Source organism: Streptomyces sp. NPDC093225 (assembly GCF_044753805.1).
Taxonomy (GTDB): domain Bacteria; phylum Actinomycetota; class Actinomycetes; order Streptomycetales; family Streptomycetaceae; genus Streptomyces.
Map to the genome: position 1 here is coordinate 56082 of NZ_JBIVNX010000007.1, position 165943 is coordinate 222024.

General features: G+C 74.1%; 112 protein-coding genes, 1 tRNA gene, 7 pseudogenes and 1 riboswitch (1 of these 121 running past the window's edge). Of the genes and pseudogenes, 56 read left to right on the plus strand and 64 right to left on the minus strand.

The annotated features are described in order from the left end of the window. Nucleotides 1-1224 carry the 3' portion of a lipase maturation factor family protein gene (locus ACIQCH_RS09295; protein WP_402579634.1) on the plus strand. 282 nt of this gene lie to the left of the window's left edge, so 1224 of the gene's 1506 nt are visible here — the last part of the coding sequence; its start codon lies beyond the left edge, outside the window; the stop codon is at nucleotides 1222-1224. A 44-nt stretch (nucleotides 1225-1268) separates the two neighbouring features. Here ACIQCH_RS09295 and ACIQCH_RS09300 read toward each other — a convergent pair whose 3' ends face one another. From ACIQCH_RS09300 to ACIQCH_RS09320, 5 genes are all read right to left on the minus strand, one after another. Further along, nucleotides 1269-1901: a hypothetical protein gene (locus ACIQCH_RS09300; protein WP_402579636.1), complete on the minus strand. Its 633-nt coding sequence runs from the start codon at nucleotides 1899-1901 to the stop codon at nucleotides 1269-1271. A gap of 381 nt (nucleotides 1902-2282) precedes the next feature. Beyond that, the gene (locus ACIQCH_RS09305; RefSeq protein ID WP_402579638.1) at nucleotides 2283-2870 is read right to left on the minus strand and encodes a TetR/AcrR family transcriptional regulator C-terminal ligand-binding domain-containing protein; all 588 of its coding nucleotides are present in this window, start codon (nucleotides 2868-2870) and stop codon (nucleotides 2283-2285) included. A 98-nt stretch (nucleotides 2871-2968) separates the two neighbouring features. Then, nucleotides 2969-3592 carry a GNAT family N-acetyltransferase gene (locus tag ACIQCH_RS09310; RefSeq protein ID WP_402579640.1) on the minus strand — a complete coding sequence of 208 codons (624 nt, stop codon included), beginning with the start codon at nucleotides 3590-3592 and terminating at the stop codon, nucleotides 2969-2971. 83 nt (nucleotides 3593-3675) lie between these two features. Next, nucleotides 3676-4671 carry an NAD-dependent epimerase/dehydratase family protein gene (locus ACIQCH_RS09315; protein ID WP_402579642.1) on the minus strand — a complete coding sequence of 332 codons (996 nt, stop codon included), beginning with the start codon at nucleotides 4669-4671 and terminating at the stop codon, nucleotides 3676-3678. 48 nt (nucleotides 4672-4719) lie between these two features. Continuing rightward, nucleotides 4720-5397 (minus strand): hypothetical protein, encoded by a 678-nt coding sequence (locus ACIQCH_RS09320; RefSeq protein ID WP_402579643.1) that lies wholly within the window; start codon nucleotides 5395-5397, stop codon nucleotides 4720-4722. Between the two features lie 164 nt (nucleotides 5398-5561). On the opposite strand from ACIQCH_RS09320, the gene ACIQCH_RS09325 reads away from it, so the two are divergent. Further along, nucleotides 5562-10415, plus strand: a complete 4854-nt coding sequence (locus tag ACIQCH_RS09325; protein WP_402579645.1) for a hypothetical protein — start codon at nucleotides 5562-5564, stop codon at nucleotides 10413-10415. A 66-nt stretch (nucleotides 10416-10481) separates the two neighbouring features. On the opposite strand, the gene ACIQCH_RS09330 is transcribed toward ACIQCH_RS09325, so the two are convergent. Further along, a complete protein-coding gene (locus tag ACIQCH_RS09330; RefSeq protein WP_234331949.1) occupies nucleotides 10482-10655 on the minus strand; it encodes a hypothetical protein in 174 nt (57 codons plus the stop codon). 325 nt (nucleotides 10656-10980) lie between these two features. Here ACIQCH_RS09330 and ACIQCH_RS09335 point away from each other — a divergent pair, with 325 nt between their 5' ends. Next, nucleotides 10981-11541: an inositol oxygenase family protein gene (locus ACIQCH_RS09335; protein WP_402579844.1), complete on the plus strand. Its 561-nt coding sequence runs from the start codon at nucleotides 10981-10983 to the stop codon at nucleotides 11539-11541. A 156-nt stretch (nucleotides 11542-11697) separates the two neighbouring features. Here ACIQCH_RS09335 and ACIQCH_RS09340 read toward each other — a convergent pair whose 3' ends face one another. Then, the gene (locus ACIQCH_RS09340) at nucleotides 11698-13173 is read right to left on the minus strand and encodes an SDR family NAD(P)-dependent oxidoreductase (protein ID WP_402579647.1); all 1476 of its coding nucleotides are present in this window, start codon (nucleotides 13171-13173) and stop codon (nucleotides 11698-11700) included. A 274-nt stretch (nucleotides 13174-13447) separates the two neighbouring features. Between ACIQCH_RS09340 and ACIQCH_RS09345 the strand changes: the two are divergent. After that, nucleotides 13448-14209 (plus strand): annotated as a pseudogene (locus tag ACIQCH_RS09345) (DMT family transporter); the annotation flags it as partial. A gap of 213 nt (nucleotides 14210-14422) precedes the next feature. Here the strand turns inward: ACIQCH_RS09345 and ACIQCH_RS09350 are convergent. The 4 genes from ACIQCH_RS09350 to panD all read right to left on the minus strand — a co-directional run bounded on the left by ACIQCH_RS09350 (nucleotide 14423) and on the right by panD (nucleotide 18424). Beyond that, entirely contained in the window at nucleotides 14423-15634 is a 1212-nt protein-coding gene (locus ACIQCH_RS09350) for a transglycosylase family protein (RefSeq protein WP_402579649.1), read from the minus strand. Nucleotides 15635-16827: 1193 nt separating this feature from the next. Further along, nucleotides 16828-17568 carry an arylsulfatase gene (locus tag ACIQCH_RS09355; protein WP_402579651.1) on the minus strand — a complete coding sequence of 247 codons (741 nt, stop codon included), beginning with the start codon at nucleotides 17566-17568 and terminating at the stop codon, nucleotides 16828-16830. Continuing rightward, a complete protein-coding gene (locus tag ACIQCH_RS09360) occupies nucleotides 17565-17906 on the minus strand; it encodes a GNAT family N-acetyltransferase (RefSeq protein ID WP_402579653.1) in 342 nt (113 codons plus the stop codon). Before ACIQCH_RS09360 ends, ACIQCH_RS09355 begins: the two co-directional genes overlap by 4 nt. A 92-nt stretch (nucleotides 17907-17998) precedes the next feature. Next, nucleotides 17999-18424 carry an aspartate 1-decarboxylase gene (panD, locus tag ACIQCH_RS09365; protein ID WP_402579655.1) on the minus strand — a complete coding sequence of 142 codons (426 nt, stop codon included), beginning with the start codon at nucleotides 18422-18424 and terminating at the stop codon, nucleotides 17999-18001. A gap of 599 nt (nucleotides 18425-19023) precedes the next feature. Here panD and ACIQCH_RS09370 point away from each other — a divergent pair. Both ACIQCH_RS09370 and ACIQCH_RS09375 read left to right on the plus strand, forming a co-directional pair. Next, entirely contained in the window at nucleotides 19024-20199 is a 1176-nt protein-coding gene (locus ACIQCH_RS09370; RefSeq protein ID WP_402579657.1) for a molybdopterin-dependent oxidoreductase, read from the plus strand. Then, the gene (locus ACIQCH_RS09375) at nucleotides 20196-20693 is read left to right on the plus strand and encodes a hypothetical protein (RefSeq protein WP_402579659.1); all 498 of its coding nucleotides are present in this window, start codon (nucleotides 20196-20198) and stop codon (nucleotides 20691-20693) included. Before ACIQCH_RS09370 ends, ACIQCH_RS09375 begins: the two co-directional genes overlap by 4 nt. Before the next feature lie 195 nt (nucleotides 20694-20888). On the opposite strand, the gene ACIQCH_RS09380 is transcribed toward ACIQCH_RS09375, so the two are convergent. Together ACIQCH_RS09380 and ACIQCH_RS09385 are read right to left on the minus strand one after the other, a co-directional pair. After that, nucleotides 20889-21332, minus strand: coding sequence for an SRPBCC family protein (locus ACIQCH_RS09380; protein WP_402579661.1), 444 nt, complete (start codon nucleotides 21330-21332; stop codon nucleotides 20889-20891). A gap of 14 nt (nucleotides 21333-21346) precedes the next feature. Further along, complete coding sequence (locus tag ACIQCH_RS09385) at nucleotides 21347-21580, minus strand: CGNR zinc finger domain-containing protein (protein ID WP_402579663.1); 234 nt, start codon at nucleotides 21578-21580, stop codon at nucleotides 21347-21349. Nucleotides 21581-21700: 120 nt separating this feature from the next. Here ACIQCH_RS09385 and ACIQCH_RS09390 point away from each other — a divergent pair, with 120 nt between their 5' ends. The 3 genes from ACIQCH_RS09390 to ACIQCH_RS09400 all read left to right on the plus strand — a co-directional run bounded on the left by ACIQCH_RS09390 (nucleotide 21701) and on the right by ACIQCH_RS09400 (nucleotide 24183). After that, entirely contained in the window at nucleotides 21701-22111 is a 411-nt protein-coding gene (locus tag ACIQCH_RS09390) for a nuclear transport factor 2 family protein (RefSeq protein WP_402579665.1), read from the plus strand. A gap of 128 nt (nucleotides 22112-22239) precedes the next feature. Continuing rightward, nucleotides 22240-23304 (plus strand): NAD-dependent epimerase/dehydratase family protein, encoded by a 1065-nt coding sequence (locus ACIQCH_RS09395; protein ID WP_402579667.1) that lies wholly within the window; start codon nucleotides 22240-22242, stop codon nucleotides 23302-23304. A 162-nt stretch (nucleotides 23305-23466) separates the two neighbouring features. After that, nucleotides 23467-24183 carry a glycosyltransferase family 2 protein gene (locus ACIQCH_RS09400; RefSeq protein ID WP_402579669.1) on the plus strand — a complete coding sequence of 239 codons (717 nt, stop codon included), beginning with the start codon at nucleotides 23467-23469 and terminating at the stop codon, nucleotides 24181-24183. Nucleotides 24184-24306: 123 nt separating this feature from the next. Here ACIQCH_RS09400 and ACIQCH_RS09405 read toward each other — a convergent pair whose 3' ends face one another. The 4 genes from ACIQCH_RS09405 to ACIQCH_RS09420 all read right to left on the minus strand — a co-directional run bounded on the left by ACIQCH_RS09405 (nucleotide 24307) and on the right by ACIQCH_RS09420 (nucleotide 27584). Further along, nucleotides 24307-25287 carry a zinc-binding dehydrogenase gene (locus ACIQCH_RS09405; RefSeq protein WP_402579671.1) on the minus strand — a complete coding sequence of 327 codons (981 nt, stop codon included), beginning with the start codon at nucleotides 25285-25287 and terminating at the stop codon, nucleotides 24307-24309. Between the two features lie 83 nt (nucleotides 25288-25370). Continuing rightward, a complete protein-coding gene (locus ACIQCH_RS09410; RefSeq protein WP_402579673.1) occupies nucleotides 25371-25955 on the minus strand; it encodes a TetR/AcrR family transcriptional regulator in 585 nt (194 codons plus the stop codon). A 73-nt stretch (nucleotides 25956-26028) separates the two neighbouring features. Continuing rightward, a complete protein-coding gene (locus ACIQCH_RS09415) occupies nucleotides 26029-26442 on the minus strand; it encodes a hypothetical protein (protein WP_402579675.1) in 414 nt (137 codons plus the stop codon). Next, the gene (locus tag ACIQCH_RS09420) at nucleotides 26442-27584 is read right to left on the minus strand and encodes a molybdopterin-dependent oxidoreductase (RefSeq protein WP_402579677.1); all 1143 of its coding nucleotides are present in this window, start codon (nucleotides 27582-27584) and stop codon (nucleotides 26442-26444) included. The genes ACIQCH_RS09415 and ACIQCH_RS09420 overlap by 1 nt, the downstream gene beginning before the upstream one ends. Nucleotides 27585-27698: 114 nt before the next feature. Here ACIQCH_RS09420 and ACIQCH_RS09425 point away from each other — a divergent pair, with 114 nt between their 5' ends. Continuing rightward, nucleotides 27699-29132 carry a glycosyltransferase 87 family protein gene (locus tag ACIQCH_RS09425; RefSeq protein WP_402579679.1) on the plus strand — a complete coding sequence of 478 codons (1434 nt, stop codon included), beginning with the start codon at nucleotides 27699-27701 and terminating at the stop codon, nucleotides 29130-29132. A 198-nt stretch (nucleotides 29133-29330) separates the two neighbouring features. Here ACIQCH_RS09425 and ACIQCH_RS09430 read toward each other — a convergent pair whose 3' ends face one another. Continuing rightward, the gene (locus tag ACIQCH_RS09430) at nucleotides 29331-30740 is read right to left on the minus strand and encodes a DUF2252 domain-containing protein (RefSeq protein WP_402579681.1); all 1410 of its coding nucleotides are present in this window, start codon (nucleotides 30738-30740) and stop codon (nucleotides 29331-29333) included. Between the two features lie 124 nt (nucleotides 30741-30864). Then, the gene (locus ACIQCH_RS09435) at nucleotides 30865-33201 is read right to left on the minus strand and encodes an MMPL family transporter (protein WP_402579683.1); all 2337 of its coding nucleotides are present in this window, start codon (nucleotides 33199-33201) and stop codon (nucleotides 30865-30867) included. A gap of 301 nt (nucleotides 33202-33502) precedes the next feature. Here ACIQCH_RS09435 and ACIQCH_RS09440 point away from each other — a divergent pair, with 301 nt between their 5' ends. Next, complete coding sequence (locus tag ACIQCH_RS09440) at nucleotides 33503-35332, plus strand: glycoside hydrolase family 15 protein (protein ID WP_402579685.1); 1830 nt, start codon at nucleotides 33503-33505, stop codon at nucleotides 35330-35332. Between the two features lie 101 nt (nucleotides 35333-35433). On the opposite strand, the gene metE is transcribed toward ACIQCH_RS09440, so the two are convergent. From metE to ACIQCH_RS09455, 3 genes are all read right to left on the minus strand, one after another. Next, nucleotides 35434-37719, minus strand: coding sequence for a 5-methyltetrahydropteroyltriglutamate--homocysteine S-methyltransferase (gene metE / locus ACIQCH_RS09445; RefSeq protein WP_402579687.1), 2286 nt, complete (start codon nucleotides 37717-37719; stop codon nucleotides 35434-35436). Between the two features lie 186 nt (nucleotides 37720-37905). Then, a riboswitch (cobalamin riboswitch) is annotated at nucleotides 37906-38101 on the minus strand. Between the two features lie 476 nt (nucleotides 38102-38577). Further along, nucleotides 38578-38991 (minus strand): PaaI family thioesterase, encoded by a 414-nt coding sequence (locus ACIQCH_RS09450; protein WP_402579689.1) that lies wholly within the window; start codon nucleotides 38989-38991, stop codon nucleotides 38578-38580. A 54-nt stretch (nucleotides 38992-39045) separates the two neighbouring features. Beyond that, on the minus strand, nucleotides 39046-41067 hold the full coding sequence (locus ACIQCH_RS09455) for an FAD-dependent oxidoreductase (RefSeq protein WP_402579691.1): 2022 nt from the start codon (nucleotides 41065-41067) through the stop codon (nucleotides 39046-39048). 247 nt (nucleotides 41068-41314) lie between these two features. Between ACIQCH_RS09455 and ACIQCH_RS09460 the strand changes: the two genes are divergently transcribed. Beyond that, a complete protein-coding gene (locus ACIQCH_RS09460) occupies nucleotides 41315-43537 on the plus strand; it encodes an FG-GAP repeat domain-containing protein (protein WP_402579693.1) in 2223 nt (740 codons plus the stop codon). A gap of 145 nt (nucleotides 43538-43682) precedes the next feature. Beyond that, entirely contained in the window at nucleotides 43683-44927 is a 1245-nt protein-coding gene (locus tag ACIQCH_RS09465) for a hypothetical protein (RefSeq protein WP_402579695.1), read from the plus strand. A gap of 81 nt (nucleotides 44928-45008) precedes the next feature. Here the strand turns inward: ACIQCH_RS09465 and ACIQCH_RS09470 are convergent, their stop codons facing one another. The 5 genes from ACIQCH_RS09470 to ACIQCH_RS09490 all read right to left on the minus strand — a co-directional run bounded on the left by ACIQCH_RS09470 (nucleotide 45009) and on the right by ACIQCH_RS09490 (nucleotide 51650). Next, on the minus strand, nucleotides 45009-48041 hold the full coding sequence (locus tag ACIQCH_RS09470) for an alpha-mannosidase (RefSeq protein ID WP_402579697.1): 3033 nt from the start codon (nucleotides 48039-48041) through the stop codon (nucleotides 45009-45011). A gap of 70 nt (nucleotides 48042-48111) precedes the next feature. Continuing rightward, the gene (locus tag ACIQCH_RS09475) at nucleotides 48112-48942 is read right to left on the minus strand and encodes a carbohydrate ABC transporter permease (RefSeq protein ID WP_402579699.1); all 831 of its coding nucleotides are present in this window, start codon (nucleotides 48940-48942) and stop codon (nucleotides 48112-48114) included. Then, on the minus strand, nucleotides 48939-49835 hold the full coding sequence (locus ACIQCH_RS09480) for a carbohydrate ABC transporter permease (protein ID WP_402579700.1): 897 nt from the start codon (nucleotides 49833-49835) through the stop codon (nucleotides 48939-48941). The genes ACIQCH_RS09475 and ACIQCH_RS09480 overlap by 4 nt, the downstream gene beginning before the upstream one ends. Next, a complete protein-coding gene (locus ACIQCH_RS09485) occupies nucleotides 49832-51175 on the minus strand; it encodes an ABC transporter substrate-binding protein (RefSeq protein WP_402579702.1) in 1344 nt (447 codons plus the stop codon). The genes ACIQCH_RS09480 and ACIQCH_RS09485 overlap by 4 nt, the downstream gene beginning before the upstream one ends. Nucleotides 51176-51293: 118 nt before the next feature. Beyond that, entirely contained in the window at nucleotides 51294-51650 is a 357-nt protein-coding gene (locus ACIQCH_RS09490) for a hypothetical protein (protein WP_402579704.1), read from the minus strand. 417 nt (nucleotides 51651-52067) lie between these two features. On the opposite strand from ACIQCH_RS09490, the gene ACIQCH_RS09495 reads away from it, so the two are divergent. From ACIQCH_RS09495 to ACIQCH_RS09515, 5 genes and pseudogenes are all read left to right on the plus strand, one after another. Next, on the plus strand, nucleotides 52068-52685 hold the full coding sequence (locus ACIQCH_RS09495) for a hypothetical protein (RefSeq protein WP_402579706.1): 618 nt from the start codon (nucleotides 52068-52070) through the stop codon (nucleotides 52683-52685). After that, entirely contained in the window at nucleotides 52685-55021 is a 2337-nt protein-coding gene (locus ACIQCH_RS09500) for a bifunctional serine/threonine-protein kinase/ABC transporter substrate-binding protein (RefSeq protein WP_402579708.1), read from the plus strand. The genes ACIQCH_RS09495 and ACIQCH_RS09500 overlap by 1 nt, the downstream gene beginning before the upstream one ends. 3 nt (nucleotides 55022-55024) lie before the next feature. Then, a pseudogene (locus tag ACIQCH_RS09505) lies at nucleotides 55025-55799 on the plus strand (serine/threonine-protein kinase); the annotation flags it as partial. Nucleotides 55800-56470: 671 nt separating this feature from the next. Continuing rightward, nucleotides 56471-59578 (plus strand): ABC transporter substrate-binding protein, encoded by a 3108-nt coding sequence (locus ACIQCH_RS09510; RefSeq protein ID WP_402579845.1) that lies wholly within the window; start codon nucleotides 56471-56473, stop codon nucleotides 59576-59578. 72 nt (nucleotides 59579-59650) lie between these two features. Continuing rightward, nucleotides 59651-60112 carry a universal stress protein gene (locus ACIQCH_RS09515; protein ID WP_402579710.1) on the plus strand — a complete coding sequence of 154 codons (462 nt, stop codon included), beginning with the start codon at nucleotides 59651-59653 and terminating at the stop codon, nucleotides 60110-60112. A gap of 95 nt (nucleotides 60113-60207) precedes the next feature. Here ACIQCH_RS09515 and ACIQCH_RS09520 read toward each other — a convergent pair whose 3' ends face one another. After that, the gene (locus tag ACIQCH_RS09520) at nucleotides 60208-61155 is read right to left on the minus strand and encodes a serine/threonine dehydratase (protein WP_402579712.1); all 948 of its coding nucleotides are present in this window, start codon (nucleotides 61153-61155) and stop codon (nucleotides 60208-60210) included. Nucleotides 61156-61303: 148 nt separating this feature from the next. On the opposite strand from ACIQCH_RS09520, the pseudogene ACIQCH_RS09525 reads away from it, so the two are divergent. From ACIQCH_RS09525 to ACIQCH_RS09550, 6 genes and pseudogenes are all read left to right on the plus strand, one after another. Next, a pseudogene (locus ACIQCH_RS09525) lies at nucleotides 61304-62287 on the plus strand (sigma-70 family RNA polymerase sigma factor); the annotation flags it as partial. An 82-nt stretch (nucleotides 62288-62369) separates the two neighbouring features. After that, complete coding sequence (gene cpt, locus ACIQCH_RS09530) at nucleotides 62370-62903, plus strand: chloramphenicol phosphotransferase CPT (RefSeq protein ID WP_402579847.1); 534 nt, start codon at nucleotides 62370-62372, stop codon at nucleotides 62901-62903. A gap of 186 nt (nucleotides 62904-63089) precedes the next feature. Next, nucleotides 63090-64781: a ricin-type beta-trefoil lectin domain protein gene (locus ACIQCH_RS09535; protein ID WP_402579714.1), complete on the plus strand. Its 1692-nt coding sequence runs from the start codon at nucleotides 63090-63092 to the stop codon at nucleotides 64779-64781. 16 nt (nucleotides 64782-64797) lie between these two features. Then, nucleotides 64798-67062, plus strand: a complete 2265-nt coding sequence (locus tag ACIQCH_RS09540) for an alpha-N-acetylglucosaminidase TIM-barrel domain-containing protein (RefSeq protein WP_402579716.1) — start codon at nucleotides 64798-64800, stop codon at nucleotides 67060-67062. Nucleotides 67063-67067: 5 nt separating this feature from the next. Next, nucleotides 67068-68714, plus strand: a complete 1647-nt coding sequence (locus ACIQCH_RS09545) for a molybdopterin-dependent oxidoreductase (RefSeq protein ID WP_402579718.1) — start codon at nucleotides 67068-67070, stop codon at nucleotides 68712-68714. A gap of 177 nt (nucleotides 68715-68891) precedes the next feature. Then, nucleotides 68892-69896 (plus strand): SigB/SigF/SigG family RNA polymerase sigma factor, encoded by a 1005-nt coding sequence (locus ACIQCH_RS09550; RefSeq protein ID WP_402579720.1) that lies wholly within the window; start codon nucleotides 68892-68894, stop codon nucleotides 69894-69896. Between the two features lie 15 nt (nucleotides 69897-69911). Here ACIQCH_RS09550 and ACIQCH_RS09555 read toward each other — a convergent pair whose 3' ends face one another. Further along, the gene (locus ACIQCH_RS09555) at nucleotides 69912-71690 is read right to left on the minus strand and encodes a glycoside hydrolase family 15 protein (RefSeq protein WP_402579722.1); all 1779 of its coding nucleotides are present in this window, start codon (nucleotides 71688-71690) and stop codon (nucleotides 69912-69914) included. 196 nt (nucleotides 71691-71886) lie between these two features. Between ACIQCH_RS09555 and ACIQCH_RS09560 the strand changes: the two genes are divergently transcribed. The 9 genes from ACIQCH_RS09560 to ACIQCH_RS09600 all read left to right on the plus strand — a co-directional run bounded on the left by ACIQCH_RS09560 (nucleotide 71887) and on the right by ACIQCH_RS09600 (nucleotide 80162). After that, nucleotides 71887-72381, plus strand: coding sequence for a DUF6328 family protein (locus ACIQCH_RS09560; protein WP_402579724.1), 495 nt, complete (start codon nucleotides 71887-71889; stop codon nucleotides 72379-72381). 83 nt (nucleotides 72382-72464) lie between these two features. Further along, nucleotides 72465-72917: a hypothetical protein gene (locus ACIQCH_RS09565; protein ID WP_402579726.1), complete on the plus strand. Its 453-nt coding sequence runs from the start codon at nucleotides 72465-72467 to the stop codon at nucleotides 72915-72917. Next, entirely contained in the window at nucleotides 72914-73378 is a 465-nt protein-coding gene (locus ACIQCH_RS09570) for a monovalent cation/H+ antiporter complex subunit F (RefSeq protein ID WP_402579728.1), read from the plus strand. Before ACIQCH_RS09565 ends, ACIQCH_RS09570 begins: the two co-directional genes overlap by 4 nt. Beyond that, complete coding sequence (locus ACIQCH_RS09575; RefSeq protein ID WP_402579730.1) at nucleotides 73375-73683, plus strand: monovalent cation/H(+) antiporter subunit G; 309 nt, start codon at nucleotides 73375-73377, stop codon at nucleotides 73681-73683. The genes ACIQCH_RS09570 and ACIQCH_RS09575 overlap by 4 nt, the downstream gene beginning before the upstream one ends. Further along, nucleotides 73680-73973, plus strand: coding sequence for a hydrogenase subunit MbhD domain-containing protein (locus ACIQCH_RS09580; protein WP_402579732.1), 294 nt, complete (start codon nucleotides 73680-73682; stop codon nucleotides 73971-73973). Before ACIQCH_RS09575 ends, ACIQCH_RS09580 begins: the two co-directional genes overlap by 4 nt. Further along, nucleotides 73970-74698, plus strand: coding sequence for an MnhB domain-containing protein (locus ACIQCH_RS09585; protein ID WP_402579734.1), 729 nt, complete (start codon nucleotides 73970-73972; stop codon nucleotides 74696-74698). Before ACIQCH_RS09580 ends, ACIQCH_RS09585 begins: the two co-directional genes overlap by 4 nt. Further along, complete coding sequence (locus ACIQCH_RS09590; RefSeq protein ID WP_402579736.1) at nucleotides 74695-75039, plus strand: sodium:proton antiporter; 345 nt, start codon at nucleotides 74695-74697, stop codon at nucleotides 75037-75039. The genes ACIQCH_RS09585 and ACIQCH_RS09590 overlap by 4 nt, the downstream gene beginning before the upstream one ends. Before the next feature lie 44 nt (nucleotides 75040-75083). Then, nucleotides 75084-77039, plus strand: a complete 1956-nt coding sequence (locus ACIQCH_RS09595; RefSeq protein WP_402579849.1) for a complex I subunit 5 family protein — start codon at nucleotides 75084-75086, stop codon at nucleotides 77037-77039. A 708-nt stretch (nucleotides 77040-77747) separates the two neighbouring features. Then, the gene (locus ACIQCH_RS09600; RefSeq protein WP_402579738.1) at nucleotides 77748-80162 is read left to right on the plus strand and encodes an immune inhibitor A domain-containing protein; all 2415 of its coding nucleotides are present in this window, start codon (nucleotides 77748-77750) and stop codon (nucleotides 80160-80162) included. A gap of 145 nt (nucleotides 80163-80307) precedes the next feature. Here the strand turns inward: ACIQCH_RS09600 and ACIQCH_RS09605 are convergent, their stop codons facing one another. Then, nucleotides 80308-80958: a hypothetical protein gene (locus ACIQCH_RS09605; protein ID WP_402579740.1), complete on the minus strand. Its 651-nt coding sequence runs from the start codon at nucleotides 80956-80958 to the stop codon at nucleotides 80308-80310. Nucleotides 80959-80971: 13 nt separating this feature from the next. Further along, nucleotides 80972-81538 (minus strand): hypothetical protein, encoded by a 567-nt coding sequence (locus ACIQCH_RS09610; RefSeq protein ID WP_402579742.1) that lies wholly within the window; start codon nucleotides 81536-81538, stop codon nucleotides 80972-80974. Between the two features lie 152 nt (nucleotides 81539-81690). Between ACIQCH_RS09610 and ACIQCH_RS09615 the strand changes: the two genes are divergently transcribed. Continuing rightward, a complete protein-coding gene (locus ACIQCH_RS09615; protein WP_402579744.1) occupies nucleotides 81691-82512 on the plus strand; it encodes a helix-turn-helix domain-containing protein in 822 nt (273 codons plus the stop codon). A 33-nt stretch (nucleotides 82513-82545) separates the two neighbouring features. Here the strand turns inward: ACIQCH_RS09615 and ACIQCH_RS09620 are convergent, their stop codons facing one another. Next, entirely contained in the window at nucleotides 82546-86142 is a 3597-nt protein-coding gene (locus ACIQCH_RS09620) for a hypothetical protein (protein WP_402579746.1), read from the minus strand. A 270-nt stretch (nucleotides 86143-86412) separates the two neighbouring features. On the opposite strand from ACIQCH_RS09620, the gene ACIQCH_RS09625 reads away from it, so the two are divergent. After that, nucleotides 86413-87489 carry a hypothetical protein gene (locus ACIQCH_RS09625; protein ID WP_402579748.1) on the plus strand — a complete coding sequence of 359 codons (1077 nt, stop codon included), beginning with the start codon at nucleotides 86413-86415 and terminating at the stop codon, nucleotides 87487-87489. On the opposite strand, the gene ACIQCH_RS09630 is transcribed toward ACIQCH_RS09625, so the two are convergent. From ACIQCH_RS09630 to ACIQCH_RS09640, 3 genes are all read right to left on the minus strand, one after another. Beyond that, nucleotides 87467-90904, minus strand: coding sequence for an endo-alpha-N-acetylgalactosaminidase family protein (locus ACIQCH_RS09630; RefSeq protein WP_402579750.1), 3438 nt, complete (start codon nucleotides 90902-90904; stop codon nucleotides 87467-87469). The genes ACIQCH_RS09625 and ACIQCH_RS09630 overlap by 23 nt on opposite strands. 101 nt (nucleotides 90905-91005) lie before the next feature. Then, nucleotides 91006-92328 (minus strand): CapA family protein, encoded by a 1323-nt coding sequence (locus ACIQCH_RS09635; protein WP_402579752.1) that lies wholly within the window; start codon nucleotides 92326-92328, stop codon nucleotides 91006-91008. Between the two features lie 97 nt (nucleotides 92329-92425). Next, the gene (locus ACIQCH_RS09640; protein WP_402579754.1) at nucleotides 92426-92860 is read right to left on the minus strand and encodes an ester cyclase; all 435 of its coding nucleotides are present in this window, start codon (nucleotides 92858-92860) and stop codon (nucleotides 92426-92428) included. Nucleotides 92861-92984: 124 nt separating this feature from the next. Between ACIQCH_RS09640 and ACIQCH_RS09645 the strand changes: the two genes are divergently transcribed. Continuing rightward, nucleotides 92985-94076 carry a PHP domain-containing protein gene (locus ACIQCH_RS09645; RefSeq protein ID WP_402579756.1) on the plus strand — a complete coding sequence of 364 codons (1092 nt, stop codon included), beginning with the start codon at nucleotides 92985-92987 and terminating at the stop codon, nucleotides 94074-94076. Nucleotides 94077-94179: 103 nt separating this feature from the next. On the opposite strand, the gene ACIQCH_RS09650 is transcribed toward ACIQCH_RS09645, so the two are convergent. After that, complete coding sequence (locus ACIQCH_RS09650; RefSeq protein ID WP_402579758.1) at nucleotides 94180-94593, minus strand: rodlin; 414 nt, start codon at nucleotides 94591-94593, stop codon at nucleotides 94180-94182. Between the two features lie 217 nt (nucleotides 94594-94810). Between ACIQCH_RS09650 and ACIQCH_RS09655 the strand changes: the two genes are divergently transcribed. Then, nucleotides 94811-96028, plus strand: a complete 1218-nt coding sequence (locus ACIQCH_RS09655; protein ID WP_402579760.1) for an RNA ligase — start codon at nucleotides 94811-94813, stop codon at nucleotides 96026-96028. A gap of 5 nt (nucleotides 96029-96033) precedes the next feature. Further along, nucleotides 96034-96951, plus strand: a complete 918-nt coding sequence (locus tag ACIQCH_RS09660) for an AAA family ATPase (protein WP_402579762.1) — start codon at nucleotides 96034-96036, stop codon at nucleotides 96949-96951. Nucleotides 96952-97085: 134 nt separating this feature from the next. On the opposite strand, the gene ACIQCH_RS09665 is transcribed toward ACIQCH_RS09660, so the two are convergent. After that, nucleotides 97086-97550 (minus strand): hypothetical protein, encoded by a 465-nt coding sequence (locus ACIQCH_RS09665; protein ID WP_402579764.1) that lies wholly within the window; start codon nucleotides 97548-97550, stop codon nucleotides 97086-97088. 241 nt (nucleotides 97551-97791) lie between these two features. Between ACIQCH_RS09665 and ACIQCH_RS09670 the strand changes: the two genes are divergently transcribed. The 8 genes and pseudogenes from ACIQCH_RS09670 to cas2e all read left to right on the plus strand — a co-directional run bounded on the left by ACIQCH_RS09670 (nucleotide 97792) and on the right by cas2e (nucleotide 110572). Further along, nucleotides 97792-99858 (plus strand): phosphocholine-specific phospholipase C, encoded by a 2067-nt coding sequence (locus ACIQCH_RS09670; protein ID WP_402579766.1) that lies wholly within the window; start codon nucleotides 97792-97794, stop codon nucleotides 99856-99858. 1485 nt (nucleotides 99859-101343) lie between these two features. Then, the gene (gene casA, locus ACIQCH_RS09675) at nucleotides 101344-105870 is read left to right on the plus strand and encodes a type I-E CRISPR-associated protein Cse1/CasA (protein ID WP_402579768.1); all 4527 of its coding nucleotides are present in this window, start codon (nucleotides 101344-101346) and stop codon (nucleotides 105868-105870) included. After that, nucleotides 105867-106589 (plus strand): type I-E CRISPR-associated protein Cse2/CasB, encoded by a 723-nt coding sequence (gene casB, locus ACIQCH_RS09680; RefSeq protein ID WP_402579770.1) that lies wholly within the window; start codon nucleotides 105867-105869, stop codon nucleotides 106587-106589. The genes casA and casB overlap by 4 nt, the downstream gene beginning before the upstream one ends. Beyond that, complete coding sequence (gene cas7e / locus ACIQCH_RS09685; protein WP_402579772.1) at nucleotides 106586-107797, plus strand: type I-E CRISPR-associated protein Cas7/Cse4/CasC; 1212 nt, start codon at nucleotides 106586-106588, stop codon at nucleotides 107795-107797. The genes casB and cas7e overlap by 4 nt, the downstream gene beginning before the upstream one ends. Further along, nucleotides 107794-108543: a type I-E CRISPR-associated protein Cas5/CasD gene (cas5e, locus tag ACIQCH_RS09690; RefSeq protein WP_402579774.1), complete on the plus strand. Its 750-nt coding sequence runs from the start codon at nucleotides 107794-107796 to the stop codon at nucleotides 108541-108543. The genes cas7e and cas5e overlap by 4 nt, the downstream gene beginning before the upstream one ends. Continuing rightward, nucleotides 108543-109247, plus strand: a complete 705-nt coding sequence (cas6e, locus tag ACIQCH_RS09695; RefSeq protein ID WP_402579776.1) for a type I-E CRISPR-associated protein Cas6/Cse3/CasE — start codon at nucleotides 108543-108545, stop codon at nucleotides 109245-109247. Before cas5e ends, cas6e begins: the two co-directional genes overlap by 1 nt. Before the next feature lie 35 nt (nucleotides 109248-109282). After that, the gene (gene cas1e, locus ACIQCH_RS09700) at nucleotides 109283-110224 is read left to right on the plus strand and encodes a type I-E CRISPR-associated endonuclease Cas1e (protein ID WP_402579778.1); all 942 of its coding nucleotides are present in this window, start codon (nucleotides 109283-109285) and stop codon (nucleotides 110222-110224) included. Beyond that, nucleotides 110221-110572 (plus strand): annotated as a pseudogene (gene cas2e, locus ACIQCH_RS09705) (type I-E CRISPR-associated endoribonuclease Cas2e). The gene cas1e and the pseudogene cas2e overlap by 4 nt, the downstream one beginning before the upstream one ends. A 361-nt stretch (nucleotides 110573-110933) precedes the next feature. On the opposite strand, the gene ACIQCH_RS09710 reads toward cas2e, so the two are convergent. Next, nucleotides 110934-112787 carry an ABC transporter ATP-binding protein gene (locus tag ACIQCH_RS09710; RefSeq protein WP_402579780.1) on the minus strand — a complete coding sequence of 618 codons (1854 nt, stop codon included), beginning with the start codon at nucleotides 112785-112787 and terminating at the stop codon, nucleotides 110934-110936. A gap of 108 nt (nucleotides 112788-112895) precedes the next feature. Continuing rightward, a complete protein-coding gene (locus ACIQCH_RS09715; RefSeq protein WP_402579782.1) occupies nucleotides 112896-115793 on the minus strand; it encodes an AAA family ATPase in 2898 nt (965 codons plus the stop codon). A 444-nt stretch (nucleotides 115794-116237) separates the two neighbouring features. Between ACIQCH_RS09715 and ACIQCH_RS09720 the strand changes: the two genes are divergently transcribed. Then, nucleotides 116238-117077: a hypothetical protein gene (locus ACIQCH_RS09720; protein WP_402579784.1), complete on the plus strand. Its 840-nt coding sequence runs from the start codon at nucleotides 116238-116240 to the stop codon at nucleotides 117075-117077. A gap of 105 nt (nucleotides 117078-117182) precedes the next feature. Here ACIQCH_RS09720 and ACIQCH_RS09725 read toward each other — a convergent pair whose 3' ends face one another. The 11 genes and pseudogenes from ACIQCH_RS09725 to ACIQCH_RS09775 all read right to left on the minus strand — a co-directional run. Next, nucleotides 117183-118514, minus strand: a complete 1332-nt coding sequence (locus tag ACIQCH_RS09725; protein WP_402579786.1) for a PLP-dependent aminotransferase family protein — start codon at nucleotides 118512-118514, stop codon at nucleotides 117183-117185. Nucleotides 118515-118553: 39 nt separating this feature from the next. Further along, entirely contained in the window at nucleotides 118554-119912 is a 1359-nt protein-coding gene (gene dpgC / locus ACIQCH_RS09730; RefSeq protein ID WP_402579788.1) for a (3,5-dihydroxyphenyl)acetyl-CoA 1,2-dioxygenase DpgC, read from the minus strand. Nucleotides 119913-119990: 78 nt separating this feature from the next. Further along, nucleotides 119991-120668: an enoyl-CoA-hydratase DpgB gene (gene dpgB / locus ACIQCH_RS09735; protein WP_402579790.1), complete on the minus strand. Its 678-nt coding sequence runs from the start codon at nucleotides 120666-120668 to the stop codon at nucleotides 119991-119993. A gap of 38 nt (nucleotides 120669-120706) precedes the next feature. Next, nucleotides 120707-121771: a 3,5-dihydroxyphenylacetyl-CoA synthase DpgA gene (dpgA, locus tag ACIQCH_RS09740; RefSeq protein WP_402579792.1), complete on the minus strand. Its 1065-nt coding sequence runs from the start codon at nucleotides 121769-121771 to the stop codon at nucleotides 120707-120709. 54 nt (nucleotides 121772-121825) lie between these two features. Then, entirely contained in the window at nucleotides 121826-122032 is a 207-nt protein-coding gene (locus tag ACIQCH_RS09745; protein WP_030194176.1) for an MbtH family protein, read from the minus strand. Nucleotides 122033-122200: 168 nt separating this feature from the next. Continuing rightward, nucleotides 122201-123433 (minus strand): helix-turn-helix domain-containing protein, encoded by a 1233-nt coding sequence (locus ACIQCH_RS09750; protein ID WP_402579795.1) that lies wholly within the window; start codon nucleotides 123431-123433, stop codon nucleotides 122201-122203. Between the two features lie 45 nt (nucleotides 123434-123478). Next, a complete protein-coding gene (vioD, locus tag ACIQCH_RS09755; RefSeq protein WP_402579797.1) occupies nucleotides 123479-124723 on the minus strand; it encodes a capreomycidine synthase in 1245 nt (414 codons plus the stop codon). Nucleotides 124724-124728: 5 nt separating this feature from the next. Then, nucleotides 124729-125829, minus strand: coding sequence for a guanitoxin biosynthesis L-enduracididine beta-hydroxylase GntD (gntD, locus tag ACIQCH_RS09760; RefSeq protein WP_402579799.1), 1101 nt, complete (start codon nucleotides 125827-125829; stop codon nucleotides 124729-124731). Between the two features lie 100 nt (nucleotides 125830-125929). After that, complete coding sequence (locus ACIQCH_RS09765; protein ID WP_402579851.1) at nucleotides 125930-131881, minus strand: amino acid adenylation domain-containing protein; 5952 nt, start codon at nucleotides 131879-131881, stop codon at nucleotides 125930-125932. Next, a pseudogene (locus ACIQCH_RS09770) lies at nucleotides 131855-135181 on the minus strand (amino acid adenylation domain-containing protein); the annotation flags it as partial. The pseudogene ACIQCH_RS09770 and the gene ACIQCH_RS09765, both read right to left, overlap by 27 nt. Nucleotides 135182-135207: 26 nt before the next feature. Next, nucleotides 135208-144849, minus strand: a pseudogene (locus ACIQCH_RS09775) (amino acid adenylation domain-containing protein); the annotation flags it as partial. 387 nt (nucleotides 144850-145236) lie between these two features. Between ACIQCH_RS09775 and ACIQCH_RS09780 the strand changes: the two are divergent. Together ACIQCH_RS09780 and ACIQCH_RS09785 are read left to right on the plus strand one after the other, a co-directional pair. Further along, nucleotides 145237-146046: a hypothetical protein gene (locus ACIQCH_RS09780; RefSeq protein WP_402579801.1), complete on the plus strand. Its 810-nt coding sequence runs from the start codon at nucleotides 145237-145239 to the stop codon at nucleotides 146044-146046. 172 nt (nucleotides 146047-146218) lie between these two features. Next, nucleotides 146219-147592, plus strand: coding sequence for an MFS transporter (locus tag ACIQCH_RS09785; protein ID WP_402579803.1), 1374 nt, complete (start codon nucleotides 146219-146221; stop codon nucleotides 147590-147592). A 363-nt stretch (nucleotides 147593-147955) separates the two neighbouring features. Here ACIQCH_RS09785 and ACIQCH_RS09790 read toward each other — a convergent pair whose 3' ends face one another. The 7 genes from ACIQCH_RS09790 to ACIQCH_RS09820 form a co-directional block, all read right to left on the minus strand. Beyond that, entirely contained in the window at nucleotides 147956-148981 is a 1026-nt protein-coding gene (locus tag ACIQCH_RS09790) for a methyltransferase (RefSeq protein ID WP_402579805.1), read from the minus strand. Nucleotides 148982-149220: 239 nt separating this feature from the next. Next, a complete protein-coding gene (locus tag ACIQCH_RS09795) occupies nucleotides 149221-150297 on the minus strand; it encodes a hypothetical protein (protein ID WP_402579807.1) in 1077 nt (358 codons plus the stop codon). A gap of 263 nt (nucleotides 150298-150560) precedes the next feature. After that, entirely contained in the window at nucleotides 150561-151223 is a 663-nt protein-coding gene (locus tag ACIQCH_RS09800; protein ID WP_402579809.1) for a deoxynucleoside kinase, read from the minus strand. Between the two features lie 507 nt (nucleotides 151224-151730). Then, a complete protein-coding gene (locus tag ACIQCH_RS09805) occupies nucleotides 151731-153281 on the minus strand; it encodes a M12 family metallo-peptidase (RefSeq protein ID WP_402579811.1) in 1551 nt (516 codons plus the stop codon). A 100-nt stretch (nucleotides 153282-153381) separates the two neighbouring features. Next, on the minus strand, nucleotides 153382-154614 hold the full coding sequence (locus tag ACIQCH_RS09810) for a D-alanyl-D-alanine carboxypeptidase family protein (protein WP_402579813.1): 1233 nt from the start codon (nucleotides 154612-154614) through the stop codon (nucleotides 153382-153384). Nucleotides 154615-154766: 152 nt separating this feature from the next. Then, nucleotides 154767-155324 carry a DM13 domain-containing protein gene (locus tag ACIQCH_RS09815; RefSeq protein ID WP_402579815.1) on the minus strand — a complete coding sequence of 186 codons (558 nt, stop codon included), beginning with the start codon at nucleotides 155322-155324 and terminating at the stop codon, nucleotides 154767-154769. A 229-nt stretch (nucleotides 155325-155553) separates the two neighbouring features. Beyond that, nucleotides 155554-155883 (minus strand): TfoX/Sxy family protein, encoded by a 330-nt coding sequence (locus ACIQCH_RS09820; protein WP_402579817.1) that lies wholly within the window; start codon nucleotides 155881-155883, stop codon nucleotides 155554-155556. Nucleotides 155884-156118: 235 nt separating this feature from the next. Between ACIQCH_RS09820 and ACIQCH_RS09825 the strand changes: the two genes are divergently transcribed. Together ACIQCH_RS09825 and ACIQCH_RS09830 are read left to right on the plus strand one after the other, a co-directional pair. After that, on the plus strand, nucleotides 156119-156928 hold the full coding sequence (locus tag ACIQCH_RS09825) for a TIGR02452 family protein (RefSeq protein ID WP_402579818.1): 810 nt from the start codon (nucleotides 156119-156121) through the stop codon (nucleotides 156926-156928). A 276-nt stretch (nucleotides 156929-157204) separates the two neighbouring features. Next, complete coding sequence (locus ACIQCH_RS09830; RefSeq protein WP_402579820.1) at nucleotides 157205-157420, plus strand: DUF6243 family protein; 216 nt, start codon at nucleotides 157205-157207, stop codon at nucleotides 157418-157420. Nucleotides 157421-157633: 213 nt separating this feature from the next. On the opposite strand, the gene ACIQCH_RS09835 is transcribed toward ACIQCH_RS09830, so the two are convergent. From ACIQCH_RS09835 to ACIQCH_RS09845, 3 genes are read right to left on the minus strand one after another with little or no spacing between them, the layout of a single operon-like run. Continuing rightward, nucleotides 157634-158827 (minus strand): MFS transporter, encoded by a 1194-nt coding sequence (locus ACIQCH_RS09835; protein WP_402579822.1) that lies wholly within the window; start codon nucleotides 158825-158827, stop codon nucleotides 157634-157636. Between the two features lie 22 nt (nucleotides 158828-158849). Next, nucleotides 158850-160214, minus strand: coding sequence for an NAD(P)-binding domain-containing protein (locus ACIQCH_RS09840; protein WP_402579824.1), 1365 nt, complete (start codon nucleotides 160212-160214; stop codon nucleotides 158850-158852). Nucleotides 160215-160265: 51 nt separating this feature from the next. Further along, entirely contained in the window at nucleotides 160266-160472 is a 207-nt protein-coding gene (locus ACIQCH_RS09845; RefSeq protein WP_402579826.1) for a hypothetical protein, read from the minus strand. A gap of 396 nt (nucleotides 160473-160868) precedes the next feature. Between ACIQCH_RS09845 and ACIQCH_RS09850 the strand changes: the two genes are divergently transcribed. From ACIQCH_RS09850 to ACIQCH_RS09860, 3 genes are all read left to right on the plus strand, one after another. Continuing rightward, nucleotides 160869-161237 (plus strand): ArsR/SmtB family transcription factor, encoded by a 369-nt coding sequence (locus ACIQCH_RS09850; RefSeq protein ID WP_402579828.1) that lies wholly within the window; start codon nucleotides 160869-160871, stop codon nucleotides 161235-161237. Then, entirely contained in the window at nucleotides 161234-161734 is a 501-nt protein-coding gene (locus tag ACIQCH_RS09855) for a GNAT family N-acetyltransferase (RefSeq protein WP_402579830.1), read from the plus strand. The genes ACIQCH_RS09850 and ACIQCH_RS09855 overlap by 4 nt, the downstream gene beginning before the upstream one ends. A 166-nt stretch (nucleotides 161735-161900) precedes the next feature. Then, nucleotides 161901-162716, plus strand: coding sequence for a sulfite exporter TauE/SafE family protein (locus ACIQCH_RS09860; RefSeq protein WP_402579832.1), 816 nt, complete (start codon nucleotides 161901-161903; stop codon nucleotides 162714-162716). Nucleotides 162717-162761: 45 nt separating this feature from the next. Here the strand turns inward: ACIQCH_RS09860 and ACIQCH_RS09865 are convergent. From ACIQCH_RS09865 to ACIQCH_RS09875, 3 genes and pseudogenes are all read right to left on the minus strand, one after another. Beyond that, a pseudogene (locus ACIQCH_RS09865) lies at nucleotides 162762-162917 on the minus strand (pyridine nucleotide-disulfide oxidoreductase); the annotation flags it as partial. A 24-nt stretch (nucleotides 162918-162941) separates the two neighbouring features. Then, nucleotides 162942-163724 carry an aquaporin gene (locus tag ACIQCH_RS09870; protein ID WP_402579834.1) on the minus strand — a complete coding sequence of 261 codons (783 nt, stop codon included), beginning with the start codon at nucleotides 163722-163724 and terminating at the stop codon, nucleotides 162942-162944. Between the two features lie 39 nt (nucleotides 163725-163763). Further along, nucleotides 163764-164078, minus strand: coding sequence for an ArsR/SmtB family transcription factor (locus ACIQCH_RS09875; protein WP_402579836.1), 315 nt, complete (start codon nucleotides 164076-164078; stop codon nucleotides 163764-163766). 106 nt (nucleotides 164079-164184) lie between these two features. On the opposite strand from ACIQCH_RS09875, the gene ACIQCH_RS09880 reads away from it, so the two are divergent. Next, complete coding sequence (locus ACIQCH_RS09880) at nucleotides 164185-164607, plus strand: arsenate reductase ArsC (protein ID WP_402579838.1); 423 nt, start codon at nucleotides 164185-164187, stop codon at nucleotides 164605-164607. A 511-nt stretch (nucleotides 164608-165118) separates the two neighbouring features. Here the strand turns inward: ACIQCH_RS09880 and ACIQCH_RS09885 are convergent. Further along, nucleotides 165119-165195, minus strand: a tRNA-Pro gene (locus ACIQCH_RS09885). Nucleotides 165196-165300: 105 nt separating this feature from the next. On the opposite strand from ACIQCH_RS09885, the gene ACIQCH_RS09890 reads away from it, so the two are divergent. After that, the gene (locus ACIQCH_RS09890; protein ID WP_402579840.1) at nucleotides 165301-165834 is read left to right on the plus strand and encodes a DUF309 domain-containing protein; all 534 of its coding nucleotides are present in this window, start codon (nucleotides 165301-165303) and stop codon (nucleotides 165832-165834) included. Nucleotides 165835-165943 lie beyond the last annotated feature (109 nt).

The window sequence follows — 165943 nt, forward strand, 5'->3', positions numbered from 1 at the left end:
CCGCTGGGTGCGGCGATGGCCCTCTGGCTGGTGTTGTGGGCGCTGTACCTGTCGATCGTCAACGTCGGCCAGACCTGGTACTCCTTCGGCTGGGAGTCGCTGCTCCTGGAGGCCGGGTTCCTGGCCGTCTTCCTGGGGAACGCCGATGTCGCGCCGCCGGTGCTGGTGCTGTGGCTGCTGCGCTGGGTGGTCTTCCGCGTGGAGTTCGGCGCGGGGCTCATCAAGATGCGCGGGGACCCCTGCTGGCGCCGGCTGACCTGCCTGTACTACCACCACGAGACGCAACCCATGCCCGGCCCGCTCAGCTGGTACTTCCACCATCTGCCCAAGCCGTTGCACCGGGTGGAGTGCGCCGCCAACCACGTCGTGCAACTGCTGGTGCCGGTGCTGCTCCTCACCCCGCAGCCGGTGGCCACGGTCGCGGCGCTGACCATCATCGGCACGCAGCTGTGGCTGGTAGTCTCCGGGAACTTCGCCTGGCTGAACTGGATCACGATCACGCTCGCCGTCTCGGCCGTGGACTTCACGTGGCTGGGCGCGCCGGCCAGGACGGGTGCCGACTTCGGCGGGACGCCGGTCTGGTACGTGGTGCTGGTCTGCGCGCTGACCGCGCTGGTCCTCGTCCTGAGCTACCACCCGGCGCGCAACCTGCTCTCCCGGCGCCAGGTGATGAACCGCTCCTTCGACCCGCTGCACCTGGTCAACACGTACGGGGCCTTCGGCACGGTCGGCCGGATCCGCGACGAGGTGGTGGTCGAGGGGACGTCCGACCCGCTGCCGCGGCGGGACAGCCACTGGCAGGCGTACGAGTTCAGGGGCAAACCGGGTGACGTGACGCGGATGCCGCGCCAGTTCGCCCCGTACCACCTGCGGCTGGACTGGCTGATGTGGTTCGCCGCCCTGTCCCCCGGCTACGCGCGGGACTGGTTCGGTCCGTTCGTGACCCGGCTGCTGGTGAACGACCGGGACACGCTGCGGCTGCTGCGGCACAACCCGTTCCCGGACGCGCCGCCGCTGTACGTGCGGGCGCGGCTGTACCGGTACCGGTTCACGACCTGGCAGGAGCGGCGCGAGACCGGGGCCTGGTGGGACCGCCGGCTGCTGCGGGACTTCCTGCCGCCGACCCGGCTCGCCGCGGAGCGCGAGCCGGGTGGCACGGACGAGCCGACGCCGGAGGAACTCGCCGCGGTCGAGGCCGAGTTCGGCGACGAGGACGTGTACTGACGGTGTCCGCGTGGCCGGGCGCGGGCGTCCGGGCGTCCGACGGCTCAGGCGTTGCGGATGAGGGCGACGAGGTCCTTGCGGCCCGAGGCGGCGATGAGCGCGGTGTCGTCGGCGGAGGCCGCGGCGATGCTGACGCGGGCCGCCTGCACGGCCGCGACCACCGGGTTGCCCTGGCCGCCGGGCTCGCCCCGCTTCTCGTTGAGCTTCTTGGGGTTCAGGTAGTCGTACGTGTCGCCCCGGCCCCGGCGCGCGTCGATCGCCTCCTCGACGCGGCGGACGTCGCGGGCCGCGACGTAGTCGGCCTGGGAGACCTTCGCCCAGACGCCGTCGCCACCGGTGACGAAGAAGTGGTTGGGCGAGCCGTTGGGGTTCAGGGCGCTGTTGTCGACGAGGTAGGTGCGGCCCGAGCCGACCGTCAGGGTCTTGCCGAACAGCGCCTTCCAGCTGCCGTCGGCCTTCGCGAGCAGCTTCTCGACCTGGACGCCGACCTCGACGGCCTCGGCGATGACGGTGGCGTCGTCGATGCCGGCGTGCAGCAGGCTGTTGACCTCTGCGGCGACCGTGGCCGTGGCGCAGTGGCGGTAGGAGTGGCGCTGCAGGGACATGCCCAGCGTGAGCGGGGTGGCGCCCTGGGCGTTCAGGGTGACGACGTTTCCGGTGATCGATGCGGTGGCCATGGCGGATGCTCCCTCGCGGGTCGGTGCCGGCCCCCCTGATGGTCCCGGCGACGTCGGCTTCACAGCACGTTCACTTTGTCGAGGTCCGATGGACGTTTCATAAATGTCGTATGGACGGGCCGTTCACCGCCGGGGCTCCGCGGGCCGGCGGGTCGCGGCACGTCGCGGCCACCGGACCCCACCCCCGTGAGGGTCCGGCGGCACACGGTGCGGCCCGCGGCGGCCGGTGCGGCGGTCGGCGGCCCGGCGCGCGGACGCAGGACGCCCGGGGTCGGACGTCCTGGGCAGCTGCGGTTCCCGACTGACGAAACGCTTCGTTTCGTGTCGTTACGCTGCGACTATGCAGGGAGGCGCAACGCGATGTCAATCTCGGCCGAGCGCTCAGGCGCGGTCGGCGGCGGGCACCAGCGCGGGCTCGAGGGCGGCCAGCACGGTGCGCATGAAGTCCGGCGGTACGGGCCGGGTCCGCAGGAGCCACGTGTGGTAGACCGGGCCGTAGACGAGCTCGACGACCAGCTCGAGGTCCAGGTCCCGGCGGATCTGGCCGGCGTCGCGGGCCGCGGCGAGGCGGGCGACGCACTCGTCGATGGACCCGCGCAGGATGCGGCGCACGCCCTCCGCGGCCACCTCCTCCGACTGCGCGGCGGCGATCAGCCCCCGCCAGACGGCGCCGAAGTCGCTCTCGAAGAGCCCCATGACGTTGGCCGTCTGGGTGGCCAGGTCGGCCATGATGTCGCCGGTGTCCGGGAACCGGGCGGAGGCGTCCCGGTGGATCTCGACGCCTTCGAGGAGGATCGCGGCCTTCGAGGGCCACCAGCGGTAGATGGTGGTCTTCCCGACGCCGGCCTTGGCGGCGATGGCCTCGATGGTGGTGGCGGCGAATCCGCGCTCGACGCAGATGTCGAACGCCGCCGCGACGATGGCCCGGCGGGCCTGCTCACTGCGGCGGGAGGGATCCGGAGGTGCCATGACCGGATCCTATCCAACGCCCCGTCACTCTCCGCGTTCCGTCGCCGCCGCGCACGCGGACGGGGCCCGGCGTCGGACCGGGCCCCCGCACGACGTGCTCATGCGTCGGCGTCGACACCGGCCCGGCGGCCGCCGGGCGCGCGCCGCATCGACCACAGGGCCGGGCCGCCGCCCGGCAGCCGGAACTCGGCGCGCACCGCGAAGCCGAAGTGTGCGTAGAACGGCAGGTTCTCGGGCTTCGAGGACTCCAGGCAGACGGGCAGGCCCGCCGCGTCGGCCCGGGCGAGTCCCGAGCGCAGCAGGGCCGCGCCCTGCCCCCGGCCCTGGGCGGCCGGGTCGGCGCCGATGACGGCGAGGTACCAGTGCGGCTCCCGGGAGGCGTGGTCGGCGGCCGCCTCGACGGCGTCCCTGAACTGCGGGGCCCGGTCCCCGAGGATGTCCATGAGTTCCGCGATGGTGTCCCCGTCGGGCACCGCCTTGGCCTGTGCTTCCGGGGCCACCCAGAACGCTGCCGCCGACCCGGTCCGCTCGCACACGCCGTGCCGGACGTACTGCCGGGTGAACAGGGTCGTGAAGTAGCGGGTCAGCGACGCCGCGCGCGAGGCGTCGTCGGGGAAGAACCAGCGCATCATCGGGTCGTCCTCGAAGGCCCGGGCCAGGGTGCGGGCGACCAGGGGCGCGTCGTCGACGGTGACCGTCTTGGGTGCTTCTGCTCTGGGCATAGGGGTCATTCTGCCTGTACGTGATCTTGATCGGCCGGCCGGGGTGCCGGCGCCTCGGCCGGCGGCGGGTCCCGGCCCGGGCCTCAGCGCCCCCAGGCCGCCAGCAGCTCCGCCTCCCGCTGTGGATCGAGCCCGACCGGCGGGCGGTCGGGCCGGTGCGGCGCGGTGCCGCCGACGGAGCGCAGCCAGGCCCAGGTGTCGTCGACCGTCTCGGCCACCGGCCGGCAGCGCAGCCCGGCGGCCAGCGCCCGGCTGACGTCGGCGCCGTGCACGGCGTCGTGGTCGGCCCCTTCGGGCACCCAGACCGGCAGGTCCGTCCACGGCTCGACGCCCGCGGCCAGGACCGTCTCCGGGTCGGTCCAGCACAGTTCGGCGCGGTCACCGGTGGTGCGGACGCATGCGTCGAGCAACGCGCCCATGGTGGCGTGGCCCGGCGGGGAGACCAGGTCGTACGGGCCGCTCAGCCGGGCCGCGAGGGCGTCCGCGGTCCACCGCGCGAGGTCGCGGACGTCGACGTACTGGATCGGCAGCCCGTGCGGGCCGGGGGCGAGGACCGGGCCGCCGCGCGCGGTGCGGGCCAGCCACCAGGGCAGCCGGCCGATGTTCTCGTACGGCCCGAGGATCAGCCCGGCGCGCACCAGCAGGGTGCGGTCCGGTCCGAACGCCGCCCCGGCCGCGAGTTCACCGCCGCGCTTGGCCTCGGCGTACGGGGCCTCGGCGAGGTCCGGGGCGGAGTCGACGACCGGGGCGTCCTCGGCCGCGCCCGCGGGGGTCGGGTACCGGTAGACGGAACGGCTGGAGACGTACGTCCAGTGGGCCGCGCGCGCGGCGAGCAGCCGGGCCGCGTCCCGGACCGCGACCGGCGCGCCGGACCAGGTGTCGACGACGGCGTCCCACTCCCCCTCGGCCAGGGCCGCGAGCCCGCCGGGAGCGGTGCGGTCCCCGTGCAGCGAACGGACCCCCGCGGGCGGGGCGTGGCGGCCGCGGTGGAACACCGTGACGTCCCAACCGCGCCCGAGGGCCTCCTCGGTGAGGGCGCGGCCGACGAACTCGGTCCCACCCAGTATCAGCAGCTTCATGGGGCCACACTGCCCCGGGGACCGGGCCGGCGGAACCCGCGATCGCGCTCAGCGAAGATCGCCCTCGGCGGAACGGTCCGTCCCCCGCACCGCGTCGGGCGGCCGTCGCGGGGACGTGAACCCGGCGACCCCGAGGTCGGAGCGCATCTCCCGGCGCAGCTCGTGCAGACCGTCACGGGCCGCGTCCAGGTGGGCGCGGATCCGCTGCGGACCGTCGGCCTCCCGCCGGGCGCGGTTCTGCAGGCGCTTGACGATCCCGTACGCCTGGTTGAGTTCGCGGTTGACCGCCGACGCCACCGCCAGCACGGGGTCCGGCACCACCATCTGCGCCTGCGCGTAGCAGGCGCGGTACTCGGCCCGCACCTCGTCCAGCTCGGTGGCCCGCCCGTCCAGCTCGGTGGCCCGCCCGTCCGGCTCCGGGCCGTCCGGCTCCGGCCCGTCCGGCGCGGGCGCGCTCCCGTCCGGCGCGCCCCGGTCCGGCGGCAGCGCGTGCAGTGCGTCGTTGAGGACACCGAAGTAGCGGCGCGCGGCCTGGTTGAGGGCGATGTAGCTCGCCCGGCGCAGGTCCGACATCCGTTCCGCGGCCCGAGCGCTCTCGTCGAGCCGGCGCAGCCGCTCCGCGGTGCTCCGCTCCGCCGCCATCGCGCGTTCCGCGCTGCGCTGGCCGATCCACGTCGCGCACAGCGTCCCGCACACGCCGATGACGGCGACGACCAGTGCCTCCACGGGTGACTCCCCCCTGCCGCGGCCGACCCGCCGACGGGCCCCGCCCGGCTCGACGTTCGGGCTGCCGCGCTGCGCCGATGACAGGGTGCCGCGCGCCCGCGGCCATCGCAACGGATCCCGTCGCGACCGGTGAGTTGCGGGGGCCGCGTCGGTAGCCTTCCCGTATGGAGAACTACTCGGCGGAGAGCGACAAGGGCTCCGGCCAGGACCTGCTGGAGTCGGGTCTGGCACTGCTGCGCAACCACTTACCGGGTCATGCTTCGGTCGAGATCGTGAAGGCACTCGCGGGCGGCTACACCGATGCCCGGGTGATGCTCTGCGACATCGGCAACAAACCGGGCCGGACCGGCGATCCGGTCCTGAACGGTCAGTACATCCTCAAGGCGGGCTTCTCCACCGGGCGTTCCCAGGCCGCGGCCCACCACGCCTTCGCCGCCGGGCTGGGCGAGTTCGGCCGCACGCGGCTCCCGCAGCTGGTCCGCTCGCTCCAGGTCGCGGGCGCGAGCGTCGACGTGTACGACATCGCGGGATTCAGCCTCGACCGGCTGCGCTCGGCCGACCACGTCGACGCGGAGGACCGCGAGGAGTCCTGCGGACGGGCCGCCCGCGAACTGCTCGGCGCACAACTGGACGCGGCGGGAGCGCCCGACTACCAGGGCACGGTCGGGACCGTGCTGCGCGAGTGGCTCGGCCAGGACTTCCCGGAGGACCGGCGCGGCGCCCGCGTGCGCGAGGTCCTCGGCCGGCTCCAGCGCACCGGCCACGTCTTCCGCCACGAGGGCGAGCTCCTGCCGGACCCGCTGGTCATGCTCCACCCCACCCTCGGCGTCGCCGACGGGAACATGCCCTGCTTCCGGGGGCCGGCCCACGGCGACCTGCACCTGCGCAACGTGCTCGTACGCGGCTCCCGACTGACGAAGGACCTCGCGTACTGGCTGATCGACGTCAACTGGGACGTGCCCACGCCCCTCCTGTACGACCACGCCTACCTGGAGCTGTCCGCCCTGCTGTTCGGACTGGGCGGCTCCACCAGCGGCCGGGTGCTCCCGCTGCTCGCCCGGCTCGACGACGAGAAGCTCACGGTGCCCGTCGAGCTGGACTTCAACGACTCCGGGCTCGTCAGCCTCCTGCGGAGCATCCGCGGGCAGACGGACGGCGTGCTGATGTCCCGCGAGCACAAGCGCGTGGACGTGTGGCGCCGCCAGTTGCTCATGGCCCGCATCGCCGCCGGTCTCAACTGGGCCGCCAAGCCCCTGGACGACATGGCGCTGCGGCGCGCCGCGCTGGCCAGCGCCGGCTGGGCCGCGCGCCTGCTGCTGCGCGAGCACCACCAGGAGCTGTGGGTCGACATCGCGGCGGAGATCGGTACGAGCACCGCCGGGGCGGCCGCCGCCACCGGGGCGAAGCCGGTCACCGCGCAGGAGGCGCTGCGCCGCTGGAAGCCGTTCCGGCAGACGCACGGCGGGATCGACCTGTTCCTGATCGCCGACGAGGTCGCCTCCAGGCCGGAGTTGTCGGCACTGGCGCACTGCGGCTGGGCGACCGTGATCGACCTCGATCCGGACAGCGACGGCGACGGCCTGTCCAGCGTGGTCGTGCCCGAGCTCGCGGATCGCCGCCACGTCAGCGTCTTCGGCGCCAACCGGATGCCCGTACCGCCCGGCAACGCGACGAACTGGCTCATGGCCAACGGCTGGACGACCCACGACGAGCCGGCCACCGACTCGGACCGGCTGTGGCGCCGCCGCGGTCACCTCCAGCGGGTACGGCAGCTCATCGACGAGACCCACGAGGGCACCCCGCACCAGTCGGCGGCCGTCCTGGTCCTGCGCTCCGGGGCGCACGACGGGGAGATCGACTCGGTGATCGAGTACATCGACGAGCGGTACGACGGGATCACCGAGCTCCTCGAACTCGCCCAGGCCCCGGCCGTGGACGGGTTCGACATCGACGCGTTCCTCGGCGTGGTCGCCGAATCCCTGCCCCCTGAGGGGAGCGGTTCGACGCCGTCGCTGCCGGGCCTCGAAGGACGCCGCTGGGCCCTCAAATGGTCCGATCTGCACCGGTTGTCGGTCGACCTGGAGGTGCTGCACTCCGAGATCCTGTCCGGCACGGAGGGCACCCAGCAGCTCACGGACGAGTTCTGGCGCGGCCGACCGCCCACCTGGCACGAGCTCGAGATCCCCATCGACGTCCGGCGGGACGCCTATCCCGGCCTGCTCAAGGACGTGACGCAGCGCCTGAGCGACCACCAGCTCGCCACCGTCCACCTGGACCACTCCCCGGGCGCGGGCGGTACCACGCTGGCCCGCCGCGTGGCGTGGGACCTGCACCGCAGCTATCCGACCGTGCTCCTGAGGCAGTACTCGGAGACGACGGCCGACCGGATCGACGAGATCTACCAGGAGACCGGATTCCCCGCGCTCGTGATCGCGGAGTCCGCCATCCTGCCGGAGTACGACCGCGACGAGCTGGTCCACTCCCTGGCCCAGAGCAACACCCGTGCCGTGCTGCTGTGGGTCAACCGCACCAACGCCGACCGCAAGGAGACCAAGCACAAGCTGCTGGACCCGCTCCAGGGCACCGAACGCGAACGCTTCCTGCAGAAGTTCCGGGAACGCGCGGAAACGGACCGGGCGCGCCGGCTCCTGGACGGCCTCGCCACGGACGCCGGGGACGTCGTGGCCGCACCGAAGCTCTCGCCGTTCTTCTTCGGCCTGTGCGTGTACGAGGAGCAGTTCGAAGGCATCGCCTCCTACGTCCGCAACCACTTCACCGGCCTCACCCGGGAACGGAAGGAGCTGGCCCGCCACCTCGCGCTCCTCACCCGCTACGGCCAGGAGCGCGGGCTGCCGATCGTCATGGTCGACGCCTGGCTGGGGCACGACCGACCGCTCTACTCGCCGCTGACCGACGCGGAGCTCACCGAGCTCCTGGGCCCGGACCTGCGGCACCTGGTCGTCACCGAGCGCGGCGCCCTGCGCCTGCTGCACCCCCTGATCGCGGAGTCCGTCCTGAGCGGCGAGTTCGACGGCGAGCGCTACGGCCTCGGCAAGATCTCCGTGGACTTCATCCGGAAGACGACGAAGCTGCTCGGCCCCAACAACATGACGACGACGGGCCTGCTCAACGAGCTGTTCACCCGGCGCACCAGCTCGTCCGGCTACGGCCAGAAGCCCGACAACTTCTCGGAGCTCATCGAGTCCATGTCGAAGGAAGCCGGCGCCGAGGTGTTCGAGGTGCTCACCACGCAGTGCCCGGACAACGCGCACTTCTGGAACCACCGGGGCCGCTTCGCCATCTACAAGGTCAAGACCGACTTCGGCAAGGCCGAGGGATTCGTCCTCAAGGCCGTGGAGAAGTCGCACGGCCGGGACGCCACCCACTGGCACACCCTGGGCATGGTGCGGCGGTTCTGGATCGAGAACAAGCTCAACCAGATCCTGCGGGACACCACGGGAGGGCATACCCCGGAGGAGCTCCTCACGGAGGTCGAGCCGCTGTTCGACCTCGCGATGGAGGCGTTCACCGCCGCCAGCAAGTTCAAGAACACGGAATTCACGTGGTCGACCCCGATCCAGCTCATCGCCACGGTCGTGGAGCGCCTGTGGAAGACCTCGGGCGAGGAGAGCCTGGCGGACTTCATGGAGGGCGACGACAGCACGGCCGTCTGGGTCACCGAGCAGATCGGGCGCGCCGAGGAGCTCCTCGACAACCTCCGGAACCTCAACGCCGAGGGACAGTACTACCAGAAGCTCGACAACAAGCTGACGGCGCTCTACGGCGACGTCGAGCGGCTCGTGGAGCAGTGGCAGGAACTGCGCAGCCGCGGCAAGGACAACCCCGAGGTGGACGTGGCCATCGCCCGCACGCTGTACGCGAAGGGCGGCCGCGACTGGTCCCGGCTCCCGGTGGAGCAGGCCCGCACCATAGCCGAGATGACGGGCGCGTCCGTCGACAGCGGGCGGGCCACCGACGCGGACCTGCGCCTGTGGTTCCAGTCCTACCGGCGCATCCCCGAGTACTCGGAGACGCACGCGCTGGAGCGTCTCGCATGGTTCGCGTCCGAGCGCAACAGCCTCGACGCGAACTACTACCTCTACATCCTGCACTTCGTCATCTGGCACCGCGGGGACGCCCAGGACGAGGACCGCATCCGCTACTACCTCGAGGAGTGCAAGCGCCTGAGCCGGCAGCACCGCAGGCAGTGGAGCTTCGAGTGGTTCGGCAGCAGCTCGCGGCAGCACCCGCTGGTGCACTTCAGCGAGATGGGCCGGCAGCGCTACGGGCCGAGCGGGTTCTGGAGCCGTCCGCAGGAGCTCGCACGCGTGAGCGGTGTGATCGAGGAGATCAAGAGTCCCCAGTCCGGACGGCTGAGGGTGGCCCGCAGCCAGCTGCCGGCCTTCTTCACCCCCCGCAACCGGTTCCGGCAGACCCGTGACGTGAACGAGTCCGTCGAGTTCTACCTCGGATTCAGCTACGAGGGACTGCGCGCCTGGGAGCCCACCTATCCGGGAGAGACGCCGGAGGCGCTGACCAACGCGGAGCCGCTCGGCGCGCTCCCGCCCCCGGGCGCGTCGAAGCCGGCACTGCTCCTCCCCGGCGCCGGCACCGGCCTCGCCGCCGCAGCCCCCGTCGCCGGAGCGGCCCCGGTGGCCCCGGCCGCCGACCCGGGAGCCGAGTCGGCCGGGGACGTCGTCCGGGCCGCCCCGGCCCGTACCCCGGGGCCGTACCGCGTCGACCCCGCCGTGCTGCGTTCCCTGGCCTCACGGCCGCGCGGCCGCGGCGGTCCGGAGGACTTCAAGAGGGCTGTGCACGACCTGCTGCGGCGGGCCCGGAGCGAGGACCGTCCGCTGAGCTCGCTGGAGCTCGGGCAGGCACTGCAGAGCACCTTCGGCCTGGAGGCGTACGACCGGTTCCGCAAGGAGCAGGGGAAGGGCGGGTTGAAGGCCGCCGTGGAGACCCTCGGCTTCCGGGTCGTACCGACGCGGCAGGGGTTCGACGTCGAGCTGCCGTAGCCGTCGGTGCCGCGTGGCGGCGCCCCCGCGCCGGTCGGGTCGCGGGGGCGGCGTCGTTCGGGAACGTCAGTCGATGCCCGGGAGGATGTGGGGCTCGGCGAGGTCGTCCTCGTACCCGGCCAGCCGGATGGGGGCGGAGCGGGCCCACACCTCGAGGCTGCCGAGCTCGTCGGACCGGCGGACGGGCCGCTCGGTGCGTTCGGTCAGGACTTGATCATGCTTCTTCAACTCAGGTGACACCGCGCACTCCTTCATGTCGCGTGACCCGTCGGGTGCGGCCGCGGGCCGGGTGGATGGGTGATCCGGTCGCGGTGGCGCCGTTCGTGTTCGCTACGGCTGCGGCCTGGTGAAGCCGTCCGTGTGCCTCAGCGTACACATTTGAGCGTAGATCCGCTCGATCGTTGAACGGGTCTCCCTCGAGGGAGGGATGAGTTCCAGCCTGTTTTCACTTGGTCGCCGGGAGTTCAGCGTCCCGTACCTCGGAGTGTTCACCCGACCGTGATCTGCTCGCCCCGGTGGACGGACGGACGGCCTTCGGAAGGGACTCGTCGTGGCGGAGACCAGCATGCGTGAGGTGCGCGCGGTACGCAGTGTCGCGGAACTCGTGGATCTCTTGGACGCCTGCCGCGGCGCATGGGACACGCCCGACCGCAGCGGCGACCCCGTCGACCTGTACGACCACGCGCTGCAGACCGCGCACCTGCTCCGCCGCTCGCACCCGGCCGACAAGGAGCTCCAGGTGGCGGGACTCGTGCACGACCTGGGGCACTTGCTCCGTCCGGGTGATGACGCGGGCCACGCCGAGACGGGCGCGGCGGCCGTCCAGGACCTGCTCGGAGCGCGTGTCGCGCGGCTGGTGCGACTGCACGTGCCGGCGAAGCGGTACCTGGCGGCGGTCGAGCCGGGGCGGCCGCTGTCGGCGCAGAGCGCGCTGACCCTGCGGTTCCAGGGCGGGGTGATGGGGCCGGCCGAGGTGGCGGCGTTCGAGGCCGATCCGGACGCGGCGGCCGCGGTGATACTCCGGCAGGCCGACGACGCGGGGAAGGTCGTCGGCCTGGCGGCCGGCGACATGGAGGACTGGCGGCCGGTCCTGGAACTCGTCGCGGACCGGGCGTACGCGCCGTGAGGCGCCGGGGGTAGGAGCCGTGGGGCGCGGCGCCGGGCGTACGTGCCGTGGGGCGCCGGGGTCCGTGCGTGCGCGGTCGGCCGGGGCGGCCGGCCGACCGCGCACGGCGTTCGGGTTCTGGTCGGGGTTCGGCTCGGGGCTCTGGTCCGGGCCCGGTTACCAGTTGGCGGGCGCGTAGTCCTTGAGGAAGACCCCGTACAGGTCCTCGCCGGCCTCGCCGCGGACGACGGGGTCGTAGACGCGGGCCGCGCCGTCGACGAGGTCGAGGGGGGCGTGGAAGCCGGCCTCGGCCAGGCGCAGCTTGTCGTAGTGCGGACGCTCGTCGGTGATCCACCCCGTGTCGACCGAGGTCATGAGGATCTTGTCGGTCTGGAACATCTCGTGGCCGCTGGTCCGCGTCACCATGTTCATCGCGGCCTTGGCGGCGTTGGTGTTCGGGTGCCCCGCGCCCTTGTAGCCGCGGCTGAACACGCCCTCCATGGCCGAGACGTTGACGACGTACGCACGCCCGCTGGCCGCCCGCCGCGCGGCTTCGGCCATCGCCGGCCGGAGCGCGCTGATCAGGATGAACGGCGAGGTGTAGTTGCACAGCTGGGTCTCGAGCAGTTCCACCGGGGTGATCTGGTCGATGGTCTGCACCCAGGTGTTCGTCTCGACGACGTCCGGCAGCAGGCCGCCGGCGTCGATGGCGGTACCCGCGAGGTGCCGCTCGATGCTGGCGTTGCCCGCCACCAGGGCGAGGTCGGCGACCTTCTGGGCGTCCAGCCCGCTCGCGCCGAGGGGCAGCGCCGCCAGGCCGTCGACCGCGCCGGAGTTGAAGGCGCCGATGACGTGGTGGGCCGGGAGCTCACCGGCGGGCAGCGGGGCGTTCTCCCCCTCGACCAGCGCGGCGTACGCGGTGGGCAGGCGGCGCACGGTCTGCGTCGCGTTGTTGATGAGGATGTCCAGCGGACCGGCCTCGGCGACCTGGTCGGCGAGCGCGACGGCCTGCGCCGGGTCGCGGAGGTCGATGCCGACGACCTCCAGGCGGTGCATCCAGTCCGCCGAGTCCTCCATCGCCTTGAAGCGGCGGATGGCGTCCTTCGGGAAGCGGGTGGTGATCGTGGTGTGGGCGCCGTCGCGCAGCAGCCGCAGCGCGATGTACATGCCGATCTTCGCCCGGCCGCCGGTGAGCAGCGCGCGCTTGCCGGTGAGGTCGGCGCTGGCCTCGCGCTTGGCGCGGTTGTGGGCCGCGCACGGCGAGCAGAGCTGGTGGTAGAAGTAGTCGACCTCGACGTACCGCGTCTTGCAGACGTAGCAGGAGCGCGGGCGCTGGAGTATGCCGGCGATCCGGCCGGCCTCCGTGACGGAGGTCGGCAGGAGGCCCTCGGTCTCGTCGTCGATGCGCTCGGCGGAGCCGGTGGCGGTGGCCTCGGTCACGGCCTTGTCGTTCGCCGTCTTGGAGGCGCGGCGCTCCTGGCGGCGGCGCTGCTTGACCGTGCGGTAGATGCCGGCGGTGGCGCGGCGCACGGTGATCGCGTCGGGGTGGTCGACGTCGATCTCGTCGAGCTCTTCGAGCACGCTCAGGCAGACGGCCAGGCGCTCGGGATCGATGCCCGGGCCGTACACCTGGTTGTCTTCAGTCACCGTCATGGCCGCTGCCGTTCCTCTGTCGCACGTGGTCACGTCCCAAAGGGAAGACTTTACGGAGCGCCCGGCCCGCCCTCCAAACCCGCTCACCTTCCGCTACCGGGGCGGTGCGCTCCGTGTGCTCGCGGGGCGTGCGTGTGGTCCCGCCGTGCGGTGCGTGTGCTCGCTACGCCCGTACCGCGACCGGAGTACGACCGGGACCCTGCTCAGGCAGGAGGAATACTCGAGTGGGGGGCGGCATTGTGGAGAACATGGACGTCTCCCCGCGGAGCCCCCGATGAGCGCACTGGCGCTGGCGGTCCTCCTCTCCCTGGTCTCGGCCCTCGCCTACGCGAGCGGGGCGATCGTCCAGGAACGGGTCGCGGTGAGCACTCCGGACCGTACCTACGCACCCCTGCGGCACGCGGGCTGGTGGTTCGCGGTCGCACTGAACGGGCTGGGCGCGGTGCTGCACGTGGCGGCGCTGGCGTACGGGCCGCTGAGCCTGGTCCAGCCGATGGGCGCGCTCACCATCGTGTTCGCCCTGCCGCTCGCCGCCCTCTTCGTGGGCCGCCGGGCCGGCCGCACCGCCTGGCGCGGCGCGCTGCTGGCGACGGCCGGGCTCGCCGGGCTGCTGGCGCTGACGGGCGAGGCGCACTCGGAACCCCTGTCGACGGGTGAGCAGGCCGTGCTGGTGCCGGTGACGGCGGGCGCGGTGGTGCTGCTCTTCGCGCTGGCGCGGTGGGTGCACCGGCCCGTCGGGCGCAGCGTCCTGCTGGCGGCCGCCGCGGGTACCGCGTTCGGCATCGCGTCGGTGTTCACCAAGTCCGTCGCCGTGGCGTGGACGGTCGACGCGCCGCTCGCGCAGTATCCCGGCATGCTCGTCATCGGCGTGCTGGCCTGCACCGGGCTGCTGCTGTCGCAGGCCTCCTACCGCGGCGCGGGGCTGACCGCCCCGCTGGCGGCGGTCACCGTGGTGAACCCGGTGGTCGCGGCGACCGTCGGGCTCACCTTCTTCGGCGAGTCGTTCCGGCACGGGGCGGCGGGCGGCCTGGTGGCGGTGGTGTTCGGGCTGCTGACCGCGGTGGGGCTGGTGCTGTTGATGTCCGAGCGGCACGCCTCCGACGTGGCGGCGCGCTCGTCGATCTCAGAGGGCCGAGTGGTGACCGGTTCGGCGGGTCGGCCGGTGGGTGGCGTGGCAGGCGGCCGGGCGATGGCCGGCGCGGACGGCCGAGCGGGGGCCGGGGTCGCCGTGCGGGCGACCCCGGAGCCGTCAGACCGAGACGCCGTGACCGCGCAGGTACGCGAGCGGGTCGATGTCGGTGCCGTAGCCGGAGCCCGTGCGGATCTCGAAGTGCAGGTGCGGCCCGGTGCTGTTGCCAGTGGTCCCGGAGCGCCCTATCCGCTGCCCGGCGTTGACGGACTGCCCCGCCCGTACGGACAGCGCCGACAGATGCGCGTACTGCGAGTACCGGCCGTCGGCGTGGCGGATCACGATCTCGTACCCGTAGGCCCCGGCCCAGCCGGCCGAGACCACGGTGCCTGAGCCGACCGCCTTGACGGAGGTCCCGGTGGGCACGAGGAAGTCCACGCCCGTGTGGTAGCCGCTGGCCCAGTGCGATCCCGAGGTCCGGTACTGGGTGCCGATGGAGGCGCTCACGGGGAGCACGAACCCGCCGGCGTGCGTGCGGTGCGCCGGCTTCGTGGCGGCCGGCTTGGTCCCGCCGGGCCTGGCCGGGGCGGGCTTCGCGACCCGTGGGGGCTTGGCGTCCGGCCGCGGCGCCGTGTGGCGCGGCCGGTCGGTGACGCGGAGCGAGAGGCGCTGGCCGGGGTAGATCAGGTTCGGGTCGTCCCCGATCACGCGCTGGTTGGTGGCGTAGAGCGCCTGCCAGCCGCCGGCGACCCGGTGGTCCTGGGCGATCGCGGAGAGCGAGTCGCCGGGGGCGACGGTGTACGGGGAACCCGGCCCGGCCACGGCGTGTCCGGCAGCGGTCCGCTGCGCGCCGCGGTCCGGGGCGGCGGGGCGGGCCTTGGTCTCCTGTACGGGCTGGGTGCGGTGGGTCCGGGTCCGTTGACCGCCGCCCGGGTCGGTGTCGGGGGCGGGCCCGCCGCGGTGCAGTCCGGCCTCGGGGCCGCAGACGGGCCAGGCACCGGGGCCCTGGCCCTCGAGGACCTTCTCGGCGATGGCGATCTGCTGGCCCTTGGTGGCGAGGTCGGCGCGCCGGGCGTAGACGGTGCCGCCGTACTCGCGCCAGGTGCTGCTGGTGAACTGCAGGCCGCCGAAGTAGCCGTTGCCGGTGTTGACGTGCCAGTTGCCACTGGACTCGCAGGCGGCGACCTTGTTCCACGTGTCGACGGTCGCGGCGTCGGCGGCGGTTCCCGCGACGAGCGGCAGCACGATTCCGGCGCCGCCCGCCGTGACCGTCAGCGAGGCTCGGTTGATGCTGCTCGGCTGGTACCGGCGGTGCCGGCCGCGTGCGGCCATGGGTCCCCCCTTGAAGACATCAGGAGCCGCTCAACCTAACGGCGGCGGCCGGAGCGTGACAAGGGGGCTCACAGGGGCGCAAGAGCGCCTCTCCGTAAGGAAGTTGATATTCCGTCGGTTCGTGGGTGTGCGCTCGGGGATACGTGCTGGGGGCACTTGACATGGCGTCGCACGGGCGGCGCACCGAGACGCGCCGGGGTGCATGCCCAAGTAGGCTGTGTTGTACGGTAGTTGGCTTGAAAGACGTCAGACCGGAGTAGCGCCGTGGGGGCGCTCGCGGTCGTTCTGTGTGGGGGAGGCGTTGCTCCGGGAGCGCTGGAAATGGCGCGAAGACGTTGGGGGGAGGTTCGGGGCGCGGTCGCGGACGCGGACGCGGGGGTTCGGTGTGTGGGGACGCCGAGTGGGGGGCGGTGTGGGGGACGCCGACGCGGGGGCTGGTGCGTGGGCGGCCGTGGTGGGGTGGGGTGATTGGGGCGGCCTTGCGAGGGTGGCCCGGTAGTCGGGTGGGCTCGCTTCGGGGGCGGGTCCCGTGGTGTGTGGGTCCCCTCGGCGCTTGACGGGGCATGGCCTGCGGGCCCTGCGGCAGGCCCACCCCTGGGGCTTCGGGGCCTTCGGCCCTGGCCTTCGGCCACCCCAGGCCCGGGCCCGCCTCCGGACCAGCCTGCCATGCCCCGTCAAGCGCCTCCCCCACACACCACGGGACCCGCCTGGCCCTGCCAGGGATCGGCGGACCGGTCGGGGGCCTCCGGTGGGCGCCGCGACCCGCGGAGGGGGACAGTGAAGGCATGCGAGTCACTCACCGCGCACCGGCCGCCGGGGACGAGACCCGTCCCCCCGATCCCGAGCCCGCACCGGTGCCGGACCCGATGCCCACGCCGCAGCCGCCGCCGATGCCCCCACCGCCGACGCCCGGGCCGATCCCGGAACCGGACCCGATCCCGCCACCCCCGGGGCCCTCGCCGGTCCCGCAGCCCGGTCCGCTCGGCTGATCCGGTTCGCCGGCCGGCCCTGGTACGTCCTGTTACGGCCGGCTCTGGTGCGTCCTGCTACGGGTGGTTTCCCAGGTCGCCTGACCCGTCCGCCGCGGGTGGGGGCGGTTGCTGCCGTCCTCGTCGTGGGCTTGGACGGCACGGCCGCAGGGGTGGCCCGCGAGCGCGGCGGCAGGTGGCGGCCGGCCTGGACCCCGATCGGCGTCAGGCCGTACCGGTAACCGTTGCTGCCCGAGCCGCGGCGGCCAGGCCCCATACCGGGCTGGCGAGTACCGGGACGTCGGTCACGGCCACGGCGGCGGCCGGAGCCATCGAAGCCTGGGCGAGCACGATGACGTCCGCTCCGGTCCCGGCCCGGGGGCCGGTCGTGCGATCGACGCCGGTACGGTGGGCCGGGTCGGTGCCGTCCGTCCGGTCGGTAGCCGTCAGCGCCTCCACCGCGCGTGCCACCAGCGCGACGTAGCCGGCCGGGTCGCCGGCCTCGAACCGTTCCCAGGCTCCCGGCACCAGCCGGGTCTCCACGCTGAACGGCGCCTCGGCCGGGCCGGGCCGGGCGGCGGACTCCTCTTCGAGCAGGGCGGCGGTCGGGCCCAGGGTGCTCTCCAGCGCACCCAGGACCACCACGCGCCCGCCCAGGCGCGCCGCTTCCGCGGCCATGGGGCGGTCCACCCGCAGCACGGGCACGCCTGCTGCCGCCGCGTGCGACTCGGCCACGGCGCCGATGGTCGAGCAGGTGCACAGGACCGCCCGGGCGCCTCCGGCCACCGCCTCCGCCAGCAGGTGCCCGACCTGTGTGGCGACGGCCTCCGGCCCGTGTGCCCGGGCGCGGTCCAGCAGCTCCGGCGCCACCACGTGGTGCAGTTCCAGGCCCGTGTGGTCCCGGTCCCGCAGGGCGTCGAAGACCGGGACGTGCACCGGCGAGGTGTGCAGCAGGGCCAGCGTCACCACTGGGAGGGGTCCTCCGCGAGCTGCTTCTGCGCCGCGGCCACGAGCTCGGCCGGAGGTTCGGGGGCCTCGTCGGGGTGCCGGGCGGCCCACGCGGCGGCGTACGGGCACAGCGGCACCACCGGCACGCCCTCCCCCGCCGCGATCCCGTAGAACGCCCGGACCAGGTCGCCGCCGATGCCACGGCCCTCCTGGCCGGGCTCGACCACGGTGTGCACGGCGACCAGCGCCGGTACCCCGCCCGCCAGCACGAAGTAGGCGATGCGGCCCACGACCTGCCCGCCGTCCCGGGCCTCCAGCAACCCGGCGGCCCGCTCGTCCCTGATGTCGACCGTCACCGCGACGCTCTCCCTCGACCACTCGATGTCCGACGCACGGCCCCGGGCCGGCGCCCTGCGCCCACCCCTCCCGTGAGGGGGCGGCGCCGGTGTCAGCGGGCCGCGGCGACCGCGTGCGGGCCGCGCTGCTGATCCGTACCCGGAACCGGCGCGGACATGTCGGCGCCGAGTGCGACGATCCGGTTGTCCGCGTCCACGTGCACCACGCTCGGTACGAGCGCACGCGCCTCGGCGTCGTCGACCTGGGCGTAGCTGATCAGGATGACGAGGTCCCCAGGGTGCACCAGGTGTGCGGCGGCGCCGTTGATGCCGATCACGCCCGAGCCGCGCTCGCCCTCGATGACGTACGTCTCCAGGCGTGCCCCGTTGGTGACGTCGACGATGTGCACGAGCTCGCCGGGCAGCAGGTCCGCCGCCTCCATGAGCTCGGCGTCGACGGTCACGGACCCGACGTAGTGCAGATCGGCCTGCGTGACGGTAGCCCGGTGGATCTTGGACTTGAACATGGTGCGCAGCATTTCGGACTCCTACGAGACGGCTCCCTGCCTGCTTTCTGCAGGTCAAGGGCGTCCCGCACTCTACACCGGGAGGCGTATGCGAGGGGACGGATGCTGACCGGACGCCAAGACGTAGTACGACCTCACGTTCAAGATCTACGGCCACGTCATGCCGGGCTCCATCGGCAACGCCGCCAAGATCCCCGACGTGGGCCTCGGCATGGGAGAGCTCAGCAGGGATTCCCCCGCTTGGCGTGTCGCCGGAGCCGGTGCGGCACCGGTGCGGCATCTTCTTCTAGCTGGCGAAATGCGAAGAAACAGCGGGAATCGGCGGTCGATGGGGGTGCCCGATGGGCGCGAGCGGCATCGGGCAGGGCCAGCCGGACGACGTGCCACCGCCTACGGGCAAGGAGTCGGAGAAGGCCGGCGCCCCTCCTGCAGCCGGGCCTCCGCCCGGTCGGGCCGCGGGCGCCCGGAAGCCGGCCCCACCGAGGGTCCGGTCCGGCCCGCTGACGCGGCTGCGAGAGGCGGGGAGCGCGGCCCTGGGGGCGGGCCCGCCCCCAGGGCCGGCCCGTCCGGAGTTCTGGCGGAGTCCGCTGCGCGGTCCGTGGCTGACCGCGGTGTTCGGGCTGGTCCTGTTGTTCGGGATCACGGTGCTCTTCGTGACGGGTCTGCTGTCGTATGCGGCGTACAACCCTGATCTCGCGGCGGTCAACGACCAGACGCCGAACAAGGGATGGCTCGGCTTCTACCTGTTCTCGTGGCCGACGTCTCCGTACTGGCTCTACCGGCTCACCCAGGGCGTCCACGTGACGTTGGGCGTCGTCCTCGTGCCCGTCCTGCTGGCGAAGCTGTGGTCGGTCATCCCGAAGCTGTTCGAGTGGCCGCCGATCCGCTCGATCGGCCACGCTCTGGAGCGGCTGTCCCTGCTCCTGCTGGTCGGCGGCGTCGGCTTCGAGTTCGTCACCGGAATCCTCAACGTCCAGCTCCATTACATCTTCCCCGGCTCCTTCTACACCTTGCACTTCTACGGAGCCTGGGTGTTCATCGGCGCCTTCGTCGTCCACGTGACCTTTCGACTCCCCAGGGCCTTGCGGGCCGTGCGGCCACGGCTCGGGGAGCCTGCGGCGGGTACCGGGGAAGCCGTCGGGCTGGTCTCGCCGCGCCCCGCCGCGCCGACCATCTCCCGCCGGGGCGCCCTCGCCATGGTGGGACTCGGGTCGGTCACGCTGCTCGTGGTCACGGCCGGGCAGAGCATCGGCGGATGGTGGCGGAACACGGCGCTGTTGGCCCCGCACGGCCGGGACCCGGGTTCGGGCCCGAACGGGTTCCAGATCAACAAGACGGCCGCCTCGGTCGGTATCCGGCCCAGCGACGTCGGTCCCGCCTGGCGGCTGACGGTACGCGGCCCGGGGCGTCAGATCGATCTGACGTACGAGCAGCTCCTGGCCATGCCCCAGCACGAGTCGGCCCTGCCCATCGCCTGCGTGGAGGGCTGGTCGACCCCGGACCAGCGGTGGGGCGGGGTCCTGCTCACCGATCTGGCCGCACTCGTCGGGCTCGGGGTGAACACGCCCGAGGTCCTCGTCGAGTCGGTGCAGCGTGGCGGCTCGTTCAGGTCGGCCGTGCTCAGCGACCACCAGGTCCGTGACAGCCGCTCGTTGCTGGCCGTGCGCGTCAACGGGGCGACTCTCTCCGCCGACCACGGCTACCCGGCGCGGGCCATCGTCGCGGGGGCTCCGGGGGTCCACAACACCAAGTGGGTCACCCGCCTGACCTTCGGAGAGTCCGCATGAGCGCCCGGACCGCGTTCCGGCGCCGCTACGGCGCCTCCTCGCTGCACCTGCTCCTCGTGCTGGCCTCCTTCGCCCTCGCCCTCTACGCGGGTCTGCGCCTGTTCGAGGGGGACACGCTCGGAGTGGCCGTGTGGTTCGTCGGAGCGGCCCTCCTCCACGACCTGGTCCTGCTGCCCCTGTACTCGGCGACCGACCGGGCGGCGCAGGCCGTGTTCACCCGGGGACCTCGCCCCACACCGCCCGTGCCACGGGTGAGCGTGAACCACGTCCGCGTACCCGCGTTCGTCTCCGGAGTTCTGCTGCTCGTCTGGTGGCCGCTGGTCCTTCGCCGGGTCGAGCACTACACGGCCGCGACCGCCCTTCCGGCGGACGGGTTCCTCGGACGCTGGCTGCTCATCACAGCGGCGCTCTTCGCGGCATCGACGGTGGTCCTGATCGTACGGACCTGGCGCTGGAGCCGGGCTCAGCGGCAGGCGCGCAGCGCGACGAAGTGACGCCCTCGCCCGCTGGTCCACCGTTCGCTCTCGGTCCACCCGGCCGCCACGGCGTGACGACGGAGGGACGCGGCCCCGATGCGCGGCTGGGTGACGGTGAGCGGCCCGGCCCCGGCGGAGGATGCCGTGCTGGACCACTGGATCACGACGGCAGTGGCGTTCGCGGACATGCTGCCGCCCAAGTGGGATCCGTACTCACTGCTCCAGCAGCTCCTTCAGTGCAGCCAGGTCCTTGACCTGGGCCCGGCGCATGGCCGCTGCCATCACGGTGGCGCCGAGTGAGGCGAATCCGCTGGGCTCGCCGCGGTTGCGGAGGGTCATGCGGGTGCGGTCCGAGGCTTCCCCGTACGGCTCCCAGGTGTAGGTGGTCTCCATGGGGAAGGGGCCTTCGTCCGTGCGCATCACCAGTCGGCGCCCGGGCTCGTACGCGGTGACCTCGTACGTGTAGGCCAGCCGCCTGCCGAGGAAGCGGGCGACGAAGGCGACCTTGGAGCCGACCGCCGGCGGCGGCGGGGTCCGCCATTCGGCGGCAGTGATGTTCGCGTACCACTCGGGAGCGTGCGTGGGGTCTGCGGCGTAGGCGGCGACCCTGTCGCACGGGGCGGCGATCACGGCCTCGGTCAGCACGTCGACCTTCATCGGAGAGCCTCCGCTCAGGACTCGGGGTCGGTCTTGGCGACCAGGTGGCGCTGGTAGTGCCGCGCGACGCGGGCGCGGTCGCCGCGGCCGGCCGAACACCATGCGCGGCGGGGGTGCTGCTTCACGTAGGAGAACACGCAGCCCGGTGCCAGGCAGGCACGCAGCTGCGGCCGCATGTCGCCGGTGAGCAGCCTCGGCAATCCGGCCGTCGACAGTGCCGCGGCCCTGCTGTCCGCCGATTTCGCCACGGGGCACACCGTGCGCCTGTCCGGCACCGCGGTCCTGGGGTGGTCTCCTGGTGGCTCCGGCGCACCGCGACACACGCCGCATCCGGTCCGCCGCCCAGCGCACAGGGAGGACCGACGGCCATGAACGAGCCGACACCGGAATCGAACGGCCGCACCCGCCTCGCCTACGTCCTCGGAGTGCCGCTCGCCCCGGAGGTCGAGCGGCAGTGGCCCCAGATGGGCGAGGTCGTCCGCGGCAGCACGCTCATCGGTGAGGTCGAGGGGAATTTCCCGGAGCTCACGCTCGGAGTGGGACGACGGCTGCGCCTCGACGATGACGTCATCGTCGTGGAATGGACCTGCGACTACGGCGACGGCCGCCTCTACCGCAACGTCACCATCGCCGAGCTCCGCGACGGCCGGGCCGTACGGGTCACCGACTACTGGGGCGAACCCACCTCTACTCCCCCGTGGCGGCGACCGCTCACCGCCCGCCTCGACATGCCGGGCGACGGCGTCTGGAAGGACCACGACCACCTCGGTCACCACTGAAGTCCCGCGCGCGAGTCAACGGCCGTCAGCCCCGGCCGCCGCCGCTCCCAACGCTCCCGTATGACGGAAGTCTTACGTGCACGCGTGGGAGACCCTCCGCACGCTCCGCACTGCGTAGCGTCCTCGGCATGCGCGTACTCGTCACCGGAGGAGCCGGGTTCATCGGCTCCCGCATCGTCTCCGCCCTGAAGGACCGGGGACACGATCCCGTCGTCCTCGACGCCTTGCTGCCCGCCGCCCACCCCTGCACGCCGCCGCTGCCCGACGCCGAGTTCGTGCGCGCCGACGTACGCGACGCCGACGCGGTCAGAGCCGCGCTCCGCGGAATCGACGCGGTGTGCCACCAAGCGGCCATGGTCGGCCTCGGCAAGGACTTCGCCGACGCCCCGGAGTACGCAGGCTGCAACGACCTCGGAACGGCGGTGCTGCTCGCGGAGATGGCGGCCGCCGGGGTGGGGGAACTCGTGCTCGCCGGATCGATGGTGGTCTACGGCGAGGGCCGGTACACGTGCGAACGGCACGGAACGGTACGCCCCGGGCCACGCCGGACCGAGGACCTGACGGCGGGCCGGTTCGAACCCCGCTGCCCCGACTGCGGAGCCGACCTCGCGCCGGGCCTGGTCGGCGAGGACGCCCCGACCGATCCCCGGAACGTGTACGCGACGACGAAGCTGGCCCAGGAGCACCTCGCGGCGAGCTGGGCCCGCTGCGTGGAGGGTCGTGCGGTGTCGTTGCGCTACCACAACGTGTACGGGCCCGGCATGCCGCGCGACACCCCGTACGCCGGGGTGGCCTCCTTCTTCCGCTCCTCGCTCGCCCGGGGCGAGGCACCCCGGGTCTACGAGGACGGCGCGCAGCGGAGGGACTTCGTCCACGTCACGGACGTGGCCGCGGCCAATGCGGTGGCGCTGGAGGCGGTCGGTGCCCGGCGGGCGGGCGCACTCGCCGTGTACAACACGGGCAGCGGGGAGCCCCACACGGTCGGCGAGATGGCTGCCGCCCTGGCCACGGCGCACGGCGGACCCGCCCCGGTGGTGACGGGCGAGTTCCGCCTCGGCGACGTACGGCACATCACCGCCGACTCCGCCCGGCTGCGCAAGGAGCTGGGCTGGCGTCCGGCGGTCGGCTTCGCCGACGGCATGGCCGAGTTCGCACGGGCCGGCCAGCGCGAGTCGGCCGGTGTGACGGGCTGAGCCAGCCCCAGACCTCGCGCGTCTTTGCCGGATTCCACACCTCCCAGAGTGACACCGTGCGGTGCCGCGTGGACCCGGGCCTGCCGCCCTGCGACGCGGTGTCCGCGTTTCGTAAGGTCTTCGGGCGGCCTTCCTCGCCCTTCGGTTCCTACGGTGTGGAGGGTGACTCCTTCTGCTTGCCGTCCGCCCCGCGCGGACCTCGTACTCCCGTGCCTCGACGAGGCGGAAGCCCTCCCCCGGGTCCTGGCGCGGGTGCCGGCCGGGTGGCGGGCCATCGTCGTCGACAACGGCTCCACCGACGGCTCGGCCGACATCGCCCGCTCCCTCGGCGCCACCGTCGTGCACGAGACCCGGCGTGGCTTCGGCGCCGCCTGCCACGCCGGGCTGCTCGCCGCACGCGCCGAGCTGGTCTGCTTCTGCGACTGCGACGCCTCCATGGACCCCGGCCTGCTCGCCCCGATGGCCGAGCGGGTCGCGGCCGGTGAGGCGGACCTCCTGCTCGGCCGGCGCCGCCCGCAGGGCCGCGGCGCCTGGCCCGCGCACGCCCGGGCCGGGAACATCGCCCTGGCCCGCATGGTGCGCCGCCGCACCGGCCTGCGGCTCCACGACCTCGGACCGATGAGGGTCGCCCGCCGCGAGGCACTCCTTGACCTGGACCTGAGCGACCGGCGCAGCGGATACCCGCTCCAGATGGTCGTACGGGCCGCCGACGCGGGCTGGAAGGTGGCCGAGACGGACATCCCGTACCTGCCCAGATCCGGGAAGTCCAAGGTCACCGGTACCTGGCGGGGCACCTGGCACGCGGTACGGGACATGCGCAGGGTGCTCGCCGAGCCGCCGAGGGCCCGACCCGCACCGGCCGAGGGGGCCTCCGCTTGAACACCCTCCTCGTCTTCGCCGAGGCCCCTGCCACGCGGCGAACCACCGGGTGGGATCCGCAGCAGCGCGGATCCCACCCGGAGTCGCAGCCCCCGCAGGTGGGGTGACGAAAGACCTGGCGTCTCAGTCGACGGTCACAACCATCTTCCCGAGGGCTGCTCCGGCCTCCATGGCCCGGTGGGCTTCGACGATCTCGTCGAACCGGAAGACCCGGGCGGGACGCGCCCGCAGGACACCGGCCTCGACCTTGTTGTACATCTCATCCAACGGCACATCGCCGAGCGGGAACGCGGGGGTACCCAGGACGAAGGCGCTGCCGAAGAAGCTGAGCCGGACTCCGCTGGGGAGGTCGGCGATCGGGTCGAAATCGCGTACGGGCTCGAATCCGCCCAGGAAGCCGAGCTGGCAGACGCGCCCGCGCGGCCGGACCAGGGCCAGCGAGTCACGCAGGACGCTGTTGCCGACGACGTCGAACACCGCGTCGACGCCGATCTCCCGCTCCGCGACCTGTGTGGCGAGCGCGCCGTCGTCGATGAGCACATCGGAGGCCCCGAGCTCCTTCAACAAGGGCGCCCGCAGCGGGTCCCGCGTCGTGGCGAGGACGGTCGCGCCGTGGTCCACCGCCAGGTTGACGGCGGCCTGGCCGAGCGAGGAGGTCGCTCCCCTCACCAGGACGGTCTCGCCGGGCCGCAGGTCCAGATTGCCGAACAGGCCGCTCCACGCCGTCGCGTACACCTCGGGGACCGCCGCGAGATCGGCCCAGTCCAGCGGGGAGCGGACGGCCACCACGTTGGTCGCCGGTACGGTCACCAGCTCCGCGTAGCTTCCGTTGCGGGTCCGCCCCATGCCGCCGAGAATCGCCACGACCCGTGTTCCGGAGGCGAGTTGGCCGGAAGGGTCGGCCTCCACCACCCCGGCGCACTCGATCCCGGGGACGGCGGCGACCTTCCCCCAGGCACCGCCGCGCATGTACGCCTCGGCGTGGTTGAGGCCGAACGCCTTGACCCGGACCAGCACTTCGCCGTCGGCGGGCACGGGTTCCGGCAGTTCGGTGATGGTGAGCACCTCGGGTCCGCCGTAGGCGGAGATGACGATGGCCTTCATGCACTGACTCCATTCTTGAGCAGTCATTCAACTATCGGCGCGAAAGAAAGGCCACCGCGCACGGTGGCCCGTACGCCCCGCCGTCAGGCGAGAGCGCGGAAAGCGTTGTCGACGATCGCGCGCAGGAGCTCTTCACCAGGATCGGCCTTCCCGACGACCATGAGTCCCTGGCAGGCGGCGACCAGCAGTTTGGCGCTGCCGGAACAGTCCAGCGAGGCGCGCACCTGCCCCCTGCGCGCGGCGTTCTCCAGTGCATGGGTCATGCACTGCTCCAGGCGGGCCAGATGTCCGCGGACGACGGCCGCCGCCTCGTCGTCCTCGGCGGCGTTCTCGATCGCCGTGTTGACGAGCAGGCAGCCCTGCCGACCCTCGGGGCTGAGCAGATCGCGCACCAGACCGTCAAAGTAGCCGCGGATCTCAGCCAACGAGGCGGTCGGGGCCTCGAGTTCGCCAAGCTTCTGCGGGACGACCAGTCGCGAGTAGCGCTCGAGCGACTTCAGGAAGAGCGCACGCTTGCCGCCCGGGAAGGCACTGTAGAGACTGCCGGGCTTGACCCCGGTCGCCTTGACCAGGTCCTCGACGGAGACGGCCCGGTACCCGCGCTCCCAGAACCGCAGCATGGCCACGTTCAGGACGGCATCGGGCTCGAACTCTCGCGGTCTGGGCATGACAAGAACATACATGAACGACCATTCAAGAACAATGCGCGAACCTGACGGCTTCGCCGCGGCACCGCTTCGATCAGGCCCGACGGCCCTCCCGGCCCACCCGGCGCGCCACCGCACGCACACCGGCGTGAGCAAGGGTGAACAGCGCGATGGCGGCCAGGGCGAGCAGCCAGTTGCGCAGGTAGTCGAGCGGCAGCACGGTCGGGTTGGCCACGCCCCTCGGACGCAGGAGTGGGGGAAGCGCGATCGCGGTGAGGGAGCCCGCGACGATCAGGGCCGCACGCGGCACCCCGTGCAAGCGAAGGCCGGCCACCGCAACGAGGGCGGCGATCGCCATCACCACGGGCACGACGAACCCGTCGTGCGCGACGACCGCTCCCCCGAGCCAGACGGCGATCCGCCACGGCTCGGGCTGCTGGAGCAGCAGCCACCCGCCCCAGGCCGCGCACGACAGCCCGCATCCGCCCATCACGTACCGGAAGTTCATCACGCCACCTCCAGTCGGCCGACCCACTTGGTCTGCAGGACGCCGGGCCGGTTCGGGGCGATGATCCGCGCCGGGTAGCCGTGGTCCAGGGACAGCACGTCACCGTTCAGCCGGAGCGCGAGCAGCGTCAGCGGGTCCTGCGCGTACAGGCGTCCCATCTCCATCACCCGGTAGGCACCCGCCGCTTCCAGGGAGACCACCCGGGCCCGCGCACCCGGGCCGCCGCCCGCACGCTCCAGGAGGTCGCGCACCCGCACCCCGGTCCAGTGTGCGGACTTGCTCCAGCCCTCCACGCAGGCGATGGGCAGGGTGACGTCATGCTGCGGCATGGCGCGCAGCTCCTCCAGCGTGAGGGTGTACGGGCGCGGCCCGGCCACGGTCAGACGCCAGCCGGCCAAAGAGGCCCCGGAGATGTGCGCGGCGGCGGCCGTCCGGTTCACGGGGAGTCCTTGGAGCCCGTGGGCGGGACTGCGCGGGCCGAACAGTTCCAGCGGGCCGAGCGCGGTGACGGATTGTCCGACCGTGGTGAGCGTGACCGCTCCGACCGCGGCCGTGACGCCGAGGAGGAGCTGCCTGCGGTCCGGCCCGTCGGCCTCGGGCAATGCCAGGGTTCCGGGAGAACGGAGGGTGAAGTGGTCCCGGATCTTCGGCCATTGCACGGAGACGTGCAGCAGAAGCGATCCCAGCAGGAGCCAGGCGACCGCGTAGTGCACGGGAACGAAGGAGAAGGGCCAGGGGTACCACTGGAAGGTGTTCAGCAGCCCCGTGAACAGCTCGAACAGTCCGGCCGCGACCAGGACCGCCACGGAGATCCGCTCCAGGGCGTGGAGGGCCGATCGCACCGGAGGCCGAGCGAACAACCGCGGATAGACCGCCCACAGCTTCGCCAGCAGCAGCGGGATCGCGGCGATGCCGGAGGCCACGTGCAGACCCTGGGTGAGCCGATAGCCCCAGTACGGGCGGCTCGGCAGCCAATCGGCCAGCCATCCGGGCGGGTGCTGGAGGTAGTGGCTCAGCACACCGGTCGCGAAGCAGACGGCCACGGCCAGGCCGAGCCAGCGGCCGATGACGGTCGCGGTACGGGCATCGTGCAGGCGCGCCTTGAAGGTGACGGGCGGCCCGGAAGGGAGGGTGAAACGCATGCCCCCATCACACCCCCGACGAGGCCCGAGCAGGCAGCCGGAACACCTTACGAAACACGGACGTCCGAGGCGGCATGGCCCGCGGGAGAGCCGGCGCCTGGAACGATTCCGCAGGTGAAAGCCCATACCGCCCCCACCCCTCGCACCGGGCTGGCAGCCACCGCCCTCGCCCTCGCCACACTCACGACGCTCCTCGCCCACACCATCGGGTACGGGGGCTACTTCAGCGACCCGGTCGGCCTGTTCTGCCGGTACGCGGCCTGCTGGGCCCTCTTCACCGTCGCGCTGCTGGCTCTGCGCCGCGTCCCTGCTCGCAGCGTCGCGTGGCTGATCACCGCGGGGGCCGTCGCCGTCACGCTGACCGGGTTGATGGGGCCGCCGCGGACCAGCACCGACTCCTTCCGCTACGCCTGGGACGGCCGCGTCCAGTCCGCCGGCACCTCCCCGTACGACCACACCCCCCAGGACCCGGCGCTCGCCAGGCTGCGCGACCGCTGGCTGTTCCCCACCGGCGCCGCCTGCACGGGCGCCGGCCTCGCCCCGATCCCCCACACGGGCAGCACGCCCCACTGCACCCGCATCAACAGGCCCGCCGTCCACACCATCTACCCGCCCGTCGCCGAGGCGTACTTCCTGGCCGTAGACCGCCTCTCCCCCGCCGACTCCCGCCACAAGCCGCTCCAGGCCGGGGCCGCCCTGATCTCCCTCGGGGTCACCGGCACGCTCCTCCTGATCCTGCGACGGCGCGGCGACGACCTGCGCAAGGCCGCGTACTGGGCCTGGTGCCCGGCCGTCCCCGTCGAGGCCGTCAACAACGCGCACGTCGACGTCCTGGGCGTGCTCCTCGCGGTCGCCGGACTCGGCCTCGTCGCCTCCCGTGCCCTGCCCCGGCGGGCGGCGGGCGGAGTGCTGATCGGCGCGGCCATCGCCACGAAGCTGATGCCCGCCGTCATCCTCCCCGGCGCGCTGTCCGGGGTCCGCCGCTTCCGCGACGCGGCAGCGGTACTCCTACCCGCCGCTGCCTTCGCCGTACTCGCCTACCTCCCGTACGTCCTCCTCTCGCACGACTCGGTCTTCGGCTACCTCGGCGGCTACGTGCAGGAGGAGGGCTACGACGACCCCTCGACCGGATCCCGCTACTCGCTCCTTCGCCTGATCCTGCCCGACACCTGGGCCTTGCCCGTTCTGCTCGCCGTCATCGTGGTCGTGTCCCTGTACGTGATGTGGCGCGGCGACCCGCGACGCCCCTGGAGCGGCGCTCTCCTGGTCACCGGCTGGGCGTTCGTCCTCCTCACCCCCGGCTACTCCTGGTACGGGCTGCTCCTGATCGCCCTCGTGGCCCTGGACGGACGCTGGGAATGGCTCGGCATCCCCCTCGCGGGCGCCGCCGTCTACGTCCTTGCCCCGACGCTCCACTTCCAGCCGTCGCTGAGCAACATCGCGTACGGCGCAGCAGCGGCCCTCGTCCTCATGATGACCTGGGTCCGGCGGCGAGCCGGGGTGAGGGGAGCCGAGGCCCCGGCCACGGCGTCACGGCATCCGGCGTGACCCCGACCGGCCCGGGAGGCCGGTGACGTGCATGCTCACCGAGCGGACCGTCCCGGCGATCGTCGCGGACCTGGAGCAGGAGGGATACCTCACCCGGGTACGCGAAGGACGACGCACACAGGGCAGCCCCGACGCTCGACTTCTCGTATGTCCGGTCACGGGTCCGCCGGGGGCCGGGGGTGTGGGGCGGTGCCCCGGTCAGACCGTCGCGGCCTTCACCCGGCCCGTGGCGACGGCGTCGACGAGGGCCTGGTGGTCCCGCTCGTTCTGGTCGGCGTAGAGCTCGGCGAACGTCACCAGGGCCCGGTCGAAGGCGTCGCCGCTGCCCAGGTAGGAGGCGATGGCGATGCGGTCGCCCGACCGTGCGTGCGCACGGGCCAGCACGGCGCCGCACATCTCGCCGAACGCCTGGAGTCCCGTCGGCAGCATCTTCTCGGGCTCGGCGATGCCCTTCCAGTCGCGCAACTGCCTGATGTAGAAGTCCCGTCGGCGGCCGTCGATGCCGTCCACCCGCTCCCAGCCGAGGAAGGCGTCGCTGGTGGCCTGCAGCAGCCGCTGGCCCGAGACCACGCGCTCGCCCTGCTGGGCGTAGCGGCTGGCGCCGGCGAAGGGGGCCAGCACCGATTCGTCGGCCTCCTTGGCCTGCAGGAACAGCGGGTCCTCGTCGTCCCTGCCGAGCAGCAGCACGATCCAGCAGCGGGTGCCCACGCTCCCGACCCCGACCACCTTGCGGGCCATGTCGACGAGCTGGTACTGGTCCAGCAGGAACCGCCGGTCGGACTGCACCGTCTTCGCGTACCGCTTGATCAGCTTGCGGATCAAGCGTGCCAGCTCCGTCCGCTCGGTGCCCGGGAGCAGGTCCTGGAGCGGCGTGACCAGGGGTGGGTCCGGCGCGATGCGGACCTCCCCGTCCACCACCCGGGTGAGCTTGCGGTAGACCTGGAGATTGTCCCGGGTACGGGCCTTCGCCACCGCCTGCTCCCACCGGTCGCGGGCCCGGCCGCCCAGGCCCTGGACGAACCGGGACTGCACGTCGTGCTCCTCGAACTGGGCGTACCACACGGGGAGGTTGCCCAGCGTGGCGAACTGTCGCATCCACTCGCGGTAGGACCGCACCGTCGCGTTCACGATGCGGGCGCGCTCCTTCTCGCCGAAGCCGTTCGCCCGGCCCGCGATGACGAAGCTGGCGGCCAGCCTCTTGACGTCCCACTCCCACGGGCCGGGCAGCGTCTCGTCGAAGTCGTTGAGGTCGACCATCAGGCGGCGTTCGGGCGAGGCCAGCAGCCGGAAGTTCAACAGGTGTGCGTCGCCGCACAGTTGGGTGGTGATGCCGGACCGCGGGGTGCCCGCCAGGTCCCCGGCCATGATGGCCGCGGCCCCCCGGTAGAAGCGGAACGGCGACTCGGACATCCGTCCGTAGCGGATGGGCACGAGCTCGGGCACCCGCCTCGCCGACTGCGCCTCGATGACGTCCACCGGGTCCGGCCGCTTCTCCGCGGGGGCGTACTCGGCGTGGCTGGAGCGGGGTACGGAGCGTCTGGCCGCCTTGCCGAGGGCGGCCCGCTCCTGCGGCGTGCGGTGCCGGACGTCGTTCTGCGCTTCGGTCATGCCGCCACCGTCCTAGGAGTCCCCGTGCGTTCGGACCGGGAGGGCGGGCGCCCACCGGGCCGCCGTCCCGACCCCTTCCACCAACGTAGCTCCGGGTGGTGCGCCCGGCGAACGGGGCGCCGGCTCAGGGGGTCTTCGGCGGGGAGGGCGGGGTGGGGCTGGGCGTGGGGGCGGGAGCGGTGGCGAGTTCGCCCTCGCCCTCCGTGTCGATGTGGGGGAGGATGCGGTCCAGCCAGGCGGGGATCCACCAGGCGCGTTCGCCCAGGAGCGTCATGGTGGCGGGGACGAGCAGGAGGCGGGCGACCGTGGCGTCGATCAGGACGCTCACCGCCAGGCCCAGGCCCAGCATCTTGACGACGATGTTGTCGCTGACGATGAAGGCCGCGAAGACGCTGACCATGATCAGGGCCGCGCAGGTGATGACCCGGGCCGTGATCTCCAGCGCGTGCGCCACGCTCGCCTTCGCGTCTCCGGTGCGCAGCCACGCCTCGTGCACCCGGGACAGCAGGAAGATCTCGTAGTCCATGCTGAGGCCGAAGACGATGGCGAACATCATCATCGGCACGTAGCTCTCGATCGGCACCTTGCCCGACACGCCGAGCGCCGGGCCGCCCCAACCCCACTGGAAGACGGCGACCACGACACCGTAGGAGGCGCCGATCGAGAGCACGTTGAGCACGGCCGCCTTCACCGCCACCAGCAGGCCGCGGAAGACGACCAGGATGACGAGGAACGCCAGGCTGACGACCACGAGGATGATCAGGACCAGCCGGCTGGAGACGATCTCGAGGAAGTCGACCTGGGCCGCGGTCGTGCCGGTGACGTACGTCTTGGCAGCGGTGCCGGCGGCCGCCTGCGGCAGGACGTCGTGCACCAGGTGCTCGACCAGCTGGGTGGTCTTCTCGTCCTGCGGGCTGGCGACCGAGTAGGCGGTCGCCAGCAGGACGTCCCCGTCCGAGGTGGGCTTCAGCGGGGTGACGAGCGCGGCGTCGGGCACTCCCGTCAGGGCCTTGCCCGCCGCGGTGGCCAGTGCCGAGCGGTCCGCGGCCGGCACGGACGACTGGTCGATCACGAGCGTGAGCGGCCCGTTGGAGCCCGGGCCGAAGGCCTCGGACATCAGGTCGAAGGCCCGCCGGTCGGTGAACGACTCGGGGTCGGCGCCGTCGCCGATGTGCCCGAGCTGGATGGAGAACAGCGGGATCGCCAGGACGACCAGCACCGCGACGCCCGAGATCAGGAAGGTCCACGGCCTGCGCTCGACCCGCAGCGCGTACCGGTGCCAGGCGCCCGTGACCTCCTCGCCCGGCTCGGCGTCGGTCTCGGCGATGGGCTTGCGGACCGTGAAGCGGTCGATGTGGCGCCCGACCGCCCCCAGCATCGCGGGGACCAGCGTCAGGGCGCCGAGGACGGCGGTGACCACCGTGACGGCCGCGGCCAGGCCGAGCTTGCCGATGAAGCTGACCCCGGACACCCACAGACCGGACAGGGCGATGATGACGGTACAGCCGGAGACCAGCACGGCCCGGCCGCTGGTGGCCGTGGCCATGCCGCCGGCGCTCACCGGGTCCAGGCCGTTCATCAGGTTCTGGCGGTGGCGGGTGATCAGGAAGAGCGCGTAGTCGATGCCGACGCCCAGGCCGATCATCGTGGCCAGCGTGGGTGAGACCGTGGCGAAGGTGAAGGCCGCCGCCAGCAGGCTCAGCAGGGCCAGGCCGCAGATCACCGCGATCAGGGCGGACACCAGTGGCATGACGGCGGCGATGACGCTGCCGAAGCCGATCAGGAGCACCACGACGGCCACCGCGAAGCCGATGGCCTCGCTGGTGCGGTCGTCCGCCTCGGGCCGCGCCAGTTCGCCCAGCGGGCCGCCGTACTCGACGTCCACGCCGGCCGCGCGCAGCGGCTGGACCGCCGCGTCGACGCCGTCCAGGTAGCTCTCTTCGAGGGTGGAGGGCGCGACGTCGAACCGCATGGTGATGTACGCGGTCTTGCCGTCCGTGGACAGCGGGCCGACGTTCGGGGTGCCCGCCGGGGGCGGTGGCGGGGGCGGAGTGCCGGGCGGCGGCAGCGGGCTCTGGGCCGAGAGGACGTGCGGCAGCTTCCCGAGTGCCGTGACTGCGGAGCCGATCTGGTCGCCGAACTGGGTGAGCGGCTTGGCCGGGTCGTTGAGGACGACCTGCGCGCTGTAGCCGCCGGCCGCGGGCTCGTGCTCCTTGAGGACGTCGAGGCCCTGCTGCGACTGGGCGTCGGGCAGGGCGAAGTCGTCGGAGTAGTCGCCGCCGTACACGCGGCCCAGCGCCTGCAGGCCGACGAGGGCGACCAGCCAGAGGACGATGACGACCACGGCGCGCCGGGCGCACCACTCCCCGATGCGTCGCAGGAGGCCCTTCCGGGCGGACCCGGTGGTCGGGGTGCCGCCGTTCGCGGCAGGGCGGTCGGGCACGGGCGCGGACGATGCCATGCGGACTCCCCGGATGACGAGCACCGGCGCCGGACGCCCGTACGGGGCGGTCGCCGCGGCCGTGTGGCGGTGCGACGTGCACCGCCCGGGGCGGTGCACGTTCTGGACACCGCAATTGAAGTAGGGGCCGGATCCGGCGGCACGCCGCGCGGGCCGACCGGGTGACGGCCCGTGTGCGCACCCGGCAGCACCCCGCCGCCGCCCCTCCCGTACCGGGTGCCCGCCGCCCCGCGCGGCCTTAGCGTGGGGGCACCGCGCGGCCTCGGCGCGGGGAACGGGCCGACCCGGCGAAGGGACTGCCATGCGTCGATATCCGCCGATCGGGGACCACGGACTGATCGGGGACCTGCGGACGGCCGCGCTGGTCTCCTCCGACGGGGTGCTGGACTGGTTCTGCGCCCCCCGCTTCGACTCACCGAGCCTGTTCGCCGCGCTCCTCGACCACGACCGGGGCGGCCACTTCGCCATCACCGAGGACGGTCCCGGGACCACCACGCGCCAGCTCTACCTCGCGGACACCGCCGTCCTCGTCACCCGTTTCATGACCGAGGAGGGCGTCGGCGAGGTCATCGACTTCATGCCGTTGGGCGAGGCCGAGGCCCCCGCGGGCCAGAACCGGATCATCCGCATCCTGCGGGTCACCCGCGGCACGGTCCGCTTCCGGCTCGACTGCCGGCCCGCCTTCGACTACGCGCGCGGCGACCACGGCCTCACGCTGGAAGGCGACACCGCGCACTTCACGACGCCGGACCTCGCCGTGTTCCTCCAGGTCGGTGGGCCGGTCCGGCTGACCGCCGACGGGACGGGGGTGCACGGGGAGGCCCTGCTGCAGCAGGGCGAGATGGCGGCGGCCGTCCTGACGGTCTGCCACGGCCCCGCGGCGGCGACGGCCCCGGAGCCGATCACCGAGGGCCGCATGCGGCACGCCTTCCACTCCACGTACGAGTACTGGCACCGCTGGCTGCGGCGCAGCCGGTACCGCGGCCGCTGGCAGCAGATGGTGAACCGCTCGGCCATCACCCTGAAGCTCATGACGTACGCCCCCACGGGCGCCCCGGTCGCCGCCGTCACCATGGGCCTGCCCGAGCGGGTGGGCGGCGAGCGGAACTGGGACTACCGCTACACCTGGGTGCGGGACGGCTCCCTGTCGGTCAAGGCCCTCCTGGACCTGGGGTTCGAGGAGGAGGCGGACGCGTTCCGTCGTTGGCTGGGCGGACGGGTGACGGACCGCAGGACGGTGACCGGCGAACCGCTGCAGATCATGTACCGGGTCGACGGCGACCCGCACCTGGACGAAGCGGTGCTCGACCACCTGGAGGGCTACCGCGGCTCGGCACCGGTACGGCTCGGCAACGGCGCGGCCGAGCAGCTCCAGCTCGACATCTACGGCGAGGTCGTCTTCGCCCTCAGCCACGGCCGCGACGTGACCCACACGGCCGGGTACGACGGCTGGCAGAACCTCAGCGCGCTGCTCGACTGGCTGACCGCCAACTGGGACCGCCCCGACGAGGGCATCTGGGAGACCCGGGGCGGCCGCAAGGACTTCACGTACAGCCGGCTGATGTGCTGGTCGGCCTTCGACCGCGGCATCCGGATGGCCACCGAGCTGGCGCGGCCGGCCGACGTGGCGGGCTGGACCGCGACCCGGGACGCGGTGTTCCGGCAGATCATCGAGCGCGGCTACAGCCCCCGCCGGCAGGCCTTCGTCCAGGCGCTCGACGGGGACGTGCTGGACGCCGCGCTGCTGCTCCTGCCCACCGTCGGGTTCCTGTCCCCGAAGGACCGCCGCTGGCTGTCGACCCTGGACGCGATCGAGTCCGACCTGGTCTCCGACAGCCTCGTGCACCGCTACGACCCGCGCGAGTCCCCCGACGGCCTGCGCGGCGACGAGGGCACGTTCTCACTGTGCACCTTCCTCTACGTCGGCGCCCTCGCCCGGGCCGGCCGGCTGGGCATGGCCCGCTACGCGTTCGACAAGATGCTCACCTACGCCAACCACGTCGGCCTGTTCGCCGAGGAGATCGGCCCGCGGGGCGAGCAACTGGGCAACTTCCCGCAGGCGTTCACCCACCTGGCCCTCATCACCGCCGCCCAGGCCCTCGACGAGGCCCTGGACCGCGCCGAGGACTGACCCGGCCCCCTCGGCCCGGCGGGGGGCCGGTCGCGGCGCGCGCGCCGACCCCTCCGGGCGGGGCGCGTGGGGTGCGCCGCCGCCCGGAGGGGCCGGACGGGTCAGGAGAGTTCGGTGCGCAGGGTCCGGGCGGCGGTCACCAGGTGGTGGAGGGAGGCCCGGGTCTCGGGCCAGCCGCGGGTCTTGAGGCCGCAGTCCGGGTTGACCCACAGCCGGTCCGCGGGGAGGGCGGCGAGGCCGGCCCGGAGCAGGTCGGTGACCTCCGCGGCCGAGGGGACGCGCGGGGAGTGGATGTCCCAGACGCCCGGTCCGGCCTCGCGGGGGTAGCCGGCGCCGGCGAGTTCGCGGGCCACCTGCATGTGCGAGCGGGCCGCTTCGAGGCTGATCACGTCGGCGTCGAGGTCGTCGATGGCCCGCAGGACGTCGCCGAACTCCGCGTAGCACATGTGGGTGTGGATCTGGGTGTCGGGCCGGACGGCCGAAGTGGCGAGGCGGAAGGCCCCGGTGGCCCAGGCGAGGTAGTCGGCGCGGCGCTCGGCGCGCAGCGGGAGGGTCTCGCGCAGGGCGGGTTCGTCGACCTGGATGACGGAGGTGCCGGCGGCCTCCAGGTCGACGACCTCGTCGCGCAGGGCGAGGGCGACCTGCCGGGCGGTGTCGGCGAGCGGCTGGTCGTCGCGGACGAAGGACCAGGCGAGCATGGTGACGGGCCCGGTGAGCATGCCCTTGACGGGCTTGGGGGTGCGGGACCGGGCGTACGTCGTCCAGCGGACGGTCATCGGGGCCGGGCGGGAGATGTCGCCGGCCAGGATCGGCGGGCGGACGTAGCGGGTGCCGTACGACTGGACCCAGCCGTGCCGGGTGGCGAGGTAGCCGGTGAGCTGCTCGGCGAAGTACTGGACCATGTCGTTGCGTTCGGGCTCGCCGTGGACGAGGACGTCGAGTCCGGCGTCCTCCTGGAAGGCGACGACCTCGTCGATCTCGGCGGCGATGCGCTTGTCGTACTCGTCCTGGCCGATCCGGCCGGACCGCAGGTCGGCGCGGGCCGTCCGCAGGGCCGTGGTCTGCGGGAACGACCCGATGGTCGTGGTGGGCAGCGGGGGCAGGCCCAGGTGGGCGCGCTGGGCCGCGGCGCGTTCGGGGTACGGCTGGGTGCGGCGGGCGTCGGCGTCCGTGACGGCGGCGGCGCGGGCGCGCACGGCGGGGTCGCGCGTGAGCGGGGAGGTCGCGCGGGAGGCCAGGTCGGCCCGGTTGGCGGCGAGTTCGGCGGTGACGGCGGCGGTGCCGCGGGCCAGGCCGCGGGCCAGGGTGACGATCTCGCCGGTCTTCTGGCGGGCGAAGGCGAGCCAGCGGCGGATCTGCGGGTCGACGTCCCGTTCGGCGGCCGCGTCCAGCGGCACGTGGAGGAGCGAGCACGAGGCGGCGACGTCCACGCGGTCGGCGAGTCCGAGCAGGGTGCCGAGGGTGGCGAGGGACTTCTCGTGGTCGTTGATCCACACGTTGCGGCCGTCGACCACGCCGGCGACCAGGCGCTTGCCGGGCAGGCCGCCGACGGCGGCCAGATCGGCGAGGTTGGCGGCGGCCGGGCCGGTGAAGTCGAGGGCCAGGCCCTCGACGGGGGCCTTGGCCAGCACCGGGAGGGCCTCGCCGAGCCGGTCGAAGTAGGAGGCGACGAGCAGCTTCGGCCGGTCGGCGAGGGCGCCGAGCTCGCGGTAGGCGCGGGCGGCGGCGTTCAGGTCGGCGGGGGTGCGGTCCTGGACGAGGGCGGGCTCGTCGAGCTGCACCCAGGTGGCGCCGGCCGCCTTCAGGTCGGCGAGCACCTCGGCGTACACGGGCAGCAGCCGGTCGAGCAGGGTGAGGGGCTCGAAGTCGGCGGGCACCCCGGGCGCGGGCTTGGCGAGCAGCAGGTACGTGACGGGGCCGACCAGCACGGGCCGCGGGCTGTGGCCGAGGCCGAACGCCTCGGCGAACTCGGCCGTCTGCTTGGCCGAGTTCGCGGCGAACACGGTGTCCGGACCCAGTTCGGGCACCAGGTAGTGGTAGTTCGTGTCGAACCACTTCGTCATCTCGAGCGGTGCCGCGTCATCGGTGCCGCGGGCCATGGCGAAGTACCCGTCCAGCGGGTCGGCTTCGACGGCGGCGCGGTGCCGGTCGGGGATCGCGCCGACCATGACGGTGGTGTCGAGGACGTGGTCGTAGTACGAGAAGTCGCCGGTCGGCAGCTCCGCGAGGCCGGCCTCGGCGAGCTCCCGCCAGGCGGTGCGGCGCAGTTCGGCGGCGGTGGCGTGCAGGGCCGCGGCGTCGGTGCGGCCCTTCCAGTAGCCCTCGACCGCCGTCTTCAGTTCCCGGCCCCGGCCCTGGCGGGGGTATCCGTACACAGTGCTGGTCACAGCACTCTCCTTCGCGAGTGTGTCTCCTGGGTCCGGTGACGGACGGGAGCGCGAAGGGACGACGGGAGCGGGCCCCCGGCCGCGGGCGCGCAGGGGTGCGCGCGGCGGCGATCGCCCGTCTCTTGTCCTCCGACCCACCCACGAGGTCACCGGAGCGTCCGCGCGCGGCATCGGCCGGGCGCGGGCAACGGGCAGGTCTTCGGACTCGCGGGCACGCCTGCCGGTCTCCCGGCGGGCACCTACTGGCCGTCGCTTCCCGGGCCCTTGCCGGACCCAGTGCGTATGACGGCGGTCGTTCCCGCTCACCGCTGCGGGGCAGTCCCGGATTCCCACCGGGTTCCCTCTTACGACGCATCCCGTCTGGCGGACGGGGCGAACCAGCTGCTGGGGCCAGGGTATGCGGTCACGCCTCAAGGACGCCTAAAGATCAGCGAATTCGCTGCGGTGGCGGCTGCGGGTGCTTGTCGAGGGGTGGGTTGGGGGTGTGGCAGCGGGGGCGTGCCGGATGTACGCCTTGGGTTGGGGTGGGGTGTACGCCAGGTGGGTCTCGGCGCCGATCCCTGGTGTATAGGCGGCCGGTGGCGGGGTGGGGTGTGTGGCGGCCGTCCCGTGGTGTGTGGGTCCCCTCGGCGCTTGACCCGGCATGGCCTGCAGGCCCTGCGGCAGGCCCACCCCTGGGGCAAGGGGGCTGCGCCCCTGGCCTTCGGCCACCCCAGGCCCGGGCCTGCCTCCGGACCAGCCTGCCATACCGGCTCAAGCGCCTCCCCCACACACCACGGGACGGCACTCTCGCGAGGTGGGGACCGGGCCCGCGCAGCGGACCGGCCCGGCACGAGGCTGCGGACCGGCCTGGCGACCTCAGCCCAGGAGGGCGTACACCGTGGAAGCCCGAGCCGCCGGCTCCTCCTGCCCCTCGGCCGTCATGGTGATGTCGGCGAACGCCATGCGCTTGCCGAGCTTGGAGATGTCCACCCGGACCAGCAGGTCGGCGCCGACGACCGGGCGTTGGAAGGTGGTCGACTGCTGGACGGTCGTCATGGGCCCGTACCCGCCGCGGGCCGCCGAGACGGCGATGACGGTGGCGGTGTCCGCCGCGGCCATCATGGCCTGACCGGACAGGCCGCCGCCGTCCCGGGCGAGGGCGTCGGACCAGGGCAGCCGCAGGACGGCGTGCCGCTCGCCGGTCTCGGCGACGGTGAGGCCGAGGGCGAGCACCCAGGGGGCGAAGTTGTCGGTGAGGATCTTGTCGGCCTCGGCCGTGGTCAGCGTCACGGGTCGATTGTGGCGGCCCGGTGCGGGCCGCCACAACACCCGTGCCGGTGCGGGTCAGAGCCCCGCGGCCAGCTCCGTGCCCTGGCGGATGGCGCGCTTGGCGTCGAGTTCGGCGGCCACGTCGGCACCGCCGATGAGGTGCGCCCGGACGCCGGCCGCGGTGAGCTCCTCGTAGAGGTCGCGGCGCGGCTCCTGGCCGGTGCACAGGACGACGGTGTCGGCGGGCACGGTGCGGGCCTCGCCGTCGACGGTGATGTGCAGGCCCTCGTCGTCGATGCGCTCGTACGTCGCGCCGGCGACCATGGTCACGCCCCGGTGCTTGAGCTCGGTGCGGTGGATCCAGCCGGTCGTGGTGCCCAGGCCGGCGCCGACCTTGGTGGTCTTGCGCTGGAGCAGGTGCACGGTGCGCGGCGGGACGGGCCGCTCGGGCGTGCCGAGGCCGCCGCGGGCGCCGTAGGTGGTGTCGACGCCCCAGTGGCGGAAGTACACGGCCGGGTCCTGGCTGGCGCCCTCGCCGCCGTCGGTGAGGTACTCGGCCACGTCGAAGCCGATGCCGCCGGCGCCGACGACCGCGACCCGCTCGCCGACCGGGGCGCCGTCGCGCAGGACGTCGAGGTAGGTGACGACCTTGGGGTGGTCGACGCCCTCGATGTCGGGGGTGCGCGGGGTGACGCCGGTGGCGACGACCACGTCGTCGTAGCCCTCGGCGGCCAGCGCGGCGGCGTCGGCGAAGGTGTTCAGGCGGACGTCGATGCCGTGGAGTTCGAGCTGGGTGGCGAAGTACCGGACGGTCTCGTCGAACTCCTCCTTGCCGGGGATGCGGCGGGCGATGTCGAGCTGGCCGCCGATGTGGCCGGAGGCCTCGTAGAGGGTGACGGAGTGGCCGCGCTCGGCGGCGGAGACGGCGCAGGCGAGGCCGGCCGGGCCGGCGCCGACGACCGCGACGCGCTTGGCGGTGCGGGTGGGGCCGAGGACGAGCTCGGTCTCGTGGCAGGCGCGCGGGTTGACCAGGCAGGAGGTGATCTTGCCGCTGAAGGTGTGGTCGAGGCAGGCCTGGTTGCAGCCGATGCAGGTGTTGATGGTCTCGGGCCGGGCGGCCGCGGCCTTGGCGACGAAGTCGGCGTCGGCGAGGAACGGGCGGGCCAGGGAGACCAGGTCCGCACGGCCCTCGGCGAGGATCTCCTCGGCCTTCTCGGGGGTGTTGATGCGGTTGCTGGTGACCAGGGGGATGCTCACCGCGCCCATCAGCTTCTGCGTGACCCAGGTGAACGCGCCGCGCGGGACGGAGGTGGCGATGGTGGGGATGCGGGCCTCGTGCCAGCCGATGCCGGTGTTGATGATGGTGGCGCCGGCGGCCTCGATCTCCTTGGCCAGCCGCACGACCTCCTCCAGCGTGGAGCCGCCGGGGACGAGGTCGAGCATGGACAGGCGGTAGACGAGGATGAAGTCCGGGCCGACGGCCTCGCGGGTGCGGCGGACGATCTCCAGGGGGAAGCGGACCCGGTTCTCGTACGAGCCGCCCCAGCGGTCCTCGCGCTTGTTGGTGTGCTCGGCGGTGAACTCGTTGATCAGGTAGCCCTCGGAGCCCATGATCTCGACGCCGTCGTAGCCGGCGGACTTCGCCAGGCGGGCGGCGCGGACGAAGTCCTCGACCGTCTCCTCGACCTCGGCGTCGCTCAGCTCGTTCGGCACGAAGGGGCTGATGGGGGCCTGGACGGCGCTCGGGGCGACCAGGTCGGGGTGGTAGGCGTACCGGCCGAAGTGGAGGATCTGCATCGCGATCCGGCCGCCCTCGGCGTGCACGGCATCGGTGATGACCCGGTGCTCGGCGGCCTCCTCCTCGGTGGTGAGGCGCGCCCCGCCCGGGAAGGGGCGACCGCGGTCGTTGGGGGCGATGCCACCCGTGACGATGAGGCCGACGCCGCCGCGGGCGCGTTCGGCGTAGAAGGCGGCCAGCCGCTCGAAGCCGCGCTCGGTCTCCTCGAGCCCGGTGTGCATCGAGCCCATGATCACGCGGTTCGGCAGCGTGGTGAAGCCGAGGTCCAGCGGGCTCAGCAGGTGCGGGTACGGGGTCATGGGGGCGCCTCCTCGCGCGGTGTCGTACACCCCGTTGTACCGGCCGGTAACCCATTATGCAACTAGGTGCACAACCCCCTTCCAGGGCGGCGCCTCCGGCATTCGCCGAGCTCAGCGGGGCCGACGGGGCCCACGCGGACGACCGTGTGACCCCTGATACAGTCCGCAGCCGCACGCATTCGCGGGGCGGACGTGCGGCGGGGGCGCCGGGTACGTCCGGTCCCGCCCGTATCGCCCAGGGGGGCCCATGCCGCACCGCCGTACGCCCAGACGCCTGCTGGCCGTCACCGCCATGACCGCCCTCGCGGCCACCGCCGGCCCGGTCGCCCTGCCGGCGACGGCCGCTCCTGCCGGCGAGGTGGCCGGGACCCGGGCCGCCGACGCGGCGCAGGCCGCGACCGCACTGCCGCGGATCGCACCCGGTGCGCGGATCGTCAGCGCCGGCCCCGGCGGGTTCCTCACGACGGACTCCGACCACGAGAAACTGACGTGGACCCGCTATTCCGGCGGCGCCACCACGCGCATCGACACCCCGGTGGCGGGCCCGCTCCGTCACGGCGCCCTGTCCGACACCGTCGCCCTGCCGCCGTCGTCCGGCGGGTCCCTGAGGCTGCGCGACATGGACACGGGCGCCGAGACCGAGCACGACCTCACCCGCCTCCGCTACGGCTACCTCGGCACGCTCGGGACCACGATCATCGCGTACGGCTACCAGGAGGCGCGCAAGCCGCTGGTCCACCTGCTGGACGCCGCCGGCGGGACCGCGGCGGACCGCACGGTCACCGGCCTGCCCGAAGGCGCCCGCAACCTGAGCGTGGAGGCCTACGCCGACGGCGCGTTCGTCCTCCAGTACGCGACCGGCGACGAGGGGTACCCCGCACTCCACCAGGCGGTGGTCGACGTGGCCGCGGGCCGCATCACGGACACCTTCCGCGTCGGGGAGGCATGGGGCGAGGTCGCCGTTTCCGCCACCCACCTCGCGTGGACCGGCTGGGCGAAGGGCGCGCAGGGCGGCGTCCTGCGCCTCGCCGCACGCGGCTCGTCCACGGTGACGCAGCAGACCCTCGGGGGCCACGACAGCCGCGTGGTGGGACTGCTCGACGGCTGGTGGCTCTCCGGCCAGCGGACCGGCATCGACAGCGGTGACAAGTACAACGACTACGGCCTGTACGCCGCCCCGTTGGGCGGGGGACCGGCCAAGCGGCTGCTGGCCCACGCGAGTTCCGTCGTACCGGGTCCGGGCGACACCCTGCTGGCCGTGGGCGGCACGCTGACCCACGGGGAGGGCCTGTACCGGATCGCCAAGGGGTCGGACGGCACCCCGCGCGCCACCCCGGTCGCCACGTCCGACCGGCCCACCCGGCTGACGCTGCTCGACACCGACGTCCCGGCCGTCACCCGCCTCGACGGGCGGGCGTCACTGCGCATGCGGTGGCGGCTCTCGCGGTCGAACGCCTGGGTGCGGATCGAACTGCGCCACACGGCCACGGGTGAGACGTCCTACCTCGACGAAGAGGAATTCGAGCCGGACGAGAACGGCTGGGTGACCCTCGACTGGGACACGATGGTCCGCCACCGCCAGGCCCCGAACGGCGCCTACACCTGGACGCTCAGCGCCACCCCGGACAACGGCATCGGCCCGGCCCTCACGACCGGCGGCGGCTTCACCGTGCGCCGCTCCCCCGCTCCCCACGACTTCACCGACGACGGCACGCCCGACCTGTACGGCCGCACGCGCGTCGGCCAACTGATCGGGGACAACACCAGCCACCGTCACGGGGAGGTGGAACCCGCGGGAGACGAGGAGGCCTACCTCGGCGACGCCTGGCGGAAGTACACCGCCGTCGCCGTCGCCGGAAACGCCGGCGGCAGCGCGCACGCCGACCTCCTCGCCCGCGACGCGGCCGGCGTGCTGTGGCTGTACACCGGCAAGGGCGACGGCAAGGTCGCGAGCCGCAGCAGGATCGGGTCGGGCTGGAACGCGTACGACGCACTGGCCGCCGGCAGCGACCTGACCGGCGACGACCGGGCCGACCTGGTCGCCCGCGACAGGGGCGGCGTGCTCTGGCTGTACGCGGGCACCGGCTCCGCCGCGACGCCCTACAAGGCCCGCAAGCGGATCGGCGCCGACTGGGGCGGGTACAACGCGCTCACCGCCACCGGGAACATCGCCGGGGGCGCCCCGGGCGACCTGCTGGCCCGCGACAAGGCCGGTGTGCTGTGGCTCTACCGGGGTCGCGGCGACGGCACCTTCAGCGGCCGGACCCGGATCGGCGGCGGCTGGAACGCGTACACGGACCTGGTGGGCTGGGGCGACGCGGACGGGGACCGCAGGCCCGACCTGTACGCGCGCGACGCCGCGGGCCGGAGCTGGTTCTACCGCGGTACGGGCGACACGGCGGCACCGTTCGCGCCGCGGCGCGCGCTGGGGTCGTTCTTCACGGACCAGCCGTACACGCACGTCTACTGATCCGCCCGCGCGCGGCCGTGCGCCGGGCCGCGCCCGGAACCGCGCCCCTGCGGCCCGCGTGCGCCCTTGGCGGGTGACGGAGGGCGTCAATAACGTCACGGAGAGTACTCGATCGTATCCAGGCAGTCACATGCAGGGGGGATACATGAAGACGACGAAGGCTCTCCGGCGTTCATTCGCCCTCGCGGCCGCGCTGGCCGTGTTGACCGTGCTACCGCTCGGGGCGGCGACGGCCCGGGCGGGGGCGTCCGGACCGCTGTCCGCCGAGTCCGTGGCGGGGATGACCCCGCAGCGGCAGGCCGAGGTGCTGGAACCGCTGCGGGTCGCCGCCGACGCCGCGGCGCGGGCGGGGCGGGGCGCCCTGGCCGATGTCTACACGCAGGTCGAACTGGCCGCCGACTACCGCTCGGTGAACGTCTACCTCACCGATCCGGGCCGGCGGGCCGCCCTCCTCGACGCGGTCCGCCGGACCGCCCCCGGGGCGGACCCGCGCCTGCTCACCGTACGGAAGGCCGCGAAGTCGGCTGCGCGGCTGCGGCAGGAGATCGACGCGCTGCGCGCCCGGCCCGACCTGCCCTTCACGATCACGCTGGCCGCCTCCGCGGTCGACGGCAGCGCGGTCGAGCTGGCGGTGGACGACGCCCCGGCCGCACGCCGGTACTTCGCCTCACCGGCCGTCGCGCACCGGCGGGCGGCCGAGGGGGCGGCGCCGGTGCGGGTCCGGCGGGCGCCGGCGGCGGTGCCGCTGAGCCGGTGGAACGACTCCGCCCCGTTCTACGCCGGGGCCGCGCTCGGGCCCGCGTACGGCTCGTCCGCGTACTGCACCAGCGGCATCCCGGCGGTCAGCACCTGGGACGGCCGGCAGTGGCTGGTCACGGCCGGCCACTGCTACAACGCGGGCGACACGGTCGCGACGGCCGGCGGCACGTACGTCGGCCGGGTGGAGTACAAGCTGCCGGAGATCGACTCGGCGTTCATCGAGACGCCCACCTACCGACGCACGTGGGACGGCGTCGACGCCAACGGCTACACGCGCTACCTCAACGGCGTGCGCAACGTGGCGGTCGGCGACTTCACCTGCCAGCTGGGCTACAACTCCAAGGTCGTGTGCAACATCCGTACCGTGTACGCGGGAAACGCCAGCTGGAACGTCAACGGCACCACCGTGTGGGGAAGTTACGGCGTCCCCCACTCGGGCGGTGTGGTCGGGCGCGGCGGTGACAGCGGCGGCCCGGTGATCTACGTCAACGACCCGGACTCGCGGCAGCTGAACGGGATCGTGAGCGTCGGGTTCGGCTGCGACCCGAACAAGGTGTGCAGCACCGGCCTGGGCTGGGTCGACGTGGCGAACATCTTCAACCGGTTCGCCATCAAGCTCAACCCGTCCTGACACCCGTACGCCCGGCACGCCCCGGGCCCCGGACGCCGGCCCCGGCGGGAACCCCGCCGGGGCCGGCGGCGTACGAGCCCCTCAGGCCCTGCGCAGGCGCAGCGTCACGATCTGGAAGGGGCGCAGGGCCAGCCCCACCCGGCTGCCGGCGACCGAGGTGACGGCGGAACCCTCCGCCCCGGCGTCCAGGGGCCGTTCGAGGAGGTCGGTCGCGGTCGCGGCGACCAGGTCGAAGCCGGCGGTGAGGGTGGCCGTGGCACGGCCGCCGAGGCACTCGTACAGCCGGACGACCACGTCGCCGCCGCGGTCCTCGGCGAGCTTGACGGCCTCGACCACCACCGCGTCGTCGTCCACGGCCACCAGGGGTTCGACCGGGTGCGCGCCGCGGACGGTGCGCTCGGGGAGGTTGAGCCGGTGGCCGTCGCGGACCGCGTCCCCGATGCCGGCGCCCGGGGCGAGGGAGTAGCGCAGGGTGTGGGTGCCCCGGTCGGTCTCGGGGTCGGGGTAGCGCGGGGCGCGCAGCAGGGACAGTCGCACGGTGGTGGTCTGCCCGCCGTCGGGGCGGACGTCGCGGGTGACGTCGTGCCCGTACGTCGAGTCGTTGAGCACCGCGACCCCCCAGCCGGGCTCCTCGGCGTGGATCCAGCGGTGGGCGCAGATCTCGAACTTGGCGGCCTCCCAGGAGGTGTTGGTGTGGGTGGCCCGGTACACGTGCCCGAACTGCGTCTCGGCCGCGGTCCGGTCGGCCTTCACGTCCAGCGGGAAGGCGGCCTTGAGGAGCTTCTCGGTCTCCTGCCAGTCGACCTCGGTCTCGATGTCGAGGACGGCCGCCCCGGCGCGCAGCGTGAGGGTCTGCACCGCGCGGGAGGCGCCGAAGGCCCGTACCACCCGGACGGAGGCCCGCTCGGGGCCGGCCTCGACGAGCTCCAGGGACTCGGCCCGGTCGAGGTCGGTGACCGTGTGGCGGTGGAACTCCTCGATGTCCCAGGCGTCCCACATGTTGGGGAAGTCGGAGTGGATCTGGAGCAGGTTGGCCGCCGCGCCCGGGGCGACCGCCTCCCGCCCGGCCGCCAGGTCGTGGGCGGAGACGACCAGGCCGCGGGCGTCGATCTCCACGACCAAGCGGTCGTTGGCGAGCACGTGCCCGCCGCCGTGCCGCTCCTCGGCCGTCACGGGGGCGGCCGGCGGGGCGGGGACGCCGGCTCCGCCCGCGGGGACTCCGCGCCGGGCGTGCGGGGCGCAGTTGAACACGAGCTCGGTGTCCCCCGGTCCCGCGAGGGCGGTCTGGGCGGCCAGGGTGAGGGCGGCGAGTTCCTCGTGGACGGCGGCGTGGGTGGCGCGTGCCTCGCGGTGCACCCAGGCGATGGAGGAGCCGGGCAGGATGTCGTGGAACTGGTGGAGCAGCACGGTCTTCCAGATCCGCTCCAGGTCCTCGTACGGGTACGCGTACCCGGGCACCCGTACCGCGGCGGTGGCCGCCCACAGCTCGGCCTCGCGCAGCAGGGACTCGCTGCGCCGGTTGCCCTGTTTGGTCCCGGCCTGGGAGGTGTAGGTGCCGCGGTGCAGCTCCAGGTACAGCTCGCCGGCCCACACGGGGGCGTCGGGGTACTCGGCGCGGGCCTGCTCGAAGAACGCGGCCGGTCGTTCGACGGTGACGCGCGGGGAGCCCTCGAGGTCGTGCAGGCGGTGGGCCCGGGCGAGCATCTCGCGGGTGGGGCCGCCCCCGCCGTCGCCCCAGCCGAACGGCACCAGGGAGCGCGAACCGCGGCCCTTCTCGCGGTAGTTGCGGGCGGCGTGGGCGAGTTGGCTGCCGCCGAGGTCGGAGTTGTAGGTGTCGACGGGCGGGAAGTGCGTGAAGATCCGGGTGCCGTCGATGCCCTCCCACCGGAACGTGTGGTGCGGGAAGCGGTTCGTCTGGGACCAGGAGATCTTCTGGGTGAGGAACCAGTGCGCCCCGGCCAGCTTCACCAGCTGCGGCAGGGCGGCGGTGTAGCCGAAGGAGTCGGGCAGCCAGACCTCGCGGGTCTCGATGCCGAACTCGTCCAGGAAGAACCGCTTGCCGTAGAGGAACTGACGGGCCATCGCCTCGCCGCCGACCATGTTGGTGTCGGACTCCACCCACATGCCGCCGACGGGGACGAACTGGCCCTCGGAGACCTTCTTCTTGATCCGCTCGAACAGCTCGGGCCGGTGCTGCTTCATCCAGTCGAGCTGTTGCGCCTGCGACATGGCGAAGACGAACCCGGGGTGCTCGTCCATGAGTGCGAGCACGTTGGCGCAGGTTCGGGCGACCTTGCGGACGGTCTCGCGCAGCGGCCACAGCCAGGCGGAGTCGATGTGGGCGTGCCCGACCGCGCTGATCCGGTGGGCGGAGGCGTGGGCGGGCGAGGCGAGGACTCCCGCGAGCCGGGCCCGGGCGGCGGCCGCAGTGCCGGGGACGTCGCCGAGGTCGAGGGCGTCGAGGGCGTCCTCGACGGCGCGCAGGACCAGGTGGCGGCGGGCCTCGGTCTCGGAGAGTTCGGGCATCAGCTCGGACAGCACGTCGAGGTCATGGGCGAGCTCCCGGACCTCCGGCTCGACGACGACGAGGTCCGTCCGGCCCAGCCGGTAGAGCGGGCGGTCGCCGCTGGTCAGCCGGTCGCCCTCGGAGGTGGGTGCGTGGGCGGTGAGGACGGGGTTGGCGGCGGCCTCGACGTACCACTCGACCCGCTCGCCACCGCGGACGGGGTCGCCCACCGGAACCCAGTCGTTGAACGGGTTGAGGCCCTTGACCTCCCGGCCGTCGGCCGAGAGCACCAGGCCCTCGCACTGGAAGCCGGGCGTCATGCGGTCGAAGCCGAGGTCGAGCACGGCCTCCACGGTGCGGCCCGCCCAGGCCGCCGGGACCGTGCCGGTGATACGGAACCAGGTGGTGCCCCAGGCCGGTCCCCACCGGTCGCCGGGTGCCGCCGGCCGGTACGCGGCCGCCAGGCCCTCGGCCACGGGCACCGGCTCGCCGGGGGCGTCCCAGCGCTCGACCGCCAGCGGGACGGAGGCGGAGTGGACGGCGGGCCGGACGCGCTCGGTGAGGACGCGGCGGAGTCGGTGTTCGACGATGCTGCGGTCGTCGTGCATGACGGCGGCTCCCGGGAAGGGGTCGGATACGGGCGGGTGCGGGCGAGGTGCCCGGCGGGCGGGGTCGGGGTCAGGACTTGACGGCCCCCTCGGCCACGCCCCGGAAGAAGAAGCGCTGGAGGGCGAAGAACAGCAGCATCATCGGGAGCAGGGCGGTCATGGCCCCGGCCGCGATGAGCCGCTGGTCGTTGACGGTGGTGGCGCCGGCCAGGGTCTTCAGGCCGAGCTGGAGGGTGTAGTGGTCGCTGTCGGTCAGGACGATCAGGGGCCACAGGAAGTCGTCCCAGGCTCCGATGAAGCTGGTGATGCAGACCACGGCCAGCGCTCCCTTCGCGCCCGGGAGGAAGACCCGGGTGAAGCGGGTCCATTCACCGGCGCCGTCGAGCACCGCGGCCTCCTCCAGCTCGGCGGGGACGGCCAGGAAGGCCGCCCGCATGATCATGATGTTGAGTACGGAGACCGCTCCCGGCAGCCACACGCCGATGAGCGTGTCGACCAGCCCCATCCCGCGGACGGTGAGGAACATCGAGACCATCACCGACTCGAAGGGGAACATCAGGGTGGCCGTGAGGACGGTGAACACCGCCCGTCGGCCCTTCCAGCCCGGCCGGGACAGGGCGTACCCGCCCATCGCCGAGAAGACCAGGTTCGAGGTGACGGCGAGGGCGGCGACGACCAGGGTGTTGGCCACGTAACGGGGCAGCGGGAAGGACTCGGCGACCCGGACGTAGTTGTCGAGCGTGGGGTGGGCGGGCAGGACGCCCTGGTAGACGTTCTCGGCGCGCCCGCGCAGCGAGGTCAGGAACTGCCAGACGAGCGGGCCGGTCATCACCACCAGGGCCAGGCAGAGCGTCAGGTAGCGGGCGACCGGGCCGGAACGCCGTCCCCTCGCACCGCTCACTCCTCGTCCCCCTTCGACAGTCGGCGGCCCAGCAGGCTGAAGGCCAGCGTGAGCAGGAACAGCAGCAGGGAGAGGGCGGAGGCGTAGCCGGTCTCGCCCGCGAAGCCCAGGCCCACCTGCCGGATCAGGAACGGCAGGGTGCGGGCAGCACCGCCCGGGCCGCCGCTCTCCCCGCCCAGGACGTAGACCTCGGTGAACACCCGCAGGGCGGAGATCGCCGACAGGGTCCCGACCAGCAGCATCATGGGCCGCACGGAGGGGACGGTGATGCTGACGAAGCGGCGCACCGGGCCCGCGCCGTCGAGGGCGGCCGCCTCGTACAGGGAGACCGGCACGTTCCCGAGCGCGGCCAGGTAGAAGACCATGTAGTACCCCAGGCCCTTCCACACCGTGACGACCATCGCCGAGACCAGCAGCAGCGCGCCGTCCGTCAGGAACGGCACCGGCCCGGACACCAGACGCAGCTCGCGCAGGACGGTGTTGACCAGGCCGTCGCTGCGCAGCACCCACTGCCAGACCAGCCCGACGACCACGGCGGAGGCGATCACGGGCGTGTAGAAGGCGGACCGGAAGAACCCGATGCCGGGGACCTCGCGCCGCACCAGGACGGCCAGTCCCAGCGGCAGCAGGACCAGGCACGGCACCACGACCAGCAGGTAGAGGACGCTGTTGGCGGCGGCCTGCCAGAAGTCGGGGTCGTGCAGCGCCCGGGTGTAGTTGGCCAGGCCGACGAACCGGCCGCCGGCCAGGATCCGGGCGTCGGTGAGCGAGAGCACCACGGTGTTGGCGAACGGCCAGAGGCCGAAGACCACCACCGCCGCCAGGCCGGGGGCGAGGAAGAGGTACGGGGCCCACCCGCGGCGGTACGTCGGCCGGGTCCCGGCCGACGTCACCCGCGGGCCTGGTCGGCGAGGACCCGGTTCGCCGCGTCGAGGGCGCGCTTCAGGGCGGTGCGCGGCGCGGTCTCGCCCTTGATGGCCTTCTGCATCTCGCGGACCACCGCGTCGCCGACCTGGTTGGTCCACTGGACCGGGGTGTTGGCGTCGAGGCGGGCGGTGCGCAGCTCCTCGGCGCCGATGGCGCGGGAGAGCCGTTCGGGGTCGGTGCCGTCGCCGCGGTCGGAGAAGTACGGGTCGGCCAGGCCCCGGGCGTTGGAGGGGTAGATCGTCACCTGGCGGGCGAAGGCCACCTGATTGGGTCCGTTGGTCACCCACCTGGCGAACTCGGCCGCCGCGTCCGGGTGTTCGGTGTCCTTGCGGATGCCGAGCGACTGGGCGTAGATGCCGATGTGGCCGAGGGTGCCGGTGACGGTCCGCGCGACCTGGGTGCGGGCGTACACCTGCGGGGAGTTGCGCCTCACGTCCCGGATGAAGCCGGGCGAGCCCGGGCCGAAGACCAGCTTTCCGGCGCCGTAGAGCTGGTTGACGTCGTCGGAGCGGGTGAGCGACTCCTGCGGCATGGCGCCCTTGGCGTACAGCTCCTTCATCCGCTCGATCCACTCGACGGCCTTGCCGGTGTCGAAGGTGAACCGGTCCCCGGCCGCGTTGAGGAGGGGGACGCCCATCTTCTGCCAGTCACCGGGCAGCCGGCCCTTGGGATCCGCCATGAAGGCGGCGTAGCGGCCGCCGGAGCGCTCCGCGATGCGGTCGGCGCAGTCGAAGAACTCCTCGACGGTGGCGGGCGGTTTCGCCGGGTCGAGGCCGGAGCGGGCGAAGAGCTCCTTGTTGTACGTGAGGATCTCCGGTGTCACGTACCAGGGGTAGGCGTACACGGCGTCCCCCTTGCCGGGGAGCTTGAACTGCTCCCAGGCGCCGGGTACGTACTCCCCCGCCACGCCGGGGGTGAGCCGGGCGACGTCGGCGAGCATGCCGCGGTCGCCGAGGAGCTGGAAGGAGTCGGTGGAGAGGTTGACGACGTCGGGGAGGGCGCCGGCCTGGGCGTCGGCGACCAGCTTCTCGTTGTAGCCGTCGCCGGGGACGTCCTCCCATTTCACCGTGACGTCGGGGTGCGCCCTCTCGAAGGCGTCGATCACCCCCTGCACGTACGAGGTGAAGGCGGGTTTCAGCTGGAGCGTGCGGAACGTGATGTGACCCGCCACCCGGCCGGTGCGTTCGGGTTCTCCCGCGCCCCCGGCCGCCGCGCCGCCACCCGTGACCCCGCACGCGGAGGCCGTCGTCAGCACGCCCGCGGCGAGCGCGGCCAGCGCGGCGCGGGTCAGGTTCACGCGAGTCATGGGCGCCCCCTCGTGGTGGTCCGGCCGCGTCGGCGGGCGGAAGCGGGGGCCACGCTGACCCGGACCCGTCGACGGCGTCAACGCACCCTCGGGGAACCTGACTTGAATCGAGCCCCGGTCACCGGGTCGTGTACTGGACCTTCTCGGCGAGTCGGCCGTCCTTGAAGCAGAAGCGGAAGACCTGGTCGCCGGTGCCCTCGTCGGCGACGTACCACGAGCAGGTGGCACCCTGCGGCTCGGCCGGGCCACCGGCCTTGAGGGCGTCCTTCACGAACGACTCGCCGGAGGGCAGCTTCGCGCGCACCGCGCTCTCCTGGTCGCCGACCTCGACGCCCGCGTAGACCTTCGGGTCGAGCATGTTCTCGCTCACCGCGCCGAACAGCTTCACCGCCCCGAAGCCGAGCACCGCCAGCAGTGCGGTGCCGAGCACCCCCGCCACCGCGCAGCCGATGAGACAGCCCTTGCGCTGTGCCACGTCCCGTTCCTTCCGGTCATTCCTTCGTACGTTCTCGGTCGTTTCCCACCTTTGCGGAACGCAAGGCCTGTTCCTGTTATCCAAAGTCGCCACTCTGTACGACGTTCGTCGTTCGTCGGTCGGCGGTGGGTCGTGACGGGGGGGGCTCTCATGGGGCACGACGGCAGGGCACGGTCAGCGGGACGGACGGGTGGGGCGCGCGGTACGGGGCGGACGCGCCGGTGGTGCGCGGGGGCGGCCTTTGCGGGCGCGCTGGTCCTCGCGGGGTGCGCGGGAACGGAACCGCCGGCGGGGACGGGGTCGCCGGCGGCCCGCGGAGCAGGTCCGCCGGCAGGGGGTGACCCCGACGCCGGCCTGCCGCTCGACCCGGCCCGGGTACCGCGGACCGCCGAGCGGGCCGGGGAGCTGGTCGCGCGGGTGCTGCCCGGCCCGGACGCGTTCGGGCCGGGGATCCGCCCGGACCGCCCGTACGAGAGCGAGCCGGACCGGTGGCCCGTACTGGACCGCTGGTGCGACTGGCGGTCGGCGCCCCTGCCCCGTGACGTGCTCGCGACCCGTACCCGGACGTTCCGGGTCCCGGGCGGGCCGGGCCGGGCGGAGGCACGCCTGACCGCCACCGTGACCGTGCACCCCGACGCGCTGGACTCGGCCTGGGAGATCGCCCGTTCGATGGAGGAGGTGATGCGCTGCCCCGACCAGCAGCTGCGCGAGGGCCGCCGGCTGACCTCGCTGTTCACCTCCGTGCTCGACTACGGCGAGCAGGCCGGCGACTGGGCGCAGGACGCGTTCTCGGAGACCGGCCAGTACCACGACGCGACGGGCGGCCCGTACCCGTACACCTGGTCGCAGGGCCGGTACGGGCCCGTGACGGTGGCCGTCGCGGCCCTGGGCGCGCGCGGCGTGCCCCGCGAGGCGCTCGCCCCGTACGTCGCCCAGGGCCAGGCCCGGATGCTGCACCGGGCGCAACTGGCGCTGGGACGCGCGGGATCGGGCCGGGAGCGGGCGGAGTACGCGCCGGGCCGGGACGGCGCCTGATGGAGCCGCTGCTGGTGTCGGACCCGTCACGGATCGCGGAGTACCGGCTGCTGGGCCGGCTCGGCGCCGGCGGCATGGGCACGGTGTACCTGGGGCGGGGCCCGGACGGCCGCCTCGCGGCGGTGAAGGTGATCCGGGCGGAGTACGCGACCGATCCCGCCTACCGGGCCCGGTTCCGGCGCGAGGCGGCGGCCGCGGCCCGGGTGCGCAGCCCGTACGTGGTCCCGGTCGTGGGATCCGACCCCGAGGCCGAACACCCCTGGTTGGCCACGGAGTTCGTGCCCGGGCTCGCGCTGGCCGAGGCCGTGGCGGGGTACGGGGCGCTGCCGGTGGCCGCGGTGCGGGTGCTGGGGCGGATGCTGGCCCGCGCGCTGGCGGCCGCGCACGCGGCGGGGCTGGTGCACCGGGACGTGAAGCCGGGCAACGTGCTGCTCGCGGTGGCCGGTCCGCGCCTGATCGACTTCGGGATCGCGCGGGCGACCGGGGCGGCGGCGCTGACCGCGACCGGGGCGGTGCTCGGGACGCCCGGCTTCCTCGCGCCCGAGCAGGCACGGGGGCGCAGGGCGACGTCCGCGGGGGACGTCTTCTCCCTGGGCTGCCTGCTGGTGTACGCGGCCACGGGCCGGCCCCCGTTCGGTGGCGGGGCCGTCGACGCGGTGCTCTACCGGACGGTGTACGACGAGCCGGACGTCGACTGGGCCGCCCTCGGCGACGCCGAACTGGCCGGGCTGCTGCGCGCCTGCCTCGCGAAGGAGCCGGCCGACCGGCCCACGGCGGCGGCCCTCGACGTGGCCCTGACACCGCCGGGCCCGGGTCCGCCCGACCCGGCCCGGCAGGACGAACCCGGGGCGCGGCACGTCGCCGGGGCGGGCGCGGCCCCGGGGCCGGCCGTGGAGCGGTGGGCGGAGGGGGCGTCGGATCGGCCGGGCGGGGCGCGGGGCGGGCTGCCCGCGCACGCCGGGGGCTGGCTGCCGGACGCCGTGGTGGCCGCCATCGCGGCCCGTTCCTCCACGTTGCTCGCGCTGCCGGACATCACGGACACCGTGCTCGACGACCTCGGCAGGGCCCGGGCCGGCTCCCGACCCGGCTTCCGGGCGGCCGGGGACCGCGCGGCGGTCGGCCGGCGCCGGTTCCTGCTCCGGGTCGGCGGCCTGGGGGCGCTCGTCGCGGCGAGCGGCGGCGGCACCGCGACCTGGCTCACCGTGCGCCGGGGTCCGGGCCCCGCACGGCCGTCCGCCCGGCGCTGGGTGATCGGCGTACAGGCCGACCTCACCGGCCCGCAGCGCGAGCTGGGCCGCGCCCAGGAGCGCGGCGTACGGCTCGCGGTGGCCGCCTTCAACTCCGTCGCGGCGCGCCCCTTCTCCCTCGCCGTCACGGTGGCGGACGATGCGGGCGACCCGCGCCGGGCGCCCTCGGCGGCGGCGCGCCTGGTCGGCGATCCGGACGTACTGGCCGTGGTCGGCCCGACCGGGGACGCCTCGGTCCTGGCGGCCGTGGACCGCTACAGCCGGGCCGGGCTCGCGCTGGTGACGGTGTCGGCGGCCGGGACGGCGTACGGTGCGGCCGACCGCCGGGCGCTGCTGCAGACCTGCCCCGTGGCCGCCGCCCACGCCGATGCGATCGACCTGCGGCTGGTGGTCGTGGAGGGCGTACGGCGGCTCGGGGTGCTGTGCGACCGTTCGGGCCGCTCCGCCGCGTGGGAGACGGCCTTCCTGGCCGACCTGATCGTGGACTACGACGAGCCGGACGCCTCCGCGTACCCCCGGGTGGCGCCGCGCGGGCTGCCCAGCCTGCGGCCGGTGGTGGCGGACATGCTGGGCCGGGGCCTGGACGGCTTCCTCTACACCGGGACGCCGGCCGGCGCGGCGGAGACCGCCCGGCTGCTGGCGGCGGCCCGGTTCGGGGGGCCGCGGGCGGCCGACTACCCGGTGATGGGACCGGAGTTCGTGCGGCTGGCGGGGTCGGCGGCCGAGGGGTGGCAGTTCCTCTCGCCGTGCGTGGGCCCGGACGCCCCCGCCGCGGCGCGCGTGGCGGCCGCCCATCGGGCCAGGTACGGCACCCCGCCGGCCCTGTGGACCGCGGAGGCGTACGAGGCGACGCTCCTCGTGGCCGACCGGCTGCTCCGGCTCGCGGCCGCGCGCCGCGGCCGGCCGGGCCGGGCGGAGCTGCTCGCGGGGCTCGCCCGGGGCACGTACCGGGGGCGGTTGAAGGAGTACGCCTTCGACGGGGACGGGCGCATCGAGGACGTGACCTCCCACCTGCACCGGGTGGCCGGCGGCCGGATCCGCTACGTGGGGCCCGCGCCCGTACGGGCCGCCGCGACGGGGCGGAGGTAGCGCGTGCAGCCGCTGCGGAGCGGGGATCCGGTCGCGATCGGGGGGTACCGGCTGCTGCGGCGGCTGGGCGCGGGCGGGATGGGCACGGTGTACCTGGCCCGCCGGCCGGGCGGGGCACTGGTCGCGCTCAAGGTGATCACCGCCGGGTACGCGGCGGATCCCGGGTTCCGGCGTCGCTTCCGGCGCGAGGTGGCGGCCGCGCGCGGGCTGCGCGGCCGGTGGCTGGTGCCGGTGCTCGCGGCGGATCCGGGCGCGCCGGAGCCGTGGCTGGCGACGCCGTACGTGCCGGGTCCGTCGCTCGCGGAGGCGGTGACGCGGTACGGGCCGCTGCCGGTGGCGAGCGTACGGATGCTGGGCGCACGGCTCGCGGAGGCGCTGGCGGAGGTGCACGCGGCGGGGTTGGTGCACCGGGACGTGAAGCCGGCGAACATCCTGCTCGCCCTGGACGGGCCGCGGCTGATCGACTTCGGCATCGCGCGGGAGGCGGGCGCGACGACCCTGACGGCGGCCGACGCGGTGGTCGGCACGCCGGGATACCTGGCGCCGGAGCAGGCCCGGGCGGGCGGAGCCGCCGTGGGCCCGGCGGCCGACGTCTTCGCCCTGGGGTGCGTCCTGGCCTTCGCGGCGGGCGGCCGCGGCCCGTTCGGGACGGGCCACCCGGCCGGCGTGGTCTTCCGCACGGTCCACGAGGATCCCGAACTTGACGCGGTCCCCGCGGAGTTGGTCCCCCTCGTCACCGCCTGCCTGGCCAAGGACCCGGACTCCCGCCCCACCCCGGACCGGATCCGCGCCGCCCTGACCCCGGACGAGGACGACGGGGACGCGCCCGCGGCCGGGGTCCCGGGTGCCCCGACCGGCGAGGGCGACGCGCCCACGGACCCGGGCCCGCATGCGCCGCCCCGCCCCGGCTCCGCGGGAGCGGACCCGAGCACCCCGGCCGGCGGGGGTGACCGCCCCTCCCCGCACCCGGTCGCCCCGGCCGACGGCAGTGACCGTCACCCGCGCCCGGACGTCCCGGCTCAAGACGGTGACCGCCACCCGCGCCCGCACGCTCCGGTGGGCGGGGAGCACCCCATCACGCGCGCGGGCCTGCACGACCCGGCCGACGGGGACCACGCGCGGGCCGACCCCGAAGCGGGGCCGCCGGCAGGCCGGGGTCCCGGACCGGGGACGACCGCGGGCGTTCCCGCAACCGCCACCGACGCGGGAGGTGCGGCCCCCGCGCCGGTGGACGGGTCGGAGGCGGGCGCCGCGAGCCCCGCTCCGGAAGACCCCGGGACGGGCGTCGCCGCCGCGGGCGCGGAAAGCCCGGCAGCGGACGCGGCGGCTTCCGACAGCGGCGCGGGTGGCGCGGATGCGGCCCGGGCGGTGCCCGGGACGTGGCTGCCGCCGGAGTTGCCGCGGCTCATCGCGGAGCGGGCCGCCGAGGCTCTGGCCCTGGCGGCCGCGGTGTCGGAGACGGACGCGCCGAACGAGCACGCGGGCGCTCCGGACCGGCGTCCGGGCCGCGGACCGGGTACGGACGGCGCCGAGCAGGACGGGGCGGAACCCCATCCGGCGGGTGCCGGGCCGGCCGGCGGACGTTCGTCCCGCCGCGGACGCGCGGGTCGCGACGCGGGGGCGGGACCGGCGGCCAGGGTGCGGGCGGCGGTGGAGCGGCGACGGCCGCGCGGGGCCGAGGCCGGTCCGGCCGCGGCCGCGGGGTCGGGGTCGCGGTCGGCGCGGGAGGCGGGTGCGGGTGATGCCGGCGAGCGGGAGCCCGTGCCCGAAGCCCGTGCGCGGAGGGCTGCCGAGCGGGAGGGCGACGCCGGTGGACAGGAGCGGGCGCGTGATGTCGGCGGGAGCGCGGTCGGGCGGGTCGCCGGGCAAGGGCCCGACGCGCATGAGGGAGCGGAACGGGCGCGCGCCCAGGAGTCCGGTACCGCCGCTGACGGTCGTCGGGGTCCGGCACCGTCGACCGGTACCGACGCGGCCCCCGAACGGCAGCGGACCCGGGGCACCGGCGCCCCGGCACGGCCTCGACGCGCACACGGGGACGACGCCGGAGCGGGCGGGTCGGGGGTGGGGAACCGAGCGCGGGAGCCCAGCCCGGACGGACCCCCGGCGCGCGGACGCGCCGACGGGAGCGGCACCTGGACGGAGCCACGACAGGGGAAGGGCCGGCTGCAGGACGACGCGGCCGGGGCCGGGGCGGCGGCCGCAGAGCGGGCCCGGACGCGGGACGACGGGACGGACGGGGACCCGCGACGGGGGCGGGCACCCGACACCGGCACGGATGCGCACGGGGAGCCGGCGCGTGCGACCGGTACGGCAAAGGCGGCCGGGGCGACCGGGCCGCCGCGGCCGACCTCGAGCACCGCCGGGTCACGGCCGCCCGACACCGACACGCACACGGACGCCGACGCGGACACGGGCCGGCCGCGGCCGACGGACGCGGACGCCGGCGAACCGCGGCGGCCGGAGACGAACGCGGGCGGAGCCCCGCGCACCGGAGGGGAGCGGCAGGACGAGGCGGCCCGCGCGGGCGGACACGGGCACGAGCAGGTCGCCGACACGGGCGGGGATCCACCCTCGGGGCGGGGATGGGCGGAGGAGGTCGCGCGCACGGACGAACGCCGGCGTACCCAGGACGACGAGACCGGTGAGCCCCGGTGGTGGGGTCAGGAAGACGACCCCGGGGACACGTACACGTGGTGGGAAGAGGGCCGAGCGGACGGCTCCGGACGGACGTCGGAATGGGGACGCTCCGACGCCGGCACGGACGCGGACAGCTGGTGGGGCACCGGCTGGACGGACGACGCCGGGCCGGCCGCGGAGCGGCGGCGGGGCCGCGGGGCGGACGGCGGCCGGGCCCGGGACGACCGGGCACGGGGGCGCGGGGGCGAAGCGCAGGACGGGTGGGACCGGGGACCGCACGGCGAGCCACGGGACAGGTGGGACCGGGAACGCGACAGCCGAGCACAGGAGCGGTGGGACCAGGGACGCGACGGCGACGAGGACGTCGCACCGCGTTCGGGGCCGGCGGGGGCGGGCGCGGAGGCCGCACAGGGGCGGCGAGGCCGGACCCGAGTGGAGGGCCGGGACGGCGGGGCCGCTCGGGCGGAGGGACGGGAAGCCCGGGCCCGGGCCGATCGGCGGGACGGCCGGGCACGGGCTGAGGAGCGGGAGGGCCGGGCGCCCGCAGCGGGGTGGGAAGGCCGGGGCGGGGCGGGGCGGAGTCGGCGGTGGGTGCTGGCGGCGGGCGGGGTGGTGGCCGCGGGGGCCGCCGGCGGGACCTGGGCGGCCATGACCCGGCCGTGGTCGGCCGGCGGCCCGGGTCCGCACGGGCGTCGGCACGCCCGGCCGAGCTGGACGCTGGCCCTGCACGCGGACCTCGGCGGCCCCGGGGCCGCGGTCGGCCGGGCCCAGGAGCGCGGCGCCCGGCTGGCGGTGGAGCGCCACAACTCCCGTGCCGACGCCGCCTTCCGGCTCCTGCTGCGGACGGCCGACGACGCCGGCGACCGGGCCCGCGCCGCGCGCGTGGCCGCGGACCTCGTGGCGGACCCCTCGGTGCTGGCGGTGCTCGGGCCCAGCTGGGACGCGGCGGTCGCGGAGGTGGCCGACGTGTACGGGAAGGGCGGCGTGCCGCTCCTGGTGGTGTCCGCGGACCCCGGCGCGCTGGACCTGGGCGGCCTGCCGCTGGTGTGCCCCACCCGCCCCGCCGGGGACCTGCTCGCCCTCCCCCTGATCCACTACCTGGGCTCCGACGGGGCGGTGCGGCGCACGGCGGTGGTGGAGGACCGGACCGGCGGCACCCCGGCCTGGGCGCTGGAACGGCGGCTGCGCGCCGCGCCGTCCGCCGAGGGCCGCATGACGGTCCACCGGATCGGGTCGGGACCGAGCGGGGCCGAGGAGGCCGCCCGGGCCGCGGTCGCGGCGCGCGCCCAGGGTCTCGTCTACACGGGTACCTCGCCCGAGCGGGCCGCACAGCTGGCCCGGGCGCTGCGCCGGGAGGGGTTCAGCGGGCCGCGGGTGGCCGCGCAGTACGCGATGGAGCCCGGGTTCCTGCGGGGGGCGGGGGCGGCCGGGACGGGGTGGGTGTTCGCCGCCCAGTTCGCCGATCCGCTGGCCCTGGCCGGTCCCGGGGCCCGGGAGTTCGTACGGGCCCACCGGGCGCAGTACGGCGCGGATCCGGGCCGCTGGGCGGTCGAGGCGTACGACGCCGTGGGCCTGGCGGCGACGGCCCTGGCGGAGGTGCTCGGCGGTGGCGCGGCGGCACGCGGGAGTGCCGGCCCGGCGGACGCGGACGGCCGTGGCGCCCACCGCTCCACCCGGGCCGGGGCCCGGACCGGCGCTCCCTCCGCCCCCGGCGGGCGCGTGCCGGTCGGGGTCGGGTCGTTGCGTCGGGCGCTCGGGGAGCGGGTGCTGCGTACGTCGTACCAGGGCGTCGCCAAGCGGCTGGAGTTCGCGGCCGGCAGCCACCGGCCGCCCGCCGCGTCGGGGAGCTACCTGTACCGCGCCGAGCCCGGCGGATACCGCTTCCTGGGTCCGTACCTGGAGGTCGGCCCCGGGAGCTGAGGGCCCGACAGGTGGTGCACCGTGTATACAGGACGGGAGAGCGACATATCGGATGTACCGGGAGGAACTCCAGTGACCGAGCGCACCGAACCCGTGATCGTCGTCGGCATGGACGGTTCCAGCCACTCCAAGGAGGCCCTGCGCTGGGCCGTGGAGCAGGCCAAGGCCGTCGGCGGCCGGGTGGAGGCGGTGCTGAGCTGGCAGTGGTCGCGCAACCCGTTCGACGTGACCGCCACGGCCCTCGACGCGGAGGACACCGAGCTGCTCACGGCGGAGGAGGCCGCCCGCCGCAAGCTGTTGGAGGCGGTCGGCGACGCGGTCGGGGCGGAGCCGGGTGCGCCGGTGTCGAAGAGGGTGGTGCAGGGCGTGCCGGCCCGGGTGCTGGTCGACGCCTCGGAGAAGGCGGACCTGATGGTGGTGGGGACGCGCGGCTACGGCGGGTTCAAGGCCGCCATGCTGGGCTCGGTGAGCCAGCAGGTGGTGCAGCACGCCAAGTGCTCGGTGGTCGTGGTGCGCCCGCCGGCCGGGGACTGAACGGGCCCGGGGCCCGCGCCCGGCACGACCGGCACGAAGGCGCACCGTCACGAGGGCGGGCCCCGGCCCGCCTGCCCGCCCCGGCTCCGCGGGTGTCAGGCCCCCGGCACCCGCGCGCCGAGGTCGGACGGGTCCGTGTTCGCCCCGCACAGCACGACCGCGACCCGGTCCCCGTACGCCTGGTGCTTGTCGGCGACGGCGGCGTACGCGGTGGCCGCCGCGTGCTCGACCACGAGGCGGTGCTCCTCCCAGATCCGGCGGCGGGCCTCGACGACGGCGGAGTCGGGGACGAGGACCGAGGTGGCGCCCGGGAGCTGCGCGGCGCGCAGGGCGGCCCAGGAGGCGCGGCGGGCGCCGAGCGCGTCGGCGGCGACGGAGTCCACCGGCACGTCCACGGGCCGGCCCGCCTCCAGCGCGGCGTTCAGGGCGCGGCAGTTCTCGGGCTCCACGACGACGACCCGTACGCCGTGCGCGTGCGCGGCGGTGGCGACCCCGGCGAAGAGACCGCCGCCGCCCGCCGACAGGACCACGGCGTCCAGACCCGGCAGCCGGTCGCGGATCTCGTCCAGGAGAGTGCCGGCGCCGGCGGCGACGAGCGGGTTGTCGTAGGCGTGGCTGACGAGCGCGCCGCTCTCCGCGGCGAACTCCTGGCAGGCGGCCAGCGCCTCGGCGAACTCGTCGCCCGCGAGGCGGACGTCGGCGCCGTACGAGCGGAGCTTGTCGACCTTCACGCGGGGCGCGGTGCGCGGCAGGAACACGGTGGCGGGCACGCCCTCGCCGCGGGCCGCCCAGGCGCAGGCGAGCCCGGCGTTGCCGCCGGAGGCGATGGTGACGCCGGCGGCGGGGAGCGTGGCCGCCTCGCGGTGGGCGGCGATGAAGTTGCGGGCGCCCCGCGCCTTGAAGGACCCGGTGTGCTGCAGCTGCTCCAGGGCGAACCACAGGTCGTCCCCGGCGGGCGCGACGGTCACGGGCCGCACGTGCCCGGCGATGCGGTCGGCGGCGGCGCGGACGTCGGCGTACGTCGGACCGGGGGTCTCGGTCATGGCTCTCTCCTGGTGTGGTGCGGGTTCGCGCTCCGCCCCGGGTCCGGATCATACGTCGTGCCGCAGTTCCGGATCTTGGTCTCTATGCTGACGGAGACGACAACGAGCGGCGGGCGGCCACGGCAACGGGCGCGAGCAGGGGGAACGGACGATGGCCGACGCGGCGGTCGAGGAACTGGAGCGGCACCGGCCGGAGCTCACGCGCTACTGCTACGGCATGCTCGGCTCGCCCTTCGACGCGGAGGACGCGGTCCAGGAGACGATGGTCCGCGCGTGGCGCAGCACCGACGGCTTCGAGGGGCGGTCGTCCCTGCGCACGTGGGTGTACCGGATCGCCACGAACGTGTGCCTCGACCTGCTCGCCGGGCGCGGGCGCCGGGCCCGGCCGGTGGACCTCTCCGCACCGGCAGCGGGCCCGCTCGCGCCGGGCTTCGCACCCGGTGCACCGCGTGACTCCGACGTCTGGATCGAGCCCTGGCCCGAGCGGGACCCGGCCGACGTGGTGCTGGAGCGCGAATCGGTGCGGCTGGCCTTCGTGGCGGCACTGCAGGGACTGGCGCCCCGGCAGCGGGCGGTGCTCCTGCTCCGCGACGTCCTCCAGGTGCCGGCCCGGGACGTGGCCGAGCTGATGGGGACCACCACGGCGTCCGTGAACAGCGCGCTCCAGCGGGCCCGGACCGCGACAGCGGCCGGGTCGGCGGCCTCCGCCCCGGCCGGCACGCCCGCCCCGTCCGAGGCGCCCGCCCCGCCCGGCGACGTCCAGCTCGCACTGGCCGCCCGGTACGCCGAGGCGTTCGAGCGCTTCGACATGGCCGCCCTCGCGATGCTCCTGCACGTGGACGCCACCCTGTCGCTGACCCCGTACCCCGGCTGGCTGCGCGGTCCGGATGCCGTCCGGAGCTGGTTCACCGGGCCCGGCGTGGGCTGCCGGGGCTCGCGGCTGCTCCCGGTCCTGGCCAACGGCGCGCCCGCGTACGGCCAGTACCGTCCGTGCGCCGACGGTTCGGGGTACGTGCCCTGGGCCCTGCACGTGCTCGACATCGCGGGCGAGCGGATCGCCGGGATCAGCACGTTCCTGGACACCGGACGGTTCTTCCCCCGCTTCGGTCTGCCCGACCGCCTCGACGACTGAGGACGCCGTGCACGTTCCTGCCCCGGAAAACCGCTTCCGGGCGCGCCCGCAGCGCGCCTAGGGTGTCGCGGTGCCCATACAGATGATCATTCTCAACGGTGGTTCCAGCGCCGGGAAGTCCGGGATCGTGCGGTGCCTGCAGGCCGTACTGCCGGAGCCGTGGCTGGCGTTCGGGTGCGACTCGTTCGTCGACGCGCTGCCCGCGGCCCTGCAGGACTCGGACGCGGGGATCACCTTCGGGGCGGACGGCGGGGTCAGCGTGGGGGCCGGGTTCCGGACACTGGAAGCGGCCTGGACGCAGGGCGTCGTGGCGATGGCCCGGGCCGGCGCCCGGGTGATCGTCGACGACGTGTTCCTCGGCGGGGCCGCGTCCCAGCAGCGCTGGCGCGCGGCGCTCGACGGCGTCGACGTCCTGTGGGTCGGCGTCCGGTGCGCGGGCTCCGTCGCCGCCGGGCGTGAGGTGGCCCGCGGGGACCGGACCCCGGGGATGGCCGCGCAGCAGGCCGACCTGGTGCACGAGGGCGTGGTCTACGACCTGGAGGTGGACACGACCCGCACGGAGTCCATGGCCTGCGCCCGGACCATCGCCGCGCGCGTCGCGGAGGCCGCGGTCTGATCGTTCGACAAACCGGCGGGGCCGTGCCGGAGTTCACCGGTACGGCCCCCGAGACGTACCCCCTTTGGAGCTGATTTTCCAGCTCATGGGGTTGTATTTGTGGATCTTCGTTGACATGCGCGATCACCCCCGGCTGCACTGGGCGCACGACAGACCGTCAGCACGTCCCCACTCCGAGGAGTCCCCGTGCCGCACCGCCTGCGCGCGCTCTCCGGCGGCCTCGCCACCGCCGCACTGCTCGCCGCACTGTCCGCGCCCGTCGCCACCGCCACCGCCGCACCGGCGGGGACCGCCGCCGCTCCCGCCCCCGCACCGGCCCCGCTCGCGGAACTGGCCCTGCGCCCCCCGATGGGCTGGAACAACTGGGCGCACCACATGTGCGACATCGACGAGGCCAAGGTCCTCGCGAACGCGGACGCGCTGGTGTCCTCGGGCCTGGCGGCCAAGGGCTACGACACGGTCACCGTGGACGACTGCTGGATGGAGAAGAGCCGGGGCCCGCGCGGCGAGCTGGTGACCGACACGGCCAAGTTCCCGCACGGCATGGCCTGGCTGGGGGCGTACCTGCACGCCAAGGGCCTGAAGTTCGGCATCTACGAGGACACCGGATCGCTCACCTGCGAGCGCTACCCCGGCAGCGGCCGGCCGCAGGGCGGCGGAGCGGACCACTTCGAGGCCGACGTCGCGCAGTTCGCCTCGTGGGAGGTGGACTACATCAAGATGGACGGCTGCAACGTGTGGGTGGCCCCGGGGCAGACGAAGGAGGCCGCGTACCGGGAGGCGTACGAGGCCGTGGCCCGGGCCGTCCGCGCGAGCGGTCGGCCGATGGTGCTGTCCGCGTCGGCGCCGGCGTACTTCCAGAACGGGGAGTGGGGCAGTCGCGACTGGTTCTCGGTCCTCGGCTGGGTGGGCGGCACCGGGCAGCTGTGGCGCGAGGGCCGCGACATCCAGGTCTACAGGCCCGCCGCCCCCACGACCTCCCGTTGGGGGTCCGTCCTCGGGAACTACGGCTACAACCGCTGGCTCGGCCGCTACGCCCGGCCCGGCAACTGGAACGACCCCGACTTCCTCATCGCCGGTGCCCCCGGCCTGACCGACGAGGAGGCGCGCAGCCAGGTGGCGCTGTGGGCCATGATGGCCGCCCCGTTCATCCTCTCCTCCGACGTGCCCTCCCTCACGCCCGCCGGCCTGGCCGCCCTCGGCAACGACGACCTGATCGGGCTGGACCAGGACGCCCTGGGCCGGCAGGCCGGAGTGGTCGCCACCGACGGGTCGACGGACGTGCTCGCCCGGCCGCTGGCGAACGGCGACCGGGCCGTGGCCGTGCTCAACCGCACCGCCACCGCCCGCGCCGTGACCGTGCCGCTGGCCGACGTCGGTCTGCCCTCCTGCTCCGTCCACGCCCGGGACCTGTGGACCGGCGAGCGCACCACGGTCCGTACGCGGCTGTCCGCCACCGTCCCCGCGCACGGGACCGCCGTGTGGCGGCTCACCCCGCGCGGCTGCGTCGCGGCCGTGCCGACCGGGCAGCTCACCGGCGCCGGCATGCAGTGCGCCGACGGCGACCACACCGGTACCGCCGGCACCCTCGTGCTCGCGGCCTGCACCGGTGGGGCGGACCAGCGCTTCGTCCTGGCCCCGGACCGGACGCTGCGGCTGCAGGGCCGCTGCCTGACGGCCGACGGCGAGGGCGCGGCCCTCGCGGCCTGCGCCGCGCGTCAGGACCCGGAGGGCGGGCAGCTCTGGCGGGCCCGCCCCGACGGCACCCTGACCGCCGAGTCCTCCGGCCTGTGCCTGGAGGCCCCGGCCGGAGCCGCCCTGCGCCTGCGCGGCTGCGGCGACCACCTCGTCAACCAGGCCTGGGCCCTGCCCGTCTGACCCGGAGGCACCACCCATGAGGCTGACGCGCACCACCCTCGCCGCCACCGCCCTGCTCGCCGTCCTGCCGCTGGTCGGCCTCGCCGCGGCCGCGCCGGCCGCGCCGGCGGGCCCCGCGGACGCTCCCGTGGGCCCCCCGGCCGCCCCGGTGGGCCCCCCGGCCAAGGCCGGCAGCAGCGCCGTCTTCGACGACTCCGCCGCGGAGGCCGCACTCGAGCGGCTGCTGCCCCGGGCGGCCGCCAAGCAGTTCGCCCTCGCGCCCGCCGCCCGCGGGGCGGACGGCAGGGACTGGTTCACCGTGTCCGGCAGGGCGGGCCGGATCACCGTCCGGGGCACCACCCCGGCCACCCAGCTCACCGGGGTCGGCTGGTACCTCCAGCACGTCGCCCACGTCGACATCGGCTGGCCGGGCGACAGCCTCGGCCGGCTCCCCCGCGTGCTGCCGGGCGTCCCGACCGCCGTCACCCGCTCCGCGCAGGTCCCGCACCGGTACGCCCTCAACGACACCGACGACGGCTACTCGGGGCCGTACCGCACCTTCGCCGACCACCAGCGGCAGATCGACCTGCTCGCCCTGCACGGCATCAACGAGGTCTTCGTGCAGGCCGGCGCCGAGTACCCGTACTACAAGGCGCTCCAGCGGTACGGGTACTCCGCCGCCGAGCTGCGCGCCTGGATCCCCGGCGCCGCCCACCAGGGCTGGTGGCTGCTGCAGAACCTCAGCGCGTTCGGCGGCCCGGTCACCGAGCGGCTGCTGGTCGAACGCGCGGAGCTGGGCCGGCGGGTCACCGGACAGCTGCGGGCCCTGGGCATGACGCCGGTGCTGCCGGGCTACTTCGGCACGGTCCCGCCCGGCTTCGCCGACCGCAACCCCGGTGCCACGACCGTCCCGCAGGGCGACTGGGCGGGCTTCGACCGGCCCGACTGGCTGGACCCGGCCGGCCCGGTCTTCGCCGAGCTCGCCACCGACTACTACGCCGAGCAGCGGGCCGCGTTCGGGGACTCCGGGATGTACCGGATGAGCCCGCTGCACGAGGGCGGCGCGATCGGCACCGTGGACGTCAAGGCAGCCGCCGGGGCGGTGCAGGCGGCCCTGCAGGCCGCCCATCCCGGCGCGCTCTGGGCGGTGCTGGGCTGGCAGGACGACCCGACGAAGGACCTGCTGGCCGGGGTGGACACCTCGAAGCTGCTGATCCTGGACGGGTTGTCCGACCGCTACAACAAGCTGGACCGCGAGACCCGCTGGGGCGGTGCCCCGTACGCCTTCGGCACGATCTACAACTTCGGCGGCCACACCACGGTGGGCGCCAACACGTCGGTGTGGCTGAGCCGGTTCGAGGAGTGGCGCACGAAGTCGGGCGGTTCGCTGCGCGGCATCGCGTACATCCCCGAGTCCACCGGCACCAACCCGGCCGCCTTCGACCTCTTCACCGACCTGGCCTGGGAACCCGGTCCGGTGGACCAGAAGGCGTGGTTCGCCGACTGGGCGCGCAGCCGGTACGGCGGGACGGACGCGCAGGCCGCGGCGGCCTGGGAAGCGCTGCGCACGGGGCCGTACAGCACCCCCTCGGGGTACTGGTCGGAGTCGCAGGACAGCCTGTTCACCGCCCGCCCGAGCCTGGCGGTGGGCAGTGCGGGCTGGTGGAGCCCGCGGACGATGCGCTACCCGGCGGAGTCGGTGGAGCGGGCGCTCAGGGCGCTGCTGGCCGTGGACCCGGCGCTGCGGGGCTCGTCGGCGTACCGCTTCGACCTGGTGGACACCGCCCGGCAGGCGCTGGCGAACCGCTCCCGCGTCCTGCTGCCGCAGATCAAGACGGCGTACGAGGCGAAGGACCTGGCCCGGTTCCGGGAGCTCGTCGGGCAGTGGCAGGAGGCCGAGCGGATGCTCGCGGCCGTCACCGGCTCCGACCCGCACTTCCTGCTCGGCACGTGGCTCGCGGCGGCCCGCTCCTGGGGCGCGGACCCGGCGGAGAAGGACCGCTTCGAGTACGACGCCCGCTCGCTGCTGAGCACCTGGGGCAGCCACGGCACCAGTGAGGCCGGGTTCCTGCACGACTACGCCAACCGCGAGTGGTCGGGGATGCTGGAGGAGTTCTACGCCACCCGCTGGAAGGCGTACTTCGCCTCGCTGGACAAGTCCCTCGTGGACGGGACCGTGCCGCAGGACGTCGACTGGTTCGCCCTCGAGGACTCCTGGGCCAAGCGGACCACCTCCCATCCGACCCGGCCGAGCGGGGACCCCTACGCGCTGGCCATGGCAGTGGCCGAGGCGCTTCACTGAACGCCGTGGCGGACGAGCGGCAGGACGGCGGGCCGGAGGCGCCCCGGGGTCTCGGGGCGCTGGCCGGGCTGGTCGCCGGGTTCGCGGCACTGGGCGTCGCCGAGCTGCTGGCCGCGGCGGTGCGGCCGCAGTCCGTGCCGGTCACGGCGGTGGGCGGGGCGGTCATCGACCTCACCCCCACGCCGGTGAAGGAGTGGGCGGTCCGGGTCTTCGGCACCTCGGACAAGTTCGTGCTCCAGCTCGGGATCCTGGTGCTGCTGGCCGCCTTCGCGGCGGCCACCGGCCTGGTCGCGGTCCGGGACCGCCGCGTGGGTTGCGCGATCGCCCTGGCGTTCGGGCTGGTCGGGGCGGTCGCGGCGGCGGGCCGGCCGGACGCCTCGGCGGTGGACGCACTGCCTTCGGCGGTCGCGGGGGTGGTCGCTTCGGTGGTGCTGTGGGTGCTGTCCGGTGCCCTGACGGGGGCGGGTGCCAGGACGCGTCCCGCGGCCGGACGCGGGGGTGGTGCGGCGGGCGGCGGTGGTGCGGCGGGCGGTGGTGGTGCGGCAGGCGGTGGTGCGGGCGGTCCGGACCGGCGACGGTTCCTGCGGATGGCCGGCGCCTCGGTGGCCGCGTCCGGGCTGGCGTGGCTGGTGGGACGGGCGATCGGTGCCACGGGGGCGGCCCGGCGGGCCGCCGACCGGGACGCCCTCCGGCTGCCGCCGCCGGCCTCACCGGCCCCGCGGCTACCGGCCGGGGTGGACCTGAAGGTGCCGGGCCTGCCGCCGTTCTTCACGCCGAACCCCTCCTTCTACCGGGTGGACACCGCCCTCGTGGTGCCCCGGCTCAGCTCCCGGGACTGGTCGCTGCGGATCCACGGGGACGGGGTGGCACGCCCGTCGACCCTGCGCTACGACGACCTGCTCGCCCGCGAGATCGTCGAGCGGGACATCACCCTGGCCTGCGTGTCCAACGAGGTCGGCGGCGACCTCGTGGGCAACGCCCGCTGGCTGGGCGTACGGCTGGCGGACCTGCTGCGCGAGGCCGGGGTGCGGCCGCCGTCCCGGGGCGGCCCCGCCGACCAGCTGGTGGCCCGCTCGGTGGACGGCATGACGATCGGCACCCCCGTCGAGACGGTCATGGACGGCCGCGACGCGCTGCTGGCGATCGGCATGAACGGCGAACCGCTGCCCTTCGCCCACGGCTTCCCGGTGCGCATGGTGGTCCCGGGGCTGTACGGGTACGTGTCGGCGTGCAAGTGGCTCACGGAGCTGCGGCTGACGACGTTCGACGCGTACGACGCCTACTGGGTCCAGCGCGGCTGGGCCGAGCGGGCCCCGGTCAAGACGGAGTCGCGGATCGACACCCCGCGCGGGTTCACGACGGTCCGCTCGGGGCCGGTGGCGGTGGCGGGGGTCGCGTGGGCGCAGCACACCGGCATCGCGGCCGTGGAGGTGCGGGTGGACGACGGGCCGTGGCGGCCGGCGCGGCTGTCGGCGCAGGACACGGTCGACACGTGGCGGCAGTGGGTCTGGACGTGGCGGGCCGAGCCGGGTCGGCACCGCCTGGAGGTACGGGCCACCGACCGCTCCGGAGCCGTCCAGACCGCGGAGCGGCGACCGGTGCTGCCGGACGGGGCGACGGGCTACCACGCGATCGAGGTCACCGTGGAATGAGCCGGGGTCACCGTGGGACGGTCCCGGGCCGGTCACCGTGGGACGGCCCCGGGCCGACACGGTCCGCAGCCGTGCGCACGCGCACCGGAGCCGGCCGGCGGTGCGGTGCGCCGCCGACGTGTCGGGCGGCCGGGGGCGGGTAGGCGCGGGTTCTTGTCGCCTGCCGATGGGAACCCCATGACCAGGACCGCAACCGCGACCGGGACGGCCACCGGCTCGTCCGGCGCGTGGACCCAGGACCGTCCTGACCCGCCCCGCCGGCCGCGCCCGCCCCACCGGTCGGACCCGCCGCGGCGCACGGACCCGCTCCGGCCGACGGACCTGCCGCCGCGCACGGCCCCGGCCCGCCGGACCGGCCGCCCGCTGCCGCCCGCCCCGCCCGGGCTGACGGGCCTGCCGGAGCTCCCCGATCCCCGCACCGTGACGTGTGCCCAGGCGCGGGCGGTGTCGACCCGCCTGTTCGTCCTGCTGCGGGAGGCGGAGGAGGGTGGCGTCGCGTACTCGTACCTGCGCAACGCCCTGGTGGAACTCAACATCAGCCTCGTCAAGCACGCGGCGCGGCGCTTCCGCGGGGTGCGGGAGCCGATGGACGACATCATCCAGGTCGGTGTGATCGGGCTGATCAAGGCCATCAACCGGTTCGACCCCGACCGCGAGGTGGAGTTCGCCTCGTTCGCCATGCCCACGATCCTCGGCGAGATGAAACGATTCTTCCGTGACACCGGCTGGTCGGTGCGGGTACCCCGGCGGCTCCAGGAGCTCCGGCTGGAACTCGCCCGCGCCACCGACGACCTGACCCAGCGACTGGACCACGAGCCGACCACCGCCGACCTGGCCGACGCCCTCGGGATCAGCGAGACCGAGGTCGCCGAGGGCCGGCGCGCCGCCAACGGCTTCACGTCCCGCTCCCTCGACGTCGTCTTCGACGACAGCGAGACCGGCAACCGCCTCACCCGTTCCCTCGGCGCCACGGACCCGTCCTACGAGCGGATCGAGCTGCTCACCGCACTGCGTCCGCTGGTCGCCGGGCTCTCCGAGCGCGACCGGCGCATCCTGTCGCTGCGGTACGTGGACGAGCTGACCCAGGCCGAGATCGGGGCCCGCATCGGCGTCTCCCAGATGCAGGTCTCCCGCCTGCTGACGCGCATCCTCGGCGCGCTGCGCGCGGGCCTGGACTCGTAGGACGCCAGGACGGGCCTACAGCTCCTGTCCCGCGGCCGTCAGGCGTACCGCGTTCTCCAGCAGCAGCGCGTGCACGAAGGCCTGCGGCAGGTTCCCGCGCAGCTGCCGCTGCCGTACGTCGTACTCCTCCGCGAACAGCCCGGGCGGGCCGTACGCGGAGCGGGTGCGCTCGAACCAGCGGGCCGCGGCCACCGGTCGCCCCTCCGCCAGGCAGGCCGCGGACATGAAGAACCCGCAGAGCAGGAACGCTCCTTCGCCGTCGTCCTGCCCGGTCCCGTCGTAGCGGTACACGAACCCGTCCTGGGACAGCTCCCGTTCCACGGCCGACCGGGTGGCGGCCAGGGTCGGGTCGGAGACCGGCCAGGAGCCGTTCGACAGGGGCCGCAGCAGCGACGCGTCGACCCGGGGGTCCTCGCGGCTGCGCTGCCAGCGGCCGGAGCGGTGCAGGCAGGTGCGCCCGGTCTCCTGCAGGATCGAGTCGGCGAGCGCGGACCACGCGTAGGCCGACTGCGGATCGGCGATGGACCGGGCGGCCGCGCGCAGCCCGGAGACCGCGGCCAGTCGCGAGTGCGTCCACCAGGCGGGCCGCAGCTCCCAGATGCCCGTGTCGGGACGCTGCCAGTTCGCCTCCAGCGCGGAGACGGCCACCTGGGCGGCCCGTACGCCGTCGGCGTCCAGCCGGTCCCGACGGGCGGCCGCGGCGAGCAGTTCGAGGACCTCGCCGAAGGTGTCCAGCTGGAACTGGTGGCCGGCCCGGTTGCCGACCCGGTCGCTGGCGCCGGGGTAGCCGGCCAGGGTCAGGGTCCGCTCACCGGGTACGGGCCGGCCGTCGACGCGATAGGCGGGGCGCAGCACCGGCCCGTCCTCGAGGACCCGGGCCGTCACGAACCGGACGGCGTCGTCGAGGAGGGCGTGCGGGCCGTGCGCGGCGACCGCGCTACCCGCGTAGCACTGGTCGCGGATCCACGCGTAGCGGTAGTCGTAGGCGCGGGAGGACCCGGCGCGCTCCGGCAGGGACGTGGTGGCGGCGGCCACCATCGCGCCGCCGCCCGCGGTCAGACCGGTGAGGACGGCGTACGCCTGGCGGGCGTCGCGGGAGGCGGTGAGGTCGGAGCAGTCGGGGACCGCCGCGGCCCACCGCTCCTCGGTCTGCCGCCACAGCCGGGCGGCCTGGAGGGCGGCGGGCTGGTGGTTGTTGCCGTTGCGGCCGGCCGTGCCGTCGGCGATCTCCAGGACGAGGTCGTGCTCGTCGCCCGCGGTCAGCGGCAGCCGGGCGGTGAGGGTCGCCTCCGCCTCGTCGTAGGCGGCGTCGGTCAGGCCCCACAGGCTGAGCCGGAGCGGGCCGATGCGGCCGTGCCAGCCGCCCCGGTCCCGGTGCAGGGCCGTCATCGGCCGGGCGCCGAAGGCGGCCCGCGCGGACAGCCGTACGCGCACCAGTGCGGGCCCGTCGACGGCCCGGATGCGGCGCAGCAGCACCGCGCGGTGCGGGTCGGCGGGGACGGCCAGGGCGTCGCGGCACTCGACGGTGCCGTCGTTGAGCGTCCAGCGGCTGACCCGGATGAGGGCGCCGTCGACGTACTCGCCGCCGGCGAGCCGCCACGGGTTCTCGGGGCACACCTCGAAGCCGCCGCTGCCGCCGATCAGCGCGGAGAACACGGCGTCGCTGTGCCAACGGGGGGCGCACATCCAGACGACGGCGCCGCCCGGGTCGATCAGCGCACCGCGCTCGCCGTCGGCGATCAGCGCGTACTCGCGCAGTGGGTAGGGGGTGTGGCCGTGCCAGCCGTCGTTCACGCTCCGCGCCTACCCGGTGGTGGGGGTGCGAAGCGCCGTGCGGAGGGCGGTTTCCGGTGGCTGCGGACGGGTTGCGGGGTCCGGCCGGGCCGGTCCGGTACGGTCCGGCCGGGGCGGTCCGGTACGGCCCGGCCCGCCGGTTTGCCCGCCCCGATCCCGGGGAGGCGCCGGAGGCGGGGCCGTAGGGAGGTGGCGCATGACCGGTGAGCGGACGGGCGACCCCGAACGGCACGAGACCGCGGCCGAGCGGGCGGACCGGCGGTGGACCGAGACGCTGCAGGAAGTCCGGGTGGCCCAGACCGGGGCGCAGATCCTGTTCGGCTTCCTGCTGAGCGTCGCCTTCACACCCCGCTTCCAGACGCTCTCGCGCCCGGTGGAGATGCTGTACGTGGTCGCGGTGGCGCTCGGGGCACTCGCGACCGGCACCCTGATCGCGCCGGTGGCCTACCACCGGCTGCTGGCCGGCCGGCACCTCAAGCCCGAACTCGTGGACGCGGTGGGCCGACTGGTGTCGGTGGGGGTGGTCCTGCTCGCCCTGGCGGTCAACCTGTCGGTGCTGCTCCTGCTGCTGGTGGCCACCGACAACTGGCTGGCCTGGCTGGTCACTTCCCTGATCACGCTGTGGTTCACGGTGTGCTGGCTGGTGCTCCCGGTCCTGCTGCTCCGCAGCGGCGGGCGGCGCGCCTCGTAGCCCGGGCGGGGCGCGAGCGGTAGACCGGTCGCGTTCCCGGATCGGGCGGGTCGGAGCGCGGGAGGGCGGCGTTGGTGGCGGGTGTGGCGGAGCTCTTCGTGTGGTGGGTCCTCGCGGTGGTGCTGCAGGTGTTCCTGACGGGTCCGCTGTCCTGGCTGGAGTGGACGGTGGCGGCCGGCGCCGCGGTACCGGCCGCGCTCGGGGCGCGGGCGGTGCGCCGGGCCTCCGGGGCCCGCTCGGGTGGTGGGGCGCGCGCCCTGCACGCGGTGCTGGTCTGGCCCGTGGCGTTGGTCGCGGACACCGGCCGGTTGGCCGCCCTGACCCTGCGCGCGCTGCGCGGACGGCAGGTGCGCGGCCGCTTCCACACGCTGGAGCTGGGCCGCGGCACGGGCGCCGCGTGGGCGTGCACCCTGCTGTCGGCCGCTCCCGGGGCCTACGCCGTCGGGCTGGGGCGGGGTCGGTTCGTGCTCGTGCACGCCTTGCCCGGTCCCCCCGGGGTGCTCACGGACGCCCTCACGAACGGGCGGCGGCAGTGAACGGCTGGCTGCTGGGGGCGGCCGCGCTGATGGCGCTCGCGCTGCCGGTCGCGGTGTGGACGGCGTGCCAGGGGCCGCCGGCCGGGCGGCTGGCCGGGCTGGCCTTCGCCGGGACGGTCGCCACGGCCGTGCTGCTGCTCCTCACCCAGGCGTACGGCCGGGACTCCTACCTCGATCCGGCGCTGGTCCTGGCGGTGCTGGGACCGGTGGGGGTACTGGTCTTCGCCCGGTTCCTGGCGGCCCCGGAGGGCGGCCCCGCCCCGGCCGCGTCCCGCGCCGGGGGCGGATCCGGGACGGACGGGAAGCACGGGTCGGACGGACCGTCGGGGTCCGACGGACCCGCGAGGTCCGACGGACCGGGGCGTGCGGACGGACCGGGGCGTGCGGAGGGTCCCGCGGGCCCGCACGGAGCTGCGGGCCCGGACGGACCGGCCGGTTCGGGCGGGGGTGGCGGGGCGTGACGCCGCAGGCGGCGTGCGCGGGGGTGCTGGCCGGGGCCGGGGTCGCGGTGGTGCTGCTGTCGGCGCTGTCACTGGCCGCGCTGTCCCGCCCGTACGCCCGGCTGCACGCCCTCTCCCCCGCCGCCTCGCTCGGGCTGCCGCTGATCGCGCTGGGCCTGGCGGTGGCCGCGGGGCCCGGACGGCAGGCCGTGAAACTCCTGCTGCTGGCCCTGCTGGTGGTGGGCGGCGGCAGCCTGACGACGATGGCCGTCGGCCGCGTCACCGCGCAGGCGGAGGGACGACTGGAACGGGACGCGGCGCCGTGACCGAAGCCCTCGTGCTGCTCGCCGTCCTCCTGGTCGCGGCCACCGGCACCGTCGCCGTGCTCACCCGTGAGCCGGTGCGCCAGGCCGTCGTGCTCGGGGTGCTGGGGCTGCTCCTCGCCCTCCTGTTCACCCTCGTCCAGGCGCCCGACGTGGCGCTGTCCCAGCTGGCGGTGGGGAGCGTGATGACGCCGCTGTTGATCCTGCTGACCGTGCGGGCGGTGCGCCGCGCCACCGCGGACGCGCCCGCCGAGGGTGGGGGCGGGCGGGCCGGCGAAGGGCGCGGCCGGTGAGCCGGGCCGCGCGGATCCGGCTGTTCCTGGTAGCGGCCGCGCTGATCGCCGCCGGCTGGGCGGCCGCCAGCCTCGACCTGCCCGGCTTCGGCGGGGACCGGCACCCGTACGCGGACCGGGCGGTGGCCGCGGCGCTGGACCACCGCACCGCCAACACCGTGTCCGCCGTCAACTTCGACCAGCGCGCCTTCGACACCCTCGGCGAGGAGTTCACCCTGTTCACCGCCGTGCTGGGCGCCGTCGTGCTGCTGCGCCGGGCCCGCGACGAGCAGGCCCGCACCCCGCGGCCCGGGTCCGTACTGCCACCCGTCCGGGCAGCCGGCACCGTGCTGCTCCCGGTCGCGGTCGTGACGGGCCTCTACGTGATCGCGCACGGGCAGCTCACCCCCGGCGGCGGCTTCCAGGGCGGTGTCGTGGTCGCCTCCGGCCTGCACGTCGCGTACCTGGCGGCGGACTACCGGGTGCTGAGACGGGTGCGCCCGCGGGCGGTGCTGGACGTCGCGGACGCGGTCGGGGCGGGAGCGTTCGCCGCCCTCGGCCTCCTGGGCGTCGTCCACGGGGCGGCGTACCTGGAGAACGTCCTGGGCCTGGGCACGCTCGGGGAGCTCGCCTCCGGTGGCCTCGTGCCGCTGCTGAACGCGGCCGTGGGCCTGGAGGTCGGCTCCGCCGTCGTCGTGCTGCTGGCCTCCTTCATCGACCAGGCAGTGGAGATCGAACCCGCATGACCGTACTGCCGTACCTGGCCGCCGGCTGGCTGGTGCTCGCCGGACTCTACGGGGTGGTGACGAGCCGTCACGCCGTCCAGGCCGTCGGGTGCCTGACCGTGGTCGAGTCCGGCACCTACGTCCTGCTGCTGGCGGTGGGCTACCGGAAGGGCGGCACCGCCCCGTACTTCACCGACATCCCGCCGGGCCGGGTGGTGGTGGACCCGGTCGCGCAGGCGCTGACCCTGACCGACGTGGTGGTCGGGGCGGCGGTGACCGCCCTGCTGCTGGCGCTGGTGCTGCAGCTCGCCAAACGGCACGGCACGGTCGATCCCGACGCCCTGACGGGACTGCGGGGTTGACCGCCCGGACGGAGCTGCTGCTGCCGGCCGCGGTGGCCCTGCCGATGCTGGGTGCGGTGCTGCTGGCCGTGGCCGGACGGTGGCTGCCGCGCGTGGCGGCGGACGCCCTGGCCCTGGTCTGCGCGGCCGGTGAACTGGCCGTGCTCGCCGCGCTGTGGGTGCGTACCGGCGAAGGGCGGGCGATCGCCTGGGTCGGCGGGTGGGAGCCGGTGCCCGGGCGGGAGGTGGGCGTCGTGCTGGCGGCGGACCGGATCGGGGTGGGCCTGGCCCTGCTCGCCGGGGTGCTGGTGCCGGCGGCGCTGGGGTACGCCTGGCGGTACTTCGACGAGCCGCGCACCGGCCGACCGGGGGCGTTCCCGGCGCTGATCCTGCTGTTCGAAGCGGGGATGTGCGGCTTCGCGCTGACCGGGGACCTGTTCGACGCCTTCGTGTTCTTCGAGCTGATGGGTGTCGCGGCGTACGCCCTGACCGGCCTCCGGGTCGAGGACCCGCGGCCCCTCCAGGGGGCACTGGCCTTCGCGCTCACCGGGTCGCTCGCGGGGTACTGCGTGCTGCTGGGCACCGGGCTGCTGTACGCGCGCACCGGGGAGCTGGCGTTCGCGCGGATCGGGGCGGCGCTGGCGGGGCGCGAGCCGGACGCGCTGGTGGTGGCGGCGTTCGCGCTGCTGGCCGCGGGGCTGCTGGTGAAGGGGGCGGCGGTACACTTCCACTTCTGGCTGCCGGACGCGCACGCGATGGCGCCGACGCCGGTGTGCATGCTGCTGTCGGGCGTGATGGTCGAGCTGGGGGTGTACGGGCTGGCCCGCACGTACGGGGCGGTGTTCGCGGGCCCGGGCGGGATCCCGCAGGAGGCGTACACGGCGGCGTTCGTGGCACTGGGCGTGCTGACCGCACTGGTGGGGGCGGTGCTGTGCTGGCAGCAGCGGCACCTGAAGCGGCTGCTGGCCTTCTCGACCGTGGCGCACGTGGGCCTGTTCCTGGTGGGGGTGGCCCTGCTGGAGGCGGGGGCGGCCGCCGGCACGGCGGTGTACGCGGCCGGGCACGCCGCGGCCAAGGCGGCCCTGTTCGCACTGGTGGGCGTCCTGCTGGACCGACACGGCTCGGTGGACGAGCACGGGCTGTACGGGCGGGGACGCGACCTGCCCTTCGCGGGGGTGCTGTTCGGGCTCGGGGGCCTGGCGATCGCGGGGCTGCCGCCGTTCGGGACGGGGCTGGGCAAGGCGCTGGCCGAGCACGCGGCCGGGCAGTGGGCGGGCTGGCTGGTGGCCGTGTTCGTGGTGGTGTCGGCGGTGACGGGAGGCGCGGTACTGCGTGCCGGGGCACGGGTGTTCGCCGGCGCGGGCCCCCGGCCGCCGGCGCGGCGGCCGGGCCCGGAGACCACGGGCTTCGGGGAGGAGCCGGAGGTCCGCGACCCGCAGCGGCGGGTCCCGGGGGTCATGCTCGCCGTTCCGGCACTGCTGCTGGCGGGCTCCCTCGCGGTGGGCGTACTGCCGGGCGTGGGCCGTTCCCTGGCCGCGGGCGCGGCGCAGTTCACGGACCGGGTTGGCTACGCACGCGCGGTCGCGGCGGGCAGTACGGGCAGTGCGGGCAGTGCGGGCAGCACGAGCGGCGCGAACGATGCAGGCACGCCCGGCGGGTCCGCCGGCCCGAGCTCCACCGAAGCGGGCCCACGGTCCACGGACCCGGCGGGCCCACACCCCACCCGCACGCCCACCGAGCCGACCACCAAGGGGTTGCCGGAGAGCGGCTGGACGACGTCGGGGGTGCTACTGGGCCTGCTCTCGGCAGCCTTGGCCGCCGGCCTGGCGGCCGCGGCCCTGTGGGGCCCGGCGCTCCCGGGCGCCCGGGCCCGCCGGACACGAGCCGGGCTGACGACGCTGTCCCGGTGGGTGGTCGTCCCGCTGCGGCGGCTGCACTCGGGCCACATCGGCGACTACGCGACCTGGCTGGCAGCCGGAGTGGCCCTGCTCATGGGAACGTTCGGACTCGCGACGCGATGACACGGTAGGTGCCCGGCGAGTTCGCACCCCACCCCCCGGCCACCGACCACCAGCCACCAGCCCGCCGACCAGCCGACCAGCCGACCACCGAGCCCTTGTCGGCACGGCTCGCCCCCATGGACCCACGCCCCACCCCCGACCATCGGATCCTTGCCGGTACCGATCGCCCACATGGGCGCCCCCGCCACCCCCGGCCGTCGTATCCCTGGCGGTGCCGGCGGGTCCCGTGGTGTGTGGGGGAGGCGCTTGACCGCCCATGGCAGGCCGGTCCGAAGGCAGGCCCGGGCCGGAGGTGGCCGAAGGCCAGGGCGAAGCCCCAAAGCCTCCGGGGTGGGCCTGCCGCAGGGCCTGCAGGCCATGGGCGGTCAAGCGCCGAGGGGACCCACACACCACGGGACCCGCCCCCGAAGCGAGCCGCCCGCCGCCCCCCCCCCCCCCCCCCCCCCCCCCCCCCCGCCCCCGCCCCCGAAGCGAGCTCACCCCCACCCCCGCCCCACCTTGCTCCCTCCCCCTCCCACACCCGCACCCGCACCCGCACCCGCACCGGGAATCCGGCCGTTTTCATGCGCACCCACACCTAGGCATGACCTGTCACATGTGAAATATTACTGCCGGCCCAGGCCCGTACCCGGCCGGCCGGCTTTCCCACGGCCGCCCCGTCGACCACCGGCCCGAGCCCATGGCCAACTTCCCGAAAGGACGCGTACGTTGCGCAGACTGTTCGCGGCAGGGGCGGCGATATCCCTGGCGCTGCTCACCGCACCCGCGCTCGCCGCACCCGCACTCGCACTCGCCACCGGCACACTCGCCACACCCACACCCGCACCCGCACCCGCGCTCGCCGCACCCCAGCCCGACGCCGCCCAGGCGTCCCCCGCCGTCTTCCCGGCGAGCGGCAAGGCCACCACCACCCGCACCGACGCCCCGCCGCCGGCGCCGCAGGAGCTCCAGCGGCAGGCGCTGCGCCGCCAGGCGCTGGAGAAGGTCGCCGCGGGGGCCCTGCGGCCCGCCGCGAACGGCGGTCTCCCGCCCACCGTCAAGGTGGGCAAGCGGTACGTCGAGCTGGCGCAGGAGCGCAAGGACAAGATCTTCGTGATCCTCGCCGAGTTCGGCGACCAGGTGGACACCACCACCGAGTTCGAGGGCAAACCGCGCTTCGGCGGTACGCCGGGCCCGCGTCACAACACGATCGACAAGCCGGTCAAGGCCGACAACCACACCGTGTGGCGCAAGGACTTCGACCGCGCGTACTACCAGCGCCAGTTCTTCTCCGCCGAGCCCGGCGCGGTGAGCCTGCGCAACTACTACCGGCTGCAGTCATCCGGCCGCTACGACCTGGACGGCCAGGTCTCCGACTGGGTGCGGCTGCCCTGGAACGAGGCCCGCTACGGTACGGACAACTGCTCCGAGCCCGGTCAGTGCCGCACCAACTGGGACCTGATCAAGGACGCCACGAACGCCTGGTACCACGGCGAGCGCGCCAAGGGCCGTACTCCCGCCGACATCAAGGCCGAGCTCGCCCAGTACGACGTGTGGGACCGCTACGACGTCGACCACGACGGCGACTTCAGCGAGCCCGACGGCTACCTCGACCACCTGGTCGTCGTCCACGCGGGCAAGGACCAGACCTGGGGCGGCGGCGCGCAGGGCAAGGACGCCGTCTGGGCGCACCGCTGGTTCGCGTACTGGAACCAGGCCGGCACCGCGGGCCCCGAGGGCAACAAGGCGGGCGGCACCCCGGTCGGCGACTCCGGCATCTGGGCCGGCGACTACCTCACCGGCGGCGAGAACAGCGGAGTCGGGCTGTTCGCGCACGAGTTCGGGCACGACCTGGGCCTGCCGGACATGTACAGCTCGGACGGGGACAACAGCGTCAACTTCTGGTCGCTGATGTCCTCGGCCTCGTACCTCGGCAAGGGCCGCAACACCACGGGTGACGTTCCGGGCGACCTCGACGCGTGGAGCAAGCTGCAGCTGGGCTGGCTGGACTACACCGAGGCGGACGCGGGCCGGCGTACCCGGGCGGTGCTCGGCGTCTCCGGCTACAACACCGAGGACCCGCAGGCCCTGTTGGTGCACCTGCCGCCCTCGGTGGACGCCACCGACCTGACCGACCCGTACGAGGGCGGCAGCCAGTGGTGGAGCGGTACCGGCGACTTCATGGACAACACCCTGACGCGCACGGTGCAGGTGCCCGCCGAGGGCGCCCGGCTCGGCGCCCGGGTCTGGTACGACATCGAGCAGGACTACGACTTCCTGACGGTGGAGGCCTCCACCGACGGCGGCGGCACCTGGCGGGTGCTGCCGGGCACGGTCGGCGGAGCTCCCGTACCGGCCCGCGGGGTCTCGGGGACGTCGGGCGGCTGGCAGGAACTCGGCGTGCCCCTGGACGAGTTCGCCGGCAAGGGCGTGCAGCTCCGGCTGCGGGTGACCTCAGACTCCAACACCCACGGCAAGGGCGTCACCTTCGACGACATCCGCATCACCACCGGTGCCGACGGCCGCGAGCTGCTGCGCGACGGCGCGGAGCAGGGCGCGAACGGCTGGACGGCGGTCAAGTGGTCGCGCACGCAGGGGCGTACGGGCATCGCGGAGCACCCGCGCGCGTACGTGGTGGAGAACCGGCGCTACGTCGGCTACGGGGCGTACCTGAAGACCGGGCCGTACAACTTCGGCTGGGGCTCGGACCCGGTGCGCAAGGACACGGTGGAGTTCTACCCGTACCAGCCGGGCGTGCTGGTGTGGCTGTGGGACACCGCGTACAGCGACAACACGACGAAGGCGCACCCGGGTTCGGGCATGCTCCTGCCCGTGGACGCGCGTCCCGAGGCGCTGCGCTTCGCCGACGGCACGCTGGTGAACGCGCGGGCCCAGACCTTCGACGCCACGTTCTCGCTGCAGCCGTCGGCCGAGGTGGTGCTGCACCGCAACGGCGTGCCGCTGCTCGTCCAGGAGCGCCCGGGCGTACCGGCCTTCGACGACCACACCGGCGTGTACTGGAACCCGGACCTGCCACAGGTCGGCGTGAAGGTCCCGGACACCGGCACCCGCATCGCGGTCCTCAAGGAGGCGTCGGGCGGCGCCCGCACCACGGTGCAGGTCGGTCCGTCCGGGGCGAAGTAGCCCGGCGCGCGACGTAGCGAAGGAGGAGGAGAAGCAGCGGACGGCCGGCCCCTGGCGAGGGGCCGGCCGTCCCTGTTCGCGACCGCGGTCCGGGGGCTCGGACGGCGGTGCCCGGGGCCCAGGTGCAGGGGCTCAGTGCAGGGGCTCAGGTGGTGAGCAACCGGTTGAAGAACGACCGGTACTGGCGCAGGGCCATCCGGAGGTCCTCGGTGGCCGGCTCCCCGTCCTGGCGCCACTGCCCCTCCAGCTGCTGCTTGCGGTCGGCGAAGGTGCCGGCGAGGGTCCGCATCAGGGCGGCCACCAGTTCGTCCGCCTCGCGCACGGAGTCGCGGGGGTCGTCCACGAAGCCGGCCTGGATGCCGCTCCAGCGGTCCCGGAACTCGGCCGCCTGCCCCGCTTCGAGCAGGGGTTGCTCATCGGCCTCGCGTCGCTTGCCGCCCGCGTCACGTCGCCCGTCGGCGGCGCGGCGGCCGGCCCCGCCGTCGGCGATGTCCTCCGTCGTGCCGGCCCCGGCCCCGGCCCCGGTGCCGGGCGCGGGTCCGCCGTCGCCCACGGCCGCGTCCGCCGGGGCGCGCTCCTCCCGCCGAGCCGGGCCCCGGGGGTCGGCTTGGTCCCGGCGGTCCAGTCCGTCCGGGCGGTCCACTTCGTCCCGGCGGTCCACGTCCCCGGTGGCCTCGCCCGGGTAGACGGCCGCGCGCTCCCCCGCGTCGGCGCGGGCCGGGTCCTCGGTGGTCCACTGCTGTCGGCCGCGGCCGTGCATGTCGTCGTCGTGTGCCATGGGTGTCATCGGTGCCATGGGGTTCACCTCGTCATTCGCGGTCGCGGAGCGGTGCGCCGCCCGTGGCGCCGCTGCCGAGCAGGTCGTCGAAGAGCGCGCGGTAGTGCACCATCGCGCCGCGCAGCTCCTCCGTCGTCGCGCCGCCGCCCTCACTGCGCCGGTTCACGGCGTGGGCGGTGCGGTAGTGCTGGAGCGTGCGGCCGTGCTCCACGGAAAGGTCCTGGACCTGCTGCTCGTACCCGTCCGCGGGATAGCCGCGTTCGCGCATGAGCCGGGTGACCAGGGTGTCGGCCTCGCCGACCGCGCCCTCGGGGCGGTCCACGAAGCGCTCCTGTACGCCGCGCCACTCGTCGGCGTACCGCTGCCGCACCTCCGGGCTCAGTTCCCTCAGCTCGAGCTCGTCGTGGCGCCGCTGCCGCTCGCGCAGTTCGCTGTCGGCGGCCGTCCGGCCGCCCTGCTCCTCGACCACGCGGTCGTACTCGTCCCCGAAGTCGCGCCGGAGGCGACGGCGCCGCACGAGCATCCCGACCGCCGCCGCCACGAGGATCAGCACGACGACGACCGCGACGATGACGGCGATCAGTGTGCCGGTGGACATCAGTGCCTCCCGGGGCTCGCGTCCGCTCTGGAACCCCGCTGCTGCCCCTGGTACGGGGCGGCAAACCCGGTGTACCCGGCGCCGGGCCGCCGGCGTGCCCCGGGGCCCGGCACCCTTGAGTCGGGCGCGGCGCTCGCCCACAATCACCCGGCATGCCGCACAGCACGTGGATGCGCTACTTCTCGCCGTCGCCGGGCCACCGCCGGCTCGGGCTGGTGTGCCTGGGGGTGGGGTTCCAGGAGGGGGCGCTGCCCACGGTCGGGCCCCGGGCGTTGGACCACCACGTGGCGGTGGTCGTCACGCGCGGGCGGGGCTGGTTCTCGTACGGCGGGCGCCCTGCGGTGCCGGTGGCCGCGCCGGTGCTGCTGTGGCTGGTGCCGGGGGTGGAGCACCACTACGCACCCGATCCGGCGACCGGGTGGGACGAGGCGTTCGTCGACTTCACCGGCGGCGGCGTGGCCGCGTACACGGACCTGGGGTACATCACGCCCCACTCCCCCGTCGTGCCGCTGGGCGGCACGACCGAGGTACGGGCCGTCGTGGAGGGCATCGCGCGGGCGGCCCGGCGCGAGAGCCCGCTGCTGGACGTGGAGGCCGCGGCCGCCGTGCACGCGCTGCTGGTGGCCCTGCGCCACGCGCGTCTGGAGGTGGGCCCGCGCGGGGACACCGTGATGGAGGTGCTGGCCCGGGACGCCCTGCTGCCGATCCCGGTGGCCGGGCACGCGGCGCGGCTGGGGATGTCGCTGGCCGAACTGCGGGCCGCGGTACGGCGGATCACCGGCGAGGGGGTCAAGGAGTACCTGCTGGGCATCCGGCTGGCCCGGGCGAAGGAGCTGCTGGTGCGCACGGACCTGCCGGTGGCGGCGGTCGCCCGCCGCGTCGGCTACGAGGACCCCTCCTACTTCAGCCGCCTCTTCAGCCGCCGGGTGGGCCTGCCCCCGGCCCGGTTCCGGGAGCAGCGGCGGGGGTGGTGAGGGAGGGGGCGGGGGTAGTGGGGGACGCCCGGCTCACCCGTTGCCGAGCAGGCCCGCCCGGTCCCGCAGCCCCAGCGTGTCCAGCCGCCACAGCCGTACGGTCTCGTCCTCCGACGCCGTCGCGAGCGTGAGCCCGTCGGGGCTGAAGGCGATGTCCTTGATCCGTTCGACGTGACCGGAGCGGGCCGGGCCGATGGGGCGTCCGTCCGCGGTGCTCCACAGCCGGATCTGCTGCAGGTCGGGGCCCACCGTCGTCGCGAGCGTGCGCCCGTCCGGGCTGAAGCGCGCCACGGCGACGTAGCCGGTCTCCGACCGGTCGGGATCCGTGCCGGCCAGCGGCCCGCCGATCCTGCGGCCCGTGGCCGTGTCCCACAGCTGGAGGTCGGAGTAGCCGTCGGTCACGGCCCTGCTCCCGTCCGCGTTGAGCAGGACTCTGCTCATGCCGGCATCACCGGTGCGCAGGGTGCTCTTGATCCGGCCGTCGAGGGTGCCCCGTACCTCCACGCTCTTCATGTCCGCCGTGACCACAGCTACTACGCGCGAGTCGGCGCTGAAGAAGGCGTCGGATTTGTGGACGGATCCGGCGCCACCGATCGGGCGGCCGTCGGACACCCTCCACAGCTGCATCACGGAGTTCTGGTTCATGGTGGCCACGAAGCGTCCGTCGGGACTGAGGACGGCGGACTCCACCCCCTGCGCACTCGGTCCGGTCAACCGGCTGGTGTGCCCGTCCACGACGCTACGCACCATCACACCGCCGCCGTTCCTCCCGATGACCAGCAGGCTCACCCGGCCGTCCGCGCCCACGCCTGCATAAGCGGCCTGATCCCCTCCGAGGGGTCTGCTCAGCGCGGCTCCGGAGCCGGAGTCCCACAGCTGGACGTAGCGCCGGGGATGCTCGAAGGGGCCCGTCCGCCCCTTGGTGACGAGAGCGCGCCCGTTGCCCGCGAAGACCACGTCGTCGAGCTTCCCGGAGCACTCCATGCGTGCGAGGCGGTGTCCGTCGTCGAGGCTCCACACCTGTACGTACGTCGTGCCACGGCCCATGAGTTCCCACAGCGTGCCGCCTTGCACGGTGGCGAGGGTCCGGCCGTCCGGGTTGAACACGACGCGTTCGACTCCGTCGCCGAATCCGCCGAGCACAGCGCTGGACGTGTCCTTCGGGCGGCCCGCGAAAGGCGTCCCCAGCGCCACTACCGCCAGCACCGCACAGGCGAGCGCCACCGCCCGGCCGCGGCTCCCGATCCGCCTGCGCGCTGTGTCGAGGCCGGTGCTGCGGGCGGCGGTCTGCGGTCCGTCCGGCACCGTCGCGCCGGACACCAGGTGCTCCTGCAGCCGAACGTGGCGGAACTGGTACGCGTCTCCCGACTGCCGCAGCAGCCCGCGGTTGCGCGCGTCGCGCAGGAACGCCATGAACCGCAGGGGCAGCCTGCCCTGGAGCGCCAGGTAGACGAGCATGAGCAGGAATCGGGGATAAGCCCTCGTCATGAGCGCGGAGACGGCGAAGACGGCACCCAGGACCAGGGGCAGGAGGAAGAAGACCAGGACCAACTTGGCGCTGAGGTCCCCCAAGCCCGTGGACAGGTCGTACACGCCTCCGAACGTCGAGCGCGCGATCCCCGGAGGGTCGTAGTGGTCGGGCCACCCCGGCCAGCCGCTGAGGGACAGCCCGCCGATCCGTCCGGCCAGCACGCCCACCAGGACCAAGGGCCATGCCAGCAGTGCCACGACCAGCCCGGCGCTCCCCGCGCCGACGGCCGATGCCCTCCGGTCCTCCGCGAGGGACAGGTCCGGAGTCGCCTGGGCCGCGGCGCGGGGCGGCGAATCGAGCCAGTGGCGGGTCGCCAGGCCCAGCCCCACCACACAGGCGAAGGCCGTGCAGCCGCCGATCAGGTCGGCGTAGTTCAGGTAGACGGAGAGCGGCTGCTCGTCGACCGCGAGGATCAGGGCGAACGTGGCCGGCAGCGGGGCCGTCAGGACCATCGTGAGCGCGAAGCCCTTGAGGAATCCGCCGCGCAGCCGCCGCAGCGATCCGGCCCGGCCCCAGGACAGGCGCCTGGGCGGTCGTTGGGGAGCGGCGAGCAGGGCGACGGCCACCACCGCCGTGCCGATCCCGACGAGCAGGCCGCCGATCCCGAGCGCGGGCAGCAGGTCCCGGTCGTCGGCCAGGCCGGACCCGACCACCGCGACCCCCGCCATGCCCATGCCGAGGGCGAGCGCCCCGGCCGGCACGGCCCACATGGGGAGCAGTCGGCCCGACATCCGCCACCAGACCAGTTCGCGTTCGCCGTGGCTGTGCAGGTAGTGGGCGACGTAGGTCAGGAGGCGCCGGGCAGTCTCGGCGTCCCACTGCGGCCCGCGGGCCGCCGCGGTGCGCGGTGGAGCCGCGGGACCCACCGCATCCGGCGCTCCGACGGCACCAGGTGGCGCCAACGGCCTTCCAGCGTGCGGGAATCCGGCCGGGTCGGAAGGGTCGACCGGTTCTCCGGACGGCAGCCGGTCCGGTGCGTAGGCGGCATCGATCACCCGGGCGGAGAGGTGGTCCTCGATCACGTGCCGGGAGTGGAACTGCACGGGATCGAGCAGTTCGGTCGGATCCCCGCCGCACCGCGTGTACACCATGCGGGCCAGCGAGATCATCAGCGGTGTACGCAGTGCCTGGTGGAGCGCGGTGTCGGACTCCGTGCGCAGGTGGTGCACGACCCGGTCCCAGGAGGTGCCGTCCGGCCAGTCCACGCTCTGCAGGTAGGACACGGTGTCCTCGACCTCGACCGGACGTACCTCCACCACGGGCGCGCGGTGCAGCACCGGGGATCCGCCGGCGATCACGTCCTCGTACTCGGCCGACCGGCAGGTCACCACCACGGGCCGCTCTTCCCCGGTGAACCGGTTGACGACCCGCACCGCGTTGCGCCGTGCCGACTCGGGGATCTCGTCGAGGCCGTCGAGGACCGGCAGGAGCAGGCCCCGCTCCAGCAGCCGGCGCGGGATCTCGGGACGCCCGGCGTAGTAGGTGGCGGCCAGGGTTTCGACCACCCAGCCGTCCAGCGACCGGTTCACCGGGTCCCAGGCGCCCACGGACAGCAGGACCGGCACGGGGTCTCCGGGCCCGCGGCGTCCCAACAGGCCCAGCGTCAGCAACATCGCGAGCACGGTCTTCCCCGCGCCCGGCTCGCCGAGCACCACCAGCCGCCCGCTGGGGATGCGCCCGAACTCCGCGCCGAGGGCGGTGACCGCCGCGTCGAAGTCGCCGTCCAGCCTGCCGTCGGTGGTGACCCGCGCGATCCGTCCGGCGCCGTTCCCGCCGAACACCGCCTGCGGACTGTCGGCGACGTCCCGGCTGGTCGCGGACCACGTCAGCGGCACCACCCGCGGGTCCCGCAGGCTGCGGGCCCGGGCCTCCTCCCGCCACTGCCCTTCGACGGTACGCGCCAGGTCGTCGGCCTCGTCCGCCGGTTCCGGGGGCGCGACGGGCTCCGGATGCAGCAGCCGCTCGACCAACGGCAGCATGAGCGCCGCGATGCCCAGGAACCAGGCCCCGATCGTCGCGAAGTCGGAACTCGGGCCACTGCCCGCCCATAACATCCACGCTGCCGAAGCCGCCATGACGGCGGCCAGCGACCACAGCACGTACCTCGTGAAAACCGGCCCCCGCCGCATCAACGCTTCCCCCCACCCCGCCCGTTCGCCGGGCGGACTCCTGCCGGTCCCCGCCGGCCCCTCGGGAACTGGATTCTCGCCGAGCGGCCGCTACGGCGCGGCGGCTGTTACCGAGCTGAGACGACCACACTTCCGAGGCGCGGAAACGCCCGCGGCGGCTGGTGGGCTCCCCCGGGCGGCGGAGGCGGATCACACCGCGGGCCGACGTGGGGCGGTGGTCGGGGGTGCGACCGTCAGGCCATGGACGATGTCATCGAGGTGCCCGACCGTCGGGTGAACGGTCGTTGGGGAATGCTGGCGGCCACGCCGTTCGCGGCCGCGCGTGCCGTGGTGGTCTGGGCGGCGGCGTACGCGGGGCTGGGGCTGGGGTGCGCCGTGACGGACACGCCCGCCTTTCGGCTCGGGCCGCACGCGGGGCCCGTCTGGCTGGGGTGGGCGGCCGCCGGGTTCGGCGGGCTGGTCGCCGTGGCGGGCGCGACGGTGCTGCGCTACGGGGCGCGGCCGTGGCTGCGGTGGTCGCTGTGGGGGCTGTGCGCGGCGGCCGGGGCGGCCGCCTTCGGTCTGCTCATGGACCTGGTGGCGGTCCTGTCCGGCGCCGCTCCCGACGGTTGGGCGTCGGCCGGGCAGCATGCGTGGGCCGCGGTCGGTGCGCTGGTGCTGGCCGGGGCCGCGCGCGGTGGGCGGGGGCCGGAGCGTGCGGCCCCTGGCGGGGCGGAGGTGGGGGCGCCGCCCCGGCGGGTGCGGGTCGCCGCGTGGGGCGGGACGGCGGCGTTCCTGCCGTACGCGGCGATGAAGACGGTGTGGGCGGTGGGGGGCACGTTCGGGGGGATCACCGGGGCGCAGTTGGTGGCGGAGGAGGAGCGCAACGGGGCGTCGGGGCTGTGGCTGACGCTGGCGTCCTGGGGGATCGACTTCACCGCGTTGCTGGCGGGCCTCGGGGTGTTCCTGCTCTGGGGGCTGGTGCGGCCGTGGGGGCTGGTGTTCCCGCGCTGGGTGCCGGTGCTGCGGGGGCGGCGGGTGCCGCGGTCGCTGCCGCTGGTGCCCGCGGTGGTGGGGGCGGCCACGCTGGCGCCGTACGGGGTGCTGGGCGTCGGATACCTCGGCCTGGCCTCGGCGGGGGTGGTGACGCTGCGGCGCGGCGACATGCCGTCGGCGGAGGACGCGCTGCTGGTGTCCTGGGTCGGCATCGGGGCGTTCGCGGTGTACGGGGTGGCCCTCGTCGTGGCCGCGCGCTGGTACGCGGTCCGGACCCGGCCCGGGGTGCGGGGCGGGTCCGGAGCGCCGGCGGGTGGGGTCACGGGAGGTGGCCCACGTTGAGCTCGGCCAGGGAGGTCCAGGGGTTGCCGTCGACCTCGCGGGTGGCGCGCAGGCGGACGTACCGGGCCGGGCGGGGCGTGAGGAGCACGTCCTGCTGGGCCGTGGTGTCCGGGAGGGTGCCGGTGGCGGCGGCCGGTCCCCAGGTGGTGCCGTCGGTCGAGGTGAAGACCTGGTAGTCGGCGATGCGGCCGTTGCTCTGGTTCTGCCGGGGCAGCAGGTGCAGGGCGCAGACGTCGTAGGTGGCGCCGAGGTCGAGGGTGAGTTCGTGCGGCAGGGGCGCGGTGCGGGCGTACCACTCGGTGTGCCAGATGGTGGCGGGGTCGCCGTCGAGGACGTTCGCCGCGCGTCCGTTCTCGCCGGCGGTCTCCTCGCTGTCGACCGCCGTCACGCTCATCTCCCCTTGCGGGACCAGGAGTTCGCCGCCGCCTGCGGGGCCGAGGTCGTCCACGGCGAGGTCGTCGAGGATCAGGTCCGCCTCGTCGTGCGAGCCCTCCCCGGTGACCTTGCGGACGCCGATCCAGGCGTCGGGGCCGGCCGTGAAGGTGGTGGCGAACGTGGCCGGCGTGCGGGCCTGCCCGAGGGCGGTGGGGGTCTCCGTCGTGCCGGCTCCGGTGACGAACCGGTAGTCGCCGGCGAAGCCGTTCTCGTAGCGGAAGGACACCCGGTACGCGTGGCCCCGGGTGAAGCGCAGGGTCTGCGGCAGGGTGCGGTACAGCAGCCCGGCCCGCTCCTCGTGGGACTTGAGGGAGTTCTGGCCGCCGATGACGTCGTCGACCAGCTTGCCGTTCCAACCGGCCTGCGTGTACGGGGCGTTGCGCTGCGCGACGTGGGTGCGCGGGTCGGTGGCGGAGCCGCCGGCGCCGCCGAAGACGAACGGCCCCCAGCCGGCGTCGACGTGTTCGAAGTCCTCGGCGTAGGTGTGTCCGGAGAGCGGGGTCCGGGCGGTGGGCACCACCCGTACGTCGTCCAGGACGACGGTGCCGGGGGCGGCGGTCGCCGAGAGCCGGAGGACGGCGGTGGACTGCCCGGCCGGCACGTCGAACAGCACCTTCATGCGCTGCATCCGCGTGCCGTTCTTCTCGCTGCCGCCGAGGGAGTCGGTGAGCGGTGACGCGTCGGCGGTGACCGAGGCGGGCGTGCCGCCGGCGGGGCTGACGGTCAGGGTGGCGGTCCGGCCGGTGGGGGTGGAGACCCGGACGGAGGCGGCGTGGGTGCCGGGTGCGAGGCCGGTCATGGTCTGGGCGACCTCGGGCGCGGTCCCGGGTGCGAAGGTGAGTTCGGACTGGCCGAGGGCGTTGCGGGACACGGCCGCTCCGGTGCCGGTGACGGTCCAGGCGGCGAGGTCCCCCGCGTAGAAGCCCGGGTCCTTCAGCGGGGTTCCCTCGCCCCACTTCGGGTCCGCGACGGCGGGGGCGGGCCCGTCGTACACGACGTACGGGGTGCGGGCGGCGGCGGAGAGGGTGACGCGGCCCTGGCTGACGGGCAGGTCGGCGACGAACTTCCGTCCGGTGTCGGTGAGTGCGTAGAGCTTGGGGCTGGTCCAGCCGGCCGGGAGGGTCCAGGTGGTGGAGCCTCCCTTGGCGTTCCAGTGGTAGAGCTTCCCGTCCCGCGGGAGGAGGTAGCTGTCGCCGTCGAGGACGAGCCGGCCGCCTCTGGTGATCTTGCGGGTGTGGCCGGAGAGGGTGGCTTCCGTGCCGTCGGCGAAGGTGATCGCGTCGTTCCCCCACCGCACGATCGGGGACTCCTGGAGGAACTTGGTCGGCAGGTCGACCCCGAAGGTGGTGTTCAGGAAGGCGGTGAAGTCCTTCTTGCCCTGCCAGCCCTCGTAGGCGGTGAGCTCGGCGCCGCCGAGCAGCGGGTGCCGGGCGATCCAGTCGTCCTTGGCGTGGTTGGCGACGAAGCGGGCGATGGTCGAGTTGACGCCCTTGAGGTCGGAGCCGCCGTAGTCGACGTCGGCGGCCCAGTGGTGCCACAGGGACTGCTCGGTCAGGGTGTTGGGGAACTCGGTGGCCAACTGGAGTCCGAGCGAGCCGATCTCGCGCTGCAGCGCGCGGGAGACGTAGCCGTCGCCGTACCAGACGTCGACGTAGAGGAAGTCCAGGCCCGGGGCGGCGGCCTTGAGGTCCTTGAGCCGTTGCAGCCGCTGTCCGCTCTGCCCGTCCTTGCGGGTGTCGACGTAGTACGACTGGTCGAGCCAGTCCCAGCCGCGGCCGCCGGTCTGGCGGGCCGGGTCGAAGGTGGCGGAGACCGGGTACTCCTCGGTGGCGTTGACGTGCACCCCGAAGTCGGCGCGGTACGCGTGCCCGGACGTGGTCAGGGTCCGCAGGTCGGCCGCGCCGCCGAGCTTGGCGCCGATGTTCTTGTAGTCCATGTGGGCCGAGTCGTGGCCTTCGGAGGCGTAGCCCTTCAGCAGGACGAACTGGCCCAGGCCGTCGGTGGCGAGGTTGACCCGCTTGGTCTCGTCGAGGGTCTGGAGGAAGGGGTGGGTGGCCTGGGAGGCGAAGTTGAACGGGATCCGCTGCGCCACCCGGTCCGCGGTGGCCCGCCAGCCCGTGGGCGGGGTCCAGATGTCGCGGTGGGCGATGGCCGCGTCCTGCCAGTCGACCACCGCGTCACCGTTGCGGTCGCCCGTGATCGCCACGCGGGCGTACGGCAGCGGCTCGGTGTCGGTGTCGGCGGCGCCCTCGGCCCGGTAGAGCCAGTCGCCGCTCCACAGGCCGGCCCGGCGGTACGCCCCCTTGTCGACGACCCGTTCGGCGATGCGCCCGTTCTCGCGGGCGGTGCCGCCGGAGGGCTTGTCGTACAGGGAGTTGGAGTCGACGGAGGCGGCCAGTCCGGCGGTGTTGACCAGCCCGAACATCACCGTCCTGGGGGCCGGGTCGACGGGGGTGGAGCCGGTGACCGGGGTGAAGGTGTCGCCGGTGCCGGTGGTGGCGGTGTGCATGGTCGCGGTGGCCAGGGCGGCGCCCGGCTGGCTGCTGCGGACGCTGACCAGGGTGTGGTCGGGGATGGCGAGGGTCCGCACCCGCACGGCGGCGGTGTCCTCGATCGACGTGACCGCGAACTCGACGACGGAGCCGGTCACGCGCAGGCGGGCCCGGATCGTCACCGCGGAGGGCAGGGCGAGCACGTAGTCCACCGCGCTCGCGGTGATTGTGGAGGTCACGGCGGGGGTGTGGGGGGTGCCGTTGACGAGGACGGTGCCCAGCGGGTCCTCGTTGCCGTACAGCACCTGGCCGGTGGCGCGCCGGGTGTAGTCGAGGACGCGGGGGAAGGCGGGGTCGACGCGGACCGCGAGGTCGGCGGAGGTGAGGGTGACGGGGGTGGCCGCCGCGGCGACCGGCACGACCGCGAGCAGCGCGGCCGCGAGACCGCCCGCCGCGACGGCCGCCACGGAGCGTAGGGGGGTTCGCATCGGTCCAGCTTGCGGACGGCCGGCCGCCGGGCCCATGGACTAAGCGGAAGGGAATCATGGACTTCCCTCGGGGGTTCCTCCCCAACCGGGCGGCCCGGGCCCTACCGGGTGGCCCGGAGCAGGCCCTGACCGGCGGCCCCGCGGGACAGCACGGCGTCGGTGACCCGGGCGTCCACGGCCGCGTACTCCCGGCGGTCGGCTTCCGCGGCGGTGGAGGTGGTCGCCGCGCAGGAGGTGCACACCACCCGGAAGGTGCCGCGCATGTCGGAGTACTGGGTGAGGTACTCGGCCTTGACGACGTCGAAGCGCCCGGGGTGGGCCGCGGACGGCTCGAAGGTGAAGCGGGGGATGGAGGACTCGTTGCCGCGCCGCTTGTCGGCCTCGTAGAAGCTGGCGACCTGGTCCCCCATGCCGTAGACCACCCAGGTGCCGTTGACCTTCTCGTACGGCTGGGGGACGTGGTTGTGGGTGCCGATGATCAGGTCGACGTCGGGCAGGCCGTCGGTGCGGGCGGCGGTGAGGCGCCGGGCCAGCTCGCGCTGCTGCTCGTCGGGGGCGGTCTGCCACTCCGTGCCCCAGTGGACGCTGAGGACGACCACCGAGGCCCCGGCCCGCCGGGCGGCCCGCGCGTCGGCGAGGATCCGCTCGGCGTCGATGACGTTGACGGCCCAGGGCTTGCCGTCGGGCAGCGGGATCCCGTTGGTGCCGTACGTGTACGAGAGCTGGGCGACGGTGGCGCCGCCGGCGGTCAGCAGGGCGGGCCGGCGGGCCTCGGCGGCGGTGCGGGCGGATCCGGTGTGCCGGACGCCGGCGAGGTCGAGCTGGTCGAGGGTGCGGGCGAGCCCCTGGAAGCCGGCGTCGAGGGTGTGGTTGGAGGCCGTCGAGCAGGAGGCGTAGCCGGTGTCCTTGATGGCCCGTGCGAGCTGCTGCGGGGCCTGGAAGAGGGGGTATCCGGTGAAGGGGCCGCCGGACGGTCCGTACGGTATCTCGTGGTGGCATATCGCCAGGTCGGCGGCGTGCACGACGGGCTTCACGCCCGCGAGGATCCGGCGGAAGTCGTATCCGCGGCCGCCGGCGTCGTCCCGGGCCCGCTGGACGATCGAGGGGTACGGGATGATGTCGCCGGTGGCGACGAGCGTGAAGCGGCGGTGGCCGGTCCCGGGCCGGGCCGCGGTCCCCCGGCCGGCGGACGCTCCGGGGTGCGTGGACGCGCCGGCGTCCGGGCGCAGGCTCTGGGCCGTGCGGGCCGGGTGGCCGCCGAGCAGGGCGGCCGCGAGGAGGGCGCCGCCGCCGAGCAGGGCGAGGCCGGCGACCGCGCCCACCAGGAGCCGGGCCCGGCCGGCACGGCGCCCGGCGGCGCCGGGGGTGGCGCCGTCGTCCTCGGTCCGGCCGTCGTCGCCCGTGCCGTCCGTCCCGCCCGCCATGCCGTGCCCCCCGTCGTCCGCCGGTGTCGGTGCACCGGTACGCACGCCCACTCTCGCACGTCCGTTCCCCGGCGCCGGTGATCGGGGAGGGCCGACCTCAGTCGGTCGGTTCGGGGAGCAGTCCGAGCTGTTCCAGGAACTCCAACTGGTCGAAGTAGACCCGGTACTCGGTGATCAGGCCGTCGGCGACGGTGGCGAGGTCGACGCCCCGGATCCGCACCTCCCTGTGGGTGGCCGGCAGCAGCTCGCCGGAGGGCAGCTCCAGCGGTCCGGTGTTCCGGCCCCGGTAGAAGCCCTCGTCGATGGCGGTGTCGGCGGTCTCGTGCCGGCGCACCGCCTCGTACGTCGCGTTCGGCATCGCGTCCATGACCTGCCGGAAGTACTCGACGATCTCGTCCCGCCCCCGCAGCACGCCCATGTCCGGGGTGACCGCGCAGGCGTCCTCCGCGAAGCACGCGGCGACGGCCTTGAGGTCCTTGGTCGTGGTGAGCGCCGCGGTGAGCCGGTCCATGACCTCGCGGGCCTGTCCCATGATCCACCTCCCTGGTTGCGCACCCGGGTGACCTCCCCATTTTCCCACGCCGGGGCGCGTCCACCCAGGTCGCGGGCCAATGGACGGCGGTCCATCCTGGGGTGGGGGGTTCCGGGAGGCGCCCATGGATCCGGTGGCCGCGCTGCGGCGCATCGCGTTCCTGCTGGAACGCGCCCTGGCGCCCTCGTACCGGGTACGGGCCTTCCGCACGGCCGCCGCGCAGGTGGCCGCCATGGCGCCGGGCGAGGCGGAGCGGCGGGCGGCGGACGGGACTCTGGAGGCGGTCAAGGGCATCGGGCCGAAGACGGCCGGGGTCGTCGCGGAGGCCCTGGCCGGGCAGGTCCCCGCCTATCTGGAGCGGCTGGAGCGGGAGGCCACGGAGTCGGCGGTGGCGGAGCACGAGGCCGCGGGCGGGGCGGACGGGCGGCTGGGCCGGGTCGCGGCGCCCGGGGCACTGGCGCTGCGCAAGGCGCTGCGCGGCGACTGCCACGTGCACTCGGAGTGGTCGGACGGCGGCGCGACGATCGAGGAGATGGCCGCGACGGCCGCCGAACTGGGCCACGAGTGGGCGGTCCTGACGGACCATTCGCCGCGCCTCACGGTGGCCCGGGGGCTGTCACCGGAGCGGCTGCGCGAGCAACTCGACGTGGTGGAGCGGCTGAACGCCCGGTGGGCCCCGTTCCGACTGCTGACCGGCATCGAGTGCGACATCCTGGAGGACGGCTCCCTGGACCAGGAACCCGAGCTGCTGGACCGGCTCGACCTGGTCGTGGTGTCCGTGCACTCGAAACTGCGGATGGAGCGGCGGGCCATGACCCGGCGGATGGTGGCCGCGGTGCGGCACCCGCGGGCGAACGTGCTGGGGCACTGCACGGGGCGGCTGGTGACGGGCCGGGGCCGTCCGGAGTCGGAGTTCGACGCGGCGGAGGTGTTCGCCGCGTGCGCGGAGTCCGGGACCGCGGTGGAGGTCAACAGCCGCCCGGAGCGGCTGGATCCGCCGCGCCGGCTGTTGCGGGAGGCGGTGGCGGCGGGGACGCTGTTCGCGATCGACACCGACGCGCACGCGCCGGGTCAGTTGGACTGGCAGGTCCTGGGCTGTGCGCGGGCCGACGAGTGCGGGGTGCCGGTGGACCGGGTGGTCACGGCGTGGTCGGCGGAGCAGCTGCTGGCCTGGACCCGGGAGGGCCGCGTTCCCGAGGGGGCGGCCGCGGGGTGAGTGACCGGGGGGTGAGTGACCGGGGGGTGAGCGACCGCGGCGGCCCACGGGCGGGGGCCGCGGCGCGCCCTCGCGCACCGCGGCCCCCGGCCGGCTACGGACGTCAGCTGTTGGTGGCGCCGTTGCCCGACAGGACCGGGATGTTGTCCGCGATGTGCGAGAGCGGCTCGTCGCCCTTGGCCTGCGTCGAGTTCTCGGCGCACTGCTGGACCTGCGGCGCGGAGAGCACCGGGATGTCCTGGACGCCGACGTTGGCGATGATCGCCAGCACGGACTGCGCGTTGACCTTGGCGGGGACACCGAGGCAGAGCTTGTTCGCGGTGCCCTGGACGAGGCTGGCCTGCGGGCTCATGACGCCCTCGGTCTTGCCGTTGCCGTAGATCTGCTGGGCACCGTTGCCGTTGACGGTGTTGATGCCGTCGTCGTTGCCGATGGCCATGGCCGGGGCGGCGACGGCGGCGCCGGCGCCGACCACGGCGGCGGTGGCGGCAGCGGTGAGCATGATCTTCTTGAGCATTGTGGGGGTCTTCCTTCTCGTACGGGGCCCTTTCGAGGGGCGCCGTGCCCAACGAAGCGGCCCCGCCGCGGTTGCGCCCCTTCACCCGCTCAGCCCGGCGAAACCGGTGGGAACCGCCCGGGCCGGGACCGCGTCCCCACCCGTGGCCTGCGCTTATTCGTTTCCCCTGGATCGCATCCGCACGGGAGGATGGCGCATCACCCGAGGGAGGGACCCCATGAGCCAGGACCGCCTGACTCTCCACGATCTGCTGCCGCCGGACGAGCTCGCCACGGCGATCGACGCCGGGCACGTCACGCGCAAGGCGCACCCCGAGCTGCCCCTGTCGATCTACACGTACACGCGGGTGTGCCAGTACGAACGCGTCTGGAACCGGATCACCGTCCGGTGCCGCGGGCTGGTGGCCGACGACGTCACGGGTGAGGTCGTCGCCCTGCCGCTGCCGAAGTTCTTCAACGTCGGCGAGCACGAGTCGGGGCAGCCGTACGCGCCGGCCCTGCCCGACGAGCCGTTCGAGGTGTACGACAAGGTCGACGGCAGCCTGGCGGTGGTCTTCCACTACGCGGACCGCTGGCGGGTGGCGTCCAAGGGCTCCTTCGTCAGCGAGCAGGCCCGCTGGGCGCAGCGCCGGCTGGACGGCGCCGACACCTCGGCGCTGGTGCCGGGGGTGACGTACCTGGCGGAGATCCTGTACCCGGAGAACCGCATCGTCGTGGACTACGGGCAGCGGCGTGACCTGGTGCTGCTGGCCGCGTTCGGCGCGGACGGCACCGAGGTGCCGCTGGCGGAGGCCGCCACCGGGTGGGACGGGATCGGGTCCGTGGTGCGGGCGTGGCCGGCGATGCCGCTGGCGGAGCTGCTGCGGCTGACCGGGGCGAACACGCTGCCCGGCGGCGGTCGGGCCACCGGCATGGACGCCGAGGGGTTCGTGCTGCGGTACGCCTCCGGGGTGCGCGCGAAGGCCAAGCTCGCCGAGTACGTACGCCTGCACAAGGTGCTGACCGGCGTCACCGAGCGGGACGTCTGGCGCGGCCACGGCATCCAGCGGTTCGCCGGCGTGTCGGCCAAGCGCCTGGCCCAGGGACTGGGCCTGCCGCTGTCCGAGCTGTCCGGCCTGCGCTCGCAGGGCGGCCGCCCGCTGGACGCGCTGCTCGAGCAGGTGCCGGACGAGTTCGACGCGTGGGTGCGGGGGCTGATCGAGGGGCTGGAGAAGTCCTTCGCGGAGCGCGAGCGGGCCATCGACGAGGCGTACGCCTCGCTCGCCCATCTGGCCGCCGACCGGGGCGCGTTCGCGCGTGCCGTGCGCGAACTGCCGGACCGGGACGTGCGGGCGGCCGTGTTCCAGCGCCTGGACGGCCGCTCCACCGAGCTGCTGACGTGGCGTCGGATCCGGCCGGCGGCCGCCGACCCCTTCAAGAACGACGAGGAGAACTGATTTCCGTGCCCCACGTACACGTGATGACGGGGCTGCCCGCCTCGGGCAAGACCACGGCCGCGCGGGCCCTCCAGGCCGAGTCGGGCGGCCGGATGCGCCGCGTGAACCTCGACGACCTGCGGGCCATGCTCGACGTCCCCGCACCCGAGCGGAACCGCTCGCACGCACACGAGCAGACCGTGCTCGCCGTGCAGGACGCGGCGGTCCGCGCGGCCGTCGAGGGCGGCTTCGACGTGGTCGTCGACAACACGCACCTGACCCCGCACATCCCCAAGCGGCTGAAGGCGGCGGTCAACGGGCTGGACGCGGAGTTCGTCGTGCACGACTTCACGGACGTGCCCGTGGAGGAGTGCGTGCGCCGTGACGCCGGTCGGGAGCGGGCGGTCGGCGAGGAGATCATCCGCATCCTCGCCGACAAGCACGCGAAGGCGCGGCGCGGTGGCTGGCGGCTCACCGCCGAGTGGTTCAACGCCCGCCCGGGCGTGACCCCGTACGTCGCGGACCCGGCACTGCCTTCGGCGGTGCTGTGCGACATCGACGGCACGCTCGCGCTGCGCGGGGACCGCGGCCCGTACGACTTCACGCGCTGCGACGAGGACCTGCTCAACGTCTCGGTGCGACAGGCCCTGCACTCGTTCCGGCGGGCGGACGGCGACACGATCGTGCTGCTGTCGGGCCGCAGCGAGGACCACCGGGCCGTCACCGAGGCCTGGCTGGAGCGGCACGGCGTGCCGTACGACGAGCTGTGGATGCGGGCCGCGGACGACGGCCGCAGCGACGACGTCGTGAAGACCGAGCTGTTCGACCGCCACGTCCGCCACCGCTACGCGGTGCGCGTCTCCCTCGACGACCGCGACCGCGTGGTGGCGGTGTGGCGCCGGATGGGCCTGCCGACCTGGCAGGTCAACTACGGCAACTTCTGACGGCTCGGACCCACTCCCTGCGCCCACGCGCCCCGTCGCTCTGCGGGCGCAGGGAGCGGGCTGCCGGCCGGCACGGGCGGGCCCGCGCCACGCCACGCGGTCCCCACCCCGCGCCGAGCCTTCTGCAGCACCCGTCAGTTCCATCGGCCGGCGGCCGGCTCCCACGTGTGCTCCGCGATGCCGCCGTCCCGCACGCCCGTCAGACGCCATGTGACGCCTCCCCACACGAGACGCGGGGGCGGAGAGGCGTCCAGGGCCGGCGCGGCGGCCTTCTCCGCGAGGAGGAGGTGCTGGAGGGCCTCGGCCGGCAACTCGGCATCGACGACGAGCACCCAGCCCCGTTCGGTGTGCAGGTACATCGGGCTGCTCTCAGGCTCCGTCGGCGCTGGGGCCCGGGCGACCTCCCGCCGCAGGAACCGGCGGACGGCGCCCCGCGTGGCTTCGTCGATCGACCCCGCCAGTGCGCTGCCGAAGTGCGTCGCGACCGCCTGGAGGAACGGCGTCGCCGCCATGGTTCCCACGAGCGCGGCCACCTCCATGCCGACGGCGTGGTTGTCCATCGGCGTCAACAACTCGTGGTTGCTTTCCTGCTCGTCCACCCAGCACCCCCTCCCGGCTCCAGGATGACAGTGGAGGTGCGCGGTTCACCGCGGAACGGCGCAGCCGGACCGGACGGCGGGGCGCTGACCTCCCGGCCGACGGAGTGGCCGAACTCCGCCCACATCCGGCTGCCGTTCGCCTGGCGTATCCGCGGACGTCACGCGAGGCTCCCTCTCCGGTCCCCCGGGCACGCTGTCCTGGGGGCGCTCAACCGCCCTCAACCGCAGAGGTGTTCCTGCCATGGCAGAACTCAACCGCCGGCGCTTCCTGCAGCTCACGGGCGGCGCCGCCGCCCTGACCGCGCTCAACGAGAGCATCGCGCGCGCCGCCGCCATCCCCGCGCAGGGGACCACCGGCACCATCGCCGATGTCGAGCACATCGTGGTTCTCATGCAGGAGAATCGTTCCTTCGACCACTACTTCGGCGCGCTGCGCGGCGTCCGCGGCTTCGGCGACCCGCGCCCGGTGACGCTGCCCAGCGGCAAGCCGGTCTGGCACCAGTCCGACGGCACGAAGGAGACGCTGCCCTTCCGGCCGCCGTCCGACGACCTCGGCATGGAGTTCCTCCAGGGCCTCAACCACGACTGGGCGGGCGGCCAGAGCGCGTTCAACAAGGGCCGGTACGACAACTGGGTGCCCGCGAAGACCGCCACCACCATGGCGTACCTGACCCGGGACGACATCCCGTTCCACTACGCCCTCGCCGACGCGTTCACCGTCTGCGACGCCTACCACTGCAGCTTCATCGGCTCCACCGACCCGAACCGCTACTACCTCTGGTCGGGCCACACCGGCAACGACGGCACCGGAGGCGGCCCGGTCCTCAACAACGCCGAGGCCGGCTACGGCTGGAAGACCTACCCCGAGCGCCTCGAGGCCGCCGGCATCTCCTGGAAGGTCTACCAGGACATCGGCGACGGCCTCGACGCGGCCGGCGGCTGGGGCTGGATCGACGACGCCTACCGCGGCAACTACGGCGACAACTCGCTCCTCTACTTCGACACCTACCGCAACGCACAACCCGGCACCCCGCTCCACGACAAGGCCCGCACCGGCACCAACGCCAAGGCCGGCGAGGGCTACTTCGACCGCCTCCGGGCCGACGTCGCCGCCGGGACGCTCCCCCAGATCTCCTGGATCGCCGCCCCCGAGGCGTTCAGCGAGCACTCCAACTGGCCCGCCAACTACGGCGCCTGGTACATCGCGCAGGTCCTGGACGCGCTCACCTCCAACCCCGACGTGTGGGCCCGTACCGCGCTGTTCATCACGTACGACGAGAACGACGGCTTCTTCGACCACGTCGTCCCCCCGTACGCCCCCGCGAACGCGAACCAGGGTCTGTCGACCACGCCGACCGCCCTGGACGTCTTCCCCGGCAAGCCCGGGTACGTCGCCGGCCCGTACGGCCTGGGCCCGCGCGTGCCCATGCTCGTCGTCTCGCCGTGGAGCACGGGCGGCTACTCCTGCTCGGAGACCTTCGACCACACCTCGGTCATCCGCTTCATGGAGCAGCGCTTCGGCGTGCACGAGCCCAACATCTCCCCGTGGCGCCGGGCCGTCTGCGGCGACCTGACCTCCGCCTTCGACTTCCGCCGCAAGGACACCGGTGCGGTACGGCTGCCCGACACCGGTGCCTGGGAGCCGCAGGACCGCGAGCGGCACCCGGACTTCAAGGCCCCCGCCCCGGCGGTCGGGTCCATGCCACGCCAGGAGAAGGGCGCCCGCCCGACCCGGCCGCTGGGGTACGCGCCGTACGTCGACGGCGCGGCGCTCACCGACGAGGGCCGGTTCCGGCTGACGTTCAGCGGCGGACCGGACCTGGGCGCGCAGTTCTACGTGACCTCCGGCAACCGCACCGACGCCCCGTGGACGTACACCACCGAGGCCGGCAAGTCGATCGCCGACACCTGGAACACCCGGTACTCGGCCGGGGTCACCGACCTCACGGTGCACGGCCCCAACGGCTTCCTGCGCGGCTTCCGCAACCCTGGCACCACCCCGGGCCCCGAGGTGACGGCCCGCCACGACGCCACCACCGGCAACCTGTTCCTCACCTGCACCAACGCGGGGTCCTCGACGGCCGCGCTCACGGTCGTCAACGCCTACGGCGGCGGCCCGAAGCGCCTGACGGTCCCCAAGGGCGCCACCGTCACCCACACGGTCTCCCTGCGGAACTCCCGCCGCTGGTACGACGTGACGGTCACCGCCTCCGGCACCCCGGACTTCCTCCGCCGCTTCGCCGGCAAGGTGGAAACCGGCACCCCCGGCCTCTCCGACCCGGCCATCCTCACGGAGCACTCCTCCTGACGAGGCCGGTAGCCCGCCCGACGCCCGTGCCCGTCCCGGCACGGGCGTCGGCGCGCCCGCCACCCTCGGCACCGCTGACCAACCCGCCCAACCGCCAAGCCGGGGCCACCCGTACGCGCGCCTCCGGGCCACGAACAACTCGCGGCACGTCCCCACTCGACGATCCGTCCCCGACCGAGAGCCGGGCACCGGTCGCCGGAGGCGTCCCCGTGCGGCGTGAGGCCCCGGAGACGCGAGGAGCAAACGCCGCCAGTCCGGGCCGCCGCGTTCACCTCGGGGTCATCCCCGCAAGTCGGGGGAGCAGGCCCTCCACCACAGCACCGTCGAGGCGCGGGCCAGATCATCCCCCGCAGGCGCGGGGAGCAGCTGCTGACCGGCGCACCGGGGGACGAGGTGCCGGGGGCGTCCCCGCAGGCGCGGGGAGCAGTTGACGTGGCAGCCGGTGAACCTCCACTCGGAGGGGTCATCCCCGCAGGCGCGGGGAGCAGGCTGTCTGAGCTGGCACTCTACGGCGGTCACGGGCACCCTTGCAGCACTTCACAGAGGTCCGACAAATCGGGTGAAAGGGCAACTCGCGACAAAGTATGACCACCGAACGATCTCGGACCATTCGGTGCGAAATGGAAATGCCCAAGCGCGCACAAGCGACAGCGTCGCAGCGAAACAGGGCATCGCGACGCCGGGACATGCGACCCCGCCGGCTCGGCCTTGCCTGAGTCTCTGCGGCAGGCGACTTCCGTCCGCTACGGTACCCGCACACCCCGATCGTGGGGCTCAGACCGTCATGCTCCCTGCCCTGCAGGGATGATCCCTGTGCGTGCACAGTGCGCATTACGTTCGACCCTTGCTCCCCGCCAGTGCGGGGATGGACAGACGCCTGCCTGCCGTACAGCGACCTCCATGCTCAGTGGAACTGAGCATGTACGGTGCGGAAAACGAGTCAAGTCGCCTTCAACATAAGGCCCTTGCAAGCGACGCCCAATGTGTATCGTTACGTCGCGCCACAGGGTCAAAGCTCTCTGTGACCACACTCGACAGGCAGAAAAGCCTCAGGCCGAACCCGTATCGCCGGAAAACGTTTTCGGGTTCGGCCTGACCACTCCCAAAGGAGCGTGAGCATGTTACCGCCCATCAACTCCCGGATCAGCAGCGGGCAGCAGTCACATTGGTTGCTGCCTGTCCTTGTTGGCGTGCTTGCGGGCGGGGCCGGGTCCCAGCTGCCCGTGGACGTCGGCGCGAGGACCACCGCCGTAGTCGTGATCGTGCTGGTCGTCGTCCGCGGTTCCCTGCGGCGCGGAATCGCGAGACGCGGAATCGCGAGGAATCGCGTAGCAGCCGCGCTCGGCACCAGCTAGGGCGCTGCCCGTCAACGGGGTTCTGGTGCCAGAGGAGGCGCCAGAACCCCCGGGCACCCGGGCCCTCGGGCGCCGTTGCGCGCCGGGGCGGCGAAGTACGACGGAGACCGGCCTCTGGGGAGGGGATCCGATGCAGGGCAGCAGCACGCCGCCGCACTGGGGTACGGCGCTCACAGCCGAGGCTCGCAGCGTGTGGGCCAAGCACGATCGAAGGACGGACAAGTGGCTGCCGCTGTGGCGGCACATGGCCGATGCCGCAGCCGTAGCGGGCCGGTTGTGGGACGAGTGGCTTCCGCGCCAGGTGAGCGAACTCGTGGCCGCTGCGTTGCCCGGTGGCGACGAGGACGCGAGGGCGCTGGCCGTCTGGCTCGCCGCCGTTCACGACATCGGGAAGGCGACGCCGGCCTTCGCCTGTCAGGTCGACGTGCTGGCCGACCGAATGAACGACCTCGGCCTGAAGGTGCCCACCCGGGAGCAGTTCGGGACCGCGCGAAGCCGCGCCCCGCACGGACTCGCCGGGCAGGTCCTGTTGGAGGAGTGGCTGGAGCGGCAGGGCTGGCCGCCTCGGAACGTCCTGGCGTTCGCGGTGCCGGTGGGTGGGCATCACGGAATTCCCCCGGCGCACGAGCAGTTGCACGACTTGCGCCGCCACAGCGAGCTCCTGCGGACGCCGGGGTCGAGCGAGGGGCTCTGGCGTGCTGTGCAGACCGAGCTCCTCGACGCCTGCGCCGATGCGTACGCGACCCACGAGCGGCTTCCACGCTGGCAGGGCGTGAAGTTGTCACAGCCCGTCCAGGCCGTCCTGTCTGCCGTGGTGATCGTCGCTGACTGGATCGCCAGCAATCCGGATCTCTTCCTGCTCTTCCCTGAAGACGGCGGACACCGCAACGAGGCCGACCGGATCAATGCCGCATGGCGCGGCATCGGCCTACCACGTCCCTGGTCACCGCCGCCACCGGCGGGTACGGCGCAGGAGCTCTTCGCCGCACGGTTCGGCCTGTCGTCCGTCCGGCCGTTGCAGGAGGAGGCGGTCCGCGTCGCCAGGGAGGCCGATGCGCCCGGCCTGATGATCATCGAGGCGCCGATGGGTGAGGGGAAGACGGAGGCCGCGCTCGCTGTGGCGGAGGTCTTCGCCGCCCGGTCGGGGGCCGGCGGCTGCTTCGTCGCGCTGCCGACCCGTGCCACGTCGAACGCGATGTACGGGCGCGTGCGGCAGTGGCTGAAGCGCCTGCCCGGAGAAGTGGACCTGGCGGTCTTCCTCGCCCACTCCAAAGGCCCGCTCAACGATGACTTCGCGAAGGACATGAGGGCCGGGACCCGCACGGTCGCCGCAGTCGACCTGGATGCCCCGCCCGGCGTGACGACCTCGCGCCATGACGACACGTGCGCCGCCGCGCCTCAGCTCGTCGCCCATCAATGGCTCAGGGGCCGCAAGAAGGGGATGCTCGCACCCTTCGTCGTCGGCACCATCGACCAACTGCTCTTCGCCGGACTGAAGAGCCGGCACCTGGCACTTCGGCACCTGGCGCTCGCCGGCAAGGTCGTGGTGATCGACGAGGTCCACGCCTACGACGCCTACATGAACGAGTACTTGGAGCGCGTGCTGTCCTGGCTCGGGGCGTACGGAGTGCCCGTCGTCATGCTCTCCGCCACCCTCCCCTCGGGGCGCCGCCGGCAGCTGGCCGAAGCGTACGCCGGTGCAGCCGATCCGCGTCCTGAACTGGCGGCCGCCGGCGCCTACCCGCTGATCAGCATGGTCGCCCCCGGCCGGACCACCGTCCTCCGCACACCGGAAGCAGCGGCGGACCGCCGCACGGAGGTCGCGGTCGAGCAGCTCGGTGACGACCTGGGGGCGCTCGCGGACCGACTGGAGGACGAGCTCGTCGACGGTGGCTGCGCCTTGGTGGTACGCAATACCGTCGACCGGGTACTCCAGGCTGCGGCGGTGCTGCGCGAGCGGTTCGGCCCCAATGCTGTGACGGTCGCCCACTCACGGTTCCTCGACCTGGACCGGGCACGCAACGACGACCGTCTCGTGGAACGGTTCGGCCCCGCAGGTCCACGGCCGACGGGGCGGCACATCGTCGTCGCCAGCCAGGTCGCCGAGGCATCCCTCGACATCGACTTCGACCTCCTGGTCACCGACCTCGCTCCCGTCGACCTCGTCCTGCAGCGGATGGGACGGCTCCACCGACACCCACGCGGCCCGGGCCAGGAGGAACGCCCGGCGCGACTACGGATGCCGCGGTGTCTGGTCACGGGCGTCGACTGGGAAGCACTACCCCCGGAGCCGACCAGCGGTTCGGTGTCCGTCTACGGCCGCCATGCGCTGCTGCGGTCCCTGGCCGTGCTGCTGCCGCACTGGGCGGCGCGGCCGGTCCTGCTCCCGGACGACATCAGCGCACTGGTGCAGAGCGCCTATGCGGACCGGCTCGCCGCTCCTCGGGACGAGTGGGCCGATGCGATGTCCACCGCACTCACCGAGCACGGCAACGCCGTCGCCGAGCAGCAGCGCGCCGCGCAGGTCTTCCGGATCGCTGAGGTCCGCAAGCCCGGGCGGTCTCTGGTGGGCTGGATCGATGCCAACGTGGGTGACGCGGACGACACCAGGGCCGGCCGGGCGCAGGTACGGGACAGCGACGAGAGCCTGGAGGTCCTCGTCATCCAGCGGCGCAGCGACGGGACGTATGCGACGTTGCCCTGGCTGGACGGGGGGCGGGGCGGGCTGGACGTACCGGTCGACGCGGCACCGGCCCCTCGGACGGCGCGTGCCGTCGCGGCCAGCGCGCTGCGTCTTCCCTACCACTTCTCGAAGCCCTGGGTCATCGACCGTGCCATCGAGGAACTGGAGGAGTTCGGGCCGGCGGCGTGGCAGACGCCGGAGTGTCACTGGCTGGCCGGCGAACTGGTCCTGGTCCTCGACGAGCAGTGTCAGACCCGGCTGGCAGGCTTCGAGGTCCACTACAGCGAGGCCGATGGGCTGGAGGTCAACCCGGCCGGGGCCAAGGACGTGAGGTTGGTGAAGGGTGTGCCCGGTTTCGACTTGGTCTCCCGGCCGTGGTTGCCCGTCCAGTTATGCGACGGCACCACGACGGAGCTTTCGCTGAAGGACGTCTTCGCACGTGCTCACGAGGTACGCCGACTGGTGGGGGACGTACCCTCACAGGAGTTCGCCCTGCTGAGGCTCCTGCTGGCGATCCTGCACGACGCGGTGGAGGGGCCGGAGGACCTCGACGCCTGGCAGGACCTGTACGAACGCGCGGAGCCCTTGGCGGACGTCGCGGCCTACCTGGACCGTCACCGCGAGAGGTTCGACCTCCTCCACCCCACCCGCCCCTTCTTCCAGGTGGCCGACCTGAGGACCCAGAAGGACGAGGTCGCGTCACTCAACCGCATCGTCATGGACGTCCCGAACGGCGATGCCTTCTTCACGATGCGCCAACCGGGCGTCGATCAGCTCTCGTTCGCGGAGGCGGCCCGCTGGGTCGTCCACGCCCACGCCTTCGACACCTCCGGGATCAAGTCGGGCGCGGTGGGAGACTCCCGGGTCAAGGGCGGCAAGGGATACCCGCAAGGAGTCGGCTGGGCCGGCGGCCTGGGTGGCGTCCTCGTCGAGGGAGACCATCTCCAACAGACCCTCCTGCTCAACCTGGTGGCGGCAGACGCCGCCGCACTCACCGTCCACGAGGACGACAAGCCGGCCTGGCGGCGGGAGCAGTGCTCGCCGGCTGTCCAGGACGGCCTGGAATCGCGGCCCACCGGGCCACGCGACCTGTACACGTGGCAGTCGCGACGCATCCGCCTCCACCATGACGGTCATGCCGTCCACGGCGTCGTCCTGGCGTACGGCGATCCTCTGCCGGCGGCCAACCTGCACACCTACGAGCCGATGAGCGGTTGGCGCCGCAGCAAGCCGCAGGAGAGGAAGCTGGGCCGCACGCCGGTCTACCTGCCCCGCGAACACGACCCGACGCGCACCGCGTGGCGTGGCCTCGCCGCGCTGCTCACGTCCGAGGCTGGGGAACGCGCGGCGGCAGGAGGCGAACCGCCCGCCGATCTCCGGGCGGGCGTCCTGAAGTGGGTCGCAGAGCTGACGAACGAACGTCTTCTGCCTCAGGACACGCTCATCAGGCCCCGCCTGATCGGCGCGACGTACGGCACCCAGCAGTCGGTCGTCGACGAGGTGGTCGACGACAGCCTCACGATGTCGGTCATCCTGCTCCACGAGGGGGACCAGCGGTACGCCACCGAGGCCCTGGGGGCGGTCGCGGACAGCAACGCCGGGGTGGGCGCGCTGGGTGACCTGGCAGCCGACCTCGCCCGGGCGTCGGGGCGGGAGCCCGAGGCACCGCGCGCGACGGCCCGGGACCTGGGCTTCGGGTTGTTGGACGGCCCCTACCGGCAGTGGCTGGCCGGCCTGGGCAGGACGCTCGATCCGGGAGCGGCCCGAAGTGCCTGGCAGCGGACTGCCCACCGGATCCTCTGGGAGACGGCCGACCGGCAGCTGGCCGCCTCGGCCGAGACCGGCTGGCTGGACGACGCCGCCTCCGAGCGGGTGTTCCGCGGTCGGCTCAACAAAGCGTTTCCGCTGCGCCAGGCCGCGGCCCCCGTGCCGGATCCGGAAGAGGCGCACCTCAGCGAAGGAGCATCCCCATGACCGACACCTTCCAGGCGCCCGCCGCGTCACCGGACGCACCACGGGCACAGGCCAAGGAGCTCGGTCCGCTCCGTCAGGCCGTCGGCCTCCACATCCGCACGTTGCAGACCGGGTATCTCGACGACCGGGCCGATGCCGTCCAAGCCCTCGCGCGCCTGCGGCGGGGCGTCGGCCGGCAGCCGACGGAGACTCCGGACCTGTGGGGGCTGGTCGGCGTCGAGGGATTCCATGCGGCGTACCTCGCCCAGCGGAAGCGGCCCGCCGGAGACGCCGAGGCACTCCGGGCCGAGCGCGCCGCGCACGTCGCCGTCACCCTGTGGGCCGTGCACCAGCAGTCCAACCGCTCCAAGCGCATGCACGTGGCCGACGGGCCGTCCGTGGGAACGGCCGTACGCCGGCTGACGTCGGGAACCGACGCGGACGACCCCCTCCGCAAGAGGCTCGTGCGCGCGGGGACGTCCAGCACCCTCGACGTGCTGGCCCACAGGCTTCGGGACCTGGTCACGCTGCTGCGCACCGCTGAGGTCCCGCTCGACTACGGCCTGCTCGCCGAGCAACTCGATCAATGGCAGCGGCCCGGCGGCCCCGCCCGCGTCCGTCAGGCATGGGGACGTAGCTTCCACGCCTACCGACCCCCGACAGCCGGAACGGCGAACGGCGGAGACGTCTCCGCCGTGCAGCGTGAATCCGCAACGAGCGAGATGAGGGAAAACGAGTGAGCCGCACCATCCTCGACGTGCACATCCTCCAGACCGTCCCGCCGAGCAACATCAACCGCGACGACACCGGGGCACCCAAGAGCGCCGTCTACGGTGGGGTCCGCCGCTCCAGGGTTTCCAGCCAGGCGTGGAAGCGGGCGACCCGGAAGGCGTTCGACGACCTGCTCGACCCGGCCGAACTCGGAGTCCGGACGAAGAAGGTCGTCGATGCGCTGACGACACGGATCGCGGCGCTCGAACCCTCGCTCGCAACCGAACAGGTGTGGCCCATGGCTGCCGAGCTCGTTCAGGCGGCCACCGGCGCGAAGATCGAGACGCCCACCCGGAAGTCCGGCGGGAAGGACGCCAAGGACGACGAGGCCTTGGATCCTCAGGCCCCCCAGTCCTCCTACTTGCTCTTCCTGAGCTCCCACCAGCTCGACGGGCTGGCGCACCTGGCCGTCGAGGGCATCGGCAAGGGGGCCGAGCCCAAGGTGTTCGTGAAGGACAAGGACATCAAGGCACGGGCGAAGCGGATCGCCTCCACCCGCCACTCGGTCGACATCGCGCTGTTCGGCCGCATGGTGGCAGACGCCTCCGACATCAACGTCGACGCCGCGGCCCAGGTCGCCCACGCTCTCAGCGTGCACGCCGTGGACATGGAGTCGGACTATTTCACCGCCGTGGATGATCAGAACACCAGCGCGGAACCCGGGGCCGGGATGATCGGCACGGTCGACTTCAACTCGGCCACCCTGTACCGCTACGCCGCGGTGGACGTCGACCTGCTGGCGAGGAACCTCGACGCCGGCCTCGCGGACGGGGAACGCTCCGGCGAGCCGGTGCGCAGGGCGGTGGAGGCATTCATCGAAGGGTTCGCGATGTCGATGCCCACCGGCAAGGCCAACACCTTCGGCAATCACACCCTGCCGGACGCCGTGATCGTCAAGCTCCGTTCCTCCCGCCCCGTCAGCTTCGTGGGGGCCTTCGAGAAGCCCGTCGTCCAGCAGGAAACCGGCGACGGTCACGTGCGCGCCGCCTGCAAGGCCCTGGCGGACCACGTCCCTGCGGTCGAGAAGGCGTTCGGGGCCACCGCCGACCGCACCTGGATCCTGCGCGTCGGCGAGGACACGTCCGACCTGGCCCCGCTCGGCACCCCCGTCGACCTCGGGCCCCTGGTCACCGAGGTGGGCGAGGCCATCGCCGAACGCCTGGGGAAGTGGGCATGACGAGCGTCCTGGCCCTGCGCCTGGCGGGCCCCCTACAATCGTGGGGGGCGTCGGCCCGGTTCGCCCGGCGTACCACCGAAACAGCCCCCACCAAGAGCGGCGTGACAGGTCTGCTCGCCGCCGCCCTCGGGCGGGACCGCAAAGCGGACCTCACCGACCTCGCCGCACTGCGCTTCGCCGTACGGATCGACCAACCGGGCACCCGCATACGGGACTTCCAGACCGCTCACCACACGGACACCGACAAGGCGATGCCGGTGTCCCAACGCTTCTACCTCGCCGACGCGGTGTTCGTCGCCGCAGTCGCCGGCGACGACGCCCTGATCAGCACGCTGCACGCGGCCGTTCGGGCTCCCGTGTACCTCCCCTACCTCGGCCGCCGCTCCTGCCCGCCGCAGGGACCCGTCGACCTCGGCATCAGGAACGTCCGCGATCCGGTCGAGGCGCTGAAGACGGAGGAGTGGCAGGCGTCCCACTGGTACCGCGAACAGCGCCGCCACGACCGGACGGTCACCTTGACCATCCTCGGCGAAGGCACGGCCGACGACCGCCACGGTGACGCCCTCAAGGACCAGCCGATCAGCTTCGACCCACGCCACCGCCGGTACGGCCTGCGCAGCGTGGTCTCCAGCGCCGTCGACGTACCCAACCCGCGATTCATCTCAGCCGGGCGAAACCGGCGCGCGCCTGTCCCCGTACCTCGGCACGAGCCCGAGGCCCTGCTGTCCCCGATGGACGGTCCCTGATGCACCTGACCCGCTTCCGGATCAACACCGCCCGGCTCGGCGCCCGCAACCTCCTCGCCTCGCCCCAACGCCTGCACGCCGCCGTGATGTCCTCCTTCGCCGCGGCACTGCCCAGCGACTCCGACCGTCCGCGGACCCTGTGGAGGCTCGACCGGAACGCCAAGGCGGAGGTCCTGCTGTACATCGTCAGTGCGGAACGCCCCGACCTGACACACCTGGTGGAGCAGGCCGGCTGGCCCACGACCGCCGCCTGGCACACGTACGACTACGGAGCCTTCCTCGCCGGACTCAGCGCCGGCGACACCTGGGCCTTCCGCCTCACCGCCAACCCCGTCCACCACATCCGGCGGAAGGAAGGCGAGCCCACCAAACGCACCGCGCACGTAACCCCCCGACACCAAATGGGATGGTTGCTCGCCCGGCAGGAGGCGGCCGGATTCAGGATCCTGGCCACTCCCCCCGAGCGACGGCGCCTGCCGGAGGGCGACGAGTACCAGCTGGCGGTGCGCGACGAGCACAGGCATCACTTTGCCAAAGCCGGCTCGCACGGGCGCCCGGACCACCGCGTCCCGCTCGTCGCCGTCACGTTCGACGGTCGCCTCGAAGTCACCGACCCCGATTCCCTGCGGCAGACCCTCACGCTGGGCCTCGGCAAGGGGAAGGCCTACGGATGCGGCCTGATGACGCTCGCCAGGGCGGCGTGAGGGACATGGCAGCAACGGTCTCTCAGCGCCGCGCCATGTCACCGCGCGAACTCACCCGTGTCGCGGAACGCACCTCCTTCATCTACCTGGAGCGGTGCACGATCCACCGCGACGACAACGCCATCACGGCCGAGGACGCCGACGGGACCACCCACATTCCGTCAGCGACCATCGGGACCCTGCTCCTCGGACCGGGCACGCGCATCACCCATCAGGCGATGACCGTGCTCGGAGAGAGCGGAGCCGCCGTCGTCTGGGTCGGTGAACAAGCCGTCCGCTACTACGCCGCCGGCCGCTCCCTCAACCGCTCCGCCACGCTCGTGGAGGCCCAAGCAACGCTGTGGGCGAACCGGCGGACCCGCCTGGACGTGGCACGCGCCATGTACCGGCTCCGCTTCCCGGACGAGGACCCGGCAGGCCTGAACCGGCAGGAGCTGCTCGGGCGCGAGGGCCGGCGCGTCAAGGACTGCTACCGCGTCCAAGCGCAGCGCACGGGAGTGCCCTGGCGCGGTCGGCACTACGTCCCCGGCGACTTCACGGCGGGCGACGCCGCCAACCAAGCCGTGACGGCGGCGGCCCAGTGCATGTACGGGATCGCGCACGCCGTCGTCACGGCGATGGGCTGCTCACCCGGGCTCGGCTTCGTGCACTCCGGCCACGAACTGTCGTTCGTCCTGGACGTGGCGGACCTGTACAAGACGGAGATCGGCATCCCGGTCGCGTTCGACGTCGCTGCCGAGAGCGGCAAGGAGGTCGGTTCCCGTACGCGGCGCGCGCTGCGGGACAGGATCAGCAAAGCCAGGCTGCTCGACCGGTACGTCGACGACATCAAAGGGCTGATCCTGGGCCGGCAACCCGACACCGAGGCAGCCCCCGCCGCCGATCCCTCGGAATCCGACGACCGGGTCACCCTCCGCTCCGACCGTGACGTCACGGTAGCCGCAGGCCGCAACTACGCGGAGGAGGTCACCTGGTGACCGTCATCGTCCTGACCCAGTGCCCGGTCGGGCTGCGAGGCTTCCTCACCCGTTGGCTCCTCGAAATTTCACCGGGTGTCTTCGTCGGGGGACCTTCGGCACGAATCCGAGAGGCGCTGTGGGCAGAGGTACGTACGGCAGTACGCGGGAAATGGCCGGGCACTGCTGGCCTACAGCACGGACAACGAACAAGGGTTCACCTTCGACACGCACGACCACAAGTGGGATCCCACCGACCACGAAGGCGTCACCCTGATCCACCGCCCCAGCGCCCGCACATCCCCCACCAAGCCGACGACCCGCGGCTGGAGCAAGGCCGCGAAACGACGACGCTTCGGTGACAGATAGCGGAAATGCCCCAAATGTGCGATTCGCAGAAAGTACGCCAGATCCATGGCCCCCACTGATAGAACCCCAGGTCAGTCAGTCTGCTCCCCGCGCCTGCGGGGATGTTCCCTTGTCGTCGGTGTCCTCGTCGCGGTTCTCGGGCTGCTCCCCGCGCCTGCGGGGATGTTCCCTCGATGTGCTCGGCGCCGAGGTCGTCGGTCCGCTGCTCCCCGCGCCTGCGGGGAAGTTCCCGCAGGGTGAGTTCGGTGCCCCAGTCCTTCTGTCTGCTCCCCGTGTCCGCGGGGATGCTCCCGGCCAGCGCCTCGGATGCGCATTCGGCTTCGGCGGCCTTCTGTGCCTGCAGGAGGCTTCCCGGTCGTGGCTACCGAGCACTCCTCCTGACAGCATCGGGGCCGGCCCCGGCGTCCGCTTCGGGGTCGGCCAGGAAGCCGCCCGACTGGTGTTGCCACAGGCGCGCGTAGGCGCCCTCCGCCGCGAGCAGTTCGTGGTGGGTGCCCTGCTCGAGGATCCTGCCGCGGTCGAGGACGACGAGCCGGTCCATGGAGGCGACCGTGCTCAGGCGGTGGGCCACCACGAGGGCGGTGCGTCCCTCCATGAGCCGCCACAGGGCGTCCTGGACGAGGATCTCGCTCTCGGAGTCCAGGGCGCTGGTGGCCTCGTCGAGCAGCAGGATCGGCGCGTCGCGCAGGATCGCCCGGGCGAGGGCCACCCGCTGGCGCTGCCCGCCGGACAGCTTGACGCCGCGCTCGCCCACCATGGTGTCGAAGCCGTCCGGCAGTGCGTCGGCGAACTCGGTCACGTGCGCCGCCTCGGCCGCGCGGCGGATCTCGGCGTCGGTGGCCCCGGGCCGGGCGAAGGCGATGTTGTCGCGCAGGGTGCGGTGGAACATCGCCGGGTCCTGGGGGACGTACGCGATCCGGCCGCGCAGGTCGGCCTGGCTCAGCCGGCTGATGTCGCGGCCGCCGATGAGGATCCGCCCGGCGTTCACGTCGGTCATCCGCAGCAGCAGCCGGGTGAGCGTGGTCTTGCCGCCGCCCGAGCGGCCGACGAGGCCGATCCGCGCGCCGCTGGGCACCGCCAGGTCGAGGCCCTCGAAGAGGGGCTCGGCGCCGGCGTGGGCGAACGTCACCCGATCGAAGCGCACGTCGGCGGCGGACCGGGCCGGCAGCGGCTCGGGTTCCTCGGGGTCGAGCACGGTGGGCGGGGTCAGCAGCAGTTCCGTGAACTGCGCGGCCTCCGTCATCGAGCTCTCCAGGCGCCGGTAGATCTGGTTGAACTCGAACATGATCCGGGTGGCGTTGCTGTAGTACGTGAACGCCACGACGACCGCCTCCACCCCGCGGCCCTCCCCCGCGAGCACGACGGCCAGCAACAGGCCCAGGGCGTTGGTCAGGACGGACAGCGGCGCGACGACGGTGTCGATGCGCAGGTTGCCGTAGTCCCAGGAGCGCAGCGTGAGCCGGCGCGATTCCGCGACCCGCGAGCGGTGTTCGGCGGCCTCGCGCTCCTCGGCGGCGAACGCCCGGACCGTCTCCATGTTCGCGAGGCTGTCGGCGACGTGGCCCGAGACCCGGGCGATGGCTTCCTCGCGCTGGTCGACGAGGGTCTGGCGGCGCCGGATCAACGGCGCCACGCAGAGCGCGGTGAACGCGATCATCACCAACAGCCCGACGACGAGCAGCGGTTCGTACTGCCAGAGCACCACCGAGCCGAACAGCAGGGGTACGAGGCTGCCGACGACCGAGAAGGTGAGGGTGTCGACGACCTCCTCGAAGCGGGAGGCGAAGCTCAGGACCCGCTTGGTGAGGGAGCCGGCGAAGTTGTCGTGGAAGAACGCGGCGTCCTTGGCGAACAGTTCGTCCATGCCGATCACGTACAGGTTCTCGATGCCGAGGGCGTCGAGGCGGTTCAGGCAGTGCAGCCCGGCCCGCCACAGCGCCTCCGCGAGCAGCAGGACGCCGGCGAAGCCGAGGACGTACGGGAGCAGGGGGCCGATGCCGGGCGGGGTGCCCCCGGAGATGCGGCCGACGAGCTTGGCGACGATGAGCGGTGCGAGGTAGTTGATGCCGATGTTGCCCAGTGCCGGGAGCAGCATGGCGGGTACGGTCAGTCGGCGGAGGCGGACCAGTTGTCGGCCGTAGTGGCGCAGTGCGAGGAGGACGGGGCCGTTGCCCGGATCCCCGTCGCGCGATTCAGTCGGTTCAGGCGATTCCATTCCAACCCTGTCATTGGACCCGAAATCCGGAACAGGGCAGTGTCGCGCACGCCCGTCCGGGCCGTCCAAGCGTTTTCCCGGCCGGCGGCGGTCCCGTGGTCGCACGGGTCAGAAGTGGTTGGGGCCCGCCTGCAGGAAGCAGCTGGCCAGGGCGGCGCGGGAGGAGATGTCCAGCTTGCGGTAGATCCGGGACAGGTGGGCGTCGACCGTCCGGGTGCTGAGGAAGAGTTCCATCGCGATCTCCCGGGACCGCTTTCCGGCGGCGGCCAGCCGGGCGATCTCGCGTTCGCGTTCGGTGAGCAGCATCATCACCTCGCGGCCGTCCGGACTGCCGGTGACCGCTCCCAGCGAGGCGAGCTCCTTCTGGACCCGGACGGCCTCGTCGCGCACCCGCAGCGCCCCGCAGCCGCGGGACACCGCCGCCGCGGCCCCGAGCCACTCCAGTGCGGCGGCCGGGCCGATGGTCTCGGCGGCGGAGCGGGCGCCGGTCACCAGGGTCCAGGCGTGCTGGACGGGCATCCCGGCCTCGCGGAAGGCGTCCGCCGAGGTCTTGAACAGCGGGAGTGCGAGGTCGTGTGCGCCGTCCGAGGCGTGCAGGACGCCGCGGGCCCGGTGGGCGTAGGCGCGCTGGGCGGGTAATCCCAAGAGGTCCGCGGCCAGTTCGGCGTCCATGGCGAAGCGGCGGGCGCCGCCGGTGTCGCGGCAGTACAGGGAGGCGACCGCCAGCATGGCGAGCAGCCAGGGGCGCAGCGGTGGCAGGAACAGGGGCAGCTGTTCGCCGCCGCCGCCTTCCAGGAGGGTGCGCCGGCAGCCGGGGGCGTCCCCGTTCAGCAGCCGTACCTGGGCGAGCATGCCGGTCACCAGGCCGTCCCGGCGGCCGGCGCGGGTCTCGACGGCGCAGGCGCCGTGCTCGGCGAGGGCGACGGCTTCGGCGGCGTCGCGCCGGCCCCGGGACCACATCAGGGCGCCGGCCCGGGTGATGGCGGCGAGTCCGGCGAGCTTCTCGGACCCTCGGGCCCGGGCGTAGCGCTCGGCCTCGCGGGCCCAGTGCTCGGCGCGGGAGAGGCGTCCGGTCCACTGGTCGAGGACCGACAGCCACAGCTGGTGGCGCGGTACGACGAACCGCCGGGCGCCCCCGACCGTGACGGCCAGGCCCCGGTGCAGGTGGCGGCGGGCGTCGGCGAAGCGTTCCACGCACAGTTCGGCGCAGCCGAGGAGCGTGAGGAGTTCCGGGGAGCCGGCGGCCACGGCGTCGGGCAGGGCGTCGACCAGCCGGGAGCAGTCGGCGGCGTCGGCCAGGGCGGAGGGGACGAGGCCGAGGTGGGCGTCGCCGCAGCCGGCGAGGAAGCGGATCCGGCGGCCGGTGGCCTCGTCGGCGCCGCCGGTGCTCCGCAGCGCCTCCCGCACCAGGTCGCGCACCTGCCCGTAGCCGCCGCGCAGCAGGTGCACGAGACCGTACTGGAAGGCGAGTTCGACCCCGCCGGGGGGCAGCGGGCGGGGCAGCGGGTCGAGGGCGGCGCGGGCGACCGCTTCCGCCTCGTCGTAGCGCCCGAGCTGACGCTCGACGTCGGCGCAGGCCGCATGGGCGCGCAGTCTGAGGTCCGGGGGCAGGTGGGGGGCCGCGGCGAGCAGCCGGTGGGCGAGGCCGTGGGCCTCGTCGGGGCGGCCGGCTGCGGTCAGGGCCGTGCAGTGGGCGATGCCGAGGGTCGCCCGGGCCGGCTGGACGAGGTCGGAGCCGGGCAGGTACTGCAGCGCGAGGCCGAGCCAGCGGGCGGCGGTGGCCGGGGCCTCGCCGACCACCTCGGCGGCACCCTCGGCGAGGACGGGGACCGCGGTGGGGCTGTCCGTGCCCACGAGGTGCTCCGCCTGCCGGGCGCGGGCGGCGGCGCAGGCGTCGCGGGCGGTGAGCAGGTCCAGGGCGCGCCGGTGGGCCAGGAGCCGGAAGGAGGGGTCGGCGTGCTCGTGGGCGACGTGGCCGAGGACGCGGGAGCGGAAGGCGAACCGGCCGCCGCGGCCGAGGGGGCGGACGAGGTCGGCGCGGCCGAGCTCGTCGAGGGCGTGCAGGGTGCGGGGGGTGCCGAGGCCGGAGACCTCGGCGATCTCTTCGGGGCTGAACCGGTCGCCGAGGACGGCGGCGCCGGCCGCGGCCAGCGCTGCGTCGGGCGTGAGGGCGTCGAGCTCGGTGATGAGGGCGGCTCCCTCGCGCAGGAGTCCGTCCCGGTCCGGGCCGATCTGGTCGGGCCACGCGTCGGGCTGCCAGCCGGCCGCCAGGAGGATCCGGGCGCCGCGCGGGTTGCCGGCACTGGCCTGGTGGAGGGCGTCGGCGTGCTCGGCGGGGTCGTCGCGGCGGGGGGCGCCCGGGGAGGGGGCGGCGGGGCAGGCCGTGGCGCCGGTGTCCGGGTGCCAGTGCCCGAGGAGCGCGGCCACGGCGGCGCGGTCCAGCGGCTCCGGTCTGAGTCGGGTGACGGCGCCGGCTCGGACGCCGCTGTCGAGGGCGTCCCGCAGTACCGCGGGGGTCTGCCGGGGGCGGTGGGCGACGGCGAGCACGAACGGGCCTGGCACGGGGGTGCGTACGAGGTGTACGACGAGGGCCAGCGACTCCTCGTCCAGCAGCTGTACGTCGTCCAGCAGCAGGGCGCAGGGGCCCTTGGCGGCGACCCAGTCCGCGAACTGGCGGCGGATGGCCCGCAGGACGGGCGCGCCGGGGGAACGGTGGGTCGGGAAGGGCCACGCCTCCGGCCGGTCCCCGAGGGCCTCCTCGAACAGCTGGTACGGGGTGGTGGGCCAGCGCGTGCCGGAGGCCCGGGCCAGCTGGACCCCCCGGTCCTCCGCGAGCCGCGCCAGCAGGGTCAGCAGCCGGGACTTGCCGAGGCCCGGGTCCCCGGCGATCTCCACGACGGTGCCCTGCCCGCGCGGGAGGGCGTCCAAGGCCTCGGTGAGGCGCTCGGATTCGGCCTCTCTGCCCGGAAGCGGGCAGCAGGACTCCGGTAACTGAACGGCGAACACAAGACGCTCCCCCCGGTCGCAGCGGCAGACGCTCGCCCCCGTTGCCCGCGGTCGGCCACCAACGCTGCAGATGCTACGGCCCGCCCCTGGCCATCGGCGTGATTACGTAGTTCTACCGATGTCCGGAACGGGCCCGTGTTGCAGGGTAGTTCGAGTTCGGAGCGGTTGATGCGCCATTACGCGAACGGAGTCGACACTGACACCGAGTCCACGGCTTCGACACCCCTGCTTGACTGCACGTCCCCCGGACGCACGTTCCCGGCCAACGGCCCGTCGGCCCCTGCCGCGCCCGGCCGGCGGTGCGCTCCGCCCCGTCCGAAAGGGTCCCCTTCCCAGCGTGAACGCATGTGTCTGCGGTCCGTCTACGCGCATCAACCACCCGCCCGGCCCCGGCGGTCGGTCCGGCCGCACCCGGACGGTCCGGAACTCAGAAGGTGAGGGAACATGTCTTTCGAGCGCCTGACCTCCACGTGGGACGTGGTGCCGGTGGAGGAGGCCCTGGAACAGCACGGGCCGTCGGCCACCCTCGGGACCCCCCACCCCGGATTCACCCGGGGCCGCCAAGTCCGGGTCCATCGAGGGAACTTATCCGTTCTGGGGGACCTGGCGCCCGATCCCGGGTCCGCCGCGCTCCCCTACGACGTCGTGGTCGACGGTGACCTCGTCGTCGAGGGGGACCTCGACTGGTGGGACGAGGCCGGCAGCGGCCTCTTCCTGGTCACGGGCGGCCTGCGGGCCCGCAACCTGCTACTCTCCGGCCGCCCGCGGTTCGTCGTGGCCGGCGACCTTGCGGTCTCGGGGCGGGTCCAGGGCCACCACGGCGACGACGCCGGCCGGCTGGTCGTCGGGGGCCGCACCCGGGCCCAACTCGTCGTGAACACAGGAGGGTTCACGATGGTCTTCGGCAGCCGTCCGGAGGCCGTGGTCGCGGCCGATCCGGGGCGCACGAGTTGCCCGGTCGACGTCCCGGACGACGAGCTGGCGGCCCTCGTGCTGCCGGCACTGCTCGACGGGCGCGAGGTGGACGAGCACCGGATCAGCAGCGCGCTGCGCGCCGGGAAGCCGGTGCTGCGCCCGGGCGTACGGCCGGGGGGCGTGCTGCCGGGGCGCAGAAGAGCCGGCGGGGCGGCTCTGGTGGGCGAGGCGGCGCTGGTGGACGAGGCGGCCCGGCTGGACGAGGGGCCCCTGCGGGACGAGGGGGCGCCGCTGGACGGCGGGACCCCGGCGGGCCGGGGGGCCGGCGTGGCCGGCGTGGCCGGCCGTGAACCGCTCGCCCTGCTCTGAACCTGCCCGGCCGGAACGGGTGACAGCGCGAGGCGCCCGGGCGGAGGGTTCCGCCCGGGCGCCCGGTCCGGTCCTGGGCGACCGGCCTGATCCGAAAGACAGGCCCTAGGTCCGGCCGGCGACGAAGGCGGCGAGGCGGCGGACGCCCTCCTCGATCTCGTCGTCGTCCAGGTAGCTGAGGGACAGCCGGATCTGCCGCGCACCGCCCTTGCCGCCGACGAAGAAGTGGCTCATGGGGGTCCACAGGACGCCGAAGTCCCGTGCGGACTCCTCCAGTACCGCGTCGTCCACCTCGAAGGGCAGCGTCATGACGAGGAAGAAGCCCCCCTCGGGGGCCTCCCAGCGGATCCCCGTCCGGGCCCTGAGCTCCTCGGGGAAGGCGGCCTCGAGGGCGTCGAGGAGCAGCCGCAGGTTGCGCCGGTAGAAGGCGGACTTCTCCTCGACCATCGCCCGCAGCGTCCCGCCGGCCTCGACCAGCATGCCGCCGATCACGGCCTGGCCGACCGGTGAGGTGTTCACGGTGACCATGCTCTTGACGGCGGCCAGCTCGGCCGCGAGCAGCCGGGTGCGCCCGTCGGGGCCGCGTACGGTCTGGTCGGCCACCGCGTACCCGACGCGGACGCCGGGGATGCAGACCTTGGCGAACGTGCCGAGGTGGACCACCCGGCCCCCGCGGTCCAGTGCCTTGAGGGTGGGCAGCTTGGTGTCCGGGGCCGCGGTGAACCCGTACGGGTTGTCCTCCAGGACGAGCAGGTCCTCCTCGGCCGCGGCGGCGAGCAGCGCGTGCCGGTCGGGCAGGCCCATGCGGCTGCCGGAGGGGTTGGAGAAGTCCGGCACCAGGTACAGGGCCCGGGGCCGCTTGCCCTCGGCGCGCACCTCCCGGCACACCCGGAGGAGGTCGGGCAGGACGGAGCCGTCCGGCCGCTGCTCCACCGGCCGGATGTCGAGGCCGAGCAGTCGGGCGGCGCCGACCGCACCGACGTAGCAGGGGTCGGCGACCAGCAGGACGTCGTCGGGTGTGGCGTGCAGGGCCCGCAGGGCGATGAAGATGGCCTCCTGGCAGCCGACGGTCACCACCACCGCCTCGGGCGGGACGTCGATGCCCTCGTCGGCCCGCAGGACGCCCGCGACCAGCTCGTTGATCAGGCCGGGGGTGGATCCGTACTGGAGGATCCGGCGCCGCGCCCGGGCGGGGGACATCCCGCGCTCCCGGCACAGGTAGGCGACGTAGCTCTCGATGTGGCGGGCCACGTCCACGCCCTCGAAGAAGCTCTCGTGCGGGGCCCCCGGCGCGAACGAGACCGCGTCGGGGTACTGGGACATCACGTCGGTCAGCAGCGTCACCGATTCCATCACGGGATCGCTGACGGATGCGTGGAGCTCGCGCCGGTCGAGCTCCCGTACCGGTTCGGCGAGCGGCGCCGGTCGATCGGCCATTCCTCCACCCTCCACGTCTCTCCACGTCTCTCGCGGGGTTCAGCTGCGGCGGGAGCGGCTGATCCAGGTCCGTTCCAGGTTGTCCATCACGTCGGCGCTGTACAGGCGCCGGGACTGCTCCAGCGAGAACTCGGCCATGTACCGGCGGAAGTCGTCCTCCGGCTCGTCCGCGAGGTTGAGCATCCTGCGGTTGGCGGTGACCGAGGGGTTGTCCAGGGCCTCGGCGGCGGACCGTACCGCCTTGTCCATCTGCTCGGGCTCGACCACGTCGTCGGCGAGGAGCAGTCCGTCGGGGTCGGCCGCGCGGATCTTCCTGCCGCCGAGGATCACCTGGCGGGCGCGGCGGTGGCCGAGGACGCGGCCGAGCCGGAAGTTCCCGGCGCCCGGGACGATGCCCTCCTGGACGGCGGGCAGGCTGAAGTAGGCGTCGTTCTCGGCGACGACCTGGTCGAAGACCAGCAGCAGTTGCATGCCGCCGCCGATGGCGAAGGTGTCGACGGCGGCGAGCCAGGGCTTCTCCCACCCGCCGCCGGCGAAGGGGCCGGCGGGCTCGCCGGGTACGCCGCTCAGGCCGCGCAGGATCTTGTGGATGTAGCCCACCTCGCGGCGGAGCAGGAAGTCGACGAAGGAGATCTGGCCGTTGTACAGCCGGGTCAGGTTGATGCCGGAGCTGAAGACCCGCCGGCCGGCGTAGCGGGTGTGGGTCATGGGGGCCCCGCGGACCACGCCCGCCCGGACCCCGTCGTCGAGCAGGACGAGGTCGACGGCGGTCTCGAAGTCGTCGGCGAGGGCGTCGTCCTCGGCGTTGAGGCAGTCGAGGTTGTGCACGGTGACGTGGCCGATCCCGTCGCGGCGTTCGACGGTGACGGTGCCGAGTGCGGCGGTGCCGGTGCGGCGGAACTCCGCGAGCGCGCCCAGCGACCGGGGCATGGGGCGGCGCATGGCGTCCAGGATCCGCCGGCCGGCTTCCGGGGCGCGCAGCAGGCCCCAGAAGAGGATGCCCTGGTCGACCTCGTGGCCCTCCTTCTCGGGCTGGGTGCGCTGCCGCTCCGCCGCCACGGTCTCGGCGGTCGGGGCCAGGCCCGGGAGGAAGTCGGCCGCGCCGAAGGCCAGTTCGCGCAGGCCCAGGGGGGTGCGTCCGCCGTCGGTGAGGGCGTCGTGGAGCCGCCCGCCGTGCTCGCGCACGAAGGCCAGCCGGGCGGTGCGTGCCGCTCCGTGGACCCCCTCCACCCGCTCCTGCTGCTCCGGGGAGCGCTCCCGGCGGGGCGGGAGGCCGGCCGTGCGCTCCTCCGCCTCCCGGAGGTACGCGCCGACCCGGGCCGCGTCCGCGGTGAAGTCGCCGGTGGTGTCGGGCGGGGCGGGGAGTTCGGAGGGCTCGGGCGCGGTGGATCGTGGCATGCGGTGTCCCTGTCCGGTCGCGGTGGGTGGGGGTGGCTCCGCGCGGCCGGGCGGTCGGGCGCCGCCCGGCCGGACGGTTCAGCCCTGTCCGGCGGGGCGCAGGGCGCGGTCGCACGCGGCCAGGTGCGAGCCGAGCGCGTCCTCGAAGCTGGTGGTGGCCGCGTCCATGAGCAGCCGCCGGCGGACGGCGACGTCCGCCGCCCGCGCGCCCTGGAAGGCCTTCACGGCCGCGGCCAGGGCCTGGTCCGGGTCGTCGGCGACCTCGTCGACGAGCCCCAGGGCGAGCGCCTTCGCGGCCGTCGTCGGCGCGCCGAACAGGGCCGCCGCGCGGGCCCGGTGGACGCCGACCTGGTGCGCCAGCCGGAACAGTGCCATGCCCGGCCAGGTGACCCCGTCGGAGGTGGGCAGCCTGAGCACGAGGTCCGGGCCGGCCACGCGGTGGTCGGTCGCCAGCAGGACCTCGGCGGCGAGTCCGGCGCACTCGCCGGTGGCCAGCGCCACCGTGGCCACCGGCAGCCGCTCCATCCGGCGCACGGCCCGCTCCCACTTGTTGACGAGGTGGACGTCGGGCACCCGGGGCCCGGAGCGGACCCCGTCGGCCGGCGGTCCCCCGTGCAGGCGGACGAGGAGGACGTCGCCGGTGCCGGCGTCCTCCACGCGGTCGCAGATCTCGGTCAGCTTCCGGACCGCGGCGGAGTCGAGCGGCTCGGCGCTGTGGAACCCGACCGTGAAGTCGGTGTCCGGGTCTATGTCCATCAGTTGTCTCGCCCGTCCTGACGCTGGGAGGGAAGGAGCTACCACTTGAGGAGCGCCGTCTCGATGGTGGACCCCGGCCCCATGGTCATCAGTACGCCGTGGTCGCCGGGCCGGGTGACGTCCTCGGCGGTGAGCCGCTGGAGGGAGAAGAGGAACGAGCCGCTGGAGAGGTTTCCGTAATCCCTGAGCACCGAGGAGGTGTGCCGCAGGTCGTGGGCGGCGAGGCCCAGGTTGATCTTGACGGCGTCGATGACCTTCTTGCCGCCGGAGTGCACGATCCACTGGGAGATGTCGCTGCGCCGCAGCCCCGTGTCCCGCAGCAGGTTCCCCACCGCCTCCTCGGCGTGGGCGCCGACGACGTAGGGCACGTCCCGGTCGATGTAGAAGCTGAACTTGCCGTGGTCCTCGTCCCAGTCGTAGCGCATGGCCTCGATCGCCTCCGGGATGATCCGGCTGGTGAACCTGAGGACCTCGGGGCCCTGGGCGGGACCGCCGGCCATGAGTCCGACCGCCGCGGCGCCGTCGCCGAACAGCCCGTTGACCACGGCCGTGCGCAGGGTGCCGTCGAAGACGTACGCGGCGGAGCAGGCCTCCACGCAGATCATGACGGCGAGCCGGCCGGGGTTGCGACTGGCCCAGGCCGCCGAGACGTTGAGGCCGTTCAGGCCGGCGTTGCAGCCCATGCCCACCACGTCGAGCCGGCCGCAGGTGACCGGCAGTCCCAGCTCCTGGATGAGCAGGGCGCTGAACCCGGGGGTGAGCAGCCCGGTGGACGTGACACAGCACAGGTGGCCGATGTCCGCCGGGTCGGCCCCCATGTCCTTGAGGCAGGACTCCAGGGCGTGGGCGGCGAGTTCGATCCCGTCGGCGCGGTGCTTGCGCAGCAGCTCGCCCTGGGTCTCGATCCGCGGCACGCCGTCCGCGTCGAGCGGCGGCAGGTGGAGGTACCGCCGCTCTATATGGCTGTTGAGGAAGAGGGAGACGACCCGGGGGTCGGTGATCCCGAAGATCCGCAGGACGTCCTCCTGCGTGTAACTGGTCGCCGGATTGGCCGTACCGAGCCCCGTCAGCCGGGGCGGCGGCGGATTCAGTGCCTCACTCATCACGCTGCGCACCTCGGTGCCTTCTCTGCCGGAAAGCAGGCGTCAGGACGGTGGTCAGGACATCGCGGCGACGAGGCTGAGCGGCCGCAGGTCGGTCCAGTGCTCTTCCACGTACGCCAGGCAGGTCTGCCGGGGTGCGTCGTCGAGGGCCACCGTCCAGCCCGCCGGCACCGCGGCGAAGGCCGGCCAGAGCGAATGCTGGCCCTCTCCGTTGATCAGAACCTTGTACTCGGCCGAGTCGTCCTCGAACGGATTGGACACGTCCGCCCTCCAGTTGGGGTTCGCGGATGAGTGGTGGGGGATGACGGCACACCTGACGTCGAACGTCACACTAGGCAGCCTGTCAAATACAGTCAAGAGAGCTTGACAAATATTGTCAAGATTAATGACAGGGTGGTCCGCTGCGGGGGGTACGCCTGCGACGGCGGCTCAGTGCTGGGCGCGCACCAGGGCTTCGGCCAGCGCCTTCCACGCCTCGGCCGCGAGGTCGATGCTCGAGGCGGCCTGCAGCCGCTCGGCGACCGCGCGCAGCGCGGTCACGGCCTCGTCGGCCCGACCCAGCCCGATCTCCGCCTGGTGCAGCAGGATCTCGGTCCGCGTGCGCTCCTGCCCGGGCAGCGGCCCCGGGTCGGCCAGCACCCGGGCGGCCAGCCGGGCCGCCTCCGCCGGCTCGCCCCGGTGGAAGGCCAGTTGCGCCCGCACGGCCGTCAGCCGTACGTCGTCCAGCGGCTCGCCGAGCAGCTCGACCACGGTGGCGGCCTCCCGGCACCACTCCTCGGCGTGGGGCGCGGCCGTCCCGTGGACGCGCAGCGCCAGCGGGACCGCGGCGAGCCGCAGTCGGCCCCACAGCAGCGGGCCGTCCTTGCGGTCCGTGCCGGACAGCGCCTCCTCGAGCAGGGCCAGCCCCCGCTCCGCTGCGCCCTGCCGGACCGCCACCGCCGCGGCGGCGGCCAGTACTTCGGCACGAAGCGGTCCCAGCTCCTCCGCCGGGACCGCCAGGGCCAGTTCGACGTGGCGCTGGGCGTCGGAGAGCCGGCCCGCCTCGGCCTCGGCCGCCGCGAGCACCAGCAGGGCCCGGGCCCCGTCGGCGGCGGGGAGCTGCGGATGGCGGCCGTGCAGCGCGTGCGCGCGCCCGGCGAGCCCGAGCGCCCCGTCGGAGTCGCCGGCCTCGTGGGCCCGACCGGCGAGCTGGACCAGGGCCTTCAGCTGCAGGGCGGGCGAGTCGAGGGTCTCGGCCACGGCGAGCAGGCCGTCGAGCGCCCGCTGCCGCTCGGCCTGCTCGCCCCGCCGCTCGTGGGCCCGGGCCAGGTGCCACAGCACCTGCCAGAGCGACTCGGGTGCGACGTCCCCGGCCTCCTCGGCCGCGGCGGTCAGCGCGGTCACGGCCGCCGCGGTCCGGCCGTCCTCGAGGGCGGCCACCCCTTCGGCCAGCAGCACGGGGACCAGCTGCGGCGAGCGGGCCAGGAAGGTGTCCTCGGGGACGTCGAGGCGCACCGACAGGTGCCGGACGGCCTGGGCCGTCGGTGCGCGGTGCCCCGACTCCAGGCGCGAGACATAGCTGGAGGAGACCCCGTCGCCGGCGATGTCCGCCTGGGAGAGGCCCTTCTCACGCCGAAGCCGTGCCACCAGCTGGCCGAACGCCGGCTGCGCCAGGTAGTTCATCGTCTCGCCGCTTTCCGTGCCGCAGCTGTCATCGCGGCCGACAGCCTATGTCATGGGGGTTCCGGGCACCGCCCCGCCCGTCGCAGTACCCCGATCGGGCGACTCGGCCAGGGTCTTCTCCACGGCCCGGACGACGGCGTCGAGCCCGTCCCGGAGCTCGTCGGTGGGCCCGCCGAAGCCGATGCGCAGCCGGCCGGGGTGCCCGAAGCAGGCGCCCGGGACGACCAGGACGCCGTCCTCGGCGAGCAGCCGCTCGCACACCGGCGTCATGTCGGGCACGCCGGGGAACAGCGGGAACGCGCTGACCCCGCCCCGCGGCACCGGCAGGTCCACCAGACCCGGGTGCTCCGCCGCCCAGGCGGTGAGCAACGCCCGGTTGCGGACGGCCTGTTCGCGCAGCGGCCGCAGGACGCGGTCGGCCCGCTGCAGGACGCGGGTGGCGATCAACTCGTTGAGCGGCGAGGTGCTGATGCTCACGTAGTCGCGCAGCCGGACCATCGCCGTGAGCACCTCGGGCGGTGCCAGGCACCAGCCGATGCGCAGCCCCGGCAGGCCGTAGGACTTGGACAGCGTGCCGAAGGAGACGCAGCGGTCGAGGACCGCCGACGGGTCCGGCAGCGGGTCGCGGTCGTACGCGAGGTCGGCGAAGGCCGCGTCCCACAGCAGGTAGCAGCCCAGGGAGTCCACGTGGGACAGCAGCTCCCGGTAGCCGTCCTCGTCCGGCATGGTGCCGGTCGGGTTGTGCGGGAAGTTCACCACGACGGCCCGCGTGCGCGGCCCGGTCAGCTCCCGCAACCGGGAGACGTCCGGGACGAACCCGTCCTCGGGGCGCAGCTCCCAGACCCTGAGCGTGGCGCCGAGGGCGGCGGCCACCGACGACAGCGACTGGTACACCGGCCGCAGGACCACGACCTCGTCGCCCGGGCGGACGATCGCCGAGAGCGCCAGGAAGATGGCCTCGGTCGAGCCGTGGGTGATCATCACCCGCTCGGTGCGGCCGGGGGCGTAGCGCGCGGCGACCGCCTCGCGCAGCGGGTCGCAGCCGAGCGAGGGGCTGTCGCGGAACATCAGCGCGTCGAGCTCGCCGGACTCGATGCCGAGGACGGCGCGCAGCCGGCCCAGCGTGTAGTTCTGCGCGCCGGAGCTGGAGATGTCGGTGCGGGCGTCGAAGTAGCGGGTGCGGAACCAGTCCTCGAGCAGCGCCGGCTCGATGTCGCCGAGCGCCGGGAGGTCGGCGGCGGTGGGCCGGTCGGGGGCGGTGGGCCGGGGGTCCGGCGCGGAGAAGGTCATGGGCTTCAGCCGATCACTCGGGTGGCGGTGTCCGCGCGGCCCGGACGGGTGCGCCGGAAGTCGACGACGACGTTGATCCGCTTGAGCCAGCGGTCGGTCCCGTCGTAGCGGGGGCGGAAGGGACGGCGGCCGTGGACCACGTTCCGATTGTCGATGAAGCCCATGTCGCCGGGGGCCAGCGGGAAGTCGTAGAGGTGTCCGTCGAGGTGGTCGACCAGCCACTTCAGCGCGTACGCGGCGGCCTCGTCCCCCTCCCCCGGGGCGACGTAGTCGCTGTCGATGCGCAGCACGGGCGCGTCGGGGTGGCCGGTGACCAGCGGTATCAGCGGGGGTCGGCGGCGCACCTCGTCGAGGCGGCGGAAGGCTTCGGCGCGCCCGTCGGCGGCCGCGGCGGAGTTGAGGAGCGCGTCGTGGGACGCGTCCGGGACGATGTGGAAGCGGGGCTGGTTCAGCACCTCCATCACCTCGGCGGGCATCGCCGCCGGGTCGAGGTGGCCGAGGGTGGTGGCGGTCAGCTCGGGGCTGCGCAGGCAGAGCAGCCCCACGTAGTCGGCGCGGTACGGGGAGAAGGCGTCCTCGGTGTGCCAGCCCAGCTCCTTGCTGCTGCTGGAGCTGACCAGGCTCTCCTCCATCCCCGGGGTGGGGACGACGTCGGTGACCAGGCGCCCGTCCTGCTGGGTGGCCCAGGCGATGACCTCGCCCAGGAGCGAGCCGTACAGCATGATCAGGAAGCTGTGGGCCCGGCTCGCGCAGGTGTCGGCCTCCTGCCAGCGGGACGGGGTCGGGCCGAGCACGTCCTGGTCCACCGGGTTGCCGGAGACCACCAGGCCGTGCTTGCGGTCGTCGAGGCGGGCCCGGTTGACGGCCAGTCGCAGGCCGCGGGGCAGGTCGTGGGCGATGACGGAGACGTCGGCGAGGAAGGCCGGGTGGTCGACCCGGCCGTACTCGCCGGCCAGTGCGACGGCGAGGTCGTGCGCCTGGGCCGACTCGGCCGGGCTCAGGCGGTACCGGTGGGCCCCGGGCGGGCCGGCCGGCTGCGCGTCGGTGGCGGAGGCGCGGTCGGTGCCCCCGGTGTCGGGGGCGGTGATGGGTTCCCGGCGGGACATGGGTGGTGCCTCCGGTCGGTTGGTGGCGTGCGGGTGTGGTCGGACGGCTGCGGTGCGCGGGCCGGGGCCCGGCGGCGGGGCGGGACGGTCGGGCCCGGGCTCACCCACCGGCGGCGGGCGGGACCGGGTCCGCGCCGGCGGCCCCGGCGAGGTGGCGCACGAGGACGGGGGCGATCTCCGAGAGGGCCCCGGGCCGGGTCATGTCGGCGTGGCCGCAGTCCACGACGTGGTGCTCCAGCGCGCCGACCCAGGGGGTCCACAGGGCGGCCGCCGTCTCCGGGGAGAGGTGGCGCTCGCGTCCGGCCTGGAAGAGGACGACGGGGCCGTCGTACCGGCGCGGGGCGAACTCCTTCATCAGGCGGACGTTGTTGACCGTGACCTCCATCAGTGCGGCCACGGCCCGTTCGTCGAGTCCGGACAGGATGCTGTCGTGGGCGCGCAGGAGCTCCAGGACGCGGGCGGGCGTCACGGTGCCGTCCTCGTCGGCGGTGCCTTCGAGGACGTCGACGCCGTCGAAGGCGAGCCGCAGCACGTCCCGGGCGTCCATCACCTCGTACTCGCCGTTGGAGCCGCCGGGATAGCCGTCGAGGAGGGCCAGCAGGGCGACCTCCTCGCCGGCGTCCTGCAGGTCGGTGGCGACGGCGTGGGCGACCGCGCCGCCGAACGACCAGCCGAGCAGCCGGTACGGGCCGTGCGGCTGGATGCGGCGGATCTCCGCGAGGTAGTCGGCGGCGATCTCCGGAACGCTGTCGGGCAGGGTGACGGGCCGGGCCAGGCCGCGGGACTGGAAGGCGTAGACCGGGGTGTCGGGGTCGACGAAGCGGGTGAGGCCGGCGTAGCACCAGCCCATCCCGCCGCCGGGGTGGATGCAGAACAGCGGGGTGCCGCCGCCGGAGGGCCGCAGCGGCAGGACGGTCTCCAGGGCGCCGTCGCCCTCGCTCCCGGGGGCGGCGGCCGCCGTGCCCGCGCCGACGGCGGCGGCGAGCGCGGCCACCGTGGGGGCGGCGAACAGGGTGCCGACCGCCAGGTCCGCGTCGAGGGCGTCCCGGATCCGGTTGACCAGCCGGGTGGCGAGCAGGGAGTGGCCGCCGAGGTCGAAGAAGTTGTCGTCGACGCCGACCCGTTCGAGCCCCAGCACGGCGGCGAACAGGCCGCACAGCAGCCGCTCGGTGGGCGTGCGCGGCTCCCGGCCGGCCGTCGGGCCGGCCGCGGTGGGCGCGGGCAGCGCCTTGCGGTCGAGCTTGCCGTTGGGCGTCTGCGGCAGGGCGTCGAGTACGACGAACGCCGAGGGGATCATGTATTCGGGCAGCGCGGCCGCCAGGGACTCCCGGATCGCCGCGGTGTCCACCGCGGTGCCCTGGGCGGGGACGAGGTAGCCGGTCAGGCGCCGGTCGCCGGGGCGGTCCTCGCGGACCACGGCCGCGACCTGGACGAGCGCCGGGTCCTTCGCCAGGGCCGCCTCGACCTCGCCGAGTTCGATGCGGAAGCCGCGGACCTTGACCTGGCCGTCGGCCCGGCCGACGAAGTCGAGCAGGCCGTCGCCGGCCCACTTGACGATGTCGCCGCTGCGGTACATCCGGGCGCCGGGCTCGTCGGTGAACGGGTCGGCGACGAACCGCCCCGCGGTCAGGTCGGGCCGGCCGAGGTAGCCGCGGGCCAGGCCCGGTCCGCCGATGTACAGCTCGCCCGGGACGCCCGGCGGCACCGGGGCGAGCCGCTCGTCGAGCACGTACAGGCGGGTGTTGTCCATGGCGCGGCCGATGGGCACGGAGCGGCCGACGCGGTGCGGGGCGCGCATGGGGAACCAGGAGCAGATCACCGAGGTCTCGGTCGGCCCGTAGGTGGCCACGATCTCGGTGTCGGGGCACCGGTCGACGGCCCGCTGCACGGCGCCGACGGGCACGTTGTCGCCGCCCGTCCACACCTGCCGCATGGTCGCGAGGGCCCCGGGCTCCTCCTCCGTCATGAGGTTGAACAGCACGGGGGTGAACAGGGCGGCGGTCACGCGGTGTTCGGCGATGATCCGGGCGTACTCGCGGGTGTCCAGGGACCCTTCGGGCGCGACCACGACCGTGCCGCCGGTCAGCAGCGGCACCCACAGTTCGTACGTCGAGGCGTCGAAGGCGTGCGGCGCGTGCATGAGCACCCGCTGCTGGGCGCCGCCGTGCCAGCAGCCGTCGGCCGCGAGGTCGGCGACGTTGCGCTGGGTGACGCCCACGCCCTTGGGGGCGCCGGTCGAGCCGGAGGTGTAGATGACGTAGGCGAGTTGGTCGGGGTGGACGGCGACGTCGGGTGCGGTGGCCGGCTCGGCGTCCAGGGACGGGTCGGTCAGGTCGACGATCTCGGTGCCCTCCCGGCGGGCCTGCGCGACGAGTTCGTGGTCGCGGGTGGCGGCGTCGACGACGAGGACGGAGGCCCGGGTGCCGGCCATGACGTAGGTGAGCCGGTCGAGGGGGTAGCCGGCGGACAGCGGTGCGTACGTGCCGCCCGCCTTCACCACGGCCAGGGTCGCGACCACCACCGCGGGCGAGCGCTCCAGCAGGGTGGCCACGGTCCGCTCGGGGCCGGTGCCCAGCGCCGCCAGCCGGTGCGCGAGGCGGTTGGCGCGGACGTCGAGTTCCGCGTACGTCAGGGTCGTGCCGTCCGCCCGGACGGCCGGCGCGTCGGGGTGCTCGGCCGCCACCGTCTCGAAGAGGCGGGCGAGCGACCGGTCGGGCACCGCCCGGCGGGGACCGCTCCAGGTCCGCAGCACCAGCTCGCGCTCCTGGTCCGAGAGCACGTCGGCCGCGGTGACGGGCAGTCCGGGGTCCTCGGTGACGACGTCGAGGAAGCGGACCAGCCGGTCGGCGAGCGCCCGCGCGGTCTCCCGGTCGAACAGGTCGGTGCTGTACATGATGCCGCCCTGGAGGCCGGCGGCCGAGCCGTCCGCGTCGTAGCGCTCGTCGAGGTGGAACTGGAGGTCGAACTGCGCGACGTACGCCCCGACCGCCTCGTGCCGCACGTCCAGCCCGGCCATGGGTGCCTCGGCGTTCTGGTTGTGCAGGATGAGGGTGGTCTGGAAGAGCGGGTTGCGCGACAGCGACCGGGCCGGGTTGAGGGCCTCGACCAGCCGGTCGAAGGGCAGGTCCTGGTGGGCGTACGCGGCCAGGTCGGTGTCCCGGACCCGGTGCAGCAGCTCCCGGAAGGAGGGGGCGCCGGAGGTGTCGGTGCGCAGCACGACCGAGTTGACGAAGAAGCCGACCAGGTCGTCGAGGGCCTCGTCGCCGCGGCCGGCGACGGCGGAGCCGATGGTGATGTCGGTGCCGGCCCCGATCCTGGTCAGCAGCGCGGCGAGGGCGGCCTGGACCGCCATGAAGAGGGTGGCCTGGTTGTCCCGGGCCAGGGCGAGGAGCCGCTTGTGGGTGTCCGCGGAGACCTCCAGCGGCACCGAGTCGCCGCGGTGGCTGGGCACGGCCGGGCGGGGGCGGTCGGTGGGCAGCTCGAGTTCCTCGGGGGCGCCGGCGAGGGCCTCGCGCCAGTGGGCGAGTTGGCGGCCGGCGACGCTGTCCGGGTCCCGCTCGTCGCCGAGCAGCTCGCGCTGCCAGACGGCGTAGTCGGCGTACTGGACGGGCAGCGGGGTCCAGTCGGGCGTACGGCCCTCCCGGCGGGCCGCGTAGGCGGTGGCGAGGTCGCGGGCCAGCGGGCCCATCGACCAGCCGTCGGCGGCGATGTGGTGGAGCACCAGCAGCAGGGCGTGCTCCTCGGGGCCCAGGCCGAACAGCCAGGCCCGCAGCGGCAGGTCGGCGGCGAGGTCGAAGGGCCGGCCGGCGGCGCGTTCCGCCTCGTCCTTCAGCGCGTCCGGGGAGACCGGGCGGAAGACCGTGCCGATGTGTGCGGTCTCCAGGATGATCTGGCGGGGTTCGCCGTCGACCTCGCGCAGCACGGTGCGCAGGACCTCGTGGCGGCCGACGACGTCCGCCAGTGCCGCTTCCAGGGCGGCGCGGTCGAGCGGGCCGGTCAGCCGCAGCATGAGGGGCAGGTTGTAGACGGCGCTGGGGCCTTCGAGGCGGTGCAGGAACCACAGCCGCTGCTGGGCGTGGGAGAGCGGCAGCCCCTCGGGGCGGCGGGTGCGCGCGGCCAGCGGCCGGGCGGCGCCGGTGGCGGCCGACTGCTCGCTGCGGGCCGCGAGGGCGGCGACGGTGGGTGCCTCGAAGAGGTCGCGGATGCTGAGTTCGGCGCCCAGCGCGTGCCGGATCCGGCTGATCACCCGGATGCCGAGCAGGGAGTGTCCGCCGAGGTCGAAGAACCGGTCGTCGATGCCGACCGGGGAGCGGCCCAGCACCTCCTCGAAGATCTCGCACAGGACGCGTTCGCGCGGGGTCCGCGGGGCCCGCGCCGTGCCGGTGGCGCCGGCGCCCGGCGCGGGCAGGGCGCGCCGGTCGAGCTTGCCGTTCGGGGTGAGCGGCAGGGCGTCGAGGAGGACGACGGCGTCGGGGACCATGTAGTCGGGCAGCGCGGCGGCGGCCCGCTCGCGCAGCGCCTCCGGCTCGGGGGCGGCGGTGCCGGGCGCGGGGACGACGTACGCCACGAGGCGCTTGTCGCCGGGGGTGTCCTCGCGGACCACGACGGCGGTCTGGGCCAGGTCGGCGGGGGCCGAGAGGACCGCCTCGATCTCGCCGGGCTCGACGCGGAAGCCGCGGATCTTGACCTGCTCGTCGGCCCGGCCGACGAAGTCCAGCAGGCCGTCCCGGGTGAGGCGGACCAGGTCGCCGGTGCGGTACATGCGCGAGCCGGGCGGGCCGTACGGGTCGGCCACGAACCGGGCGGAGGTCAGGCCCGTGCGGCGGAGGTAGCCGCGGGCCAGGCCGGCGCCCGCCACGTACAGCTCGCCGGTCACACCGGGCGGTACGAGTTCCAGGGCGGCGTCCAGGACGTAGGTGCGCATGCCGTCCATCGGGCGGCCCATGGGGACGGTGCGGTCGAGTTCGTCGTGCGGCCCGAGCACGACCTGGGTGGCGAACAGGGTGGTCTCGGTGGGTCCGTAGGTGGCCCTGACCGCCGTGCCGGGGCAGCTGTCGAGGACCCGGCGCACCGCGTGGAGCGGGATCACGTCGCCGCCGGTGAGCACCTCGTCGAGGCCGGCGAAGACCTCCGGGTCCTCCTCGGCGACGACCCGGAAGAGGCCGGCGGTCAGCAGGACGCTGGTGAGCTCCTGGTCGCGGACGATGCCGGCGAGCCGGTGGGTGTCGAGGTCGCCGGGCGGGGCGACGACGACGCGGCCGCCGGTCAGCAGCGGCACCCACAGCTCGTACGTGGAGGCGTCGAAGGCGACCGGGGCGTGCAGGAGGACGCGGTGCTCGGTGCCGCGCCAGCAGTGGTCCAGGGCGAAGGCCGCCACGTCGTGGTGGGTGATGCCGATGCCCTTGGGCGTGCCGGTGGATCCGGAGGTGTACATCACGTAGGCGAGCTGCTCGGGGTGGACCTCGGGCAGCGGTGCCGCGGTGGGGTCGTACGGGTCGGCGGTGGCGTCCGCCGCGGCGGACCCGTCCGGGGCGACGGGCTCGTCGACGACGAGGACCGGGAAGCCGGCGGGCAGCGCGGTGACGAACTCGTGGTCGCGCATGGCCCGGTCGGTCAGCAGCAGCGGCGCCCCGGTGTCGGCGAGCACCGCCGCCATCCGGCCGGCCGGGGCGCGGACGTCCAGCGGCGCGTAGACCGCGCCGGCCTTGAGCACCGCGAGGAGGGAGACGACCAGGTCGGCGGAGCGCTCCTGGAGGACGGCGACGCGGGCCTCCGGCGCCACCCCGTGGGCGAGCAGCCGACGGGCCAGGGCCTCGGCCCGTGCGTCGAGTTCCCGGTAGTCGACGGTGGTGCCGTCGAACGCCACGGCCACCGCGTCCGGGGTGCGCCGGGCCTGGGCGCGGAACAGCTCGGTGACGGTCGTGGGGGCGTGGTCGGCGGCGGGTCCGTGGCCGTCGCGCAGGATGCCGGTGCGCTCCGCCTCGGTGAGCAGGTCGGCACGGCTGACCCCGGTGTCGGGCTCGGCGGCGACCGCGGCGCACAGGGCGGCCAGCCGCCGGGCCACGGCCCGGGCGGAGTCCTCGTCCCACAGGTCGGTGCTGTACTCGAGGGACCCCGCGAGGCCGCCGGGCGTGCCGTCCGCGGCGTACTTCTCGTCGAAGGTGACGGACAGGTCGAACTGCGCGATGCGGGAGGGGATGTCCACGGCCTCGACGCGCAGGTCCCCGAAGGCGAAGTCGGCGAGCTGGTCGCCGCGTACCGCGACCATCGTCTGGAACAGCGGGTGGCGGGAGAGGGAGCGGGCCGGGTTGAGCGCCTCGACCAGCCGGTCGAAGGGCAGGTCCTGGTGGTCGAGGGCCGCCACGGCGGTGTCCCGGACCTGGCCGAGGAGCCCGCGGAAGGTGGGGTCGCCGGCGGTGTCGGCCCGGATGACGAGGGTGTTGGCGAAGAAGCCGACGAGGTCGTCGAGGGCCTCGTCGGTGCGTCCGGCGACCGCGGTGCCCAGCGGGACGTCGGTCCCGGCCCCGAGCCGGGTCAGCAGGACGGCCACCACGGCCTGGAGGGCCATGGCCAGGGTGGCCCCGGTCTGCCGTCCGAGGGCGAGGAGCTGGCGGTGGGAGTCGGCCGCCACCTCGAACGTGACGGTGCTGCCGCGGTGGCCGAACACCGGCGGCCGGGGCCGGTCGGTGGGCAGCGCCAGTTCCTCGGGCAGGCCGGCCAGCGCCTCCCGCCAGTGGGCGAGTTGGGCGGTGGCGAGGCTGTCGGGGTCCTCCTCGTCGCCGAGCAGCTCGCGCTGCCACAGGGCGTAGTCGGCGTACTGGACGGGCAGCGGGGTCCAGTCGGGCGTACGGCCCTCCCGGCGGGCCGCGTAGGCGGTGGCGAGGTCGCGGGCCAGCGGGCCCATCGACCAGCCGTCGGCGGCGATGTGGTGCATGAGCAGCAGCACCACGTGCTCCTGCGGCCCGAGCGCGAACAGCCAGGGCTTGAAGGGGAGTTCGGTGGCGAGGTCGAAGCAGTGCCCGGCGGCCCCGGCCAGGGCGGTGGCCAGCTCCGCCTCCCCGGCCACCTCGATCCGGAGGGTCGCGGGCCGGCCCGCGTCGGGGTCGAGGACCACCTGGGTGGGTCCGTCGTCCGCCTCCCGGTACAGGGTGCGCAGGACCTCGTGCCGGCCGACGACGTCGTCGAGCGCGGCCTCGAGGGCCTCGCGGTCCAGATGGCCGGTCAGCCGCAGCGCCAGGGGCAGGTTGTAGGTGGGGCTCGGGCCTTCGAGCCGGTGGAGGAACCACAGCCGCTGCTGGGCGTAGGAAAGCGGGACCGTCATCGGATCTGTCTCCTGGGGAAGGTGGCCTCGGGAGCGGGTCGGGGGCGCGGACTGGGACGGGGATGGGGGACGGGGACGGTGGCGTGCGGGTGGTGGACGGGGACGGTGGCGTGCGGGGCCGGTCAGCCCCGGTCCCGCGGCCGCAGGACCGGGCGCGGTCTCGGGGTGCGCCGGGGTGTCCCCGGCGCGCCGTCGGCGGGTCTCGGGGCGGCCGCGCCCGAGGCGTCCGGGGCGTCGGCCCGGTCCGGGCCGGCGGCCAGCAGGGCCGCGACGGCCGCGACCGTGGGTGCCTCGAAGACGGCGCCGACCGCCAGCTCCACGCCGAACACCGCGCGGACGCGGTTGGCCAGCCGGATGGCGAGCAGGGAGTGGCCGCCGAGGTGGAAGAAGTTGTCGTGCACGCCCACCGCGTCCAGGCCGAGGGCGTCGGCGAAGAGCCCGCACAGGATCTCCTCCTGCGGGGTGCGCGGGCCGGCGGAGCCGGAGCCCGCGGCCCTGGCCTCCGGGGCGGGGAGCGCGTCGCGGTCGAGCTTGCCGTTGGGCGTGAGCGGCAGGGCGTCGAGCAGGACGACGGCCGCGGGCACCATGTACTCGGGCAGGGCTTCGGCCAGTCGTCGCACCAGGGCGTCCGGGTCGGGGCGGGCGCCGGGGGCCGGGACGGCGTAACCGACCAGGCGCTTCTCCCCCGGGCGGTCCTCGCGGGCGATGACGGCCGCCCGGGCGAGGGCCGGGTCGGCGGCCAACGCGGCCTCGATCTCGCCGAGTTCGACGCGGAAGCCGCGGATCTTGACCTGCCCGTCGGCCCGGGAGACGAAGTCCAGTTCGCCGTCCGGGGTCCAGCGGACCAGGTCGCCGGTCCGGTACATCCGCTCCCCCGGCTTCCCGTACGGGTTCGCCGGGAACTTCTCGGCCGTCATCCCGGGCCGGTTCAGGTAGCCCCGGGACACGCCGCTGCCGGCGACGTACAGCTCGCCGGTGACGCCTACGGGGACCGGCTGGAGGTACGGGTCCAGGACGAGCAGCCGGGTGTTGTCCCGGGGGCGGCCGATCGGCACGGTGGCCCCGGCCAGCGCCTCGGGCGTCACCTCGGTCCAGGAGGCGAGCACGGTGCACTCGGTGGGCCCGCACACGTTCATGAGCTTGAGGGCCGGGTTGTGGGTCAGGGCGCGGCGCAGGGCGTGCGGCGAGGCGGCCTCGCCGCCCGTCACGATCCGCTGCAGGCGGCCCAGGGACTCCGGGATCTCCTCGGCGAGCAGGTTGAACAGCGAGGTGGTGATCACGGCGCCCGTCACCCGGTACTCGCCGATCAGGCGGGCGTACGTCGCCGTGTCGAGCCGTCCCGGCGGGGCGACCACGATCCGGCCGCCGGTCAGCAGCGGCACCCACAGCTCGTACGTCGAGGCGTCGAAGGCGTGCGCCGAGTGCAGCAGCACCCGCTCCTGGGAGCCGTCCCGCCAGGCCCGGTCGGCGGCGAAGGCCACGATGTTGTCGTGGGTGATCGCCACGCCCTTGGGCATGCCGGTCGAGCCCGAGGTGTGCAGCACGCAGGCCAGCCGGTCGGGGTCGAGACGAACCGCCGGGGCGCCCTCCGGCAGGCCGGCCAGGCCCTCCTCGCCGGCCACGACGACCACCTCGGTGCGGCCCGCCCGGGCCGCCCCGGCCGCCGGGTGGGAGGCGTTCGCCGGGTCGACGACCAGGACCCGCGCCCCCGTGTCGCGCAGGACGGCCGCGACCCGGTCGGCCGGGTAGCCCGCCGGCAGCGGCAGGTAGGCGGCACCGGCCTTGACCGCGGCCAGCGAGACCACCACCACGTCGGTGGAGCGTTCCATGCGCACCGCCACCGCGGATTCGGGGCCGGCGCCCGCGGCGAGCAGCCGGTGGGCCAGGCGGTCGGCCCGTTCGTCCAGCTCCCGGTAGGTGAGCTGCTCCCGGTCGCCGGTCACCGCCACCGCGTCCGGGGCCTCGGCGACCCGGGCCGCGAACACCCCGGGCACCGTTCCGCGGGCCACCGGGACCGCGGTGTCGTTCCACGTGCCCATGACGAGCTCGCGCTCGGCGGGGGTGAGGACGTCTCCGCTGCCGACGGGCCGTTCGGGGTGGGCCACGAGCTCCGCCAGCAGCCTCCCGAAGCGGTCCGCCAGCCCCTGGGCGGTCGTACGGTCGTACAGGTCGACTGCGTAGTCGAGGCTGACGTCGATGCCGCCGGGGCTGCCGTCCTCGGCCCGGTGCTCCGCGACGTCGAAGGTCAGGTCGAACTTGGCGACGGGGAACTCGGGGGGCAGCGCCTCCGACTTCAGCCCGTCGACGCCGAACCGGATGTCGGCCGTGTCGCGGTAGGCCAGCGCGACCTGGAAGAGGGGGTGCCGGGCGCGCGAGCGGGCCGGGTTGAGCGCCTCGACCAGGACGTCGAAGGGCAGGTCCTGGTGCGCGTAGGCCGCCAGGTCGGTGGCCCGTACCCGCTCCAGCAGCTCGCCGAAGGTCGGGTTGCCGGACGTGTCGGTGCGCAGCACCAGCGTGTTGACGAAGAACCCGACCAGGTCGTCGAGGGCCTCGTCGGTGCGGCCCGCGACGGCGGAGCCGAGCGGGATGTCGGTGCCGGCGCCCAGCCGGGTCAGCAGCACCGACAGGCCGGCCTGCACGGCCATGAACACCGTGGATCCGTACTGCCGGGCCACGGCGACCAGGCGGCGGTGGGTGTCGGCGGGGATCCGTACGGCCACCGAGTCGCCGCGGTGGCTCGGCACGGCGGGCCGGGGCCGGTCCCGGGGCAGCTCCAGTTCCTCCGGTACGCCGGCCAGCGCCCCGCGCCAGTAGGCCAGTTGCCGCCCGGCGAGGGTGTCCGGGTCGCGGACGTCGCCGAGCAGCTCGCGCTGCCAGCGCGCGTAGTCGGCGTACTGGACCGGCAGCGGGGCCGGGTCGGGCGCGCCGCCGCCCGCCCGGGCCGCGTAGGCGGCGGCCAGGTCGCGGCCCAGGGGCTCCATCGACCAGCCGTCGCCGGCGATGTGGTGCAGGACGAGCAGCAGCACCGACTCCTGGGCACCGGACCGGAACAGCCAGGCCCGCAGCGGCAGGTCCTCGGCCAGGTCGAACGTGCGCAGGGAGGCGGCCGTGACGGCCTCGCGCAGCGCGTGCGGGGCGACGAAGGAGACGGTGAGCTGCGCGGCGGCCTCGGCGGCGGGGCGGACCACCTGCACCGGCTCCCCGTCCACCTCCCGCACCACGGTCCGCAGGCTCTCGTGCCGCTCCACCACGTCCGCCAGGGCGGCGCGCAGGGCGGTCGCGTCGACCGGGCCGCTCAGCCGCAGGGCCAGCGGGATGTGGTAGGCCGTGCTCGGCCCCTCGACCTGCGCCAGGAACCACAGCCGGCGCTGCGCGAAGGACAGCTCGACGGGCCGGTCCCGCTCCTCGCGGGCGCGCAGGGCCGGCCGCCGCCCGCCGGCGGCACCGCGCGCCGCCAGGGCCGCCACCCCGGCCGCCGTCGGCGCCTCGAACAGCGCGCCGACCCCCAGGTCCACGCCCAGCACGGCGCGGATGCGGTTGACCAGCCGGGTCGCCAGCAGGGAGTGGCCGCCCAGGTCGAAGAAGTCGTCGTGGACGCCGACCGATTCCAGGCCGAGGACCTCGGCGAACACCCCGCACAGGATCTCCTCCTGCGGGGTCCGGGGGGCCTCGCCGGTGCCGGCGCCCGGCAGGTCGGGGACGGGCAGCGCCGCGCGGTCCAGCTTGCCGTTCGGCGTCAGCGGCAGGGCGTCCAGCACGACCACGGCCGAGGGCACCATGTAGTCGGGCAGCACGCCGGACAGCCCGCGCCGGATCCGCTCCGGGTCGGCGACGGCCCCGTCGGCGGGGACGACGTACGCGACCAGCCGCCTGTCGCCCGGCCGGTCCTCCCGTACGACGGCCTTGACCTGGGCCAGGGCGGGGTCGGCCGCGAGCGCCGTCTCGATCTCGCCGAGTTCGACGCGGAAGCCGCGGATCTTCACCTGCTCGTCGGCCCGGCCGACGAAGTCCAGCTCCCCGTCCGGGGTCCAGCGCACCAGGTCGCCGGTGCGGTACATGCGGCTGCCGGCGGGCCCGAAGGGGTCGGCCAGGAACCGCCCGGCGGTCAGGTCGGGCCGGCGGACGTAGCCGCGGGCCAGGCCCTCGCCGGCCAGGTACAGCTCGCCCGCGACGCCGACCGGGACCGGCTGGAGCCGGCCGTCCAGGACGTACGCGCGGGTGTTCCACAGCGGGGCGCCGATGGGTGCGGCGAAGGCGTCCGCACGGCCGGCCGCGGAGCCGAGCCGGGCGGTGGTGGAGGTGCACGAGACCTCGGTCAGGCCGTAGACGTGCACCAGTCGGGTCGGCTGCTCCTCCCACATGCGCAGCCGGTCGGGCAGGATCCGCTCGCCGCCCATGGCCACGAAGCGGAAGGAGTCGGGCAGTCGCCGGCCGGTGGTGTGCAGCTCGTGGGCCCACTCCAGCCAGTAGGCGGTGGTGAGTTCGAGGCCGGTGATGCGGTGCCGCTCGACGTATCCGGCGAGGTCGGCGCCGGGTTCGAGCACGGGTTCGGCGGGGACGACGACGGCCGCGCCCGCGGCGAGGGTCGGCAGCAGCTCCTCGACGAGGACGTCGAAGCCGGGCGAGGCGACCTGCAGGATGCGGTCGGCCGGGGTGAGCGCGAAGGCGTCGAGCATGGTCAGCGTGTAGTTGAGCAGGCCGCGCTGGGTGAACATGACGCCCTTGGGGCGGCCGGTCGAGCCGGAGGTGTAGAAGGCGCAGGCCAGGTCGTCGCCGCGGACCCGGGCGGGCCGGTCCTGCTGCTCGTCGTCGGCCGCGGGAAGGTCGTCGAGGCGAAGTACGTTCCGGCCGGCGAGTACCTCGGCCAGCGGGCCGGACGGAGCCCGCGGGGTCAGGACCACCGCGGGCGCGACGTCGTCGAGGATCGTGCCGATCCGGCCCGCCGGCAGCTTCGGGTCCAGGGGCAGGAACGCGGCCCCCGCCCGCAGGGCGGCGCACACCGCGACCACCAGGTCCGCGGACGGCTCCAGGACGAGCGCGACCACGTCGCCCACGCCGGCGCCCCGCGCCCGCAGGGCCGCGGCCAGGTGCGCGGCCGCACCGGCCAGCTCCCGGTGGCTCAGCCGGACCTCGCCGTGCTCGACGGCCGTGGCCCCGGGGGTGCGGGCCGCCGCGGCCTCGACGAGCGCGTGGACGGTCGTGTCGGGCAGCGGGCGGGCGGTGTCGTTCCAGGTGCCGAGCACCAGCCCCCGCTCGGCCGGCGTGAGGATGTCGACGGCGCCGATCGCCAGGTCGGGCGCCGCCGAGAAGCGGTCGAGCAGGTGGGCGAACCGCTCGGCCAGGCCCTCGACCGTGGTGCGGTCGAAGAGGTCGACGGCGTACTCGAACTCGATGCGCAGCCCCTGCGGCGTGCCGTCCTCGGCGGAGTGCTCCACGAGGTTCAGGCACAGGTCGAACTGGGCACCGGTCAGCAGGGTCTCGGCGCCGCGCACGGTGACGTCGTCGCCGAGGGTGAACCGCGCCCCGGCGTTGTTCTGCTGCACGAGCGCGATCTGGAACAGCGGGTGACAGGACCGGGACCGGGGCGGGTTGAGGGCCTCGACCAGCCGGTCGAAGGGCAGGTCCTGGTGGGCGTACGCGGCCAGGTCGGCGGTGCGCACGCGTTCCAGCAGCTCGCCGAAGGACGGGTCGCCGGAGGTGTCGGTGCGCAGCACCAGCGTGTTGACGAAGAACCCGACCAGGTCGTTCAGGGTGTCGTCGCCCCGGCCCGCGACGAACGAGCCCAGCGGGACGTCCGTGCCCGCGCCGAGCCGGGTGAGCAGGACGGACAGTCCCGTCTGGACGGCCATGAACAGGGTGGCGCGGTGCTCCCTGGCCACCGCGCGCAGCCTCCGGTGGACGTCCGCGGGGACGTCCAGGGGCACGACGTCGACCCGGTGGGTCGGCACGGCGGGGCGGGGCCGGTCCCGGGGCACTTCCAGTTCCTCGGGGAGTCCGGCCAGCGCCTCGCGCCAGTGGGCGAGTTGGCGGCCGGCCAGGGAGTCCGCGTCCGCCTCGTCGCCGAGCAGTTCGCGCTGCCACAGGGCGTAGTCGGCGTACTGGACGGGCAGCGGCGGCCACTGCGGCGCGGTGCCGGCCAGCCGGGCCGCGTACGCCGCGCCCAGGTCGCGGGCGAGCGGGGCCAGCGACCAGCCGTCGCCGGCGATGTGGTGCAGGACCAGCAGCAGGGTGCTCGTGTCCGGGCCGGTCAGCAGCAGCCGGGCCCGCAGCGGCAGGTCCGCGGCCAGGTCGAAGGGGAGGGCGGAGGCGGCGGCCACCGCGGCGGGCAGCTCGTCGGCGGGCACGTCGGCAGCCGTCAGGTCCACGGTCACGGCGTCGGCGGGCAGCACCACCTGCACGGGCTCGCCGCCGGCCTGGCGGAACACCGTCCGCAGGCTCTCGTGCCGCCCGACGACGTCCGCCAGCGCGGCCCGCAGCACGGCCTCGTCCACGGCGCCGCCCAGCCGCAGGGCCAGCGGCACGTTGTACGTGGCGCTCGGCCCCTCCATCTGGGCCAGGAACCACAGCCGGCGCTGCGCGAAGGACAGGCCGACGGGCTCGTCCACCGCCGCGCGCGGCAGCAGGGCGGGGCGCGCGTCCCCGCCGGTCAGGCCGCGCGACACGGCGGCGGCGACGCCCGCGACCGTGGGGGTCTCGAAGAGCGCCCCGACGCCGAGCTCGGCGCCCAGCACCGCACGGATCCGGTTGACCAGCCGGGTGGCCAGCAGGGAGTGGCCGCCGAGGTCGAAGAAGTCGTCGTGGACGCCGACCCGGTCCAGGCCCAGCACTTCGGCGAACAGCCCGCGGAGCACCTCCTCCTGTTCGGTGCGCGGGCCGTCGTCGGAGACCTCGCCGGAGAGGTCCGGCGCCGGCAGGGCCCGGTGGTCCAGCTTGCCGTTCGGGGTCAGCGGCAGCGCGTCGAGCACGACCACGGCCGAGGGCACCATGTACTCCGGCAGGATGCCGGACAGCCGCCGCCGGACGGCCTGGGCGTCCGCGGCCGTGCCCGCCGCGGGGACGACGTACGCGGCGAGCCGCTTGTCCCCCGGGCGGTCCTCGCGGGCGATGACGGCCGCCCGGGCGAGGGTCGGGTCGGCGGCCAACGCGGCCTCGATCTCGCCGGGTTCGATCCGGAAGCCGCGGATCTTGACCTGCCCGTCGGCCCGCGCCACGAAGTCGAGCTCGCCGTCCGCGGTCCAGCGGACCAGGTCGCCGGTCCGGTACATCCGCTCCCCCGGCTCCCCGTACGGGTCCGCCACGAACCGCTCGGCGGTGACACCGGGCCGGTTGACGTAGCCCCGGGAGACGCCGCTGCCGGCGACGTACAGCTCGCCGGTGACGCCTACGGGGACGGGCTGCAGGTACGGGTCCAGGACGAGGGCCCGGGTGTTGCTGCGGGGGGTGCCGAGCGGGACGCTCGCGCCTTCGAGGGCCTCGGCGTCCACCGGCCGCCCGGTCGCGAGCACGGTGCACTCGGTGGGTCCGTAGACGTTCAGGAGCCGCAGGGCGGGGCCGGCGTGCGCGAGCACGCGGCGCATCGCGTGGGCGGATGCCGCCTCGCCGCCCGACACCACCTTGGCGAGGCCGCCGACGGTCTCGGGGATCTCCTCGGCGAGCAGGTTGAACAGCGAGGTGACCAGGAGCGCGCCGGTCACCCGGTGCTCGGTGATCAGGCGGGCGTACGTCGCGGTGTCCAGCTGTCCGGGCGGGGCGACGACGATGCAGCCGCCGGTCAGCAGCGGCACCCACAGCTCGTACGTCGAGGCGTCGAAGGCGTGCGCGGAGTGCAGCAGCACCCGCTCCTGGGAGCCGTCGCGCCAGCCCTGGTCGGCGGCGAAGGCCACGATGTTGTCGTGGGTGATCGCCACGCCCTTGGGCATGCCGGTCGAGCCCGAGGTGTGCAGCACGCAGGCCAGCCGGTCGGGCTGGACCGGCACGGCCGGCGCGCCGTGCGGCAGGCCCGCCAGGCCCTCCTCGCCGTCGACCACGACCACCTCGGCGCCCGCCGCGCGGGCGGCCTCGGCCGCCGGGTGGGAGGCGTTGGCGGGGTCCACCACCAGGATCCGCGCCCCGGTGTCCCGGAGGACGGCCGCGACCCGGTCGGCGGGGTACGCGGCGGGTAGCGGCAGGTACGCGCTGCCGGCCGTGACCACGGCCAGGGACACGGCGACCACGTCTTCGGAGCGCTCCATGCGCACCGCCACGGGGACCTCGGCGCCCGCGCCCGCGGCGAGCAGCCGGTGGGCCAGGCGCGCCGCCCGCCCGCCCAGTTCCCGGTACGTCAGCCGCTCCCGCCCGCCGACCACGGCCGGCGCGTCGGGCGTTTCGGCGACGCGGGCCGCGACGACCTGCGGGAGGGTGCCGCGGGCCACCGGGGCCGCGGTGTCGTTCCACTCCCGGGTGACCCGGGCCCGTTCGGCGGGGGCCAGGACGTCGGCGCGTCCGACGGGCAGTTCGGGGTGGGCCGCGAGCTCCGTGAGGAGCCGGACGAACCGGTCGGCAAGCGCCTGCACCGTGCTCCGGTTGAACAGGTCCACCGCGTACTCGAGGTCGACCCGGATGCCGGCCGGCTCGCCGCGCTCCCCGTGGCGTTCGCGGAGCTCGAGGCAGAGGTCGAACTTGGCTCCGGTCAGCGGGGGTTCGTCCTCGTGGACGGTGACGCCGGCGCCGAGGTCGAAGCGGGCCGAGGCGTTGTTCTGCAGGACGAGGGCGACCTGGAAGAGGGGGTGCCGGGCGCGGGAGCGCACCGGGTTGAGGGCCTCGACCAGCAGGTCGAAGGGCAGGTCCTGGTGGTCCTGGGCGGCCAGGTTGGTGGCCCGTACGCGCTCCAGCAGCTCGCCGAAGGTCGGGTTGCCGGAGGTGTCGGTGCGCAGCACCAGCGTGTTGACGAAGAACCCGACCAGGTCGTCCAGGGCCTCGTCGGTGCGGCCCGCGACCACGGAGCCGACGGGGATGTCGGTGCCCGCGCCGAGCCGGGTGAGCAGCGCGGACAGGCCCGCCTGCACGGCCATGAAGAGGGTGGTCCCGTACTGCCGGGCGAGCGCCTGGAGCCTGCCGTGCAGGGTGGCGTCGATCTCGACGGTCACCCGGGCGGCGAGGTGGCTCGGCGCGGCCGGCCGGGGCCGGTCCCGGGGGAGTTCGATCTCCTCCGGGATGCCGGCCAGGGCATCGCGCCAGTAGGCGAGTTGGCGGCCCGCCAGGCTGTCGGGGTCCTGGGGGTCGCCGAGCAGTCCGTGCTGCCAGCGGGCGTAGTCGGCGTACTGCACCGGCAGCGGGGCCGGGTGCGGCGCGGTGCCGCCCGACCGGGCGACGTAGGCCAGGCCCAGATCGCGCGCGAGGGGTTCCGTCGACCAGCCGTCGCCGGCGATGTGGTGCAGGACGAGCAGCAGCACCGACTCCCCGTCGCCGGACCGGAACAGCCAGGCCCGCAGCGGCAGGTCCTCGGCCAGGTCGAACGGGCGGCGGGAGGCCTCGGCCACCGCGGCGGGCAGCTCGGCGGGGACGACGTCGGCCACGGTCAGGTCGGCGACGGCCGCCTCGGCGGGCAGCACCACCTGGACGGGTTCGCCGTCGACCTCGCGGAAGACGGTCCGCAGGCTCTCGTGGCGGGCCACGACGTCGGCCAGGGCGGCCTCGAGCACGGCCTCGTCGACGGTCCCGCGCAGCCGCAGGGCGAGCGGGATGTGGTAGGTCGCGGTGGGTCCCTCCATCTGGGCGAGGAACCACAACCGCCGCTGGGCGTAGCTGAGTTCGGCGGGCCGGTCGGGCTCGGGACGCGGTCGCGGCGCCGGGCGCGCCGGCTCGCCGGCGGTGTCCGGGGACAGGGCGGCCGCGACCCCGGCGACCGTCGGCGCCGCGAAGAGGGCGGAGAGTGCCAGCTGCGCGCCGAGCACGGTCCGGATCCGGTTCGCCAGCCGGGTGGCCAGGAGCGAATGGCCGCCCAGGTCGAAGAAGTCGTCGTGGACGCCGACCCGGTCCAGGCCCAGCACCTCGGCGAACAGGCCGCACAGCACCTCCTCCCGCTCGGTGCGCGGCGCCTCGTCCGTGACGGCGGCCGCGAAGTCGGGGGCGGGCAGGGCCGTGCGGTCCAGCTTCCCGTTCGGCGTCAGCGGCAGCGCGGGCAGCACCAGCAGCGCCGACGGCACCATGTGCGCGGGCAGCACGGCCGCCAGCCGCCGTCGGATCCGGTCCGGGTCGGCCGCCGCGCCGGCCGCGGGCACCACGTAGGCGACCAGGCGCAGGTCCCCCGGCCGGTCCTCGCGGGCGACGACCGCCGCGTGCCCGACGGCCGGATCGGCCGTCAACTCCGCCTCGATCTCGCCCGGTTCGACGCGGAAGCCGCGGATCTTGACCTGCTGGTCGGCCCGGCCCACGAAGTCGAGACCGCCGTCGGCGTTCCACCGTACGAGGTCACCGGTGCGGTACATCCGCGTGCCGGGCGGCCCGAACGGGTCCGCGACGAACCGCTCCGCGGTCAGGCCCGGGCGGTCGAGGTAGCCGCGGCCCAGCTGCACCCCGGCCAGGTGGAGCTCGCCCTCCTCGCCGGGCGCCACGGGGGTGAGCGCGGCGTCCAGGACGTACAGGCGGGTGTTCCAGACGGGTCGGCCGATGGGGACGAGGCCGCCCGCGCCCGCCGCGTCCCCGGGCCGGGACTCGGCCGCGGTGACGTCGACGGAGGCCTCGGTGGGGCCGTACAGGTTGTGCAGGCGGACGCCGCCGAGCACCCGGTGGAAGCGCTCCGCCAGGGCGGCCGGCAGGCCCTCGCCGCTGCACAGCACCAGGCGCAGCCCGGTGCACGCGGCGGCGGCCGGCTCGGCCAGGAAGACCTGGAGCATCGAGGGGACGAAGTGCACGGCGGTGACCCGGCGTTCGCGGATCAGCCGGGCGAGGTAGGCGGGGTCCCGGTGCCCGCCGGGCGCGGCGACCACGAGGGCGGCGCCGGTGATCAGCGGCCAGAAGAACTCCTGGACGGAGACGTCGAAGCTCGACGGGGTCTTCTGCAGCACCCGGTCGCGGGCGGTCAGGGCGTACGCGTCCTGCATCCAGAGCAGTCGGTTGACGATCCCCTCGTGCGGGACCAGCACGCCCTTGGGGCGCCCGGTGGACCCGGAGGTGTAGATCACGTAGGCCGGGTTCGCGGGGACCGCCCGGGGCGGCAGGGGGTCGTCGGCGCGGCCGTCGAGCAGGCCGGGTGCGTCCAGCAGGACCGTCGGCGCCTGCGTGTCCGGCAGCGCCACCCCGCTCGTCGCCAGGACGCAGACGGGCCGGGCGTCGGCCAGCATGAACGCCAGCCGGTCGGCCGGGTAGTCCGTGTCCAGCGGCAAGTAGGCGGCGCCCGCCTTGTGCACCGCCAGCAGGGCGACGACCAACTCCGCCGAGCGGGGCACCGCCACGGCGACGACGGACTCGGGGCCGGCTCCGTGCTCGACCAGGAGCCGGGCCAGGCGGTTCGCCCGGGCGTCGAGCCGGGCGTACGACCACTCGCCGGCGTCGGTGAGCAGCGCGGGCGCGTCGGGGGTACGGCGCACCTGGGCCTGGAACAGATCCGGGAGGGTCGTCGGGCCGACCGGCCGCTCGGCTCCGCCGCGCCCCGCCGGGACCGCGCCGGGCCCCGAGGAGACGGAGTCCTGGGTCAGCTTCAGGTCCCGGGCGTCAGGCATTCGTCACTCCATCATGGGGTCGGCCGCACGAGCTCCCTGCACATCCTGATCCGGCATCACCATAACCAGGTTGGCATCATGCGTCTAGAAATTATGACAACCGACGATCGATTCTTTGACACAACGGTCAAGGCTTTGGTTGGGGCAGATCCGCAGCCCAGCGCGGGGAAGAGGGACGCCAACCCGCCAGATGTCCAGACTTTGGACGCTCACCTGGGCGAATCACTTGTCATTAACCCCTCACCCAATTGTCACGGGTGCTGGACACGTCCTGTCAGGCATGACTAACTTGTCACCGACGCCGCAGTCACCAGGCGGGCCCATGGGGCCGTCCGCCGCGGCAGCCGCGACGACGCCCGCCCCTTCCAGAAGGGAGCATCCCGAGCCGTGAGTACCGCACCCGCCAGCCCTCCCGCCATCCCCGAACTGTTCTCGAACGAGGTGGCCGACCGCCTGACGGAACACCACATCACGTGCTTGGCCGCGGGATCCGTCGGCTCCGTACGGATCAGGCGGTTCTTCGACCCCGCGCAGTGCCACGAGATCATGCACGCCCTGGAGACCTGCGAGATGGGCTCCTACGACGAAGTGCTCGTCCAGCCCCGGATCGCCAAACTCGGCCCGGTCGCCTACGACTTCTACGGCGACGGCAAGCTCCGCGAGGAGTACTGGGAGTACGCCGCCCAGTCCGCCCGCGCCCGCTCGACCCTGCTCGCCGGGGGCGACCCCATGGCCCTCGCCGCGGCCGAGGTGGCCCGGGCCTGGGGCGACGAGGTCCGGCCGGCCACCTCCGACGGCCGCGACATGTTCGCCGGCATCGTCCGGGAGATCAACAACGGCGCCCGGATGCACTTCGACGAGGTCATCCGGGAGTTCGCCGGGGTGCTGGACCAGGCGCCGATCGCCCAGATCGCCTTCAACTGCCACCTGTCGGTGCCGTCCGCGGGCGGCGAGGCCGTCGCCTTCCGCCGCCGCTGGCGGCCGGGCGACGAGCAGCGCCGGGACGGCTACGGCTACGAACGCTCGCTGGTCGAGGGCGAGCCGGCCGCGGTCATGCGCGCCGACCTCGGCGACGCCGTGTTCTTCGACCCGCGCAACTACCACCTCGTGGAGCCCGTCGAGGGCGCCGGCCGCCGCGTCACGCTCTCCTTCTTCATCGGGGTCACGGGGCGCGGCCCGCTGTGCCTGTGGTCGTAGCCGCTCGGGCCCTGCCCGCCGGGAAACCAGGAACGACCGCGCAGCACCACGCGTACCTCACCGACACCTACGCGACCGAGCGCGCCACCACGGTGGCGCGGTCCGGCCGCCACGGGCACGCGCCCGCCGGGGCGGTCCCCGCCCCTTCCGAGGACAGGGAGACCGAGCGCAGATGAGCCAGTCCGAGACCGAACCACGCGAGGTGCCCCCGGGGCCCCCGGGGCAGGACGACGGGTCGGGGCCGGCCGCGGGGACCGCCCGCGACCGGCCCCCGCTCGTACCTCTGCGCCGCAACTGGCGCTTCCAGCTGCTCTGGGTCGGCGCCACCAGCACCACGCTCGGCGTGGAGGCGGCCGACGTCGCCTACCCCCTGCTGGTGCTCGCCCTGACGGGGTCCCCCGCGCTGGCCGGTCTCTTCGGCTTCACCCAGCTCGTCGTGATCCTGCTCTTCGGGCTGCCCATCGGGGTGCTCGCCGACCGCTGGGACCACCGCCGGGTCCTCATCGGCGCGGAGGCGGCCCGGGCCGTGGCCACCGCCTCGGTGGCGGTCGCCCTGGCCATGGACCGGCTGACCGCCGTCCATCTCCTGCTGGTGGCCGTGGTGTTGGGCGTGGGGACGGCGTTCGGCGGCCCCGTGCGCATGCTGCTGATCCGCGCCGTGGTACCTGACGAGCAACTGACCCAGGCGCTCACCCAGGACGAGGTGCGCGAGGGCGCCGCCGGGCTGCTCGGTCCGGCGGTGGGCGGCGCGCTGTACGGGGTCTCGCGCGTGGTCCCGTTCGTGGCGTGCGCCGTCACGTTCTCGGTGTCGCTGCTGTGCGCCCTGTTCGTACGGGTCCCGCCGCGCACGAAGGAGCCGGCCGTCGACGCGGGGGCCGGGGCGGGGACCGAGGACGGTGCGGGGACCGAGGACGGCGAGGAGCGCGGTGCCGCGACCGCCGAGGAGTCGGGGGGCGCCTTCGCGGGCGTGCTGGAGCTGGTGCGGCAGCCCGCCCTGCGCGGCTCCCTCCTCCTCGTCGGCACCTTCTACCTGGTCCTCACCGCGGTCACCCTGGCCGTGGTGGTGAAGCTGCAGGCCCAGGACACGCCACCGGGCCTGGTGGGCTTCGCCCTCACCGGCAGTGCGGTGGGCATGCTGCTGGGCTCGCTGCTGGTCAAGCGGCTGCACGGGTGGATGGCCCCGGGCCGGCTGCTGCTGCTCGTCTCGGTGGTCGCGGCCGTCTGCGTGACGCTGCTGGCGGCGCCGTTCGCCTGGTGGTGGGTGTTCGGCGTACTGGTCGTCGCGACGCTGACGACGCCGGCGCTGCGGGTCCTGATCGACATCATGATCCTGCGCCAGGTGCCCGCGGACCGGCGCGGCCGGACGATCGTCGCCACCATGACCGTCCTGCAGTGCGGCCCGGCCGCGGGCACCCTCGGGGCCGGCCTGCTCCTGCAGTTCGCCGGCACCACCGGGGCGATCCTCGCCCTGGGCGGCCTGCAGGCCGTGGTCACCCTCGTCGGACTGGCCGACCGGGGCGTGGCCGCGGCTCGCTGGCCGGAGTGACCCCGCCGGGCCCCGTACGGCGCGCCGAGGCACCCGTACGCGGCACGCGACGACGCCCGCGCTCCCCTACGGAGCGCGGGCGTCGCGCGTTCGCGGACGTCCTCGCCGCCCGTGCGCGGTCCTGACACGTCGGCCCCCTCGACGGGGTCGTGGCGCGCCGGGGGGCGGAGCGGACCGGGGGGGCGGAGCGGACCGGGGGGCGGAGCGGACCGGGGGGCGGAGCGGACCGGGGGCACCGTCGGTCGGGGTCCCCGGACGGACGGACGGAGCGGACCGGAGGGCACCGAAAAGGGCGTGGCCTCCGGGCGGAACCCTTCGGTTCCTGCTCGGCGGCCACGCCCGTGTCCGGTGCGGCGGTTCCCGCTAGCGGGTGGCCACGAAGAGGCGTCCCGTGGGGAAGCCCAGCTCCACGGTCCGCACCTCGTTGAAGCCGGCGCCGCGCAGTTTGGCCTCCCACTCCTCCTGGGTGAGGAGCTTCCGCTTCATGAACTGGCGGTGGTAGTAGGTGACGATGGCGCTGAACCGCCGCTCCCGCTCGTTGCGGAGGTATGGCACGGCGTCGGTGATCGCCATGATGCCGCCCGGCCGCAGCGCCTCACGGCAGTTCGCGAGGACCGCGTCGGCGACGTGCTCCTCCTCCGGCATCATGTCGTGGAAGACGAAGCCGGCGTGGATGACGTCGCTGCCCTCGACCGGTGACGGGTCGGTGGCGATCGACTGGATGGTGCGTTCCACGACCGTCAACCGGTCGGCGACCCCGGCCTGTTCGGCCGCCAGTCGGGCGGCGCTGCAGGACGGACCGTCCAGGTCGAGCCCGACGCCGGAGCAGCCGGGGAGTTCCTGGAGCACCTCGATGAGCAGCCGGCAGGTGCCGGCTCCCAGGTCCGCGATGCGCTCCGGCTTCGCGTCGAAGATGGTCTCGAGGGCCGCGGGGTAGAACGCCTTGGAGCCCATCCACTGGGAGCTGACCGCGACCTGGCGGCCGTCGCGGATGTACGCCCCGCTGGCCTTGCCCGGGTCGGACAGGTAGGCGCGGGCGTTCTCGATGAACGGACGGTTGGCGTTCATCACCCAGGACACGTAGCCGGCCTGGTGCTGGATGCGGTCGAAGTCCGGGGCGGTCACGAAGTGGCCCGCGCCGGAGGGGCCGTGGGTGATGATGCCCGCGGACTCCATCGCCTCGAGGTAGTCGGTGACGCCCTGCTCGGGCAGGCCGGTGTGCGCGGCGAGTTCCCCGACGCTGAATTCCTTCCCCGGAATGATCACGTCGAGGACGCCGAGGCGGTCCCCCATTTCGAGCAGAGCCGCCGCTGCCGCGATCGCGGGCGCGTCACCGCTCGCCACGACCTCGTCCGCCAACCGACGATTGCTCGCGCTCTCAGATGTCACGATTTTCACCCTCGTTCCAGAGTCACTGACCGCTGACTTGAAGCCACCCGTGGATCGTCACGTGTGGTTGAGCGACCCATCGCAGATCTGCGGGCTCACGCTAACCAGCCATGACAGATCATGTCCAGCGTTATGACAGCTCTCAACTCGCGAGATGACAAGAGAGTCAGGATTGCTTGTCATGAGGGGGCCCTCGTACGCCGGGGGCGCAGCGGTCACGGGGCGGAACCGTCAACCCGTCAGAAGCACTGCGCGTAGTACTTCTTGATGTTGGGCAGCGACTCCAGGTCCGCCCGCCGGCCCGGGTGGTGGGCGAGCAGGTACCGGATCCGGTCCACCAGATCGGTGCCACCGGGCTTGAACGAGGCCGCCTTGAGGATCTGGCAGAAGTCGGCGATGTGCCCGAGGTGGACGTGCTGCGCCGCGAGCGGGCAGAGCCGGGCGGCCACGTCGGCCCGCCACTGCGCCGGCATGGCGTCGGGCTTGCAGTCGACCCCGTCCACGCCCTTCAGCCAGGCGCTGCCCACGATCTGCGCCGAGTGGACGTTCTGCCCGATCGTGGCGGATCCACCGGCGGGCAGGCGAACGACGCCCTGTGTGCTGAGCGTCGGCATCAGCGACTCGACCCAGCCGGCCGTGCAGTACGAACCGCCCCACACGATCGACGCGAAGGCGCCGCTCCTGGTGATCGCCCGGACGATCCCCGCGGGCTGGTCCAGGGTCCCGTACGTGCTCTCCCAGGCGGTGGCGCCCGGCACGCTGCAGGCGTCGTACCCGCCCGTCGGGGCGGCGACGATGCCGACGACGTGCTGGACCGTGGCGTCCTGCCCGCCCTGGCGCAGCCAGAGCTTGAACGCGTGCTGCGCGGCGGCGACGTACAGCGCGCCGCTGGCGTCGACGAGGATCCGCCGGCGCACCCCCTCGACGGTCCCGTGGACCGCGCCGCCCTTGTACCGCAGCGCCCCGTCGGGGCCGGTCCACAGGTGCACGGGGTTGTAGGTGCCCGGGGCCTCACCGAGCGCGAGCGAGGTCAGGCAGCTGACCGCGGCCGCCCGCAGCGTCTCGGAGGTCACGTCCTGCAACGGCTGCCGGGGCGCGGGGAAGTCGGGCTTGGCCAGGTCCACTTGGGGGAAGGCCACGAGCAGCGCCGCCCGGAAGCCCTCCCGCTCGTCCTCGAGGTCCTGCACGAACCGGCCGTACTGCTGCCCGCCGGCCATGGTCCGCAGTTCGTCGGTGATCTTCCCGGTGTCGGGCGCCTGTCCGCTCAACCAGCGCAGGAGGTTCGGGTAGGGGCTGGTCGGAGTGTGAGTGCTCATGGTCTTCCCTTCGGTCGGTGACTGCACGGTGGACCGGGTGGGGGGAGGATCGGGGCACGAGAGCCGCCCATGGGCCGCCGGAGTGGCACGCGACGGGGCGACACTTCACGCTACCGTGCGCTTTGGCACGCCGTGGCCGGTTCGGCCCGATCTCCGCGAACGCCGCCGTCATCTCTGCAAAACGCCCCCGCCACGGCCGGATCGACCGTGGCGGGGGCGGGTCTCACACGTGCGCGGAGGGGGAGAAGACCGGAGGAACCGCGTCAGCCCCGGTGCCTGACCGCGGCCAGGGCGTCCTTGACCTCCTGCACCACGCGGGCCGCGTCGTCGGGGTTGTTCACCACGTCCGTGCTGTTCATGTCGACGACGAGGACCTCGCTGGCCGAGTAGTGCTTGTGCACCCAGTCGTCGTAGCCGGACCACAGCGTGCGGTAGTACTCGACGAGGCCGGCGTCCTGTTCGAAATCGCGTCCCCGCAGGCCGATGCGGTGCAGCACCGTGTCGAAGTCGGCCTGGAGGTAGACCATCAGATCGGGCGCCTTGCGGTACGGCAGGCCGTCGATCTCGCGCATCATCTCGTTGAGCAGCCCCTCGTACACCTGCATCTCGAGGGAGCTGATCCGGCCCAGGTCGTGGTTGACCTTGGCGAAGTACCAGTCCTCGTAGATGGAACGGTCGAGGACGTTGTCGCCCTGCTTGTACGCCTCCTTGATCGAGGCGAAGCGCGTCTGCAGGAAGTAGAGCTGGAGCAGGAAGGGGTAGCGGCGCGCCTGGATCTCCTCGGGGCTCGCCGTGTAGAAGAGCGGGAGGATCGGGTTGTCGTCGACGCTCTCGTAGAAGACGTGGCTGCCGAGCTCCTTGGCGAGCAGCTCGGCCACGCTCGTCTTGCCGATCCCGATCATGCCTCCGACGCAGATCACTGCCATACCTCACTTCTCCCTGGGGTTCCTCTGTGCGCGGGCGGGCGGGCCGGCCGGCCGCCCCACACCGATGAGACGCACGCCGACGGGCACGCGATTCCCCGGGAGCTTCATGATCGGCGTCATACGGCCCCGTCCGGCCTCGGGCCCCGACGCAGGCCGCCCTCCCCCGACCGGACGGACCGACCGCTCCGCGGTCGCCCGTGCGGCGGGGAATCACCATCCCGCAGCCGCCTTGAAGCATAGGTGACGTTCCGCCCCCGGCCGTCCCTGGCCTGACCCGGCCTGGGGTGCCCTGGCCCGGGCGGGCGGCCGCGTCGGCCCCGTACGCACCGGAGGTCGCCCCCTCACGGACGAGGGGACGACCTCCGACCTGCGTGCGGCGGATGCGGACCGGCTCACGTGTGACCGGTGTCACCGCGCGGACGGGCTCGGCGCGGGCGCGAGTGGTGCCGGCTCCGGCGGTGCGGTGCGTGCTGTGCTGTGCTGTGCTGTGCTGTGCTGTCCGGCCGGCTACGGCTGCTCGATCGGGACGAACAGGGCGTTGATGGTCCGGTCGGCGTTCATGGTCAGCTGGTGGCTCGGGTTGTTGCCCTCCAGCTCGATGCCGTCGACCGCCCAGGCGTCGAACCGGAAGCCGGGATTGGCGAACGCGGTGACGGTGACCTGCGTGCCGGGGTCGTACGGGCCGAACTCGCTGACCAGGACCCTGCCCGCGCCCTCGGGGTCGTGCTGCAGGGTGAGGGAGAAGCGGTTGGTCACCGTGGAGGCGCGGTAGGCGGCCACGGTGTCGACGGTCTGCCGCGCGACGGCGGCGTTGTTGTTGTTCGCGTCACCCAGGGACTGGCCGGCCCAGGTGCGCTCGGTGTTGGAGTACGCGTTGACCACGGTGCACGCCTGGGGGCAGGCCTGGGAGTAGGCCATCAGCGTGCGGTGCAGGCCGTTGGGGGTGACCCAGCCGTAGTTGAACGTGCCCGCGGGGGTGGTCTCGTTCTGGCGCGCGAGCGTCAGGCGGTCGTGCCGCAGTCCGAGGTTGTGGCCGATCTCGTGCGCGAGGTTCTCCCAGGCGGTCACGGACCCGAGGCTGGTGACCGAGTAGGCGGCGGCGCTGGTGGTCGCGGACGGCGGATCGGCCAGGTTCGCCGCCCCGGAGCTGTCCTCGAACGGGACGGCGGCGAGCAGCGCCACGAGGTCGGCGCCGTAGGTCTGCCGCTGGGCGGCGGCCGTGGCACCGAGGACCGTGTTCGCCGGGTTGCTGATCATGCTGAGCAGGGTGTTCACGTTCTCGCGGGGCACGTTGGTCGGCGCCGTCATGTACGTGTTGACGACGTGCACGCTGGCCGGCACGTTGCTGTTGGCGAGCGCCCTGTTGATCCCGTTCACCCCGTAGGAGATGCGGGAGAGGACCCCCTGGACGCTGCCCATGGTGGCGACCGTGGCCGGCGTGTAGGCGACGACGACGTCGATGGCGGCCGGGGCGTTGGGCGTGGCCGCCCTCAGGTCCGGCTTGGGCGGGTAGTGGGGGTGGTGCGGGCGGTGCGGCTTCTTCTCGGGCACGGTGACCGTGTCGACGCCTTGGCCGCTGGGCGGCAGTGCGAGCGCGTCGATCTCCTGGAGCTCGTACCAGCCCGGATGGTCGGCCAGTGGCTGGTACGCGTAGTCGCGGAACTCCTTCGTGATCACGCCGGACAGGGTGACCGGCCCCTTGGTGCAGGCCCCGATGACGGACACCGAGACGGTGTTCTCCGCGTTCTTCGGGTCGTGGCCGCTCCAGAACACCGTGCCGTCCGCCTCCTGGCGCTGGAAGTCCTGCACCGCGGTGAAGCCCTTGCCGCGCCCGAAGAGCGGGAACGTACGGCGCTCGGGGTCGCCCTCCTTCTGCTTGCCGCACAGGGAGCGGAACGCCTTCGCGTCCGTACGCTGCACGGCTGAGCGCACGACCCAGGGCTCGTGCTCGCCCCCGCCCGACCCGGCGGAGGCGGCGGGTGCGGTCAGGGCGAGTGACAGCGTGGCGGTGAAGGCGGTCGCCGCGGCGGAGGCGGCGAGCAGGAAACGACGGCGCATGGGGGCGTGGGCCTCTCTGTGGGGTGTGCGCCATCCATTCCGTGGCCGGGACCACGCCACACCGGTACGTCCGTCCCGCGCGGCCGACTGCCCCGACGGTTCACCCCGACGCGCGGGGAGGGCCGTCAGGAGCCGGCCCGGCGTCCGGGGCGGGCACGGGGTGCGGCCGGCGGCGTCGGAGGCGGTACGCGGCGGCGCCGGCGGCGCCGGCACCCGCGAGCAGGACCGCGGGCCATGCGTATCCGGTACCGGGGTCCGCCGGGGTCGTGGCGGCGGCCACGGGCGGCGGTTCGGTCCGCGGGCGGCCGGCCGACGGGGGCCGGAGCGATCCGACCGGGTTCACCCGTCCGGCGGCCGCGAAACCCCAGTCCAGCAGGGCCCGCGCCTCCTCGTACACCGCGAACGGGCCGCCGTGCTGGGGGTTCATGACGGTGACCAGGACGGTGCGTCCGGCCCGCCGTGCGGCCGTGACCAGGGTGTAGCCGGCGCCGGAGGTGTAGCCGTTCTTGATGCCGACGATGCCCGGGTAACGCTCGACGCCGTCCTCGCCGGTGAGCAGCCGGTTGGTGTTCTCGATGCCGTACGTCCAGCTCGGCCGGCCCGCGGCGTCCGTGTCCCCGGGGAACGCGGCGTCGGCGAGTGCCGCGTAGCGGGCGAAGTCGGGATCGGCGAGGCCGGCGCGGCCGAAGACGGCGAGGTCGTAGGCGGAGGACACCTGGCCGTCCGCGTCGTAGCCGTCCGGGGAGACGACGTGGGTGTCGGTCGCGCCGAGGGCGCGGGCCGTGGCCTGCATCCGCGCGGCCGTCGCGGCCCAGCCGCCGTTCATGGCGGCGAGGACGTGGACGGCGTCGTTGCCCGAGCTGAGGAAGACGCCCTTCCAGAGGTCCGCGACCTGATAGGTGCGGCCGGCGTCGAGGCCGACCAGACTGCTGCCCTCGCCGACGTCGGCCAGTTCGGCGCCGGTGACGGTGTGGGTGCCGGTCCGCGGGAGGCTGGGCAGGGCCGTGAGCGCGAAGAGCGTCTTCATGGTGCTGGCCGGCGGCAGGCCCAGGTGGGCGTTGTGGGCGGCGAGCACCTCGCCGCTGCCGGCGTCGGCCACCAGCCAGGACAGCGCGGACAGGTCGTCGGGCAGGGCGGGCGCGCCCTCGCGTGGCCGCAGGACGACGCCGGGGCGGTGCAGGAGGGCCGGGTCCGGCAGGGCCTCCGCCCGCGGCGGAGCGGGCTCGGCCCGGGCCGGGCCCGCGAACGCCGGCGTGAGGACGACGCTCGCACCGGCGGCCGCCAGGGCGGCCGTACGGGTAAGGAGCCTGCGCGCAGACGAACTGAGGTTCATCCGGTCACGGTAGGTAGCACCCGAGGAGCGCGCAGCCGGGCGTGGGCCGACCGGCGTAGCACCGCGGGTCGCCCCGGACTGCCGTGGGGCATCGGCGGCGCAGGCCCCGGCGCCGGACCCGGCCCCGGCGGCGCCCGCGGACCGACGGCGGGTCAGGTGCGGGCCAGCGCCGCGGCGCCGAAGGACACGTCGAACCGGTCGCACCAGATGCTGACGCTCGAGTACGTCGACCAGTCGACGTCCGGGGGCAGCGGGTAGTTCTGGTCGCCCTTGTTGCCCTTCAGCTTGGCGAGGTTGACGTACTGTCCGTCGTCGAAGAGCCCCCAGCCCGCCCTGCCCTCCTTGACGGGCGCGTCGCTCAGCCAGACGCGCACGTCGGGCCCGCTGCTCGTGTCCAGGCCTTCGAGGCGGAGCGTGTGGGTGCCGTCCGCGAGCCGGAGGATCTTCACCGTGCCGGTCGTGGCGTGCTCGTGGCTGATGAACGTGCCCCGCGCGACGGTGACCGGCCCCGACGGGGACGCAGCGGACGACGCGGAGTCCCCGACACCCGTCGCCGGCTTCGAGACCGCGGTCGAGGCGGGCAGCGCCTCGTGCACCGTCTCGTCCACCCACAGGGCCCACGGCTCGAACCACACCAGCCCGGCCGACACCACCACCAGGCCCGCCGCGACGACCGCGGCCCACCACTGCTTCCTCGTGACGCGCCCCACGACGCCCCTCCCTGCGTGCCGTCTCTTCGCCTTCGTCCGCCATCCAAGGTGATCGAGCCCCCGTCCGGCAGCCCCGGCCCGATGACGAAAGCCTTACGTCGTCGGGCCGGGGCGCGCGATCGCCGGCCGCCGGGTGGCGCGTGGCCCGGCGAGGACGCCCGGTCACGTCGTCGGGCCGCGCGTGCTCGGAGCGAAGGCGGCGGGGTGGTGGGGACGTGGCGGGCCGTCTTCATTTCGCCGGCAGGCCGGCAGCGAAGGCCCGGCCCCGGTCGATCCACTCGGCCAGCGGCCCGTCCTCCACGAGGGCGGAGGCGTCCACGACGACCCAGCCGCGCATCGGACGGCCCGTGAAGTCGAAGATCCTCGCGCCGGGGCGCGCGAGGGCGTCGGGTGCGGCTTCCGGACCGACGCGGACCATCAGGTCGTCGCCGGTCACGCCCACGGCCATGTTGCCGTGGTACAGGAACACCAGGCAGCCGAACATGCGCTTCTCGACGACGGCCCCGCCCTGCCCCAGGCGCTCGCGAATCCGCTCCGCCAGCCCTTCGTCGTACGCCATGGCGTTCCGCCCTCCGTCGTGGCCACCACGCCCCGCCCAGCCATCGTCGACGCCCGTGGGCCACCCTCCTCGACCCGCCGGTCTCCCCTCCATGGACCCACCGCCACCTGGCACCGGCAACCCGACGCGAGCCGTCGAGCCGCGCACGACCGTGCGGGGCGCCCACGCGCTCCTGTCCCGCCGGACGGCCAAAAAGAGTCACCCTGACAATAATTCCTCGCTACCATCGCCCTCCATGAGCAACCGTCTGAGGAACCTCGCTACCGACAACGAGCACGTCGCGACCACCGGCGTCTACACCACCGCCACCGGCACCCGGGTCTCCATCGCCGCCGCCCTCGCCGCCGCCCGCTCCGGGACCGTCTCCTACTCCCCCGCCTTCGTCCCTGAGCCCACCGGCCCCTTCACCGGTGAGGCCGAGGTGACCGACGAGGACAGCATCCGCGCCGCCCGCCGCCTCACCGACGAAGGCGTCGAGCACCTCGCCGTCCTCAACTTCGCCTCGGCCCGGAACCCGGGTGGCGGGTACCTGCGCGGGGCCAAGGCCCAGGAGGAGGACCTCTGCCGCACTGCTCTCCTCTACCAGTGCCTGCTCGAAGCCCCCGACTACTACGCAGCCCATCGGGCATCCGCCGACCTCAACTACAGCCACCGGGTGATCTTCTCCCCGCACGTACCGGTGATCCGCGACGGTTCCCGCGCTCTGCTCGACCAGCCGTACCCGGTCTCCTTCCTGACCTCCCCCGCTCCCAACGCCGGCCAGCTGGCGCTGCACTCGCCGGCCGAGAAGGTCGACGTCAGAGGCACCCTCACCGAACGCGCCCGCCGCGTCCTCGGCGTGGCCGCCCACCACGGGGTGCGCGAGCTCGTCCTCGGTGCCTGGGGCTGCGGCGTGTTCGGTAACGACCCGGCCGAGGTGGCGGACGCGTTCGCCGAAGCCCTGGACACCCACGGCGCCCCGTTCGTCCGCGTCACCTTCGCCGTCTGGGACCGCTCGGCCGACTCCCCCAATCGCGCCGCCTTCCGGGCCAGGTTCGCCAGTTGACGATGTTCGCCGGCACCGGACATCGCAGAACTCCGCTTAGGAATGCCGGTCCTGAGCAGCGACCCAGGCTGCCCACCCCTTCGTGAGGCAACGCCGGGGCGGCGAAAAGCCTGGCGCGCGGGGCCGGCGAAACCGGGTAACGTCTTTGTCATGTTCTTCCAGACACCGATTTTCGAGTGAGAGCGTGACGGGCTCCCGCTGACGTCCCCCACGTCGCCGCGCCCGTCCCCCACCGATGAATCCGCAGATCACTTCACATCACCACCGGGAGAACCCGTGACCGACAGCAAGAACATCAACAACCCCGTGGGCCAGGGCGGTGGCCAGCGCAAGAGGCAGTCCCGCGCCGAGCGGCAGAGCAACGGTCCGCACCGCAACCTCGACCGCCAGGGCGCCGCCGACAGGAAGGCGGAGCTGGTGCGCAAGATGCGCGAGAAGGCGGCCGCAGCCGAGGCCGCCGACCAGGCGAGCGACGGCACCGCACGGAACTGACGCACCGCCGCAGAGCGGCACCGCACGGGGCAGGGCCCGGACCACGACGCAGTGTCCCGCGGCCCCGTCCTGCCGCTCGGCGCAGCGGCTCAGGGCGGCACCGAGCACCGCCGTCTGTCCGTTCCGCTGGGATGCCGAGCGCGAGCGAGGCACCCGGCCTCGCGTGAGACTCGGACGACCGCCCTCACGGCAAGCCGAGCTCGCATCACTGCTTCAGCCCTGTTCTGTGCGGGCCCCGAACGCTGTGACCGCGGCAGCGGTGGAAACGAAGGCCAGCAGTGCGAACAGCGCGGGGTGGCCGCCGAGGGGTCCGGCCAGGACTGCGCCGGCGAAGGGGGCGAGGGCGGCGGCCGCGTGGGCTGGTGCGCCGAGGAGGCCGGAGAGTCGGCCGTAATGAGTGGTGCCCCAGCGGTCGGTAACGGCTGTGGCTTGGAGGAGGGTGAGGTTTCCTCGGATCACCCCTGCCAGGACGGACACGGCAACGAGCAGCGCGTACGGGGCTCCCACGATGGCAAGCGCTGCGGTGGTGACGGCGCCCCATGCGATCAGGGTGACGGTGCGGGCGGTGACACCCAGGCGGCGGGCGAGAGTCGCGTACAGGGTCCGTCCGAGGGTCTGGCCGGCGCCGCCGAGGCCGAGGGCCCACGCGGCCTGGGTGGTGGTGTAGCCGCGTTCGATCAGGAGGGGCACGAGGCCGATGACGACGGCGTACATCGCGAACGCGGACAGGGTGAAGGTGACGGCCAGCATCCAGAACGCGCGGCTGCGCACGACGTGTTCGTGGCCGCCGGTGACGTGCGGCGGGCTCGGAGGGGCGGGTGGCCAGGCCGCTTTGAGGGCGATTGCGTGGGCCGGGACGGTCAGCACCGCGAGGATGCCGGCAAGGACCGCGTAGGTGGCGCGCCAGGACATGTGGTCGGCGAGGATCGCGGTCAGGGGTGCGAAGACGGTGGAGGCCAGTCCGCCGGCGAGGGTGACGGTGGTGAGCGCGCGGATGTGGTCAGGGGCCCACCAGCGGGTGAGGGCGGCGAATGCCGGCTGGTAGAAGACGGCGGCCATCGCCGCACCTGCGAGCAGCCATCCGGTGAAGAGGGCGGGCAGGTTGGGGGCTGCGGCGATCACCAGCAGGCTCAGCGAAGCCAGCACGGAGCCTGCGGTCATGACGGCGCGGGGGCCGCGGTGGTCCAGGACGCGGCCCACGTAGATCCCCGCTACGGCGGAGACGACGAGGGCGGCGGAGAACGCTGCGGTGGTCGCGCCCGCGCTCCAGCCCGTGTCGGCGGTGATGGCCGGGTTCAGGACGGGGAATGCGTAGTAGACGATGCCCCACCCGGTGATCTGGGTGAGGCAGAGCGCGGGCAGGACGGCGCGTGGCCGCGACCGGACCCCCGTCCCGGTCGCGGCCACGCCGCTTCGAAGGTTGCCCACCTCAGCAGCCGCCGGAGGAGGCGGGGGCGGCGCCGATGGTGAGGGTGGCCGGGGCCGCGCAGCAGCCGCCGCCGGTCTCCTCGGCGGCGGCGGGCTCGTCGAAGAGGCCCGCGCCGCCGCAGACTCCGGTCTCGGGGAGGGTGAGCTCGACGCGCTCGGCGGCTTCGTGGTCGCCGGCCAGGTGGGCGGCGATGGAGCGGACCTGCTCGTAGCCGGTCATGGCGAGGAAGGTGGGGGCGCGGCCGTAGGACTTCATGCCGACGAGGTAGACGTCCTTCTCCGGGTGGGAGAGCTCGCCCACGCCGTGCGGGTAGACCGTGCCGCAGGAGTGCTGGTTGGGGTCGATCAGCGGGGCCAGGGCGACCGGGGCCTGGAGGCGCTCGTCGAGGCCGAGGCGGAGTTCGGCCAGGAACGACAGGTCGGGGCGGAGGCCGGTGAGGACGATGACCTCGTCCACCGGGTCCAGGCGGCGGCCGTCCTCGCCGATGAGGATCACGCGGCGGTCTTCGGTGCGCTCGAAGGCGTCGGTGCGGAAGCCGGTGACCGCGTCGGCGTGGCCGCCGTCGACGGCGGCCTTCGCGGCGAGACCGAGGGCGCCACGCGCGGGGAGCTGGTCGGCCTCGCCGCCGCCGAAGGTGGAGCCGGAGATCCCGCGGCGCAGGATCCACACCGCGTGCGTGCCCTGGCCGTCCTCGGACTTGGCGAGGTCGGCGAGGTGGGCGAGAGCGGTGAAGGCGGAGGCGCCGGAGCCGACGACGGCGGTGCGCTTGCCCGCGTACCGGGCGCGGGTGGCGGGGTCCTTCAGGTCCGGGACGCGGTACGTGATGCGGTCCGAGGCGGCCTTCTCGCCGAGGGCGGCGAGTCCGCTGCCGCCGGCGGGACTGGGGGTGGACCAGGTGCCGGAGGCGTCGATGACGGCGCGGGCCCGTACTCGCTGCTCGCGGCCGTCGGTGCTCTCGTAGTGGACGACGAAGGGCTGGGCCTCGCGGTCGGCGTCGACGATGCGGTCGCGGCCGGTCCGGGAGACGCCGGTGACGCGGGCCTCGTAGCGGACCCGTGCACCCAGGACGTGAGCCAGGGGCTGGAGGTAGAGGTCGGCCCAGTCCCCGCCGGAGGGGTAGGTGTCCTCGTCGGGCTTGACCCAGCCGGTCGGAGCGAGGAGCTTCTCGGCGGCCGGGTCGACGACCTCGCCCCAGCGGGAGAAGAGCCGCACGTGGGCCCACTCGCGGACGGCGGATCCGGCGGTCGTCCCGGCTTCCAGGACGAGGGGTTCGAGGCCTCGGTCGACGAGGTGGGCGGCGGCCGCGAGTCCGGCGGGGCCGGCCCCGATGACGACGACGGGCAGCTCGGTGGTGGTCTCGCTCATGACGGGTCTCCGGGTCTTCGTACAGGCAGGCGGGTGGGCGGGATCGGGTGGTCAGCAGCAGCCGGCGCCGGTAGCGACGGCCTCGCGCTGGGACTGCGGGTCGCAGCAGGCGTCGGCGGCTTCTGCGCCCTCGCGGGTGCCACAGCACGGTGAGGACTCGGCGGGAGCCACCTCCGTGGTGCGCGTGGCCGAGGCGGGGCCGCAACAGGAAGCCACCGCCTCGGCGGAGTTCGGGCTGGGGGCGACCGGCTCGTTCACGACGACTCCCTGAGTTGTTTCGACGTTTGTCTATGGCTAACGCGATCAGCATGGCACCTGTATCGATAGACGTCAACATAGACATTTATCTAATTCACGGGAGCTGCCGTGGAGCGCGTGGAAGCTGTCGCCATCGGAGGCGGGCAGTCGGGCCGGCGTCCGCGGACGCCCCGGTCCGGGCGGGGCCGAAGCCGGTGGCCCCGGAGGCCTCGGGCCGGGCGGCGGGATCATGGCCGCACCACCACGACAGCTTGATGGCAGCGCAGCCCGTCCTCGAACTCCCTGCGCGGCGTGGGCCGGGACGCCGCCCGGGCAGCCCGCCGCCTGGCCGCCCACGCAACCCGCGCCTGAAACACCCCGCCGCCGGGCTAGTTCGACATGTGTCAACATAGACGTATGTCGAATGCGAAGGTACTGCCGCTCCTCGAGCCCGAGGCCGTCGCGCCCTGCTGCCCCCCGCTGACCGAACGCCCCATGTCCGCGGACGAGGCGGAGGTCGCGGCGAAGATGTTCAAGGCCCTTGGTGACCCCGTGCGCCTGCGCCTGTTCTCCGCCGTCGCGTCCCACGAGGGCGGCGAGGCGTGCGTGTGCGACATCTCCGACGTCGGCGTCTCCCAGCCCACCGTCTCCCACCACCTCAAGAAGCTCAAGGAGGCCGGGCTGCTCTCCTCCGAGCGCCGCGGCACGTGGGTCTACTACCGGGTCGAGCCGTCCGTGCTCGCCGCCATGGGCGCGCTGCTGGCCGGCGCCGCGAAGCCGGCGTGACCGGAGTGCGGGTCGAGGAACTCCGCCCGGAGCATGCCGAGCAGGTGCTGGGCATCTACCAGGCGGGGATCGACGAAGGCGACGCGACCTTCGAAACGGAGGCCCCGGACTGGGCCTCGTTCGACGAGGCCCGGCTGCCCGGCCACCGCTTCGTCGCCCTCGATGACGACGGCGGCCGGGTGCTGGGCTGGGTCGCGGCGAGCGCGGTCTCCGACCGGTGCGCGTACGCGGGTGTGGTCGAGCACTCCGTGTACGTCCACCCCGACGCCCGCGGCCGCGGCGTCGCCCGAGCCCTCTTGGATGCGCTGATCGCCTCCACGGAGGAGGCGGGGATCTGGACGATCCAGTCCGGGATCTTCCCCGAGAACACCGCCAGCCTCGCCCTGCATGCGCGGGCGGGGTTCCGGATCATCGGCACACGCGAACGGATCGGCCGCCACCACGGGGTCTGGCGGGACGTGATCCTGCTGGAGCGCCGCAGCCCCGTCCTGACGTAAGTCGACTTGCGCCGGCACGGGTTCGTCAGACACCGGCAGGGCTGGGCAGGGCGGCCGGTGCTGTGGCTCGGAGGTCCCGACGAGTCCCGAACGGCGGCCCGGTGGCATTCCCCGAAGCTGAGGTCCGGCCGTAGCGGGAGGGCCGGTGACCAGCAAGGATGCCGTGATGCGTACCGAACCGGGCCTCGACGGTCTCCGCCGGACACACACAGCACCCGTGGTGTTCGCCGCGGGTGCTGCGATCGGGGTGCTGGGCGGGATGATCGGGCTGGGGGGCGCGGAGTTCCGCCTGCCGCTGCTGATCGGCCTGTTCGGGTTCGCCGCGCTCTCGGCGGTCATCCTCAACAAGGCGATGAGCCTCGTCGTGGTGCTGGTCGCGCTTCCCGCCCGGCTGGCTGCGGTCCCGGCCGCCGAAGTGGCCGCCCGCTGGCCCGTCGCGGCCAACCTCTTGGCCGGCAGCCTGCTCGGTGCGTGGGCCGGCGCTTCCTGGGCCGTCCGGATGCGCTCCGCCACCCTCTACAAGGTTCTCTCCGCCCTCATGGTGCTCATGGCGGCGGCCCTGGTCCTCACACACATCACCACGCTGGGCGCCCTCGATCTGGCGCTGTGGGCACAGGTTCCCGCGGGTATCGCGGCCGGGCTCGGCATCGGCGCGGTCGCGGCGATCATGGGCGTGGCTGGCGGGGAACTACTGATCCCGACGATCGTGCTGCTCTTCGGAGAGGACATCAAGACCGCAGGAAGCCTCTCCTTGCTGGTGTCGCTGCCGACCATGCTCGTCGCCTTCGCCCGCTACAGCCGCGACGGCAGCTTCGCCGTCCTGGGCGCCAACCTCCGCTTCACCACGATCATGGCCGCAGGCTCCATCGCCGGTGCGGTCCTGGGCGGGCTACTGCTCGGGGTCTTCCCGGACGTGGTCCTGATCCCCGCGCTGGCGGTGATCCTGCTCGTCTCCGCGTACAAGGTGGCCCGCCACGACTGACTTCACCGGCCTTCGGTTCCTTCTGCCCGGTGAAGCGGGGCGGGGTCAGGTCAGCACGTCGCGGATCCGCCGCGCGGCGTCGCGGGCGGGGCGGCCGACGCCGACGAGGGTGGCGGAGGCGGGGCCGGTCCGGTCGCCGTAGCCGAGGCGGTGCAGGCGTGGTTCGTCCACGGCCCGGGTGCCGGTGGTGGCGATGTGACCCCACCACCACGTCCGGACCCCGCGTCATGCCGAAGGCGTCCCGGAGCCGGTCTTGCCGCGCATGAAGATGACCGCCACCAACGCCAGACCCACCACGGCACCGATCAGCTGCATGGCGATGAAGCCGGGCACCGACGCCGGGGCGATGCCCGCGAACGTGTCGGTGAAGGCACGGCCGATCGTGACCGCCGGGTTGGCGAAGGAGGTGGAGGAGGTGAACCAGTACGCGGCGCCGATGTACGAGGCGACCGCGACGGGGGCGAACCGCAGCCTGTCCGTACGCGCGAGGCCGAAGATCAGCAGGATCAGACCCGCAGTGGCGACGACCTCGCCGAGGAGCAGGTTCCCGGCGGAACGGTCGTGCTGCGACCACTTCACCAGCGGCTCACCGAACATCGCGTCCGCGAGGATCGCACCCGCGATCGCACCGGCGATCTGCGAGGGCACGTAGACGGCGAGCTCGCGGGTGTTCACGCCGGCGCCGCCACGGCGGGCGGTCCACCACTCCGCCAGAGTGACGGCGGGGTTGAAGTGGGCGCCGGAGACCGGACCGAGGAGGGCGATCAGCACGCCGAGGCCGAAGACGGTGGCGGTGGAGTTGGCCAGCAGCTGGAGGGCGACGTCGTCGGTGAGCTCGGTGGCCTGGATGCCGGAGCCGACCACGATCGCGACCAGGGCGGCGGTGCCGACCAGCTCGGCGGCCGCGCGGGCGATCAGCGGGGTACGGGGCGGAGTCGCGCCGGGCGCGGGCTGCGGCACCGCGTCGGCGGCTACGGCGCCGCTCGCGACGGGCTCGGTGGCGGTCAAGGCAGGTTCTCCTCGGGCAGGTGAGGCAAAGCGCGAAGGCTACGGGCAGGACCGCTTGAGGTTCGCTTCGGCGGTGGCTCGCGCGGTCTGGGCGAGGTCGGCGAACTGACCGGCGAGGGCTTCGATGACTTCCGGGCGCAGGCGGTAGTACACGTACCTCCCGCACGGCTCCGTATCCACGACCCCCGCCTCGCGCAGCACCTTCATGTGGTTGGAGAGGTTCGTCTGCTTCGCACCCGTTTCTTCCACGAGGTGGGTGGTGCAGAGCGTCTCGCGGGCGAGGAGGGTCACGATCTGGAGCCTGAGCGGGTCGGCCAGAACCCGGATCAGATCAGTGTCGACTGACGTCATCATCCGCTGATACTGTCACATCACCAAGGGCTGATACCAGCCCTGGCTGATCCGTTCCGCCGGTTGACGGTGGTGACGTAGCCGTGCCCGCCACCACGAGGAAGAGCCGATGCCCGCGAACCCGCTCGCGTCCGTCCTGTTCGTCTGCATCCACAACGCGGGCCGCTCCCAGATGGCGGCAGGGTTCCTGCGCCACCTCGCGGGCGACCGCGTCGAGGTCCGCTCCGCCGGCTCCATGCCCGGCGACCAGATCAACCCCTCCGCGGTGGCCGCCATGGCCGAGCTGGGCATCGACATCTCCGACCAGAAGCCGAAGGTCCTCACCCCCGAGGCCGCCCAGGCCTCGGACTACATCATCACCATGGGCTGCGGCGACGCCTGCCCGTACTTCCCCGGCAAGACCTACCTCGACTGGCAGCTCGAGGACCCGGCCGGCCAGGGCGTCGAGGCCGTCCGACCCATCCGGGACGAAATCAAGTCCCTGATCGAGGAGCTGATGGCCGAGATCGACGCACGGGGGCCGGCGAACTGACGCTGATCGGCCGACGGACATTCCACTCGGGACGACGCCCACCTGACGGAGGGCGTCCTCCATGTGGGCTGCACCCTCTCCGCTGTCGACGACAACCGCCTCGTCATCACGGCGCCGATGACGCGGTCGAGTTGCGGGTGGGTGGCCGTCTCACCGCGCGTCGCCACCACCCTCCGGCACCACGCGTTCACAACACCATGCACTCGCGGCGACCCTGACGACCCGTTCTCCGGTCTCGTCCTCTGCCGACCAGACGGGCGACCGCTCGGGCCGCACCATGTGCTCGACTGGCTTCGCCAGCCGTCCGAAGAATCCGGCGCACCCAGGATCACGGTCCACCGCCTGCGCCACCTGGCGGCCGCGATCACGATCCCCGCCGGCGTGCCGCTCACCGGGGTGTCCAAGGCTCTGCGGCCGGACGTGCGACCACAGTGCGACCACCATGACCCCGAACGCACGAAAGGCCGTCCTCTCATGATTGAGAGAACGACCTCCGACCCGCGATTCCGCGTGGTCGGGACGACAGGATTTGAACCTGCGACCCCTTGACCCCCAGTCAAGTGCGCTACCAAGCTGCGCCACGTCCCGGTGCTCGCTGACCTGGGATTTTCCCCGGTCCGGCGTGCAGGAAGAACATTACCGCACGTCGGGGGGTGCGCTGACACGGGTGGGGTGGCCGGGGAGGATGGGGGCATGGAACGGGACCGGGACGGTGCAGGGCGGGCGCGGAGCGCGCGGCCGCGGGACGGGCTGGGGCGGCCGTTGCCGTACGGGGCCGAGGGTGTCGAGCGGCAGCCGGAGGGGGTGGTGCGCAGCCCGGACGACACGGTGCGGGAGGCGCAGCGGCTGCTCGACGCGGGGATGCCGTTCCACGCGCACGAGGTGTTCGAGGACGCGTGGAAGTCCGGCCCCGCGGAGGAGGCCGGCCTGTGGCGGGCCCTGGCGCAGCTGGCCGTCGGGCTGACGCATGCCGCGCGCGGCAACGCGAAGGGCGGGGCGCGGCTGTTGCTGCGGGGCGCGCAGGGGGTGGAGGACTGGCGGCTGGGCCGGGCTCCGGGGCCGGGGCTGCCGGAGCCCGGGCCGGGGGCAGGGCCGTACGGACTGGACCTGGTCGGGCTCGTGGCGTGGGCTCGGGAGTTGGGCGGGCGGGTGACCGCCGGGGGCGGCCCCGGCGCAGCGCCGGTGGATGCGGGGATGGAGGCGCCGCGGCTGCGGGGCGTGGGGTGACGGGGGCCTAGTACCAACGCCGTTCAGTTAAGGGCGGGGTCGGGGCGTCAAGAGCTGCTCGTGAGCATGGTGATGTGGATGGTTGCTTTGTAGGTGGTCCGGTCGATGG

Excerpts from the sequence above, each read along its gene's own strand:
- ACIQCH_RS09300 (WP_402579636.1), bottom strand. The coding sequence starts at position 1,901 with ATGGCCACCGCATCGATCACCGGAAACGTCGTCACCCTGAACGCCCAG.
- ACIQCH_RS09305 (WP_402579638.1), bottom strand. The coding sequence starts at position 2,870 with ATGGCACCTCCGGATCCCTCCCGCCGCAGTGAGCAGGCCCGCCGGGCC.
- ACIQCH_RS09310 (WP_402579640.1), bottom strand. The coding sequence starts at position 3,592 with ATGCCCAGAGCAGAAGCACCCAAGACGGTCACCGTCGACGACGCGCCC.
- ACIQCH_RS09315 (WP_402579642.1), bottom strand. The coding sequence starts at position 4,671 with ATGAAGCTGCTGATACTGGGTGGGACCGAGTTCGTCGGCCGCGCCCTC.
- ACIQCH_RS09325 (WP_402579645.1), top strand. The coding sequence starts at position 5,562 with ATGGAGAACTACTCGGCGGAGAGCGACAAGGGCTCCGGCCAGGACCTG.
- ACIQCH_RS09335 (WP_402579844.1), top strand. The coding sequence starts at position 10,981 with ATGCGTGAGGTGCGCGCGGTACGCAGTGTCGCGGAACTCGTGGATCTC.
- ACIQCH_RS09340 (WP_402579647.1), bottom strand. The coding sequence starts at position 13,173 with ATGACGGTGACTGAAGACAACCAGGTGTACGGCCCGGGCATCGATCCC.
- ACIQCH_RS09350 (WP_402579649.1), bottom strand. The coding sequence starts at position 15,634 with ATGGCCGCACGCGGCCGGCACCGCCGGTACCAGCCGAGCAGCATCAAC.
- panD (WP_402579655.1), bottom strand. The coding sequence starts at position 18,424 with ATGCTGCGCACCATGTTCAAGTCCAAGATCCACCGGGCTACCGTCACG.
- ACIQCH_RS09375 (WP_402579659.1), top strand. The coding sequence starts at position 20,196 with ATGAGCGCCCGGACCGCGTTCCGGCGCCGCTACGGCGCCTCCTCGCTG.
- ACIQCH_RS09380 (WP_402579661.1), bottom strand. The coding sequence starts at position 21,332 with ATGAAGGTCGACGTGCTGACCGAGGCCGTGATCGCCGCCCCGTGCGAC.
- ACIQCH_RS09390 (WP_402579665.1), top strand. The coding sequence starts at position 21,701 with ATGAACGAGCCGACACCGGAATCGAACGGCCGCACCCGCCTCGCCTAC.
- ACIQCH_RS09395 (WP_402579667.1), top strand. The coding sequence starts at position 22,240 with ATGCGCGTACTCGTCACCGGAGGAGCCGGGTTCATCGGCTCCCGCATC.
- ACIQCH_RS09405 (WP_402579671.1), bottom strand. The coding sequence starts at position 25,287 with ATGAAGGCCATCGTCATCTCCGCCTACGGCGGACCCGAGGTGCTCACC.
- ACIQCH_RS09410 (WP_402579673.1), bottom strand. The coding sequence starts at position 25,955 with ATGCCCAGACCGCGAGAGTTCGAGCCCGATGCCGTCCTGAACGTGGCC.
- ACIQCH_RS09415 (WP_402579675.1), bottom strand. The coding sequence starts at position 26,442 with ATGAACTTCCGGTACGTGATGGGCGGATGCGGGCTGTCGTGCGCGGCC.
- ACIQCH_RS09420 (WP_402579677.1), bottom strand. The coding sequence starts at position 27,584 with ATGCGTTTCACCCTCCCTTCCGGGCCGCCCGTCACCTTCAAGGCGCGC.
- ACIQCH_RS09430 (WP_402579681.1), bottom strand. The coding sequence starts at position 30,740 with ATGACCGAAGCGCAGAACGACGTCCGGCACCGCACGCCGCAGGAGCGG.
- ACIQCH_RS09435 (WP_402579683.1), bottom strand. The coding sequence starts at position 33,201 with ATGGCATCGTCCGCGCCCGTGCCCGACCGCCCTGCCGCGAACGGCGGC.
- ACIQCH_RS09440 (WP_402579685.1), top strand. The coding sequence starts at position 33,503 with ATGCGTCGATATCCGCCGATCGGGGACCACGGACTGATCGGGGACCTG.
- ACIQCH_RS09455 (WP_402579691.1), bottom strand. The coding sequence starts at position 41,067 with ATGACCCCGTACCCGCACCTGCTGAGCCCGCTGGACCTCGGCTTCACC.
- ACIQCH_RS09460 (WP_402579693.1), top strand. The coding sequence starts at position 41,315 with ATGCCGCACCGCCGTACGCCCAGACGCCTGCTGGCCGTCACCGCCATG.
- ACIQCH_RS09465 (WP_402579695.1), top strand. The coding sequence starts at position 43,683 with ATGAAGACGACGAAGGCTCTCCGGCGTTCATTCGCCCTCGCGGCCGCG.
- ACIQCH_RS09470 (WP_402579697.1), bottom strand. The coding sequence starts at position 48,041 with ATGCACGACGACCGCAGCATCGTCGAACACCGACTCCGCCGCGTCCTC.
- ACIQCH_RS09485 (WP_402579702.1), bottom strand. The coding sequence starts at position 51,175 with ATGACTCGCGTGAACCTGACCCGCGCCGCGCTGGCCGCGCTCGCCGCG.
- ACIQCH_RS09500 (WP_402579708.1), top strand. The coding sequence starts at position 52,685 with ATGGAGCCGCTGCTGGTGTCGGACCCGTCACGGATCGCGGAGTACCGG.
- ACIQCH_RS09520 (WP_402579712.1), bottom strand. The coding sequence starts at position 61,155 with ATGACCGAGACCCCCGGTCCGACGTACGCCGACGTCCGCGCCGCCGCC.
- cpt (WP_402579847.1), top strand. The coding sequence starts at position 62,370 with ATGATCATTCTCAACGGTGGTTCCAGCGCCGGGAAGTCCGGGATCGTG.
- ACIQCH_RS09540 (WP_402579716.1), top strand. The coding sequence starts at position 64,798 with ATGAGGCTGACGCGCACCACCCTCGCCGCCACCGCCCTGCTCGCCGTC.
- ACIQCH_RS09550 (WP_402579720.1), top strand. The coding sequence starts at position 68,892 with ATGACCAGGACCGCAACCGCGACCGGGACGGCCACCGGCTCGTCCGGC.
- ACIQCH_RS09560 (WP_402579724.1), top strand. The coding sequence starts at position 71,887 with ATGACCGGTGAGCGGACGGGCGACCCCGAACGGCACGAGACCGCGGCC.
- ACIQCH_RS09590 (WP_402579736.1), top strand. The coding sequence starts at position 74,695 with ATGACCGTACTGCCGTACCTGGCCGCCGGCTGGCTGGTGCTCGCCGGA.
- ACIQCH_RS09595 (WP_402579849.1), top strand. The coding sequence starts at position 75,084 with ATGCTGGGTGCGGTGCTGCTGGCCGTGGCCGGACGGTGGCTGCCGCGC.
- ACIQCH_RS09605 (WP_402579740.1), bottom strand. The coding sequence starts at position 80,958 with ATGGCACCGATGACACCCATGGCACACGACGACGACATGCACGGCCGC.
- ACIQCH_RS09610 (WP_402579742.1), bottom strand. The coding sequence starts at position 81,538 with ATGTCCACCGGCACACTGATCGCCGTCATCGTCGCGGTCGTCGTCGTG.
- ACIQCH_RS09615 (WP_402579744.1), top strand. The coding sequence starts at position 81,691 with ATGCCGCACAGCACGTGGATGCGCTACTTCTCGCCGTCGCCGGGCCAC.
- ACIQCH_RS09625 (WP_402579748.1), top strand. The coding sequence starts at position 86,413 with ATGGACGATGTCATCGAGGTGCCCGACCGTCGGGTGAACGGTCGTTGG.
- ACIQCH_RS09630 (WP_402579750.1), bottom strand. The coding sequence starts at position 90,904 with ATGCGAACCCCCCTACGCTCCGTGGCGGCCGTCGCGGCGGGCGGTCTC.
- ACIQCH_RS09635 (WP_402579752.1), bottom strand. The coding sequence starts at position 92,328 with ATGGCGGGCGGGACGGACGGCACGGGCGACGACGGCCGGACCGAGGAC.
- ACIQCH_RS09640 (WP_402579754.1), bottom strand. The coding sequence starts at position 92,860 with ATGGGACAGGCCCGCGAGGTCATGGACCGGCTCACCGCGGCGCTCACC.
- ACIQCH_RS09645 (WP_402579756.1), top strand. The coding sequence starts at position 92,985 with ATGGATCCGGTGGCCGCGCTGCGGCGCATCGCGTTCCTGCTGGAACGC.
- ACIQCH_RS09650 (WP_402579758.1), bottom strand. The coding sequence starts at position 94,593 with ATGCTCAAGAAGATCATGCTCACCGCTGCCGCCACCGCCGCCGTGGTC.
- ACIQCH_RS09655 (WP_402579760.1), top strand. The coding sequence starts at position 94,811 with ATGAGCCAGGACCGCCTGACTCTCCACGATCTGCTGCCGCCGGACGAG.
- ACIQCH_RS09670 (WP_402579766.1), top strand. The coding sequence starts at position 97,792 with ATGGCAGAACTCAACCGCCGGCGCTTCCTGCAGCTCACGGGCGGCGCC.
- casA (WP_402579768.1), top strand. The coding sequence starts at position 101,344 with ATGCAGGGCAGCAGCACGCCGCCGCACTGGGGTACGGCGCTCACAGCC.
- casB (WP_402579770.1), top strand. The coding sequence starts at position 105,867 with ATGACCGACACCTTCCAGGCGCCCGCCGCGTCACCGGACGCACCACGG.
- cas5e (WP_402579774.1), top strand. The coding sequence starts at position 107,794 with ATGACGAGCGTCCTGGCCCTGCGCCTGGCGGGCCCCCTACAATCGTGG.
- cas6e (WP_402579776.1), top strand. The coding sequence starts at position 108,543 with ATGCACCTGACCCGCTTCCGGATCAACACCGCCCGGCTCGGCGCCCGC.
- cas1e (WP_402579778.1), top strand. The coding sequence starts at position 109,283 with ATGTCACCGCGCGAACTCACCCGTGTCGCGGAACGCACCTCCTTCATC.
- ACIQCH_RS09710 (WP_402579780.1), bottom strand. The coding sequence starts at position 112,787 with ATGGAATCGCCTGAACCGACTGAATCGCGCGACGGGGATCCGGGCAAC.
- ACIQCH_RS09720 (WP_402579784.1), top strand. The coding sequence starts at position 116,238 with ATGTCTTTCGAGCGCCTGACCTCCACGTGGGACGTGGTGCCGGTGGAG.
- ACIQCH_RS09725 (WP_402579786.1), bottom strand. The coding sequence starts at position 118,514 with ATGGCCGATCGACCGGCGCCGCTCGCCGAACCGGTACGGGAGCTCGAC.
- dpgC (WP_402579788.1), bottom strand. The coding sequence starts at position 119,912 with ATGCCACGATCCACCGCGCCCGAGCCCTCCGAACTCCCCGCCCCGCCC.
- dpgB (WP_402579790.1), bottom strand. The coding sequence starts at position 120,668 with ATGGACATAGACCCGGACACCGACTTCACGGTCGGGTTCCACAGCGCC.
- dpgA (WP_402579792.1), bottom strand. The coding sequence starts at position 121,771 with ATGAGTGAGGCACTGAATCCGCCGCCGCCCCGGCTGACGGGGCTCGGT.
- ACIQCH_RS09750 (WP_402579795.1), bottom strand. The coding sequence starts at position 123,433 with ATGAACTACCTGGCGCAGCCGGCGTTCGGCCAGCTGGTGGCACGGCTT.
- vioD (WP_402579797.1), bottom strand. The coding sequence starts at position 124,723 with ATGACCTTCTCCGCGCCGGACCCCCGGCCCACCGCCCCCGACCGGCCC.
- gntD (WP_402579799.1), bottom strand. The coding sequence starts at position 125,829 with ATGTCCCGCCGGGAACCCATCACCGCCCCCGACACCGGGGGCACCGAC.
- ACIQCH_RS09785 (WP_402579803.1), top strand. The coding sequence starts at position 146,219 with ATGAGCCAGTCCGAGACCGAACCACGCGAGGTGCCCCCGGGGCCCCCG.
- ACIQCH_RS09795 (WP_402579807.1), bottom strand. The coding sequence starts at position 150,297 with ATGAGCACTCACACTCCGACCAGCCCCTACCCGAACCTCCTGCGCTGG.
- ACIQCH_RS09800 (WP_402579809.1), bottom strand. The coding sequence starts at position 151,223 with ATGGCAGTGATCTGCGTCGGAGGCATGATCGGGATCGGCAAGACGAGC.
- ACIQCH_RS09805 (WP_402579811.1), bottom strand. The coding sequence starts at position 153,281 with ATGCGCCGTCGTTTCCTGCTCGCCGCCTCCGCCGCGGCGACCGCCTTC.
- ACIQCH_RS09810 (WP_402579813.1), bottom strand. The coding sequence starts at position 154,614 with ATGAACCTCAGTTCGTCTGCGCGCAGGCTCCTTACCCGTACGGCCGCC.
- ACIQCH_RS09820 (WP_402579817.1), bottom strand. The coding sequence starts at position 155,883 with ATGGCGTACGACGAAGGGCTGGCGGAGCGGATTCGCGAGCGCCTGGGG.
- ACIQCH_RS09825 (WP_402579818.1), top strand. The coding sequence starts at position 156,119 with ATGAGCAACCGTCTGAGGAACCTCGCTACCGACAACGAGCACGTCGCG.
- ACIQCH_RS09840 (WP_402579824.1), bottom strand. The coding sequence starts at position 160,214 with ATGAGCGAGACCACCACCGAGCTGCCCGTCGTCGTCATCGGGGCCGGC.
- ACIQCH_RS09850 (WP_402579828.1), top strand. The coding sequence starts at position 160,869 with ATGTCGAATGCGAAGGTACTGCCGCTCCTCGAGCCCGAGGCCGTCGCG.
- ACIQCH_RS09860 (WP_402579832.1), top strand. The coding sequence starts at position 161,901 with ATGCGTACCGAACCGGGCCTCGACGGTCTCCGCCGGACACACACAGCA.
- ACIQCH_RS09875 (WP_402579836.1), bottom strand. The coding sequence starts at position 164,078 with ATGATGACGTCAGTCGACACTGATCTGATCCGGGTTCTGGCCGACCCG.
- ACIQCH_RS09880 (WP_402579838.1), top strand. The coding sequence starts at position 164,185 with ATGCCCGCGAACCCGCTCGCGTCCGTCCTGTTCGTCTGCATCCACAAC.
- ACIQCH_RS09890 (WP_402579840.1), top strand. The coding sequence starts at position 165,301 with ATGGAACGGGACCGGGACGGTGCAGGGCGGGCGCGGAGCGCGCGGCCG.